The sequence below is a fragment of the Paralcaligenes ginsengisoli genome, from assembly GCF_054781135.1.
Window position 1 is genome coordinate 1 of the sequence record NZ_BAAGUZ010000009.1, and the last position, 224,692, is coordinate 224,692.

Here is a 224,692-nt window from a genome sequence, read left to right on the forward strand (position 1 = left end):
GGACCGGACGATGCGAGCCCCACCCCGCCTGGGCCGCCACCCCCGCGTCTTAAGAACGCTTCTGCGCAAAAACACCCTCACGGACTGTCTGAACCCGCCACCCCCGCGCCTTAAGAACGCTTAAGAACGTGTTTAAGAACGAGTACAACCGCCAACCACACCCACGGCCAGAATGCCGCAGCAATCAGAGCTTGGCGAACGCCTGTTCCGCCGCATCCAGCGTGGCGCGGATGATGTCGTCGTCGTGGGCTGCCGATACAAAGCCGGCCTCGAAAGCCGAGGGGGCAAAATACACACCCTTGATCAACATGGCGTGGAAGAACATCTTGAAACGCTCCACATTGCAGGCCGACACCTCATCAAAGCTTTTCGGGATCGTTTCGCTGAAATAAAGGCCGAACATGCCGCCGACATGATCCGTGCTGAGCGTGATGCCCGCCGCTTTGCCGCGTTCCGCCAAGCCCATCACCAGCTTCTTGGTTTGCGCTCCCAGACGCTCATAAAACCCCGGTTCTGAAAGCAGCCTGAGCGTAGTCAGACCTGCCGCGACAGCCACAGGATTCCCCGACAGCGTACCGGCCTGATAAACCCCGCCCAGAGGGGCGATATGTTCCATGATGTCGGCGCGGCCGCCAAAGGCCCCTACCGGCATCCCGCCCCCGATCACCTTGGCCAGCGTGGTCAGGTCCGGGGTAATGCCCATAAGACCCTGCACGCCTTGCGGTCCGACCCGAAAACCGGTCATGACCTCATCGAAAATCAGCAGGGCGCCGTATTGCGTACACAAGGCCCGCAGACCTTCGAGAAAACCCGGCAAAGGCTTGATCAGGTTCATATTGCCGGCAATGGGCTCGACAATAATGCAAGCGATGTCGGCGCCGTACTGCTTGAATGCCGCTTCAACCGAATCCAGCTTGTTATAGTCGAGCACCAGCGTGTGCTGGATGAATTCGGCCGGCACGCCGGCCGAGGTCGGATTGCCGAACGTAAGCATGCCCGAGCCTGCCTTGACCAGCAGACTGTCGGCGTGGCCATGGTAGCAGCCTTCGAACTTGATGATTTTCGAGCGCCCCGTGTAGCCTCGCGCCAGGCGTATGGCTGTCATGGTGGCTTCCGTGCCGGAGCTGACCAGACGCACCTTGTCGATCGACGGGATGCGGGCGATGATGGCTTCGGCGATCTGGATTTCGGCCTCGGTCGGCGCGCCGAACGACAAGCCGTCGACTGCGGCCTCCTGCACCGCGCGGATGACTTCAGGGTGCGCGTGCCCGAGAATGGCCGGCCCCCACGATCCAACATAATCGATGTAGCGGGTATTGTCGGCGTCCCACAGGTAGGCGCCTTGCGCCCGCTTGATGAAACGGGGCGAGCCTCCTACCGAGCGAAAAGCTCTGACCGGCGAATTGACTCCGCCAGGTATGCTTTGACAGGCGCGTTCGAACAGTTCGGTATTGCGGGACATGGCGATTGGACTCGATGCAAAATATAAAAAGAAAGGCACAAACGCTATAGCATAGCAAGCTTGTTGCCTGGTTATCTGAACAGCTCGTCGCAGCGAGCGGCCGTGGCGCGAATTCGAGAGCTTCCGAACAGGCCGCTGATCAAGGCGATGCTGTCGGCTCCCGCCTGAATGACCGGAGCGGCATTGTCGGCCGTCAAGCCGCCTATGGCTACCACCGCAACGCGAGCGCCGGCACGTGTTTTTCCTTCGGCCAGTGCGCGTCCTATCCTGATGTGTTCGAGCGTGGCCCGAACTGCCTCAGGCTTGATGCTCGAAGGGTAGAGCGCTCCAAAGGCAATGTAATCGACATCGGCGGCCAATGCCTGTTGCGCCAGCGCCGGGTCGTTGTAGCACGAGCAACCCACGATTTTTCCCGAGCCGAGCCCTAGTCTGGCTTCGGCCAGCTGGCCGTCTTCGCGTCCCAAATGGACGCCATCGGCATCAAGCTCCGCAGCCAGACGCCAATCGTCGTTGACAATAAATAATATGCCCCGTTTTTTGCACAATTTGGCCAGCGCGCGCGCCTGGCGTTGCCGCTCACGCAGCGTGCCTGTCTTGCGGCGCCACTGCAGAGCCGCCATGCCGCCGTCGGCGGCGGCCTCAATCGCGGCAAGAAGCCGTTGCGTATCGGCCCATTCAGGCGTAATGCCATACACGCCGCGAGGGAATCGGAGGAGCGTCGTCATGAGTAGGATCGATTGATCAGCCTATGGCCCATGCCGGGCTGGAACGAATTCGTCGTCAGGGGATTCGCCTGTTTGATGGCCGCTTCGACGGCCTGGGGAATCTCCTGCCCCAGGGCCAGTCGGCAGGTGATGGCGCAGGCCAGCGGCCCGTCGGCGTCGTGCAGGCGCGTCGTGGGTGCTTGCCAGGCCCAGTTGAATGTTTGGTTTTCCTGCCCCTGCAGCAGATAGGAACCTTGTCCGGGGCGGATGGGCGATGCGGTGCTCAATACCCACTTTGCGCCGTATTGCAGCAGGGCTTGCGTTGCGCTGTCGGATTCGACACCGGACAGAAGCCCGTCGGTTTGCCATTGCAGCAGCAGATTGTGATCGGCAATGACGATATCGGTTTGCGGCAGCAATAGTTCTAAAATGGCGCCAAGCGTCTCTTCGGAGTCCATGTCTTCAAGCGCCGCTTCATCGGGCAGGGCATTCAGGTGCAGGACCAGCGGTACATTGCTATAGTCGGCGGCGATCTGCGCCAGTGCGCTGACCGACTCGGGGGTATACAAGGCGCCGATCTTGATGGCTTGCACCGGCATGTCTTCGAGCAGGCAGCGAGCCTGGTCGTCGATGAGTTCGGGCGTGACGGGATGGATTTCTTCGACGCCCACGGTGTCCTGGACATGGATGGCCGTCAAGGTGCTCAAGGCGTGGCATCCCAGTGTGGCGCAAGTAACCGCATCAGCGGGCAGGCTACTCGATCCGCTGGGGTCAAAAGGGCCGAAAATAAGAACTAATGGGGGGCTTGTCGCTTGCACAGATGAAAAAATCGCAGAAGTTGGCAAAAATCTTTGGTTATTATCAAAGTAATTGCTGTTGGGTTTAGTAAGATTGACCCCATTCTAATAGAAGCGCCTGAGAACCGTTGGATTTTGGGCTTGAATTTTTCAGTGAGTAACAAAAGATGCGTACTTGGATGTGTTTGATTTGTGGCTGGATTTATGATGAAGCCACAGGCGTGCCCGAAGAGGGAATTGCGGCGGGAACGCGCTGGGAAGATGTCCCGCCCAACTGGGTTTGCCCCGAGTGCGGGGCGCGCAAGGAAGATTTCGAACTGATTGAGGTTTAATTAGTCCAACAAATCAGAAAAGGACAAGTCATGGAACCATCTGCCAAACAGTCCCATAGCGGCGCGAGCGTCGACTTGTCCCGCCAGTTCCTGGTAGCCATGCCCGGCATGGTTCAGGGCAATCTGGCCGATACAGTCATTTATGTCTGCGAACACACCGAGCATGGCGCGCTGGGACTGGTGATCAACCGTCCTACCGACCTTACCGTGGGGAGCCTGCTCGAGCGCATCGATCTCGATTTATCCCTGGAAATCGGCCCCATCAAGGACTCGCCCGTGTTCTTCGGCGGGCCGGTTCAAACCGACAGGGGGTTTGTATTGCATGCGCCTGTGGGCGAATATGGGTCCAGCATCCGGCTGGGCGAAATGGCCTTGACCACCTCGCGCGACGTCTTGCAGGATGTGGCCCAGGGACATGGGCCGGCGCATATTCTGGTGACATTGGGCTATGCCGGCTGGGGTGCCGGGCAGCTCGAGAGTGAAATGGCCCAGAACGCCTGGCTGAATGTTGTCGCCTCCGAGGCTGTACTGTTCGATACTCCCCCCGAAAATCGTTACGAGGCTGCCTTGCGTCTGCTGGGCGTCGATCCCCTGATGCTGGCGGGCGACGCGGGCCATGACTGAGGAAACCCTGCTTGCCTTTGATTACGGCACAAAAAAAATAGGGGTGGCCATCGGCAATACCCTGACGCGGCAAGCCCGGCCGCTGGAAATATTGACGCCCCTCACACGCCAGCAGCGTTTTGCCGCGATTGGCCGTTTATTGGATGAATGGCAGCCGCAGCGGGTCATTGTGGGTTTGCCGCTTACCCTCGACGGAAGCGAACAGTATGCTTCCTTGCGGTGCCGGCGCTTCGCGAACCAGCTACGCGGCCGGTTCAGCCTCGAGGTCGAGCTGATCGACGAACGTGGCTCGAGCCTTGAAGCGCAACACATTCTGGGCTCGAACGCTCCCGACGATGCGGTGGCCGCCGCCGTGATCCTGCAGCGCTATTTCGATGTGCTTGCCCCAGAAATCATAAAGAGAGACTGATTTGAGCGTTCTGCTGTTTTCCGTGCGGGCAATTTTCGTGTTTATCTGGATTGTGCTGGGCTTGTTATCGGTAATTTGCATTTTTCCTTTTGCGTCCTTGCCAGTGCGAAAAAGCATGAATCACCAATGGTCGCGCGTCCTGCTGGTGTTCTGCGGGGTCAGGGTCCAGGTGCAGGGCGAACCCGGATCGGGCGGCGCGGCGCTTTGGGTGGCGAATCATGTTTCATGGGTCGATATTTTCGTGCTCAATGGTGTGAGGCCCATGAGCTTCATTGCCAAAAGCGATATTCGACGATGGCCGATCATCGGCCGGCTGGTTGCCGGTGCGGGTACGGTATTCATCGAACGAGGCCAGCGCCAGGCGATCATGGCGGTCGGCGAACAGATGAAGGCACGGTTCGAGCAGGGTGAAGTCGTGGGCCTGTTTCCCGAGGGGACGACCTCGGCCGGTTTCGACGTGGCGCCGTTTCATTCAAGCCTGTTTGAGGCGGCGATTCGCGCCAATGTCGATATTCAGCCGGTGGCATTGCGATTTTTGCATCGCGGCAGGCGCAGCGACTATATTGCCTTTGTCGGCGAACAGAACCTGCTGCAAAACTTGTGGTGCCTGCTGGGTACGACCGGGGTGCGGGTCGAGGCCGAGTTTCTGCCTGTCTTGTCCAACGCAGTGTGCCGTGAGCTGGGGCGCAGCAAAACGGCGTCGCATACGCATCATGTCATCCGCGGCGCGGTGAAGGTCGGCGGGCATAAGCCGTCGTGACCCTGGTTTAATGCTCGGTGGGGTTCTGGTACTGCGAGCAGCCGACCTGCACGATTTTGTGATCGTGCAGCCGCAACGCGCTGAGTTTTCCGCCCCAAATGCAGCCGGTATCCAGACAAATGACATCCGGGCGAATCAGCAGGCCCAGGGTCGACCAGTGGCCAAATACAATGGTGTCGTCGCGAATGACCCGGTTGGGCACATCGAACCAGGGCATCAGGCCTGCACTCGAGCCGGGCGCTCCCTTGTGGGAGAACTCCATATGGCCCTTGCTGTTGCACATGCGCATGCGCGTCAGGGCATTGATAATGACGCGCAAACGCTTGCCCCCACTGTAACCGTCCTTCCAGCGCAGTGGTTCGTTGCCATACATCTTGTGCAGCATGTTTTTCCAGTCAGGGCCGCGCAACGCCGCTTCGACCTCGGCGGCCAGCGCCAGGGTCTTGTCGACGCTCCACTTGGGCAGTACACCCGCATGAACCAGCAAATGGCGGTGGGCGTAGTGGGCCAGCGGGCAATGCCGCAGCCAGTCGATGAGATCTTTGCTGTCCGGGGCGCCGAGTACATCGTTGAAGGTGTCCGACTTGCCTGGCTTTTTGACTCCGGCGGCAACGGCCAGCAAGTGCAGGTCATGATTGCCAAGAACGGTCACGGCGCGGTCGCCCAGACTGATGATGCGCCGCAGGGTGTTGAGCGAGTCGGGGCCGCGGTTGACCAGGTCGCCGGCAAACCAGAATTGGGCATCCGGGTCGCGGGCGAGATCCGGATGCGCCAGCAGCTCGACAAGCGGTGAGCAGCAGCCCTGAATATCGCCGATGATCCAGATATCCGACTTCGTATTCATGCTGCTCTTTTGCTCCATGGCCAGCGTGTCTGGCTGAAGCTGCGCACGCTATGCTGATTTTCCATAATGATGAGCACGCCCAGGGCCAGCCCGAGTGCGGCCAGATTCGGCACCAGAGCCGTTACCCAGGGAGCCCATTTGCTTAACATGCCCACATTGAGGGCGAGCTGATTGAGCATGAAAAATCCCACGCCCAGCAGAATACCGACAAAAACCTTGCTGCCGACGCCGCCGCGGCGTGTTTGCATGAAGCCGATCGGCGCGGCGATGGTAATCATGACAAGCAAAGTGAACGGATAGGCAATTTTGCGCCACAGAGCGACCACCTGGCGCTCGGTCTGCAGCTTATTGGCTTTCAGATAGCCGATGTAGTCGAGCAGATCGGCTATCGACATGCGTTCGGGGGTCAGGATACGGGCGATCAGGCGCTCAGGCGTCAGGGTGGTATTGAGTGACCGATCGGGCATGGTCTTGACATGCGCGATCGGAGCATCCGGTGTTTGGGCGTTGGCCAGCGCGGCGGGCGATCCGGCGTCGATCCGGGTTTCGGTGACATGATCGAGAACGAGTTTGCCGTCGCTGAAGCGGCCGCTGGTTGCTTGCGTCAGCGCGGTCAGTTCCTGGCCTTTGCGGAATTCGTAGAGAGTAATCCCTGTGACACCGCCGCCAGCCTGGAGTTGCTTGATGTTGATGATGCGCGTTCCGCCGTCGGGCGTGGGCTCCTTGAACCAGTAGCCGCTGTTCAGGCGACCGCCTTCGGTGCGGCCCAGCATGGTCAGATTGGCTTCGCTGGATTTGATTTCGGCCGCGGGAGTGATGACCTCGGACAATATGAACGCACCTATCACCATGGGCAAGGTAATAACCCAGAGCATATACAGCAGCCGCATCCCGCTAACGCCTGAAACCCGCAGGATGACCAGTTCGTTGCGCTGTGCCAGTCCCGCCAGGGCCAGGACCGCGCCGATCAGCAGGCCGATGGGCAGCAAATCGTACAGCCGGGTCGGGAAAGCCAGGGCTTGCAGATAAAACAGGCTGAGCAAAGTGAATTTCGGGCCAATGTTGTCGAGGTCGTCGATCAGGGCAAAAAAGGTGAACAGACCCACCAGTGCCAGCAGCACAACGGCGCTGGAGCGATAGATTTCGCGGGCTAGATAACGGCGGGCGGTACGCATTAGAGGGTTTTGGTGTCTGGAGTAAAGTGAACGGAACGAACGCATGACGCAATCAGGGCAGATCGGGCAGATCGACCAGGCGCATGCGTTTTTCAATTGTAAAGGCACGAGACCGCAGATAGGCGGTATCGCGATGACCGTCATAATACGCCGGGTTGGGCAGCATGGCAGCAAGCTTGGCGGACTGGTAGCGGTTGAGCTGCGCCGCATTCACATGAAAATAATGCCTGGCGGCTGCCTGAGCGCCGAAAACATTGCCGCCCCACTGAGCGATGTTCAGATACAGTTCAAGTATGCGCTCTTTGCTCATGACCAGTTCGATCATATAGGCAAGCGCAAGTTCCTGGGCTTTGCGCAGATACGAGCGCGAACTCGACAGGAACAGGTTTTTGGCAAGCTGCTGAGTGATGGTCGAGCCGCCGCGCATTTTGCTTTTGCCCTGTTCGGCCTGCCTCAGGTTGTATTGCCAGGCTTTGCGGATGGCGTCCCATTCGACTCCATCGTGGTCGGTGAAGTTGGCGTCCTCGGAAGCAATTACGGCGCGCTTGAGCGAGGTATTGATCTGGCTGTATGGGACCCATTGATGGTCGAGCGCGGCTTTCGGGTCCGTGGACCTCAGCTCGGTCAGGGTGGCCGTCATGAATGCGCTGGTGTCCGGATTGCGAAAATTGAACCAGACAATCATGACAAACAGGCCGAATTGATAAAGCAGCATGGCTCCCATGCCAACAAGCAGCACGGTGCCGAGCAGCTTTTTTCCGGTTCGCTTGCGGGCGGGCATGAGAGTCAGTCGTGTTGCAGCTGTTGCCGCAGTGCGTCCAGCACGGGTGCGGCATCGGGCTGCACGTGGTGCCAGATGGCGAAGCTGGCCGCGGCCTGGCCGACCAGCATGCCCAGCCCATCGGCCAGTTGCGCCGCACCCTGGCTGCGGGCCTGCCGCAGGAAGGCGGTAGGCTGGGCGGCGTACATCATGTCATATGCCAGGGCCTGGTCTGCATAGAGCGCGCCGGGCAGTTCGAGCGGATCCGTTCCCAGGCTGCTGGAGGTGGCGTTGATGACGATATCCCACTGGCCGGTGATGGTATCCAGCGCGCCGGCCGAGAGTTGCCCGGCAAATGCCGGCGCATGCGCGATGATTCGTGTTCGCAGTTCCTGCGCGCGTGGCGCGGTACGGTTGACGATGTGCAGTTGAGAGCATTGTTCGTTCAGCAGGGGGAGCGCCGCGCCTTTGGCCGCGCCTCCGGCGCCGATCAGCAATATTTTTTTGTCCCGCAGCGCGATGCCAAGCCTGTGGATATCGCTGACGAGTCCGATGCCGTCGGTATTGCAGCCGTGCAGGTGGCCCTGGGCCATCCACAGGGTATTGACCGCGCCAGCCAGTCTGGCCCGTTCACTGAGGTGGTCGGTGGCGAGGGTGCAGGCAATTTCCTTGAACGGCAAAGTGACGTTCAGCCCTTGCCCGCCCGTGGAAAAAAATTCATGGACAGTGCCGGGGAAATCGTCGAGCGGGGCTTTGATCCGGCTGTACTCCAGCGCAATGCCCGTTTGTCGGGCGAACTGTTCGTGTATGAACGGCGAGCGGCTGTGCTCGATGGGATTGCCGATGACGGCGTAGCGGGGTTTTGAAGTGGCTGGAGTCACGGCGTTTGTGTGTCGAGCTGGTTGTCGATGAAGTGCCAGGTGCGGGTAATGGCAAGCACATCGGTGTGCCTGGCCACGGCTGGCGGCAGTGGGGCAAAGGGGGCGGCAAGCTGTACGATGCGTTCCGCCGCCAAATTGAGTACGGCGTATTCGGAAGGCTGATTGATTTCGATGCGTGCCAATTGACCATCTTTCTTAATATATACCGTTAGCTGCAGTTTGCCGTGGATTTTTCCACGGGCCTGCGCCGGATAATGCTCGGTGCCGAGCAGTTCGATTTTCTTGCGCCACGCTTCCACGTATTCGGCATAGTCGGCCGCGGCGGCGGAGGGGCCCGCGAACTGTTGCCGAGGCTGGGCGTTATACCGGTCGATGCGTTCTTTGAGGGCACTGATCTGGGCATTCAGGACCAGGCTTTCCTGATAGCGTTCATCTATTCCGGGGTCGGTCGATTGCTGGAACAGATCGGGGTTCTTGCGTGCCGAGCGGGCTTTCTGCCTGGACTCCAGCTGGGTGTAGAGCTGCTGTTGCTCGGCCTCGAGCTCTTCCTGGCGTTTGTGCAGGGCGGCCAGGACGATCTGGTCGGCCGACTCATCGGCAGTGCGGGGCAGCGGCGATGCCGCGTAGCCGGCTTCGGCTTGGCCGCCGCCATTGATCTGGTTTTGCGCCAGCAGTTTTGCCTGGGCCGGCGCCGATTCGGTCCTGGCGTTCACGAGCGTGACTTCGAGAGTGCTGGACTGGGCGGCGGTTTGCGTGGGCGCCGAAAAATGGATGGCCAGCACGGCCGCGTGTATGCACACGGACAACAGTATTCCTAGGCGCAGATAGTCGTTGCGCGGTTGGGCCGGCTCGGACAAAAGCAGCAGGGAAGCTGGAATGCTGGCCACTTCTTGAAGTCCCAGTTGATGAGTTGAAATGATTTATGCCGTAACGGTGTCCAGGTAGCGGCAATCCAGTTCGAGGGCAAGTTCGTCAAACCCGAGAATTTCCAGATTGATGATCTGCCCTCGTTCCAATTCCGGCAAGGCTGGAATACGGGCGACAAACGGCGCACAACACAACCGTACCAGATCTTCGCGCAGGACGCTGGCCTGTACGGTGCGCAATCCTTGTTGCTGCAGCCAGCGCAGGCACCAGTAGCGCTCCATCGCATTCTGGAATTCGTTCCAGGTGGCGTACTGGGCGTCGAACGCGCCGATAATGGCGAATAAATCGGCCTCCTTGGGCTTGAAGGGAGCGACCAGGCGCGCCGAAACCCCATGCTCGGCAGCGGCCAGAATTTGCCACTGATTGACCAGATCGACATAGCGCCGCAAAGGAGAGGTGGACCACGCATACTGCGGAACCCCGATGGCTTCGTGGGGCAAGGCCTGGGTGGACATGCGTACGCGCCCCGCCTGCTGGGAGCGATAAATGCCCGGTACGCCATGCCCTGCCAGCAAGCCGCCCCAGATATTATTGGTCAGTATCATGTATTCGGCGACCAGCCTGTCCAGCGGGGCATTGCGCTTGCGCGGAACAAGCTGCACAGGGGTATCGGGATCGTGGGGGGACCCTTCCAGATAAAACGAATATTCGACGCGATTATTGTTTTCGGGCTTGCCGCGCACCAGGTCGCGCTGGGCGCTCAGGCGTTGGGCAAGTTGCCACAGGGGGCGCAGCCAATGCGCATGCGGCAGCGCGGCTTGAGGATCGTTCAGGGCTTCTTCGGTGATGAGCTCGTCAAGCAGATTGTGCCGCAGATTCTCACGGACCTGTATGCGTTCGAGTCGCGTCTCGGACGACAGGATCTCGCCCGTGTCGAGCCTGGCCGTTACGTACAGGGACAGGGCGGGCCTGGGCTCGCCGGCGTTGAGCGAGAAGGCCTGGATCAGCTCGTCGGGCAGCATGGGGATTTTCTGGCCCGGAAAATAAACGGTCGACATGCGCGCACGGGCCAGCTTGTCCAGTTCGCTGCCGCGGGTGATGGCCAGGCCCGGTGCGGCTATGTGGATTCCCACGCGCACCGTTGTTTCATCGATGTTTTCAATGGACAGGGCGTCGTCGATTTCAGTGGTGCTGGTATCGTCGACCGAATAGGCCTCCACGGCGCTCAATGGCAGGTCGGTGCCGATTTCAGGCAGGTCGATCGGCGCGAACCCGGTGCCTTTGGGAAAATGGGCCGATAAAAATCGATGCTGATGCAGGGCCAGGGGGTGGGGCCAGGCGCCAAGCTTGAGCAACAGCCGTTCCGGACTGATTTGAAGCTGCGCGAGCGCTGCTTCGAAGGCTTTCCATTGCAGGGTGTTTTTGTCGGGCCTGGTGAGCAGGGTATCGGCGATTTCGGCAATCGGGCCGGGCAGCGTTCCCGCCACCAGCTGGTCGGTCCACTCCTGCTGTTGTGCGGCCTGTTTCTGTTTTTTTTCGATGGCGGCCAGGGCGGCTGCCAGGATGTCAGGCGGGGCAGGCCGGTAGTGCCCCTTGCCGCGCCGATGAAAATAGGCCGGGGCGCTGTTCAAGGCAAAAATAAGGGCGGCTTTTTCGATGGAGCTGGGAGTATGTCCGAAGTAATCTTCGGCGAAATGAGAGGCTTCGAATTCTTCCTGGGGGGCGCATTCCCATAGAAAGTCGATCTCCAGGGTGGCGGCAAGCGCTTGTGCCTGTTCGAGCAGGGCGGCCGGGCTGGGCTGCTCGAATTGGAATAGTACGGTGGCGGCTTTTATTTTGCTGCGTTTGCCCGATTCGGACTCGACTTGCAGACTTGAGTCGCCTTGCGAAAAAATCTTTTCCGCCTTGAAATTTCCGCTGTCTTCATAAAGAACGTACATGGTGATCCATAGCTGCACGCTGATCCGCGTGCTTAAGGTGAAAGGTAATCAGGAGCGGTCAAGTGCGAAATCAAGGACTTGGGGCAGCCACCGCCCAAAATCGGAAATTCCGTGATCGCTGCCTTCAATGACATGGCCCTGGCAACCGGCGTACCAATCGGCCATTTCGTGCCAGTCCAGCACTTCGTCGCCGGTAGCCGCAAGCAGATAGTAGCGTTCCGGATGGGCCGGCTTGCCCACGGCCATTTCGGCCAGCTCGTCGACATACTCGGGCAAGAAGATAAAAGGATCGCCTGAATGGTAAAGCGTGTGCGTGCCGACCTGGGTAGCCAGGTCGCGTGAGGCATAGATCACCGGATTGAGCACGACTGCTCGGCATTTCCAGTATTCGGCCAGACAGGTGGCGTAATAGCCGCCCAGCGATGATCCGATCAGGGTCAGTTGGCGGCTTGCGTCCAGGGCCTGTTCTTTTTGCGCCAGTTCAATAAGGTGATGTGCCTGGGCCAGCGCGCGCGCGGGACTGGATGGCAGTTGCGGGCATATCCATTCGCCGGCCAGGCCGCGTTCTTGCATGGCCTGCGCCAACAGGTGGGCCTTGAGTGATTTGGGCGAGGAACGAAAACCGTGCAGATAGAGAATCATGAGGCACCTCGTGCATGGATCACAGGCGATCCAGAAGCTTTTGATGGATGCCGCCGAATCCGCCATTGCTCATGACCAGGATTGAGTCGCCGGGGCGGGCGGCGGCGCCGATGGCCGTGATCATTGCGTCGAGATCGTCGTACGCGGCGGCACGGTGGCCCAGGGGGGCCAAAACCTGTTTGGGATCCCATCCCAGGGCATGTTTGCCCTGAGTGGCGCCGAAACAGAATACCTGATCGGCCTGCTTCAGTGCGGCCGGGAGCCTGGCTGCCATGGTTCCGAGCTTCATGGTGTTGGAGCGTGGTTCGATGACGGCCAGAATGCGCTTGTCGCCAACCTGTTTGCGCAGGCCTTCCAGCGTGGTGGCGATGGCGGTGGGGTGATGGGCAAAGTCGTCGTAGACGGCAATCTGCCGGATCGTGCCGCGTAATTCCATGCGCCGTTTCACGCCGCCGAACGCCGAGAGCGCCTCCAGGCTGCTGCCAACGGGCACGCCGACATGTTCGGCGGCCGCCATGGCTGCCAGGGCGTTCATGCGGTTATGTTCGCCCGTCAGGTTCCATGTGATGGTGCCGACGGCCTTTTGGTCGCGCACCACATCGAAGTGGCTTGCCTCGCTGTTGGCGATGGCCTGCCATTGGCCATGTCCGCCAAAACGCACCACCGGCGTCCAGCAGCCGCGTGCCAGCACACGGTCGAGCGCCTCGGACAAATCGGGACGCACTATGCATCCTCGTGTCGGGATGGTTCGTACCAGATGGTGGAATTGAGTCTCTATAGCGTGCAGATCGGGAAAAATATCGGCATGATCATATTCAAGATTGTTCAGAATCGCGGTGCGTGGACGATAGTGAACGAACTTGGAGCGTTTGTCGAAAAATGCCGTGTCGTATTCATCGGCCTCGATGACGAACAGGGCTTGCGCGGGCTGGTAGCGGGCCGACACCTTGAGATCGCTGGCGATGCCGCCAATCAGGAAGTTGGGGGCCTGCCCGGCGTGTTCCAGTATCCAGGCAAGCATCGAGCTGGTCGTGGTTTTTCCATGGGTTCCGGCGACGGCCAGTACATGCTGGCCTCGCAGTACCTGTTCGCCCAGCCATTGCGGCCCGGAGGTGTAGGGCAGGCCCTGGTCGAGAATGGCTTCCATCAGCGGGTTGCCGCGTGTGACCACGTTGCCGATAATGAACAGATCGGGCCGCAGGCCGGTCTGGGCGGCGTCGAATCCCTCGATGAGCCGGATGCCCTGCTCTTCTAGCTGGGTGCTCATGGGGGGATAGACTCCCGCGTCGCAGCCGGTAACGGTATGGCCCGCGGCGCGCGCGATCAGTGCCAGGCCACCCATGAATGTGCCGCAAATACCCAGAATGTGTAGGTGCATAAGGATCCTCCAGCCGCTATTGTAAAGGGTGCGCCGTTCTTTCCGGCGGGCGTGGTGCTATGATTACCAGGCTAGGAATCACCCATTGAAAAGATAATGATGAAACGGCGCGTTTTTTTACGCCATGCGGCAATATTGGCCGGGGCGGCCGCGGCCAGCGGCCTGCAAGGTGCGGCGCTGGCCGACACGTTCGGCCCGGCCCCTTTGTTTGCGCAGACGCTCCCCGATCCCGACGGTACCGCCATTGCCCTGTCCAGGTGGCAAGGCAGGCCGGTGGTCGTCAACTTCTGGGCAAGCTGGTGCCCCCCTTGCGTCAAGGAAATGCCCGACTTCGAGGCTTTGCATAAAAAATACCCATCAGTGCAATTCCTGGGTATAGGCGTCGATACTGCCAGCAACATTCAGTCTTTTGTGCAAAAAGTGCGGGTATCCTACCCCTTGTTGGTGGCCGGCCACGAGGGTATACAATTGATGCGCGACTTGGGAAATCAGGCGGGCGGCTTGCCGTTTACCGTGGTTTTCGACGCCAAAGGCCGTGAGGTCAAGCGGGTTCTTGGGCAAATCAAGACCAAGGAGTTCGAGCAAGTCGTGCAAGGCCTTTCGGCCTAGCTCTTTGCGCGCAGGGCTTGCGGCGTTCGGATGCAAGCCTGCTTCGCCCCTGCAATACCGCGAAAACGACATCCGCGACGACACCGCCGCGACAATTCTTTTTGTAAATTATCTGTATTTAATGGACAAATAACGCTTTTTAGCGTAAAAAAGCGTTCTGTCAGTAATAGAAACCTTCGTTATGGCGCAACAAATCCTGGTTCTGCATGGTCCTAACCTTAACTTGCTCGGTACGCGCGAGCCCGAGGTTTATGGCCGACAGACTCTGGATGATATCAATGCAAATTTGCGGCAGTTGGCCAGCCAGGCCGGAGCGAGTTGCAGCGTATTTCAAAGCAATCACGAAGGCGAGCTGGTAGACCGTATTCAAAAGGCCCGCCAGGATCATATCGATTTCATCATTATTAATGCCGCGGCGTACACTCATACCAGTGTGGCACTGCGAGATGCCCTGGCCGCGGTCGCAATTCCGTTCGTGGAAGTGCATTTGTCGAATGTACACAAGCGGGAGTCGTTTCGCCATCACTCTTATTTGTCCGATACGGCGCAGGGAGTGATTGTCGGGCTGGGTTCTTTTGGGTACGAAGCAGCATTACGCTACGCCCTGTGTAATTAGCGCATGGGGCAATACAGCCTGTCTTTTTAATCATCAACGTTGACTCTGCATTACAGCCGCAGAGTAATGTCATGGGAAGTTTGTATGGACCTTAGAAAACTAAAAACCCTGATCGATCTGGTTGCAGAGTCAGGCATTGCCGAACTCGAGATCACCGAGGGCGAGGGCAAGGTAAGAATCGTCAAATTCTCCCAAACGGTGCAGCCCGTTCCTGTTGCCTACGAAGCGCCTGCCGCGCCGCCTGCGCCTGCCGCAGCGCCGGCTGCCCCGGCCGCCCCTCAAGGGCATGTGGTCAAGGCCCCGATGGTGGGAACCTTCTACCGCGCTCCCAATCCAGGCGCCTCGCCGTTTATCGAATTGGGCCAGACCGTCAAAGAGGGCGAGCCTTTGTGCATCATCGAGGCCATGAAGCTGCTGAACGAAATCGAGGCGGACAAGTCCGGCGTGATTAAAGAAATCCTGGTGGAAAATGGCGAGCCCGTTGAATACGGTCAACCCCTGTTTGTTATCGGCTGATCATCAATGTTTGAAAAAATTCTCATTGCCAATCGTGGTGAAATCGCCTTGCGCATCCAGCGCGCCTGCCGCGAACTCGGTATTAAAACGGTGGTGGTGCACTCCGATGTCGATCGCGATGCCAAGTATGTGCGTTTAGCCGATGAATCGGTTTGCATAGGGCCTGCCGCGGCTCGCGACAGTTACCTGAATATGCCGGCGCTGATTTCGGCAGCCGAAGTCACGGATGCCGAAGCAATCCATCCCGGCTACGGTTTCCTGTCCGAAAACGCCGATTTTGCCGATCGCGTCGAAAAAAGCGGCTTTGTGTTTATCGGCCCGCGCCCCGAATCGATTCGCCTTATGGGCGATAAAGTAAGCGCCAAGAAAGCCATGATCGAGGCCGGTGTACCGGTCGTGCCGGGGTCGCCGGGCGCTTTGCCGGACGATCCCCAGGAAATCATGCGCCTGGGCCGTGAAGTCGGGTACCCGGTGATCATCAAGGCTTCGGGCGGCGGCGGCGGCCGGGGCATGCGGGTGGTGTATACCGAGGCGGCTTTGCTGAACGCCGTCACCATGACGAAATCCGAGGCTGGCGCGGCGTTCAATAATCCCGAAGTCTATATGGAGAAGTTCCTCGAAAACCCGCGCCATGTGGAAATCCAGGTACTTGCCGACGGCGGGCGCAATGCCGTCTGGCTGGGCGAGCGCGATTGTTCCATGCAGCGCCGCCACCAGAAAGTCATCGAAGAGGCTCCCGCGCCGGGTATCGCGCGGCGCCTTATCGAACGCATCGGCGAGCGTTGCTCCGAGGCGTGCCGCAAAATTGGCTATCGCGGCGCCGGCACCTTCGAGTTCCTGTACGAGGACGGCGAGTTTTATTTCATTGAAATGAATACCCGGATCCAGGTCGAACATACGGTTACCGAAATGATTACCGGGATCGATCTGGTGCAGCAGCAGATCCTGATTGCCGCCGGCGAAAAGTTTACGTTGCGCCAGCGCGATATCCAGATCAAGGGCCACGCCATCGAATGCCGCATCAATGCCGAGGATCCCTTCAAATTTACGCCCAGCCCGGGGCGCATCACCAACTGGCATACGCCGGGCGGTCCTGGCGTGCGCATGGATTCCCATGTGTTCAGCGGCTATGTGGTGCCGCCGAACTACGACTCCATGATTGCCAAGCTTATTACCTACGGGGACACGCGCCAGCAGGCCATTGCACGCATGGAAATCGCTCTGTCTGAAATGGTGGTCGAAGGCATAGTGACCAACATCCCTCTGCACCGCGAGCTGATGCAGGATGCCCGTTTCGTCGAAGGCGGCACAAGCATCCACTACCTCGAGCACAAGCTTTCGCAGCGTCCCTGATCTGCGATACCGAGGCGGGCCAGACAGGGGCGTGCCCCTGTTTTTTAACGGAAAAGATCATGCGTGAACTCGTCCTAAGTTGCCTGGAAGCCCAGGCCGAGGCGCTGTCGGATGCCTTGCTCGACGCAGGTGTGCTGTCGGTCTCGGTAGAGGACGCCGATAGCGATACCGACGCGGAACAGCCCTTGTTCGGCGAGCCGGGTACCGAACCCGAGATACAGGCGTGGCAGCGCAATCGCGTGGTCGCCCTGTTGCCCGATGGCGCGGACCCTGGCCAGATTCTGGAGCAGGCGAGTGCCGAGGCTGGAGTTCAAGCAGCGGCCGGCTGGTCGGTGCGCGAAGTCCCGGATGCGGATTGGGTGCGGATCACTCAGGCGCAGTTCGGGCCAATCCAGATCGGAGAACGGATCTGGATCGTGCCCAGCTGGCATCGCGACGACCCTCGTGTACCCGTGCTGGCCGAAGGGGCGTCGGCCAGCGCAGGGCAGGGCTCGATTCATATTGAGCTGGATCCGGGTCTGGCTTTCGGGACCGGCAGCCATCCAACGACCCATCTGTGCCTGGAGTGGCTGGCCGAGCATCTGCAAGGCGGCGAAACGGTGCTCGACTATGGCTGCGGGTCCGGCATTTTGGCGATCGCCGCCAAAATGCTTGGGGCGGGCAACACGTGGGCCGTCGATATCGACGAGCAGGCTGTGCAATCAACTCGGTACAATGCAGAAGTAAATCAGGTTGTTCTGGATGCCTTGCTGCCAAACCAGCTTCCGGCGGGCCAATTGCAACTGGTCGTGGCCAATATTTTGTCCAACCCGCTGAAAGTGCTGGCGCCCATGTTGTCCAACCGGGTTGCTCCGGGCGGGCGGCTGATCTTGTCGGGTGTTCTGGAGCGTCAGGCTGACGAGGTGGCCATGGCTTATGCGCCCTGGCTTGCCATGAGTGTATGGCGCGCACGCGACGGTTGGGTTTGTTTGTGCGGACAGCGCAATTAACGATAGATTTGCCTTATGGACTTAAGCACACAATGTCCTCGATGCGGTTCGGTTTTTCCAGCCAGCCTGGAACAATTGCAGTTGCGCAAGGGCTACATCCGCTGTGTCAGTTGCGCCCACATTTTCGATGGGTACGAAGCCGTCGTGTCGGGCGATGGCTCGTCCGCGGGCGCCGCGCCCCCTTCCGCGCCTGAGCCCAGCGTTGTACGCCAACGTTCGGCGCAGGCGCAAGAGACGCGTCCGCTGCCTTCCGCGCCAACGGTATCGAATGCGCCAGATGCTCCGCCCGCTGCTCCCGCGTTTACGATTTCCTCGACGCGCACCGTGCCGTTGCGGCTGCGTGCCGAACCCGTCTTGAGTGTGCCGCGGCACACAGAGCAGCGTGAAGCAGAACCGAGCCCTGCCTCGTTTTATGTCGGCGGCGAGCCGGCCCCCGATGCGCCGGAAATTTATATCGAGCCGCGTCGGGCCGATGAAGACCAACTGCCTTTGCCCGCCTTTCTGGACGAACGGTACGAGCGCCGTCATGGTTTCGCGAGAGTGTTCTGGGGGGCGCTGTGCCTGATGGCTCTGGCGGTGTTGCTGGCCCAGGTGGTGTATGTGTATCGGGCGAACATTGCCAACCATTCACCGGCCCTGCGGCCGATTCTGACCAAGGCCTGCGCATCGCTTAAGTGCGATGTTCCGTATTCGCGCCGCATTCTGCTCATTTCGATCATGAATTCATCCTTGCGCGCGGGCCCCAAGGGTGCCGGTGCGGACAAGGACACCAGTCAAATGACCTTGCAGCTTACCTTGCGCAACAATTATGACAAGCCGCAGGAATGGCCGACCCTTACACTGGATCTGGTCGATTTTTCGGGCGTGGTCGTGGCCAGGAAGAACCTGCCTCCGAAAAGTTATCTGACGGCAAAACTCCTGGAAGGGCCATTTGCCGCTCATGGTGAAATCGTCGCCACGGTGCCGATTACGGTGGCGGGCGTGAAGGTTAATGGATTTCAGCTCGGTAAATTTTTTCCTTAAAGGATCAGGATGTCTGCAAAGGTTTTAGTATGCGGTTCGGTTGCCTTCGATACGATTGCCGTGTTCGAGGGGCATTTCAAAGAACATATTCTGGCCGACAGCATACAGTCGCTGAGCGTCTCGTTTTTTGTACCGACCATGCGCAAGGAATATGGCGGTTGCGCCGGAAACATCGCCTACAACCTGCAACTGCTGGGTGGGCACCCCATGCCGGTGGGTACCGTGGGCGGCGATGCGGCCGATTACCTGGCGTATATGAAACGCCTGGGCATAGATACGAGCTTGATTCGGGTCATCCCCGATATGTTTACTCCGCAGTGTTTTATCACGACGGATCTGGACAACAATCAGATCGCTTCCTTTCATCCGGGGGCCATGGTGCGTTCGGCGGAAAACGATTGGGGCAGCACCAAGGCCTCGTGGGGAATTGTGGCGCCCGATGCCAAAGAAGGCATGTTTGCCCACGCTCGACGTCTCAAGGCTAGCGGCATTCCCTTTATTTTCGATCTGGGCCAGGCCATGCCTTTGTTTTCAGGGGAAGATATCACGCAGATGCTCGAGATGGCACAGATCCTCACTGCCAATGATTACGAAGCCAGCATAGTGCAACAGCGAACCGGGCGTAGCATGCAGGAAATCGCCCGGTCCTTGCAGGCTGTTGTGGTGACGCGCGGTGGTGAAGGCGCCACGCTTTACTCCAACGGTGCCGAAACGGCCATTGAGCCGGTCAAGGTGGAAAATATCGTCGACCCCACCGGCTGCGGCGACGCGCACCGGGCTGGCCTGCTCTATGGGCTGACGCAGCAGTGGGGCCTGGCCGATGCGTGCCGCTTGGCGAATGTGATGGGCGCTTTTAAAATTGCTTCACGCGGGCCGCAAAACCATCACCCGAGCCGCGGTGAAATCAGCGCTGCCCTCAAACAGCATTACGCGCTCGATTTGCTCGATCAGGCCGGTCAGGCTTGAGCGTTTGCCTGGCGATCAGCGGAATTGCCGTGTGTCGTTCAGGTTTTAAATTTTGTTCTTGCCGCTTTTCAAATAACACCCGGATCGGGTGTGTGCCCTTGCCCAGAGCAGGGGCGGCGGTGGCTTACTAGGGAGCAGTTTCATGAATCCTGTCAGTTTATCGTTTGCCGGCTTGCGTAAAAACCGGACCCTTGCTGCGCTGGCTCTGGCGGGCTCCCTGGCGATGTTGGCCGGTTGTGCCAACGATACGGCGTCCAGCTCGGTCTATAGCTACGGCGAGGCGCAGCGCGAGCAGGTTGTGCGCACCGGGACGGTAGAGTCGGTGCGTCCGGTCATTATCCAGCAGGGGCAGAGCAGCGGTGCCGGCATGCTGGCCGGAGGCGCATTGGGCGGCGTGGTGGGCAGCACTATCGGCCGTGGCGGCGGCAATGTATTGGCAACGGTCGGTGGCGCCATCTTGGGCGGGTTGGCGGGCAATGCCGTGGAAAACCAGGCTGGAAGGACCCAGGGGCTGGAAATCACCGTGCGGCTGGATAACGGCGAAACCCGTGTCGTGGCCCAGGCGGCCGATGTTCCTCTTTCCGCCGGTCAGCGCGTGCGCATGATCAGCGGCAATGGCCCAACCCGTGTCGTGCCTATGTAGGCAGTGCGGGCATCGACTCTTGGTGTAAGCTGCATCAATGCGGGCAAGCATGCGCGCAATCGACATGCGTAGGCTAATTTGCCTGATTCTGTAAGAGAGCCCCTTGTGGGCTTTCTTGCGTTTTGTTGAGCACTTTGGCGCCGAGGTATCAAGCCGGGATGGTTCGGGATCCGATACTTGGTGCATTTTTGGTTCGAGTCGTTTACGGCGTTTGGGTGTTTACGAGGTTCGATGGATAGGTATTTAAAGACGCCGTCTATCGGGGCTTGGGGTCAGGCCCGGCACGGCGTGCTTGATCCGGATCTACCTCGTCCAGGCGGGCGTCGGGCCAACTCGCGGCGCGAGCGCCGCTCAAACAGGGCCCGCCGAAAGCCCCCGCCTTCCCTACGGTAGCATCCGGCGCACGCCTTACGCCGGTCCTGATCCCAAGCCCCGATAGACGGCTCGCGTTAGGGCTTGCCTGGAATCAACTTGCCGGCATCAATGTATACCTCGATGCATGATCTCAACGTTTCTCTCGGTGCATGTTTCCCTCGGTGCATGCCCCCAACGCTGCTCTCGATGCATTTCCTCAACGCAAGCCGCAGGGTGGGCGGTGCTGTGCAGTCCGGCGGTAGTCCAGCGCCGGGTGCTGACGAAGGGAAGGCGGGGGCCTTCGGCGGGCCTTGTTTGAACGGAGCCGCGCCAGCGGCGCAGTGAGTTGGCCCGACGCCCGCCTGGACGAGGCAGACCCGGGCAGTCGGGGTGCGTAGCACCACGACCGCTGGACGTGCCGGACTGCACAGCACCGCCCACCCTGCGGCGTCTTTATAGAATTACACCCGCCTACACAAACAACACAGCCCCAAGCCATTGCTCAAACCTAAACGGCTCAAACACATGACTGAAACGCGTTCAGTGCCGACTACTTAAATCCAAAATGCTTTAGACGCCAAACAGCGAGAAGGAAAGATGTTCCAGGAAGACCATGCCTATTTGCGCCAGGACGAGCAGGACCAGGGGGGAAAAATCGAGCCCCCCAAAATTGGGAAGCATGCGGCGTATGGGGTCGAGCAAGGGAGCTGTCAGCGTGTGCAACACGGGCATGATCGGCGCCAGGGGATTGACCCACGATAAAATGGCTTGCACCAGAGTCAGCCAGAGCACCAGGTTAAGCGCCCATTTCAGCAGCGTGAACAGGCTGGCGAGAACCGCCGGCAATAAGCTGCTGACGGGAGGAAACTGGCCTGTCAGTACTATCCAGGTGAGCAGCAAAAAGACAAAGGCGGTTAGCCAGCTTGCCAGCAGGCATGGCCAATCGAGCCGGTTGCCGGGCCTGACGATTTTGCGGATCGGCTGTATCAGCCAGTCGGTCAGGCGCAGCACCGCCTGCGAATACGGATTGAACGGGTGCAGCCGTATTGCGAACATCCAGGCCCGGATAATCAGCGCGATTCCGAACAGGGTAAAAACAATGTTGATAATAAAGTGCAGGGCGTCGCTGAGCATGGTGTGGCTACTTTGGGTTTTACGAACGCCCATTGTCGCATGACTCAAAACCTTGGAGCATAAAAAAACTGCCCGGCAAAGCCGGGCAGTTCAATTGGCTGGGCTGGATCTGCGCCGGTACTTCAAGGCGCAAGCCACAGCCATATTCTTCAAATTGGCACTTTCGAGCCTGTGCCTACAGGCTTACGGGCGACCGCCCGTAGGAAATGGCCAGGAAGCGACCGGGTTGATCACTTTTTTGGCAGCTGGTGCAGCAGTTGTTGCCTTGCTGACTTTAGCTGCTGCTTTCACGCTGGGCTTTTTGGCTGCAGGGGCAGCCTTTTTAGCGGCAGGCTTGGCAGCGGCCTTTTTGGCAGCTGGTTTTTTAGCGGCAGCTTTTTTGGCAGGAGCCTTTTTAGCGGCGGCTTTTTTTGCCGGGGCTTTTTTAGCGGCTGGCTTTTTAGCTGCCACTTTCTTGGCTGCTACTTTCTTGACCGCAGCTTTTTTGGCAGGTGCTTTTTTAGCGGCTACTTTTTTTGCCGGTGCTTTTTTAGCGACTGCTTTCTTGGCGACTGCTTTTTTAGCTGCTACTTTCTTGACTGCTACTTTTTTGGCAGGAGCTTTTTTCGCTGCTGCTTTTTTGACTGCTACTTTTTTTGCGGGTGCTGCTTTTTTCGCGACGGTTTTTTTGGCCGCCTTTTTGGCTGTTGCCATAATAAAACTCCTTGAGATTGAGTCGTTCAAAACATCCACCCATTTGATATGGCCCCCACGGAAAGGGTGCGACCCATCTCAAATGGCGCAAGCGTACAAAGTACTTTGTACTTCGTACGCCTAGAGTCTAACGTAAGCAGTCACTCAATACCAAGCATTATTCCCAGCTTAATGCTCCGCCGGTTTGATATTCGATCACTCTTGTCTCGAAAAAGTTGCGTTCTTTCTTGAGGTCGATCATCTCGGCCATCCATGGAAATGGATTTTCTTCTTGCGCAAAAAGCGGTTCCAGACCGATTTGTTGGCATCGGCGATTGGCAATAAATCGCAAATATGATTTGAACATCGAGGCATTCAAACCGAGCACTCCGCGCGGCATGGTGTCCTCAGCGTAAGCATATTCAAGGTCTACAGCCCGTCGGAACAAATCGCGCACTTCTTCGCGGAACTCGTTTGTCCACAAATGCGGGTTCTCGAGTTTGATCGTGTTGATCAGATCGATGCCGAAATTGCAGTGCATGGATTCGTCGCGCAAAATGTACATGTACTGCTCGGCGGCGCCTGTCATTTTGTTTTGACGGCCCAATGCCAAAATTTGCGTAAAACCAACATAAAAGAACAAACCTTCCATCAGGCACGCAAAAACGATGAGCGATTTAAGCAGGGTTTGATCGGTTTCGGGGGTGCCTGTTTTGAAGTTTGGATCGGCAATGGCGTTGATGAACGGGATCAGGAATTCATCTTTGGCGCGTATTGAAGCGACTTCGTTGTACGCGTTGAAAATTTCCGATTCGTCCAGATCCAGGCTTTCGACTATGTATTGATAGGCGTGGGTGTGGATGGCCTCTTCGAATGCCTGGCGCAACAGGAACTGGCGGCATTCAGGCGCGGTAATGTGCCTATATGTACCCAGCACGATGTTGTTGGCGGCCAGCGAATCGGCCGTGACGAAGAAGCCCAGATTGCGCTTGATGATGCGGCGTTCGTCTTCGGTCAGCCCGTTGGGGTTTTTCCACAGGGCAATGTCGCGCGACATGTTTATTTCTTGCGGCATCCAGTGATTGGCGCAGGTCGACAGGTATTTTTCCCAGGCCCATTTGTATTTGAACGGCACCAGTTGATTGACATCGGTCTGGCCATTGATGATGCGCTTGTCGGCAGCACGCACCCGGCCCGAGCTGTCGCCCGACGCGGATGCCGCCGCTGCCGGCGTGGGTATGGCGGTGTCGGAGCCTACCCTGGCGGGCGCGGCGTTGGCGGAGGGCTGAAGCGCCGCCTGGCCGGGTGCCGTGGATGGGGTGGAAGAGTTTTCCCAATTCAACATAATATGTTTCCTATTCGCTTATTGGCAGGCTTCGCATTCTTCGAATCCTGCATCGCCGGGACGCATGGTGCATGCGGCGCCCATTACTTCGGCTTCGGGCAGGGCCGCTGCGGCCGCCATGCTCGCGTGCGACGCTCCGGACGAGGACACCGCGTTGAGCTCGCCGCCGCGGCCGGTCGATTTTTCGGCGTTAGTGGCTCCGTTGGAGCGGAGGTAGTACGTGGTTTTGAGACCGCGAGTCCAGGCCAGCTTATAGGTGTCGTCGAGCTTCTTGCCGGACACGCCCGTCATGAAGATATTGAGCGACTGGGATTGGTCGATCCATTTTTGGCGGCGCGCCGCGCATTCGACCACCCAGGTGGGGTCGACTTCGAAAGCCGTGGCGTAGAGTTCGCGCAGCTCGTTGGGGATGCGGTCGATGCGCGCCAGGCTGCCGTCGAAATACTTCAGGTCGGCGACCATGACTTCGTCCCACAGATTGCGTTCCTTCAGGTCGCGCACCAGGTAATCGTTGACCACCGTGAATTCGCCCGACAGGTTGGATTTGACGTAGAGGTTGCGGTAGTTGGGTTCGATGCAGGGCGAAACGCCGATGATATTGGCGATGGTTGCTGTGGGTGCTATGGCAATGCAGTTCGAGTTGCGCATGCCGTACTGCTGGATATGGGTGCGCAGGGAGTCCCAGTCGAGCGTGCTGCTGTCGTCGATCTCGACATAGCCGCCACGTTCGTCGCGCAGCATGGCCAGCGTGTCTTGCGGCAGAATGCCGCGATCCCAGAGCGAGCCCTTGAAGCTGGAGTAGTGGCCGCGCTCGGCCGCCAGTTTGCTGGAAGCCCAGTAGGCGTAGTAGCAGACGGCTTCCATCGAGCGATCGGAAAACTCGACCGCGGCGTCGGAGGCGAACGGCACGCGCATGATGTGCAGGCAGTCCTGGAAGCCCATGACACCCATGCCGACCGGGCGATGGCGGGCGTTGGAGTTGCGCGCCTTGGGTACGGCGTAATAGTTGATGTCGATGACGTTATCGAGCATGCGCATGGCGATGCTGATGGTGCGCTGGAGCTTGTCGTGATCGAGCACGTATTGGCCGCCGGCATCCTGCTTGAGGTGGGCGGTCAGGTTGACCGAGCCCAGATTGCACACGGCAATTTCGGTTTCGCTGGTATTGAGCGTGATTTCGGTGCACAGGTTGGAACTGTGCACGACACCCACATGCTGCTGGGGCGAGCGGATATTGCAGGGATCCTTGAAAGTGATCCAGGGGTGGCCGGTTTCGAACAGCATGGACAGCATCTTGCGCCATAGCGATGTTGCCGGAACTTTCTTGAACAAGGCCAGTTCGCCGCGGGCGATCTTTTCTTCGTAACCGATGTATGCCTGTTCGAAGGCGCGGCCGTACTTGTCGTGCAGGTCGGGGGCGTCGGAAGGCGAAAGCAGAGTCCATTCGCCGTTTTCCATGACGCGCTTCATGAACAGGTCGGGGATCCAGTTGGCGGTATTCATGTCGGGCGTGCGGCGCCGCTCGTCGCCGGTGTTCTTGCGCAGCTCGAGGAATTCCTCGATATCGAGGTGCCAGGTTTCAAGGTAGGTGCAGACCGCTCCCTTGCGTTTCCCGCCCTGATTGACGGCAACGGCGGTGTCGTTGACGACCTTGAGGAAGGGCACGACGCCTTGGCTTTCGCCGTTGGTGCCCTTGATATGGCTGCGCAGCGCGCGCACGGGAGTCCAGTCGTTGCCAAGGCCGCCGGCATATTTGGCGAGCAGGGCGTTTTCCTTGATGGCGTCGTAGATGCCGACAAGGTCGTCGGAGACCGTGGTCAGGTAGCACGAAGACAGTTGCGAGTGCAGGGTGCCGGAGTTGAACAGGGTGGGAGTGGAGCTCATGAAATCGAAGGACGACAGGACTTCGTAGAACTCGATCGCCCGTGTTTCGCGGTCGATTTCATTGAGCGCCAGCCCCATGGCGACGCGCATGAAAAATACCTGGGGCAGCTCAATGCGGCGCCCGCGCACGTGCAGGAAGTAGCGGTCGTACAGGGTTTGCAGGCCCAAGTAATTGAATTGCTGGTCGCGCTCGGCCTTCAGGGCCTTGCCCAGTTGCGGCAGATCGTATTGGCTGAGCTTGCTGTCGAGCAGGCCGTTGTCGATGCCGGTTTTGATGAACTGGGGGAAATAGTCGACATAGCGGGTGCTCATTTCGGCTTGCGACGCTTCTTCGCCCAGCACTTCCTTGCGGATGGTGTGCATCAGCAGGCCAGCCGTGACCTGGCTGTAGGCCGGGTCTTTTTCGACCAGGGCGCGTGCCGACAGAATGGCCGATTTGAAGACTTCGTCGACCGGAATGCCGTCGTAGAGATTCTTGACCGTTTCCTTGAGGATGGCGTCGACATCGATAAGGTGTGACAGATTGCGGCCGGCTTCGGCGATGGTGGTGCGCAATTGCCCCAGATCGAGCGGCCGCTTGATGCCATTGTCGGTGACATTCAGGGTGCTTTGTTCGGCGGGAGCCTGGGCCTGGCCGGAGCGGGCGCGTTCTTGCGAACGCTTTTCCCGGTACAGCACATAGGCGCGTGCAACGTCGTGTTCGCCCGAGCGCATGAGCGCCAGTTCGACCTGGTCTTGAATTTCTTCAATATGGAAGGTGCCGCCGCTGGGACGATTGCGCACCAGCGCGCCGACGGCTTGCGCCGTCAGTGTTTCGACCAGTTCGCGTACGCGCGCCGATGCGGCGCCCTGCCCGCCGTTGACCGCCAGGAATGCCTTGGTCATGGCGATGGCGATTTTGCTGGGCTCGAATCCAACCACCGCGCCGTTGCGCCGGATGATGTTGAAATTGTGCCAGGGACTGGTGGTCGAGGCGCTTGGGGCCGACCCGGAAGGAGTGGATGAAGGGGCGACTTCGGGCCGTGACTCAGCGGTTTGTGTGGTCTGCATGAATGCTCCTGGATAAAAGGCGACATGCTGCGTGCAGCATGTGTTCAATTAGTCGTTTTTAGTAGTGGTGGCGGAGTAAAAAAGACCGCTTTACTGTGTTTTGGGGACAAGTAAGTCTTTTTATGGTAAACCACTATATGTAGTGGTTATCTTGCTTTTCTAACACTAATTGTAGTGATTGATTCAAGGTGAAGCAAGCGAAAAGATCACTTGATTTTTAATTTTATTATGCATTAAAAGGGCCTCGCCGCGGCGAGGCCCTTTGTGGGCGTGGCTTGGCTGTTTGGCTGTGCGGCTAGGCGTGCAATTGCAAAAAATTGTTAGCGCCGGCTTGGGAATCCCCCAGGGCGGCCAGCAACTGCTGGAGCCTGGTTTGGTATTGCCCGACACTGGCCAATTTGATGTGGCCGTAGCCGCGCACCATTTGCGGCAATCCGGCCAGTTCGAGCACGACGCCATAGTTGCGCTCGTCGAGGTTTTCAAGCGCGCCCAGGACCGCCTTGCGATAATCCCGGATTAGCTGCCGTTCCATTTTACGCTCCGCGCTATATCCAAAGACATCCAGCCATGAGCCGCGCAGGGTTTTGCAGCGGGCCAGCAGGGCAAGCGCTTTTTCGGTGCGGGGGCCCAGGCTTATTTTACGGGGAATGCCGGTCAGGGGGTCGCGTCGCGCCAGCAGGGGTGGGGCCATGTGAAACTGCAAGGTGAACTCGCCTTCGAATTTTTCGTGCAGCTCGCGCCGGAAGTCGCCGTTGGTAAACAGGCGTGCCACTTCGTATTCGTCTTTATAGGCCATGAGCTTGTGCAGCGACTGAGCCACCTTGATGGCCAGGGCCGGCTTGGCCTTGGGTCGCAAGGCCTGCTCGGCGGCGAGCACGGCATCGACGACATCGGTATAGCGCCTGGCGTAGGCCGCATTTTGGTAGGTCGTCAGGTCGGCCCGGCACCGTTCGACGATTTTATCGAGGGATTCGGGGAAATGCACGACAACGGCTTGCGCCCTGGGCGCCGCCAAGGGGGCCAGGGCCTGGGGGTTTTGCGCGACGATGCGTCCGGCGCGAAAAGCTTCCTGGTTGGCCTGCACGGCGACTCCGTTAAGTTCGAGAGCTTGCTCGATGGCGGCCAGGCTCAAGGGAATGCTGCCGTTTTGCCATGCGACTCCCAGCATCATCATGTTCGCCATGATGCTGTCGCCGAACAGGGTGGCGGCCAGGTCATGGGCATTGAGCAAGTGGGTATTGGCGTTTCCGGCGGCGTGACGGATTTTCCCTACGAGCTGCTCCGGGCTGAAATCGACATCCGGGTCACGGGTAAATTCGGCTGTGGGCGCCAGATAGGTATTCAGGGCGATCAGCGTCTGGCCGGGTTTGAGCGTGGCGAGCGCCTCTGGATTCGAGGCGGCAACGGCATCGCAAAGGATTGCGACATCGGCCTGTTGCGGGTCGATGCGCACCGCGCCGCTGGGTCGGGCATTGTTGGACAGGCGTATATGGCTGATGACGGTGCCGCCTTTTTGAGCCAGGCCGGTAATGTCGAGTATGGATGCGGCCCGGCCCTCCAGGTGCGCCGCCATGGAAAGAATCGCGCCTACCGTGACGATGCCGGTGCCGCCAATGCCTGCGACCAGGATATTGCAGGTTTCGGGATAGGTTTTGAAATCGGGGGCGGGCAGGGTCTGGCCCAGTTGCGCCAGCCGTTCGCGGTCCTGGGGCGCGGAGGCTCCCGCTCCTTTGCGGGGAGCGCCTCCCATGACCGACACGAAGCTGGGGCAGAATCCGTCCACACAGGAGTAGTCCTTGTTGCAGCTGGACTGATCGATGGCGCGCTTGCGCCCGAACGGCGTTTCAACCGGGGTCAGGGACAGGCAATTGGATTGGGTGCCGCAGTCGCCGCAGCCTTCACACACGGCGGTGTTGATGAACAGCCGCCGGGCGGGATCGGGGAAGGTGTTTTTCTTGCGGCGCCGGCGTTTTTCCGCGGCGCAGACCTGGTCATGAATCAGCACCGTGACGCCTTCGATTTCGCGCAATTCGCGTTGCAGTTTGTCCAGTTCGTGGCGGTGATGGACCGTGACACCCGCGACCAGCGCGACACCTTGATATTTTTCTGGCTCGTCTGTGGTGACGACGATGCGTTTGACGCCTTCTCCCACCATCTGCTGGCAGATTTGCGGAACGGAAATCGAGCCGTCGACGGGCTGGCCACCCGTCATGGCGACGGCGTCGTTGAACAGAATCTTGTAGGTAATATTGGCTTGCGCGGCGACAGCCTGGCGAATGGCCAGGTAGCCGGAATGAAAGTACGTGCCTTCACCCATGTTCTGAAAGATGTGCGGCATGCGGGTGTAGCGCGAGAGACCGATCCAGTCGGCGCCTTCTCCACCCATTTGCGTCAGGCCGCTGGTTTTTCTGTCCATCCATGTGGCCATGTAATGGCAGCCCACGCCGGCAAGCGCCTGGCTGCCTTCGGGGACTTTGGTCGAAGTATTGTGAGGGCAGCCGGAACAGAAATACGGGCGGCGAGTCAAGGGGCCGGATTCGATCGCGGCCTGGGGCGCCAGGGCGCAGCCTGAGTCTCCCAGGTCGATATGCGCGCTTTGCTTCAACCAGCGGCGCAGGGCGCCCGCGACCAGGGCGGGGCGCAACTGTCCGGTGGCGGGCACCAGCACCTCATTTTCCAGATCGCGTTTGCCGACGACCGTGGCGTGTACTGCCCGATTGAACAGCAGGTCTTTGATCTGGCTTTCGATGACAGGCGCTTTTTCTTCCAGCACCAGAATATGCTCCAGGCCTTTGGCGAAGGCCTGGAACCCCGGCTCATCCAGGGGCCAGCTCAGGCCGATCTTGTAGTGGCGCAGCGCAGGCAGGGGCTGTTCGGGGCGCATTGCCTGCAGGGTTTTCAGGGCATCGAGCGTATCGAGGCAGGCCTTGCCCGTTGTGACTATGCCCAGGGTGGCGTGAGGTGCCGGATCGATCAGGCGGTCCAGGGGGTGCTGGCGGGAAAAGGCCTTGACGGCAAGCAGGCGATCCGAGATGCGGTTTTCGATGGCGGGTGTCAGGAATTCCCTGGCGCTGTATTCCAGCGCACCGTTGTGGATGTCGTTCTGGTCGATTGTGAATTCGGGCACAGGCTGCAAATCGAAGGAGCGTCCGCTTTCAACGGTTTCGGTGACGGCCTTGAAGGCCACCCAGGCGCCCGAATAGCGCGACAGCGCCCAGCCCCACAAGCCGAAATATTCGTATTCTTCGACCGAGGCGGGGTGCACGATGGGTATGCTCCAGGCCAGCAAAGAGGTTTCGCTGGCATGCGGTATGGATGAGGATGCGGCGGTGTGGTCGTCGCCGACGATCAGCAGCACGCCGCCGTTGCGGGACGCCCCCGCCGCGTTGCCGTGATGCAGGGCGTCGCCGGCGCGGTCCACGCCCGGGCCTTTGCCGTACCACATGCCGAAGACGCCATCGACGGTGCGGTCGTCGCGTACGCCTGCCTGCTGTGTACCCATCATGATGGTGGCGCCCAGGTCTTCGTTGATGGCGGGCAGGAAGTCGATTTGATTGGCGGTCAGCAGTTTTTGCGCGCGCCACATGGCAAGGTCTACGCCTGCCAGCGGCGAGCCGCGATAGCCGGTGACGAAGCCGGCTGTGTTCAGGCCGCGCTTGCGGTCGGCGCGATGCTGCGCGAGGAGCATGCGCACCAGGGCCTGGGTGCCGGTCAGGAACACGCGGCCTTCGGTACGTGTCAGGTTGTCGCCGAGCTGGTATTGCGTATCGACGGCGGCTTGCCTGGTCGAATTGACGCTATCAACATTGGGCGGCGGTGTGCTGTCCGGCTGATGTTGCGTATCAAGTATAGGGGTAGACATAGAAAACTCCATCAATCAGGCCATGATAGGGTTTCAAGCAAGCGGTTTTATTGCTCTTTTATCTCGTAAAATCCCTAGTTATTGAAATAAACATTTCGCGTAACGGCCAAATATGGATAAAACTGATATAAAAATTCTGCAGCACTTGCAAAAAGACGGTCGTGCCTCCGCCCAGCAGCTTTCAGACCAGGTGGGTCTGTCGACGGCGCCGGTGTGGCGGCGGGTCAAGGCGCTCGAGGCCAGTGGCGCGATCGAGGGCTATTACGCCAAGGTTAATCGCAATAAGGTCGGATTGCACGGCTGCATGTTCACGCAAATCAGCCTGGACCGGCATTCGGCCGCGGTGGTGGAGAATTTCGAACGCTCGGTGCGCGATGCGCCGGAGATACTGGAGTGCTATGCGGTTACCGGCGATGCCGATTTTCTGCTGAAAATTCTGGTGCAAAGCCCGGAGGCCTACGACAGTTTCCTGCATCGTTTCCTGTTCAATCTGCCGGGTGTCCGTCAAACCCGCACTATTGTTGCTTTGCGCGAGATCAAGCAGGAGGTTCGCCTGCCTTTGTAGTGGCCGTCAAGATGACAAGGGACGGGTCTTGTGACCGCTCGTGGGTTCATCTGGGCTGTCTTATATGGCTGAGGTTGCTGGCGTTCTTGAGGCGCCGCGGCGGCGGCCCGGGCACATCGTCGTCGCCTCGCCGGGTCCTGGCTTTGCCAGGACTGCCCGCCTTCAAAGTCTAAGGCGGGGCGGTCGCGGAACTCGCGTCGTCCACAGCCCCCCGGGCTGTAGACACCCTTGACGCTCAAACAGCCGCGACCTTGCATCCCCGCCTTAGACTTTGAAGGCGGCCGGCTCGAAGCTCCTCCGCTATGCCCAGGCCGCCACCGCGGCTCGCAGCCATATTGGCGGCGAGTGGCCACAAGCGCCACACCTACCCAGTAGCGTCGTCATGTTTCGCGGGAGTGGGCTTGTGTCATCTGTTATAGCGGCGACATTTCTATTGCGCAGGAATTTGCGCGGTCTTGACCCATTCTTTCCAGCGTTGCACATCTTCCTTGACGAAGGCCTGGAAGCTGGCGACATCCATGCTTTCGGGCTGTAGTCCCAGTCTGGTGTATTGCGCGCGGGTGGCGGGGTCCTGGATGGCGTCTTTAATATAGCCATTCATTTTTTCGACGATGGCCTTGGGTGTTCCTTTGGGGGCCGATATGCCCAGCCAGCCTTCCACGATAAAACCGGGGTAGGCGCTGTTGGTGGCGGCGATGTTCGGCCATAAGGGATTGGGTTTGGCGCCTGTCACGGCGATAGGCTTGAGATTTTTGCCTTCGATCTGGCCCATGGCGGTCAGGTAGTCGACAAAGGCGAACTGAATCAGGCCGCCGCGCAGATCGGTCAGTATCTGTGTGACGTTTTTATAGGCGGCGCCTTCGATCTGGATTTTTGCGTAGTGTTTCAGGAGCTCGGGGGGAACGCGCGACGACGAGCTGTAGTAGCCGAAAAATACCTTGCCTGGCTTTTGCCGGGCGCTGGCAACAAGTTCGCTGAGGGAATTGATGGGGTTGGCCGGGGCAACTACCGCCACGGTACCGAACTTGCCCAGCATGCCGACGTCAACGAAATCCTGTGCGGCGTTGTAAGGCAGTTTTTTGTACAGGAACTGATTGGCCGATTGCGTCGAGTTGGTTGAAAGCAGGAAGGTGTAGCCGTCGGGGGCCGCCTGTTTTACGGCTGTGGTGCCGATAATGCCGCCTGCGCCGGGCTTGTCCTCCACGACCACGTTGGCGCCGGATTTCTGGGTCAGGAAATGCGCCAGGGTTCTGGCGCTGAGGTCGGCGGCGCCGCCGGAGGCGGACGGCACGATGAGGGTTATGGGCTTGGCCGGCCATGTATCGGCCTGGGCGGATGCGGCGAGACCGGCCCCGATCAGCAGCGCTGCACTGTATCGGGCAAAAGAATGTATGAACATGATTTCCTCCTCGGGTGGTACTGATTGAACTGGTTTGTGTTTTGCTAAGCGCTTGCGGGAATGTCCGGAAATGTGATGCGGTACCAGGCCAGCAGGGCCGCGGCGCTGTCGATCCAGCGATCTCCGTACATCATGCAGTGCGGCTGCTGTTTTAATAATTGGTGCTGGATTCCCAGAAAATCGGCAATGGCCTTGTCCTGCCCTTCGGGATGCCGGTCGGGCGTGTCCAGCTCGGCCTCGAAGCAGATGCCGGGGCATTGAATGCGGCGCGAATCGATATCCACGCGCAGCAGATAACGGTCATTGAGTATGGTTGGGCTTTCCGGCGTCAAGCGCTGGACAATCGCCGCGACATCCCGGTTTGCCTCGACGGCGAGAAAGCGTTTGCGGATTTCGGCGGCATTGGGCGCGGCTTTGAGCCGGTCTGTCGCCACTGCGGGCAGGGCCTGGGCATGCGGCAAATTGCCGGGAGGCGAGGGCGCCAGCAGGACCATGCCCGCCAGCGGCAGGCCTGCCGCGGCAAGCATGACGGGCAGCGCTCCCATGCTGTGTCCGACCAAAATAAGAGCTTGGTTCAGCGTGCGGCAGGCCTGGACAAGGTGTGTGCCCAGATCGTTGATGCCCAGGCTCACTGGTGTACTGGCCGAGTACAGAGTGCCGTGTCCGGGCAGATCAATGGCAAAGCAATTGATATGGTGTTGTGCAAAATAATCGAGATAGTGGCTATAGCACCAGGCGCCATGATAGGCACCGGCAACGAACAGAAAGGCGGGCTGCGCGGCGCTGCGGGCGCGGCAAGCTGTGAACAGGCGGCACTCGGCGGCGTCGATTCGAGGTTTATTGTCGATGGAGCTGAAATCGAACTGGTCTGTTGGCTGGTGCGGTGCGTTCATGGCGCTCATCTTAGGCGACATATTCAAATAAGAATAATTAAAATAATATATTGGTCGATAAGTTTTTTAAATTTGAATCCGGACCGCCATGTCGTTTTCCATCAGTCATTATCGCTACTTCATCTGGGTAGCCGAAACCGGCAGTTTTCGTGCCGCTGCCAGCCGGGCCTGCCGTTCCCAGCCTGCGGTGTCCCTGGCCATCAAGGATATGGAGGAGCGTTTGGGGCAGGCGTTGTTCGAGCGCGGCACTCCCGTTGTGCTCACACCGTTCGGCCGGTCGTGCCTGGAAATGGCCAAGCGCCTGGTGGAGCATGCGGACTCTGTCACCGGCACCTTGTCGAGGATGGCGAAAAGCAATAGCGGGTTTTTGAGCGTGGCCAGCGTCACCACCTTTGCCACGCACTGGATGCCGCATCTGATCGATGTATACCGGACTCGTTACCCCGGGGTCATGCTCAATGTGTACGACGACAACTCCGAAGGCGTCGAACAGATGATATTGCGCGGCCAGGTCGAACTGGGGGTATGCAGTGTTGTGAGCGGCGACAAGCGCTTGAGTTTTACCCCTTTGTTCGAAGACGAGTTCGGCCTGGTGTGTCATCGCACCCACCCCTTGGCGAAGCGATCTTCCCTTACATGGGGCGAGATCGCCGATTTGCCGCATATAGGAACCGTGGCGCATAAGCAGCTGCTGTCTCACAAGCCGGCGGCATTTTTGTTGAATCGGCCTTTTTACGTCTCGAACATGATCTCGATGCTGGCCATGTTGTCGCGCAATATGGGCGTTACGGTTCTGGCCCGGCTGGGCGTTCCGCCCGATCGGGACGATCTGGCTTTTGTGCCGCTGCTGCGGCCCTGCATCAAAAGATGCCTGGGAGTCATGCGGTTGGCGCACACGACGCTGTCGCCGGCGGCCGGCCTGATGGAGGAACTGTTGTTTCGCGAGGCTGGTTCGTCGGCGAACCCGCCGCCTTCCTCATGACGGGCCAGTGCATGCGTAGGCGCTACCAGTGCAGGTAGAACATGGCTTTGGCCAGGAACACGATGCCTATCATGTGCCAGAACACGCTATAGTGAATGCGCCGAAAGTGGCGGGATTTGAGGCGGCCTTTGCCGCCCAGTGTAATCGCGGTGATGAAGTGGCCCAGCACGCTCAGGGCAAGCACGATCTTGATGGTAAGCAGAGTGCCGAAACTGCTGGCGAAGGGATGCGCCAGGACTGCCCGGTGGTTCCAGGCCATGGCGATACCCGCTCCGTATAACACCAACAGTACGAAAGGCATGAATTTGCGCGCGCGCTGGCCGATGGCGATTTCGACCTGTCGCATGGCGTCGGCCGGCACATGCTTGCGTATGCCTTCCAGCATAAGCACTTCAAAAAACACGGTGCCGACGAAAATGAATGCGGCGAATAAATGCAGAGTGACCAGTATCGAATAACTCATGGTTTTCAGGCTCCTGGCCGGACAAGCATGTGTTGCGCCCGGTCTTTTCCAAATGCTACACCTTGCCATCGCGCAAACCGGCATAAACCTTGCCGTCAATAAGGATCAATCTGTGTACAGGCCTGCGTCCGCGGAGACCTTTCTGCTACGATATCAAGGTCATTGTGAACTGTCTCAAAGGTCGAATTGGTATGTTCAGTTGTCGTAAACCCGTTTTTGCAACAAGCCTGGCTCTGGCGGCAATATTGGCGGGATGCGCGTCGAAGGCGCCTTTGCCCGCGCCTCCCGTCAAGCCGGTCGGCGTGCAGTGCCAGGCGGTGTCCGCCGGCGATCCCCTGGTCGGCACCTGGTTGAGCATACGCAAGGAAAAGGGCATTGTCGGCGAGATGCGCACGCTGTTTGTCCTGAAGCCGGACGGCCAGATGGGCTACGTCGAGCAGCTCAAGCGAGGCAGGCAGCCGCCCCAGGAACTGAGCGAATCCGGCTGCTGGTCGCACGACAGGCAAACCCTGGTTTTGCGAACCACGAAGTCGAATGGCGAGCCGGTCGATTTAAACGATCCGATCTATACCAATCGCTATGCGATTACGTCGCAGGCGGGCACGACACTTGCGCTGCGAGGCTCCGACGGCGCAATCAGGGCCCGGCGCATGCCGGACGGCTATCGTTTGCCGTTTTAGTTCGGATTCACACCGCGTTCAGGCGAGCCAGGACGGTTTCGCGGCCCAGCAGTGTAAGAACGGCGTCAATGGCAGGGGTCTGTTTTTGACCCGTGACGGCCACGCGCAAGGGGATGCCCAGCTTGGGCATCTTGATGCCGTGATCGGCCAAAATTGCATGAATCAGCTCGGCCAGGGCCGGAGTCGTCCACGCTGGCAGAGTCCGGGCGCGCTGCGCGAAATCCCTGAGCACCACCCGCGTGGCTTCGTCCAGGTGTTGCGCGGCCAGTTCTGGGCTGGCCGGGGTATACGGGCCGCAGAACAGCATGGCTCCCTGGGCCAATTGATTGAGCGTTTCGGCGCGGTCTTTGAGCAATCCCATGACGGCGGCCAGGTCGGCGGCCAGGGGATTGCCGCCCAGTTGCTGAACGCGCGGAGCGATGCGCGCGGCCAGATCGTCGTTTGAGCTCTGCTTTATATAGTGGGCATTGACCCAATTGAGTTTCTTTGGGTCCCATTGGGCCGCCGACTTGCTGAGGTGCCGGGTATCGAACCAGTCGATCAGCTCCGCGCGGCTGAATAGCTCGTCGTCGCCATGGCTCCAGCCCAGACGCGCCAGATAGTTGATCATGGCTTCGGGCAAATAGCCTTCGTTGTCGTATTCCATGACATTGACGGCGCCGTGCCTTTTCGAGAGTTTTTCGCCATCGGGTCCGAGAATCATGGGCACATGGCCGTATTGCGGCACGGTCGCACCCAGTGCGCGTAAAATATTGATTTGACGCGGAGTGTTGTTGACGTGGTCGTCGCCGCGCAGCACGTGGGTGATTTTCATGTCCCAGTCGTCGACTACCACGCAGAAATTATAGGTGGGCGTGCCATCGGGCCGCGCGATGATCAGATCGTCGAGTTCGGTGTTGTCGAAGCTGATAGGGCCTTTGATCAGGTCGTTCCAGCCTGTGGCGCCATCGTGGGGGTTTCTGAACCGCAGCACCGGCTTGCGCCCCTCGGGAATCGGCGGCAGCGTTTTGCCCGGTTCCGGGCGCCAGGTGCCGTCGTAGCGGGGTTTCAGCCCCAGCGAGCGTGCTTTTTCGCGCATGGCTTCCACTTCCTGGGGGCTGCTGTAGCAGTGGTAGGCGGTGCCCGCGGAAAGCATCTGGCCCAGCACTTCGCGATAGCGATCGATGCGCTGCATTTGGTAAAACGGACCTTCGTCGGGCTGCATGCCCAGCCACGCCATGCTGTCGAGAATGGCCTGTACCGCTTCGGGTGTGGAGCGCTCGACATCGGTGTCTTCGATGCGTAGTACGAAGATGCCTTTATGGTGGCGTGCAAAAGCCCAGGAAAAGAGTGCGGTGCGTGCGCCCCCGAGGTGCAGATAGCCGGTCGGGGACGGCGCAAATCGGGTACGAACGGCAGAAGTGGTGGACGATGTCATGGTTTGTGTTTAGGCTTGGCGTGGCAAGAGTGATTCCTGGCCCGCTTGAGTTGTGGCAATTGGGGTATTTTAGAGTACAGATCAATCATAGTTAAAACCGGGTATAGCATGTTGCGACATCGTTTGGCTGTTTTGTTCGAGCCGCGCTCCTTGCTGGTTGTCAGCGACCGGCCATTGCCGATCGAACAGAATTTGCCTGAGTTTCTCAAAAGCAGCACGACTTTGGTGGCTGTCGAGGCGGGCGTGCCTATTGTCGTCGCCGCCCGCGGCGAGGCGAATGCGCCGGCGGCCCGGATCGACCTGGCACTGGTTTGCGTCGAGCCCTCGCGCTTGCCGGAAGCGCTGGAGGCCATACGGGCGGTTCATCCGCGAGGCTTGATCCTGTTGCCTCAGGAAACCCCGTCGGCCAATCCAATCGAAGACATGGCATATTGCCGCGCCTGGGCGCGCCTGTGCGGCTGCATGGTTCTCGGGCCCCGTTCGTTCGGTGTGCAGCGGCCCTATTTGGGCCTGAATTTAAGTCATCAAGCCAAAACGGCTTTGGTCGGGAAGGCTGCCCTGGTAGCGCAGTCGCGCTCGATCACTGCGGCTGTCCTGGATTGGGCCGAGGACGTGAGCCTGGGCTTTTCAACGGTGGTGTCCCTGGGCGATGAGTCCGTGGTCGACGTGGCCCAGGTGCTGGAATACCTGGCCATGGATCCGCGCACCGACAGCATCGCGCTTTACATGGAAGACATTCCGGCGGCGCGCGCGTTTACCAGCGCCTTGCGCGCGGCGGCGGCCATCAAGCCGGTGATTGTGCTCAAGGCAGGGCATGACTCGTCCGAACTCGGCCCGATGCATGATGCCGTGCTCGATGCTCTATTGCGCCGCGCCGGCGCGGTGCGCATCAGTTATTTTGTGCAATTGTTCTCGGCGCTGAAAGTCCTGGGCTATGCCCGCCGCCCGCGCGGGCGGCGCATTGCCTTGCTGTCCAATGGCAATGGCGCTCCGCAATTGGCTCTCGATGTCATGGGCCCAAGCACCGCTGTGTTTCGCGCCGATTTGTCCCTGGCGTCGCTCAAAGCCTTGAAGGGTGTGCTTGAAGAAGGGGCGGACATCCAGAACCCCGTGATTACACATGCGCCCTTGACCGCGGGAAAAATCAAGCAGGCCATAGACGTGCTCGCCAGCGACAGCGGGGTTGACGGCGTACTGGTGCTTTTGGCGCCCGATCCCCTGACCGACATGCCCGCCGTGGCGCGGCAACTGGCGGCGGCCGCTCCCGGCGCCCGCAAGCCTGTCATCACCTGCCTCATGGGCGATGCCAGCATGCGGCCTTTGCGCCACATGCTCGATGATGTAGGCACGCCCGCCTTTCGCACTCCCGAAACGGCAGCCCATGCTTTCGGCATTCTGGCGTCTTATCATTACAACCAGACCTTGTCGCAGCAAACGCTGCCTCCCGAGGCCCTGGGCAAACCGCCGCGGCTCGACGAGGCGCGCGCCATTCTGCGCAGCGTCCGCGACGAGCATCGTCTTGCCCTGACGGTAGCCGAGTGCCAGCGCCTGTTCGATTGTTTTCATATCCCGATTCAGTGCGCGCCGCAAGCGAAACCCGGGCCCGGCACGCCTGCCGACGACGCCATACCCATGGCGATACGCGTGCAGCGCGATGTCAGGCTGGGGCCCTACATCAAGTTCGGCTCCGGCGGCCACGATGCCCTGGTCTCGGGCCAGGATCGCGCCGTCGAACTGCCTCCGCTCAACGGTTATCTGGCGCGCCAGCTTATAGAACGCAGTGCCTTGTGGCGCCGTGTGTTGTCGCGTCAAATGAGTCCAGCCGCATTTGAGCATCTGCAGGAATCGCTCGAGCGGATTTCCGATCTGGTCAGCCTGCTCGGCGATATCGATACCCTGATTGTCGACTCCCTGTTTGCCGATGCCATGCAGCTTGCGGCGCAATCGGTGTGCATACGGCTGACCGCGTCGCCGGCACTGTTGTTGCCTGAAACTTCGGGCTATCGGCATATGGCGATCCATCCGTATCCGGTCCGCCTGGTGCAGGCCAGGCGGTTCAAGAGCGGCGAGCCCTGGATGATGCGGCCCATACGTCCGGAAGACGCCGAGCCCCTGCAGACATTCGTGCGCGATCTGTCCGACGAATCACGCTATATGCGTTTTGTATCGATGCTGCGCGAGCTGACGCCGCGCATGTTGTCGCGCTACACGCGCATCGATTACGATCGCGAGCTGGCCCTGGTGGCGACGGTCCAGCTTGCCAATCCGGAGCACCGCGGCCATCCGCGCGAACACATCATCGGCTTTGCGCATTATCTGCGCAATGCCGATGCGCGCGGCGCCGAGTATGCATTGGTGATCGGCGACGACTGGCAGCGCCGCGGCCTGGGAGCCACGTTGATGAGAGGCCTGATCGAAGCCGCTCAGGAACAGGGCCTGACTTATATCGATGGCCTGGTGCTGGCAAGCAACTACGCCATGCTCAGTCTCATGACGCATCTGGGATTTCGCAACGACAGCGACGCGGAAGATCCGACGATGCGCCGGGTATGGCTGGATCTTGGCGAAAGCCGCACGCAATAGCGGACGGGCCCTAGACCAGAACCTGGCGCAGGAAGGCGGCGATGTCGTTGATTTCTTCCAGGCACACCGCATGCGGCATCGTGTATGTTTTCCAGCTGGTTCGATAGCCTGCGTCGGTCAATTGGCGATGTGCTGCCTGGCCGCGCGCCAGGGCCACGACCGGATCGAGCACGCCATGGGCCAGAAAAATGGGGGTGTCCTGATTGGCGGCCTGCCGTTCGGCGTCGAATTGGCCGGCCAGCGGCAAATAGCCCGACAGGCCCACCATGCCGGCCAGTTTTTGATCCAGGCGCGGGCCGGTGTGCAGCGTCATGGCGCATCCCTGGGAGAACCCGGCCAACACGATCTTATCGCTGTCTATGCCGCGCTGATTTTCACGCGCTATCAGTGCTTCGATGGCGTGCTGGGAGGCGCGTATTCCTTGTTCGTCTTCGCGCATGACCGAACCCATTACATATATGTCGTACCAGGCGCGCATCGACATGCCGTTGTTGACGGTAACCGGCCGTATGGGGGCATGGGGGAAAACGAAGCGGATCGCGGGCCCGTTCTGCAGGTGAAGTTCGGGCACGACCGAGGCGAAATCGTGGCCGTCGGCGCCCAGGCCGTGCAGCCAGATGACTGCGTGAGTGGGGTTGGGCGCCGTTTCGATCTCGACGCATTCCAAAAGGGGAGAACTCATTCTGATTCCGTATGGGTATCCAGGGTTTTAAGGGCCTGGAACAGGGCGCGGTAGTGTTTGCGCTGAGGCTCCTGGCCGGTTTGCAGCCCGGCGTTTTGCTGGGCCTCTTTGCGACCGGCGCGTATCAAGGCCCGCAGCTGCTGGATGTCGGCTTGCGGATATTCGTCAAGCAGCTGGGTGAGGGCCTGGTCGTCGTTCAGCAGCAGGTCTCGAAGGGTTTCGATCCGATGCATGGCGTCGGTCTGTTCGCGCGAGCCGTTTTCCCAGACATCGATTTGCTGCCGTATGGCATCGGCCTGCGAATCGCGCATCAGCTTGCCGACGTAATGAATCTGGCGCCGCCGGCCTTCGCGGCTGGTGGTGCGCTGCGCCTGGCGGATGGCGTCGTAGAGTCTTTCGGCCAGCGGCAATTGCTTGAGTTTTTCGTTGGGAAGGTCAACCAGTTGCTTGCCCAGGTCGAGCAAAGCAAGCATTTCACGCTTTATTTGCGATTTGCTGGGGCGGTCGTACTCGGGGTCGGGAGATTCTGTAACGTCGTTTGGCATGGTAAAGCGTAAAAATGTTCTTTAATTGGCTATGATAACCGTCTAATTCCATTTCTAAATCAATATGCGCTTTGCCGGCCTGGCTTGCCGTACTATTTGCACTGTCTGTGCTTCGCGTCGGCGATTGATCCAGAAATGGAATAACTTAAAAGAGCAGCAATGAACGAACACTCTACTTTACATTTGCCTATTATTGAAAACCAGGCGCGTTTTCGCGAACTCGTTCACGAAACGCTTCAGTACGCCAAGTCGGTCGGCGCGTCCGATGCCGCCGCCGAGGTGTCCGAAAGCAGCGGCTTGTCGGTGTCGGTACGCAACAACGATATCGAAACGGTAGAACAAACCCGTGATCGTTCCCTGGATGTTACGGTTTTTGCGGGCCAGCGCCGCGGTTCGGCCTCCACCTCCGACTTTTCCACTACGGCGCTGCGCGAAACGGTCGAGGCCGCCTGGCATATTGCCCGCTATACGGCGGCCGATCCGGCGGCGGGCCTGCCCGAAGCCGATTTGCTGGCATTCGATTATCCCGATCTGAAGCTGCATTTTCCCTGGGATATTTCCACCGATGCCGCGGCCGAACTGGCTTTGCAGGCCGAGCGCGCCGCGCGTGCCACCAGCCGCTTGATTACCAATACCGATGGCGCCGCGGCAGGCGCCTTCGAGGGCCACTTTATATTGGGCAATAGCCGCGGCTTTATGGGGGGCTACCCCTATTCGCGCCATAATTTGTCGGTGGCTCCGATTGCGGGGCGCGGCGGCCATATGCAACGCGATTACTGGTACACCTCCGAGCGGGATCCTCAGCTCCTGGCCGATCCGCAAGCGATTGGGCGATATGCGGCCGAACGCACGCTGGCGCGGCTTTCAGCGCGCCGAATTAAAACCGGCCGCTTTCCTGTGTTGTTCGAGGCGCCTGTGGCGGTAGGCCTGCTGGGGGCTCTGGTTCAGGCGACCAGCGGCGGGGCTTTGTACCGCAAGGCCAGCTTTTTGCTCGACGCCCTGGGCAAACCGGTATTGTCCGATCATCTCGATGTGTCGGAGAACCCTCATTCCATCGGCGGCATGGGCAGTTCCCCCTTCGATGACGAAGGGGTGCGCACCCAGCCGCGTAACGTCGTGGCCGGCGGGGTGCTGCAAGGTTATTTCCTGTCCAGCTACACCGCCCGAAAGCTCAATATGCAAACCACCGGTAATGCCGGAGGCTCCCATAATCTTGTGCTCAGCTCGCGCCTGACGCATCCCGATGACGACTTTCGCGCCATGCTGAAAAAAATGGGGCGCGGCTTGCTGGTTACCGAACTGATCGGGCAAGGGGTCAATTATGTGACGGGTGATTATTCCCGAGGCGCATTTGGCTATTGGGTTGAAGGCGGCGAAATTCGCCATGCTGTCCAGGAGATAACCATCGCAGGCAATTTGGCCGACATGTTCCGGCAAATCGCCGCCATAGGGTCCGACACGATAGTCCGGGGCTCGAAAGCTACCGGCTCGATTCTGATAGAAAACATGGCGATTGCCGGTTTGTAAACCGCCGGGATGACGGCATCAATCATGAAAAATAAGGGAATTTACGGCCTTACGGTAAATGCTACACAGTGTAATATGCGCGGGTAGCCGTTTCACCGCACCTAATATTCGAGTGTTCGAAAGGAGAGTCTTCTAATGCAGCGTCGCTCATTTCTAAAAAAAGCAGGGTTGGGAGCCATGGCAGGTACTGCCGCTGTTGCCGCCCCGGTATTTGCGCAAAGCAATCCTAAACTGAGCTGGAAAATGACTTCCAGTTTCACCACGTCCCTGCCGGCATTGTTTGGCTCGGCACAACTGTTTTGCAAGATGATTGAAGAAGCCTCCGATGGCAACTTCTCGATCCGGGTTTATCCGGGCGGCGAGCTTGTTCCGGCCCTGGGCGTCATGGATGCGGTCGGCAACAAAACGGTCGAGTGCGGCCAGACGGCCTCGTATTACTACTACGGCAAAGATCCTGCCTTCTGCTTCGACACGGCAGTCCCTTTTGGCCTGAATGCGCGTCAGATGAACGCCTGGATGTTCCAGGGCGACGGCATGAAGCTCACTCGCGAAATGTTTGCCCCACGGCACATCATCAATTTCCCCATGGGCAACACCGGTACGCAGATGGGCGGCTGGTACCGCAAGGAAATCAACTCCACGGCCGACCTCAAGGGCCTGAAGATGCGTACGGCGGGTTTCGCCGGCGAAGTCCTCTCGCGCCTGGGTGTGGTGCCGCAGCAAATTGCCGGCGGCGATATCTACCCCTCGCTTGAAAAGGGCACGCTCGATGCGGTCGAGTTCGTCGGCCCCGTCGACGACGAAAAACTCGGCTTCAACAAGGTGGCCAAGTACTATTACTACCCGGGCTGGTGGGAAGGCTGCGCGCAGGTTTCCCTGTACGTCAACGACGAGGCCTACAACAGCCTGCCCAAGCATTATCAGGCGCTCATCGACATCGCCAGCCGCCACGCCGGCGTTCAAATGCTGGCCAATTACGATGCCAACAATCCTGCTGCCTTGCGTCGCCTGATTGCCAATGGCGCCGTGCTCAAAGCCTTCCCGCGCGAAGTCATGGACGCCTCCTTCAAGGCTGCCAATACAGTCTATGCGGAATTTTCAGCGAAAAGCCCTTTGTTCAAGAAGGTCTACGACAGCTACATGGGGTTCCGCGATAATGTCGTGCCCTGGTTCCGCGTAGCCGAAGGTTCGTTCGACAACTATATGGGCATTGCCCTGGCCAATATGAAAAAATAGCGGGAATCATCGGGGTTCGGCCGAGTGTTCGAATCCGCATCGCCGCCGGCTTCCGGGCCGGCACCGGTCCAATCGGCAAAAAGGTCGCAAAATTGCGGCTTTTTTGCTTTTTGCCTGGGTTCAAGCAGGCTGGTTTCAGTAAAAACCGTGGAATATTAAGCAACTATGCTATGATTACAGGCTTTTCTGTGTGTTTGGCACGGGCGAAATACAACGCTTAGGCAAACGGGCATACGGAAATTTAAGCAGGCGGCAATGGGCGGGCCTTCTTTTATAGAAGGCCTTGGTCAGGGCGCCCCGGATACGGGGTTGCTGGAACCTTCGGCCGCCGACACATTTATTCAATTTTTAGGAACCATCATGAAGACCTTTGTGGCCAAGCCGCATGAAGTCCAACGTGACTGGTACGTGATTGACGCCAAGGGCAAAGTCCTCGGTCGTGTGGCCAGCGAAGTCGCACGTCGTTTGCGCGGCAAGCATAAGCCAGAATTCACGCCTCACGTTGACACAGGCGATTACATCGTCATTATTAACGCTGCAGATATCGTTGTGACCGGTAACAAGTCGCAAGACAAGAAATACTACCGCCACTCGACATACCCAGGTGGTATCAGCGAGACCACCTTCGAGAAAATGCAACAGCGTTTTCCTGGTCGTGCAATCCAGAAAGCGGTCAAAGGCATGCTGCCCAAAGGCCCTCTTGGTTACGCTATGATCAAGAAGCTCAAGGTTTATGCTGGCGCCGAGCATCCGCATACTGCTCAGCAGCCCAAACCGCTGGAATTCTAAGGATAGGTCATGATCGGTAACTGGAATTATGGAACTGGCCGCCGCAAAACATCGGTGGCTCGAGTGTTCCTCAAAAAAGGATCGGGCAAGATCGTTGTCAACGGCAAGCCTGTCGATGAATATTTCGCGCGTGAAACCGGCCGCATGGTCGTGCGTCAGCCTCTCGAGCTGACGGGTCACCTCGAATCGTTCGATTTTCATATCAATGTGCACGGCGGCGGCGAAAGCGGCCAGGCTGGTGCGGTGCGCCACGGCATTACCCGCGCCCTCATTGATTACGACGCAACGCTGAAACCTTCGCTGTCGCAAGCCGGCCTGGTAACGCGCGATGCCCGTGAAGTCGAACGTAAAAAAGTCGGTTTCCACAAAGCTCGCCGCCGCAAACAGTTCAGCAAGCGCTAAGCTGTTTACAAGGCTGCTATCGGCCTTGCGCGGTCCAAAGACCTCAGCTTTGCTGGGGTCTTTTTGTTGTATGGGCTAACTTTGCCCAGGGTATTGCGCGCAAGCCGGGCCGCTTGTTGCATAATCTAATCTTGACGGTCAATTTCTGGAAAACATCATGACGGCGGCAGTATCTTCTCGGATCAAGGTGGGTATCGTAGGCGGCACGGGCTATACAGGGGTGGAGTTGCTGCGTCTGCTATCCCGGCATCCCCATGTCGAACTCAAGGCCATTACGTCGCGAAAAGAAGATGGCATGCTTGTGTCCGACATGTTCCCCAATCTGCGGGGGCAAGTCGGCTTGCGCTTCCAAACGCCCGATACGGCAGCCCTGAACGAATGCGACGTGGTGTTTTTTGCCACTCCGCATGGCGTAGCCATGAGCCAGGCCGAAAGCCTGCTTGAAAGCGGCGTGCGCATCATCGATCTGGCGGCCGACTTCCGCCTGCAAAACACGCAGGTGTTCCAGGATTGGTACAAAATGCCTCATGCCTGCCCAGCCGTTCTGGCTCAGTCCGTATATGGCCTGGTTGAACTGAATCGGGCCAAAATCGCCCAGGCCAAGGTCGTGGGCAATCCGGGCTGCTACCCTACCACTGTCATCCTGGGTCTTACCCCGCTCATCGAAGGGGGCAGGCGCCTGGTCGATACATCCCACATCATCGCCGATTGCAAATCCGGCACCTCAGGGGCCGGGCGCAAGGCGGCGGTCGGCATGCTCTATTCCGAGGCCGGCGACAATTTCAAGGCCTACGGGGTGGCGGGGCACCGCCATCATCCCGAAATTACCGAGCAGTTGAAAGCGGTGGCCGGTGGTCCGGTCGACGTAACGTTCGTGCCGCATCTGGTGCCCATGATACGTGGCATGTTTTCCACGCTCTATGCGCGCATATTGCCCGAGGCGCTCGACACCGATTTTCAGGCTTTGTTCGAAAAGCGCTATGCCAAGGAAACTTTTATCGATGTCATGCCCGCGGGAAGCCTGCCCGAAACACGCTCGGTGCGTGCCTCCAATCATCTGCGCATAGCCGTTCATCGGCCCGATGGCGGCGATCAACTGGTGGTGCTCGTGGTTCAGGATAATCTCGTCAAGGGTGCTTCCGGCCAGGCCGTGCAGAACATGAATCTCATGTTTGGCCTGCCTGAGGCAACCGGCCTGGAACAGGTGGCCATTTTCCCCTAACGTCTGCTTACATCTCTCTTGCGGAACTCATATCGGCTAAATGGGTCCATCCATACATGAGCGAAATCAATGCCGTTGGGTCTGGCGGCCCAGCCCCTGCTGTCATTCCAGCCAAGCCGGCTACACACAGATGGAAGATGGCGGCAGGCCTGTTGATGGGACTCGCCATAGGCTTTCTGGCCGCGCGTTATTGGTTCCAGGATAATGCCAGCCAACAGTATGGGCAGCTAAAAGCGCAGTTCGAGCAGGCCGTGACGCAAAGCCAGGCCGATCTGAATAGTGCGCAGGCCAAGCTGGATCTGCTTCAGGGGCAATTGGCCGTCGAGAAAAGCACTCGCGCGGGCCTCGAGGCCTCGCTGCAAAAAAATCAGGCGGAGCTCGGCCAGGCGCGCGATCAACTGGCTTTTTACGACCAATTATTGCCGGCGGGCCCCAAGGGGGCGATCAGCGTCCGGGCATTCGATGTGCAAATGCAGGGCAATACCCTGCAATACAGGGTGTTGCTGATGCGTAACGCGCCGGGCGATGTGCCTTTTAATGGCCTTATGCAATTTGTGGCTAACGGCATGCAACATGGCAAAGCGGTTAAAATACGGCTCGAACCCGTCCGGGCCGGTTCCGGACCCGCAGGCGATGGTCGCGACACCGGATCTGGCGAATTCGCTTTGAAGTTCGATCAGTTCCAGCGCAGCCGGGGTTTGCTAAGCTTGCCCGACGGCTTTATACCTAAAACCGTCACCCTCGATATTCTCGAAGGCAAGACTGTACGTGTTTCCCGCAGCGCCAATGTAACGCCCGCCGATTAAACTGGTAGACTTGTTGATATAGCTGTTTTAAGTGTGCAAGCCCTGCTTGCCTTGGAGTACCAAATGAATACCCTGACCGAATCCGTCGATCTGCAAGTGCCGCCGGCACCCATTCTCTTTACCGACGCGGCAGCGGGCAAAGTCAAAGACTTGCTTGCCGAAGAAGGTAACCCCGAGCTGAAGCTGCGCGTCTTCGTGCAGGGCGGAGGCTGTTCGGGCTTCCAGTATGGCTTCACCTTCGACGAAACCGTCAACGACGACGACACCACCATTGACAAGGAAGGCGTGCAGTTGCTGATCGACCCCATGAGCTTTCAATATCTGGTGGGTGCCGAAATCGACTACAAAGACGACCTCGAGGGATCCCAGTTCGTTATCCGCAATCCCAACGCCAATTCGACCTGCGGTTGCGGGTCTTCATTCTCGGCCTGATTGCCGCATCGTCCTTCTTTCGCCGCCCACTCATCAGGCGGGATAGCGGCACCCTAGCACGCTGGGGTGCCGTGCTCCGGTAACCGTCGGCAGGCCGGCCGCCTGGCCTTGATCGTGCGCCTGGGCCAGCCAGGCAAAAGCCAGGGCTTCGACCAGCTGAACGGGAATATTCAAGCCGCTGGTCGGATGCACCGGGCGGCCCAGCGCTTGCCCCAGTTCGCTCATCAGGGCAGAGTTCAGGGCGCCGCCGCCACATACCCAGACTTCACGTATTGCCGGCGCATGGCGTTCGATTGCCTCGGCCACCGTGCGTGCGGTCAGGCTTTGCAGCGTGGCCTGCACATCAGTGTCGGCAATGCCTTGCGCCAGGAAGGGCGCCAGCCGCTGCGCAAGCCAGGCATGGTTGAAAAGGTCCCGGCCGGTCGACTTTGGCGGCGGCAGGTCGAACCAGGGTTCCTGGCGCAGCAGGGCTTCCAGCAAGGCTGGATGGGATCGGCCGCTCGCGGCCCAGCGCCCGTCGACATCGTAGGCCTGTCCGGTTTTTTCCTTGCACCATAAATCCAGCAAGACATTGGCCGGCCCGGTGTCGAAGCCTCGCACCGGTTCGCCGGGATGCAGCAGGGTCACATTGCCAATGCCGCCAAGATTCAGTATGGCCCGGGGTATGCTGGCGCTGAAAACCGCTTGGTGAAAAGCCGGCACCAGGGGCGCTCCTTGGCCGCCCGCGGCGACATCGCGTGAACGGAAGTCGGCAACGACGTCGATGCCGCTCAGCTCCGCAAGCAGCGCCGGGGCGTTGATTTGCAAGGTATAGCCGGCGGCGGGGTCGTGCCTGACGGTTTGTCCGTGTGCGCCCACGGCCCGTATGCTCTGTGCGATGTTGCCGCTTTGTTCAAGAAGCTCTCGAATCGCCGCCGCGTAAAGCCGCGCCAGCGCGTTGCCGGCCAAGGCGGCTCGCTGCAGCTCGTTCGATCCTTTGGTGTTCAGAGCCAGAAACTCCTGGCGCAGGGGCTCCGGCATGGGCAGGGAAACATGAGCCCGGATGAGGGGATGATGCGGGTCGGCAAGGTCGGCCAGCACGCCGTCGACCCCGTCTGTGCTGGTGCCGGACATCAGTCCTATATACAAAGCGCCGGATGTCATGGACTGGTACGCGTGGAAGGCTTCATGATCAGGCGTTCAATGGCTTTAACGGCTGGCGACGTGCTGCTGGCTTTGCAATTCGGCAAGCAGGTGTATGTGTTCCCGGTAGCTTGCAACGCTGTGTTCAAAGGTCTTGAGCTCGGGGCCTTCAAGGGTGTGAGCAATGGGGAGATTTACCGACAGCGGATCGATTGGGCGATTGTCGACGCGGAATTCGTAGTGCAAATGTGGGCCGGTGGCCCAACCGGTCGCCCCCACATAGCCTATGAGCTGTCCCTGCTCGACGGTCTCGCCCTGTTTGAGGCCGGAAGCGAACCTGCTTTGATGAGCATACAGAGTCGAGTAGTGCTTGCCGTGCTTGATGATAATGACGTTGCCGTAGCCGTTTTTTTGCCCCATGAATTCCACAACTCCGTCGGAGGTGGAATGAATGGGAGTGCCTTTGGGCGCCGCGTAATCCACACCCTGGTGGCCTGTCCAGGTGCGGTGCAGGGGGTGCATGCGCATGCCGAAGGTAGAGCTGATCCGCGTGAATTTGAGCGCGGTGCGCAGGAAGGCACCCTTCAGGCTGCGGCCGCTGAAGTCGTAATAGGCGCCCGAGCTATCCTTGGGATCGAACCAGACGGCTTCATAGGGGTGATCCCGGTTGATGAATTCCAGCGCCAGGATACGGCCCGCACCGACTTCCATGCCATCGTGCGAGTACGATTCGTAGATGATGCGAAAGCGGTCGCCGCGTCGAATGTCCTGCATGAAATCGATTTTGCTGCCAAGGATGTCGGTCATTTGCAGCGTTATTGCGTCGGGAATATCGGCAGCATCGGTTGCTCCGAATAGCGAACTGCTGATGACGCCCTCGGCGACCCGGATCTGTGTATCGGCGGCTTCGCTGCGTTCGGCTGCAGCAAACTGGCCTTTGCCATCGGGCTTCACTTCCAGCCACTTCGAAACGAAATGGCCGTTTTCATTGGTTCCTGGGGTGTGGTTATATCGCAGCCACACCAGGCGGCCATCCTTGTCGAGAGCCGCCTGCAGTGTGCGTCCTGGCTGCAGCTTGTATATGGCGCGAGCGTTCTTGTCGTGTGCCAGAAATTGTTGCAGCCTGGGTTCTTGAATGCGCAGGCGCTGCAGCAGCGCGGACAAAGTATCGCCCGGACGGATCTGGGTTTCGCTGATGAACGGCGTGTCGAAATCGCCGATGGGCAGCGGAAACGGCTCCGGCAGGGCCAGGGTCTGCCGGGCGGCATGGATCAATGGCAGTTCGGTGGTGCCGTTGTTCGGGTCCACGACGGCCAGCGCGGCGGCGGTGGCGAACAGGCCAAGCGCTACGAACAGGAAGCTGTTTCTGATATAAGCGGAGGTGCGGTGACGGACAGGGCGCATGCCTGTCTGGGAGGGAGTGTTGATGGTCCCTTTTTTAAACATAAAGCCAAAACCTAGTTATTCGTTTGATGGATGATGCTGCGAACCCGGGTGCGATTGCCGCTGGGAAGGCGCTTGTCCGGGTGAGCCAGCAAGCACTCTGATAAGATCGAGTTTCTGGATGCGAAACACGGCCCCTGTCTGTGTGCAGGGATCCTGTTCGCACGTTATCCTAACGCATCAGGCTCGAATTTTCGAGTTATTTTTTGTGTTTTTCTTATTCTAAACGGTCTGTCATGTCGTCCACCGAAGCCCCTGTTACCCTTGAAGTCGAAGCCGATCTGCGCGTTGTAAAGCGTGGCTGCGACGAGCTGCTGGTTGAATCCGAATTCGTCAGGAAACTCGCCCGCAGCCGCTCCACGGGCGTCCCTCTGCGCATCAAGCTTGGCCTGGATCCCACCGCTCCGGATATCCATCTGGGCCATACGGTGGTGCTCAACAAGATGCGCCAGCTCCAGGATCTGGGCCACCAGGTCATTTTTCTGATCGGCGATTTCACCTCCATGATAGGCGACCCGAGCGGGCGCAATGCAACTCGCCCGCCGCTGACGGCGGAACAGATCCAGGAAAATGCGAAAACCTACTATGCCCAGGCCAGCCTGGTGCTGGATCCCTCCAAGACCGAAATCCGCTACAACTCGGAATGGTGCGATCCTTTGGGCGCGCGCGGCATGATTCAACTGGCATCGCGCTATACCGTGGCGCGCATGATGGAGCGCGAAGACTTCACCCGGCGTTTCAAGGGCGGCATCCCCATTTCGGTGCACGAATTCCTGTATCCCTTGATGCAGGGCTACGATTCCGTGGCCCTCAAGGCCGATCTCGAGCTGGGAGGCACCGATCAGAAATTCAATTTGCTGGTAGGGCGCGAACTGCAGAAAGAGTACAAGCAAGAGCCGCAGTGCATCCTTACCATGCCCTTGCTGGAAGGTACCGACGGTGTCGATAAAATGTCCAAGTCCAAGGGCAATTACATAGGCATTTCCGAAAAACCCGATTCGATGTTCGGCAAGCTCATGTCGATTTCCGATACCCTGATGTGGCGCTATTTCGAGTTGCTGTCCTTCCGCTCGCTGGATGAAATAGAATTGTTACAAAAACAGATCAAGGAAGGGCGCAATCCGCGCGATACTAAAGTGCTGCTCGCACAGGAGCTCGTGGCGCGATTCCATTCGCAGCAGGCGGCGCACGACGCTTTGGCTCATTTCGAGGCACGGTTTCGCGATGGCGCCATTCCCGACGACATGCCCGAGGTCCAGATCGGCGGCGCGCCATTGGGCATTCTCAAGGTCTTGCGCGAAGCGGGCCTGGTTGCCTCGGGCTCCGAGGCGCAGCGCAATGTCGAGCAGGGCGGGGTGCGGGTCGACGGCGATCGCATTGAAGACAAATCGCTGCAGCTCGCCGCCGGAACTTATGTGGTGCAAGTGGGCAAGCGCAAGTTTGCCCGCGTTACGTTAAATGGCTAGTTCGCCAACTCAGGAGGTTTTCATGAAGCTCACCAGTGTGTCGATTTCTGACCAGCAAATGATCCCCGAGCGCAATGCGTTCGGTAAAGCTGATGGGCCGGCGCATGTGGCCCTGGCCGACAACGCCAATCCTCACCTGGCGTGGTCCGGCGCACCGGCGGAAACCCGCTCGTACGCAGTAATCTGCCATGATCCCGATGTGCCGAGCAAGCCCGATGACGTCAACCAGGAAGGGCGTGAAGTGCCCGCCGATTTACCGCGCGTCGATTTTTATCACTGGGTATTGGTCGATATTGCGGCGACTGCCACCGAGATAGCCGAAGGGGCTTATTCAAACGGCATTACCCCCCGGGGCAAAGGCGGTCCGCTGGCCCCTAACGATACGCGCCAGGGGATCAACGACTACACGTCCTGGTTTGCGGGCGATCGCGACATGAGCGGCGACTACTTCGGCTACGACGGCCCTTGCCCTCCCTGGAACGATGCCTTGCCGCATCGGTACATCTTCACTGTGTATGCGCTGGACATCGAGCATGTGCCGCTTGAAGGCCGCTTTGGCGGCGCCGATGTCCTGAAAGCCATAAAAGGGCATATCCTGGATCAGGCCTCCTTGTCCGGCTGGTATACGCTCAATCCCCGCCTGGCGGGCAAAGCCTGAAGTCCGGCTGCGGTCTGGCCGGCTTGTATGAGTTTTACTCAAGCTGGCGTGAGGCAGCGCCGATTTTCAAGGCATTTATAGCTTGAAAGATGCTTTCCATCGCGGTTTCCACGGAGGCTTCGGTAAAAATAGAGGCATTCGCGTTAAAATCAGCTGCTTTGTTCCCCTCGCCATACCGAAAACCTAGGATGCCAAATGTTTGACCGTTCACGTACTCTCGATCAAGTCGATGCCGAAGTCTGGGCTGCGATTCAAAAAGAAAATGTCCGCCAGGAACAGCATATCGAATTGATCGCCTCCGAAAACTACACCAGTCCGGCGGTCATGCAGGCCCAGGGCACGCAACTGACCAACAAGTACGCCGAAGGGTATCCCGGCAAGCGTTATTACGGCGGGTGCGAGTACGTCGACATCGTTGAGCAGCTTGCCATCGATCGCCTCAAGCAGCTGTTCGGCGCCGAGGCGGCCAATGTGCAGCCGAATTCGGGTTCCCAGGCAAATCAGGGTGTGTACATGGCGGTGCTCAAGCCCGGCGATACGGTATTGGGCATGAGCCTGGCCGAGGGCGGGCACCTGACGCATGGCGCGTCGGTCAATGCCTCGGGCAAGCTATACAACTTCAAGCATTATGGTCTGGATGCCAACGAAGTGCTCGATTACGACCAGCTCGAGCAGCTCACCAAAGAACACAAGCCCAAGCTGATCGTGGGCGGCGCTTCGGCCTATTCGCTGCGCATCGATTTCGAGCGCATGGCACGCATTGCGCACGATAACGGCGCTTTGCTCATGATCGATATCGCCCACTACGCCGGCCTGGTTGCCGGTGGTGTATATCCCAATCCCGTCCCTCACGCCGATTTCGTTACGTCGACCACGCACAAGTCGCTGCGCGGACCGCGCGGCGGCGTCATCATGATGAAGTCCGAGTTCGAAAAAGTGGTGAACTCCGCGATTTTCCCCGGCATACAGGGCGGCCCGCTCATGCACGTGATTGCCGGCAAGGCCGTTGCGTTCAAAGAGGCCCTGTCTCCTGAATTCAAGGTCTATGCCGCCCAGGTCGCCAAGAACGCCGATGTGCTGGCCCGCACCCTGGTCGAACGCGGCTTGCGCATTGTTTCCGGGCGCACCGAAAGCCATGTCATGCTGGTCGACTTGCGTCCCAAGGGCATTACCGGCAAAGAAGCCGAAGCCGTCCTGGGACAGGCGCATATCACCGTCAACAAGAACGCCATTCCCAACGACCCCGAAAAACCATTCGTCACCAGCGGCATCCGCCTGGGTACGCCGGCCATGACCACGCGTGGCTTCAAAGAGGGCGAAGCCGAGCTCACGGCGCACCTGATTGCCGATGTGCTCGACAATCCCCGCGACCAGGCCGTGGTTGCCGATGTCCGCGCGCGTGTCAATGAACTGACGGCGCGATTGCCGGTATACCGTTAACACAGGGCAGACCCGGTTTGCCGGCCGGGCCTGAAGCGCTACGATGAAATGCCCGTTCTGCAGTAGCTTCGATACCCAGGTCATCGACTCCCGAGTCTCGGAAGAGGGCGATACCATACGCCGGCGCCGGCGCTGTACGGCGTGCGACCGGCGCTTCACTACCTATGAGCGGGTCGAGCTTGTCATGCCCGCCGTGGTCAAGCGCAATGGCACGCGTACCGAGTTCGAAACCGGCAAGTTGCGCGCCAGCCTGAACCTGGCTTTGCGTAAACGTCCGGTCAACACCGATGATGTCGACGCCGCTGTTGCCCGCATCGAAGAAAGCCTGCTGACCAGCGGAGTGCGCGAGGTCAGCTCGGGGCACGTGGGCGAGCTGGTAATGGCCGAGCTGAAGAAACTCGACCAAGTGGCGTATGTGCGCTTCGCGTCCGTGTATAAAAGCTTCGAGGACATCGGCGAGTTCGTCAAGGCTATCGATGAAATCCAGGTTCCGTCCAAATCGTAATCGGCCCGGGCCGTGTCGATGCGGGTCGCGAGCCATGCTTGCGCGGCCAGTCCTGCCGCTACAATCGATGCTGTGAATACTTCCACCATTTTCGACGACTCCTACTGGATGCGCCAGGCCATTGCGCAGGGCGCGCAGGTGCTGTACCTGACGGCGCCCAATCCGCGCGTCGGCTGCATTATTGTCCGCGACGGCCAAGTGCTTGGTTCGGGGGCGACTCAGGCCGTGGGCGGGCCGCACGCCGAAGTCATGGCCCTGCGCGATATGCGCCAGCGTGGGTACGACGCGGCCGACGCGACAGTCTACGTTACGCTCGAACCCTGCAGCCATTATGGCCGGACACCGCCTTGCGTCGACGCCCTGATCGAGGCCCGGCCGGCTCGCGTGGTGGTTGCCATGCTCGATCCGAATCCGCTGGTTGCCGGCCAGGGGCTGGCGCGCCTGCGGGCGGCCGGCATTGCCGTCACGACATCGGTATGCGTACACGAGGCCCTGGCAATCAATCCGGGTTTTATCGCCCGCATGACCCGCAAAACCCCCTGGGTATGGCTCAAGCTTGCCGCCTCGCTCGATGGCCGCAGCGCCTTGCATAATGGCGTATCGCAGTGGATTACCGGTACGCAGGCGCGCGCCGATGGCCACCATTGGCGGGCTCGCAGCTGCGTGGTGCTGACTGGCGTGGGCACGGTTCTGGCCGACGATCCGCAACTGAACGTGCGGCATGTGCAAACCGATCGCCAACCCATCAAGGCAATCGTCGATACACGCTTTGAAATCCCTGAAGATGCCCGCCTGCTTGACGGCGGCCGCACCTGGGTATTCACGTGCCGCAGCGACCCGGCCAAGGCAGAGCGCCTGGCCGGCCGCAATGTGCAGGTTATCGAACTGCCCGCTGTTCATGGCCCGAACGAACCGCTTTCGGGCGTGGGCCGTACCGATATGCCCCGTGGCGGCGGCCGTGTCGATCTGGCGGAAATGATGCGCTGGATGGGCGCCAACGAAATCAATGAAGTCCATGTCGAAGCGGGTTCCCGGCTGAACGGCGCTTTGCTGCAGGCCCAATGTGTCGATGAGTTGCTGGTGTACATGGCGCCCATGCTGTTGGGCGACGCGCTGCCCATGGCGCGCCTGCCCGCCCTGGAAAGCCTGGAGCAGGCCGCACGCTTCGAGTTCTTCGAGACGTGCATGCTCGCGCCCGACATCCGCCTGCGCGCCCGTCTGGGTGAACGCTGGCGGGCGCTGCTCGAAGCCGTCCAGCCTGCCGGCCTCTCCCAGGGACATCCCGAGTGAAATTGTAGAGGAATTTTTTGTGAAGTGAACGGGCGGCCCTTATAGTCGCCCGAGCATGAATTAATGATAGTTTCGCTGTGACGGCCGCAAGGGCCGCCATGCCGGCATCATCGTAAAAAATCAGCAGAAAGGTAAAATAATGTTCACAGGAATCGTCGCTGCCATCGGCAATATCGTACACGTCAGCCCTCTGGAAAACGGCGGGGAAGACGCAGGGGTTCGCTTGCAGATCCATGCCTCCGAATTCCCCCTGGACAAGACACGCCTGGGCGACTCCATCGCGATCCAGGGGGCCTGCATGACCGTCGTCGAACTGGGCGCCGCCACTTTCGAAGTCGATGTCTCGCGCGAAAGCCTGAACTGCACGACTGGTCTGGACGTGCCGGGCGAGGTCAATCTGGAGCATTCCCTGAAGCTGGGCGATTCCCTTGACGGCCATCTGGTTTCGGGACACGTGGATGGCCTGGGTGAAGTCAGCCGTTTCGAGCCCGTGGGCGAATCCTGGGATCTGCGCATCGATGTACCGGCCAAGCTGGCGAAGTACCTGGCCTACAAAGGTTCGATCACCGTCAACGGCGTAAGCCTGACGGTCAATCAGGTTGACGATAACGCGCAGGGCTGCGAGATTCGCATCAACCTGATTCCGCATACCGTGCAAGTCACCACGCTCAAGCACCTCAAGGCCGGCAGCCAGGTCAACCTGGAAATCGACATGATCGCCCGGTATGTGGAGCGGATGATGGGGGCAGCAGCCGCTTGAATCGTTGGCCTCAGGGGGCGGGTTGGCGCCTGGGGCCCCTTGCCATCAAGGCGTTGAAATGCCGTGCGCGAAACCTGGGCGCCCGATTCTGCTAGAATAGCGGACTTCGCGCATTTTTCTGGAAAATGCGCAGGTTAGGACAGGTGGCCGAGCGGTTGAAGGCGCACGCCTGGAAAGCGTGTATACGTGAATAGCGTATCGGGGGTTCGAATCCCCCTCTGTCCGCCAGGAATTAGTCTACAGCAGTTGATTGCAGTATAGAAACCCGCATGCTTTCTGGCATTGCGGGTTTTTTTGCATTGCACAACCGATAGATTGATATTGCTTTGGTATCGGAATTGAAAAAAATAATATTAGACAAGCACAGCTTAAAACATCGATAGTACCCATCCAACACGTTGGTAAAGACAAGGCCCTGCGAGGGCTGGCTTTTGATTCACGCCGGCGTTGAGAAGCGTTCATGCACTGACGGATATCCGGCGGCAATTTGCCTGAGGGCGGTAGAGCCGCCGAAGGCGCGAGCGCACAACTGATTAAAGAGAGCTAGTGTGAATACATCTTCTACGCCGTCAGCCATACGCATTACAGCACTCAAGACAGCACTGGTTTCGCTGCCGCTGGAGCGGCCTTTGAAAACGTCCATCCATGAAATTTCCGATGTGTGCTGCCTGTTGACCACGCTGGAGACCGATGTGGGCATCATTGGCCAAGGTTATGGTTTTTGTTTTGATCGTCATCGTTTGGCGGCGATTGCCCAGTTCACGCAAACTCTGGCTCCGCTGGTCGTAGGACGCGATCCGCACGATGTCGAGCGTCTATGGAACGATTTTTTCCGCGGCAGCAATTTCTATGGACAAAGCGGTATTTCCATACTGGCCTATAACCCCATAGATATCGCATGCTGGGACATTATCGGAAAGGCGGCGAATCGTCCTTTGTACAAGTTATTCGGCGCGTGCCGCGACCGCGTGCCGGTCTATGCCAGCGGCGGCCTGTGGCTTTCATCCAGCCAGGATGAGCTGGTGGCCGAAGCCCGCGCTTTTCTGGCGCAAGGCTTCACTGCCATGAAAATGCGCCTCGGATCGGCCGACTGGAAAGAAGACGTTGCCCGGGTCGAGGCGGTACGGTCGGAAATCGGCCATGGCGTCTCCCTGATGGCCGACGCCAATCAGGGCCTGAATGCGGCCAGCGCGCTCAGGCTGGGCAAGGCGCTGGAACAGTTCAATCTTGAATGGTTCGAAGAGCCTGTCCCTACATGGAACGATGAGGCGGGCGCCATGCTCGTTCGCAAGCTGGATACGCCGGTGGCTAGCGGCGAAACCGAATATACGCGCTATGGCATCCGGCGCATGGCGCAGAGTGCGGCGGCAACGGTGTTCATGCCCGACCTCCAACGCATGGGCGGATACACCGAGATGCTCAAGGCGGTTCGCTACCTGGGCACGCTCGATCTTGCCGTGTCTCCCCATATCTTCACAGAACATAGCCTGCATATTGTCGCTTCGGCGGGCAACGCAACGTGGTGCGAACACATGCCGTGGTTTGCCCCGTTGTTTACCGAGAAAATGTCCCTCGAGCCTGATGGCACTATTTGCCTGCCCGACCGGCCAGGGACAGGTTTTACATTCGATTGGGAAACCATAGAGCGTTACCGGATATCGGTTCGGGATTCGCAACACGGATAGTTCGGCACAGCACCTGAAGATGTTGTGGCTATTTGATAATAATCTCTCAAGGAGACAGACATGAAACAGCTTTTCCACGCAGTAAAACTTGCAGTGCAAGGCGCCACCGTCCTGGCCTGCGTGCTAGGTTCGGCAACCGCCAGTGCCAACAGCGACCCCATCAAGATTGGCTGGCTGTCGTCGTTGACGGGTCCCTTGTCTTCCGCGGCAATCGCCGAAAACGAAGGTGTGCAGTTTGCCGTTGAACAGATCAATAAGGCGGGGGGAATCAATGGCCGGCAATTGAAACTGATTACCCGCGATACCGTGGGCGACCCGACCAAGGCGGTCAATTTTGCCAACGAACTGGCTTACAGCGAAAAAGTGGCCTTTGTGATCGGGCCGGTCAATTCGGGTGAATCCCTGGCCACCATTCCTATTCTGACGCGGGCAAAAGTGCCGAATCTGGTTATTGGTACGGTAGATAGTCTGATAGATGCAAAGAAATACCCCCTGGCTTTTCGTGTCATCAACTCGAATCAGCAATGGATAACGTCGGCCAACCGCTACGCCATAGACGTCCTGAAGCACAAGAAAATCGCGATCATAGGCGATACCACCGGTTATGGCGCCTCTTCGGCCAAGGCTGCGGCCGCCTTGCTTGAAAAAGCCGGGATCAAACCGGTCTATTCGGTTCTGATCGACCCCAACAAGACCAGCGTGGCCGACGAAATCGCCAAGGCTCGCGCGGCCGGGGCCGATGTGCTGATGCCCTGGTCCGCGGCAACCGGCTTGCTGGCGCGTATCCTGAATGCCCGCGGCAATGCCCAATGGGATGTGCCGGTAGTGGGCCACCCCGCGTTGATGGGCTTGCCTATTCGCGATCTCCTCAACAAACCATCCTATTGGGACAATACCTACGCGGCCGGCTATACCAGCACCACGTACGATGCCGGTGGAAAATTGCCGGCGGCTACCCAAAAACTGATGGACCAGATGCGGCCGAAACTGGGCGACAAGATCAATTTCACCTTTTGGTGGGTTGCCCTGGGTTACGACACGGTAAAAATCATAGAGCATGCTGTGTTGAAGGCGGGCGGCACCGATCCCGAGGCCATCAAGAAAGTGCTGGAATCCACCAAGGACCTGAAGGGCGTTTATGCCGATTACACCTGGACTCCTGAAAACCATAACGGTTTCCCCGATTCCGCCATGGTGGTCGATCTTGCCAATACATTCAAAGATGGCAGTTTCAAGCGGGCTCCGCAGTAGCGCGCCTTGATTGGAAATGGTGTCGGCTCGCCCGAATCGGGCCGACACATCTTTAATAGTCACAGGAGTTCCCGGCATGCTGACAGTCCTGGTCACGGGCTTGGCGATAGGCTCGCTTTATGCGGCCGCCGCGTTGGCCTACAACGCGATGTACTCGACCTCGAAGGTCCTTAGCTTTACAACGGGCCATCTTTTCATGATCAGCGGGGTAATGGGCGCCTACCTGATCGGCGACTTGAAACTGCCCGTTTTCGTAGGGCTGGCAGGGGCCATTGCCTCCGCCATTATTTTGGGCCTGCTTACAGAATTCGTTGCAATCAGGCGTATTCTGGCCCGTTCCGAAGAACATCTCTGGCTGCTCAGTACGCTGGCTCTGGCAACCATCATTCAGCAAAGCGTAGTGCTGTTGTGGGGCACCGAGCCCAAGCCTTTTCCGCGCTTGATCGATCAGGATTTCACCTCGGGACTGTGGGATCAGAAATATTGGCTTCCTATCGCGTGCGTTGCCCTGGTGGTCGTTGCCCTGGACCGTTTTTATCGCCACACATTGTTTGGGAAAGTTTTTCTTGCGGTTGCCGAAGATCCTTTTGCCGCCAGGGCGCGGGGCGTGGCGACGGGCCGCATCAGGGCGTTTTCATACGGCATAGCCGGATTACTGGGCGGCCTGGTCGGCTTTGCGGGCGGGCAGCTTACATTCGCGGATTTCGCGGTGGGGTTGACCCTCACCTTGTACGGCTTTATCGCCCTCGCTGTCGGAGGCATGGGCAGCAACCTTGGCGCCGTGATCGGAGGCCTGGTGCTGGGGTTGTTATCCACCCTGGCCACTTATTTTTTTGGCGGCGAATACCAACGCACCATCGCGGTTGGCCTGTTAATGTTTTTCTTGCTGGTTAAACCCGAAGGCTTGTTCGGGAACCAAAAGATGCGTCAAGTATGAATATCCATCTCAAACCTGGCATGCCCATGCTGATTTGCGTTGCGGCACTGGCTACCTTGCCTTTATGGATAGGTAATCCGTATCAGCTTCATATTGCCACCCTGATCGGCGTCTACTGGATTCTGGTTGCGGGCCTGAACCTGGCGGTGGGCTACACCGGGGTGCTGTCCATCGGGCATATCGGCCTATTGGCCATTGGCGCGTATGCCTACTCTATCCTCACCGGCCGTTACGATCTGGATCCCTGGATCGCCACCCTGGCTGCGGCGGGCCTGGGTGGCGTCTGCGGATTTCTTTTAGGCCTGCCCTCATTAAGATTGCCGGGTTTCTATTTCGCCATGGCAACGCTGGCCTTTGCCCTGATGGTTACCGAATTTTCTCTGGCTCAGGCCGACCTGACCGGGGGCGGAGTAGGGCTCAGTGTGCCACCGTTCAACGCTCCGTTTGCCAGTCCCTCGGGCCTGTATTGGCTGGTGGCGGCATTCGCGGGGCTGGTTACATGGCTTTCGTGGAATCTGGTGCGCCGCATGTGGGGCCGGGCCATGATCGCATTGCGCGACAGCACGGTGGCGGCCAGTTCGGCGGGCGTACCAATCTTCAGGGTAAAACTGACGGTATTCACATTCAGCGGCGTAACAGCGGGGCTGTCGGGCGCTTTGTTCGCCACGCTTCAAAGCTACATCACACCTGAAACCTTTGTCTTCGAGCTAAGCCTGTTTTTCTTCATATGCATCGTAATCGGCGGCAGGGGTACCATCTGGGGGCCGTTCCTGGGAACCATTGTGCTGGCGATATTGCCGGAAATGATGGGTTCTCTGGCTCGTTGGGGGCAATTCTTTTATGGCGCCTTGCTGCTCATTGTTGTTTTGCTTGTTCCGGAAGGAATAGGTAGTGTCATTCGCCTGCTCCGTGAAAAATTCTCTCCTCGCAATCGCGAGAAACGGGTAGTTAGCCCCGATATCCCCCGACTGATCGCGGCGATTCGCACAGGGCGCAAACACACGGACGGCATGCAGCTTGAACAGGCCAGCAAACACTTTGGTGGGGTGGTGGCCGTCAATCAAGTGTCCCTGTCTTTGAAAGAGGGTGAAATCCACGGATTGATAGGCCCCAATGGCAGCGGCAAGACCACATTGCTGAATCTGCTTTCGGGCTATTACATCATTGACGGCGGTTCGATCGCGCTGGATGGATTGCCGCTAACGCGCGCATCGGTACAACACCGGGCGGCGGTGGGCATTGCGCGGACGTTTCAGAAGCCCCGGCTGCTCGGCACGCTCAGCGGCCTGGACAACGCAATGCTTGGAGGCTGGAAAGATACGCGCGCCGGCTTTTTGCAGAACGCACTGGCCTTGCCGGCGGCGCGCCGGGAGGACGACGGGCTGCGCGCCCGGGCCCGCGAAATTCTTGAAGCCATGGGCCTGGGCCACATCATGGATCAACCGGCCAGCTTGCTTGACCACGCCGAGCAACGGTTTCTCGAGATAGCACGGGCCCTGTGCATGCGGCCTCGTTTTATCTTGCTTGATGAACCCGCCGGCGGCCTGACGGAGCACGAAATCGAACAACTGGCCGCTATCGTGCTGGCGATGGGTCATGCGGGCCTGGGCGTATTGATTGTCGAGCATCACACCGATTTTGTATTCCGGATTTGCGATCGCGTCACTACCCTGAATCTGGGGAGCACCATAGCCAGCGGGTCGGCCGCCGAGGTTCGCGCCAACCCTGAAGTCATCCGTGTTTACCTGGGGGCCTGATCATGCATAAAGAAGAACGCGGGCATTCGGCATCTCCCATCTTGTTGGACGTTTCGTCGTTGCAGGTTGCATACGGCAAGGCGGAAGTCGTCCATGGTGTCGATTTTTGCATCCATGAAGGCGAGTTTGTCGTATTGCTGGGCCGCAACGGTGCGGGGAAAAGCTCTATGCTGCATGCCGTTTCGGGGCTGGTGGCAAAAAAAGGCGGACGCGTGCTGTTCGGCGGCCAGGACATTTCCAGTGCCGACGCCCGCGCTACCGCGCAGGCCGGATTGGTCATGGTCCTGGAAGGGCATCGGGTTTTCACCGGCCTGAGTATCGAAGACAATCTGCTGCTGGGCACCTATGCCCGGAATCGCCGCGGCGACCGCGCCAAGCTGGACATGGCCTACGATTTGTTTCCTGAACTGGCCGAGAGGCGCCATCTGATGGCGTCCCGGTTAAGCGGTGGACAGCAGCAGATCCTGGCCGTAGCCCAAGGCATTGTGGCGGAACCTCGCCTGCTCATTCTGGACGAGCCATCCAGCGGACTGGCCCCCATGGTCATTAATCGGATTCTCACGGTGGCCAAAGAGCTCTCGAAATCGGGCGTCGCGATACTGCTGGTAGAGCAGCTGGTCAAAGAGGCGCTTAAGTTCGCCGATTATTGCTATTTGGTCGAAACCGGAAAAATCGGCGGTCAAGGCACGGCCGACGAAATCAGACAAGGAGAGCTGATCAGCCGTATTTACCTGGGCGGCGGCGCAGTTCCTGCTACTGAAGCCGCAGGCTCGGCGATGGCGTCCCACGGCGACCAGGAAATCCCGCATTCCAACGATATTACGGAACATCCCGATTCATGAATATTCTTTCGATTGAAGCAATACCCGTATCCATTCCGTATCAGCATGACGGCGCGCCTACCGGCTTTGGAGGGACTGTCTGGTCCCGTCTTTCCTATCTGCTGGTGAAGGTCCAGACCGACGATGGCCTTACAGGGTGGGGCGAGGCGTTCGGCTACAACGTTATTCCATCGACCATAAAGGCTCTGGAAGAGGTGGTGCGCCCATTGGCTTTGGGGAAAGATGCAAGCGATATTTCCGCGTTGATGGCGGCCCTGAAAAAGCCCTTGCATATTTTTGGACGCAGCGGTCCGGTGCAATATGCATTAAGCGGCCTGGACATTGCCTTATGGGACCTGGCCGGAAAACGTGCCGGCGTTTCGGTGGCGCAGTTGCTGGGGCAGAGGGTACGCGATACTGTTCCCGCCTACAAAAGCTTTATGCGCCTGTCTGATCCGGCGGTTGTCTCGCGCGCGTGCGAGCGCGCGCTAAAGCAGGGGTTCGGCAGCCTGAAACTGCATGAGATTACGGTGGACGCGGTTGCGTCCGCCCGTGGCGCCATTGGCGACGACGTGAACCTGATGCTGGACGTCAATTGCGAGTGGAGCGCCGATCAGGCCATACGGATGGCTACGCAACTGGTTCCATACAAGCTCAAATGGCTGGAAGAACCCGTATGGCCGCCCGAAGACTTGCCGGGTCTGGCCCGTTTGCGCGAGGCCGTCGATATCCCGCTCGCTCTGGGCGAGAACCTCGCAAATGCGGTGTCGTTCGAGCCTTTGCTGGCAGCGGGAAGTGTGGATTATTTCCAGCCCAGTGTGACCAAAATGGGGGGCATCAGCGAATTTGGCGCGGTTGCCGAGCTGGCTCGGCAATATCACCGCCAGATGGCGCCTCACTCGCCTTATTTCGGTCCGGGCCTGCTGGCCACCTTGCAATTGGCTGGCGCATATGGCGGCATAGGGGGTATTGAAGTTTTTGGCGTCCAGCTGGAAGCCCCTTTGTTCGGCGATGTAGGCCTGCCCGGCGCGGACGGCACTATAGGCATTCCCAACGGCCCAGGCCTGGGGTGCGATCCCGACCCGCAAGTGGTCAAGCGCTATCGAATTTAACAGGTCGCTTGCGCTGCCTGGCCTGCCGCGGGGAAATGGTTCATTTCTTTTGGGCGCGCTTTTGCATGAATGCCCGCACTGCGGTCGCGTGGTCTTCGGATTTGTGCGCCATCGCCTGAAAGGCTGCCGATAGCTCCAGCAGGGTATCGAGCCGGCTATGCTGGCCTTCGCGCAGCAAGCGCTTGCTCATCCGGATTGCATCGCTTGGGTTGGCGACGATTCGCAGCGCCATTTTGCGGCATTCGGCCAGTAATTCTTCCGCCGGCACAGCTTTTGAAACCAGGCCCCATTGCACGGCTTGCGCGACATCTATCGGATCGCCGGTAAGTGTCATTTCGGCCGCGCGCGACATGCCTATGAGCCGGGGCAGGAACCAGGCGCCGCCATCCCCCGGGATAATGCCCAGCTTGACGAAACTTTCGGCGAATACGGCACGGTCGGACGCGATGCGTATGTCGCACATGCAGGCCAGATCGAATCCGGCTCCGATAGCCGGTCCGTTGATTGCGGCAATGGTGGGCACTTCCAGATTATGCAAGGCCAGGGGAAGGCGTTGTATGCCTTCCCGGTACTCATGGCGCAATGCCGGGCTGGGGAATTCGGGTTTGAGCTGTCTTTCCATTTCGGCAATATTTCCGCCGGAAGAAAAAACCTTGCCGGCGCCGGTGATGATTACAGCACGCACCGCGTGGTCGGTTTCTATACGCTGGATCGCCGCAAGAAATTCCTTGACCATATTGTTGCCTGTGAGCGCATTGCGAGTTTCATTGTGGTCCATCGTCAGTGTCACGATGCCGCGCTCGTCTTGTTCGAAATGCAGTATTGGGTCCATGCTGGATTCTTTATGATGTACGGCATAGCCGCGGTGGTTTGACGGGTTCTTGGTTGACGCGGGTTTGCCGTGGCGTCTGCAGGAGAATCTGGTCTGTTTGCCACGCCGCGTGCGGCGGCAAGAATAGACGCCAAGCTTAGAAGATCCGGAAAATTCGATCCAATATTAAATTTTTACAGATCAATAACCAAAGCATATCGATGGATTCATGGCGTTGATGCCGATCTTGCGGCCCACGGATGCAAGTGACGAAAGACGGCGCGGCGGGGAGCTGTCAACGAGCTTAAGCCTGTCCGATATGAATTCAATATCACTATCAAAAAAAATAATATTAGACACAAAGTCGCTGAAACATCGATAGTATCCGCTGGCTTATTACAACTGAATCGACTGGAACAAGCGCTGTGCACTATCTGCCGGTTTTGATGTTCCTTGCCGGACATACTCTTGAATCATGATAGATACGCTTGAGCTTATTGAAATTCCGGCTGAAGACGAAGCCTTGCGCACTGAAATACGCTCATTTCTGAGTGACGCCCTGGCTGGGTTGGCGCCGGATATTCGGGCGCGGTCCTGGATGGGATTCGATGCCGATTTCAGCCGCAAACTGGCACAGCGAGGCTGGCTTGGAATAACGCTTCCCCCGCAATACGGGGGCGCGGGCAAGAGCGCCTTCGCCCGTTTTGTACTTTCCGAAGAGCTGCTTGGCGTTGGCGCACCGGTTTCGGCCCATTGGATAGCCGATCGTCAAAGCGGGCCGTTAATCCTGAAATACGGTACCGAGGCGCAAAAATCTTTTTACCTGCCGCGAATCTGCAAGGCCGAGGCTTTCTTTTGCATAGGAATGAGCGAGCCCGATTCGGGCTCCGATCTTGCCAGCATCAGGACCAAAGCCGTACGCAACCAGGCAGGCTGGCTGCTGAGTGGAAGCAAGATCTGGACTACCAATGCACAGCACTCGGACTACATGATTGCATTGGTCCGTACCTCGGGCACGACTGCGGACCGGTACAAGGGTTTGTCGCAAATCATTGTCGACTTGAAGCTTCCCGGGGTAAGCGTACGTCCCATAAACGACATGGCCGGCGATGCGCATTTTTCGGAAGTTTTTTTCGAAGATGTGCAGTGCCCCGACGATGCATTGATCGGGGTAGAGGGCGACGGTTGGGCCCAGGTCAATGCCGAATTGGCTTTCGAACGCAGCGGGCCCGAACGCTTGTATTCGAGCATGGTCTTGCTTGAAACCTGGCTTGCGCATTGCCGGCTCAACGACGCAGGCAATGCCGTGGCGGCGGCAACGCTGGGTCAAATTGTGTCGTGGCTGGCTGTGTTGCGGGCAATGTCCCTATCGTTGACGGCCAAGCTGGCCAAAGGGGAAAGCCCGGCTATCGAGGCCACCCTGGTCAAGGATCTCGGAACTGAAATAGAACAGGCTATCCCGCGGCTTATTGGCGAGGTCCTGGGCTCGGCGCCTGATGCGCCTGTGTCCGCGTCGTTGCTGAAAACCCTGGCTTACCTGGAGCAATTGGCCCCCTCATTTTCGCTTCGCGGGGGAACTCGTGAAATCCTGCGTGGCATCATTGCGCGCGGTCTAGGGCTGCGATAAGGATTTTTCATGGACGATATTTTTGGCGATTCGATCGAGCGCTTGTTTGCTCAAATCGTTACGCCCGCCGCAATACGCGCCATCGAAGAAGGCGCCAGCATTGACGCTTTATGGCAAGCACTGGAGGACTCCGGATTTCTCGACGCGCTCGTGCCGGAGTCATCGGGCGGTGCCGGCCTGACGCTGGCCCAGGTGTTCCCCTTGTTTTTGTCCGCGGGCCGGCATGCCATACCGGTGCCTTTTGCACAAACCATGCTGGCGCGCGCTTGGCTGCACCATGTCCGGGCGCCGATACCAAAAGGGCCTATTACCATTGCCGCTTTCGGCATGCGTTCCGGCGAAAATTCCATAAGCGGCAGCGCCGTTTCATTTGGCCGTACGGCCCAATGGGTGCTGGCCGACCTTGGCAGTCAAATTGTGTTGCTGCCCACCCGGGGAGCGGACCTTGAGTCTGAGTTGATTGCGGACCCTGCCAGCCTGGATGTGGCCATGCGCTGGAAAGGGCCGCGCGCGGCAAACGGGATAAGCGGAGAGACTCATCCATGCGCCAAGCTGGCCGAAATTTCTGCGGTGTGCCACGCCTCATTGATTGCCGGTGCGGCGGATAAAGCCCTGGCCTTGACGCTGGATTACGCCGGCCAGCGCACCCAGTTCGGCAAACCCATAGGCAAGTTCCAGGCGGTCCAGAGTCAGATAAGCATTATGGCCGAGCGTACATGGGCCGCCCGCATGGCGGCGCAAATGGCCTGCAATAGCACCAACTGGTGGCCGCGCCCTTTGCTGGCCGCTGTCGGAAAGAGCCGGGCCAGTGAAGCCGCCGCTGTGATCGCCGACATTGCCCATGCGGTGCATGGCGCGTTGGGCATCACCCAGGAGTATGACCTGCAGTTATATACGCGGCGCTTGCGCCAATGGCGACTGGCTGCAGGTAATGAAACCTATTGGGCTGGCCGTATCGGCGAGGCGCTGTTGCGGAAAACCTCGAGCTCGGCGCTCGCATTCATTTGCAGCGAACTTTCAGCGGAACGCTTATGACGGAGCAGCAGGCAGCAACAGGGGCCGCCGTGGGGCAGGGTGCCGCGCCACTTGAAGGAATCCGGGTTCTTGATTTAAGCCGTGTGCTGGCGGGTCCCTGGTGTACGCAGACGCTGGCCGATCTGGGGGCCGAAGTCTGGAAGATAGAAGCTCCTGGGCAAGGCGACGACACACGCAGTTGGCTGCCGCCCGATCTGGACGGGGAGTCGACCTATTTCATGTGCGCCAACCGCAGTAAACAATCTGTGGCAATCAATTTGAAGCACAGCGAAGGCCAGGCCCTGGTGCGTCGGCTCGCGCAAGAGGCGGACATTCTGGTCGAGAATTATCGATTAGGCACGCTGGCCAAATTCGGGCTGGATTACGAAACCCTGGCGGAGCTCAATCCGCGATTGATCTACTGTTCGATCTCGGGCTATGGCCGTACGGGGCCGCGCGCCGCTGAGCCCGGGTACGATTTTGTGATTCAGGCCGAAAGCGGCCTGATGGCGATAACGGGCGAGGTGGGCGGCGAACCGATGAAGCTGGGTGTCGCCATTACCGACCTGGTTACGGGCATGAATGCAGTACAGGCCATTCTTGCCGCGCTGCTTGCGCGTGGACACAGCGGAAAGGGGCAGTTGATCGATCTGGCCTTATTGGACGGGGCGGTAAACGTGCTGGCCAATATCGGCATGGGTTATTTGGCTGCGCAGCATCGGCCCGGACGCTTTGGCAACGGACACCCCACAGTCGTGCCCTATCAAATCGTTTCAAGCTCGGATGGCCGCTTTGCCCTGGCCGTGGGCAACGATGCGCAATTTGCCGCATTGTGCGGCGTATTGCGCCGGCCCGAGCTGGCGCAGGATAACCGCTATTGCAGCAATCGCCAGCGTGTGTTGAACCGGGACACCTTATTGCGGGAACTGGAAGGCGTGTTGGTGACGCAGTCCAATTCCTATTGGCTGGAAAAAATCCGGGCCGCCGGTATTCCTGCGGGCTCTGTCAGGGATGTGCCGGAAGCGCTGGATGCGCCGGAAATAAAAGCCCGGGGGCTTATTGTCGATACACCCGACGCGCGCCACGGCAGTATACGGCTTATGCGTTCGCCCCTGAATTTGCGGGGTACGCCACCACGCGCACCTACGGCGCCGCCAAGGCTGGGGGAGCATACCGATGCGGTGCTAAAAAACATCCTGCGGGCTTCGTCCGAGCAGATTTCCTTATGGCGGGGCAGTGGTGTAATAGAATAGCCGGCAATACGAATAAGGCTTCGGCCTTGTCTTTTGCCGGCTACGTGCTACTGGGGAAAGACATGTTCGGCCACTTCACGGAAGTTGCGTACGGCGGCAATTTCTGCGCTGGGGTTCCAGGCCACTGAAATGCCGATCGATGCGCTATCGGGGAAATCGGATAAGGTTTTATACACAATCTGCGTACTGGCAAAGCGGCGGCTGATCGATGGCACCAGCGCTACGCCCAGCCCCACCTCTACCAGGCTTAGCACCGTTTGAACTTGCACGGCTTCCTGCACCACGCGGGGTGTAAAGCCGCGTAATTGGCAGGCGTGGATCGCCGCCATGCGCAGGCCCGCGGCGTCTGTTGCGGTGTACAGAATAAAGCCTTCTTCCGACAAGTCTTTCAGTTGCAGCGAAGCGCGCTGTACCAGCGGATGCATTTTTGGCATTGCCAGCACGAAATGCTCGGTATGCAAAGACAGCAGGCGCGTGCCCGCATGAGACGAAACGGGTACGCGCACGACGCCCACGTCCAGTGTTTCCTCTTCCAGTTCCTGCATGATGCGAATCGACGTTGCTTCGCGAAGAACCAGTTGCACTCCCGGATAGCGTTGGCGAAATTGAGTCAGCAGCTTGGGCAGTATGAAATGAGTTGTAGAGCCAACGAACCCCACGCGAAGAATCCCTCCGTCGCCGGTGGAGGCCGCCTGGGCCATCTGGCGAAATTGCTCGGCATGAAACAAGGCTCTGCGAGCGTCCACCAGCGCGGCTTCACCGCTTTCGGTCAGTTTTACGCCATCTTTTCCGCGCGTGAATAACGCGACGCCTACGTCCGACTCGAGCTTGCGGATGGAAACGGACAAGGGCGGCTGCGACATGTGCAGCTTTTCCGCCGCGCGGCGAAAGTTCAAGGTTTCGGCGAGAACCACGAATTGCTGAAGATGTCGGAAGTCCATATTTCCTTTCCGGTAAGCCAGTATGTTGAGTCGATACGCAAATCATATCGATTGAAAAAAAAATAATATTGGATACATGCACCGCAGGCTCATATTCTAAATATTCGGCCGGTGCATCATGAAACACGTCGATGACAAGCATATATGGATTTCGGACCGAATCCTAATCTTATCCACGAGACAACAATGCAAGACATAAAGCCTTTTCCAAAAAAACGTATCGCGGCCCGGGCACTGGTCGATCAACTACGCATCCATGGCGTGGACCATGTGTTCTGCGTGCCTGGCGAAAGTTATTTGGCGGTGCTTGACGCTTTGTATGATTCGGATATCAGTGTCACGGTGTGCCGCCAGGAAGGCGGGGCGACAATGATGGCCGAGGCCTATGGGAAACTGACTGGGCGCCCCGCGGCGTGTTTTGTGACCCGGGCGCCCGGGGCCACGAACGCGACTCCCGGTGTGCATATTGCTTACCACGATTCCACGCCTTTACTGCTTTTCGTTGGGCAGATAGCGCGTGGCATGCGCGAAAGGGATGCGCTGCAAGAACTGGATTACCGCGCCATGTTCAGGCCGCTGGCAAAATGGGCTACAGAAATCGACGACCCGGACCGCATCCCCGAGATTATCTCCCGTGCTGTTCGCTTATCCATATCCGGGCGCCCCGGGCCTGTCGTCATGGCCTTGCCCGAAGATATGCTGGTGCAGACCACCGGCGCCAGCGACGGCCAGCCGGTATTGCCCATAGAAGCCTATCCCGGCTCCAACCAGATCGATCAGCTGCGCATACTATTGATGCAGGCCGAACGCCCATTGATTGTGCTCGGAGGCTCACGCTGGACAGCGGAATCGGTCAGGCAACTGGCCGATATCGCCGGGCAGTGGCAAATTCCCGTCGCTGTGACGTTGCGGCGCCAGATGCTTTTCCCGACTGATCATCCAAGCTTTATAGGCGATCTTGGTTTTGGCCCTGATCCGAAACTGGTGCAACACGTGAAGCGCAGCGACCTGGTTTTGCTGATCGGCAGTCGTATGTCAGAGGTGCCCAGCCAGGGCTATACGCTTTTCGATATTCCCGTGCCCGAACAGACTTTGGTGCATGTTTATCCGGACCCGAGTGAGTTGGGGCGGGTTTATAGTCCCGATCTGGCCATTAACGCAAGCCCGCCTGCATTCATCGATGCCTTGTTGGGGCTGGATTTACCCAAGTCGGCGTCGCGAGCCGAATATCTGGAAAGCGGCCGGCGCCAGTATTTGTCCTGGAGCGACCCATCACAGATCCGGTCGCCGGGGCGGCTGCAAATGGCCCGTATCATGAGCTTCTTGGATAGCCGCCTGCCTGATGACGCCATAATATGCAATGGCGCTGGAAACTACGCCACCTGGGTGCATCGCTTTTACCGTTTTCGCAAATTCGGCACACAATTGGCGCCGACCTCGGGATCCATGGGGTATGGCGTCCCGGCTGCGGTGGCAGCCAAGCGTATTTTGCCGGAAAGGACGGTTATCGCCTTTGCCGGCGACGGGTGTTTCTTGATGAATGGTCAGGAATTCGCCACAGCGGTGCAATACGGCCTGGCGATTATCGTTATCCTTGTCGACAACGGTATGTTCGGCACGATTCGCATGCACCAGGAACGGGAATATCCGGGGCGCGTCAGTGCAACCCAGCTGCACAACCCCGATTTTTCCGCCTACGCCCAAGCTTTTGGCGGCCATGGCGAAAGAGTGGAAAGCACCGATGAATTTCCCGATGCATTCGAGCGGGCGCTGGCATCGAAAAAGCCCGCCATCATTCACTGCCTGATCGACCCCGAGGCGATCAACCCCTCTTATACGCTGGCCTCTGTACGCGAATCGGCGATAGCCGCCGGCCGTTAGGCCCATCGTCATTAAATGGAGCGCAGAAAAATGAACACGCATTATGGCAATTTTATCGATGGCCAATGGATTCGTTCCGACGATATCAATCGCAATATCAACCCGTCGGACACTAACGACGTAATAGGAGAGTACGCACGCGCTTCGGCTTCGCAAGCCGATCAGGCCGTCCAGGCCGCGCGCAATGCGTTTCCCCGCTGGTCGCATACGACTCCCGCAGTGCGCCACGATATCCTCGCTAGGGCGGGCACGGAAATTTTTGCGCGGCGCGAAGAGTTGGGGCGCCTTCTGTCGCGTGAAGAGGGCAAGACATTGCCTGAAGGCATAGGCGAAGTCACACGCGCGGCCCAGGTATTTACTTTCATGGCTGGAGAAGCGCTGCGCATTGGCGGAGAACGTTTGTCGGGCTTGCAGGAAGGCAGCGATGCAGAGGTAACGCGCGAACCCCTGGGCGTGGTGGGCATTATTTCGCCCTGGAATTTTCCTATCGCCATTCCCGCCTGGAAAATCGCCGCCGCGCTTGCCTACGGCAATTGCATTGTCTTCAAACCGGCGGAACTCGTCCCGGGCTGCGCATGGGCATTAGTTTCCATACTGGAAAGAGCCGGCCTGCCCCCCGGTGTACTCAATCTGGTCATGGGAAGTGGCCGTACCATTGGTGCCTTGCTCACTACACACAGGGATGTGGACGCCATCAGCTTTACCGGATCCGTACCTACCGGCCGCGGTATTGCCGCTGCATGCGTGGGTGGTGAAACGATGAAGCGCATGCAACTGGAAATGGGCGGGAAGAACCCCCTTGTCGTTCTGGACGATGCAAGTCTTGACGTAGCTGTGGAGTGCGCGATAAACGGTGGTTTTTATAGTACAGGCCAGCGCTGCACGTCTTCCTCGCGCCTTATTGTCACCGACGCCATATACGATCGATTTATCGCCGCAGTCATGCGGCGTCTGGATACCTTGCAGGTGGGGCATGCACTGGAATCGTCCACCGATATCGGCCCGGTAGTCGATGAGCGACAGCTGGAAACGGATCTGTCGTACATAGATGTTGGCCGCAACGAGGGCGCGACCTTGCGGTGGGGAGGCGATACGCTTTCCCGCAAGACTCCGGGCTATTTCCTGCAACCGGCACTATTTACCGACGTGCGGCCTGATATGCGGATCGCTCGTGAAGAAATCTTCGGCCCTGTGGTGGCGGTATTGCGGGTAAAGGGTTACGACGAGGCGCTTGCTGTTGCCAACGACACGGAGTTCGGCCTGTCCGCCGGTATTTGCACGACCAGTCTGAAGTACGCCACCGATTTCAAACGAAACGCCCAGGCCGGGATCGTCAAGGTAAACCAATCGACCAGTGGGCTGGATTACCATCTGCCATTCGGAGGGCGCAAAGGATCATCGTACGGCCCACGGGAACAAGGGCATTACGCCGCCGAGTTTTACACTATTGTCAAAACGGCATATAGCTCGGCCGGATGATGGCAGCGGCGGCACGCCGCACATGCCGACCAACTCTGCTAGATGAGCGCCTCGATCAGGAATGGGCCTTTCCTGGACAAGGCGCTGCGCAAAAGATCCACAAACGATTTGGCATCGACCGCTTGTGCCGCTTCGACGCCGGCGGCGTTTGCCATGAGCACCCAGTTGAAGGCGGGATGGTCCAGGTCCAGCATCCGGCGCGCATTATGCCCGGGCTCGCCCGCGCCGACCATTTTCAATTCATGATGCAGGATGGCATAACTGCGGTTGGCGAAAATAACCGTGACGACATCCAGTTGTTCGCGCGCCTGCGTCCAGAGCGCCTGAAGCGTATACATGCCGCTGCCATCGGCTTGCATGAGGATGACCTTGCGGTTCGGGCAGGCCACGGCCGCCCCGGTTGCCAGGGGAAGGCCGATGCCGATGGCGCCGCCGGTGATTTGCAGGAAATCGTGCGGCGCGGCGCCGAATGTGGATTTGAAAGAGTCCCTGCCGGAACTCACCGATTCGTCGCAAAGAATGGCGTTTTCAGGGCTCAAGGCGCCAATCGCCTGGATGATGGCGGCGGCCGTCAGCGGCCCGGTGGGTAATTCGCCGGCATCGGTTTTTGTTGCCACGGTCGCCGCTGATTGGCGCGCTCCGACCGCATCGGCCAGGGCTTCCAGCGCTTCGGTCAGGTCATCGGTGGGGCGGGTCAGTGCGATGGATTGACAGGTGGGCGGGGTCATCACGCCAGGCTTGCCGGGGTAAGCGAAGAACGCCACCGGTGTTTTGGCGCCGATGAGGATAAGCTGCTCGGTATCGGCAAAGGTCTTGACGGCCAGGTCGACATTGTACGGAACACGATCGATCATGACTCGTCCCGCGCCGCGTTCAACCCGGCCATTGGATTGCTGCGCCAGCAGGCGGGCACCGGTTCGCGCGGCAATCCGGCTGGCTGTTTCGAGCGCTTTGCTGCGCAGAGCCTTGCCCGACAACAGGATGACGGTCTTGCGGCCGTTTTGCAGGGCTTCGCTGGCCTGGCGCAAGGCGTCTGGATCGACATGAGTAGGGCTGGGCAGGGTGGCGCGCTGGATATCGGCCGGGGCCTGTTTCCAGGCGGCGTCGGCCGGCAGGATCAAGGTGGCGACGCCCCCTTGTCCGCCATGCGACGCCGCCACGGCCGCGGCCGCCGCGGCCGATACGTCGGCGGCGGATTGTATGCGACGCACCCATTGAGACATGGGGCGCGCCAGGCTTTCGATATCGGTGGTCAGCGGCGCGTCGTGCTGCAGGTGATACGTGGCGTGGTCGCCGACAATGTTGACGATGGGCGTGTGCGCGCGCCGCGCGTTATGCAGGTTGGCCAGGCCATTGGCCAGGCCGGGGCCCAGATGCAGAAGCGTGGCGGCCGGTTTGTCCGCCATGCGCGCGTAGCCGTCGGCAGCACCTGTTACGACCCCTTCGAATAAGCCCAGGACGCAACGCATCTGGGGTTTCTTGTCCAGTGCTGCCACAAAATGCATCTCGGATGTGCCCGGGTTGGCGAAACACACATCAACGTTGTTGGCCAGCAATGTGTCGCAAAGGCTATCTGCACCGTTCATTTTTAACCTTTCAATTTCCTGTGATGAAACCCTATTGTCAACCGCGATTATGGCATCTGAATGCCGGCTCAAATGTATCGACGGGCGTTTTCCGCCAATAGGCTTTAGAATAATTAGCTTATTCCCAAGCAGATCGCGTACGGACTTGGCTTGCGCCAAGCTCCCGCCCGCTACCCAAGTCGGCATTGGCGCAGCGTTTGCCCGCGTCTTTGCATGGCATCACCTATCAGGAGAGCAAGTTCCATGAACGCTACAGTCAGCCCCAAACCATCCTCCGACGCCCCTGGCTGGGTAAAGCACGCACGCCTCAAGGCGTGGGTGTCAGAGATCGCTGCGCTGACTAAGCCGGATCGCATCGAATGGTGCGATGGCTCGCAAGAGGAGTACGACCGTCTGTGCGAACTGATGGTCAAGAGCGGGACGCTGCATCGCCTGAATCCGGCCAAACGGCCCAACTCGTACCTGGCCTGGTCCGACCCCAGCGATGTGGCGCGTGTGGAAGACCGTACTTTCATTTGTTCCGAAAAAGAAGAAGACGCCGGCCCCACTAACAACTGGACGGCGCCGGCCGCCATGCGTGAAAAGCTGAACGGGCTGTTTGCGGGCTGCATGCGCGGGCGCACCCTGTACGTGATTCCATTTTCCATGGGGCCGCTGGGCTCGCCCATTGCGCATATCGGGGTAGAGCTGTCCGATTCGCCGTATGTCGTGGTCAATATGCGCCTCATGACGCGCATGGGCCGCAAGGTGTACGACGTGCTGGGCGCCGATGGCGAGTTCGTGCCATGCGTGCATTCGGTGGGCAAGCCGCTGGCCGCCGGCGAGGCCGATGTCGTCTGGCCCTGCAACGATACCAAGTACATTGTGCATTATCCCGAAAGCCGCCAGATCTGGTCGTTCGGTTCGGGTTATGGGGGCAATGCCTTATTGGGCAAGAAGTGCTTTGCCTTGCGCATTGCGTCCACCATGGGCCGCGATGAAGGCTGGATGGCCGAGCACATGCTTGTGCTGGGTGTTACCTCGCCGCAGGGCAAGAAAATGCACGTGGCCGCGGCATTCCCGTCGGCGTGCGGGAAAACCAATTTTGCGATGCTGATTCCGCCCGCATCCCTGCCTGGCTGGAAAGTCACCACGATTGGCGACGATATCGCCTGGATCAAGCCCGGGCCCGACGGCCGCCTGTATGCGATTAATCCCGAGGCGGGCTATTTCGGGGTTGCTCCCGGCACCAACGAGAAAACCAACTTCAACTGCATGGCTTCGCTGCGCGAGAACGTACTGTTCACCAATGTGGCGCTCACCGATGACGGCGACGTGTGGTGGGAAGGCATGGGCCCGGCTCCCAAGCACTGCATCGATTGGCAAGGCAAGGACTGGACTCCTGAGTCCGGCCGCAAGGCGGCGCACCCCAATGCCCGTTTTACCGTGGCTGCGGTGCAAAACCCGGCCATCGATCCCGAGTGGGACAATCCCGCCGGGGTGGCCATCGATGCGTTTATCGTCGGCGGCCGCCGTTCGGACACAGTGCCGCTGGTCACCGAGGCGCGCAACTGGCTGGAAGGCGTATACATGGCCGCCACGCTGGGTTCCGAGACCACTGCCGCCGCCGCGGGCGCACAGGGCGTAGTGCGTCGCGATCCTTTCGCCATGCTGCCTTTCTGCGGCTACAACATGAGTTCCTACTTTGCGCATTGGCTGAAGCTGGGCGAGAAATTGCAGGCTGCTGGCGCGACCTTGCCGCGCATCTTCTGCGTCAACTGGTTCCAGACCGATGCGCAAGGCAAGTTCGTGTGGCCGGGCTTCGGGGAAAACATGCGTATCCTGAAGTGGATGCTGGAGCGCATCGAAGGCTCGGCGCAGGGCGAGGAAAATCTGTTTGGCATTACTCCTCGCTACGAAGACATCACCTGGGAAGGGCTTGATTTCGGGGCCGACAAGTTCAAGCACATCACGGCCATCGATGCCGCCGCCTGGCGCAAGGAGCTCGGCCTGCATGCGGAGCTGTTCGGCAAGCTCAAGAATCGCTTGCCGGTCGAGCTGGCGAATTTCCAAAGCCGGCTGCGGGGCAGCCTGGGCATGTAGTGCTGCCGGGCGGCATTACCTGCATTTTTGAGGTGATGCCGCTGCGGCGTGAATAAGCCTTTTCAATTATTGAACATGGATGGCGGGTCGGTCGGCCTATTGACGCCTTGATTGCTCGGGCGGCCAAGGAGCGCGCCGCTGTTGTTCCTGTTGGGCCTTGCGTTATTTCCCCCCCTGTCGTCCCTGTTCCTGTTTCCGCTGTTCTGACGGCTGTCGTGTCCTTTGTCATTCCCTCTGTTGTACTGGTGGTTGTCGCGCCCTCTGTCATTTCCCCTGTAGTAATGATTGTCGTACCGATTGTCGTACCGGTTGTAATAGCCCCCGTCATATCCCCCGTAGTACATGCAATCTCCGCTATATACGCAGGGGCCGGAATTGCTGTTGTAGTAGCCGTCCGAGTATGGGCCCGCAACGCACCCGGAGAGTGCGAGGATCGAAAGCATCAGTATTGCTGCTGGCCGGACCATGTTATCTCCATGGAAAATTAGGCGGGTAATGTACATACACCCACCGACTCTTGATTGTCCTCTGGGGTCGCATCAATGTCCAGATTTGCGGCTTTTCTATTGGAATTAAGTATTTCAATCCATTATGAATTGAATAAATTGAAATAATAAATCATTTTATTTTAATAAATGGAAGGGCAAGCCATATGCTTTCCATATGTGCGTTTCTCTTCATCCTTCTCATAACATATCATTAAATATGAATATTTTCTGATTTGAATGCAATTTAATTTTGGATAAAGTCTTCAATCCATTGTTTTAAAAAACCTTGACACGCCTGTTTTTTAAAATATAATGAAACTAAGAATCAAAATATTAAGGAGACAAGATGAAATTCCCTCGCTTACTGGCCGCGGCCATTGCGGCGCTGGCGATCCCTGTCGTGACAGCCTCGGCTCATGCCGCCGATTTTCCGCAACATGAGGTCCGGCTGGTCGTACCGTTTCCTGCTGGTGGGCCGACCGACACGATTGCCCGCATCGTGGCGCATGGCCTCAATGTGAAATGGGGTCAACCGGTAGTGGTAGAGAACAAGCCGGGCGCCGGCACCATGATCGGTACGGCCCAGGTTGCCAAGGCGGCGCCTGACGGCTATACGCTGGGCATGGCCATCAGCGCCTACACCATCAACCCGGCGATCCACAGCAAAATGGCGTATGACACATTGAAGGATCTCACCGGAGTCACCGAGCTCGCACGTTCCAATATGGTGCTGGTGGCCCAGCCCGGCGAGCCGTTCAATACGCTGCCGGAGTTGATCAAGTACGCGCGCAGCCATCCCGGGAAGCTCACGTATGCCACCCCGGGCCTGGGCACCGCCACTCATCTGGCGGGTGAAATGTTCAAGAAGGCGGCGGGCGTCGATATCGTGCATGTTCCATACAACGGGAGCGGCCCGGCGCTTACCGATCTGCTTGGCGGCCGTGTCGATCTTATGTTCGATCTCGTGTACTCGGCGCATCCCTATATTGAAAGCGGCAAGCTGAAGGCGATTGCCCTGACCTCTGCAGAACGAGACGCCACGCTGCCCAGTGTTCCGGTAATGAGCGATACGCTGCCGGGCTTCAAGGTATACAGCGTGATGGGGCTGGTCACAACGGCCGGCGCGCCCGTGCCGGCGGTGGCGAAGATTCAGCGCGATGTGGCCGCCGTCCTGGCGCAGCCCGAGGTGAAAAAACGCTTTGCCTCGCTGGGAGTCATGCCCATCGGTTCCAGCCCCGCCGATTGGAATGCGCTTATCCGTTCGGAAATCCAGCGCTGGACCCAGGTGGCGCACGACAGCAACATTCACCTCGATTAAGCACGCGGCAGTGCGCGTACTGCCGCATCTTCCACCAGACCAAAGGGGCGATCATGTCACTGAAGTTAAATCCCTTGCATCCATTGTTTGCGGCCGAGGCCAGCGGCGTGGATATCACGAAACCCTTGTCGCCGCAGATGGTCGATGCGATCGACGATGCCATGAACCGGTATGCGGTGCTGGTGTTTCGCGGCCAGCCGCTCTCGCAGGATGAGCAAATGGCATTCACGCTGTCGTTCGGGCCGCTCGATCTGGGTTTCAAGAAGGCATCCAATCAGCATGCCCGTTTGAAATACAAGGAGCTTGCCGACATTTCGAATGTCGCCGAGGATGGAGAAATAGCGGAACGCAGTCACCGTCGTATCGTGAACAATATGGCCAATCAGTTGTGGCACAGCGACAGTTCGTTCCAGAACCCTCCGGCTCGCTATTCCATGCTGCACTCGGTTGTCAATCCGTCCAGCGGCGGCGAAACCGAATTCGCCGATCTGCGTGCCGCCTACGATGGGCTCGACACGGGTTTGCTCGCCGAGATCGAAGGGCTGGAGGCTGAGCATTTTGCCTTGCATTCACGTTTCATGCTGGGCGACACCGGCTATACGCAACAGCAGATCGATGCCATACCGCGTGTACGCTGGCCGCTGATCCGCACCCATCCCGGTTCTGGCCGCAAGCTTCTGTTCGTGGGGGTGCACGCCAGCCACATCGAAGGTTTGCCCGTTGCCGAGGGGCGGGTGCTGCTCTCCGATCTGCTCGAGCACGCGACCCAGCCGGCTTATGTCTACCGGCATCGCTGGCAGGTGGGCGACCTGGTGATCTGGGACAATCGCTGTACCGTGCATCGGGGGCGGCGCTACGATTTGTCGCAACGCCGCGAATTGCGCCGTTCCACCACGCTGGACGTTGACCGCGCCGATGCGCACGCGCTGGCATCCGAAGCCACGGTGGTATATTGATGCCTTCATAACGGCCTTGCGATTTTTCTGTCATGACCGCCAAGCCTGCCTCTGCCGTACTGCCATCAGATGCCCCCGACGAAGTCAGCGCCCTGGCCCGGGGGCTGACATTATTGCGGGTTGTCGCCGAACACAAAGAGCCCCTGGGCCATAGCGAGCTGTCGCGGCTTACCGGCATACCCAAAGCCACGGTATCGCGCCTGATCGCCACGCTGGTCGGCCATGGCCATTTGCGCCAGCTGCACAACAGCGACAGGTACGAACTGGCTCCTGGCGTGCTGGACCTGGGCAATGCTTATTTGCGCAATTTCGATCTGCGCACCAGCATCCGGCCTTTCCTGGCCGAACTGGCCGAGTTTGCCGGTGCGGCCGTGCATCTGGCGGTCCCCGATCGTTTCGACATGGTGCTGATCGACACCGTGCGGCCCGATTCAGGCATGGTCTTCTCGCGTCTCGATATCGGCGCTCGCTTGAACATCTGCACGTCCGCCATTGGCCGGGCATACCTGTGGTCGCTCCCGCCGGCCGAACGCGGCGCCCTGATCAACAGTGCGCGCATTGCCGCCGCCGATGAATGGGCGCGCATCGGCTCGGGGGTGGATGCGGCGCTGAAAGAGGCCGAAACCCTGGGTTTCTGCACCTCCATGGGCGAATGGCATCCTCTGGTGAATTCGATTGCGCTGGGTTTTACCGGCCCACGCGGCGCGCGCTATGCTTTTAATTGCGGCGGTCCGGCGTTTGTCCTCAGCCGCGAAATCATGATCGACCGCATCGGCCCGCGTATGCGGCAGTGCCTGCGGGCCATTGAGCGCGAAATCGGCGGTACCGGGCTCGCTTGACCCGGTGTATGGATTTTGATCAGGAGAAAATTTCATGGCAAATAAAATTTCGGCAATTGCGTCGGGAGAGTTCCAGATAGGCGGCGACCTGACGGTCAATCGCCTGGGCTTCGGCGCGATGCGAGTTACCGGCCAGGGTATCTGGGGCGAACCGGCCGATAAGGCAGAGTCTCTTCGCACCCTCAGGCGTCTTCCCGAGCTCGGCGTAAATTTCATCGACACGGCCGACAGCTACGGCCCCAACGTCAGCGAGGATCTGATCCGTGAAGCGCTGCATCCCTATCGTGGAATCAGCGTCGCCACCAAAGGCGGCCTGACCCGTCACGGGCCTGATGAATGGCATCCCCTGGGCCGGCCCGAATACCTTCGCCAATGTGTGCTGATGAGCCTGCGTCGCCTGGGGCTGGAACGGATCGATCTCTGGCAGTTGCACCGCATCGACGCCCAGGTTCCGCGCAAGGAACAGTTCGATTGCATAGGGCAAATGCAAAAAGAGGGCCTGATTCGCCATGTCGGGCTAAGCGAGGTGCAGATCGACGATATCGAGGCCGCGGCCGCCTACTTCAAAGTGGCTACCGTGCAGAACCGCTATAACCTGGTCGATCGCGCCAGCGAAACCGTGTTGAATCATTGTGAGCAGCACGGCATAGGTTTTATTCCCTGGTACCCGCTGGCGGCGGGTGACCTGGCCAAGCCCGGCTCGTTGCTGGACCGGGTTGCCAAGACGCATGGCGTGGGACCCAGCCAGATCGCCCTGGCCTGGGTTCTCAAGCGCAGTCCGGTCGTGCTGCCTATCCCGGGCACATCGAAAGTCCGGCATCTCGAAGAGAATGTGGCGGCGGCCAGCGTTCGCCTGTCGGATGAAGAGTTTGCAGCCCTTGACCGTGAAGGGCAGGCCGAATATCGGCGCGGAACGGCCTCCTGACCTTTTCGGCATCCCCTGGACAGGCGGAAATTTTGCCGTGTGGCCGCGAGTTGCCGTTTCGCGGTATGGCCAGTCACGAGGCCAGGGCGGGTTTCCCTATTTGGCGATAGGGGCCTGCGAGCTTTTCCTCTCGTCGTGAATGACGGTGGGTTTCAGGTCTTCAAGCCGCGCCGGCTGCGCGGCGTCGATGGCCACGTTCTTGCAGGCGTATTGTTTTAGATCATCGAACATGCTCCAGCGCACGATGTCGAGTTGTGCCGGCTTGTCGAAGGTATAGCGCTTGAGCGCCTTTCCTTGCGCCTGGCCGGCCGCATAGTACGAGACGCCCAGCACCGCGATGAAGTTGTTGGTGCAATCGATGCGATACGCGGATAGCGTGGACTGGTATGACAGGTTTTTATCGTACGAGGCAGTCTGCCGTTTACTGAAGTCGGCTCGTACCCGTATGTCCACAAGGGCAGGGTCGTTTTTTTCGGCCTTGAGAGAGCCAGGGTCGGCGAAATAGGCAATACCGTCGGTATTGGATACGGGAACCCAACTGGCGGCGTGCGACATAGCGGCGCAACACAGCAGTCCGATGGACGGAAGCAGTCTATTCACCCTTGATTCCCCGGGGCGTAGTCGGCCCACGACGTGGGCGTTTCGTACAGGCGCACTTTGGCCAGTGTCAATTGCTTGCCGAACCGGCGCGCGTAATGCGGGGCAAGTATCTCGTAGGCAAGCACGGCCAGGTTCTCGACGGTGGGAATTTTGGGCACGACTACCGTCTTGTGATCGGGCAGGCCGGACAGCAAAAGTTGCATGACGGCATCCCCTTCGTAGACGATGAAGGCGTGGTCCCACACATCGACCAAGTGCTGCAGGGCGATTTGCTTGACGTCGCTGAAATCCATCAACATGCCGTTATCGCTGGCGCCAGGTACGTCCACCGGCTCTCCTTCGAGAGTGATTTCCAGCGCGTAGCGATGTCCGTGCAGGTTGCGGCACTTGCTTTTATGGTCTGGAATGCGGTGCCCCGCATCGAACTCCAGACGCTTGGTAATGGTCAGCATGTTTGTCGATGATCGCCGGTGCTCAGCGAATTCCTAGAAATTTATGGGTTTGCACGCCAAGGCTCCACTGCGGGTGGGCCATGCAATAGTCCATGGCGAGCTTGGTATTGGCGCTTTGCGCGGGGCCATCCATGGGCTGCAGATAGAAATGATCGAAATTCAGGCGAGTGAATTTTTCGGGTTCGGCGCCGGGCTGCGGGAAAACCAGCTTCAGCTCGTTCCCTTCGAAAACCTTCAGTTCGCTGCCTGCTTTGGGGCTGACGCAGATCCAGTCGAGCCCCGCGGGGCATATTTGGGTGCCATTGGTTTCCACCGCTATGGTGAAGCCCCGGGCATGCAATTCCCCGATTAGCGCGTCATCGACCTGGAGCAGGGGTTCGCCGCCGGTAAGCACGACAAAGCGGTGTGCATCCCCTGGCGGCGACCAATGGCCGGCGACTGCCTCGGCCAACGCCCGCGCATTACGGAATTTCCCGCCGCCGTCGCCGTCGGTTCCGACGAAGTCGGTATCGCAGAACTGGCAGATGGCGCGTTCACGGTCTTTTTCCCGCCCGGTCCACAGATTGCAGCCGGCAAACCGGCAGAACACGGCCGGGCGTCCCGCGTTGGCGCCTTCCCCCTGCAGCGTATAGAAAATTTCCTTGACGCTATACGTCATTGCCGGCGCTCCCCGACGCGTAGGCCCCGAAACCTTTTGCCCGCAGTTCGCAGGCCGGGCACGTGCCGCAACCATAGCCCCAGGCGTGCCGATGATTGCGATCGCCCAGATAACAAGTGTGGGTATCGTCGCAGATCAGTTCTATGAACTCTTTGCCGCCCAGTTGTTCAGCCATCAGCCAGGTCTGCGCCTTGTCGAGCCACATGAGCGGCGTTTCGATGACGAGGGGGCGGTCCATGCCCAGGCTCAGGGACACCTGCAATGATTTCAGCGTATTGTCGCGGCAGTCGGGGTAGCCGGAGTAGTCCGTTTCGCACATGCCTCCGACCAGCACGGACAGTCCCCGGCGGTAGGCGATTGCCGCGGCAAACGTGAAGAAAAGTATGTTTCTGCCGGGTACGAAGGTATTGGGCAGCCCGCTTTGTTCGAAGACGATGCTGGTTTCACTGGTGAGCGAGGTGTCGCTGATATTGCCCAGTACGTCCAGATTCACCATATGGTCGTCGCCGAGGCGCGCCGCCCAGTCGGGATGATTGGCGCGCATCTTTGAAAGCACGTTTTGCCGGCATTCGAGTTCCACGGAATGCCGCTGGCCATAGTCGAAACCCACGGTTTCGACGTGGGCATAGCGTTTCAGCGCCCACGCCAGGCAGGTGGTGGAGTCCTGGCCTCCGGAAAACAGCACGAGCGCTTTATTATGCATAAGAGTATTTGTGCGCCCTGCCGCGCTGTTCTTAGGAACGCCATTCAGAGTTTTCTTCAGGCAATCTCTATTATATGGCGTGTCGATCGGGGGCTGCCAAGCGGATGCCGTCCCGCATCATTGCTTGGAGGCTTCCTTTTTCAGCCTTTTGGCTTCTTTCTTTTCCTTGGGGGTTTTGGCGGGTTCTTTTTTCTGGGCTTTTTTACTGTCGTGGCTCTTGCTCATGATGAGTTCTCCGTGGTGAAAATCGGTGTGTCGCCGGGCCGTGCCGAAGGGCGATGGGATGATCGGCGGCGTGGACGAGTGTTTATCTTAAGGTATCTTGGATATTTAAAGAAACGCCAGGTGCATCGGCGGCAGGCGATCGTTGTTTTCAGCATCTTGCCTCATGGTGGCGGAGGGGTGACGTGTTGTTCCAAAACCATTAAATATGGCCCGGATTGAGTGTATTTGGGCCCGATTATTCCCCGCGGTCATAAAGAATTCGGCAAAAAGGTGTATGGTTAAGGGATAGTTCAGGCGGCCGTGCCCAGTATGATGAACGGTTTGCCTGCTTTTGAGTGTCTGTTAAAGGTACTTTTTCTGATAGTGAGGTGTTTATGCTTGTCAAACCCCGTACTCCAACGCCGTTCCGCCCACTGCGATCGAGTGTCCAGCAATTGATCAATGAAGAGCGCGCCAAGCAGGCTTCCGCCAAGCGGATTATTGGCATGAGCAGCGTCGGCAATGAGCGGTACGGCAGAAAACGGGATAAATGACAGCTTGTTTCGTTTGGTGTAGCGCCAGTCAAGGATGGGAATAGCGCCAGAAGCGAGGTCTTCAGCGCCCAGTGCTTAGCTCGAAGCGAAAAACAGTTCCGGCGCCGGCCTGATCGATCAGGCGGATATTGCTGTGATGCAATTGCAGAATGCGGTGCACAATAAGCAGGCCCAGGCCCCCGCGATTCTGGTCGGCGCGGTGCAGCGGCGATGAGCGTTTGAACAGGCTGTTGCGCAATTCCGGCGGTATGCCGGGACCGTTGTCGCTGATCTGCACCTGTACTGCGCCGTGAGCGTAATGCAGGCCGACCCGGACTTCGCCATGCGGTGGGCTATGGCGAATCGCGTTGTCCAGTAAATTGGTCAGTACCCGTTCGATCATGCCCAGGTCGGCGCTGATGTCGGGCAGTGAATGCGGCATCTCGGCCACCAGACGCAGTTGGCGGGCCTCGGCGGCCAGTTCGAATTTCTGGAAGATATCCTGCACCAGATCGGCCAGGGAAAAACTCTCCTTGTCGGGCTGGACCAGACCGGACTCCAGGCGTGCCAGCTCAAACAGTTCCTGGGCCAGGCGGCCTACTTTGCGGCTTTGGTCCAGCGCCACTTCCAGATAGCGGCGCCGCTCGGCACTGCTGAGCGTATCGGCCTTGACCAGCAGCGTTTCCAGATAACCATGCAGCGAGGTCAGCGGGGTGCGCAGATCGTGCGAGATATTGGCGACCATTTCACGCCGTTGCTGATCCTGGCCGGCGAGTTCCTGCCACTGGTCGCCGATGCGGCGCGCCATCTGGCCGAATGCCTGCCTGAGAATCAGGATTTCATCGCGTTCGCCTACCTGCAGCGCAGGCGCGGGAAGCAGGGTTGCCGCAATGTCGGCGCTGTCGAATTTGCGTACGGTATCGGTAAGCGTACGCAGGGGGCGAGTAATGAGCCGAAACGCAATCAGCCCCGCGAGCAGGCCCAGCAGGGCAACCAGCGCGATCGACCACAAGACGGTGCGCAGGGTCGAACTGGCGGCGATATCGGCGGCCAGGGCGTCTCGCGTTTCCCCCAGCAATACTACATAGATATAGCCATCGCTGCGGGTGCCTAGGCGCAGCGGCGCGGCGCTGAACACCTTGCTGCCGTCGAGGCTGCGCGGATCGTCTCCGAAAATCGGCAAGGGCTCCCCGGCCAGCATGCGCCTGATCGGCCCGAGATTGACTTGCCCGCGCTTCAAATGCCCCTCGGGGGCATCGTGACCCACAATGCGTCCGGTATTGTCGAGCAAATAGACTTCCACGCTGGGGTTGACGGCCATCAACTGTGCGAACAGCCCCTGGACCGCCGCGGGCCTTAGGCCTGCCTGGTCGAGGAGCTGATTGTTGCCTGCGATTTGTCCGGCCAGCCCTTTGGACAGGCGCTGTATCATTTCCTGTTCGCGCTGCGTGCTGCTCGCGATCTGAAGCCAGGCCGTCGCACCGCAACTGGCCACCAGCAGGACGGCAAAGACAGCCGAAAGGCGTTGCGACAAAGTCATGTTTTTCATGATGGATTTCCGGCCTGCGGGACAGGCGCAGCCGCAAATTTGTAGCCGCGTCCCCACACAGTCAGTATTCTTTGCGGATCGGCCGGATCGGCTTCGATCTTGATCCGCAGCCGATGGATATGGGTATTGACGGTGTGTTCGTAGCCATCGTGCAGATAACCCCAGACCTGATTGAGCAGGTCCATGCGCGAAAATACCTTGTCGGGATGGCGGGCAAAGAAATACAGCAGGTCGAATTCCCGCGGCGTCAATTCTATGGCCTGCCCGTTGACAAAGGCGGTGCGCGCCAGGGGATCGATATTCAGCCCCCCCAGGTCGAGGCTGCCCGCGTCGAGGCGCAAATTACGCGCCATGGCGTCGGTGCGCCGCAGCAGCGCCTTGACCCTGGCGACCAGTTCCAGCATGGAGAAGGGCTTGGCAAGATAATCGTCGGCCCCCAGTTCCAGGCCCAGGATCCGGTGCACTTCGCTGGAGCGCGCACTGGTAATGATAATAGGCGTGTAGCGGGCCATGGCCCGTGCGCGCTTGCAGAGCTCGAGCCCGTCTATACCGGGCAGCATCAGGTCGAGTACCAGGGCGTCCCAGTTGCCGCCTTCAAGGAGCCGCATGCCGGTCGTGCCGTCGGCGGCATGTTCGACAGCATAGCCTTCGTCACCCAGATGCAGGCACAGCAGCTCGGCAATATTGCGATCGTCTTCAACAACCAGAATGCGTTTTCGTGGGTCCATGGATGGCTCGTCTGAGGGTGCGCTGGGCCGGATTTTCCGGCGCCGGCGGGGAGGGGCGCACCCGACATGTCTATTATCCGCAATTCCCGCCTGTCCAGTTATCACAATTTATTTAACTTTACGTGAGGATTTGGCGACCGGATCGACGGAATAATGCGGGCATGCATTCATTCCGTCCGAGGTGCTCCATGTTGGTCAATCCTGCCTTTGCGCATCGCTCTGTTCCAGTACACCCGGTATGGCTGCGGCTGACCCATTGGCTCAATGCGCTGGCGGTGATCATTATGGTGACCAGCGGCTGGCGCGTCTACAACGCCTCGCCGCTGTTCGATTTTTCTTTTCCCGATGCGATAACCCTGGGGGGCTGGCTTGGCGGGGCGCTGCAATGGCACTTCGCGGGCATGTGGCTGCTGGCGGTCAATGGCGGTGTTTATCTGCTGTGCAACCTGGCCGGCGGGCGCCTGCTGCGCAAATTTTTTCCTTTGACGGTGAGATCGGTCATTGCCGATGCGCGCGCCGCGCTGCGTGGGCATCTTTCGCACGCCGATCCCAGCCGTTACAACAGCATCCAGCGCCTTGCCTACCTGGTGGTGATAGTGGATCTGGCTTTACTTGTGCTGTCGGGCCTGGTGTTGTGGAAATCGGTGCAGTTCCCGATTTTGCGGGATCTGCTGGGCGGTTACGACATGGCCCGGCGTGTCCATTTCTTCGCCATGACATTGCTAGTGGCTTTTGTTGCGCTTCATGTGCTGATGGTGGCGCTGGTGCCTCGCACCCTGATCACGATGATCCGTGGCCGATAAGGAGAATAGTGTGTCCATTCGTCGTTTTATTCCCGGCCTGGATGGCGAGGCCATCGTCAAGGAAGCTCGCCGGCTATTGAATTCCCGCATTGAACAGCCTTCCCGCCGACGGTTCTTTCAGCGTACGCTGACTCTGGGGGGTGTCGCCTTGCTGAGTGGTTGCAACTTGAGCGATGAGCCGAGCGTCGAGACTGCGCTGGAACGGATTTCCCGCTTTAACGACACAGTGCAGGGCTGGCTGTTCGATTCGGCCCGATTGGCACCCACCTATCCCGAGTCCATGATTACCCGGCCGTTTCCTTTCAATGCCTACTATGGCGAGGACGAGGTGCGGCATATCGATGAAGCATCCTACCGGCTCGAAGTCACTGGCATGGTGGCCGACAAACGTAGCTGGCAACTGGGCGAACTGCGTGCGATGGCCCAGACTGAGCAGATTACCCGCCATATTTGCGTGGAAGGCTGGAGCGCCATTGGTCGTTGGGGCGGTGTGAGGTTTTCCGATTTCCTGCGCCGTGTGGGTGCGGACACGACGGCAAGGTATGTGGGCTTCAAATGTGCCGACGACTATTACACCAGTATCGATATGCCTACGGCCCTGCACCCGCAAACCGTGCTGGCCCTGAACTATGACGGCCAGACTTTGCCGGCCAAGTACGGTTTTCCCATGAAGCTGCGTATTCCGACCAAGCTCGGCTACAAGAATCCCAAGCATATCCAGGCCATTTTCGTGACCAATACGTATCCCGGCGGTTATTGGGAAGATCAGGGCTACAACTGGTTCGGAGGCAGTTGACGAAGCTGGTATGCGTTTTATCCGTGTGAAGTTGTTTGTTCTGCATGATTTATCAACGTGGCCAAGCCACATACTCTGTTAATAAGGATCTCATCATGAAAAAAATTTCTGCTTCCATACTGGCCGTGTGCCTGGCGTTTGGTACTGCCAGCGTATTTGCCGCGGACAGCATGCACAAGGATTCCATGCAAAAATCGGGCATGAGCCACGACAGCATGGGCAAATCTTCCATGGGCAAAGACTCCATGGGCAAGAGTTCAATGGCGAAAGACACCATGGGCAAGGACAAGATGGGCAAGTCTTCCATGGGTAAAGACACCATGGGCAAGGACCGCATGGGCAAGGATTCGATGGCCAAGGACGAAATGAAAAAGTAAGCAGTGTGCCGCGGCCTGCAGGATGTCGGCCGGGTGGGCCTTGCGCCCATCGAGGCCAAGGTGCTCCGATTTCAACAGGGTTTAAAATAAAGGCCCGGGCCGTCGGTCGACTAGCCTGGCCTTTGTGTTTCCTATTCTGTTCCTGGCATGGCTAATTTCCTGATTGCAGCGCTTTACAAATTCGTTCGGCTTGCCGATTACCAGGCTTTGCAGGGGCCCCTGCTGGCGTGCTGCGAAGCAAATCAGGTCAAGGGCACTTTGCTGCTGGCCGAGGAAGGCATCAACGGCACCATAGCCGGCCCGCACGATGGCGTGGCCGCGGTGCTGGCGCATTTGCGCAGCGATCCGCGCCTGCAGGCCCTGACGCACAAGGACTCCTGGTCCGACAAAATGCCGTTTTATCGCATGAAGGTCAAGCTGAAGCGTGAGATCGTGACGATGGGCGTACCCAACGTTCATGCCGGCACGATGGCGGGCACCTACGTCAAGCCCGACGAGTGGAATCAACTGATCGACGATCCCGATGTCGTGGTGGTCGACGTGCGCAACGATTATGAAGTGTCGATCGGCTCATTTGCCGGAGCGGTCAATCCGCATACGGCAAGCTTTTCCGAGTTTCCCGAATGGGTCAAGGCGCAGTCGGCCGACGGTGGCCTGCTAAGCAGCAAATCCAGGGTGGCCATGTTTTGCACGGGCGGCATCCGCTGCGAGAAATCGACGGCCTACCTGCGTTCCCAGGGCTTTGACGAGGTTTACCATCTGGAAGGAGGCATACTCAAGTACCTGGAAACCGTGCCTCCGGAGGAAAGCCGCTGGGACGGCGAATGTTTTGTATTCGACGAACGGGTCTCGGTGCTGCATGGTTTGGCCACCGGCCATTACGAGCTGTGCCGTGCCTGCCGCCTTCCCCTTGGCCCGGCAGACAAGGCGTCCGAGTTCTTCATTGAAGGGATCAGTTGCCCGCATTGCCACGATAGGCACAGCGACGAGCAGAAGCAGCGCTTTGCGGAGCGCCAGAAGCAGGTGGAACTGGCTAAAAGCCGCCATCAGCGCCATATAGGCGTACGCATGGAACAGCGGCAGGCCGCGGATGACGCTGCCAGGCAGAAAGAGGCCTTGGCAAGGGCCGGCACCGACGATAGTGCAAAGATGAGCTGAATGCCCGGTTTGCCTCTCCCCATCCTTTATTCTTTTCGCCGCTGTCCGTATGCCATGCGGGCACGGCTGGCCATTGCGGCCAGCGGGCAGGCATGCGAACTGCGCGAGGTTGCGCTGCGCGACAAGCCGCAGGCAATGCTGGATGTTTCACCCAAGGCAACGGTGCCTGTGCTGATTACCGGCAACAGCCAGGTCCTGGAGCAGAGCCTGGATATCATGTTGTGGGCTCTTGCGCAAAATGACCCGCATGAGTGGCTCGCGCCCACGCAGCCAGGCATGGATGCCATGCTGGAGCTGATCGCCGAATGCGACGGGCCGTTCAAGCATCACCTCGATCGCTACAAGTATCCGCAGCGCCATGCCGATTCGCAGGGCAGTGGCCATCATCGCGATGAGGCTGCTCTTTGGTTAAGTCGCCTTGATGCCAGGTTGCAACGCCAGCCGTTTTTATTTGGCGCGCACGCGGCGCTGGCCGACATGGCCATTGCGCCGTTTGTCCGCCAGTTTGCGCATGTGGATCGCGAATGGTTTCAGGCCATGCCCTGGCCCGGACTCCAGGCATGGCTGCAGGCTTGGCAGGAGTCGGAACTGATGGCGCTGATCATGGAAAAGCATGCCCCCTGGGCGCCCGGCGCCGCAGGAGTGCGTTTCCCCGCCTGAGTCATTCCATGCCGGGAGTAACGGTTGAGAAGCCGGCGTCTACGTGAGTGATTTCGCCGGTAATGCCGGCGGCCAGGTCCGACAGCATGAAGGCGGCGACATTGCCCACGTCTTCAATGGTGACGTTGCGGCGCAGAGGAGCATTGGCCTCGACGAATTTGAGGATCGAGGAAAAGTCCTTGATGCCGCTGGCGGCCAGGGTTTTGATGGGGCCGGCCGAGATGGCGTTGGCGCGTATGCCCAGAGGGCCCAGTGCGCTGGCCAGATAGCGTACGCTGGCTTCGAGCGAAGCCTTGGCCAGGCCCATGGTGTTGTAGTTGGGAACGACTTTTTCGGAGCCGAGGTAGGTCAGGGTCAGGACCGAGCTATTGCGTCCTTTGAGCAGCGGCAGCGCCGCTTTGGCCAGCGCCGGAAAGCTATAGGCGGAAATATCGTGCGCGATGCGGAATCCTTCCCGCGACAAGCCATCGAGGAAGTCGCCCGCGATGGCTTCGCGCGGCGCAAAGCCGATGGAATGGACCAGGCCGTCAAGGCCGTCCCAGTGGGCTTGCAGTCCGGCCATGGCCGATTCGATTTGCGCGTCGTCGGCAACGTCGCAAGGCAGAACGATCTTGCTGCCGAATTCGGCCGCGAAGTCGACGACACGATCTTTAAACCGTTCGCCCACATAAGTGAGGGCAAGCTCGGCCCCCTGCTGATGGCAGGCGCGGGCAATGCCGTATGCAATCGACCGGTTCGAAAGCACACCCGTAACCAGGATGCGCTTGCCGCTCAAGAAACCCATGTTGTTGATCCTTCGTTATGTCTGGAAAAGTTAGCCGCGAACGTTGGTTCCGGGCACACGCAATTGCTTGCCGAGGGCCAGGGAGCTGCTTTTCAGATTATTGAGCTTGCGCAGTTCGTCGACCGAGGTGTGGTAGCGTTTGGCCAGTGAAAACAGCGTTTCACCGTGTCGGACAGTGTGCGTGCGTACATTGACCTTGTGCCGGGTGACCACGATGTCATTGCGCTTGTTGCGAGTGACGTGGACTTCGGGTTCTTCGTCGCGCGGAACCTCGATCGACGCCAGTTGAATGCTTCCGCCTCCGGCATCGGTAGTGGGTACCAGCAGGGTTTGCGCCGTGGCTTTGGCCTTTTTACCGTTCAGGCCATTGACATTGCGCAGGGCTACCAGGCTGATGCCGTGATGTTTGGCAATCGACGCATACGATTCGCCTTTTTTGGCGGTGTAGGTTTGCCACGAACTGAGGCGGCCCTTATAGGCCTGGAGGTTGGCGTTGAAAATATCCACCCGGTTGACCGGCAGCAGCAAAGTGGGGTGGTGCTCGCCCAGGATGATGGGGCGGTTGAACGAGGCATTCAGTGCCTTGAAGTCTTCGACCGACATCTCTGCCAATTTGGCGGCTACGGCGATATCCATATCGCGCGATTTCTGGACGGTGGTGAAGTAAGGGGTATTGCTGATTTCGGGGAGCGTGATGCCGTATTTCTGGGGATTGGCGATGATGTTCTTGATGGCTTGCAGCTTGGGCACGTAATTGCGCGTTTCGTCGGGCATATTGATTGAGCTGTAGTCGACGAAATCGCCATTGCTGGCGTTTTTGCTCATGGCCCGCTGCACCGAACCTTCGCCCCAGTTGTACGATGCGAGGGCCAGATACCAGTCGCCCTGCAACTGATACAAATAGCTGAGGTAGTCGAGTGCGGCGTTGGTCGAGGCTATGGGGTCGCGGCGCTCGTCGCGCCACCAAGTTTGTTGCAGATTGTAGTGCAACCCCGTGCTGGGGATGAATTGCCAGAGCCCGGATGCCTTGGCGCGCGAATAGGCGGTCGGGTCGTAGGCGCTTTCCACGAACGGCAGCAGGGCCAGTTCGGTGGGCAGGCCGCGGCGATTGATTTCCTGCACGACATAGTAAAGATATTTGCCTGCCCGCTCGCTCATGCGCTGAATGGATTCGGGATGCGCCGCGTAGTAATCCGTCCATTGCTGGGTCAGGTCGTTATTCAGATTGGGGATGGCAAAGCCGCGCCGGATTCGATCCCACATGTCCCGGGGGGGGTGGGTCAGGTCGACAGTCCGCGATGTTTCCGCGGCGGAGTAGGTTCTTTTTTGCCCGGCGTATTGATTATGCGAGGAATTAGTGGCGCAACCGGCTAAAACTGCTGCAAGGAGCAGAATGAATAGTCGTAAGCATTTCATCGGCAATTCATTTGAAGTTGTTCTTCCATTCACGCAAGCCAGTAAAAACGGCTACAGCCGAATCCAGTCGCTTGCCGGCATAGGCTTCGGCAGCGCCAGACACACTTTCTTGCTGGGTACGAAAAAAAGGGTTGGTATCAAGTTCAACGGCAATGGTCGAAGGCAGCGTTGGCAGGTTCTGGCCCCGCAGCTCTTGCACTACCTTCCAGCGTTGCTGCAAAACAGTATTGTTGGGTTCTACATGAAGCGCCCAACGTAAATTGGCTAGAGTGTACTCGTGAGCGCAGCAAACAAGTGTATCCAGCGGTAATCCCCTGAGTTTACCTAAAGAATCAACCATTTGGGCAGGTGTGCCTTCAAATAATCGCCCACAACCGGCAGAAAACAGGGTGTCGCCGCAAAAAACCAGGGGTTTACCCTGATTAAATTGGCCGAAATAAGCGATATGGCCGGCGGTATGGCCGGGAATATCCAGGACCCGAAGGCGCAGATCGAGATTTTCCAGCACGACAATGTCGTCCTGCCTGAGTGCGTGGTCGCATACCGGCAAAGTTTCGCTTGCGGGGCCGTATACTGGTGCGCCGGTCAATTGCTGCAGCGCCAGCGCTCCTCCCACATGATCGCCATGATGGTGGGTGAGTAGAATGGCATCGAGAACAAGCTCGTATTGGCCGAGCAGTTTTTCAATGGGGGCCGATTCGCCGGGGTCGACGACGACCGCATGGCCATCCTTGCTGAGCATCCATATATAGTTGTCGGACAAAGCCGGCACGGGTATGAGTTGTGTTTGTCCCGCGGCTCGATTAAAAATTGTATTTACCATGGCAACAGGAGTAGAAGTGTCTTTGGATCCATCTCCTATTGTAGAGCTTGGCGAGTGGTTGCAAACCCCATCGGGCGTATATGTCAAAGACTGGGAACAAAAACAGGTCGATGGCATAGTGGCCAATGTGTTTGGCTATCATGCCATCCAGGTCGGCTTGCCGAAATGGGATTTGCTGCGCGCCAATCGTATTCCCTACAAAGGCTATACCTGTGCCTTGCCCGATCTCGGCCCGGCGGCAAGCCAATTGTCTGTGGCCGCCGATCCGGAAAACTTGCCTTTCGACACCCAGAGCGTCGATTTGCTGGTGCTGCCCCATGTGCTCGAGTGCTCCAGCAATCCCCATCAAGTGTTGCGCGAAGCCGAGCGCGTTTTGATGCCCGAGGGGCGTGTCGTGATTTCGGGTTTCAACCCCTGGAGCCTCTGGGGTGCGCGCGAGCGCGTGCCGGGCCTGGAACCGCTGATGCCGGTGGCCACGCATCTGCAGGTTTCGCTGCCCCGCTTGAAAGATTGGTTTAAGCTTCTGTCCTTCGAAGTCGACCGGGGTCGTTTCGGCTGTTACGCTCCGCCGTGCCTGAGCGAAAAATGGCTGGGGCGATGGGCATTCATGGAATCGGCGGGTGACCGCTGGTGGCCTGTATGCGGGGCCGTGTATGTGGTGTCGGCAATCAAGAGGGTGGTGGGCTTGCGGGTTATCGGCCCGGAATGGAAAGGCAAGAAGAAACGGGTGCGGCGTGAGGCGGTGGTGACTGGCAGGCACTCCGGAGCCTGACACCGGCCGCGGGTCCGCGTTCGTTGTGCCGTTATAGTCCCGTGCCGGTATTCCGGCACGGTTTATATTGTCGGGGGCATGTTCATGCCCCGATCCTGGGTTGTAAAGACGAAGTAATGAATAGTCGCCATGTAGATATCTGGACCGACGGGGCCTGCAAGGGAAATCCGGGGCTGGGGGGCTGGGGAGCCTTGCTGCGCCAGGGGCCGCACGAGAAAACACTGTACGGCGGCGAGCCCGGCACCACGAATAACCGCATGGAGCTCATGGCGGTCATCGAGGCCCTGAAGGCGCTGAAGCGCCACTGCGAGGTGGTCGTGCACACCGATTCCCAGTATGTGCAGAAGGGCATGACGGAGTGGATCGCCAACTGGAAGCGTCGCGGCTGGCGCACCGCCGACAAAAAGCCGGTGAAAAATGCCGACTTGTGGCAGGAGCTGGACGCCCTGGTGCAGCAGCATAGCCTGAGCTGGCAGTGGGTCAAGGGCCATGCCGGTGACCCTGGCAATGAACGCGCCGACGAGCTTGCCAATCTGGGCGCCGAGCAGGCGCGCCTGGCGCAGCGCTCAGGAAAATGAGCGCTTATTGCCCAATCTTGATTCCTGTTTTTTCGACAAATGACTTCCACTTGTTCGCGTCCGTACGCACAAGGTCGGCCAGTTCTTGCGGCGAACCCCCGCCCGGTTCCGCGCCTATCTTTGCCATTTTCTCGCGCATGTCGGGACGTTTGAATCCTTTGGACAATATAGCCGCGATCTTGTTGATGCGTTCCGGCGGGGTGCCCGCCGGCGCGAACAAGGCGCTCCAGCCGGTAACGTTGTAGTTCGGCAGGCCGGATTCCGCTATGGTCGGCAAATTGGGAGATTGTGGGAAACGCTTTGAACCCGTCAAGGCCAGTGCGCGAAGACGGTCCGATCCCATCCAGGGCAGGGCGTCCGAGTAATTGGCGAATGTCAGGTCGGTTTCCCCCGACACGGCCGCGGTTACAGCCGGCGCCCCTCCACGATAGCGCACGTCGACCATGTCGATGCCCGCCATATGTTTGAATATTTCGCCGCTGTACGAGGTGAGTCCGCCCGCTCCCGAGAAATTCAGCTTTCCCGGATGGGCCTTGGCATAGGCGATCAATTCCCGGACATTGGTCACGGGCAATGACGCCTTGACCATCAGGACCATGGGATTGGTGTTGACGAGCGTAATCGGGGCGAAATCCTTTACGCCGTCGTAGTCGACCTTATAAATGAATTGGTTCAGTGTCTGTGGGGCCGCCAGCCCGAGCAGCAGCGTATATCCGTCGGGTGCGCTGCGCGCAACATAGGCCGTGCCGAGGCTTCCGCTGGCCCCTGTTTTGTTTTCTATGACTATGGACTGGCCCAGGCCTTCCTGCAGGATGGGCGCGATTAAACGCGCAACCAAATCGGCAATTCCTCCCGGGGCATAGGGGACGATGATCCTGACGGGCTTGTCCGGCCATGTGTCGGCTATCGCGGCGGACAAGAAAATAATGTTGCTGGCCGCCACCAAGGCTATTGATCGTATAAGTGCACGCAACATTTATCGTCCTTGTTGTTGGGTTGCTGAGGGAATGTTTCCCGATGCTATCAATCCCTTGTTTATAATCCAATCAGATATCAACGATAACCAATATCGGTATTTGCAATGGCCTGGCGCATGTACTGAGAAAAATGCCGCTATTGTGCCGTTTGCCGGGGCTGACATGGGAGCTTTTCTACGCAAGCCTCGACCGCTATTAAATGATTTCTAAAGGGGCGCGATTTCTTGCGAATTCTGCCGGGACGGCTTTCCATTTCGATGATAGGCGCGTCGCTGCAGCATCGGAAACTCGGAAATCAGCGCGTCCCTGAGCCATTTGTTGGCGGCGTCATGATGTGAACTGCGATGCCAATATAAATTGACTTGAAAGGTCGGAGGCGTAAAAGGAAGCTGTATTTGCTTGATGGATGGATCCGCGGAAATAAAGTCGGCCAGGGCCTGCGGCACCACCGCAATGACATTGGTCGTCGCCACGATGATGGGTACGCTCATGAAGTGGGGGGTGCGCAGTACGACATCTCTTTGCAGACTATGCTTTTGCAGGAATCGTTCGAATACTTCCTGGCTGCGGCCTGTCGTTTCGACAACCACGTGTCTTAACGCCAGAAATTGCTTCATGGTCAATTTGCTGTTCGCCAGAGGATGCCCCGCCCGGATGATTCCGGCAAATGAATGCAGGCCGATCCGTCGCTGGAAAAAGTTGCTGGTCTTGATGTCCGGAAAAAAACCGGCGGCAACATCGACTTCGCCCCCCGCCATGGCTTCTTCGAGTTCGCGCGGCGGCATGTACATGGATTGCAGGGTCAGGCCCGGCGCCATCTCTTCGATGCGGCGTATTATCAGCGGCAAATAGATTCCTTCGCCGATGTCGGAAAGCGTGATCCTGAATTCCCGCGTCGATGTCTTTGGGTCGAATTTCGGCGGCACAATGATCTCGGTTTCCATCGAGCGAATAATCGCGCGCACGGGGTCGATCAATTTACGCGAACGGCTGGTGGGCTCCATGCCCCCGGACCCCTTTATGAAAAGGGGGTCTTGCAATTGCACCCGAAGGCGGGCCAGGGCAGTGCTCAGGCCCGGTTGGCTCATGTTGAGGTAGCGCGCCGCGCTGCCCACGCTGCCCGTATCGAATATTGCAACGAAAATGCGCAGCTGCTTTAGATCGAGGTTTATATCCATTGGCCCGTGTATATCTTGATTTGAGATATTTATTATATGGGTAATCGTGTAGAGAAATTCAGGATGGCTCCCTACAATCAGTCAACACAATCATCGTCCAGTTCTGGGGAATTATGGAAACAGCCATTTCATGCACGCAAGCCTCGCCCGGCGCCATCGCGCAGGAACGTCCGCCACTTGAAGATTTCGCATGGCCGGAAGAGGGGGTGACGCGGGTTCCGTTTCGCGTTTTTTCCGACCCTGCCATTTATGCGCTCGAGCAGGAAAAGATTTTCCGGGGGCCTGTCTGGCACTACTTGTGCCTGGAGGCGGAGGTCGCCCATAAAGGGGATATCCGCACTACCTGGCTGGGAGAGACTCCCATTATCGTCACCCGTGACGACAATGGGGAAATCCACGCAATGATCAACCGCTGCGCCCATAAAGGGGCCTTGGTCTGCCTGAAAGACCACGATAATCAAAGATCCTTGACCTGCGTGTATCACGCCTGGAATTATGGCCTGGATGGGAAGCTCAAAGGACTGGCCTTCCGTAAGGGGGTGCACGGCAAGGGCGGTATGCCGGAAGATTTCGATGTGCAAAAGCACCGCCTGGAGCCGTTGCGGGTGGAGGTGTTTTGCGGAATCGTATTTGGCACGTATTCCCCCGATACGGCGCCCCTGCAGGAGTTCCTGGGCGAACCCATCAGCCGCTTTATTAAACGCCACATGGATCAGCCCCTGAAGATATTGGGCGTGCACAGCCAGACCCTGCACAACAACTGGAAGCTCTATGCGGAGAATGTCAGGGATTCCTACCATGCGACATTGCTTCATACCTTCTATACGACCTTCAAGGTCAATCGCCTGGACATGGACGGTGGCATTGTTTTGTCGGAAAAAAAATGGCACCACATCAGTTATACGAAAAGAGCCACTCTGCAGGCCGACCAGGAATACCAGAAAGCCGGGGTCCATTCCGCCAAATATGAATCGAACCTGGAAGGCCCGGAATTGCTTGGCGCCTGGGATGCCTTCGAGGACAGGATCACCCATAGCATTCAAACGATCTTCCCGTCTCTCGTAATTCAACTTACGCTCAATTCCCTGGCGGTGCGGTTCTTCGTGCCGCGAGGGGTCGACAAAACGGAATTGTTCTGGGTGTTCCTGGGGTATGAAAACGATACGCCCGAGCAGGAAAAGATGCGGGTCATGCAGTCCAATCTGACCGGCGCGGCCGGACTTGTCGCCCTGGAGGACGGATGCATCAATTCCTTCGTGCAGCGGGCCACGGCCAGCAGTCCGGATCGCCAGGCATTCATAGAGATGGGGGGCCGGCAAACAGAGTCCAACGAATCCTCTCGCGCCACCGAGGCGGCCGTGCGTGGATTCTGGCACGGCTATCGCCAGATCATGGGGTTCGATAAATGAGAACAGGCCACAGCACCGTTATCAACGATGGCTCATTGCCGGCATCGCAGAAAATACCCGCCGCAACGATCCAGTCTTTCCTGCAGGACTACTGCCATACCCTGGACGATGGCGAGATCGACAATTGGGTGGGCTTTTTCAAAGAAGATGCGACATACCAGATTACAACGCGTGAAAACAGGGTAAAGGGGTATCCGATAGGCATTGTGCTCTGCGAAGGGCGCGGAATGATGAATGACCGGATCAAGGCCCTGAAAAACGCGAACATTTTCGAGAGCCACACCTACTGCCATATTCTTGGGTACCCATCCATACAATCCGGCGACAAGGGATTGCTTGCGGTGCGAACCAATTTCGTCGTGTATAGAACCATGTACACGGGCGAGGCGGAGCTCTTTGCCTCGGGGAAGTACCTGGACCTGATTGCGCTGGACAACGATGGCCCGCGTTTCGCCGAGCGTCTTGTGGTGCTTGATTCGCGCCGTATCGATACGCTGCTGGTCTACCCCTTGTAGAGAGCCGTGTCGCAGCCGGGCCCATGGGCCATGAATAAATTTCTTTTGCATGTCGATTTCAAGTGAGCCTATCCATGATTTACGAATTAAAGAAGTACATCGCCCATCCGGGCAAAGCAGCGGTGCTGCAGACCCGCTTCGCGGATAAAACGCTGCCTATTTTCCAGCGCCTGGGTATTGAGCTTCTTCATTGCTGGAACCCCGCCGAAGACAAGGACGCCCTGTATTATCTTGTCGGCTTTCCGGATAATGCGGCGCGGGAAAATGCATGGGCCGCGTTCGGCGCGGACGCCGAATGGCTTGCCATCAAGGCCGAGAGCGAGCGCGAGGGGCCTCTGCTGAAGGCCCAGTCCGCCGTCACGTTGATCCCCACGCGGTTTTCCCCCAATGAAGGCCGCTGACATCAGGCGGCATCGTGTGAAAAATGATGCCGCGGAGCTTTACGTCGTCGACGAGGGAGAAATGGACGCGCCCTGCGTGGTGCTGGGCCATTCCATTATGACCGACATGGGTATGTGGGCTCCGCAGCGCACCACCTTATTGGATCTTGGCTTGCGTGTCATCTGTTATGACAGCCTTGGCCACGGCCTCAGTCCGGCCCTTCCGCCTCCGTACACCATTGCCCAGTTGTCCGGCAGCGTTATTTCAATTCTGGATGCGCTCAATATAGAACGGGCTCACTATATTGGGCTCTCGCTGGGAGGTATCGTGGCTTGGGATTTGGCGGCGAATCATGGCAAACGGCTGGCCAGCATGGTTGTCGCCGATGCTCCCGCCCATGCATCGCCCGACTTTGCGGCGGTATGGGATGCGCGTATTCAAACAGCAAGGGAGGACGGCATGGGGGCGCTTGTGGCACCCACAATGTCACGCTGGTTTGGGCCGGAGTTTCTGGCCGAACCCATTGCGGATTCAGTGCGTGAAATGATCCGCAACACGTCGGTCGACGGATTTGTCGGCGCGGCGCGGGCCTTGCAGGCTTTTGACTATCGGTCTCATCTTGCGGAAATCAAAATGCCGACAACAATGATAGTCGGTGAGAACGATGGAGTATTGGCACCGGTGATGAAAGAGATCGCCGACGAAATCGCGGGCAGCGATTATGTGCTTGTTCCCTCGGCCAGGCATTTGCCCAATATGGAATTCCCTGAGCTTTTCAATAAAGCGCTAAGGCGCCATTTTCAAAACACGATTCAGCCAGGCCTATGACAGTAATGAAACAGCAATCGCCAGCCGCCGCGGCTGGCATCCGCCTTGAAACGCTGATGCATAACTACGTGCGGGGCAAAGACGGCAATCGTCCCCTATATATGGATCGGGTCTTTGCGCCCAGCTCGACAGTCAGCATCAGGCTCAACACCGACGCCATCGCTTTTCCGGCCGAGTTGCGGGGGCTGGAGATGATCAAGAAGGTACTGGTGCGGGAATTCAGCCAGAAATACGAGAATATTTTCACTTTTTATCTGGATCGGCCATCGGGATTGCTCCAGCGGTTTTCCTGCGGCTGGCTTGTCGCCATGACAGAGATAGCGACGGGCCAGATACGGATAGGTTGCGGGCGGTTTGATTGGGTCTTTCATGCGGACGCGCTTCATGCAAGCGAACTTCAGATCACCATCGACTTGATGCTTACCGTCGCCGCTGAAAAACACGACATTCTGTTTACGTGGCTGCTTGATCAAGCCTATCCCTGGGCCGATGTGAAACACATTCTGGATAGCTGGCCGCCGTTGCCGGAGCTGGCGGTCTTGCGCAAGGGTTTGCTCACCTGTGCCAAGGGTGGCTCGCAGGGCTAATAGAATGTGGCGCTGATGGCAGTGCGATAGAATAGGGGCTACATCTCGTTGGTGCCGCAGGCATTGCAAAATGCTTGCCCGCCTCGGAGGATGCGTCGCCAGTTCCGTCATAAACAAATAGTTGCCATAGCGAAGGGTCGTGGGTATGCAAAACGCCGATAACAGAATCATAGTTCTGGATACCGAAACCACTGGCCTGGAGCCTTCGCAGGGGCACCGCGTCATTGAAGTCGCCTGTGTGGAAATGGTCAACCGCAGCCTGACCGGCAATCACTTGCACCTGTACATCAATCCGGATCGCGACAGCGACCCCGAGGCCTTGCGCATTCACGGACTGACGACCGAATTCCTGTCGGGGCACCCGCGCTTCGAAGAGGTGGCCCGGCAAATCATGGATTATGTTGCGGGTGCCGAGGTCGTCATTCATAACGCCGCTTTCGACAAGAAATTCCTCAATGCCGAGCTGGCCCGCGCGGGGCATCCCGCTTTCGAAACCCTGTGCGACAAAATCACCGATTCGCTCTTGTATGCGCGCGAGCTTCACCCCGGCAAGCGCAATTCGCTGGATGCCCTGTGTGACCGCTACGGCATCTCCAATGCTCACCGAACCCTGCATGGCGCCTTGCTCGATTCCGAATTGTTGGCGGAAGTCTGGCTGGCCATGACGCGTGGCCAGGATGCCCTGCTGATGAATTTCGAAGAGGAAGATTCCCGCAATGAGGCGGGCGTGCGAATCGAAAAATTCGATACTTCCGGGTTGAAGGTCCTGGCCGCCTCCGCCGCTGAAATGACCGAACACAGTGCCTACCTGGATGCCCTGGACAAGGCCTCCGGCGGGTCCTGTGTGTGGCGCCGGGAATAGCGGCCAAGCAATTTTTGGAGCAAAGAGGCCAAGGCCGGCTTCAGTATCGTGTACAATAGCGGCCTTCCAGCGATCGTTCACAACGATCCTTGGGCGGTTAGCTCAGTGGTAGAGCACTGCCTTCACACGGCAGGGGTCACTGGTTCGAACCCAGTACCGCCCACCAGAATTTCCCTTTTAAAATCAATGAATTTGTGTGTCACTAAGCATAAAGTGGCCGCGTGGCCGGCTTATGCTTTTCACGTTTGGCCACCTTATGCTTTGTTGGGATTGGCGTGATAGCCTGGAAGGTTTTGCTCTTTGCCTCCGATCAAGGAACCCGAATCGCTTTGCGCATGAAGACCCGGGCAAAACCGTTTTCAGTGGCCCTGTGGGTTTCCTGGTAACCAAGCTTTTTATAGATTTCGATGTTCTCAACCATCAGTTCATGGGTGTAAAGCCGAATGGCATTGCATCCTGTGCGATGCGCATACTCCTCGCAGAACTTCATCAGCATTTTCCCTATGCCTTTACCTTTGCAGCGAGGCAATACGGCGACATTGAGAAGAAGCAATTCGGCATTTTCCTGGCTCATCACCAGCACCCCCACGATATCCGTATCGTCCGTGAGCACGAAAACGTTGGAGTCAGCCACAAGCTGACCATAGTCGTCAAGCATCGGGGCCGGTTTTTTGCCGATCCTGGAGATGTACGGTGTATACGCCTGGGCAATCAGCGCAGCGATGCATTCGGCATCGCTCCGGCGAGCCCGGCGAATGGTTTTCAGGGCCTGCAATGCATGTCTCCCGAATAAGCAATCATCGTATCAGGCATGCATGCGACGGGTCTGTAAAGTTGCCGGTGATCGCTTCGGGCTGCGCGCATTTTCGATGAAGCTAAGGGCGGTGGCCGATCGGTAATCAGTTGTTGGGCAAGCCGCCCAGCTTGCGGCTGATCCACAGTGCGGCCAAGGTGCAGGCCGCTCCCGAAAGAAGGTACAGGCCTACATACCCCACCCCCAGGTAGGCGACCAGCGCAAGGGCGACCAATGGGGCGAAGCCCGCCCCCAGCAGCGAGCTGAGGTCTGCGGAGAAGTGTGCGCCCGTATAGCGGAATTCGGGACGGAAGCTGGCTGTTACCGCGCCGGAAGATTGGGCATGAGAGAAGCCAAGCAGGGCGAATCCAATAATGATGAAAAGATAGCTTTCGATGTCGTTCCCGGACAGCAGGACTGCCGTCCATCCACTGTAGACGGCAATAAGAATGGCAAACAAGCCCAGCGTAAGGCGCCGCCCCAGGCGGTCGGCGATCCGGCCGGACAGCAACATGCAGGGGATGGCCACGAGAGCGCCGATGATCTGGACCACGAGGAAATGGGTTGGGGATTGCCGGGTGTACAACAGGGCCCACGAAAGCGTGAATAGGGTTACCAGGTTGAGAAGGGCGTAGCTGGCCAGCGGCGCAAACGCGCCCAACGCCACGTATCGTCCCTGCGAGCGAAGCAAGCCTCCCACCAATGCGGGCGCAAGGTCGCGTTGCTTGAACTCCATGGTGTATTCGGGGCTGACCACCAGGCGCAGGCGGGCGAACAAGGCCACCACGTTGACGGCGAAAGCCGTAAAGAACGGATATCGCCATCCCCAGGCATAGAACTCCTCGTGCGAGAGGCTCGACCACAGGTAGGCAAAAAGGCCGGCCGCAACAATGAAACCGATGGGTGCGCCCAGTTGGGGGATCGATGCATACCAGCCACGTCTGCCCCGGGGAGCCTTGATGGCCAGCAGGGACGCCAGCCCGTCCCAGCTACCGCCCATGGCAAAGCCCTGGCCCACGCGCAGGATGCACAGCGCCGCAATGGAGGCATAGCCGAGAGACTCGTAGCCCGGCAGGAACGCAACGCCAACCGTGGCCGAACCCAACAGGAACAAGGCGATGGTCAATGTCGTGGTGCGGCCGAAGCGTCGTTGTACAGGCAGGAAAAACAGCGAGCCCAGCGGCTGTGCGATAAAGCCCAAGGCGAATATCGCAAAGGAGTAGAACATGCCATCTGCCGGGCTGGCGAAGGGAAAAAAGACCCTCGGGAATACCAGGGCGCAGGCGATGCCGAACACGAATACATCGAAGGAGCTGGCCGTACGCCCGACCACCACGCCGACGGAGATGTCGCTGGGCGTGATTTGCCGCGCGTGAGAATGCATGGGCTGCGCAAAGCCGGATGCTTTGGCGGGCTGAGCGGGATTGGTAGACATGTCGCTTCCGATGAACAAACTGCCGAGTAAACTCGCCAAATCGAAATAGTAGTCGCGAGGTTGCTTCGAGGGGTATTATAAAATAATAAGGGATTTCTCTTTTCGTCGCAGGTTTTCTTCTCATGCTGGTGAAACATTTCTGTCGCTTGCTGCTGCTTCCCGTCGTACTGATGCTGGGGGGGTGCAAGCTAGTGCTGCTCAATCCCGACGGCTACGTGGCACGGCAGCAAAGCGACATCATGATCAGCACCACGATCATCATTGCGTTGATCGTCGTCCCCGTGCTCATTGCCATTGCCGTCATCGCCTGGCGCTACCGCGCCTCGAACACACAGGCGAAGTACGACGACAAGTGGGACCATTCCCACCAGCTCGAGCTGCTGGTGTGGGGGGTGCCCCTGCTGATCATCATCGCGGTGGGCGCGGTCAGCTGGACCGGAACCCATCAGCTCGATCCATATCGTCCGCTGGACAAAATAGCCGAACACAAACCCGTGCCCGCCAACACCAAGCCACTAGAGGTGGAAGTAGTGTCGCTGCGCTGGAAGTGGCTGTTTTTCTACCCCGGCTACGGTATTGCCACGGTAAACGAGCTGGTGGCGCCGGTCGACGTGCCGATCCACTTCAAGCTAACCTCCGACACCATGATGGATTCCTTCTTTATCCCTGCCCTGGTGGGTCAGGTCTATACCATGCCCGGCATGCAGACGGTGCTTCATGGCGTGATCAACAAGCCGGGTGAATACAAGGGTTTTTCCGCCAACTATAGCGGTGCCGGCTTTACCGACATGCGCTTCCTCTTCCACGGCATGAGCCAGAAGGACTTCAACAGCTGGGTAGAAAAGGTTGGCGCCAGCGGCCAGGCTCTGGATCGCACCGCCTACGACAAGCTCAGGCAGCCGAGCCGTGCCGAGCCGATACACTATTACGCCCATTTCAGCCCCGATTTATATGAACGCATCCTCAACCGTTGCGTCGATCCCGGTCAGATGTGCATGAGCCACATAATGACAGACGCCATGCACAGTCGCGGCATGGAATCGGCCCCCGCGCATGGCGCGGCGATGCACTGATCGGCCTTCTTGGATGCACACTATGCCTGACCGCTCCGAATTCCTGAATTTCCTTCTCGGGCGCCTGACGCTCGATTCCCTTCCTCTGGACAACACGATCGTCGTGGGCACCTTCATTGTGGTGGCTGCGATCGGCGCATGCCTTCTGGGCTTTATCACGTGGAAGCGCTATTGGGGCTATTTGTGGCACGAGTGGTTCACCAGCGTCGACCACAAGAAACTGGGCATCATGTACATCATCCTGGCCACGGTAATGCTGCTGCGCGGCTTTTCCGACGCCATCATGATGCGCTCGCAGCAAGCCATTGCCTTCGGCAGCGACCTGGGGTATTTGCCTCCGCATCACTACGACCAGATCTTCTCGGCCCACGGCTCGATCATGATCTTTTTCGTGGCCATGCCCTACATCGCGGGCCTGATGAACTACGTGATGCCGCTGCAGATCGGGTCGCGCGACGTTGCCTTCCCTTTTCTCAACAACCTGAGCTTCTGGCTGACCTGTTCCGGTGTCGTGCTGTTCATGGCATCGCTGTTCATCGGCGATTTCTCGACCGCCGGCTGGCTGGGTTATCCGCCCGTATCCGAGCTCCAGCAAAGCCCGGGGACAGGGGTGGACTACTACATCTGGGGCTTGCAGCTATCGGGCGTAGGAACGCTTCTGACCGGCATCAATTTCGTCGTCACCATCATCAAGATGCGGGCGCCGGGCATGAGCATGATGAAGATGCCTATGTTCAGCTGGACCACGCTGTGCACCAGCGGCCTGATCGTAGTGACATTCCCGATCCTCACCGCCACGCTGTTCCTGCTGTCGCTGGACCGCTACCTCGGCATGCATTTCTTCACCAATGGCTTTGGCGGCAATGTGATGCTGTACATCAACCTGATCTGGGTATGGGGCCACCCGGAGGTGTACATCCTGATCCTGCCTATTTTCGGCGTGTACTCGGAGATCGTGGCGACATTCTCGCGCAAGCCGCTATTCGGTTATTCCTCGATGGTCTATGCCACCGCGGCGATCATGATCCTGTCCTACCTCGTGTGGCTGCACCACTTCTTCACGATGGGCTCGGGCGCCGACGTCAACTCGTTCTTTTCATTGACGACCATGATCATCTCCATCCCCACCGGGGCGAAGATTTTCAACTGGCTGTTCACCATGTATCGCGGCCGCGTGCACTACACGGTGCCGATGTTATGGACGATGGGCTTCTTGTTCACCTTCACCATTGGCGGCATGACCGGGGTGATGCTGTCGGTGGCGCCGGCCGACTTCCTGCTGCACAACAGCCTGTTCCTGATCGCGCATTTCCATAACGTCATCATCGGCGGCGTGGTGTTCGGCGTGTTCGCAGCCATCAACTACTGGTTTCCCAAGGCCTTTGGCTTCCAGCTGGACGAGTTCTGGGGCAAGCTCTCGTTCTGGTTCTGGCAAGTTGGCTTCTGGGTGGCCTTCGGCCCGCTCTATGTGCTGGGCCTGATGGGGGTGACCCGCCGCCTGAGCCACTTCGACGACCCGAGCCTGCAGGTCTGGTTCATCGTTGCCGCCTTCGGCGCGTTCCTGATCCTGCTTGGCATTCTCGCGTTCGTCATGCAGATCTACATCAGTGTCCGCCGCCGCGACGCGTATGCCGTGGGCCACGATCCCTGGGAGGCCCGTACACTGGAATGGTCCACGTCTTCGCCGCCGCCCGCCTACAACTTCGCCTTTATTCCGCAGGTGCACGAGCGTGATGCCTGGTCCGACATGAAGGAGCAGGGAGTCCGCCGCCCGCTGGAGGGGTTCAACGACATTCACATGCCCAAAAACACCGGCACCGGCGTCATCCTTGGCGTGCTGGCGACCCTGTTCGGATTCGCCATGGTCTGGTATATCTGGTGGCTGGCGATTGTTTCGTTCCTGGGAATCATCGTCGTGTCCATCGGCCACACCTTCAATTACCACCGCGACTATCACATTGCCGCCGATGATGTAAACCAGTTTGAACATTCCGGCAACTGGACGCCCGATCCGGAAGGGGTTGCCGCATGAGTACCAATGCCATCGCCGCCGGTCGTCACGCGGCGCCAACATTCTATTGCCGCCAAGAGCCGCCGTTGCATAACGGAACCCTGCTCGGGTTCTGGATCTACCTGATGAGCGACTGCTTCATCTTCGCGTCCCTGTTCGTTGCCAATGCGGTACTGGGCAGCCACTATGCCGGCGGCCCGACGGGCAGCCAGGTATTCGATCTGACCGGACTGGCCTGGAACACCGCTTTGCTGCTCGTTTCCTCGGTGACGTTCGGTTTTGCGATGCTGCAGATGGGGCGGGGCAACAAAAGCGCCATGCTCGGCTGGCTGGCCGTCGCCGGCATATTGGCGGCCGCCTTCGTGGGCCTGGAAATCCACGAATTCATCGACATGATCGGCCAGGGCGCGGGGCCGGGCCGCAGCGCGTTCCTGTCTTCGTTCTTCGCCCTGGTCGGCACGCACGGGCTGCATGTGACCTTCGGCACGCTGTGGCTGATCGTGCTGATGGTGCAGTTGAATCGCTACGGCATCACGCAGGAAAATATCCGGCGCCTGCGCTGCCTGAGCATGTTCTGGCATTTCCTGGATCTGGTATGGGTTGGTGTTTTCAGCTATGTCTATCTGATAGGAGTATTGCGATGAATCACCCCTCTCCATCCGGTGCCGCGGCATCATCCGGCCACGACGAGGGCGTCATGCAAGCGCACGAGGGGTCCCTGCGCAGCTACCTGACTGGTTTCGCGCTGGCGGCCATCCTGACCATCATCCCGTTCTGGCTGGTCATGGGGCATGTCATCGAAAATCGTTTCGCCACCATCGTCATCGTGCTGGTCCTGGCCGTCGTGCAAATCTTCGTGCACATTATCTACTTCCTGCACCTGGATACGCGCTCGGAAGGCGGCTGGAACATGCTGGCTTTCATCTTCTCCGCCGTATTGGTCGTCATCGTGCTGGGAGCCTCCGTTTGGGTCCTGTACAACGAAAACATGAACATGATGCCTGGAATGATGCCGGGGACATCGCAACATCAGCACTCCATGCAGGAATCGTGACAGCCGCTTCCGGCAAGGCCGCGAGGGCTCGCCGAAGTAGCGGTTTCATTTTCTGGATGGTGCTGGCGACCTGCGCGTTTGCCGGATTCGTCCTGTTGGGAAACTGGCAATTGCACCGCCTGGGCTGGAAGCTAAGGCTGATTCGCGATGTGAGCACGCGCATCCACGCGCCGCCGGTAGCCGCTCCCGGGCCGGCGGCATGGCAGCGCATCGAAAGCGGCCACCTGCAATACCTGCATGTGCGGCTCACAGGCCATTTCCTCGCCGGCAAGCAGACGCTGGTGCATGGCACCAGTCCAAAGGGCTATGGCTACTGGGTGATGGTGCCGTTCGAGACCGATCGTGGCTTCATCGTGCTCATCAACAGGGGCTATATTCCGCCTGGCCTTGTCGAAACTCCCGGCTATGCAAAAGCGAATGCCCCCGACGGTGAAGTCGTCGTGACCGGGTTATTGCGTTTCACCGAGCCACACGGCGGCTTTATGCGTCGCAACCGTCCTGACTCTAATCAGTGGTATTCGCGTGACGTGGCCGCTATTTCGAAGGCGGGCAATCTGCCGACTGAACAGGTCGCACCGTATTTTGTCGATGCCGATGCAAACCCGGAGGGCTGGCCTGTCGGCGGTCTTACGAAAACCCACTTTCGCAATACTCATTTGGGATACGCCGTCACATGGTACCTGATGGCGCTGGCCTCGCTGCTGGGGGCCGGCATCATGATTCGCCACGAATGGCGGATACGGCATCCATTGCGCTGATTTTTGTACCTATGGCGATTTCGTAAATTGTCATCCGAGCCGGTTTTTGCTGGGTCATTACATGTGCGACGGATAATCGACGTTCTTAATGCTTTTTGAACGAAATCCAGGCTCCCCAAAACAGACTGGAAAAGAATCGTTGCGGCTTTTCGAATCCGGCATTAGCCAGCAGCTTTATTACCGCTTCTTCTGAATGGGGTGGGTCCGCTCCCTGCAGAATCTTGCCCAGCTTCGCTTTGACCTCGTCCGGGGTTGCGCCCTGCATGCGCCAGCGCTCGCCCCAGGCTGCTAGCAAAAGCGGTTGGCTGGCATAGGCATAATGATTGCCAGCCAAAATCAGCGGCGCGCCTGGTTTAAGACGAGAACCAATGGCTTGAAGGATGTCTTGCTTTGCTTTGTCACCGGGTAAATGGTGCAGCACACCGATCAATGTAGCGGCATCAAATATCGGTTCTTGCGGCAAATCGTCAACCTGACCCAGTTTCACACTAGTGCGTTCCGCCATCCCGGCTTCAGCGATGCGGGCCGTTGCAATATCGAGCATGGGCTGGGAAGGGTCAACAGCGGTAAAACGCCAGCCTGGCTCGAGGTGCCCGGCCTTGGTGATTTCCTGTGCCGGGCCACCTGCGCCTACTACAAGCACATGCGAGGTGCTTCCTGTACCCAGCGATGCGGCTAGCATGCACGCAGCCAGTTCGTGACAGGCGTCGTAGCCGGTGAGCGCAATGCGGCTCTGCTGCTCATATTCACCAGCGCGAGACGGGTCAAATTTAGTGGTGCTATCTGCTAACGATGTAGACATATATTGCATTCCTTTATCAATACAGCGCCGTACAAAAAACCTCTTCATGAGCCATAGGCTAGCGGTGTCTCTGTGCTATTACAATATGATTATTTATCCTGGTATAAAAATAGCCAGCATCAATCTGTGAAGCTGTATCGCCGCGTTGCTGCCCTGGTAGACCTCATGATTTTCGTTAGTGTTGTTAGTGAGAGGCTACCTTGCCCCGACGAAATGGCGCCTATTGCTTCGGTTGGCTGCATGATGCCGGTAAAGAGTGCCGCTGTAGCGTACGTTTCCGCGACTTTGGTTCGACTCCCACTCGCGGGTCGCGGGCCAGCACCAGAGTCGTAAGCTCTTGCGCGATATCTTCAAACGCCTGGTCGTCTTGCGATACATAGAGCCATTTTCCCAGGACGGCATGCGGGCGCAAGGCGGGCATTTCTTCGGTAAGTGCGGCGTGGTGTTCTTGCGAGGTACAAACCAGCAAGCCATTCCAGGGCTCGTCGCGATCAGCGACAACCAGGCACAGCATGCCGTCGATATAAGCAGCCTCGCAGCCGAACATCTTTGCCTGGATGTAGTTTGATTCGCGCTCGAATTTGTCGAAGATCCAGATGAGCGAGTTGCTGCGACGGGCGCCCTTGGCAACCTGGAAGATGGATTCTGTCTTGGGCATGGATTTAGCCTTGGGGGATTAAGTGTTTTTTTGTGGCCTGTGCCGTTAAATCTGTATGCGCTTTAGATGATTAGGTTTGTAATATAGCGTTTTACTTCCATTTCCCTGGGAAAAAATGCCTGTCGCTTTGTCTTCCACCGCGCGTGCGCCCTTGAGTCCCCTGGTCCTGCTCTGCCTGGCGGCGACATGGGTGGTCTGGGGTTCGACCTATCTGGCCATTAAATTGGCCTTGCCCGAGTTTCCCCCTTTTTACATGATGGGCAGCCGATTCATCGTGGCTGGCCTGTTGCTGTTTACCTGGATATTGATACGCCGCCAGCCCATGCCGACCCCGCGTCAATGGCTAAATGCTCTGGTTGTCGGCACGCTTATGCTGGCTGCGGGCATGGGCGGGGTGGCCCATGCCGAGCAGACCATCGGTTCGGGTTTGGTGGTGGCGTTCATTGCCGTGGTGCCTTTGATGATGGCCACCCTGAATTTGTTGTGGGGAGTGCGTCCAGGCCGGCTTGAATGGGCCGGTATCGCATTCGGCCTGATCGGGGTTGCGATGTTGACTCAGGGGGCCGACTTCAGGGCGTCGCCCGAAGGGCTTGCCGCTATCATTATTGCAACGCTGAGCTGGTCGCTGGGCAGCGTGCTGAGTCAACGCAGCCTACGGCTGGCTCCGGCCGCGTCGGGGTTTGCCAGCGAAATGCTTTGCGGCGGCGTCGTTTTACTGCTGCTGTCATGGTCGCAGGGCGAGGCTATCGCCTTGCCAACGATGTCGCTGGCTACCGCCGCCTGGGTTTACCTGGTGACATTCGGTTCGCTTATTGCGTTCAATGCTTATATGGTGCTGCTGTCAAGTACTTCCACGGCACTGGCGTCCAGCTATACGTTTGTCAACCCGGTTATCGCCATGCTGCTGGGCGTGTACGTGGCCCATGAATATATCAGCCGCTACGAGTGGCTGGCCGCCGCCATGGTACTGCTGGGTGTCGTTCTGATGTTGGCTCAGAAGCGCCGCTAGCTGTCGCAGCGCCGCCTTCGGGCGCATGCCATTGCCGGAGTTTGTCCCGTTCCCGGATACCTTCGGCCAAGCGTAAGATCACTTAACCATTAATAGCGAGAACAGTATGACGACACTAACCAATGAGGCTATCTACGTGGCATCGCGGCCGGCAGGCATCCCAACTGCTGAGAATTTCCGAAAGGATGTACAGCCTGTACCCACGGTAAAGCAAGGCCAGATGCTCGTGCGCAACGAGTGGTTGTCGGTTGAACCCGCCATGCGCGGATGGCTGGCCGATGCCAACAATTATTCCAGCGTTGCGGTTGGCGACGTGATGCGGTCTTTGTGCGTCGGTGTCGTAGTCGAATCGAATGTGGACGGATTTAGCGCCGGTGAGCGTCTGATGGGCTGGTTCGGATGGCAACACTATGCGGTGGTGAAGCCGGCCGCTGTCGTACAGAAAGTCACGGCCAGCGATATTCCGCCCTCCTTATATTTGGGCGTGCTGGGCTTGAACGGCATTACCGCCGCCACGGCACTGGACAAGATAGGCGGCCCCAAGCCTGGCGAGACCGTTGTCGTATCCACCGCAGCCGGGGGCGTGGGTTCCTGTGTAGGCCAACTTGCGAAGTCCCTGGGTTGCCGTACCGTTGGGCTGACCAGCACGCCCGAGAAGGTCAAGGCCTGCCATGAGCAGTTTGCCTACGACCACGTCATCAATTACAAGACTGAGGATATAGGCGCTGCCTTGCAAAACGCCTGCCCCGATGGCGTCGATGTGTACTTTGACAATACCGCCGGACAGATTTCAGATTCGGTCATGCGGCATCTGGCTATCGGGGCACGGGTCATCGTATGCGGCACTGCTTCAATCGCCAAGTGGGATCCACCCCCCATGGGGCCGCGCGTAGAACGTATTCTCTTGACGCGCCGCGCCCGTATGCAAGGCTTCATTCTTTTCGACCATATGGATACCTATGGCTCTTATGTCAGCCAGCTGGAGTCCCTGATCAGGGCGAAAAAGTTGACGTACCGCGAACACATCACCGATGGCCTGGACACCGCAATGGGCGCAATCGAAGAATTGTACCGGGGCGAGAATCTTGGCAAGCGGCTGATTCGCTTATAGATTTAGCCTTGATTTCACCGACTAAGGGTTATCGATAGGTGCATTTTGTCCGGTAGGCGGATTTAATTATCAAATTAACACGTTAACGAGTTACAATGATTCATCGCCTAAAGGAGACAAATACCATGAAAATATTCAAGCGCTGTGCGGCCTCTTGCGCACTGCTGGTCGGCGTGCTTGCCACGGGGGTAGCGGCGGCCGCTTACCCGGACAAGCCCGTTAATTTCGTGGTGGGTTTTGCGCCAGGCGGCACCAATGACATACTTGCGCGACTGCTGGCGTCCGAGCTGGAAAAACGCTTGGGTAAGCCTTTTATCGTGGAAAACAAGCCGGGGGCTAATTCCATGATTTCCGCAAATTATGTCAAGCATGCCAAGCCGGACGGCTACACCTTGCTGGTCATTTCCAGCGGAGGCCTGACTGTCAATCCGGCCGTATACGCCCCTAATCGCATTACCTATGATCCGGTAAAGGATTTTGAGCCTATCGCACTATTGGCGAGATTTCCTTTGGTCGTGACTACAGGGCCAAAGTTGAAAGACGTGAAGAACATAGCGGAATTGATCAAGCTGGCCAAGCAGCGCAAGGTACCCTTGACGCATGGCGTGGCAACTTCCAGTTTTCAGCTTGCGGCTGAAGTCCTGGCGACCGCCGCGGGCATCAGTTTCAATCAGATTCCCTATAAAGGCTCAGGCCCCGTGGTCGCTGATTTGATGGGCGGGCAAATAGATTTGGCGATTTTGGACAGTGCCGCTGTCATGTCGTCGGTGAGGGCAGGCCGTTTGCATGCCTTGGCCGTGACCAGCGCCAAGCGCTCCGAAGCGCTGCCTGATATTCCGACTGTGGCGGAATCAGGCCTTCCTGGTTTCGAAGTGTCGCTTTGGAGCGGCATGGTCGCTCCGGCAGGCACGCCTAAAGAGGTTGTGCAGACCCTGGACAAGGCTTTGGCCGAAATTCTTCAGCGTCCGGAAATAAAGAAAAGATATGCCCAACTTGGAATGGATGTCGGGGAGGCGAACAGCCAGTTGCTGGCCGATTCAATCAAAACAGATATAAAACGCTGGACTGCCGCGGCAAAAAAAGCGGGTATGCACTATGAATAATGCGCCCGGGCTTTAACGTTGCCGAGCAGACAGCCACGGCTATGAATAAACGATCAGGCAGCGGAGGCCTGTCGATTGAATTGCAGGTGCCTGATCAAAGCCTTTCGCGGCACCTGGCGATGCCCACTTTGCGCCAGTTACAGATATTTTCGTATGTGTATCGCCTGGGCAGCCTGACCCAGGCCGCCCAGGCGATGTGTCTGACGCAGTCCGCGGCGAGCGTGGCCTTGCAACAGATGGAAGAAACTCTGGGCGTTCGGCTGTTCGACCGTACGGGGCGCACGTTGCGCCCAACGACGCCGGCCCGCGAAGTTTTCGACATGACACAGCGCGTTCTGAGTGGCATGGAGTCCTTGGTCGACAATGCGCGAGGTTTGGCCGGCCGGCATCATGGCTCAGTTCGCTTCTCGGTGGCTACCTCCATTGCCGCCACAATTGCTCCCCTTGTCATCAGGCGCTTTCAAAACCGCTATCCCGGCATTCAGTTGATCATGCACGATGTGGGGCCCGATCAACTGATCCCGCCGGTATTGGACCAGCGCGTTGAATTCGGCATTGGCACTCCCGATGCGGACACCCGCGCAATCAAACTGACGCCTTTGCTGCGTGATCGCCTGGCCGCGATCGTTCTTGGCGGCACGCCGTTGGCATTGCGCACACGATTGACATGGCGCGATCTGGATCAAGTCCCGGTTATCACGGTGCGGCCTTCCAACGGCATCCGGTCGCTTATTGATAATGCCATGGTGAAAGCCGGAATCAACTTTGAGCCGGCCTGGGAAGTTTCCTACTTATCAACGGCTTTGGCGCTGACGGCTCAGGGCATAGGGGTGTCGGTGTTGCCAGGGTACCTGGTTGCCGCCTCGCAATATCCGGATTTGCTCACTCGAGTGCTGCATGAGCCGGAGGTGGAGCGGAATCTGTATTTGATTTCCAGGCAAGAACATACGCTATCGCCCGCAGCGATAGCGCTGGTTGAGATGTTTACCGAGGTGTTGCGCATGCCGGATTGACCGGCTTTGCTATGCAGCCGCGCCGCGAAGCACATCCATCAGATTTGATATGTCCGCAGGCAAAGCATCGCCGCGCCAGGCAATGTGTTGATCGGGCCGCAGCAGCAGCATTTTATGGTGATAGGCGGCGGGGATGGAATCATTTTTTTCCGCATCGAGCAGTGTCAGGGGCATGTGGTGAAGTTGCGCGGCCTGAACCAGTGGCGCCACCTCGCACAAAGGGTCGAATCGCAGCAGCGTATAGCCATTTCCCAGCTTGTCATACAGTGGTATGCCCTTGCCCAGTTCGAAGTAGGGCGCTCGGCATCCAGGGACTGTCGAGGCGGTAAAACCGCCCATGGAATAGGCTGGCGCAGTTTCATCGTCATAGGCAATCAATGGCGATCCGTCATAGAAGTAGCCGAAATTCAATCCGGCGCAACAGTATTGCTGGACATTCAATTCATAAGCCTGTTGCCCCAGTCGGGCTCGCAACTTGTCGCCTTCGATGCCTGGCTTTTCGATATCCGGCGACACGCCTTTTCGCTGTTGGGCCATGGCATGCGCATGATTCATGGCAAAGTACGATACTTGCTCGGTGATCGGCAGGCGTTCCGCCTCGTAGGCATCGAGGATGCCGGGGGATCCCCATCCTTGCAGCCGGGCGGCCAATAACCAGGCCAGGTTGGAGGCGTCTGCGATGCCGGCATTCATGCCGTATCCCGCATAGGGCACCCATAGATGAGCGGCGTCGCCGCAAATGAATACGCGGCGGTCCCGGAAATAGTCGGCCACCAGCCGGCGGCCATACCAGTCCTCTTTACTGATTATTTCGTAGTCGAAATCAGCATCGACCCCCAGGATCGCTCTAATGCTTTGGTCTCTGTCTACTGATTCGAAGTCCGGCTCAGCGTCGCGCAGGTAGTTGTGAATCAGCCATAGCTCGCGGCCGTCAATGGCATATACGTTTCCGCTTCGCCTTGGATTCAATGAAAATGTAGCCCAGGCTGGCGGATGCCGGAGTAGCTTCAACAGATGTGGTGCACGAATATAGCTCGACTGTACGCGCTGCACGATGGCATCGCCATTGAGCTTGGCGCCGATTTTTTTTCGGACGATTGATTTTCCTCCGTCGCAACCGATCAAATAATCGCAATCTATCTGCAGCGTCGAGCCGCCGTCTATATCGGTAGCCACTGCATGTACGCCATAGGCATCCTGCGTGAAGTCGCTTAGCGCTTTGCGATTCAGGATTCGGATTTCAGGTTGAGCCTCCGCATGCCTGAATAGAATGGGTTCCAGGTATATTTGATTGATTCGATGGGGAGGCTCGGCGGTTGGCCAGCCCGTGTCGGGCCCTTGTGTTGTCGTGTAGCGGTCGCGTCGGCAGGGGATTGGAATACGGGTGAGCTCTTGGCCTGTTGTGCTTGTGCGATAGGCAATATCGTGAGGATAGTTTTCAGGCAATCCTGCTTCACGCACTATCGCCGCCAGCCCCAAGCGGCGAAAGATTTCCATGGATCGAGCCGAGACATGATTGCATTTAACATTGGGGGGCTCGAGGCGCTCACGCGGTTCTATGACCAGGGCCGACACCCCTTGTGCCGCCAATTCCATCGCCAAGACCAGCCCAACGGGGCCTGCCCCCGCAATCAACACGCTTGTTTCAATGCTTTCAGTCATTTTTTCTCCCAACGAGTCCTATGGCCGCAACCATACTATGGGTGCTATTGCAGCACGGTACGATCGATAAATAAATCGGAATTAATTTATCGACCTATCGTTTTTTCTTAAGTATGGTGTTGGCCTGGAGGTTGTCGACTGAATTTCGGAAATACTTGAATGCGTCAATATTCGAGTCAAAAATTAGGTAAGGGTGGTCCCGTACCTATTTTGAACGGGCCGGCTTTTCGAGGCAGCCCAAAGCCTCCGACAGTTCGCGTCCGGCGGCCTGGAGCAGTGCTGCGATGTTGGCGATCTTTTCAGATTGCAGTCGCACGCTGGGGCCGAAAACGCCGAGTGATCCTGCGATTTGGTTCTCGCTGCTAAAAAAAGGGGTCGCGACGGCGACCGCGCCTTCGATGAGTTCATCTTGGCTGATGGCATAGCCGCGTTTGCGTGTGGCTTCCAGTTCCTGCGTGTAAGTTTTTAATGTAACGGGCAGGTCGGAAATGTATTCCCGCAGCAGTTCCTGGGATGGGGACAGATAGGCGAGGATGGCGCGGCCGCTCGCGCCGCGGACGATTTTTTCTTTGTAGCCTACGCCTCTTTTAAAACTTAGTGGATGCAGGCTTGGCAGTTCGGCAATACACATTCTGTATGCGCCTTGAGGAACGAACAGAGCCACAGTTTCGCCGGTCAGTTCCCAAATGTTTCGCATTATCGGTTGGGCAAGCGCGCTGATATCAAGACTGGAAGTCCATACATGGCTAAGATGGGCAACCGAAGGGCCAAGCCGAAATTTCTGAGGATCCCCGGCCGATGTCAGAAATCTGTTTTGCTCGAGCGTATAAAGCAAGCGGTACAGGGTCGGCCTGCTAAGGTCGACTCGCTTGAGAAGTTCGGCGACGCTTAGTTCGTAGTCAGCCGCGGTAAATGCCATAAGAATTTCGAGAGCTCGATCTACCGCTCGAACACCATCAGCCAATTTCTCGGGTTTTGCCATATTTCTCTTTATTGAGTGTGGCGATCGCGCCCGTAGGCCGATCGTGCGGGTACGCCCATCATTATTTGTTGCAGCGCTCTTCTCAAACATTATAGTCAGAGAGCGGCAAGCCTCTCGCCGCCGGCGCTCGCCTATCAATCGTCGTCTTGGCATGCGCTCCGGCAATTCTTGCCGGGACCGGTGTCCACCGGACTGAAAACAGTCAAACAAAACTCCCTGACACGCCAGAAAAAATTTGACTTTTATGGTGTTATCCGTACAATGATATTTGAGTCCATTGTATGGACTCAAATATTTAGCGTAATTTGTTCCGGAAGGCTTTATGAGCAAGGTCCCGATAACTCTTCTTTTTTCCGATGGCGCGTCGCGCCGCATAGAAGGTCAATGCGGAGAAAGCGTCGTACAGGCGGCGTCGAACGCCGGCCTCGGTTTGTTGACCGATTGCAGCAATGGACAATGCGGCACTTGTGCGGCCAATGTCGTATCGGGCTCCATTGAACTCGGGGAATACGACAGGGCGGTGTTGCCGGATAGCGATCGCCAGGACGGCGCGATTTTGTGTTGTATTTCGAGGATAGCCGAGCCCTGCGTTATTGAATTGCCGTATGAGCTTGCCGAGGCCACGGCCGAGGAACCGCCGCCGATCTCCGGCCGCATCGTGGAGTTGAGGCAAGTCGCTACCGAAACGATGCTGCTGGAGGTGGAAGTCGAGAACGAGGTGGATTTCCAGCCTGGGCAATATATGCGGATGCGGCCTGAAGGCGCGGAGGACTGGCGCTCCTATTCGATGGCATGCACCTCCGGGTCGCGTCGGCTGCAGTTTTATATCCGGATTGTGGAGGGCGGCAGCTTTTCGTCGTGGCTGACCCAGTCGGCGCATATCGGATCTGTGCTCGAGCTGTCCGAGCCGCACGGCAGCTTCTTCCTGCGCAAAGAAGCCAGGCCACGCCTCTTTATAGCAGGGGGAACCGGTCTGGCGCCGTTCCTTTCCATGTTGGAGTCGATTGCCCAGGACCCATCTGAAAAGGAAATTTCCACAACCCTGTTGGTTGGCGTGCGCAGCGGTACGCACTTGTTCGCGCTCGATCAGTTGGGGAAATTGCGCGACAAGTGGCCGGCGCTGCAGGTGAACTATGCCGCGGAATCCAATCCGGTTGACACCTGCCATACCGGATATGCCACGGATCTTATTACCGATCTTGGCTTGGATCCGTCTACCCGTGTCTATCTTTGCGGCCCTCCCGCAATGGTCGAGGCCGGCCGCAACGCCGTCGAAGCGGTTGGCCTGGCCCGCCGGGACATGCTTTGCGAACGCTTTACTTAAGATTCCGCGCATTCTTTGCCCATATCCATAACGTAGGTTCCTGTCATGAATACATCTGTTTATAGCCGTATGGTCGACCTCAAAAAAGGGATGATCAGCCGGGAAATCTTCTCCAGCAAAGAAATCTTTGAAGAGGAGCTGGAAAAGATTTTCACCCGTGCATGGCTGTTCGTGGGCCATGAAAGCCAAATTCCGAATCCCGGCGATTTCTTCACTTCCAGGATGGGAGCGGAGTCAGTCATCCTGGCGCGTGACAAAAGGAAGAAGGTCCATGTATTCCTCAATTCCTGTCGTCATCGCGGGATGAAGGTTTGCCAGTACGACCATGGCAATACCCAGTTGTTCACGTGCCCCTACCATAGCTGGAGCTACACCACCGAAGGCAAGCTCTTCGGCGTGCCTCAATACAAGGCCATTTACGAAGGGTGCCTGAATAAAGACGACTGGTCGCTGATCGAGGTGCCGAATATCGCCACCTACAAGGGAACCGTTTGGGCAAGCTGGGATAAGGACGCTCCGGATTTTCTGACGTATTTGGGCGAGGCTAAAACCCATCTCGATCTGGCACTCGATTGCCGTGATGGCAGGGAAGGCGGTTCCGAGGTGCTGGTGGGGGTGCACAAGTGGATTATTCCCTGCAACTGGAAGTTCGCGGCCGAGAACTTCCTGGGCGATACCTATCACAACGTCAGCCATCGGTCGGTGGATTTGATTGGTATCGGCCCGAGCGCCGAATTGGGTGTGAAAGGGCGCCGCGACAACGAGCTTGAATATGCCAAGCATCTCTGGGTCAATTTTCCCGCCGGCCATGGTGTGCATAGCGCCATTCTTCCCGAGGACATGCCGTTCGTGGACACGTTCCAGAACAATCCCGTAGTGGCGGAGTATTTCCGATATTGCCATGAAGAGCGCAGACGCCGGCTTGGGGCCGAGCGCAATCGGCTGGTTCCGTTTGTCGGCACCATCTATCCCAATGTCTCGTTTCATGGCAAGCAGCCGCGCAACTTGTGCATCTGGCATCCGCATGGGCCGGAAGCGACGGAAGCATGGCGTTTTTTCCTGGTCGATGCGGACGCGCCTCAAGAGGTAAAGGACTTCCTGCGCAGTTACTACATGCGGTATTCGGGTCCGGCGGGCATGACCGAGCAGGACGACATGGAGAACTGGAACTACGCCACGGCCGGCAGCCGCGGTGTCATTGCCAAGCGGTATCCCTATAACTACCAGCAGTCATTGGGCAAAGTCACGGCGGATGGGCCAGTCCCGGGCAATGTCAGCCTTCAGGTCAGCGAAGAGAATCCGCGCCAATACTACCGCCGTTGGCGTGACTACATGTCGGGCGCCGATTGGAACACCCTCTTGGGCAAGAACGACAAAGGCCCTGCGAGTTTTGCCGAATGAGCGCGCCCATTAACGGTCCTGTCTCCATCGTTACGGGGGGCACCTTCGGCCTGGGCCAAGCCATTACTTTGGCCTTGGCCCGGCGTGGGCACCGCGTGGTCGCTTTCGGGCTGGAGTCCCCTCAGGTTTCCAGTACGGCGCAGGGCTTCGACGGGCTTTACAAGGCCATCGCCTCGGCTTCGCTGGGCGGCCGGATAGAGCTGTTGGAGGCAAACGTTGCCGACGAGCAGGACGTGGCGCGTGTCATAGCCCATGCGCTCGACAAGTTCGGCCGCATCGATGGCTTGGTCAACAACGCCGCCATCGGGCCGCTCGGCACTGTGCTCACGACTGAGCCGGGCATGGTGGATCAAATATTGGCGGTGAATGTGAAGGGCGTCTATATGGCCAGTCGGGCAGTGATCCCCCACATGGCTCGGCAAGGAGGAGGGTCGATTGTGAATATTGGGTCAGGCGCCGGCCATGGCAAGCCGAACATGGCCATCTATGCGGCCAGCAAAGGGGCGGTATTGGCGCTTTCGTCGGCCATGGCATATGACCATTTTCATGAGCGCATACGCGTCAATGTGGCGATACCGGGTGGCGGCGGCATTATCTCCGGGATGAGTGTCGGCCGATTCGGCGGCGATGAATCCGTCTTTAAGAGCCGGCCCGCCGTCGGTACGTCGGCGGGGCGCCCGGCAACTGGCGATGACCTGGCCAATGCCGTGGCTTTCTTGCTTTCGAGTGAGGCCGAGGCGATCTCCGGAACGGTTATTGACGTCGGATGCTTTGCCCACCAAGGCGGTCCTGTCCCTGTCCGAATCTGATTAATCCAAGGATATTGCTATGACTGACACCGATCTGCAAGAAAAAGCCCAAGAGGTCCCGCCTATTACGCGGGACGCACGCTACTACGAATTGAAGCGAGAGATCGAAGAACATCTTTACGACGAGTGCGAGCTGCTGGATACCCGTCGCTTTTCAGAGTGGCTGGATACGCTGGCCGAAGATCTTGTCTACTTCATGCCGATGACTTTCAACGTGAAATCCGGTACGCACGATAGCAGCGAGCGTACAAGGGAAGAAAAAGACATGAGTTGGTTCAATGAAGGCAAATGGACCTTGACCAAGCGTGCCGAACAGATCATGACCGGCGTTCACTGGGCGGAAGAACCTCTGTCCAGATTGTGCCGCCTGGTGAGCAATGTTCAGCTCACGGCTATAGGCAAGAATGCCAATGGCGAGGACGAGGTCAGCGTCCGCAGTCGATTCCTTACCTATCAGAACCGGTGCGAGTACGAGCAGTATTTCTTTGCGGGTCAGCGCTATGACCGCCTGCGGCGCGTCGATGGAGCCTGGAAATTGACGCGCCGGGAGATCCATTTGCCGCAGAACGTGCTGCTGGCCAAGAATCTGACGATGTTTTTCTAGGAACCTCCATGTTGAACCTTATGCAATTGAAAGTAGGGCAAAAACTCCAGCTTCGCGATGGCAGGCTTGGGGAGATTATCGAGAACTTCGGCGATGGCATCTGGGTGCAGCTTCGGTTTGCCTCAGAAAATGGAGAGATGGATCCCGGGGACGACGGTGAGTTGATCCATTGCGAAGAAATCGCCGGCCTCGCCGAAAAGGAGTGACTCCGCATGGACGAGCGTTATCTAAGTGACTGTGCCGTGTGTCCATCTAACGGAGCCAGGTCGAGAGCAGTCGTTGGCACCTAGGCCACTCCATCAATCCATATTTAGGTTTGCCTAGGGGGTTTTACGTATATCAGTTCTTAATAAGGATGGCGGTCTTTCTTGGCCGTCCATGCCTCGTAGGCTTTCAGTCCAACGTCCCGTTCAAAGTTTGGAGTGACGGCGATGCGCCTTTCTTCCCATGGCTTGGCGAAGTCTTCGTACTGGAAGGCGTCGTCAAACCCTATCTTGCTGGTATCTTTCAAGCTGGCCGCAAAATAGACATGGTCGATGCGGGCCCAATAGATGGCGCTCATGCACATCGGGCAGGGTGCGCCGTTGATGTAGATCTCGCACCCTTTAAGCATGCGTGCACGCTCGGGCACGGGGTCGGGCGACCCGGCTTCGCGCGGGATCATTTCAAGAATGGTACCCGCGCCGTATTCGCTGCCAAGCAACGCTTTGGGGTTAAGCCTTGCCGACGCATCCATGATGGCCGTGATTTCGGCGTGAAATACAGGAATGCCGGTCAGCAGGACACGATTCTGGCCCCGTCCGATGATTTCCCCATCTTTCACAATGACCGCTCCAAATGGGCCGCCCCAACCCTTTTCGACAGATTCGATCGCCAGGCGCGTGGCCTCTTCCATAAACTTGCGCTTGCCTGGGTCTGTGATGACCTTGGCCGATGACTTGGATTGCGCCGCGCCGACCGGGTCGCTTGACACAACCGCCGCGGCGGCCAGCGTGCCGGCCAAAGTGCGCGTAAGGAATTTGCGCCGATCAACGTGCTGAGGGCAATTGCAGTCTGTTGGGAACATACGCTACCTTTATTGAAATTAGTTGTCGCAAAATACGACAAAGTATGTTAATGGAGACTCATTGACCAACAAACGGTGTTTACCCTTGTAAGGGATGGCCGCGTCCGATGATTTGTTCTTATGGCAATGGCCTTTCGGGGGCGGCCCCTGTTTTCACGGTTGGAATGGCGTGGTAAAAAAGACGAAGGGTGGCGAGGCCAAGGCCGCGCTACCTGGTCGCGCGGCCGCCTTGGCTATGCCTGCATCCGTTGGAGGGCGGCGGCTGCGGGTCGTAGGAGAACGCCCCACTTTTCTACTGGAGGGCTTGCACACCATGACTACCGGAACCGTTCATTTCCACCGCGTCTTGCGCGCGCCCCCCGAGCGCGTCTATCGCGCTTTCCTCGAACCCGATGCGGTAGCGAAATGGCTTCCGCCTTATGGGTTCACTTGCCAGGTCCACCACATGGATGTCCAAGTGGGTGGTACACACAAGATGTCTTTCCGCAACTTCAGCACAGGCAATAGCGACTCGTTCGGTGGCGAGTACCTCGAACTCGTGCCGTTCGAGAAGATCCGCTATTCGGACCGGTTCGACAATCCGAACCTGCCTGGCCAGATGACCGTCACCGTTTCGTTGCGGCAGGTGTCCTGCGGTACCGAGATCACCATCGAGCAGGAGGGCATACCCGAAGTCATTCCTGTCGAGATGTGCTATCTGGGCTGGCAGGAGTCGCTTGTTCAACTGGCAAGGTTGGTAGAACCCGAGATTCCTGACTGATCGCATCTGAGCGAGGTTTCCTTGCCGATCCGGTCAATAAGGCGAAATCCATGGTGCTGACTGAGGAAGGGTTGCGCGAATCGGAGCGTCTCTTCAAGCAATTTTTCGCGAATTCCGATAGCAAGAACAGATAGTTAAATAAATATCAGGCAGGCTGGCCTCGGAAACTTTGGTGATATCCCGTTGGTCAATGACGGGCCCCCTGAGATGCGTATCCGCTTCTCGCAGCGGCACTGCACCGGTGACGGTTCAGGCATGGTTCATGCGGCGGCGCATTTTCTGACCGTATCCCAGGTTCGCGTAGTCACCTCGGTTCCGAATGTTTTTTCGATCAGCCTCATGAACACCGGGCCTTTTTCGCCGGGCTCATAGGCGGTGAATATTTCGCGGTCGAGCATACACAGGATTTGAGCCCCATCGAGCTCAATCGGAAGCGCGAGCTTGCCAGTGTTGGGCTTGCGCAGGAAGCTAACGACGCGCTTTGCGTTTGGAGGAACTGTGAAAGCCGCATAGGGGTCGGATCCCAGCAAGCCGCGTAGTGACTCTACTGATCGCACGAACGTATGGAAAGTCCGGCCCATCGAATCCTGCATTGCGGATTCCGCTCTTCGTTCAAGCGACGTCCCCAGGCTGGAGCGCGCATCGAAAACCACGTTGCCACTGGATAGAACGGTTCTTACGTTGGTAAATCCGGCATCCTCAAAGCACTGTTGCAGCTCGGGCATCTTGGCATTCAAGGGGCTTACCCCACGAAGAAAAGCAACGTATCGAGGCATGGCGTGTTTGTTTAGATGGTGTGCGACACAGGGAGGTTCTGCTTGTGTTCCGGAACTTAGCATCTTTTTACTAGACGCGAAGCCGGCTTCAATTCCGACAGTTTAACTGTATGGAAATCGATGCCTGCCCCGTGTTCGACCATAAGCTTTTTCAGTCCAATTTTACGCCGGAGGTCTTGACTGCCTGCCCCCAACGAGTCAGTTCTTCCTTGATAAAGCGCTCGAAATCGGCACGGCTGTCGCCGATCATTGTCATGGAAAGCTTATTGAATTGTTGCTGTACCTCAGTTTTCTTGAGCGCCTTTATCGTTTCGGCATTCAGTTTGTCCAGGATAGGTGTTGGAGTCCCCCTGGGTGCAAATAGGCCTGACCACGCTGTGATATCGACGCCATGCACTCCCTGCTCGTCGAGTGTGGGCAGGTCCGGCGCAAAGGGCGAGCGATGGGCGGATAAGATGCCTAGGGGCCTGACTTGCCCGGTTTTTACAAAAGGCAGCACGGCCGGCAGCGTGTCGGTAATCATTGTGATGTTGCCGCCGATCAAATCCGTCATGCTCGCCGCCGAACCTTTGTAGGGAATGTGGGTAATCTGTATGCCGGCCACAGCCGCAAACAATGCCTGCAATAGATGGTTGCTGCTGCCTATCCCCGAGGATCCATATGTAACCATTTTCGGATGTTGCTTGGCATAGCTGATCAGTTCTGGGACGGTGTGGGCGGGAAATGACGGGTTCACCGCAATGATCATCGGCAGGGAGGCAATGTTCGTTATCGGGGCAAAGTCCTTCAATGTGTCGTATCTGGGGTGGGCGAAAAGCTGCGGGTTGATAAGCATGGCGCTCGAACCGCCGATCAGAAGTGTGTATCCGTCGGCGGGGGCCTTGGCGGCATATGCTGTACCGACCATGCTGCCGGCTCCGGGCCGATTCTCTACATAGAATGTTTGCCCCAATGCCGTGGTCAGGCGTTCCGCAAGCAGCCGGCCAATGATGTCCGCGCCGTTTCCGGGAGGAAATGGAACAATTATACGGACCGGTTTTGCCGGCCATGTTTGAGCATGTGCCATGGAGCAAAACAGTAGCGCTAGAGCCATCGCTACTGCCAGCATTGTCTTGGTTGCGGCTATCGTTTTCATGTCTCACCTCGCATCATTGAAAAAAACGGGGCATTACTATTCTGAGCCATTGGCTGGGTATGTGTCCCCTCAGGCCTTTTCCAGTCAGTTTTGCTTATGTATGCGCTCCAGGAAACCCCGTAGCGTTTTGGCGCATTCGGCGGCATGCGAGAAAGGCAAGCCGTGGCGCGCATGCGCGAAAATCTGGAGTGATGAATCAGGCAGCAATTTGTGCAGCTCGGTCATCACGTAGGCGGGAATGAACGGGCTCGAGTCGCCGTGCATAAGCAGGGCGGGGCACTGGATTGCACATAGTTCCGGCGTGAGGTCGGTACCCACCAGCACGGACAGCGCACCGAGGATGGAATCGCGAGGCCACGCTTGCTGGCTTTGCGCAAACCATGACCGTTCGTCGGCAGCGAGTGCTCCCTCGAAGAATCGATCGAGCATGAATTGGTTCGACCAGGCCTCGATGCCGTGCTGGTCGATCCGCTCCCTCCATTCGTCGGTGCGCTGAATGGTGGCGCCGATGTGCGCGCCATTGCTTACGGTGATCGATTTGATCCTGGCAGGCTCCGAGAGTGCGCATTTAAGGGCGATGGTACCGCCGATAGACTCGCCCACGAGATGGAAGCGCTCGGCCTCGACTGCGTCAGCTATCGCAAAAACGTCGCGTTCAAAACGTTCGAGCGACCAATGAAAATCCGCAGGAGGTATGTGGGAATTTCCATAGCCCCGCATGTCGAATACGACGATTTCATATTTGTCGGCGAGCCATGGCAGCCATTTTTTCCAGATTCCCGCGGCGGCGCCGATGCCATGATGGAAGATGATGGTTTCCCGCCTGGGATGCCAGGGTGCGGTGATGTTCACTACGTTGTAGTGCAGTTGGCCCGTGGTGGTGTTGGCATATGGCATTTTGGTTTTCCCGATAGAGGCAGAGGCTGTTGTATCCTTGAAATATCAAACGGTAATGTCTAGCAGTTCCGCTGCATTGGCATACATTACGCGGTCTATCACTGATTCCTTCACGCCCAGGGCAAGGAAACTGTCGATGGAGCCTTGCAGGGGCATTACCGGGTAAGCCGTTCCGAACAAGAACCGGTCGCTCATGAATCCATTGGCCGCTTCAATGTATTCTCGCGCTCCGGGCATCCCGTTGTACAGGTACATGTCCGGGGAAAGGTAGATGTTGGGCCGGCGATAGCAGACATGAATGATCTGTGCGGCCCACGGCCAGTTGCCATGCCCGGAGATGAGCCTTAATGTTGGGAAATCGCGTGCTACGCGGTCTATATGTTCAGGCGCGGTATAGGTGCAGTCCGGGCCGGCATTGCCGCCTGCCATGAGAAGGACCGGAAGTTTTCTTTCCTCGCAAAAAGCGTAGACGGGGTAGATGCGCGCGTCGTCTATATGCATGGGGTTGGGCAGTAGGCCCGGCTCGATGACTACACCTTTCATGCCTTTTTTCAGCATGGATTCGATCACGCCGATTGCCTGTTTCCAGACGGTCGGATCGATGGATGTAAAGCCTAGGAAGCGGTCTGGATAGCGGCCAACGACATCGGCTACGTCTTCGTTTTTTACTGTTCCCAGAACGGTGGACATGCGTCCCGGCACCACGGCCTTTTCAATCCGCGCTTCGTCCATTTCGCTCAGTAGCTTTTCCATGGACTTGGCGAGCGCCGACGGTGCCAGTTGCAGCCCAAGTTTCCGAGCCATGGCGGCGCTTCTGTCGATATCCGCATACATGACCATGTCTAGAAAGCCGCCGAAGGGGGGGCGCAAACGAAAATCGATGACTCGCATGGTTTTCTTCCTCAATAACCGGATTTGTGAGATAAAAATCGGCCCGTGATCGGATTGGAAACGGTAGGATAATCTTTTTATGTCAGCTAGCTGACATTTGGCGAACTATAGGCCCCGATTCGACAACTGTCAATACGTATGCAGAGGCGCCGCGCCCGGAGATGATGATTGGTAAACAGGTACCCCAGCAGGTATCATCCTGTCTTTGGAAGACCATGGCATTGCCGCTGCATCAAAATGCCTCAATGGCGGTGCCAGTACAGGAAAGGAAATGGACCAACCTCTAAATCAGACAGAAGACTGGATCACGGAGTTGGCCAATCGGCCCGGACACCTGATCCGTCGTTGCTACCAGATTCTGATGGCGCTCTACACGTCCGAGACCAAGGATATTGGCGTTACTCCGCTGCAGTATGCGGTGTTGCGCACCGTTAAGCATCAGCCCAGGCGATCCAAGCGGGGTTTAGGGGAAATTGCGGGATTGGACCGCACCACGATCGGTTGGATTATTTCAAGCCTTGAAAAAAAGGAGTTGCTTGCGCCCACCGTCGAATCGGCCCATCGGCGAGTCAAGCATTTTGAGCTCACCCGTACCGGCGAACGCACCCTGGATGTCCTGGATCCGCGGCTCAATGCAATGCAGGATCGTATTCTTGAGCCACTTCATCCATCTGAAAGAATGGCTTTTATCCGTTCGATGCAGAAAATTGTAGCGGCTTACAATGAATGCAGCCGCGCTCCGTTGCGGCATGAATCGGAAGAGTGAACGCCGCGTTTTCCTAAAGCAGGCAAACTTAGCGCGCCGTGCAGGCAGGCGGCGTAGCTGGCCGCGAATAGTTGCCCTGGATTGATACCGCGGCCTGGCCTGCCGAGCTCCTTCGGCAGTCGCAGACAGACTGTGAGATTGCCGTCATGGATGGCTTGCATTCCAGGTCGAGCGCTCGCGTATGTTCAGTCATATAGTCGATGAATGCGCGGATTCTGGCGGGAAGATGCTTGCGGCTGGGATAGCATAGGTAGTGGCCGCCGTCGTCTGGGGCGTACTGTGCCAGGCAGGATACCAATTGCCCGTTCCGAAGCAGATCGCAAACCTGATACGCGGGCAATTGCGCTATGCCCCGCCCATCGAGCACCGCCTGCAGAATCAGGTCAATGTCGTTGAATGTGTGTTGCGCAGGCGGCCGGCGCTTGTGGGCAAGGCCATCGACCTTGAACTCCCATTCCCGGACGCGGCCCGAGGTTTCCCGGAAGTTGATGCAACGATGCGCGGCCAGTTCGTCGATATGGCGCGGCAAGCCATAAGCCTGTGCATACGCGGGCGATGCGTATACCGTCGTTTGCATCGGTATCAGTTGTCGCGCCACGATCTCGCTGTCTTCCATGAGTCCGTCGCGAAATGATACGTCTATGCGGTCTACGGTGAAGTCGGCCGGATGGTCGTTCAGCAGCAGTTCCAATGTAATCTCGGGGTATTGAGCGTGAAAGCCGCGCAGCAGCGGCGCGACGATCTTGCGCCCGAAGCCGGGTGTCGAATGGATGCGCAGATGGCCTCGCGGCGGCCCCTTGCGCAGTTCGCGCATATCTTCCAGGGCCTGGACGATGCGCGCCACGCCGGGCTGGCAGTTCTCGTAGAATAGTTCGCCCTCGCGGGTCAGAGATGTGTTTCGCGTCGTGCGATGAAAAAGGCGCGCGTCGAGCTGCGCCTCGAGCTTTTGTACGTTACGGCTGACCGCCGAGCGGCCGATGCCCAGGCGATCGCTCGCTCGGGAAAAGCTGCCCTCGTTGGCGACGGCCAAAAAAGCAACAACACCGGCGTAACTGGTGGCAAAACTGCTTGCAAACGGATCAGCGGGGCTAGCGGCAGGTTGGCGTGGGTGCGGTATGAAAGTGCGAGTCGTGGTGTCCATACACGACTAGACGTATGAGCGCGGCCATTTGTGACATTGCCCGCCGCTCAGGCAAGGTTCGCCTTGTCCAGGCCGTAGGCCTTGTCGGCCGAACCCGGTTCGGTCTTGAATGCGATATTCACACGATTCCATCCGTTGATGGCCATCAACGCGAAGGTCAGATCCGATAGTTCCTTCTCGGAAAAATGAGCCCGCACCTGTTCGTAGATATCGTCGGGCACGCCGTGTTCAGGCAATTTCGTCAGCGCTTCCGTCCACGCGAGCGCAGCGCGTTCGCGTGGGTCAAACAGCGCGGATTCACGCCAGATCGCCAGATGGTGGAGACGCAGCTCCCGCTCGCCGTGGATGCGCGCCTCCTTGACGTGCATGTCCAGGCAAAGCCCGCAGCCATTGATCTGCGACGCGCGGGTCGAAACAAGATTGCCGATTGATGCATCGATTGTGCTGTCCTTCAGAAGATTACTGAATTCAAGGAACTTCTTGAACAACTCCGGCGATTGCTGAATGTAGTTGATGCGTTGCGTCATAATTTCTCCAAGCGACAATGAGAAAAAACACCCTGTGATTGTCAGGTGTCGATAGCGGCAACAGGCCGCGGGAACTCATATTAGTCTTGAGGGGCGCGCAGCGGTAGACATTCAGACGGGCTCACTGTGTTGCCCCTCGGGCACCAAACGGCGTCATGATGAGCATGCGCACTGGAGGTGCCTGGGCGCTTAACGGTTGTCGTATGCCGCGGCGATGCGCGCCAGCTTGTCGGGATTGCGTTGAGCGTAGATACGGGTGATGCGCTTGCCGTCCGATTCGAATATTTGCGCTGCTTCGAGCTTGCCCTGGACAAAGGGCAACAAGGCCCATTGGCCATTGAGCATGGCAAATTCAATATGAAGGTCACTCTTATAGCGCAGCGATACGGCAAAAAAGAGCTGCGCAATACGCCGGCCTCCCACCATAGGCTTTGGAAAACTGATCACCTGGCCGCCGCCATCGCCCATCAGTACGGCATCTTCGGCAAGCAATGCGTTGATTGCGGCCAGGTCGCCGCTCTTGAGCGCCTGCACGAAGGTTTGCAGCAGGCCAAGATGAATCTCGCGCGGCACGGCGGGCCGAGGGCGTTCGTCGCGTAACTGTACTTTTGCGCGGCTCACCAATTGACGGCACGCCGCTTGCGTCTTGCCGATGGCTTCGGCGATTTGCGGGTAGTCCGCGTCAAAGACTTCATGCAGAAGAAAGGCTGCGCGCGCCTCGGGGGTCAGCCGTTCGAGCAGCACCAGAAAAGCCAGGGACACATCGTCGGCGCGCTCTTTGATCTCTTCGGGCGTGGCCGGTGAGACGGTCATCTGAGGTTCGGGTAGCCATATGCCCGTATAGTGTTCGCGCTGAATCTTTGCCGCGCGCAGCCGGTCGATGGATAGCCTTGTCGTGACTGCAACAAGCCACGCTTCCGCGTTATTGATGTCTTGTCGGGCAGCTGCATGCCAGCGCAGCCAGGCATCTTGAACGATATCTTCGGCTTCGGCAAGCGATCCCAGCATCCGGTACGCAATTTGCTGCAATCGCGGGCGAAGCCGGTTAAAAACATTGGCGTTGTCGTCCATGAACAGATTTCCTCGTGTACTAAATCATGCAAGCACCGCATGAACAGCTAAGTGCTTGCCACCAGCAGTTCCTCCGCGTTGTTTGGCGGGTGCAGGCCATCTGTCCTGCCCAGGAAGTAGCGCTGGGTAAGATCGGCCGCCGAGACGTGCCGCGCTTCTCTAAAGCCTGCTGCGTGGGCCAGCGCCAGGATCTCCGGCGGGGTAAAAAAGCTGAGAAAAGGCGTTCCGCTTGCCCGCGCTCCTTTCTCCGCCATCTCCAGCCCTGGACGCACCTCGGGGTCCGCCATGTCAAGCGGGAGCAGGAATGTCATGGCGAGCGTCGAGCCGGGGGCAAAGGCCGCGACTTGGCGCAGCGTGGCCGTGTTCGCCTCCTTGGTGAGATACATGCTGACTCCGGTGGAGACCACGATTGCGGGCTTGCTGTCGTCGAAGCCGGCAGTCACGAGCCCGTCTCGCCAGGCCTCTCCGGCCTCGAAATCGACGGGCACGAAGTGCAGCCCGTCCGGGATGCCGAAGCCGAGCTCGATCAGGCGCCGACGCTTCCATGCCTGGGGGCCGGGCTGGTCAATCTCGAATATCCTGAGGCGGGATGCGACTTCAGATCGGCGCTGTGCGAAGCTGTCAAGGCCGGCGCCAAGGATGACATATTGGCCAAGCCCGCGGCCTGCCTGTTCCTCGACCAGGTCTTCAATGAAGCGGGCACGAGCCACGATCGAGGCGCGGAAGGGCCGCGTGAATTGCGGGTCCATGTCCCCGCGATGGCGCCAATCCGGGTCCGGGGCCAGCAGTTCAAGGCCGATTTTGTCATCCAGCACAGGCGGTGGGGAGTCGGCCTCGACATGCAGGGCGCGCCACAAGGCGACTCGCGCCGCCGTGCTGTCTGGCGCGGCATCTTGCTTGTTGTGCATGGTTTTCAATCCTGCTTGTTTATTTATCCAGCCGATACACCACTGTGCGCATATGGGTCAGACCGCGCGCGGCGAATTTGGGCTCTTTGTCCAGGACGTCGCGCTGGTCGATGGCCTGGATTCGCCATGTTCCGGCATACAGGCTCTGGACTTCGGCGTCGAGTACGGCAAAAGGCGGGCCATCCATCTGCTGCTGGGGGTAATCCAGTGTGATGAGCAACCCGCGGCATTGGGGGGGAAGCTGCCCGTAGACATGCTGGACATAGCGCTGGCGCATGGCGGGGGGCAAGGCGATCAGGGCGGCGCGGTCGTAAACGCCGTCGCACTCTGCCAGGGTGGCCGCGTCCAGTGAAAAGATATCGCCGCAAATGACTTCGATATTGCCGGCGATAAAGTGGCGCCCCAGGAGCGTATCGTGGCTGTCGGGGTGCAGCTTGTTTTCCGCGAAGAACTGCTCGACGGCCAGCGGCGAAAGCTCGATCGCCAGCACGCGATGGCCTTGTTCGGCCAACCAGAGGATGTCCAGCGATTTTCCCGAAAGCGGCACGAGTACGCGGCTGCCTGCGGGCAGCGCCAGGCTCGGCCAGTATTTTTGCAACAATGGCATGACCCGGCTCTGGTGAAAGCCCGTTTGCCCTTCGCGCCACCGTTGTAGCCAGAAATCAGTTTTCATGTGTTCTCCTTCTCCTATTGCGCGCATTGCCACCGTTGACTCGACGGTAGCCGTATGGTTTATATGGTACAGGCGTTTCGGGCCCGATTGCGCGCTCATACTAAAATAGCGGCTTTCCCATTGCAGGTGCGCACCGTGACCATCGAACAGCGTTTAGTCGAGATTGAAATCAAACTCACGCGGCAAGAGGATTTGGTGCAGGAATTGAACAGCCTGGTCTATCAACAGCAAAAAAGCCTGGACGAGCTGCGGGCGCTTTGCACGGTGCTGGTGCGACGCCTGGGCGAGGGCTCGGGCGGCGCCGATCCTTATGTGCATGAGAAGCCGCCGCATTATTGATGGTTTAAGGGGGCGGCCGATCCATACCTGGCGGGAGGCTTAGCCCTGTTCTTGCGCGGCGGCCATCGCCGTATCCATTTCGCGGGCCCGGATCATGGCGGGGCGCGCAAGCACACGATCGATATAGCGGCGAATGACCGGCAGTTCGGGTACGAGCTTGAACTTGGTGGTCCAGTCCAGGGCTCCGCCCCACAATACGTCGGCGGCGGTGTAGCGGTTGCCCAGCAGCCAGGGGCCGGATTCCAGTTGCTCGGTCAAGGTTTTCAGCACGGTGTCGTAGTCCCCGTAGGGCGACGTCGAAGGCGCTGCCGGCGGGTTTTTTTGCGCGCGGTCGACCAGCGCCGGTTCGAAGCAGGAGCCGTAGAACACCATCCAGCGCAGGTAGGGCCCGCGCAGAGGGTCGCCGATGGGCGGTGCGAGCTTCGCTTCCGGATAAAGGTCGGCCAGGTACATGAATACCGCGGGTTGTTCTGTGATCAACGCCCCGTCGTGGAGAATGGCCGGCACCTTGCCCATGGGATTGATGGCCAGGTATTCGGGATTGCGCTGCTCGCCTTTTTTCAGGTTGAGGGTGTGCAGATCGTAAGGTACGCCCAGCTCCTCGAACAGCGCCAGCGTGCCGCTGGAACGGGTGCGGGGGGAATGAAAGAATGTGACGCGGGGCGGGGAGCTCATCTTGATGGCACCTGTGGAGTCGCGAAGGAAAGATACGGCCGGCCGGACTTGCTGTTTGCTCGGTTTCAAGCCCTGTGATGCCTAGGGCCTGGGCTTGAAGTTATTCTACCCATAATTCGCTTATGCTAGAGGGGTTTTTCAGGAGTTAACAGATGCCAATATTGGCTTTCAAGCAGGTAGATGTGTTTGCGACGACGCCTCTCAAGGGCAATCCGCTTGCCGTGGTCATAGGCGCGGACGAATTAAGCGACGAAAAAATGGCGGCTTTCGCCAATTGGACAAACCTGAGTGAAACCACTTTTCTGCTCAAGCCCACATCGCCGGACGCCGACTACCGCGTCCGCATTTTCACGCCGGGTGGCGAGTTGCCCTTTGCCGGGCATCCCACGCTGGGAAGCTGCCATGTCTGGCTGGCGGCGGGTGGCCAGCCGCGAGGCGAGGAAGTGGTGCAGGAGTGCCAGGCCGGTCTCATTCGTTTGCGGCGCGATGACAGCCGCCTGGCTTTTGCGGCACCGCCGCTGCGCCGTACCGGAGCGGTCAAGCCGGATCTGCTTGCACAGATCGCCTCGGGCCTGGATATTGCGCGCGATGAAATCCGGGCATCCCAATGGGTCGATAATGGCCCGGGATGGGTAGCCGTGATGCTGGCATCGCGCGCCCAGGTACTGGCATTGCGGCCCGATTTCTCGATTCTCAGGAACGTCAAGCTGGGTGTGGTGGCGCCCTGGGATCGGCAATACGATGGCGAGGAGGCGCAGTTCGAGGTTCGCGCGTTTGTGCCCGGCCTGGGTGTGCCGGAAGACCCCGTTACAGGAAGCCTGAACGCCGGGCTTGCCCAATGGCTGATCGGCAGCGGGCATGCTCCCCGTTCTTACGTGGCGGCGCAGGGCACCGCGCTGGGCAGGATGGGCAGGGTGCATGTGCAGCAGGCCGGATCCGACATCTGGATAGGCGGTGCAACGACCGTCTGTATTGAAGGTACGGTCAACCTTTGATCGGCGTGACAGGCGGCTCGGTCCGGGCGGAAAGCCCAGCCCTTGCCGCCGGCCTTGAGCTATCAGGCCTTGGCGGTGCGATGCTTCATATTGGGCAATAAAAACGCCGTAACACCCAGCAGGGGCAAGAACGAGCATACGTGATAGACGTACTCGATGCTGGTGGCGTCGGCCAGGTTGCCCAATGCCGCGGCGCCTATGCCGGCCATTCCGAATGCCAGGCCGAAAAACAGGCCTGAAATCGTGCCTGTCTTGCCCGGCACCAGTTCCTGGGCGTAGACCAGAATGGCGGAGAAGGCCGACGCAATCACAAGGCCAATAACAAAAACCAGTACGAGTGTCCAGAACAGGCTGGCGTAGGGCAGCATCAATGCAAAGGGTGCGGCGCCCAAAATGGAGCCCCAGATCACGCGCTTGCGGCCTATGTGGTCGCCCACCGGGCCGCCCACGATCGTGCCCAGCGCCACGGCAAACAAAAAGACGAACAGGCAATACTGGGCGTACTGAATGGATACCCCGAAGCGGTGCATCAGATAGAAGGTGAAATAACTGTTCAGGCCCGCAAGGTAGAAGTACTTGGAAAAGACCAGTACCAGCAGCACCACCAGCGCGCGTATCACCTGCTTGCGTGTCAGGCCTGTGTCGGTTTTGCTCAGGCTTGCGCGTCCGCGGACACTGGTCAGGTGGAATTTATACCAGCGGCTGACTTGGTACAGGATGAGCATGGCCAGCAGCGCGGCCAGTGAGAACCAGGCCACGCTGCGCTGACCGAAAGGCACGATGATCAGCGCAGCCAGCAAGGGGCCCAGGGACGAGCCCAGGTTTCCGCCGACCTGGAAGATGGACTGTGCCAAGCCGTGCTGGCCCGCCGAGGCCATGCGCGCTACGCGGGAGGATTCGGGATGGAAGACGGATGAGCCCATGCCTATCAGTGCGGCGGCCGCAACCACGCTGGGGAAGTCCCAGGCCTGCGACAGCAGGAGCAGGCCCATGAACGTAAAGCCCATTGCCGTGGGCAATGAGAAAGGCTGGGGCCGCTTGTCGGTGAACAGGCCGATAATGGGTTGCAGCAGGGACGATGAAAATTGAAAGGCCAGGGTAATGACGCCGATCTGGGCAAAACTCAGGTTGAAGTTTCCCTTGAGGACCGGATAGATCGCCAGCAGCACCGACTGCATCATGTCGTTGAGCAGGTGCGAGACGCTGATCGCACTCAGTACGCCATACGCAACTCTGTCTGTCTTGGCTGTATTGATGGTTGGGGCCGCTGCTGGGTTCATGCTCTGGTGTTCCGCTTTTGAAAACAGTGGATATTGAATGCCGATTTATGGAATATAAGCATGCTGGCCATGACTGTCTTTATAATATAAGACAAACTTCATTGAATTTCGGCCATACGCAATGCCCAGACCCATCGACCTGGTAGAGGACGCAGACCGCGATGTCATCGCCATGGAGTCCTGGTACCCCGGCGGACAGATCGTCGACGCGCATTCGCATCGGCGCATACAGTTGCTTTATGGCGCCACCGGCACCATGCAGCTCGACACGAAATTCGGCACCTGGATCGTGCCGCCGGGTTTTGCCGTCTGGATTCCCGCGGGTGTGCCGCACCAATTGACCATGAACAATGTCGTCACGCACAGCCTGTATTTCAGGATCTCGGCCTTGGGCGATCCGCCCCGGAAATGCCAGGTTATAGAGGTGCCCGCGTTTTTAAGGGAATTGATCCGGGAATCCATCAATGTGCCGCTGCTTTACGAGCCGGATTCGCGCGACGAGCTGTTGATGAAAATGCTGTTGCTGGAGGCTTGCCTTCAACTTGTGGTGCCTTTGCATTTGCCCATGCCCAAGGATCCGCAGTTGGCCAGGCTATGCCAGGCGTTCTACAAGGCGCCGAGCCAGTCCGCCACGCCGCAGGAATGGGCGCGGCAACTGCATATCAGCGAACGCACGTTTTATCGCCGTTTTCTGCTCAATACAGGCATGACCTTCAGCAGCTGGCGGCAGCAGGCTTGTGTTTTTGCGGCGCTGTCGCGCCTGTCGCTGGGGCAGAGCATAACGACTATTGCTCTGGACATGGGCTATGAAAGCCCATCGTCGTTTTCCACCATGTTCAAGAAATCCATGGGGTTTCCGCCAAGCCAGTATGTGAAGAAAATCTGAAGCAGGGACGACCCTGGCGGCCGTCCGCCGTCAAGGCCTGATCTATTGGCCGGCCAGCCAGGTCCAGCGTGGAACCGGTGTGCCGTCTTGCAGGTTTTCGAACCGGTTGCGCGCGGCTTGCTGCGGGTGCCGGCTGGCCTCGGATAATGAAAGTACCGGCGTTACACAGGCATCCAGAGGTTCGAACACGGACTCCCAGTGGGATCGAGGCCTGGACGCAAACCGCTCCGTGAAGATTTTCTCAAGCGCTGGCCAATGCGCCCGCTGATCACGGTCGGGCAGGGTGTCCGGCGACAGCCCCAGGGCTTCGACAAAAATGCGGTAGAACCTGGCTTCAATGGCCCCCGCGGCCATCCAGCCGCCGTCCGCGCATCGATAGCAGCGGTACCATGGCACGCCGCCGTCGATGACATTGGCGGCAGGCCGATCCTGCCAGATGCCGACGCCCAATCGTCCGTAGATACCGCTGAGCAGATGGGTGGCCCCGTCCATCATGGCCGCGTCGATGACGCCGCCCAGGCCGGAGCGCTCGCGTTGCAGCAGGGCGGCATTGATGGCCAGCGCCAGATACAGGGCGCCGCCGGCCAGGTCGCCTACCAGGTTCAGCGGGACCATGGGCGGTCCTTCGGAAGAGCCCATGGCATGCAGGGCGCCGCTCATCGCGATGAAGTTGATGTCGTGTCCGGCCCGATCCGCCCAGGGGCCTTGCTGCCCCCAGCCTGTCATTCGTCCGTAGATCAGGCCCGGTCGCCTTGCCAGGCATGCGGCGGGACCCAGATTCAGCTTTTCCATTACGCCCGGCCTGAATCCTTCGATCAGCACGTCGGCGTCATCGATCAGGCGAACCGCTGCTTCGCAGCCTTCGGATGTTTTCAGGTCCAGCTCGACGATGTGGCGCCGCCAGCGTCCCATGTCGGCTTCGGGCGGTACCGGTATGCCGAGCTCGGGCATTCGGGGGTTGCGAATCTGCCGTACTTCGGCGCCAAGTTGCGCAAGAATGAGTCCGCAAAACGGAATGCCTCCCACCGTGGCAAACTCGACAACCCGATATCCATCCAGAGGTTTTTCAAGCATGCAAGGCCTGCAGGGATGTTTCGGCCTCGGCAATCAGTTGCCGCATTTGCCGTGCCACGGTGGTGGGTTCTGTGATGCCGAATACGCTTTGCCCGGCCGCTTCGTAGATGAGTGAGTCGTTGTCGAGCTCGTGCATGGCCGTGAATGCATCGCCTGTGAGTGCCTGCTGCATTGGCATGGGCAGCGGTTCGGGGGCGTCCTTGGCGTTCCAGGCGTCGATCCAATCGCTGCGTATCACCCGGCACGGCTTGCCGCTGTGGGCGCGCGTGATGACGGTGTCTTCGCTGTTTCCGGCAATAAGCCTGCGCAGCAGCGCGGGCGGCGTATGGTTTTCGCTTGCAGCCATCCATAGCGTTCCCAGCCAGGCGCCCTGCGCACCCATGGCCAGGGATGCCACGACCTGGCCGCCTGTGGCGATTCCGCCGGCCGCCAGCACGGGCCGGTCGCCGGCGATCTGTACTATTTGCGGTATCAACGAGAAAGTGCCCACCAGTCCGGTATGGCCGCCCGCGTCGTATCCCTGAGCCACCAGGGCGTCGACACCCAGGTCGAGAGCCTTGCGCGCGTGCCGCGCCGATCCGACCAGCGAAATAGTGAATTTACCGGCCGCCTTGGCGCGGGCGATCAGGTCGGCACGAATGCCTATGGCGGTGGCCACGGCGGTGGCCTTGCAATTCAGAACCTGTTCTATCTGGTGCTTGAAAAGTGTTTCGCTGCGTACTTGCTGGGTGAAGAATCCGGGCTTGCTGGCGGCCGGCAGCCCGAACCGGCCGGTGAGCGCCGATACGAATTCTTTATGAGCCGGCGGTATGGCATTGCGCAAGGTCTCGATGTCGCCTGTGGCCGGGACATTCTGCGGAAGCATCAGATCCACTCCATATGGCAAGCCCTGAAGCCGCTCCTCCAGCCGTGCGATGATTCCCGGTACTTCGTCGGGCACTTCGCGCGCCAGCCCGAGCACACCGAATCCGCCCGCCCGGGCAATTTCAAGGATGACTTCGGGCGAGTGGGAAAAACCGAAGATCGGGTAGCGGATGCCCAGGCGCCGGCATAGGGCGTTTGTCGGTAGGGCCATGGTCAGTGGACGGCCAGGCCGGCTTTGTTGAGGACGTCGGACCATTTTTTGTATTCGGCCGCCACGTATTGGTCGAAATGCTGCCCGTCCTGCGGGTCCATTTCCATCCCCAATCCCTGCAGACGCTTGACGACTTCCGGTGTCTTGAGAATGGCAACGATGTCCTTGGATAGCTGCTGTTGCACGGCATCGGGGATTTTCGCGGGAGCGACGAATCCGAACCAGGTGCCTACGTCGTAATCAGGCAGGTTGGCGGCGGTTGCTACGGTGGGCAGCTTCGGAAGAGTCGATGATTTGGCGCGCGTTGTCACCGCGAGCGCGCGCAGCTTGCCGTCGCGAATGTGCGGAACGGCCAGGGCCGTGGTTAGAGGCATCATCGAGAGCCGGCCTGTAAGCAGGTCGTTCAAGGCCTCCGGTTGCCCTTTGTAAGGTACCTGAACCAGCTTTACTCCCGCCATTTGGGCCAGCAATTCGCCCGACAGGTGGTTTGAAGTGCCTATGCCGGCCGTGCCGTACGTAATCTCGCCGGGTTTTGCCTTGGCTGCGGCAATCAGCTCGGGCAGCGTCTTGATGGGGCTGGCGGAGGGGACGACAATAATATTGGGCACGATGCCGGCTTCCGCAATGCCGCGGAAGTCGCGCGTGGGATTCCATCGGGCGGATTTGTTCAACAGCGGTTGAACGGCATGCCCTGGGCTGACGACCAGCAAGGTATAGCCGTCGGGCGCCGATCTGGCGACGTACTCGGTGCCGATCGCGCCTCCGGCACCCGCCTTGTTTTCGACAATCACGGCTTGGCCCAGCCGTTTGGACAGGGGCTCGGCGACGATGCGTGCCAGCGAGTCGACGATCCCTCCCGCACTGAAGGGCACAATCATGTGTATGGCGTGATCCGGATATTTTCCGGCGGCGCTCGCGCTGTGGGCGAAGGGCAGGGCAAAGGCAAGCGCCCCCATCATCAGTGATCGGGTAAATTTCATGGTGTAGTCTCCTGTTTTTTTCGGATTGCGATCTGTGCGCCGTCTGCTTGTGTGTAGGGAAAGAGCTTGGGTTCAGGCTAGGGTTTGATGCTGCATATTGAATTCGGGATGGTCAAAGTCGCGCGCCATCATCAAACGTGCGATATTCAATTGATGAATCTGGCTGGTGCCTTCATATAGACGGAACAGGCGCACGTCGCGATACATGCGCTCGGCGATGTTGTCGGCGATATATCCGCCGCCTCCGAATATCTGTACGGCCCGATCGGCCACGCGCCCGCACATTTCCGAGGCGAACAGCTTGCACATGGATGCCTCCATGGTTACGTCCTGCTCCTGGTCGCGCTGGCGGGCGGTTTGTAAAACAAGTGCGCGGGCGGCATGCACTTCGGTGCAGCTTTCGGCAATGAACTGCTGTACCAATTGGAAGTTGGCGATGGGTTGGCCGAACTGTTGTCGATCACGGGCCCGTTTTTTCATTTCGTCGATGAGTCGGATCGCGGGCCCCACGCAAAGGCCCGCCAGATTGATGCGTTGCTTGTTCAATGCCTTCATTGCGGTGCGGAACCCCTGGCCGGGAACTCCGCCGACAATGGCGGAGGCATGAACCCTGCAGTTTTCCAGGAATACCTCTCCCACCGGCGAACCATGCTGGCCCATTTTTCGATAGGCTGGCCCGGTGCGCAGCCCGGGAGTCCCGCGTTCGATCAGGAATGCCGAAATGCCTTTTGCTCCGGGAGCGTCGGGGTCGGTGCGGGCAAATACGGTAAACAGGTTTGCCAGTGGCGCATTGGTGATATAGCACTTTGTGCCATTCACTATGTAGTGGTCGCCGTCGAGTTTGGCGGTGGTAGCCAGGGCCGTGGCGTCCGAGCCGGCCCCGGGTTCTGTCAGGGCAAAGCATCCGGTGACCGAGCCATCGGCAAGGCTGGGCAAATAGCGTGTTTTTTGCTCGGGAGTGCCATCGACCACCAGCGATTCGGAAGCGATGCCTGTGTTGCCGCCAAAGCGGGCCCGAAATGCGGGCGCAGCCTGGGATACGACCATGTTTACCCGTGCCAGTTCTTCGGTGTTCAGGCCGCCGCCGCCGTAGGCTTTCGGGATGCTGTGGCCGAACAGGCCCAGCTCGCGCATGCGCTGCACGATGGCTTCCGGAATTTCGTCATGGCGGTCGACGGTTTCTTCGATCGGAATGCATTCGTCCACAATGAACCGATATAGCGCGGTCAGCAGTTCGTTGATGGGCGCGGGATTCATCATGTGTGTTCCTTTAATACAAGCCACAGGATTGTTGTTCGATGCGCAATGCGGCTTCCAGCAAGCGTGGCGCGACTTCGCGCTCCAGCATGCCGTCTTGCAGGCGATATACCGACATGGTGCAGTTGATGGCTATGCCTTCGTCGTCGTGATTGGCGCGGCGCAGGGGCACGGAAATCGCATGTATTTCCTTGCGCCAGTCGCCGTGACTGTGGCAGTAGCCTAGGGTGCGGAATGTTTTTTCGTCGGCATCCAGATACGCTTTTTCGCCTGCGAAGCGCTCCGGATCATCGACCTTCAGACGGTTCAGGATAGCGATGCGCTCGGGGGGCGGAGCCCCCAGAATCAGCGCGCGTCCGATCGAGGTGGAAAGCAGCGGTCGCGTGCTGCCGATATCGGGCTGATAGATATTGCCCTGATCGACGCGGCAAGTGTCCACATACACCACATTCAACCGGTCCCGCATGCCCAAATTGACGGTGCAGCCGGTTTCGCGCGCTATCTGTTCCATGAACGGCCGGGCGACCTGGCGGATACGCATGCTGGCCAGCAGGGGGTATCCCAGCGACAACACCCCGGAGCCGAGGCGGTATTTGTGGAATTTCTCGGTGTGGCTCAGATAGCCCAGCATGGTCAGCGTATACGTGAGGCGGGAGACGGTCGCCTTGGGCAGCTTGGTGCGGTCGGAGATTTCCCTGTTGCCCAGCATGGGCTCGTTGGGCGTGAAAGCCCGCAGCACATCCAGCCCCCGGGCGAGGTTGATGGCGAACTGGCGATCGGCGAGCAAGTCGCTTGCATCCACCAAGCCGGCAATAGGCGTTTGAGCCTGTTCGGCGTCGGCGGTGTGTGGCTTGCTGCGGTCGATATCGGCGGTGGATGTCTGCACGTGCCTGGGTGAATTGGTTTTTGATGAAGTCATGATATGGCTGGCCTTCGCGTCGAATCAATCTATTGCGGCACTTGTTTCGCTGTGCAAAATGGTGATTGAGCTTGATGTTTGTTCCGTGGCATAACCCTGTCAAGTCATGCCGTCGATGGCGTGGTTTTATACGGAGAAGCAATTGAATGACAAACCTGTTGGCAAAATGAGCGGTGCTTTGAGCGGTGTCCGTATCCTCGATATGGCCACGGTGCTGGCGGCGCCATTCGCTGCGACTTTGTGCGCCGACCTGGGCGCCGACGTGGTGAAGCTGGAATTGCCCGATGGCAGCGATCCCATGCGCAAGCTGGCGCCTGTAAAAAATGGAATACCGCTCTACTGGAAGGTATCCAATCGAGGCAAGCGCGGCATTACCCTCGATGTGCGTAAACCTCGCGGCAAAATGCTGTTGTTGAAGATGTTGAGCGGATTCGATGTGCTTGTCGAGAATTTTCGGTCGGGCACCCTGGAGCGCTGGGGGCTGGATTTCGCGACCCTGTTGGCGGCCAATCCACGGCTGATCGTCTTGCGGCTCACCGGATTTGGCCAGAGCGGACCTTATCGCAGCCGGCCGGGATTTGCCCGCATCTTCGAAGCGATGAGCGGCTTTACGAATCTGGCAGGGGAGGCGGGCGGTGCGCCCATGCACATGAATTTTCCGGTGGGCGATGTCGTAGCGGGACTGTTCGGCGCTTTCTCGATCGCCGCCGAAGTCGCGCGCTTGCGCGCCGACCCTGAATCGGCCGGGGCGGAAATTGATTTGTCGGCAACCGAGGCCTTGTTCAGGATGATGGATCCTCTGGCGGTGGAGTACGAACAGCAAGGGCTGGTGCGCTCCCGCAATGGGAACCTGGCCAGCTATACCGCGCCATCGAATATGTATCGCAGCGTCGATGGGGTGCATTTCTCACTGGTGGCGTCGTCCGACGTGATCTTCCAGCGATTGTGTGCGGCGATAGGCCAGTCCGGACTGGCCGAGGATGAGCGCTTTCGCACCAATATCGAGAGGGTGGCCCACTGCTCCGAACTGGATGATTTATTGTCGGGCTGGTTCGGCGCCCAGCCCTACGCGGTCATTGTGACGGCGCTGGATGCGGTTGGCGTGCCTTATAGCAAGACCTACAACATCGTCGATATTCTTCAAGATCCGCAGTTCATTGCGCGCGAAGCGGTTATTCGGCTGGACGATCCCGATCTGGGATCGATTCCGGCGCCGTGCGTGGTGCCGCGTGTGAAGGGCCGTCCTGCGCCGGCCCCGAGGTCCGGTCCCGGAGTGGGCGAACATAACGCCGAGGTCTATGGCGAGTTCGGTCTTGATTCGGCGGAGCTGGAGGACCTGCGCAGAGAAGGTGTGATCTGATGGCGATTTACCAGTCTGTGGCTAGCCTGTTTGCATCCAGGCAGGGATGACGATCTGACTCCCGGGCGCGGCGTACGACGTCTCGTCCGATGACGGTTTTATGCACTTCGCTTGAACCCTCGCCAATTTGATTCAGCTTGGCGTCGCGGAAAAAGCGCTCCAAGGGAAAATCCTGCAGGTAGCCGCGCCCACCTGTCAGTTGCAGCGCGTCGGTCACGACCCGCATGCCCAGGTCTGTTGCGTGCAATTTGGCCATGGATGCCTGGATGTGCGACTGTGGATCGCCCCGGTCGTAAGCGGCCGCGGCATTGGCGAGGAGCGCGCGCGAGGCTTCTATCTGTGTGACCATGTCGGCCAGCATCCACTGTACGCCTTGATGGCTGCCGAGCCGTTTGCCAAAAACCTCGCGATCATTGCAGTACGTCGCGGCAATTTCGACGGCGCCGATGGCGCGGCCTAGCGCCATCGAAGCGTGGCCTAGTCGAGCCCGGACCAAGGCATCCTGTGCCAGGGAAAAACCTTCGCCTTCGGCGCCCAGGCGCCAGCGTTCGGCAACACTTACCTGGTCCAGTTCGATTTCGCTGATGGGTACGCCGTACCAGCCCAGCTTGCCCGTTTCGGGACCGATGCGCACGCCGGGGGCGTTGCACGGAATCAGCAGGGCCACCAGGGGTTCCTCGTCCTTTTGCCCGGACGTTGCAGTGCGGCGGCAACGTGCCACCACGACCAGCCAGTCCGAGGTGCTGGCGCGTGTAATGAATTTTTTGCGTCCGCTGACCACATAGCCGCTGTCGGTGGCGACGGCCACGCTTTGCAGGCCGCGTACATCGGAGCCGGCGCCAGGTTCCGTCAGGGCGAAGGCCGCCTGAATCCGGCCGGTGCACAGCGAGGGGATGAGTTCCTGCTTGACCTCGCCGGAGGCGCCGGCGACGATGGCCCGCGCGGAGAGGTCCGCGCCGGTCACCATCGATGCCGCGGCACTGCAAACCCGGCCCAGTTCTTCGATCAGCCTGATCCTGAGTTGTTGCCGCGCATCGCTGCCGCCATATTGCCGGGGGAATGCGGTGGCCAGGATGCCCGCATCGGCCAGCAGTCGAAATGTGTTCCAGGCAAAGGTGTCGTTGCGGGCCGTTTCGGCCGCGCCGGGACCGATGGTGTCGACGCAGAGTTCACGCACACGATGCAGCCATTGCTGTTCGTCCTGCGACAGGGCATCGTTGTAGTGGTCCTGAAAGAGTCTGCTCATGAAGGTGGTCCTGGATGGAACGAAAGGCCTAATGATGCGCAGATTGCCGTGCCAGGTAAATCGATGTTTCGCACTGCGGCACGCCGTCTGGACAGGAGCCGGCTTTCATGGTCAGCTTGAGCCTCTTCCACTCCCGAGAAACATGCCATGCCGTCCCCTCTTGCTCCACGTTTTCGCGGCCTGCGTACATATCGCCGCGATCGCGGCGTCGAAAGCCGTGTCGAAGCCTTGGGGGTGAACGACCTGACCCCGGGCGAATTGATTGTGCGCGCGCGCTGGAGTGGGATCAACTACAAGGACAGTCTGGCCGTAACCGGCAAGGCGCGCATTTTGACCGGTTCGCCGCGCATTGCCGGCATCGAGCTGGTGGGAGAGGTGCTGGAAGGAGATGCGCCGGGAATAGGGCCGGGTTCGACCGTGCTGGTGCATGGATTCCAGACGGGTATTGAGTACGACGGCGGGTTTTCAGAAATCGTCCGGGTGCCCGCCGCGCATGCCATGTTGCTGCCGGTGGGCTTGAGCGCGCATGAAATTGCCATATTGGGCGTGCCTGCTTTTACGTGCGCGCTGGCGCTGGAGCGCTTTGAGCGCATGGGCGTGTCGCCCGAATCAGGCCTGGTGGCGGTCAGCGGAAGCACAGGCGCCGTGGGAATCATGGCCATTGGCATCCTCAAGCGTGCGGGTTATCGGGTGGCGGCGCTGACGCGCAACCTGGGCAACTCCCAGGCATTGCGGGCGCTTGGCGCCGACGAGGTTATTGAGGCGTCGTTTGACGACGCCCGGCGGCCTGTGGAGGAGCCTCGCTTTGCAGCCGCCATCGATAATGTGGGCGGTTCGACGCTGTCCTGGATGTTGCGTTCTTTGCAGAACGATGGTGTGCTGGCCTCGGTGGGAAATGCGGCGGACAACGCTTTTTCCGGCAATGTGCTGCCTTTCATATTGCGCAATGTGACCATGCTGGGCATACAGGCGAATGCTCCTCGCGATGTGCGAAAACGTTTGTGGGCCAGGCTGGCATCCGACTGGAAGCCCGATTTTTCCGTGTTGCGCGCTCATGTGCGCGAGGTGTCGCTGGATGGCCTTCTTGAGCATTGTGAGCGCCAGGTGCAGGGCGGCACATCGGGAAGGACATTGCTGGCGCTGGCCTGATTTTGACAGCGGACATTTGCCGATGTCGGGTAAGCAATGACGGCTTAGGGCGAATCAATATGTTCGCGGCGGAAACCCACGCCGAATACGCGCGCGGGAATCGAACGGATCAATCGGAATCGCAGTAGAAACCGCGCCGCGCCGGGCAGTGCCACCAGTTTGCCGTCGTCGTGGGCGGCCAGCACGCGGGCAATGATTCTGCGTTGCAGAAAAATCTGGATCGCCTGGATGATTTTGGTGGGCAGGAGGCGGCGCTGCTGTACGGCGGCCAGTGTCGCTTCATCGGGCAGGCCGGGTGCGAGAAGCACCGGCGCAAGGAGGTTTGCGGCAGCCACGGCATCTTGTATGGCCAGATTGATGCCGACCCCGCCTATCGGCGACATCGCGTGCGCCGCATCGCCGATCAGCAGCAGGCCCGGGCAATGCCACTGAGGCAGCCGATCGACACGGACTTCCAGCAGCTTGATATCGTCCCATGACGCAATGGAATTGACCCGATTGCCCAGGAAATCGACACGCCGCGCAATGCGTGCCTGGAATTCGGCCATGGGCCGTTCACGCAGCTGTGCGGCGCCACCCTTGGGGATGACGCAGGCAATTTGCCAGTAGTCAGTGCGATTGAGCAGGACCAGGAGGGTGCCGCGTCCCGGGACGCCATAGGTGCCGTCGGGGTCCGTGGCGTGTCGCGGCAGGCGAAACCAAAGCACGTCCATGGGAGATCCCAGATCGCGGGGCCGCAGCCCCGCCGCATTTCGCAGGCGTGAATGACGGCCGTCGCAGCCTATGACCAGATCGGCGCCGATATGCAGCGGACCTTCGGGAGTATGGGCGATAACTCCCGCCACACGGCCCGTGCCTTCCCGGCGTATGAGCTCGGTGGCCTCGCAGCGCATGCGCAGGGTGAAGTTGGGATATCGTTCGGCCTCGTCGGCAAGCAGTGTCAGCAGGTCCCATTGAGGCACCAGGGCCATATAAGGGAATGGCTTCAGACCACGGAAATCGCCTAGTGCGTGGATGCCGTCGGCAAATAAACCTTCGATTCCGGTGACACGGTGTTGCGGCAATGCATCGAAACGCTTTTTCAGACCGAGTTCGGAAAGGATATCAAGAGTGGACGGATGCACGGTATCGCCGCGAAAATCGCGCAGGAAGTCGCCGTGTTTTTCAAGGACTGTGACGGCAACCCCCGCACGCGCCAGCAGCAGCCCCAGCATCATGCCGGCCGGGCCGCCTCCGACTATGCAGCAGCGAGTATTACTACTGGTTTGCACTGGATCATCCATAAAAGCCAGTGTGCTATGCCGTATATGCCGGGTCAATATAAAAGGCATGGACGAGACCGATTTAACCCTTACACGTAACAGGGGTGTAAGGGTTTCTACGTAAATGATGCGGCACAATAGTTATTTGTTGTTTGCCTGGAATGTCTATGACCCGCATCGTCCTGTTTGAAAATATTCACCCTAGTGCCAGAGAGGTTTTTGCCGCTGCCGGCTTGAGCGATATCACGGCGCATGCCTCGGCCCTACCGCCCGACCATTTGCGTCAAGCCCTGGCGGGCGCACAAGTGGTAGGGATTCGTTCCCGCACGCATCTTGACGCAGCCCTGCTGTCGGATTTGCCCGATTTGCGTGCCGTGGGCTGTTTTTGCATAGGCACCAATCAGGTCGATCTCGAAACAGCTATGCTGCATGGCATGCCGGTTTTCAATGCGCCATTTTCGAATACACGTTCGGTAGCCGAACTGGTGTTGGCCGAGGCTATTTTGCTGTTGCGCCGCATTCCCGAAAAAAATGCCCGGGTACACCAGGGGCACTGGGATAAGTCGGCGGCCGGTGCGTTTGAGGCGCGCGGTAAAACCCTGGGGATCGTCGGTTACGGCAATATCGGGTCGCAGGTGGGTACCCTGGCTGAAACGGCCGGCATGCGCGTGGTGTTTCACGATATCGAAGCCAAACTGCCTTTGGGCAATGCGCGCGCCTGCACCACGCTGGAAGCCTTGCTGGCCCAGTCCGATGTCGTGACTTTGCATGTGCCGGGCGGGCGCGGCACCAAAGATATTATCGACGCGGCGGCTTTGGCGGCCATGAAGGCGGGAGCCATATTGATCAATGCGTCACGCGGCACGGTTGTGGACATTGACGCCTTGCATGCCGCCTTGGCCAGCGGGCACCTTTCTGGAGCCGCGCTGGATGTTTTTCCTGCCGAACCAAAAAGCGTCGACGAGCCCCTGGCCAGCCCGCTGATCGGGATGAATAATGTGATTCTGACGCCGCATATCGGCGGCAGCACTCAGGAGTCGCAGGAAAACATAGGCCGCGAGGTTGCCGAGAAGCTGGTGCGCTTTTTGCAGAGTGGGACATCGAAAGGCGCGGTCAATTTTCCCGAGATTCCCTACCAGGAAGCTGCCGGGTCGGCGCGCATTCTGCATGTTCACCGTAATCTACCCGGTGCGTTGGGCACTTTGAGCAATATGATGGCGGAGCATGGCCTGAATATTGTGAGCCAGCAATTACAGACGCGCGGCCAGATCGGCTATGTGATTTCCGACGTCGAGGGCACCGTCGACGATGTCGTGATTTCCGCTTTGCGCACGCATCCGATTACCGTGCGCTGCAATCTGGTGTAAATGACATTGCACCGGAATCAAGGGTTGATGGTTTAGAATCGTCGAGTGACTACTTCCAATATCCGCGCCCTTGATGCCGTGCGTCAACTCAACAGCGATGACTACAAGACGTTGGCTACCTTCAGATATGCTCTGCGGCGTTTCATTGTTTTCAGTGAAACTGCAGCGGTATCGGAAGGGCTGGCGCCGCAACAGCATCAGGCCTTGCTGGCCATCAAGGCGATGCCCGAAGCCCCCAGCGTGGGTGACATTGCCGAACGCCTGATGATACGTCACCACAGCGCGGTCGAACTGGTGGGCCGCTTGGTACGCATGGGGTTGGTCGAGCGGTTGCGCGATTTATCCGACCGGCGCCGTGTACGGGTGTCCCTGACCCCGCTGGCTGAACATAAGCTGGCCGATTTGTCGGCTGCCCATCTGGAAGAATTGCGTGCCATACGGCCGCTGTTGGCGGGACTGCTGAAGCATTTCGATAATTAAGGCATTTTTGGGTTGCGTTGTTTATGGCACTCGAGTGGTTACGACACTCGATTGTTTACGGGATTCGGTGGGTTGGTAGCTTTGGTATTTGAAGACGCCGTCTATCGGGGCTTGGGGTCAGGGCCGGCACGGCGTGCTGGATCCGGATCTACCTCGTCCAGGCGGGCGTCGGGCCAAACTCGCTACGCCGCTGGCGCGGCTGCGCTCAAACATGGCCCGCCGAAAGCCCCCGCCTTCCCTACGGTAGCATCCGGCGCACGCCTTACGCCGGTCCTGACCCCAAGCCCCGATAGACGGCTCACGTAATGGCATGACTGGAATGAGCTTGCCGGCCCAACGTATACCTCGCTGCACCGCCCACCCTGCGGCGTCTTTATCCTGAACGCGAAGAAGCACCGTCGCACGAACGCGACAGTTAAGGGTTTTCCAGAAGAAAATCGCTTTGAAGGTTTGAAATACTGATTTATATCGTGATACGATATAAATCAGTCGGCTTCCCGCACTACTAGACCCGTTTACCGATGCGGCGTATGCGAGTCCTTATTCCTTTCTTCATTGCTTATCCGCAGGGCCTTTTTTAATGTCTTCCCCTAAAGCTTTGCCTCAGGGTGCCGCCGCGACGCCGCCAGAACTGGGTGACTTCACTACCGATAAACGCGTTTTACTGTTGATGGGGATGGCGGTGCTGGTGGGCATATTCGGTATGGCCTCCGCATGGGTGCTCATCAAGCTGATTGCGCTGTGCACCGATATCGCCTATTACGGCCGCTTTTCTTTCGAACACCTGCCTATTTCAGGCACCCCTTTTGGCTGGTATGTCGTATTCGTGCCTGTAATAGGCTGCCTGATCATAGGTCTCATGGCCCGCTATGGCTCCGAAAAGATTCGCGGCCACGGTATTCCGGAAGCCATGGAGGCCATTCTCATAGGCAAGAGCCGCATCTCTCCCAAAGTGGCCGTGCTCAAGCCTTTGTCGTCGGCCATTTCCATTGGGTCGGGCGGGCCGTTTGGCGCCGAAGGCCCGATCATCATGACGGGCGGGGCGATCGGCTCTTTATTGGCTCAGCTTATACACATGACATCCAGCGAGCGGAAAACCTTGCTGGTGGCTGGTGCCGCGGCAGGGATGACCGCCATATTCGGCACGCCGATTGCGGCGATTCTTCTCGCGGTAGAGCTTTTGCTGTTCGAATGGAAGCCGCGCAGTTTCCTGCCCGTGGCCGTCGCCTCGATCGTGGCGGCTGCCATACGTCCGCTGGTCATGGGTACCGCCCCCATTTTCCCGTATGCCGGAGGGGTTACGGTTTCCGTGCACCATGTCCTGGCCTGGGCCTTGATGGGTATCATAGCGGGTTTGGGTTCAGGGCTGCTGACAGCCATTGTGTACGCCTGCGAAGACTTCTTTGAAAGGCTGCCCATACACTGGATGTGGTGGCCTGCCATGGGGGGGTTGATCATCGGTCTGGGCGGTTTGATCGAGCCGGCGGCTTTGGGGGTAGGCTACGACAACATTACCCACTTGCTGGCCAATGACCTGACGATGCGCACCGTGGCGCTGTTGTTGGTGGTCAAGGTCATTATCTGGTCGGTCGCCCTGGGTTCGGGCACGTCCGGCGGGGTCCTGGCCCCTTTGCTTATTTTCGGCGGTGCTATTGGCGCACTGCTAACGCCCTGGCTGCCGCATGCCGATCCGGGGTTCTGGGCCTTGCTCGGCATGGCCGCCATGATGGGCGGCACCATGCGTGCGCCCCTGACGTCTTCCTTGTTCGCCGTTGAGCTGACTGGCAATTTCGAAGTCTTGCTGCCTGTATTGACGGCCTGCCTGTTCGCCTACGGACTGACGGTTCTTCTGCTGAAACGGTCCATCCTGACTGAAAAAATTGCGCGCCACGGCCATCACATTACGCGTGAATATCATGTCGATGCGTTCGATCTGGTGCGCGCGGGCAGCGTCATGACCAAGACGGTGAAAACGTTGCCGGCCAGTACGACGGTGGCCGAAACAATCGCATTCTTTACCACGGTCGAGCATCGCCACACCAGCTATCCGGTCGTCGATGAAAATCAGCGCGTTCTTGGCCTGGTGTCGCGTGCCGACAGCCTGGCCTGGTCGCTCGACAAGGAGCTCGAAGATAGTACACTTCAGGAGGTGATGCAGGATCAGGATCTGATGCTGGGTTATCCCGATGAAATGACTGGCAGGGTTGCCGATCGTATGGCGTTGTCGGGTGTTGGGCGTATCCCTATTGTCGATCGTGCCAACGGACGGTTGATAGGCTTGATCGCACGCAAGGATTTGATGCAGGTGCGGGCTTTGCGCCTGAGCGAGGAAGACGATCGTACCGCCTATTTCCGCTGGCGCCGCCGCAGCAAGAAAAGAAGGGTTAAAAAAGCAATCGCATGAAGAAACTGATAGTAAGTCTGTGTGTAGTCCTTGGCTTTGCAACGGGCGCCGCGGCCCAGACGGTTCCGGTTCCCAATTTGGCGGCCAAGGCATGGCTGCTGCTCGACGCGCAAAGCGGCACGGTGATTGCCGAACAGAATGCCGACGAGCGCATTGAACCCGCTTCGCTGACCAAAATAATGACGGCGTACCTGGTGTTCAAGGCCATCAAAGAGCACAAGCTTGACAAGCAGCAGGTCGTGACCGTGTCGCGCAGCGTCCGGGACATCGCTCCGGGCAGTTCGAAAATGTTTCTGGAGCCCGGCAAGCAGGTCACCATCGACCAGTTGCTGTATGGCCTGTTGGTGCAGTCGGGCAACGATGCCGCCGTGGCCCTGGCCGAGGCAACTTCCGGCAGTGTCAATGCATTCGTCGCGCAAATGAACCAGACGGCCCAGGCCATGGGCTTGCATGGCACGCATTTTGCCAATCCGAACGGTTTGCCCAATCCAGGTACGTATTCCAGTGCCCGCGATTTGTCGGTGCTATCCAGGCATCTGATTCAGGATTTTCCAGTCCTCTACAAGGGCTACGATTCGACCCGGCAATTCACGTACGACAAAATTACCCAGCGCAACCGCAATCGCCTGTTGTGGCTGGATCCCACGGTGGATGGCCTGAAAACCGGTCATACCGAATCGGCGGGTTATTGCATGATCGCCTCGGCGCTGCGGCCCGAAGGCTCGGTGCAGCGCCGCCTTGTGTCCGTCGTTTTGGGCACTCCCTCCGACAAAGCCCGTACGCAGGAAAGCCTGACGTTGTTGAATTGGGGCTTTCAGAACTTCGAGACCGTCAAGCTGTATGGCAAGGGGCAGGTAGTGGCCACGCCGCGAGTATGGAAAGGGCGGCAGGATGACGTGAAGCTGGGGTTCGAGCACGATGTGTACCTGACCCTGCCGCGCTCGGCGCGCATTGCCGGCGTACCCAAGATCAGCACAAATGGGCCGCTGGTCGCGCCGATCGCCGCGCATAGCAAAGTGGCGACTCTGCATGTGACCATTGACGGCAAGCCGCTGGAATTGCCGCTCGTAGCGTTAAGTGGCGTTGCGCAGTCCGGCTTTTTCGGACGGGCCTGGGATTCCCTTGCCCTATGGGTAGAGCAGGCGCGCGGCCTGGTTTGAAACACGCTTTTTGCAGGGGCAGGCCTTATGCCTGCCTGTTCGGGCTGAGGCCCAGCCGGGCGACTACAAGGGCCGCCTCTACTTTGAAGATAATGGTGTCACGCCAGGTTAAAAGATAATGGCGTCGCGCAGGCTGGAGCCTGAGGCGAGATGGTCGAAGCCTTCGTTGACCTGGTCCAGTGTAAAGGTTCGCCCCAGCAATTTGTCGACAGGCAGCCGGCCTGCCTTGTACAGGTCTATGTAGCGGCCGATATCGATTGCCGGCACACCCGAGCCCAGATAGCTGCCGCGAATTTCACGCTCTTCGCCCACCATCTGCGACAGGGATAAGGGGAAGTGCAGCTTGGGGTTGGGAAGGCCGGACGTAATGGTAGTGCCGCCGCGCCGCGTCAGCTTATAGGCCATGTCGAATGCCGCGACGGCCCCGGCCATGTCAAAACCGTAATCAACCTGGCCGCCGGCCGCGTCGTAAAGGTCGGCGTCGGTCTTTATGTTCTTGGGATTGATCAGGTGGGTGGCGCCCAACTGTCCTGCCAGAGCCAGCTTCTCGTCGCTCAGGTCTACGGCAACGATACGTCGTGCGCCGGCCGCGGCGGCCGCCAGCAAAGCGCTTAGGCCCACGCCGCCCAGGCCGACGATTGCGGCTGTATCGCCAACCTTGATTTTGCCGCGATTAATCACGGCCCCGGCCCCAGTGAGCACGGCGCAACCAAATAGCGCCGCTTCGCGATGCGTGATATCGGCGTTCACCTTGACGCACGAACGCCTGGACACGACTGCATAATCGGCAAAGCACGATACCCCAATATGGTGGTTCAGGTATTCGCCGCCAATATGCAGGCGGCGTTCGCCGCTCAGCAAGGTTCCCTTGGAATTGGCCGCGGCGCCGGGCTCGCACAGGGCCGGACGGCCTTCCATGCAGGGATGGCAGCATCCGCAGCTCGGTACGAAAACCATAACGACATGGTCGCCGGCCTTGAGGTCCGACACGCCCGGCCCCACCTCGACCACCTCGGCAGACGATTCATGGCCCAGTACGATGGGAACCCCCCTCGGACGATCGCCGTTGATGACCGAGAGATCCGAATGACATAGGCCAGCCACCTGGATTTTTATCAATACTTCACCGAATGCGGGTGGATCCAGCTCCACCTGAGCTATCTGCAGCGGCCGGCTATCGGCGTAGGGGGCGGGTGTTCCGATTTCACGTAAAAGTGCGGCTCTGATTTTCATGATTTTTCATTGTCCGAAGGTATCTTGTTGTGCCTTGATTCTACAGCCGTGGCAATTTTGTTGTGTTCCTGATGGCCTGCGTCAACCCGGCCCGGGGCATGAGGTAATTTCGGGGCTTGAGCAAATAGGCAAGATCACACTCTTGCCTATTTCATGATTGAGAGGAACGGCCCTGTGCGATGGATCGAACCAGCGTCAAGGGGCGTTCGTCCGATCGCCGATGGACTGGCTCCTGGTCGGCATCGGGAAGGATATCGGCCAGCGAATAATGATCGAGATGCCGCAGGAACTGTTGCAGCGCGCCGTCGATGATGGCGGTCAGCCGGCAGCGGCCGCTGAGCGAGCATGTATTGCCCGAGCCGAAGCATTCGACCAGTTCCAGATCGTTTTCAGTATCGCGCAGCACGGCTCCCAGATTGATGTCTTTGGGCGCGAGCGCCAGCCGCATGCCGCCGTTCTTGCCGCGCACGGTTTCGATCCAGCCCTGTTGCCCCAGTCGGTGGGTGATCTTCATGAGATGCGGTTCGGAAATGCCGTAGGCATGGGCAATTTCCGAGATTGTGCAGAGGCGTTCCGGATGCTGGCCTACGTACATGAGCAAGCGCATCGCGTAGTCGGTGAGAGTGGTCAGGCGCATGGGCTGGCCCCGGCTCGGAGGCGCAAGGCGATTGCGCCTGTCATGAAGGACCGTTGCGGACGGGGCGAGGCGTCGATCATGGCGTTTTGGGCTTGAGCGAAATTTTGACCTGTTTTTCGTGGCTGCCGATAGAGGGGGGCGAATTCGGGCGCGGCCGGATCAGCATGGGCGTGAAACGCCACAGGTACAGGGCCAGGGCGGCTATCCAGCAAAGTGCGGCGGCCTGCAACAACCAGAGGCTTGCGGCGCTGGGCCACAAGGCGCTCAGACGCAGCAATACCGCAGCGATCATTAGTGCATAGCTGGCACGCATGCTGGAATCGAGCGCCAGCGGGCGCCCCAGGTGACCCAGCGCCGTGCGGGTCACCATACCTATGATCAATATGGCAAAGCCGCCCATGGCGATGATATGCACATGGGTGGCGGGCCGTGCCAGAGGGCCGGATTCAATGCCGCCGATGTAAGCCGCGGCCGCGATCAAACCAAGCCCCAGGGCGGCATAGCCTACATAAAGTATCCATAGCAGGGGGTTGCCGCGTACGGCCAGTGGCTTCCAGGCTGCTATCTGGTACAGGCTGATGGCGCCCGCCGCAGCCAGCGCCCCGGCCATGGAGGACATGAAACCGGTTATGCCGAAAAGAATGGCCAGCAGGCCGATGACCAATTGAGCCTGTCCACTGCGTGTGAGCATGGGCAGCTTGAGCCCGGTAACGGCGCGCATGGCAAAAAATGGAATGATGCGGCGCGCAATCAAAAGGGCGATCACCGCCATGCAGACCAGGCCCAGGTTAAAACGCTGCATAAGCAAGGCATAGTCGCCACGGAGCGCGGCCTGCAGATACAAGGCGTTGGCTACGCCCAAACCCAACACCAGCCACGGAATGCCGTAATTGCGTTTGCTTTTGGCTTTGTGCATGACGCGCAGCAGTGCAAGGGCGCTGATCAGGAAAAAGGCGGATTCGCACAGGCAGGCAATGCGAAAGCCAACAGTGCCTCCAAGCAGGTAACCCAGGCGCGCCGCTATCCACAAAATGCAGATCAGGCCCAGCGCTTTGCCTTTGAGGGGGTTGAAGCCGGTCCAGGTGGCGCTGGCCGTCAGCAGGAAGGCCACGGCTATGGTGGCAATGAAACCCCACAGCATTTCGTGGGCATGCCAGGCTACGCCTGAAAGCGGTTGTCCGATCAGAAACGGCGCGAAAATCCAGATGGCAATCGAGACCAGCGCCCAGCCGCAGCCCGCCATGTACAAGGGGCGGAACCCCATGGCAAGGAAGGCGCTGAGCTGCGGGCTGCCGTGCGTTTGTGGCGTCTGTTCGTCGATTTGCACGAAATTAGACATTGACGATCTCCGAAGGGGCGTGATCGGGCTCGTTGTTGAGTTGGTATCCGTACCATAGGCTGCGGGCAATGCGCTGGGCGAACTCTTCGGCTTGTTCGGCAAAGGGACGGTTGGGCAATTCCGCGGTAGTTTGGTGAAACAACGCCAGCCATTGCTGGAACAGGCTGGCATCGAGCCCCGGCAAAGCAATGTGGGTAGGCATGGGTGTGCCGCGGTAGGTGGCAGTACCACGCAGCAGCGAAGACCAGAAACTTACCATTTTGGCCAGGTGCGTGTCCCAATCCTTGACGTGGGCATTGAATATGGGCCCCAGCCTGGCATCGGAGCGTACCCGGCCATAGAAACCATGAACCAGCGCAATGATTTCTTCTTCGGTGCAGAGGTCGCGGTTCGCCATGGGGGTAGGTCTCCAGTAAGAGGCGTTGAATTCGGTAGTCGATCGCAGGCGCACATCGAAAAATCGCGCCTGAAATTCATAAGGTATATATTTTATGTATCTTATTAAAAAACCGCGATGGCGTCAATCGCGGGCAGGGCGGCTTGCGATGAGCCGGCTTTGGCGAAAAATGATGTTGAAATAGCCATAATCGGTGACAATGCAAGGGGTTGCGAAGCGATGCCTGTCGTCGAGGTTCAACGGGCGTGCTATAAATGGCCTGCATGGCTGGCCGGTATTGTGCGCTGCAGGTGTGCCTGCCGTCCTTCGCGTGTCTTAATTCCATTGCCTGAGAGCCCCTTGCGCCTTGTACCGATGCCCCGCCAACGAGTATCGGCAGGGCGCTACCAGAAATATGCCCCAGCCATCCTCTATCAGTTGTGTAGTTCCGTGTCTGAATGAAGAAGCGAACCTGAACGTTCTCTTGCCGGCCCTGATCGCGGTATTGAAAACGTTGGCGCCGGCCTATGAAATCATAGTCGTCGACGACGGAAGCACAGACCACACTCCGATCACTTTGGCCCGTTGGGTGCAGGAACACCCACAGGTGGTTTACCTTCAGCTTTCCAGAAATTTCGGCAAGGAAGCCGCGCTTAGCGCCGGACTCGACATGGCCCGCGGGCAAGTGGTTGTGTGCATGGATGCCGACTTGCAGCATCCACCGGCGCTGATTCCCACCATGCTCGAGCGCTGGCAGGAGGGTATTGAAATGGTGTATGCGGTGCGGGCCACGCGCAGCGACGAATCGGTGTTCAAGCGCTGGGGCACCAAATTGTTCTATCAAATGATGCGCACGTCAGGAGGCCTGAAGGTGCCGGAAAATGCCGGCGATTTCCGTCTCATGGATCGCGCCGTGGTCGATGCGCTGCTGATGCTGCCCGAGCGCAATCGTTTCATGAAAGGCCTTTTCGCCTGGGTGGGATTTCGTTCCGAGCCCCTGTATTATTCGCCGCCCGAGCGCCTGCATGGCACCACCCGTTTCAAGCCCTTCAAGCTGTTTCGCTTTGCCATCGACGGCATCACTGCATTTACCACGTGGCCCTTGCGCATGCTGAGTCTGTCGGGTGCGACTTTGTCGCTGATCTCGTTTGCCTACGGGCTGTATGTGGTGATCAACCATCTGCTGTATGGCGATCCGGTTCAGGGCTGGACGACCCTGATTGCCGTGGTGCTGTTTTTTGCCGGCGTCAATCTGATCTCTCTGGGTGTCCTGGGTGAATATGTGGCCCGCATTTTCGGTGAAGTTAAAAATCGCCCCGTCTATCTATTGCGCAAACAAATCGGCACCGGTTTGCATGATTCCCGGCCCGCAACGGCAGGGGCTGAGACGCCGCGCGTAACGGTTCGCGCTTCCGAGTCTTCCGGCCCGGTTTGACTGCCTCCCGTTTTGCTCCGGGCCAGTCAATTCGCGGTACACGGCTGTAATGCTTTGATGTAGGAAATCTTTTTGATGAAACGCCTTTCCAGCCTGGTTTCCAGAGCTCTTGATGTGCAGTCGACCTGGCTGGTTGCCTTGGCAACGGTGATCTGGCTGTCGGCCACGGCATGGACTCGTCCCCTGATTCTGCCCGACGAGGGTCGGTATGTGGGTGTGGCATGGGGCATGCTCAAGCTCGGCGACTGGGCGGTGCCGCGTCTGGACGGTTTGCCTTTTTTCCACAAGCCTCCCCTGTTCTACTGGATTACCGCGTTATCCATGGAACTCTTCGGAGTGAATGAGTGGGCGGCGCGTCTTACTTCGGTGCTGGCGGCCACCCTGATAGTGAGCCTGGCATTCTGGTTTCTGAAAAAACACGTTGGCCAGCGCCTCGCCATCGTGGCCGCCCTGATTCTTGCCTCGCAGCCATTTCTATTTGGCGCTGCGCAGTATGCCAATCTGGACATGACCGTGGCGGCCATGATCAGTGCCACCGTTATCGCGGCGGCCGAAGCCGTATTCAGGGCCGAGCGCGGCGAGCCTTACCGCCGGATGCTGGCGTTGGCGTATGGGATTGCAGGCCTGGGGTTTCTGGCCAAAGGGTTGATAGGCATCGTTCTGCCGGGCGGGATCATCTTCTTCTGGCTACTGGGACGGCGCCGCTACGATTCCTTGCGCCGATTGTTCCATTTGCCTGCCATAGGTGTGTTCCTGCTGGTTTCCCTGCCCTGGATGATCCTCATGCAGGTGCGTTATCCAGGATTTTTCGACTATTACATTATTTATCAGCACTTCGAGCGTTTCCTGGAAACCGGCTTCAATAATCCGCATCCCTTCTGGTTTTATGTGCCGGTGCTGGTGGTGTTGAGTTTGCCCTGGTCGCTGCAGTTGTGGCGCGTGGCCAACAAGGCCTACTGGAAAAATCCGGCCCACGGAGCCCTGCGCGGCCTGATGGTGTCGTGGCTGCTGGTCGTGCTGATTTTCTTTTCCCTGCCGGCGTCCAAGCTGGTGGGGTATATCCTGCCTTTGCTGATTCCATTCGCTTTTTTCCTGGCTGAACCGTTTGCGGCACGCTTGCGGGGCGGATCGGGCGGTGATTCGGACAAGGCGCAGCGTACCTTTTCGGTCTTCCTGGCCGTGTCTCTGGGAATTTGCCTGGTGGCGGTCGTTGCGCTGGTGGTGTCGCCGTTGCCCAGCTCCAAGCCGCTGGTCGCGAAGATGCGGACGTCATTTCATCCCTCGGACAAGATCATCATGCTGGGGCGTTATCGTTACGACGTGGATTTCTACCTGCGCAGCGGCAAATCGGCGCAAGTCGTGTCCAACTGGGATGATCCGTCCATCAAAACCGAAGATACCTGGCGCAAGGAACTCTACGACGCCGGCGAATTCGAGCCCCAGGCGGCAGCGCAATTGTTGATCCAGCCGCAGGCCTTGACGAGCCAATTATGCACGGCCCGGACCGATGCGATATGGCTGATGGGCGACAAGGAAAGCGTCGATGATTTCCCGTTTGTGCGAGAGATGGCTGTGTATGCAGAATACGGCAAGTTGCGTGTCTGGCGAGTGGAACCGGGTCCGGCGCTCAAGTTTTGTGCCGAAACGCCCAAAAGCGGCCCAAAATAAAGGTCATTGCTGCAATTGCGATTAAAATCAGCGCAAGCAAAATGTCGTAGCGTACAGTCGTGGCGCGCAGCAGATAGGCATAGGCGATTTCGTTAACACTGAAACCCAGGGCCGACACCATGAAAAAGCGCCGCGCGGCTTTGGCGAGCGGAGCTCTCTGGTGCTTGAAGGTGAATTGGTAATGGCCTGCGAACGAAACGCAAAACGCCACCAGCCAGCCGATCACGTTGGCTATCAGCGGTGCGTACCCAAGAAACCGTACCGTCAGTACGGCAATTAGCCAGTGGGTGGCTGCGGCGGCGCAGCCGACGGCAACAAACCAACTCAGTTGCCGGATAATTTTTCGCATGACTTGTTTTCCAGAGGCACTACGTGGTGGTTGAGGGTAAAAGCAAAAAAATGGTGATCTGCGCCGACGATTTTGGCATGAATTCCGGTATTGATGCGGCGGTACTGAGTTTGGCCGGGCTGGGGCGCCTGAATGCCACCAGTTGTCTGGTCGAAGGGCCGGCGTTCAGCGCCGATGCGGCGGCGCTCAAGGCGAGCGGCCTGCAGATGGGCCTGCACTTGAATTTTACCGAAGCCATGGGGCAGCCAGGTTTGTACCTTCCGGTATCGAAACTGATTATCCGAGCTTATCTGCGTCGCCTGGACGCAGACCGGGTACGAGACCAGATTGTGCGCCAGTTGGATCGCTTCGAGAAGGTTCTGGGCCAGGCTCCCGATTTTATCGACGGCCACCAGCACGTGCACCAATTGCCGCAAATTCGCGAAGCCTTGCTGTCCGAGCTGGAACGGCGTTATGCCGGGTGTCGGCCCTGGCTGCGTTTCACCAGGGTGCGCTTTCAGCCAGGCTTGTCGTGGTCTTTGCTGGCGAAGGCCAAGATCATCGAATTCCTGGGCGCGCATGGGTTTGCGCGGCGGGCGCGTCGCTATGGTTTTCCTCTGAATGATGGATTCCTGGGTGTGTACAATTTTCAGGGTGGAGAGGTTGTCTACCAGACTTTGCTGTCGGGATGGCTTAAACACGCTGGCGATGGCGATGTGCTGATGTGTCATCCGGCGGCCGAAGCGATGGCCGGCGACGGACTGGGTGCGCAGCGCGTGGCCGAGTATCGGGTATTGGCGGGCGATCAGGCGGCGCGCTGGATGGCGGATCGCGGCTTGATTCTGGCCTAAGGCATTTTTGGTTCGAGGGTTTACAGCGCTGGGCGTGTTTCTGTGGCTTTGTTTTTAGCCGCTTTTAGGCTTGGGTAGGCTGTACTGCTTGAGCGATGACTTTGGGCTGTGCGTTGCGGTGTTGGTGGCGGTTATTTCTATAAAGACGCCACAGGGTGGGCGGTGCTGTACAGTCCGGCACGTCCAGCGGTCGTGGTGCTACGCACCCCGACTGCCCGGGTCTGCCTCGTCCAGGCGGGCGTCGGGCGAACTCGCCCGGCCTCGCGAGGCCGGGCTCAGACAGCGCCCGCCGAAGGCCCCCGCCTTCCCTTCGTCAGCACCCGGCGCTGGACTACCGCCGGACTACACAGCACCGCCCACCCTGCGGCTTGCGTTGACGCAATGCAGCGAGGTATCCCATGGGCCGGCAAGTTCATTCCAGGCATGCCATTACGTGAGCCGTCTATCGGGGCTTGGGGTCAGGACCGGCGTAAGGCGTGCGCCGGATGCTACCGTAGGGAAGGCGGGGGCTTTCGGCGGGCGCTGTCTGAGCCCAGCCTCGTGAGGCTGGGCGAGTTCGCCCGACGCCCGCCTGGACGAGGTAGATCCGGATCAAGCACGCCGTGCCGGGCCTGACCCCAAGCCCCGATAGACGGCGTCTTTAAATACCAAAGCTACCAAAGCATCGAATCCCGTAAACAACCCGAACCAAAAATTGCGCTGCTAGTGTTGTACAGGGAAGCCAGCCGCCTCCATGTACCGCCTTTTGCTATTTGGAGCCAGTTTCCGGAAGCGTTGTATCGCCCGGACCGAGCGGCCTTTGCATGAACACCACGTCTATCCACTGATTGAATTTGAACCCTGTGGAAGGCTGAGTGCCCGCGTGCTTGAACCCCAGGCTGCGGTGCAGGCCTATGGACTGCAGATTGTTGTTGCCGGCGATCACGGCAATCATTTGCCGCCAGGGCCCCTGTTCGCAACGTGCCAGCAGCGCGGTAAGCAAAGCCTTGCCCACGCCCTTGCCGCCCTGGCCATCGGCCAGGTAGATGGAGTCTTCAAGGGTATAGCGATAGGCGATGCGGGGGCGATAGGCCGATGCATAGCTGTAACCGATGATTTTCTTGTCGAGTACAGCGACCAGATAGGGCAGGCCCTGGGCCAGTACGTGCTCGCGGCGCGACTGCATTTCCTGCACTGTAGGTGGAACTTCTTCGAAGGTGGCGGAACTATGCAACACATGGTGCGCATAAATAGCCTGCACATAGGCCATGTCGTCGGCGCTTGCGTCGCGGATTGTCAGGCCCGGAATAGGCTCGGAGTCGTGCTGGGCGGTGTTTCGTTTGGCGGTTTGCAGGATGGTAGGGGCGGTCATGCTATTTTCGATCAGTCGGGATATGCGCTAGTATAAAGATCTATCAAGGAGAAAAAAATGTCGGTACCAGTTAATTCGCTTACGGACTCGTTTGCGGTGGCTCCCCAGCTATCCCCCGAGGATATGCCGGCAGTGGCGGCAGCGGGTTTTAAGAGTGTCATTATCAATCGGCCCGATTTCGAAGGCGGCCCCGATCAGCCCAAGGCGGCCGATGTCATGAAAGCGGCCCAGGCGGCAGGCTTGCAGGTGGAGTATCAGCCCGTGGTCAGTGGGGCCATGACGGCCGACGATGTTGCGCGTTTTGCCGAGTTGCTCGATGTGCTGCCCGCGCCTGTGTTGGCGTATTGCCGCACCGGCACCCGTTGTACGCACTTGTATCATGCCGCAAATCGGGCCTGATGCACCGCTTGCAAATTCCGGCCGCCGCTAGATCTAGCATAAACCCTGTGCCGGCATGCTTTATTTTTGTGCGGCTTATGGTTTAAGCTAGGGTTAATCCGTCAACCAGGAGCAAACACCATGTTCAAGAAAATACTGATTCCCACCGATGGTTCGGCGCTGTCAGCACAAGCTGCGAACAAAGGCGTGTGCTTTGCCCGTCAGATCGGGGCCGAGGTTGTGGCGCTATATGTTACGCAGCCTTTTGCCGCGACGGTGGGTTTTGATGGCATGGCGGCAGCCTATGCCATTACCGATGAAGACTACGAAAAAACCGCGGCCGATCAGGCCAAGAAGTACTTGAAGTCGGTTCTCGACCGGGCCGACACCGCCGGAGTCAAGGCTTCCGGTAAAGCGGTATCCAATTTCAATGTCGCCGACGGCCTGGTCCAGGCCGCTGAAGAAGAGAAATGCGACCTTATTTTCATAGGCAGCCATGGCCGCAGCGGCTTGTCGCGGCTGCTGTTGGGCAGTGTGACGGTCAAAGTGCTGGGCCTGGCGAAAACCGCCGTGCTGGTCTATCGCGTCAAAGAGAACGATTAATCGGCGAAGGCAGGGCGGCCCTTGTGGCCGCCCGCGCTGAACACAAAGCCCACCGGAATCCGGTGGGCTTTGTGTTTCCTGCCGGTTGCTGTCCTAGCGTGCCGGCATTATTCAGGCGCATTTCGCTCTATTTAAACAGCGCTGCGGCCTTGAGCAGGGTTTCCCAGACGCCGATTACCAGCGGTATGCCGACGTACAGCCAGAAAATGACCAGCAGAACGGGAGAAGTGGTGTTGTTTTGATTCATGTCGTGTCTCCGGTGTCATTTAGTGGCAAGAGCGGGTTGCATATTCAGTTGCTCGCCGGTCATGTGGTGATGCGGGGCGACCGGGCGCACGAAGAAATTGCAAATGAAACCGATGATCAGCAGGATAGCCATGAGGTGCATGGTATCTGTGTAGGCCTGGGACGGAGGGACGCCGTGATTGACCTGGTATTGGCGAATATAGTTCACCAGAACGGGGCCGAAGATACCCCCCGCGGCCCATGCTGTCAGCAAGCGGCCGTGAATGCCTCCTACATAGCGGGTGCCGAACAAGTCAGCCAGGTAGGCCGGGACCGTCGAGAAGCCGCCGCCGTACATCGAAATGATGATCACGTAAAACAGCACGAACAGGGCAACGTTGCCCGCCGCTCCCATGCCCGGGACCAGGAAGTACAGTACGGCTCCCAATGCCAGGAAAATATAGTAGGTATTTTTGCGGCCCACGTAGTCGGATGCCGACGACCAGAAAAAACGCCCCAGCATGTTGAACAGGGAAAGCAGGCCCACGAAGCCTGCCGCGGCAGCGGGGGTGACTTGCCCCTTGAAGCTTTCCTGGATCATGACCGAGGCCTGGCCGATGACGCCGATCCCCGCCGTGACGTTCAGGCAAAGAGCCCACCAGACCAGCCAGAACTGCGGTGTCTTGAGCGCCTGATCGATGTGGACATGATTCTGGCTGATCATCGCATTCTGTTTGGCCGGAGGCGTCCAGCCGGCCGGTTTCCAGCCAGGGGCCGGGATGCGGATGGCCAGTGCGCCGATGTTCATGGAGATGAAGTACAAAATGCCCAGGACGATAAAGGTTTGGGCGACTCCCACCGATGTGGCGCTGTGGAAGTGGCTCATGAGTCCGACCGAAAGCGGGGACGCGATGAACGCACCGCCGCCGAAGCCCATGATGGCCATGCCGGTGGCCATGCCGCGCTTGTCGGGAAACCATTTGATCAGAGTCGATACCGGCGATACATAGCCGACGCCCAGACCTATGCCGCCCAGGACTCCATAGCCCAGATAGACCATCCATATCTGATGCAGGTAGATGCCCAGGGACGCGACCATGAAGCCGCCGCCAAAGCAGCAGGCCGCGGCGAACATGGCCTTGCGGGGGCCTACATCCTCGAGCCATTTACCGGCAAATGCGGCGGAAAGCCCGAGAAAGGTAATGGCAAGGCTGAAGATCCAGCCCAGGGTGGCCAGGCTCCAGTCATCGGGCGCCGATTTGGTAATGCCGATAAGGCGCGTCATGGGGTTGTTGAAGACCGAAAATGCATAGGCCTGTCCGATGCACAAATGGACGGCCAGGGCGGCGGGGGGAATCATCCAGCGGTTGAAACCAGGCCCTGCGGTAATACGTTCCTTGCTAAAAAAGCCATGATCTGATGGGCTGTCGCTCATGTTGTCTCCTTGTTGGTGGCTTTGTTCTGGTAAGTAAAGCGTAAATCGGTTGGGTAAAAATCGTTGGTTGTATGCATGTTGCGGTTGGTGGGGAGTCTGAGTTTTGCGGTACAGGCGTGTGCCGCATCGAGCCAGACTGAAAACTCGGAAAGCGGCTGTTGAAGCATTATGTTTGGCTCGATGTCTTGGGGGTCAGGCGCTGCCGGTTCTGGACGACCGCCTCAAGTACCATGGCGCTCAGTCCGACATCGCTCGATTGCCCATCTGGATGGGCATCCAGGAAGTCCAGCAAGTCAATGCGCATGCGGGGCTCCCAGAATTTCTGAATATGATTGGCGATGCCTTCGAGGCCCTCTGTGTGATCGGGCATGGCTTCGAAGAAATTGCCGATGCTGTTGGCCATGCGGATCAGATGATTGATGTTCAAAAGAGATCTCCCTCGTGACTAAGGTATTCGGGATGGCTATAGATGGTGAATTGCTGTTCGCGGGCGAAGCCGGCCAGCATGATATTGAGTTCGCTGGCGATACGTATGGCGTAGGAGGTGGGGGCGGACACGGCTATCAGGGCCGACATGCCCGCGGCCGCGGCTTTCTGCACCATTTCGAAGCTGGCCCGGCTGGAGATGACGGCCATGCCGTCGGTGGTGGCGATGCCGTGGCGCAGCAAGTGCCCGATCAGCTTGTCGAGCGCATTGTGCCGTCCCACATCTTCGCGGATGTGCCCGACGACCCCATCGAGGCCGGCCCAGCCGGCGGCATGGGTTGCGCCGGTAGCCAGGTGCAGCGGCTGCAGTGTGCGCAGGTGTCTGGCGGCGCTGGAGATGGCCGTGCGGGTGATCGGAGCTCGGCGTGGCGCGACAGGCGGCAGCTCGCGCCGTACTTCGTCCAGGCTTTCGATGCCGCACAAGCCGCAGCCGGTGCTGCCGGCCAGGCTGCGCCGCCGCAATTTGAGCTGGTTCAGGCACGAGCTGGCAATGGTCATTTGAATGACAAGGCCGTTGCTGCGCTCGACGATTTCGATGTCGCGCATGTCTTGCGCTCCGCGTATGATGCCCTCGGTGAACGAAAAACCGTAGGCCAGGTCTTCGAGATTGCAGGGTGTCGCCAGCAAGGCGGCATGGCTGATCCCGTTGTATTCGAGGGCGACGGCCGTTTCGTCGGCGATCTGGTCCATTTCGCTGCGCATTCCGGTTGGCGCATGGGTGCGCAAGACCAGGTGCGAACGCTGCCCTTCCTGTGGGGGGAGGGCAGGTTCGTGCAGGAGGATATCGACCGGTTTCATTCGGGCTGACCTATATCGGAGCGGTTTCGCCCTGGGCGCGTTCGCGTTCGCTCAGCAACTTCTGCTGTATGTCGTTAAAGCGCGTCCATTTGGCCTGCCATTCGGACGGCTCGGTGACACGCCTGGCCTGTACCGCGGTGACTTTGTACTCGGGACAGCCGGTGGCCCAGTCCGAGCTGTCGGTCGTCACGACATTGGCCCCCGATTCAGGGAAGTGGAATGTGGTGTAGACCACACCGGGCTGCACGCGTTCGGTGACATTGGCGCGCAGGACCGTTTCGCCGGAGCGGCTCTGGACGGCAACCCAGTCGCCTTCCTTTATGCCCCGGTCTTCGGCATCTTGCGGATGTATCTCGAGCAGGTCTTCGCTGTGCCAGGCCACGTTCGGAGTGCGGCGTGTCTGGGCGCCCACGTTGTATTGCGACAAAATACGGCCGGTGGTAAGCAGCAAGGGGAATTTTCGCGTGCTGCGTTCCTCGCTGGGCACGTATTTTGTGATGATGAATTTGCCTTTGCCGCGTACGAACTCGCCGACGTGCATGATCGGCGTGCCCTCGGGGGCCTGTTCATTGCAGGGCCACTGCACGCTGCCGCCCAGTTCGTCGATCTTCTTGAATGAGACGCCGGCGAACGTTGGTGTGAGGCGTGCGATTTCGTCCATGATTTCGCTGGCATGGGTGTAGTTCATGGGGTAGCCCAGGGCGTTGGACAACAGGCAGGTGATTTCCCAGTCTGCGTAGCCGGCCTTGGGCTCCACGATTTTGCGTACGCGCGACATGCGGCGCTCGGCATTGGTGAATGTGCCGTCTTTTTCCATGAATGACGAGCCTGGCAGGAAAACGTGGGCGTATTTGGCCGTTTCGTTCAGGAACATGTCCTGGATGATGATGCATTCCATCGAGGCCAGCGCCTTGGCCACATGCTGCGTGTCCGGATCGGACTGGACGATGTCTTCGCCCTGGCAGTACAGGCCTTTGAAGGTGCCGTCTATGGCCGCGTCGAACATATTGGGGATGCGCAGGCCCGGTTCGGCCTGCAGGATCACGTTCCAGTCGTGTTCGAAATCGCCGCGCACCGCGTCGTCGGAAATATGCCGATAGCCCGGCAGCTCGTGCGGGAAGGATCCCATGTCGCAGGAACCCTGCACGTTGTTCTGGCCGCGCAGCGGATTGACGCCCACGCCTTCACGCCCCATGTTGCCGGTGGCCATGGCCAGATTGGCAATGGCCATCACGGTAGTCGAACCCTGGCTGTGCTCGGTGACGCCCAGGCCGTAGTAGATGGAACCATTGCCATGGGTGGCGTAAAGGCGCGCCGCGCCGCGCAGATCGGCGGCGGGAACGCCGGTGACCGCTTCCATGGCTTCGGGCGAATTTTCGGGCAGGGACACGAAATCGCGCCATTCCTGGAAGGCCTTGGTTTCGCAGCGGGCCGCCACAAAGGCTTCATCGATCAGGCCTTCAGTGGCAATGACATGCGCCATCGACGAGAGCAGGGCCGTGTTGGTGCCGGGGCGGACCTGCAGGTGATAGTCGGCCTTGACGTGCGGCGCGCTGACGAACTCGATGGCGCGGGGGTCGATGACGATGAGCTTGGCGCCTTGGCGCAAGCGGCGTTTGAGGCGCGATGCAAATACCGGATGGGCGGCGCTGGGGTTGGCGCCCATGATAATGGCCACGTCGGTGTGCATGACGGAATCGAAGGTTTGGGTGCCTGCCGATTCGCCTATGGTTGATTTCAGGCCATAGCCGGTGGGCGAATGGCACACGCGCGCGCAGGTATCGACGTTATTGGTGCCGAAGCCGGCGCGCACCAGCTTTTGCACCAGCCAGGTTTCTTCGTTGGTGCAGCGCGACGATGTAATGCCGCCGATCGAGTCGCGGCCGTATTTGGCCTGTATGCGTTTCAATTCCGATGCCGCGTAGGCAATGGCTTCTTCCCAGCTTACCTCGCGCCATGGGTCGGCAATATTGCCGCGTATCATGGGGGTGGTGATGCGATCCTTGTGGGTGGTGTAGCCCCAGGCAAAGCGCCCCTTGACGCAGGAGTGCCCGCGATTGGCCTTGCCATCTTTCCAGGGAACCATGCGCACCACTTCCTGGCCTTTCATTTCGGCCTTGAAGGCGCAGCCCACACCGCAATACGCGCAAGTGGTAATGACGGAGTGCTCGGCCTGGCCCATCATGATGACGGATTTTTCGGTCAGCGAAGAGGTGGGGCAGGCCTGCACGCAGGCGCCGCAAGAAACGCAGTCGCTATCCAGGAAGGAGTTTTTCTGTCCGGCAACGATGCGCGATTCGAAGCCGCGGCCGTCCACCGTCAGGGCAAAAGTGCCTTGCGTTTCGTCGCAGGCGCGTACGCAGCGATTGCACACTATGCACTTGGAAGGATCGTAGGCAAAGTAAGGGTTCGATTCGTCGATTTGGTCGTCACGATGGTTGGCGCCTTCGTAGCCGTAGCGCACATTGCGCAGACCCACCACGCCGGCCATGTCCTGCAGCTCGCAGTCGCCGTTGGCGGGACAGGTCAGGCAATCGAGCGGATGGTCGGAGATGTAAAGCTCCATGACGCCGCGGCGCAGGTCGTGCAGCTTTGGAGTTTCGGTATACACGACCATGCCCGGCTCGACCGGTGTGGTGCACGAAGCCGGGTAGCCGCGGCGGCCCTTGATTTCCACCAGGCAGAGGCGGCAGGAACCGAAAGCTTCGAGGCTGTCGGTGGCGCACAGCTTGGGAATATTGATGCCGGTTTCCGCGGCGGCTCGCATGATGGAGGTTCCCGCAGGCACTTCGACATCCTGCCCATCGATGCTCAGACGTACGGTTTCGGTGCTGGTCCTGGCGGGTGTGCCGAAATCGCGGTCGCGCTTGACAACAGTTTCTAACATGGTGTGCTCCGGAATCAGGCGACTTTCTGAGTCGATGTGGGTGTGGCGGAAAGGCCGAAGTCTTCCGGGAAATGGTCGAGCGCCGATAGAACCGGGTAAGGGGTCATGCCGCCCAGCGCGCACAAAGACCCGCCCAGCATGGTGTCGCATAAATCGCGCAGCAGATGGACTTGCTGTTCACGCTGGTCGTTGCGGATGATTTTGTCGATGACCTCGGTGCCGCGCACGGCGCCGATGCGACAGGGCGTACATTTGCCGCAGGATTCGATGGCACAGAAATCCATGGCGTAGCGGGCCATTTTCGCCATGTCGACGCTATCGTCGAAAGCGACCAGGCCGCCATGCCCAAGCATTGCGGAAATGCCTATATAGGCTTCGTAATCCAGCGGCACATCCCATTGCGATTCAGGCAGGTAAGCACCCAGCGGGCCGCCCACCTGTACCGCGCGCAACGAACGACCCGAAGCGCTGCCACCGCCGAAATCGTAGAGCAGCTCGCGCAGGCTGACGCCGAAGGCTTTTTCGACCAGGCCGCCTTGCCTGACATTGCCCGCCAACTGGAAAGGCAGGGTGCCGCGCGAGCGGCCCATGCCATAGTCGCGGTAAAACGCGGCGCCGCGTGCCAGGATGATGGGCACCGACGCCAGAGAAATGACATTATTGATGGCGGTAGGCTTGCCGAACAGGCCGCTGACGGCCGGCAAGGGCGGCTTGGCGCGCACGACGGCACGCTTGCCTTCCAGGCTTTCGAGCAGCGATGTCTCTTCGCCGCAAATATAGGCGCCGGCGGCCTTGCGGACTTCGAGATCGAAAGCGCGGCCGCTGCCCTGGATGTTGCTGCCCAGCCAGTTTGCCTGGCGCGCCAGGGCAATCGCCGCATTGAGCGCCACAATGGCATGGGGATATTCGGACCGGACATAGATGTAGCCGTAGGTGGCCTGAACGGCCAGGCCCGCAATGGCCATGCCTTCGATCAGGGCGTAGGGATCGCCTTCCATCAGCATGCGGTCGGAGAACGTTCCGGAATCGCCTTCGTCCGCATTGCAGACTATGTATTTTTGCTCGGCCGCCGTGGCCAGCACGGTTTTCCATTTGATCCCCGTTGGAAAGGCCGCGCCTCCACGGCCGCGCAGGCCCGAGTTGACGACTTCGTCGACAATGGCGGCCGGTTCAATGGCCAGTGCGCGTTTCAGCCCGGCAAACCCGCCATGGGCCTGATAGTCGTCCAGGCTGAGCGGGTCGGTAATGCCGACGCGGGCAAATGTGAGCCGTTCCTGGTTTTTAAGGTAGGGAATTTCTTCGGTCAGCCCATGAGCGAGCGCATGGTGCTTGCCTTCGAGCCAGCGGGCGTCGAACAGGCCGGCGACATCGCTTGCCTCGACCGGGCCGTAGGCATGTCGCCCTTGCGGTGTTTCGATTTCGACCAGGGTTTCAAGCCACAGCAGGCCGCGCGAACCGTTGCGCACGATTTGAACGGAGATTTGGCGGCGCGCAGCCTCCTGTGCAATGGCCTGGGCCACGGCGTCGGCGCCGACAGCCAGCGCGGCGGTATCCCTGGGGACGAAAATCCTGATGGGTTGGGCCATGTCTTATACCCCCTTGTCGCGCAGCAACTGGTCGAGCTTGGCCGGTGTCATGCGGGCGTAAGGCTGGCCGTCGACCATGACTGAGGGCGATTGCGCGCACAGGCCTAGACAGTAAACCGGTTCGAGAGTGACCTGGCCATCGCTGCTTGTGGCGTGAAAGTCACAACCCAGGTGCTGCCGGGCATGCTCGGCGAGGTGTTCGCCGCCCATGGCCTGGCAGGCCTCGGCGCGGCATATTTCAAGCACTACCTTGCCGGCAGGCTTGTCGCGCAGGTGCGCATAAAAACTGATCACGCCGTGAATCTCGGCGCGCGAGAGCTGCAGGGCCTCGGCGAGCACGGGAACGGCCTTGGCCGGGATGTAGCCCAGCGCGTCCTGGATGGCGTGCAGGATCGGCAGGAGATTGCCCGGCTGCCCCTGGTAATGTTGCAGGGCCTGCTGGGCGACCTGCTGCACGGTTTGATCGGACGGTACCGTTTCGGAACGGCTGGGAGGGGTATGCATGACGCTATCCTCGTTATGGGTTTGTCTCGGGCAAGGCTTGTATTGCTTCTTATTATGCATATAATTGCATATTTAATCGAATCGCTTCCAGGCTAATCTACTAGGCATATTCAGTTTTTTCAATAGGCAAGTAATGACATATAAATTCAAAGCACGCCTGAATTCCGAGTGGGTGCTTGAGAAACCCACAGGTGCAATAGTGGCTTTGGGCGAGGTATTGCGACTGCTGGCCGCCATCGACGCAGTTGGGCATATCGCCGGCGCATGCAAGGCCTGCGGGGTGTCGTATCGCCATGCCTGGGGAGTCTTGCGCAACGCCGAAAAAGAATTCGGTGCCGAGCTGCTCGATACCAATCGCCGGCAGGGCACCAAGCTGACCCCGTTCGGCCAGCGTTTGTTGTGGGCCAACCGGCGTGTCGACGCGCGTTTGATGCCCACGCTCGAAAGCATGGCCTCGGAATTGCAGGAGGAACTGGAACGCCTGTATCCCGAAAGCCAGCCGCATCTACGTTTGCACGCGAGCCACGGCTTTGCGGTCGAGGGCTTGATGCAATTGGCCAATGACCTGCATATGTCGCCGCTCGAGTTGCGTTACCGCACCGCCATCGAAGCCCTGGCATCGCTCGACCGGCGCGAGTGCGACCTGGCGGGTTTCCAACTGCCGATAGGCGCGTTCGAACTGCCCATTCTGCAACGCTACAGCGAGTGGCTGAACCCCGAAAGGCATTGCCTGATCCACCTGGCCGTACGCAATACCGGCATGTTCGTGCAGGCTGACAATCCAAAAAAAATCCGCACCATTGCCGACCTGGTGAATCCCGATGTGCGCTTCGTGAATCGCCAGATCGGCTCGAGTACCCGCCACCTGGTCGGGCTGATGCTCAAGCAGTTGGGCATCGAAACCTCGCGCATCCAGGGCTACGACAGCAATGAATTCACGCACATGGCGATTGCCGCGCATATTGCCAGCGGCATGGCCGATGTCGGCATTGGCGTGGAAACGGCGGCCTGGCGCTGCGGCCTGGCATTCATTCCATTGGCCAAGGAACGCTATTTTTTTGCGGTGCACCGCGACAGCCTGGGCACGCCCCAGATGGACCGGCTGCTGGCGTTGATGCTGGGTCAGGAGTACCAGAGCTTTGTGTCCGAGCTGGTCGGCTACGATGCCACTTACATGGGCCAGGTTCAAACCTTGCAGGAAGCATTCGGCCCGTCGTTCGTCGCTCTTCAGAGCAGTTAGCGTAAGTGGTTTATGATTGAATCATGAGCAAAGTCATTTTTCTTACCGGCCATCATGAAGCCGCTTTCCCGGCCTCGGCGGAAACTGCCGCGCCGCGGGCGGGAGAGCCTTTGCTCGACACGCGGCACAGGCCTCTGCACGATTTGCGCATCTCCGTGACCGACCGTTGCAATTTTCGTTGTACATACTGCATGCCGCGCGAGGTATTCGACGGCAGCTACAAATTCATGCCGCATGCGGCGCTGCTCAGTTTCGAGGAAATCACGCGCATCGCCCGCGTCGGTATTGGCCTGGGAGTGCGAAAAATCCGCCTGACCGGCGGCGAGCCCCTGTTGCGGAAAAATCTCGAAACGCTTATCGAAATGCTGGCGCAGTTGCGTACGCCGCAAGGCCTGCCCGTCGATATCACTCTTACCACCAATGGCACTTTGCTGGCCAAAAAAGCCCAGTCGCTCAAAGACGCCGGCCTCACCCGCGTTACGGTCAGTCTCGATGCGCTCGACGATGTCATGTTCGAACGCATGAGCGACAGCCAGGTCAGCGTCAAGACCATCTTGCGCGGCATCGACGAGGCGGCGCGCGTGGGGCTGGCGCCGGTCAAGGTCAATATGGTGGTGCGCAAGGGGCTGAACGACGATCAGCTGATTCCCATGGCACGTCACTTCCGCCATTCCGGGCATATCCTGCGTTTCATCGAATTCATGGATGTGGGCACGACCAATGGCTGGAACATGAAAGAGGTGCTCACGGGTGCTGAAATATTGAAAAAAATCGGTTCGGAATTCCCTCTCGAGCCGGTACATGCGGGATATCGCGGCGAGGTCGCGGGGCGCTGGCGGTATCTCGATCAAGCCGGCGAAATCGGCGTCATCACCAGCGTATCACAACCCTTTTGCAGCGACTGCACGCGGGCTCGCCTGTCGCCCGAAGGCAAGTTGTTCTTGTGCCTGTTCGCGGCCAATGGCCATGATTTGCGGGCCATTGTGCGCAGCGATGCCGACGACGAACAACTGGCGGCATGCATGGCCGGCATATGGGCGAGGCGCGACGATCGCTATTCCGAACTGCGCGGCCGGGCAACCACACCACAGAAGAAAATTGAAATGAGTTATATCGGCGGATGATTGAGCGGCAATCGTTAAGCGGCCTGATTCTTGCCGGAGGACGGGCCAGCCGCATGCAACTGGCCGACCAGGCCGCCGTCGACAAGGGCTTGCTGGAGCTGCGCGGCGAACCGCTGGTTGCGCATATGCGGCGCTATCTTGAGCCCCGAGTGGCACAGGTATGGGTCAATGCCAATCGTCATCTCGATACTTATGCGCGCTACGGAACAACAATAAGCGACGATCCGGCATTGGGCGCGGGGCTGGGGCCTTTGGCGGGAGTGGCCAGCGTCCTGGCGAAAGTGGAAACACCCTGGCTCATGGTGGTGCCGGTCGATGTGCCGCTATTGCCCGACGACCTGGTGGACAGATTGGCGCAGGCCCTGGCCGGGACTGGGAAAATCATGGCCTATGCCAGCGCAGGCGGGCCTCACCCTTTATGCATGCTGTTGCATCGGAGCGCGAACCGAAACTTGCTTGAGTTTCTGCGCGAAGGCGGGCGCAAAGTGCAGCAGTGGCAGCAACTGAATCAGGCTGTCGAGGTAGCATTTACAGGGGACTCAAATGCTTTCTTCAATATCAATACGCGGGAGGATTTATGTCTAGCCGAACAGATCGCGCCCGCAGGGCCAATATAGGCGGAGCCGGCTTGCGGGCCTGCCGGCGAATTGCCGTCAGCGTGCTGTGCAGTGCGCTGGGCTCGGGCCTGCTTGTGCCTCGATCCTGGGCTGCCGGCTCGACGCTTGCCGATTCGCAGTCAAGCAGTTTGGCGGCTTCCTGCGTAACCTGTCATGGCGCAGCCAGGCCGGTGAAAAATTCCGGCATTCCGAGTCTGGCGGGCAGGCCCGCCAATGAAATAGAACTGAAAATGCGCGCCTATGCGGCGGGCAACACGCCGGGGGATCTGATGCAGCAGATTGCCAAAGGCTACGACGCGGCAACCATAGGGCGGATCGCCCGCTGGTACGCCCAGCTAAAACCGGAGGTGCAATGAAACGGCGTGCTTTCCTGCGCGGTCTGGGCCTGTGCGGTGCTTTGTCCATGCCCGGCCTGAGCCTGGCCGCCGACGGCGGCAACGGCCATGTGCTGGTGATCGGCGGCGGCTACGGCGGCGCAACGGCCGCCCGTTATATACGCCTGTGGAGCAAAGGGACCATCCGCGTTACCCTGGTCGAACCCAATACCAGTTTTGTGTCGTGCCCGATTTCGAATCTGGTGCTCGAGGGGGCTTTGACCATAGACGATGTCACCGTTTCCTACGATGAACTGCGGCGCCGCCATGGCGTGCAGGTGGTTCGGGACTATGTCGATCGCATCGATGCCGAAGCGGGTCGGGCAGTGCTGAAAAGCGGCGCAAGTATTTCCTATGACCGTGTCGTGGTATCGCCGGGCATTGATTTCATGTGGGACAAAATCCCCGGCATGGCCAGTGCCGGAGCACATGAAAAAATCCTGCATGCCTGGAAGGCCGGCCCGCAAACCGTAGCCTTGCGCCGTCAGCTCGAAGCGATGCCCGATGGCGGACGTTTCATTATTTCCATTCCCGAAGCGCCTTATCGTTGCCCGCCAGCGCCTTACGAACGGGCTTGCCTCGTGGCCTCGTACTTTAAAAAGCACAAGCCGCGCGCCAAAGTACACATATTCGATGCCAATGCCGACGTGACTTCCAAAGGCGCCTTGTTCAAGGCCGCGTGGAAGAAGTTTTACCCGGACATGATCGAATACACGCCGGAGTTCAAGGCAGTCGATGTCGATGTGGCCGCCAACAAGATCATCTTTGAATTGGGCGAAGAAGAAAGCGCCGATGTGCTGAACCTGGTGCCTCCCATGCGTGCCGGCGCGGTGGCGGTCCAGTCCGGCCTGGCCACGGCCAACGACCGCTGGTGCGAAGTCGATTTCCTGAGTTTCGAATCAAAGGTGGCGCCCAGGGTACATGTGCTGGGAGATTCAATCCAGATTGCGCCGATCATGCCCAAGTCCGGGCACATGGCCAATCAGCACGGCAAGACTTGCGCCGCGGCGATCGTGGCCATGCTGAGCCAGCAGCCGGTTGATCCCGAGCCCATTTATTCGAATACCTGCTACAGCTTCGTCACAGAATCGCAAGCCATGCATGTGGCGTCTGTGCATCGCTATGATGCAGGCCAGAAAACCATGTTGACGGTACCTGGCGCGGGCGGGCTGTCGGTGGCGCCGAGCGAACGGGAAGGGCGCGACGCCATGAGCTGGGCGCATGCCATCTGGTCGGACATGCTGTCGTGAAGTGTCCGCGCAGCCCCCGCATGCTTGCGCCAGCCTGTGATCACACAAAAACCGCTGGCCTGTAAACATCTAAGAAATATAAGAAATAAGAAAAACGTCGCCTAACAATCGTCCAAAAAACTCCGACGCAAGCGGGGGTGGCGGCCCAGGCGGGGTGGGCGAGCTTGCGGCCGCGGGCAGTCCTGGCGCAGCCAGGACCGGACGATGCGAGCTCCACCCCGCCTGGGCCGCCACCCCCGCGCCTCAAGAACGAGGATAGTCGTCATACGACCGCCTCATGGGCAGCCATCAGGGCTGTTCTTACGCATCAACACACAACCCGCGAAAGGCCATCCACGCATGCAGTCGCGTTTTCCCGTTTTCGGGGATTTTACCTATTTAGATTATCTAGTTATTAATATATTATTAAAAGAGATATAGAGTTGGAGAAGGATTTTGAGTACAAGCAACAAGCCGCCTGTACCGATAGGACGGCTGCAAAAAGCGCCCGAGGGATTCCTATCGGCCGCTTTGATTCACGACATAGCCATCCACGGACTTGACCAAACACGCCGTGGATTCCTGAAAAAGAGCTTCCTGGCCGCCGGAGCTGCCCTCGCGGCGGGCTCTTCGATGATGGCCGCCGCCAAACAAGCCGATGGATCCGGGGCAATAAGCGCTGCCTCGGCCCCAGGAGCCCAGGGCGACCCCATGATCCTGCAGCCCCGTCCATGGAGCACCATACTGGGCAACCCCGTGGCATTCCATCCGTATGGCACACCTTCCAAATACGAAGCCAACCTGCTGCGCCGCCAGTCGCCCGGCCTTACCCCGACAACGCAAGCCTCGGTGGCATTTGCGCCATTGCAGGGCTTTTTCGGAATTATCACGCCCAATGGCCTGCACTTCGAACGCCATCATCAGGGCTGGGTCGATGTCGATCCCGAGCAGCATCGTTTCATGATCAATGGCATGGTCAAGGAAGCCAAGGTCTACACCATGGACGACCTCATGCGCTTGCCCGCAGTATCGAAAATCCATTTTATCGAATGCGGCGCCAATACCGGCATGGAATGGGGCAATGCCGCGGTGCCCACCGTCCAATATACGCATGGCATGCTGTCGTGCTGCGAATTCACCGGCGTGCCGCTCAAGGTCTTGCTCGACGATTGCGGCGCCGATCTGAAAAATGCCAAATTCATCCTGGCCGAAGGCAACGACGGCTCCAGCATGACGCGCACGATTTCTCTCGAAGCGGCCCTGGACGACGCCATCGTGGCCTGGGGCATGAACGGCGAAATGCTGCGCCCCGAAAATGGCTACCCTCTGCGCCTGGTGGTGCCGGGCGTGCAAGGTGTGTCCTGGGTCAAATGGCTGCGGCGTATCAAGGTGGGCGACAAGCCCTGGAACGCCAAAGACGAAACCTCGCATTATGTCGACCTTATGCCCGACGGCACAATGCGCCAGTACACCTCCATCCAGGAATGCAAATCCGTTATTACGTCGCCTTCGGGCGGCCAGGTGCTGCTGGGCAAGGGCTTCTACAACGTCAGCGGCCTGGCCTGGTCGGGACGAGGCAAGATCAAACAGGTCGACGTGTCCTTCGACGGCGGCAGGAACTGGAAAACGGCTCGCCTTGAAACACCCATCCTCGACAAATGCCTGACCCGCTTCAATATCGATTGGGTCTGGGACGGTTCCCCGGTCATTCTGCAAAGCCGCGCCACCGACAGCACCGGCTTCGTGCAGCCGCGCTACGGTCAGTTGCGGGAGGTGCGCGGCACCCGCTCCACCTACCACAATAATGCGATCCAGTCGTGGAAAGTGGCCGCTACCGGGGAGGTCTTCAATGTACACGTGGACTAAGCGCACGGCCGTCGTCGGCATATTGGCCCTGGGCTTGTCCGGGCTGGCGCAGGCTCAGGACAACTTCGGCCTGGGCCGCCCGGCTACCGCCAGCGAAATCCAGGCCTGGAACATCGATGTGCGGCCGGATTTCAAGGGCCTGCCCCCGGGCAGCGGCACGGTGGAACGCGGCAATACCATCTGGGATTCCACCTGCGCCTCCTGTCATGGTTCATTCGCCGAAAGCAACGAGGTCTTTACCGCCATCGTGGGGGGAACCACGGAAGAAGATATCAAGACCGGTCATGTGGCATCCCTGACCAGCCGCACTCAGCCTGTGCGCACCACCTTCATGAAGGTCGACACCATTTCAACTCTGTGGGACTACATACATCGCGCCATGCCCTGGAATGCGCCCAAGTCCCTCAAGCCCGACGATGTATACGCGGTGCTGGCCTATCTGCTGAACCTGGCCGAAATCGTTCCCGACGATTTCACCCTGTCCGACAAAAACATGGCCGAGGTTCAGGCAAAAATGCCCAATCGCAACGGCATGGTCTTCTGGAAGGGGCTCTGGGACGTCGACGGCAAGCCGGATACCCATAATACGGCTTGCATGGCCAATTGCGTCGCGCAACCGCTTGTATCGTCAACCTTGCCGCCATACGCACGCAATTCGAATGGCGATCTGGCTGCGCAAATGCGCATTGTCGGGCCGGTGCGCGGCGCCGACACACTCAAGCCGGCGCTTGTCGTTGCGGCGGGCGAAAATGCCGCCGAAGTCAAAAACTATGCGCGCAGCACCCTGGCTCCGGGCGCCGCACAGGGTTCCGCGGGAAAACCCGCGGGGTCGGCGCAAAGTGGCGACGATGCCATTAAACTGTTAAAAGACCACGCGTGCATGGCTTGCCATGCCGTCGATAAAAAATTGCTCGGCCCTTCTTTTTTAGATATAGCCAAAAAATATAAGGGAGCGAGTTATGCTATGCAGAAATTAGCAGGGAAAATCCGCGATGGAGGGAGCGGAGTTTGGGGAGCAGTGCCTATGCCGCCTCACCCGAATCTTGATGATGCCGATATAAATTCGATGCTTCAATGGATTCTGGCGCAGACTCCGGCCGGGCATTAACAGTATTAAAGATGATTCGCTTAAATAAAAGAGGAGTAAGTATGAATCACCAGCGTAGAGACGTGCTGCGGTTGGGCACGGTATTGGGTATGGCGGTGGCTGCGGGGGTTTTGCGCCCCGAGCAGGCTCTGGCCGCACAAGAACAATGGAACAAAGAGGCTTTCGGCGGCCATTCGGTCGGCGATGTGGTGAAGGCCTTGGGGGGATCCGAGCCTGTCAACAGCGACAAAATCAAGCTGGTTGCGCCCGATATCGCCGAGAATGGCGCCGTGGTGCCGGTTGGTGTGGTCAGCGATCTGCCCAATACCACTCAAATTTCCGTCCTGGTGCCGAATAATCCGAATGCCTTGTCGGCGCTTTTCGATATTCCGGAAAACACCGTTGCCGATATTGCGACCCGCATCAAAATGGGTAAAACCTCCGATATCTATGCTTTGGTCAAAGCCGACGGCAAATATTATGCCGTTCACAAGGAAGTCAAAGTGACGCTCGGCGGCTGCGGCGGTTAACGCGCATACAGAACTGAATCAAGATATCAAGGAACAGAACCATGGCAACCAGACCAATGCGTATACGCGCCGTTGAAAAAGACGGTGTGACCGAAGTGAAAGTACTCATGAGCCACATCATGGAAACCGGCCAGCGCAAGGGCAGCGACGGCAAGATCGTGCCCGCCCATTTCATCGACGTGGTCGAGGCGAAATGCAACGACAAGACTGTGCTCAACGCCCAGTGGGGCCCAGCCGTCTCGCGCGACCCGTTTCTGTCGTTCAAGTTCAAGGGCGGAAACAAGGGCGACAAAATCACAATTGCCTGGAAAGACAACGAGGGTGAAAGCCGTACCGATACGACGGAAATTCGCTAATCAGCCCGAGGGGTATCGAAGGGTTTCGCAGAAGTCCATAAAGCGGAATCCGTCTTAGGAGAAGGCATTATGAAAAAACAAATATTGACTGCTCTTGCCGTGCTGCTGGGAGGCGCCTTGTTGCCGCTGAGCCAGGTGCAAGCGGCTGAAAGCACTGCCGACGGCATTGCCCAGTATCGCGAGATGCTGGGCGAGGGCGGCAACCCGGCCGATCTGATCGTCATGACCGGGCAAGAACTGTGGGCCGAAAAACGCGGCCCTAAAAAGGCATCGCTCGAACACTGCGACCTGGGCATGGGCCCTGGTGTCCTGAAGGGCGCCTACGCCCATATGCCGCGCTACTTCAAAGATGCCGACAAAGTCATGGACCTGGAGTCGCGCCTGCTGTATTGCATGGTCAATCTCCAGGGCCTGAACGCCGACGATGTCGTCAAGCACGCCATTTCCAAAGCGGGCGAGTATTCGTCCGACATGGAGTCGCTGGTGGGTTATGTGGTGGCGCAGTCCAAAGGCGTGAAAATCGCCGTTCCGCAAAACAACAAGCACGAACGCGAAGCTTATGCCCGTGGCAAGGAAATCTTCTTTTTCCGTGGCGGCCCCTACGATTTTGCCTGTGCTTCCTGCCACAGCGTTACAGGTCAGCGCATCCGTCTGCAAGATCTGCCCAATCTGACCGCATCCGGCCCGGCTCGCGAGGCATACTCCAGCTGGCCAGCCTATCGGGTCTCGCAAGGCGCGTTGCGCACCATGCAGTGGCGTTTGAACGATTGCTTCCGCCAGCAACGCATGCCTGTCCTGAAATACGGCTCGCAGGCCTCCATTGATCTGACGGTTTTCCTTGGCGTCAATGCCAACGGTGGCGCCATGGCAGCGCCTGGTCTGAAACGGTAACAGGAGCCAATATGAAAAAATCAAAATTCGCACCCTTTGCCGCGATGATCGCGCTGTCGGCCGCGTCGATTTCCGCCATGGCCGCGGAACATGCGGTCAAGGTGGATCACAAGGCCCTGGTGGCCGAGCTCAAGTCTTCGTTCTCCGAGAAGGGAACCGCCAAGCTGGATCGCCTCGATCAATCGCCCATGCAACAGGTTTGCTCGCAAGCCGGCTTGTCAGGCAAACCGCTTACCAAAGAGCAGGCCGCCGCGATTACCAAAGAAGCCCTGGCCAGTATCAAGGCGCCGGCCGACGGGCAATATCTGGGCGACTGGAAAGCCGGGGAAAAAATCGCCCAGAGCGGCAAAGGCCTGCAATACACCGACAAGCCGGGTTCGAGCAGCGGCGGCAATTGCTATGCCTGTCACCAGATGACCAAGGCGGAAATCTCATATGGCAATATCGGCCCCTCGCTGCTGCACTACGGCACGCAACGCGGAAATTCCAAACAAGTCGTCGAATACACGTGGAACAAGGTCTACAACTCGCACGCGTATAGCGCCTGCTCGGTGATGCCTCGTTTCGGAGCGGCAGGCATTCTCACCGAGGCGCAGTTGAAAGATGTCATGGCCTTGCTGTTCGATCCCAAGTCGCCGGTGAATGACGATACGGCCAAGCCGTGATTCCTTGGCTCCCGCGGCGTGTGCCGCGGGAGCCAAGGCAGCTTATCAGAGGATGTGCGAAATATGTGGCAAAAAAGATTTGCTGCAACCCTGTTGGGAATAGCGGGAATGCTTTCCGCCGGGCTTGCACGGGCCGAGCCGGTCGTGGGCGATGCCATCGATCTGCCGGCCGTAACCTTGCTCGATGGCCGGCATTTGGCGGAAGGCTATTTTCGTGGCAAGCCGGTCATCGTGGAATACTGGGCTTCATGGTGTCCATTTTGTGGGCGGCAAAATCCCTATCTGCAAAAGCTGACGCTCGAAGCCCAAAAAAAGGGCCTCGAAATCCTTACTGTAAGCATCGACCGCAAAGAATCGGCTGCCAAGGATTACCTCCAGAAGCATCGCTACACTTTTGCGACAGCCATGGAAACCCCAGAGCTGCTCAAGGTATTCGGCAAGCGCAAAGTCATCCCGCAGATCTTTGTTATCAAGGCCGACGGCAAGCTGGCCGAGATCATCCCCGGGGAAATGTTCGAAGAGGATGTCCTCGATCTTATCAAGTATGCCCCCAAGGCTCCTGGTTGATGCTCGGCCTTGCGCGGTTCCGGTGCCGCGCCTGACCAGGGCATCCTGGTTTATTGGCGGACGTTCACACGCAATGCGGCATTCCAGGGAGGTGCGGCCAAGCGCCGGGCTTCGCGTCTCCAGGCAGGTACCCTCCAATTTATTTTTGAATGGTTTTTCATGATCAGTCGTCGCGAATTTCTACAAGTTTTGGCCATTGCCGCCGCCGGCGGCATGAGTCTGTCGCATTCAGCGCGGGCTGCCGAGCAGGCCGCCAAAGATTTTTACGATCTACCGAAATTCGGCAATGTGAATCTGCTGCATTTCACCGATTGTCACGCGCAGCTCTTGCCGATTTATTTTCGCGAGCCCAGCGTCAATTTTGGAATTGCCGAGGCGAAGAATCAAGCGCCTCATCTGGTGGGCGATTATTTCCTGAAAAAATACGGCCTGACGTCGGGATCCGCGCAGGCCTATGCGTTTTCCTGTGTGGATTTTGAAAATGCCGCCAGGCACTATGGCAAGGTAGGCGGCTTTGCGCACTTGGCTACGCTGGTCAAGCAAATGAAGGCCAGTCGCCCGGGTGCCTTGCTGCTGGATGGCGGCGATACCTGGCAAGGCTCGGCAACGGCCTTGTGGACCAAGGCCCAGGATATGGTGGATGCCAGCCTGGCGCTGGGCGTCGATATCATGACGGCGCATTGGGAGTTCACCCTGGGCGCCGAGCGGGTGAAGGAAGTGATCGAACGCGACTTCAAGGGCAAGATCGATTTCATCGCTCAAAACATTGAAACGGCCGATTTCGGCGATCCGGTGTTTCCGCCGTACTCCATGCGTGAAATGAACGGCATCAAGTTTGCCGTGATTGGCCAGGCGTTTCCCTATACCCCCATAGCCAATCCCCGCTATATGGTTTCCGAATGGACCTTTGGCATACAGGAAGCCAATTTGCAGAAGGTCATCGACGAGGTGCGCGGCAAAGGAGCGCAAGCCGTCGTGCTGTTGTCGCACAATGGCATGGATGTGGATCTGAAACTGGCCTCGCGCGTGCATGGCCTGGATGCGATTCTGGGTGGCCATACCCACGACGGCGTGCCCGAGCCCGTGCTGGTGTCCAATTCAGGCGGCAAGACGCTGGTCACCAATGCCGGCAGCAACGGCAAGTTCCTGGCCGTGCTGGACTTCGACGTCAAAAACGGCAAGGTCGCCGATTTCCGCTACAAGCTGATGCCGGTGTTCGCCAATTACCTGGCGCCCGATGCGGCCATGGCGGCGCTTATTGAAAAATCGCGTGCGCCGTTTGCCGCGAAACTGGCCGAGCCTCTGGCGCAGACCGACGATACCCTGTATCGGCGCGGTAATTTCAACGGCACATTCGATCAGTTGATCCTGGACGCCCTGATGGCCGAGAAAGGGGCCGAGATCGGCTTTTCACCCGGCTTCCGCTGGGGTACCAGCCTGTTGCCGGGCGCCACCATTACCATGGAGCACTTGATGGATCAGACGGCCATTACGTATCCGTACACGACCTTGAACGAGATGCCGGGCAGCCAGATCAAGACCGTGCTGGAAGACGTGGCCGACAATCTGTTCAATCCCGATCCCTATTATCAGCAAGGCGGCGACATGGTGCGGGTGGGCGGCATGCATTACAGCATCGAGCCGGGCAAGCCCGCCGGTCACCGCATCAGCGACATGAGCCTGAACGGCAAGCCTATTGAAGCCGACAAGATGTATAAAGTGGCCGGTTGGGCACCTGTGGCCGAAGGCGTGAAGGGCGAGCCTGTCTGGGAGGTCGTGGCCCGTTATCTGCGCGACAGGAAAACCATCAAGTCCCTGACATTGAACGAGCCGATCGTCAAGGGCATGGCAGGCAATCAGGGCAAGGTGTGACGGCCCGTCGAAATCGACAGTACATTTTTTCAGCTATGTTTAACGTATATTTTCCATGCATTTCAATCCGGAGAAAAAATCATGATCAAGAAAATCCTCGCCCTCATCATTAGCCTGGGCGTGCTGGGTTTTGCCAGCGCCGCTTTTGCGGCGGACCCTGTGCCGCGTGTCGTCTACCACATCAATGATTCCGAGCATCAGGCCCTGGGCGGTTTGCGCAATATCCGCAATCAATTGGACACGGCTCCCAATACCAAGATTGTCGTCGTTGCGCACGCCTTGGGGGTGGATTTCCTGATGAGCAATTACAAGGACGCCGCCAAGGTCGATCCGCTGATCTCGGCGCTGGCTGCGCGTGGAGTCGATTTCGAGGTTTGTGAAATCACGCTCAAGAACCGCAAGCTCAAGAAAGACGATTTCATCATGGAAGCCAACTTCACTCCCTCGGGCGTCGTGCGCATTACCCAGTTGCAGAACCAGGGCTATGCGTATCTGAAGCCCTGAGCGTTGTCAGGCCAGCCAGTATCGGTAATCGTAGTAGGGCACGATCGCGTCATTGCCCACTGCGGTGTTGACGCGGATGCGCGCAAAACCGCTGGCCCAGGGTAGGGAGCTGATAATGCCCGAGCCTTGTTTGTCGTAAGGAACAAGCCCGGGTATATCGTGCGGCGCCGGTTCGGCGCGCACACGCAGGAACTCTTCGCGGGTTTCCTTGAATTCCTTTGTGGTTTTCAGGCGGCCCAGGTGAACAGGCGGCATGATTTCGGCACGGCCCTGCATAGTGCGTATCAGGGGCGTAACCAGCAAGGCGAAAACACTGAAGGCCGAGACGGGATTGCCGGGCAGGCACACTATGGGTTTGTTGCGTGCATGCGCCAGGGCCACCGGTTTGCCGGGTTTCATGCAGACGCGCCAAAGATCGAGCGTTCCGCCGGCCTGCTCGATGGCCGGCTTGACCAGATCTTTTTCACCGACCGAAACCCCGCCTACGGTCAGCACCAGGTCGCAGTCCTTGAGCAGTGTATTCAGGGCTTTCTGCAGGGAGGCGCTGGTGTCGAGCGCGTGCAGCACATGGACGACCTGGGCGCCCAGCTTATCGGCCAACACGGCCAGCATGGGGCCGTTCGAATTGTAGATATGTTCGTTCTTGCGGGGCTGGCCGGGGAACACCAGTTCGTCTCCGGTCGTCAGGATGCCCACCTTCAGGCGCGGATAAACCGGCAATTCGATTATTCCCTGGGACGCCAGCAGCGCGATTTCCGCTGCGCCCAGCAGGGTGCCGGCCGACAGTATGGCCTGGCCCGCGCGCACGTCTTCGCCCTGCTTGCGGACATGCGAACCCTTTCTGGGCTCCTGTCGGATATCGACGGTATTGTCGAGTTCGTGGCAATCTTCCTGCATGACGACGGTGTCGGCTCCCGCCGGCATCAGGCTGCCGGTGAACAGGCGTATGGCCTGGCCTTGCTGCAAGGGCTGCGGCTGCTCGCCGGCAAAACAGCGTTGCTGGATGGGAAGCTGGCGCCCGGCATGGTAGTCGGCGTAGCGTATGGCATAGCCGTCCATGGCACTATTGTCGGCCGGAGGTAAATCGAGTGCGGCAATGATGGGGCGGGAAAGCACACGCCCCGCGGCCTGGTACAGCGGGCAGTTTTCCGTGTCTGTGGGGCGTTTGCCGGCTTCGGCCAGGCGGGTTTGGGCTACGTCGAAATCAAGCATGGTATGGGTGGGTGGCGAGAGGGATTAACGGGCCTGGTAGTGGGTGCCGAAATTACAAGGGCGGTGGGTACTGTCGAGCTGCTGGCGAATGATGCCTTCCCAGGCGGTCTTGCATGCATTGGTCGACCCGGGCACGCAAAAAATAAGCGTATTGTTGGCTGAACCCGCGAAAGCATCGGATTGCAGGGAAGACGTGCCGATTTCCAGATACGACAAATGCCGGAACAGTTCGCCGAACCCCGCGATGCTCATGTCGAGTAAAGGCGCAATGGCGGCCGCGGTGGATTTCTGGTGCGTGAAGCCGGTGCCGCCGTTGGTGATGATGATTTGGATGCTTTCATCGGCGATCCAGTCGCTGACGATCTGCCGGATCTGGTACAGGTTGCCCTGGCTGAGCGCCCGCCTGGCGCAGTGGTGGCCGTCAGCCTGCAGGCTGGAGGCCAGGTAATCGCCCGAGGTGTCGTCGTCGGCGGTACGCGAGTCGGAAATGGTCAGGACGGCGCAGTTCAAAATGACCCGGGGCTTGTCGGCGGACGCTTTGCTCACAATACGGTTTCCTTAAGTAGAGGTGGGGGTGCTGTCTTCCCATTGCACGGTTTTGTCGGCGTCTGCCTGGCGCTGCTGCACCCAGAAGCTTTCGCCGCTGGCCAGTGTTTCGCGTTTCCAGAACGGCGCACGGGTTTTGAGGGCATCGATAATATACTCGCAGGCCCTGAAAGCGTCGGTGCGATGAGCACTGGCGACCGCGACAAAAACAATCTGTTCTTTATAGTGCAGCTTGCCGAAGCGATGTACCACCAGGCTTTCGTGCGCGTGCCAGCGTGCCTGGGCCGAAGCGCAGATGGCCTCGATTTCGCGTTCGCACATGCCGGGATAATGCTCCAGAAACAAGGTATGGGTGGCAGCGTTGTCGGCATAGTCGCGCACGTATCCGGTAAACGTGACGAGTGCGCCGGTTTTGCCGGCGGTGCGCTGGCGCAAACCCGCAGTCAGTTCGGCAGTATCGAAATCGGCTTCTTGCACAATGACCATGGCGTCAGCCTCCGGTGACCGGTTCGAATACGGCTACTTCATCGCCCGGCTGTATCAGGCTTTGATGGCCGACGTGATACTGATTGACCGCCAGCTTCAGGCGTTCGGTTGGCGCCAGTTGAGGATAGCGGCCTTCGAGCTCGCGCAGCCAGTCGGTGCCGCTGAGGGCGTGGCTGAGCGGCCAGGATTCCTGACGGATTCTGGTCAGGTCTGCAACCCGGGCGAAGTACAGAACCTTAATTGCTGTGCCATTCACCGCTTTTACCTCCCGATTTGTAGCTTAGCCTGATTGTTTCCAGGACAATGCCCTTGTCGGCCGCTTTGCACATATCGTAAATCGTCAGGGCGGCAATGCTGCAGGCGGTCATGGCTTCCATCTCGACGCCGGTTTTGTAATCGGTGCGGCAAGTGGCCTTGATCGCGATGGCATGATCGGCGTCGTTCAAAAAGAATTCGATCCCCGCAAAGCTGAGTGGCAGGCTGTGGCACAAGGGTATAAGCTCGGCGCAGCGCTTGGCCGCCAGAACGCCCGCGACCCGGGCTGTATTGAGCACTTCGCCCTTGCCGTTTTCGTGTGCCGTCAGGAGTCGATAGGCGGCGGCGCTCATGCGCACACGCCCTTCGGCGACAGCTGTACGCTGGGTGGGCGTTTTGCTGCTGACATCCACCATGCGGATTTGTCCGGATTCATCGATGTGGCTAAGCGCCAGCTCGGCCGATTGCGTTTCGCTCATGGGTATGGGCCCAAAGAGGCGCCAGGCGCCATGGTTCATAGAGTTTTCAGGGTGCGTCCGTTCTGTGCAAAGCGGCGCGCAGACCCATCATAACCCTATGATATACGCAATATTCAAGCGATTCGAGCCGGTCCGGCCCGGCGATGTTTTTTTCAGGTATCCAGCGCGTTCTTGACGATTTGGTAATCGATGCTTTTGTCGCGATGAAAGCCGGTGAGCAGGCGCTCGCCCTTGGCGCTGGTCAGGTTGCCGCGGTCTGTGACGAGCTTCTTGCCTTCGATCATGCCTTGCTCGAACATGGCATCGAATTGTTCGATCCGGGCGCCATGTTCCGACGCGTAGCGCGTCAGGTGGGCGCGCGCGGTGTTGCGATGCTTGTCGAGATCTTCGTCGCAGACGCCCATCGCATCGGCTGCGCCATTGGTGGCGCCGGACATGAGCACCCATTGATCGATGGAGATATCGGGATCCAGACTCGAAGCGGCATAGGCGCTGCCCAATAGGGCCATGGATAAAATGGCTGCGGAAAGCTTAGGTAGTATCAAAATAAACTCCCTATGAAAATGTTGCTTCAGGATCGAAGCAATATAGTGAGAGTCATTTTGATCGATAAAGTTTACTGAATCGTGAAGGAAAGGTATGAAAATGTATCGGCTTGTGCGAGGCTTCGATGAAAATTGCCGGGTGCGGCCATAAACCGCCGGCATCGTCGTATGATTACGAAATCCGGCATGATCGAGTGTCCGACGAAACGTGGGAAGCCCCACAGGAGAATATTATGTCTATTAAAGTAGGCGAGCGCGTACCCGACGCGACATTGAGCGAATTTTTTGAAACAGAAACCGAGGCATGCAGCGTCGGCCCCAATAATTTCCAGGTTGCCGATCTGGTCAAGGGTAAAACCATTGCCCTGTTTGCCGTGCCGGGCGCATTCACGCCCACCTGCTCGAATAAGCACTTGCCGGGCTATCTCGAATTGAGCGACCAGATCAAAGCCAAGGGTGTCGACGAGATCTGGTGCGTGTCGGTCAACGATCCCTTCGTGATGGGCGCCTGGGGCAGGGATCAGCGGGTGGCCGGCCGGGTTCGCATGCTGGGTGACGGCAGCGCCAACTGGACCCGCAAGCTGGGACTGGAAATGGATCTGTCTGCCCGCGGCTTGGGTGTGCGTTCGCAGCGCTACTCGGCAATCCTGAAAGACGGTGTGGTCAAGCAGCTCAATCTCGAGGGCAGCGGCGAATTCAAGGTAAGCGACGCGGCCACCTTGCTGGGTCAGCTTTAATCCGTTTTTCCTTTATGTTCAAGTCGGTTGCCTCGTTTTTTTCCCTGTACCTCGCCATCCTTTTGCTGCAACTGGGCGCTGGCTTATTCAATACGTATATAGGTTTGAGGCTGACGGCGACGTCGGTGTCCGAGGTTTGGGTGGGCGCCCAGATCGCCGCCTACTATCTGGGGCTGGTTTTCGGCGCGCGCATAGGCCACAAGCTTATTATCCAGGTCGGGCACATACGCGCCTATGCCGCTACGGCAGCGATCGTTACGGTAATGGTGCTGGCCCAGTCGTTGATCGACAATCTGTGGATATGGCTGGGGTTTCGTTTTATTGCCGGGATCGCCATGGTTACACAGTTCATGGTGATCGAAAGCTGGCTTAACGAGCAAACCGAGAATCATCTGCGCGGCCGTGTATTCGCCTTTTACATGGTGTTCTCCGGTCTGGGCACAGTGTCGGGCCAATTGGCCCTGACCCTGTTCCCGCATCTGAATTACGAGCCCCTGGTTTTTGTGGCCATATGTTCGGCCCTGTGCCTGGTACCCATAGCGCTGACGGGCAGGCTGCATCCGGCCATGCAGAAGCCGGCTCCGATCCTGATCAAGTATTATCTTTCCCGTGTGCCGATGTCGCTGCTGGTGTTTTTCATTGCGGGCAATATCAACGGCGCATTCTACGGCCTGGCGCCGGTGTATGCGGCCAAAGAGGGTTTCTCGAGCGCGCAGGTTGCCGTGTTCCTGGCCGCCGCAGTGGCTTCGGGCCTGGTGTCCCAGTGGCCCATGGGTTGGCTGGCCGATCGCCTCAACCGGGCCGGCCTGATACGCATCAATGCCTGTCTGCTGCTCGCGTTGACACTTCCCTTATGGGGCTGGTGGCAGTTTCCGTTGTGGGCCCTGTTGCTGTTTTCCTGCGCTTTTGGTGTGCTGCAATTCACCTTGTATCCCCTGGGGGCCGCATTTGCCAATGACAATGTCGATCCGGAGCGCCGGGTTGGCCTGAGTGCCATTTTGTTGATGGTTTATGGCGTGGGCGCCTGTCTGGGACCCTTGTTCGTCGGCGCACTGATGCGGCAATTCATGCCCAGCATGTTTTACGTTTTCGTGTCGTGTTGCGCGCTGATCCTGATTGTTTTCGTCAGGCCGAAAAAAGTGACCGGCGCCCATCTCAGCGACGATGCCCCCACCAATTTTGTCCCTATGGCCGATAGCCTGCAAAGCTCGCCCGTGGCGGCGGTGCTCGATCCGCGGGTCGACGTCAACAGCGATATCTCCCGGGACCCCTTGTTGTCCCAGTATGAGGAGGCTGCGGCAGCAGGCAAGGAACGGGCTTAGCGCTTATCGCGGGACAAGGATCAGGATGGCAATTATCGCCAGGGCGACACCCGTGGCGTTCAGCCACGAAAGCTTTTCTTTGAAAAAGCCCGCGCCGACCAGCGTGCCCAGTGAGATCACACCGATATTCATGGCTGAGAATACCAGGGTGGGGTTGTTTGGGAAGACCTGGTGCGAGCGAATATAAAAATAGATATTGCCGAAATTGAGCAGGCCCAGGATCAGGCCGGCCACGATGTTGCGCAGGCTCCACGAGCCGCGCCGGACAAGCAGGTATAGAAGCATCAGCACGCCGGCCAGTACAAAGGTGACGAACAGGCTGCTGGAGAACACGGCACCGCTTTTGGCCAGTTGCTTGAACAGGATATCGATGGTGCCGTAGCCCACCCAGACGCACAGGAGCAGGCCTATCGATTTGCCGACTTCACCCGAGCTGTCCCTGCTCCGGGGGCGGATCAGCAGGCAGACCAGCGCGATCAGGGCCAGCGCTATGCCCAGCAGCTTGGCGGTGGAATGCGCTTCGCCAAAAAGCAGGAACGCGGCAATCAGCGGAAGGAACAGCGACAAACGCTGCGCGGCGTCGCTCAACACGATGCCGGCATGCCGGACTGCGCCCGCCATGGCCAGGAAAATACTGGGCAGCAGCACGCCAAGCGCAATCAGGACCCACCAGGGAGTCGTGGGCTTCATAAGTGAAGCGGGATTGGGCTGCAGGATAAACAGACACAGGCAGGCCGCCACCAGGTAATTGACGGCGATGGCCTGGCCGATTTCAATTTTTTGCTGGCGCGCCACTTTCAGCAGCACCGATACAGCAACGCTGCACCCTACACTGACAATCAAGGTATACATATATTTGAGGCGGGGCAGGTTAAGCGTTGGCGGATTGGGTGCGGGCGGTGTGGTGCGTGGCGGCCTGGCCGACGGCATGCAGGCCCATCCGTTCGAATAGGGCCCGGTCTTCCATCAACTGCGGGTTGCCGGTGGTCAGCAGTTTTTCCCCGTAGAAGATCGAATTGGCCCCTGCCAGGAAACATAGGGCCTGGGTGGTGTCGCTCATGGCTTCGCGGCCCGCCGACAGGCGTACAACGGTTTTGGGCATGGTGATGCGGGCGACGGCAATAGTACGGATGAATTCAAATGGGTCGAGTGCTGGTGTGTCGTATAAGGGCGTACCTTCCACCTTGACCAGATTGTTGATGGGAACCGATTCGGGGTAGGGTGCGAGATTGGCCAACTGCGCAATCAGGCCGGCGCGCGCCGGCCGCGATTCGCCCAGCCCCACGATGCCGCCGCAGCATACATTCAGGCCCGCCGAACGGACCCGCTCGAGCGTATCGAGCCGGTCCTGATAGGTGCGCGTGGAAATGATCTCGCCATAAAACTCCGGCGATGTGTCCAGATTGTGGTTGTAGTAATCCAGACCCGCCGTTCTCAACTGCTCGGCCTGGCCGTCTTTCAGCATGCCCAGCGTCACGCAGGTTTCCAGCCCCAGGCTTTTCACGGCGCTTACCATTTCAGCCACCGCATCGATGTGGTGGGCCTTGGGCGAACGCCATGCCGCACCCATGCAAAAGCGCTGCGCGCCGCCGGCCTTGGCCTGGGCGGCGGCTTCAATCACCTGCTCCAGGGGCATGAGGGCATCTTTCTCCACGGCCGTGTCGTAACGCGCCGATTGGGGGCAATAGGCGCAATCTTCCGGGCAACCCCCGGTCTTGATCGACAGCAGGCTTGAGAGCTGGACGGCGTTCAGTTCATGGTGCGCGCGATGCACGGTTTGTGCCTGATGCAGCAAGTCGAGCAGGGGCAATTCGTAGAGATCCAGAATATCCTTGACGGTCCAGTGCTGCGTCGATGAAGCGGCAACGGAGGGGGCGATAGAAGAAAGCGGTGCGGTCATGGGCATGGCTGGAAGCCTTATATGTGATTGTCAGGCATGGTAAGGGGCGGCAATGCGCATGTGCAAGGGAGCGAAGGCGTGAGGGATATCGGCAGTAGAGCGGTATTGATGGTTAATTGGCCGAATTTATGGCCTAAGAAGTGGAACAATGTACCAAGTAAGGCTATTTCCCTCTGGCTTTAAAATCGTATCGAGTTGAAACGGTGCAGCGCTTTGTTGCCGCAGGGCCTTGCAAGTGACGCGGGCCTTGCATGCCGGCCTGGTGTCGGGATTTCACGCGCAGAAGATCGTGCCGCAAACAGCTATCATCTTTGTTTTGAAATGGAGAAAGCGGCCCATGATGCAGTTCGAGCGCAACCTGACCATAGAGTGGGGTGATTGTGACGAGGCGGGGATTGTGTTTTACCCGAATTATTTTTACTGGTTCGATTGCACTTATCAGGGCATGCTGCGCAGCAAGGGTTTGAGCCAGCGCGAAATTCGCGCCCGTTATGGGGCGGTGACGCCGCTGGTTGATGTGGGGGCGAGTTTTCGTTCGCCGATACGCTACGACGACGTCATCACCATAGAGGCCGATTTGCAGGAATGGGCCGAGCGCCGCCTGCGCATAGGCTATACCGTCAAGTGCGGCGATCGCCTGGTGGCCACCGGCCATGAGCTGCGCGCCTGGGCGGTGGTCACTGCCGCAGGCGGGCTCAAAGGGGCGCCGATTCCCGACGATTTCAAAGTGCTGTTTGGCTGATTTCGGCTTGTGCGCGTTTTCGTTCTTAAGACGCGGGGGTGGCGGCTCAGGCAGGGTGGTGCTCGCCTCGTCCGGTCCTGGCTTTGCCAGGACTGCCCGCGCCCCAAACCCGGGTCGGGGCGGACTCAACGCTCGCTCACCCTGCCTGGGCCGCCACTTCCGCTTGCGTTGAGGTTTTTTGGGGGATTTCAGGGCTGACTTTTTGCGTGCTCATTGCCCAGGCCGCCTTGTGGCATAGCGGCTGGCGGCAATGACGATAACGATGAGTACGGCGAAGAGGTAGGTTACCGGGGCAACCTTCTCGCTGAACAGCCAGGCCGAGGCGAGCACCGTCAGGAACGGCTGGATCAGTTGCACCTGGCCGACGCGAGCGATGCCTCCGATGGCCAGCCCTTTGTACCAGGCGAAGAATCCCAGAAACATCGAGCCGAATGCCAGGTAGGCGAAGGCACCCAGCACGGCCGGCGATGGCCAGTGCGAGATGTGTGCAGCCAGATAAAAAGTAGGCAGGCTGATGAACGGCAGGCTTCCGATCAGGCACCAGCATATGGTCCGCCAACCGCCCAGTGTGCGCGAGACGCGTCCGCCTTCGGCGTATCCCATGCCGCCGAATATGACTGCGGCAATCAGCCAGAGATCGCCGGCTTGCAGGCTGCCATGTCCGGCGTAGAGCGCGAACCCGGTGACCAACGCCGCGCCAACACACGCCCACAGCCAGAACGACCGCGCCAATCGCTCATGGCTGCGCCAGGCTCCGAACAGGGCGGTGGTAAGAGGCAGCAAGCCATTGAACACGGCTCCGTGCGAGGCCGGTACCGAAAGCATGGCAATGGTGGAAAAAATGGGCCAGGCTGCGACCACGCCTACGGCGGCCAGGGCTATGCCGCGCCATTCGGCGCGAGTGGGGCGGCGGCTGCGGCTTAGCCAAAGAATCAGTCCGGCGGGAATGGCCGCTATCCACGCTCTGCCTAGTCCAATCAGCAAGGGGTTTATTTCGGCGACGGCCAGGTGCGACATGGGCAGGGTCAGCGAAAAAATCAGTACTCCGATTATTCCGTAACCATAGCCTCCCGAATAATGAGGCAGGGAAGTGGCTGGTGCGTTTGCAAGGCTTGTCATGGTGGCGGGTGCGATGTGTGTGTGTCGAGGCCTGGAATTTCCAGTGGCGGCGCATACACTTTATATATGTTTCCTGATACAGTACCTATACAGTTAACCATATCACTTTATAACTGGCCTGGTTGTTTAACCATTACAGCGGCCATGGGATCGCAGATTTGAACCGCCCGTGGCAGGTGCGAGATAGCTCTGTACTCTGTATATATCTTTACTGGGCTTTGGCGGTTGCATGCGTCGTTATAACGAGCACTTCAGCCATGACTCGGCCGACAGTTCTGATTCGATGTGGAAATTCGGCATCGAAATAAACCGAGTCGCCGCAATCCAACCGATACTCGCGTTCGCCTACATTTACTTCCACCGCGCCTTTCAGTACGAGCATGAATTCTTCGCCGGGATGGGGAAACACCGATGTTAGATCGGGAAACACCCGGGGCGGATAAATAATGAAAGGCTCCATTGCCTTTATCTTGCGGCGGCCCGCCATGGATTGATAGCGGTAGCTGCTTCCTTCGCCTCGACGTAGAAGAGGCTCGCGTTCCGCCACCCTCACTACGCTGACGATTTCGTCCTGAGCAGCTTCGCCTGTTCCCAGAAGTTGTCCCACGCTAATTTGATAGGCATCGGCCAGACGCAGCACCGTTGAAATGGATGGCTCACTGATTCCTCGTTCGAGTTTGGATAGGTAGCTTTTGGTCAACCCTGTATTCCGGGCCAGTTGCTCCAGGGAGAATGATTGTTGTCGTCGCAAAGTTTTTAGGCGATGGGGTAGGTCGGTCATGGGCATGCAAGGTGTAGGACTCTTGAAACATGCCCCATTCTAATCCCTGATTTGGGCCGAACAAGATTCAACTGAGGGTATCGGGGTGATTGCGCAGGGCTTGGCGAGCGTGATAGAAAAAACCTGCTTGAGAACGCTTGGGCGTTAGTATCCAGTCGTGAGCTTCCTTCCCAAGCGCTTCAGGTATAGGCTGGATTTTACCGGCCGCCATGGCGAGCAACTGCATTTTGGCCGCGCGTTCAAATTGCAGCGATAGCTCGCACGCCTCCTCGATAGTCGTCGCGGCGACAAGCATTCCATGGTGCGATAACAGGATTGCCCGCTTGTCGCCAAGCGCCGCACTGATGATTTCTCCTTCTTCGTTACCAACAGGCACGCCGGGCCAGGTTTTCAGAAACGCCACATCGTCATATAGAGTGCAGTTATCCATATGAGAAACTTCAAGCGGAACTTCAAGCATGGATAGCGACGCCGCGTGCAGAGGATGGGTATGAACAATGCATTGAACGTCCGGTCGATTCTTGTACACCCAGGAATGGAAGCGATTGGCCGGGTTCGCCATGCCGTTGCCTTCCAGCACATTCAAGTCCTGGTCGACGAGTAAAACATTGGATGCTGTTATTTCGTCGAACCCCAGGCCGAGTCGTTGTGTGTAATAAGTGCCTGCTTGTTCGGCGCGTGCGGTGATTTGCCCCGCGAGGCCGGAGTCGTGGCCGCCGTCAAAGAGAATTCTGCATGTAAGCGCGAGACGCTCTCGGGCTGTCCAGGAATGTGTTTCGAGTTGACTCTGCATTTCCTTTTTTGCGCGTGTAATCAACTGGTCCTTTGACAGGGTCATGGTTTCAAACATTAGTAATCTCCGATAGAAATGACTGCACAGTGAATGCGGGCAAAACGCTGCATGGGCCTAATTGATTTTAATGTTGGCGCGTTTGACAATGTCTACCCATTTCGCCTTTTCTTGTGTCATAAACTTTTTGTACTCATCGGGCGCGCCGGTATAAGCTTGTGTGCCTTGCTTGGCCATGGTGTCGCGAAGTACGGGGTCGGCCAGAGTCTTTTGCAGTGCTTCATTCAGTTTCTTTACGATGTCGGGAGGTGTTCCTGTCGGGGTGTACAGGGCATTCCACGAACTGATTTGCAAAGCCGGGTCACCCACTTCGGCACTGGTGGGAACGCCTTGCGCCGATGGTAATCTGCTGGGGGATGCGATCGCCAAGGCTCGTAGTTTGCCTGCGGTGACATGCGGCATGATGACGGTAATTGCATCCAGTACGATATCGACTTGCCCTCCGACAGCCGCATTGACCGCTTCGCTGCCGCTTTTGAACGGGATGTGCAAAATATCGATGCCGGTAGTCAACTTGAGGAGTTCCAGTCCCAGGTGCGGAGAACTGCCTATTCCAGCCGATCCATAATTTAGTGTTTTTGGATGAGCTTTCGCATAGGCAATGAACTCGGCGAATGTTTTAGGTCCGAGGTCGGCCCGCACCGCTAATACATAGGGTGAGCCGGAGATCATCCCGACGGGCTGAAGCTGTTTATCCGGGTTGTAGTTGATTTTGGACATAATGAGCGGATTGACTATTTGTGTCCCTACTGTGCCCATGAAAAGCGTATAGCCGTCAGGTATCGAATTCGACGCAAGCTGCGCGCCGATGACCCCGCCCGCGCCTGGGCGGTTGTCGATGATTATGGTTTGCTGAAGGGTGTCGCCCATTTTTTTCCCAAGGTGACGCGCAATGATGTCCGTGATGCCGCCTGCACCAAAAGGCACGATGAGGCGTATGGGGTGATCTGGGTAGGCGGCATGTGTTGGGGCTCCGGCAAATGCTGAAATGGCGATTGCGGCAGTGAGCAGGGTCTTGATTGAAAACACGGTGTCTCTTCCTGTGCTGTTATAAAAGTCAAAGTATGTAAAAGACACATTGTGTCCTTTAGGAAACTTAATGTCAACAAGGCTTCAGGCTGTGATGAAAACATAAATATGTGTTTTGTCCGGCGCATCAATAGATGTTGCTGGCGCATTTTTGGTTCGAGTGTTTAGGACACTGGACGCGTTTCAGTCGATTTTTTGAGCGCTGTTTTTAGGTTTGAGCTGCTGGTACGCGCTTGAATGATGAGGTTGGACGGTGCGTTGCTGTGTTTGCTGTGTGGGCGGCGGTTGATTCTATAAAGACGCCGCAGGGTGGGCGGTGCTGTGCAGTCCGGCACGTCCAGCGGTCGGCTAGCTGCGCTAGCCGACTGCCCGGGTCTGCCTCGTCCAGGCGGGCGTCGGGCGAACTCGCCCGGCCTCGCGAGGCCGGGCTCAGACAGCGCCCGCCGAAGGCCCCCGCCTTCCCTTCGTCAGCACCCGGCGCTGGACTACCGCCGGCCTGCACAGCACCGCCCACCCTGCGGCTTGCGTTGAGGCAATGCATAGAGGGAAGCGTTAGGGTCATGCACCGAGAGAAACGTTGAAGTCATGCATCGAGGTATACGCTGAGTCGGCAAGTTCATTCCAGGCATGCCATTACGCGAGCCGTCTATCGGGGATAGGGTCAGGACCGGCGTAAGGCGTGCGCCGGATGCTACCGTAGGGAAGGCGGGGGCCTTCGGCGGGCCCTGTTTGAACGGAGCCGCGCCAGCGGCGCAGTGAGTTGGCCCGACGCCCGCCTGGACGAGGTAGATCCGGATCAAGCACGCCGTGCCGGTCCTGACCCTATCCCCGATAGACGGCGTCTTTAAATACCAAAACCGTAAATACCAAAGCCACCAAAACATCGAATGCCGTAAACACTCGAATCCTGTAAACAACCCGAGCCAAAAACCCGCTAGTGAAAAAAGGTATAGCTAAAATAAGCTCCCACCCAACGAGGCGCCGCAATGACGGGGTTTGGCCTGGTTTATGCAGGGCGGCGACTAGCGATGGCCGGGGTAGGCTTTGTTTAAGGGTGGTTTCTGATACAGTGCTTATATAGTTTCATGCCGCTTCCGAGTTGGCTGATTGCATGGCCATCATGTTGAACAGTTCAACGGGGCTGAGTCTGTTTTGCAGCATCAAGCGGCGCCTTTTGTGGCGGATTTCTTGCAATGTCCTCCTTTTCTGCTTTTTCTACGGCCGTACCGTCTGATCTGCCTGCGCAAGGGGACGATCCAGCCATGGGTTCGATAGCCACCGCCTGGCGCCCGGTAAAAGGGGCCAGCCAGACGCTGGTCGAGCAGATCGCCCAGCATATGGCGCAGCGCATGGACGAGCAAGTCTTGCGTACGGGACTGCGCCTGCCGTCCATCCGGGCGCTGGCCCAATCGCTGGGTGTCAGTCGTTTCACTGTCGTCGAGGCTTACGATCGTCTCATGGCGCTGGGTCTGATCGAGTCGCGCCGCGGTTCGGGGTTTTATGTCGCGGCGAGAAAATCGCACGCCCCGCTTTTATCCAAAGAACAGGCGGCCGCATCCCTGCCGGGCCGCATGGATGTGGATTGGCTGCTGCGTACCTTGTTTCAGCAACCCGAGAACCCGGGTGTTCCGGCCGAATGGCTGGATGCCGATCTGGTGTTGTCGGCGGTCCTGCAAGTGCGGCGCACGGTAGGCCAGGGCTTGCTGGCCTATGGCAAGCCGCAAGGCTACGAACCGTTGCGGCGGCAGATCTCGGCCGATCTGAACCGGGCGGGAATCGGTGCCCATCCCGAGCACCATTTGCTGACCACCTGCGGCGTCACGCACGCGCTGGACCTGATTATTCGCCATATGGTGCGGCCGGGCGACGTAGTGCTGGTCGAAGATCCCGCCTGGTACCTGGTGTTTGCAAGGCTGGCCGCGGCGGGCGTGACGGTGCTGGGCGTGCCGCGCGCGCCCGACGGCCCGGATCTGGCCCGGCTGGAACATCTCGCCGCCAGCCACCAACCCAAGCTGCTGATCGTGAATACGGCGGTACACAATCCTACCGGCTATACCCTGTCCATGGGCAAGGCCTACGAGATCTTGCGTCTGGCCGAAAAATACGATTTCGCCATCATCGAGGATGACACTTATAGCGAATTGAGCGCCTCGCCGCCTGTGCGCCTGGCCGCTCTGGATCAATTGAACCGGGTGCTGCTCGTGGCCGGCTATTCGAAATTGCTGGCCGCCAGCCTGCGGGTAGGATACATCGCCGCGGCGCCGCAACGGATACACGCGCTGGGCAACCTGAAAATGCTGGCTGGCATGACTTCGCCGGAATTCACCGAACGCATTGTGTATCGGGTTCTGGCCGATGGCCATTACCGGCGCCATATCGAACGGGTCCGGGCGCGGGCCGACGCGGCCCGGACCCTGTGCCTGAAAAGCCTGCGCCGCCTGGGCCTGCAGCCTGAGCACCCGCCGGAGGCGGGACTCTTCGTCTGGGTCGATTGCGGCCAGGACACAGAACCGCTGGTGCGCCGCCTGGCGCAAAATGGCCCTTTGCTCGTACCCGGCTCGCTGTTTTCGCCCGCCCAGGCGCTCTCGACATTCCTGCGCATACCCGTTTCGCTAGGCGAAAGCAGGGCATTCTGGAAGTTGTTCGAGGAATGCCTGGGGGTGGCAAGGGAGGTATGATGATTCGATCAAATCGAGCCGTTTGCAAGAAAGGATGAACCGGGAAATGGATACGTTTGAAATCGTTGAATATGCAATAACCTCGCGGAAAAGCGTCAGGGGGTTTTTACCGAAAGCAATCGATATGAGCCTGGTCGAAAGGATCCTCGCCGCGGCGGCCTATGCGCCCAGCGGCAGCAATATCCAGCCATGGAAGGTGCATGTGGTGACCGGGTCAAAGCGCGATGAGCTTTCAAGCGCACTGGTTGAAGCGCATGATCGAAAAATACCCGAAAACCGGGAGTATCAGTACTACCCGGTGGCATGGCGCAGCCCTTATATAGAAAGGCGGCGCGAAACGGGCTGGGGCCTGTATGGCACGCTCGGCATCCAGAAGGGAGACAAGGACGCCATGGCGCGGCAGCACGGAAAGAACTTCCTGTTTTTTGGCGCTCCCGTCGTGCTTATTTTCACTATCGACAACGACCTGGAAAAAGGCAGTTGGCTCGACTATGGCATGTTTCTCCAGAACATCATGGTGCTGGCCCGCGGCGCCGGCCTGCATACTTGCCCGCAGGCCGCCATCGCGAACTACCCGGGTATCGTCAAGGAAGCGCTGGGCATAAGCGACAGTCAGACGCTGGTTTGCGGCATATCGATGGGCTATGAAGACAGCGGCTGCGTGGCAAATCAGTTCCGGACCCGCCGCATGGATCTGGATGAGTTCGTGACTTTTTGCGCGTAGGATGGCTGCGGTGGAAGGCTAAAACCGCAGCAATTTCACCTTGGAAGCGGCCGGCACGGTCGCCGAAAATTCATAGCGATTGGGTATGTCGTATACGTGCGGCTTGAAGCCGCGCGCCTCTTGCGTCATATGGCTTCTTGCCCATCATGGTATGTCACGCTATTAAAGAAAATAATACCAGGCAGTAATTTGGCTCATGCAGTTTGTGAGTCAGGATGGGGCAATCTATAGTAAAAACTCCTTGTTCAAGCCCATTGTCCGCTTTTTTTTCAGGAAAAAAATTTGTGAAAATGCAGCCTCCCAATGCGACGAGGCGGGCAGTAAGTATGCTCGCCGCGCTACTTGTAATGTTTGGCTCGCCCATGGTGCGGGCCCAGACTCCAGGCTGGCCCGCCGATCCGATAAAACTGATCGTTTCGTATCCGCCAGGCAGCGGCACAGATACGACCGCCCGGGTTCTGGCCGAGCGTATGTCTCTTAGCCTGGGGCAACAGGTCATCGTGGAAAACCGGCCAGGCGCAAGCGGCAGGATAGGCACGCTTTCGGTAGTGCGGGCAAAACCCGACGGCTATACCCTTTTATTCGGCACAGGCGCCGAACTGACCGCGGCGCCTATTACCGTTAAATCGCTGGCTTACGATCCTCTCAAAGATCTGCAGCCTGTCATGTTGATCAGCAAAAGCCTGGGAATGGTGGTGGCATCGCCTAAATTTGCGCCCAACACATTGAGCGAATTGGTCGCCGATGCCAAGGCCCATCCCGGAAAGTTGAATTATGGCTCGGGTGGGCACAATTCGATTCCGCATCTCCTGGGCCAACAATTCAATTTCGCTGCGGGAATCGAGACGACTCATGTTCCCTATAAAGGGGGCGGCCCTATGCTCATCGATCTGACCAGCGGGTTGTTGCAATATGCCTTCAGTTCTCCGGGAGCCTCGCTGGTCTATGTCCAGACTGGAAAGCTCAAGGCGCTGGCCATCGCGGCGCCGCACCGTTTGCCGGCACTGCCTGATGTTGCGACGATGGATGAGCAGGGATTTCCTGGTTTCGATAACGGCACTTGGTTCGGGCTGCTTGCACCTGCCCATACGCCTGCGGCGATCATTACCCGTTTGCATGCTGTGTTGCAATCCGCTTTGGCCGCGCCGGAAGTCCGCAAGACGCTCAAGGAACTATACATCCAGCCAATCGCCAGCACGCCGGAAGAATTCGGCCGTTTCCTGCACTCCGAAACCGATCGGTATCGGCGGCTTGCAGCCCAATTGGGCATCAAGCCCGAGTAGGGCGGCGTACTGCGACGCCGTGTCGCTCGCCATCCGATATCCATTTCAAGGAATATTCGTCATGCAAGGATTTTCAGCCATTCCACAGGCCGGTAGCGAAGCAAAGCGCTTTACGCAGGAAACATTTGTTTTCGATTGCCTATCGCTATTCTACGTCCTGGACGAACCCTGGGCCGAACGTTGCTTGCAGGCGGGAGTGAATGCGGCGAATGTCACGTTCGGCACCGACCAGAGCTGGGACGATGCGTTGCGCAGCTTCGATGTCGGCCTGGAAAAGATCGCCAAGAGCCCCTATCTTGCGCTGGCGACAAACCGCGCACAGATCGACTCGGCGCGTAAGCAAGGCCGGCTGGCGGTCATTGTCGGCACGCAAGGGTCGGCCATGGTCGATCTGGATTTTCACCGGCTGCGTACCATGCATCGTCTGGGCATGCGCTATTTCGGCCTGGCCTATACGGGTGCAACCTTATTTGCCGACGGCTGCGGCGAACGGCGCGATGCGGGGCTTACCTTTGCCGGTGAAGAATTGATTGATGCCGCCAATGAGCTCGATCTCATTCTTGATCTGTCGCATGCGGGGCATCGCGCCCGGGCCGAAGGTGCAGCCAGAGCGAAATACCCCGTCTGCACACACTCCAATGCCTATAGCGTCAATGCCAACGACCGCAATACCCACGATGAAACAGCTCAGCTAATCCGCGAAAAAGAAGGAATTATGGGCCTGTGCGGCCTGCCTCGCAGCGTCAGGGCCGCCGACCCGACGCTCAACGACATGCTCGATCATGCAGAACACTGGATACGCATAATGGATATCGGTCACGTCGGCATTGGGCTCGACTTCACGGAAGCCTACCAGGAAAGCGGCAGCCTATTGCCCGCATCCCTGCGGTGGCGCACATTGCGTCCGGACATCTTCGGCACTCCGGATGAGTTTCTCTCTCAACGCTACTCGAAAGGGCTCTCCACCATACTCGAATTGGCCAATCTGACCCAGGGTATGTTCGATCGCGGCTATACGCCCGAGCAGACCGCGGCGGTGCTTGGCGGCAACTGGCTGCGTCATTTCACTTCGGTTTATGGCTAGCGCCGCCAGCGGCTGTTTGAGCTCCAATGAAACAGCCTGCTGTTTGTCGCCTGTCAACGGAGATACCTATGTTCTTGCGATACTCCGCCCCTCGTGGCGGTCCGGGCCTTGTTTTTGGAGGCTGCTTCGCGTTATGTCGCCGCCTGTTGTTTGCCGGCATCGTGGCGATAGCAATGGCGCCTGGTATTGGCTTGGCGGCGAAGTGGCCCATGAAACCCATCAAGCTCGTTATTCCCTACCCTCCGGGTGGAGGTACCGATTTGGTTGCGCGTCTTCTGGCGGCGGAATTGTCTCAGCGCCTGGGTGAGACCGTAGTGGTCGAAAACCGGGCCGGGGCCGGAGGCCGGATTGGCGCGCAGTTTGTTGCGCAATCGGCCCCTGACGGGTATACGCTGCTTTTCGGCACTGGCGCGGAATTGACGATAGCCCCCTCCACGGTCGCATCGATGCCTTATGATCCGGCCAAGGATTTCGAGCCAATCAGTCAAATCGGCAAAGGGCCGTACATACTCGTTGCCTCCACCATGTTTGCGCCGAATACCTTGGCCGAATTGATTGCGTATGCCAAGGCTCATCCCGGCCAAGTCAATTATTCATCGGGGGGCGTTTTTTCCGCCCCTCATTTGCTGGGCATGCAATTCAATCTGGAAGCCGGAATGGATACAGTACACGTCGCCTATAAGGGTAGCGGCCCGTCGCTGGTGGGCTTGATGGGCGGGCAGGTGCAGTATACGTTCAATACTCCGGCCGTGACGCTGGACCTGATAAAGAATGGGAAGGTCAAGGCAATCGCGGTCGCCACCACGCAGCGCCTGCCCAAGCTGCCGCAGGTTCCGACCATGTCCGAGGCTGGATTGCCTGGATTTGTAGGCGGCTCGTGGTATGGCCTTTTGGCGGCTCGCGGTACGCCAAAAGCCATCATCGACCGGCTCAATGCCGAAACCGTACGGTTCGTGAATTTGCCCACGACGCGTCAAACGTTTCTGGATTTATACATAGAACCCGTTGGCGATACTGAAGGCGAGTTTGGCGGTTATATCCGATCCGAAATCGAACGGTATCGCAAGCTTGTAAAAGTATTGGGTTTGAAGCCGGAGTAGCGCCGCATACCGGTATTCAGTATGCGTGCGTGTCATCGGCGCAGGCGGCAAGATTTCCGATCCTTCAGTCGTCCACTTGGGAGAAAAGAGTGCGAGTATCTTTGGATGTTCCACAGGCCAATAGCGAAGCGAAGCGCTTTACGCAGGAAACATTTGTTTTCGATTGCCTATCGCTATTCTACGTCCTGGACGAACCCTGGGCCGAACGTTGCTTGCAGGCGGGAGTGAATGCGGCGAACGTCACGTTCGGCACCGACCAGAGCTGGGACGATGTGCATCGCAACTTCGATATTGGCCTGGAAAAGATCGCCAAGAGCCCCTATCTTGCGCTGGCGACAAACCGCGCACAGATCGACTCGGCGCGCAAGCAAGGCCGGCTGGCGGTCATTGTCGGCACGCAAGGGTCGGCCATGGTCGATCTGGATTTTCACCGGCTGCGTACCATGCATCGTCTGGGTATGCGCTATTTCGGCCTGGCCTATACGGGCGCAACCTTATTTGCCGACGGCTGCGGCGAACGGCGCGATGCGGGGCTCACCTTTGCCGGTGAGGAATTGATTGATGCCGCCAATGAGCTCGATCTCATTCTTGATCTGTCGCATGCGGGGCATCGCGCCCGGGCCGAAGGCGCGGCCAGGGCGAAATACCCCGTCTGCACTCATTCCAATGCCTATAGCGTCAATGCCAACGACCGCAACACCAAGGATGAAACGGCGCGGGTGATCGGGCAAAAGGGCGGTGTCATGGGCGTGTGCGGCCTGCCGCGCAGCGTCAGGGCCGCCGATCCGACGCTCAACGAAATGCTGGACCATGGCGACCACTGGATCCGTACCGTCGGCGTCGAGAACGTCGGTCTGGGCCTGGATTTCACCGAAGGCTACAAGGCCACGAAGCTGTTGCGTCCCCACACTGTGCGTTGGCGCACCCTGCGTCCGGATATCTTTGGCAGCGTCGACGACTTCCTGACTCAGGATTATCCGCGCGGCTTGGGCACGATTCTTGAACTGGCCAATTTCACCCAGGGTATGTTCGATCGCGGCTATACGCCCGAGCAGACCGCGGCGGTGCTTGGCGGCAACTGGCTGCGTCATTTTACTTCTGTCAATGGGTAGTCAACGGAGATGTCTATGTCCCTGCAACGCTGGTTAACAGTACTTGGAACCCTATGCATGCTGGCTGCTCCCGCAACAGGCACGGCGCAGGCAACAAAGTGGCCATCCAAACCCATCAGGCTCATCGTCGGTTATGCTCCTGGCGGCGGCACGGATGTTGCGGCGCGAATATTCGCAACGCAGCTGTCCCAGCAATTGGGTAAGGCCGTGGTTGTCGAGAACCGGCCTGGAGCGACCGGCAGAATCGGCACGAATCTGGTCGCCCGGTCGATGCCCGACGGATATACCTTGTTGTTCGGGACCTCCGCCGAGTTGACGATTGCGCCCGTGACGTCCGCCGCAATGACCTATGATCCTCTCAAGGATCTGACGCCGATTTCGCAAGTAGGCTGGCTGCCGAATATGCTGGTGGCGTCGACGTCTTTTCCCCCGAATACGCTGGCCGAGCTGATCACCTACGCGAAGGCGCATCCGGGCAAGGTCAACTACGGATCGGGTGGCCAGTATTCGCAGCCCCATTTGATCGGCCTGCGGTTCAATCTGGCCGCGGGCATCAACACGGTGCATGTGCCTTATAAAGGTAGCGGGCCGATGATTTCGGATTTGATCGCCGGTCAGGTCCAGTATTCTTTCAGTTCGCCCCAGCCCATGGTCGATCTGATAAAGTCCGGCAAGCTGAAAGCCATATCGGTGCTCTCGCCAGACCGTTTGGCGACCATGCCGACGGTGCCGACCATGGCGCAGGCAGGCTTGCCGGGCTTCATCGATAGCAATTGGGTGGGTTTGCTGGCACCGCAAGGCACACCGCAGGAGGTCGTCGCGCGTTTGCATGCGGCAACGGTTGCGGCGCTGAAATCGCCGCAGTTGAAGCAAGCCTTCGGTAATCTGTACATTTTGCCCATTGGAGGAAGTCCGGACGAGCTGCTCCGATTCATGAAAGCCGAGATAGGCAAATACCGTGAGCTCGCCGCCGCCATCGGCCTGAAGCCCGAGTAAGACGATCGCGATCAGCCTCCGATGTCGTCTCCAGCCTTCATGACTCCTTTTAGCCATGGCATAAGGGCGAAGAGCGGTGGCAGGCATTCGGCCCGAAGGATCTCGTGCGTTCGTTTTGTAAGCGCGCGCCCCATGGTCTCAAACTCGCCCCGGCGCACCAAAAGCGAGAGATCGCGGCTGATTCCTTCCTCGGGAAGGGGCTGTACGGAAATCCCTTCAAACTGCGGCCTGCCCTGGAGCAAATGCAAGGGGGTGGTAATTGCCCAGCCAACGCCCGCCGCGACCAGGCTGCACAGGACTTCGGCCGTTTCAACTTCGAGGCGGCGTTGATTGATCAGGCCCAATTTCTCCAGGTAACGGTCGGTCAAGAGCCCTGCGGTGGAGCGCGCGCTGTATCGAACCAGAGGCAGATTGCGCGCGATTTGTTTCAGATTTGAATGCTGCGTATATGCCGAATGCTCTTTCGGAAGAACCAGAACAAAAGGCTCGCGAAGAAGTAAAAGGCTGAGCTCTTCGGTTTTGCAACTGAGCAGTTCGGCGGATATGATGATATCCAGCTCGCGCGCGCGGAATCCGCGTAGATGCTCAGGTGAAAACCCTTGATAAACAAAAACATCGCGTGCGTACTCGCTAACGGTTCGGATGAGCGAAGGTCCGACTGTTGCCGCAAAGGAATCAAGCATGCCCATGCGTAGTCCCGGCACCGTGCCGCCGGCCTGGAGCGCGGATGTGAGATGATCTGTGTCGGCCAGTATCCGGTGCGCATGCTGGCGCAGTATCGTGCCCGAAGAGGTGAGTTGCAGTGGGCGGAACTCTCGATCAATCAATATCACGCCCAGGCCTTCTTCCATTTGGCGGATTGCCTGCGAGACAGCGGATTGCGTCATGCCCAGCTTCCTGGCCGCTGTTGTCATACTGCCCATTTCACTGACCGCCAGGAATACCCTCATGGAGCTGAGCTCGATTGTGAAGCGATTGCGCATGCCGGAAATCCTTTTCGGTTTGGCGACTTTGCATAATACGCGATACGGTATTGTGGGTGTAGACTCCGCAGCGGCCTGAAAAGGCTGTTTATTGGGGGGCGATGCCGGCTTGTTGGATTTGTTTACCCCATACGGCATGATCTTTTTTCAGGAATTTTCCGAAATCCGATGCATTGAGTGTGGAAAGTTCAAATCCGATCGAATCGAGTGCGGCGGAAAATTCGGGAGCCGCTGCAATTTCCAGGACAGCCCGGCTGACGGTTTCGATGTGTTGCGCGGAGGTGCCGCCAGGGGCAAGCAAGCCAATCCAGGAATGCATTTCGGGGAGGAAATTCAAGCCCAATTCCTTCATGGTGGGCACATCGGGGAGGTAGTGCGATCGTTTGTCGGTCAAGATGGCCAATGCGCGCAATTGATGGTTCCTAATGGCATTCAGGCTGGTCGCGAATTCGGCGCACATGAAATTGACTTGCCCGCCGAGGAGGTCGGTAATCGCCTGCGGAGTGCCTTTGTAGGGAACTGAGATCAGGTCGAGCCTGGCATTCCTTTTCAAAAGCTCTCCGCACACGGTTTGCATACCGTAGGCTGTTCCGTAGGAGAACGATTTCGTGGCCGTGCGCGCGGCATCCAGGAATTCGGCCATGGTTTTCCATGGCGCTTCCTGGCGTACCACGATGGCTAGTGGAAACCCGCCAATGCGTGCGATGGGTTTGAAGTCTGTAGTTGGGTCATAGGGGATTTTTTTGAAGAACCAGGGATTCTGTGACATCGTCGTGCCCGAGGCGGCCAGCAGCGTATAGCCATCCGGCTTCGATCTTGCGCCGCGATCGGTTCCGATAATGCCGCTCGCGCCAGGGCGATTCTCGACGATGAACGGGACGCCGAATTTTGCCTGCAAACCTTTGGCGAGCAGGCGGACAATGCTATCGGTCGCGGTACCCACGGCGAATGGCACGATGATGGAAACCGGTTTTTCGGGATAGGCCGCCGCGGTGGCGGTTCCAGGCCCCGAGAAGAGGGATAAGGCAAACAGGAAAGCCCATATCGCCCGATTGCTAGGCAATCGTGGCAGCAAGCTCATCACAACGGGTAAAGTACGCATTTGGATGTTCCTTTATAAATTGGATGAAACGTTCAAGCATGCGAAGCCGGCCCGGGTGAGCAATGAGCTGAACATGCAGCGCCAAGCGAAAATACGATCCTTCCCTCTCGTAGAGGCCGCGAAAATCTTCTTTCCACATTTCCTCAACAGTCAGGGGTGGCCAGATTTGCCGGCCTGGCATCGCGCCGTACAAGAAGAAAGGGGCGTCGGCCAAGTGCCACTCGACCGGTAGTTCAACCAGGGGGAGCGGCACGCCATTGCGAACATGGCGGTAGGGCCTGGTGCTGTCGTGAAAATTGCTTGAAACCGAAACTCCCTCGTCGATCAGATAATCGATGGTGCGAGAGGTGATTTCCCACGAAGGGGCTTGCCACGTCACGGGACGGCGGCCGGTTATTTTCTCCAGGGTCTCGATGCCGGAGGCCAGCTCTTTCCTTTCCTGGCTGGCATCGAGAAGCGGCGGCGACAGATGGTTGTAGCCATGGCTCGCGACCTCATGGCCGCGCCGGAAAATTTCCGTGACGGCCTCGGGGTGCCGGTGTGCGATCAGCCCGGGAATGAAGAACGTTGACCGCACGCTGTGACGGTCGAGCACATCCAGGAGGAATTTCAGGCCTTCCCGGATTTCGTACGTGCCATGCGAAAGAAGCACCGGTTTGCCGGCGTTTTCGGGAGACTTTCCAAGCCAGCTTGACTCGGCGTCCAGATCAATACCAAATACAACCGGGAAATTTGTCATGAGCGTCTATCTCGTTGCGAATCTTGGTGGGGTCGGTGATTGACCATCATTAAATGGCGTAGCCAGCTGCAGCCAAATATCGTGGCGGTTTCTTCTTGCGTATGACGGCGGCCCAACAAGGCTTGGGTCAGATTGGCCAATTCAGCTGATTTGAAAATGGAATTTTTGTGTGTTGTGGCGCAGTTTCGTCGAAATTCATGATTTCTTGCCGCCTTATTACGGAAGATTGCCTATAAGTATTAGCAATTCTTATTAAGCGCTACGCCTCTACCCGGGTATTAATAAATCTTATTCGCCCCTCGCCTTTCCTTGATGGTGCTTGCCCAAGCCCCTGGCTATCAGGCTTACTGACATCTGTTTTAGCAATAAACCTTTTCCTTCCTGCCAATACTCATGAAGTATTCATTTCTCTCTCTCGCACGTAATGCTTTCAGCCACCATCGGGGCTGGATGCCTGCGTGGGATTCACCCGTACCGAAGAGGCACTACGATGTCATCATCGTTGGGGGAGGAGGGCATGGCCTTGCGACAGCCTATTATCTTGCCAAGCTTCATGGTGTGAAAAATATCGCGGTAGTGGAAAAAGGCTGGATCGGGGGTGGCAATACGGGCCGCAACACGACACTGATTCGTTCCAACTACCTGCTCGATACCAACGCGCGATTCTATGACTGGTCGCTCAAGCTGTGGGAGACGATGAGCCAGGAGCTCAATTACAACGTGATGTTCAGCCAGCGCGGCGTTCTCAATCTCGCGCATACCGATGCGCAGCAAGACGCTTATATTCGCCGCGGCAACGCAATGCGCATTAACGGAATCGATGCGGAATGGCTCGATCACAAGCAAGTCGAAGAAATGGTCCCGCTGCTCGACAGTAGCGAGCGGCCTCGTTACCCCGTTATCGGCGGCCTATTGCAAAAACGCGGCGGCGTTGCTCGTCATGATGCGGTAGCGTGGGGTTACGCGCGTGCGGCCAATGCGCTCGGTGTCGATATCCTGCAAAACTGTGAATGTATTGCGATCAAGCAGGAAAGCGGCAAGGTCAGGGGAATAGAGACGAATCAAGGTTTCATCGGAGCCGGCCAAGTAGGTATCGCCGTAGCCGGTCATACCAGTCAGTTGGCCAGGATGGCCGGCTTCACCCTGCCGATTGAAAGCCATTTGCTGCAAGCGTTCGTAAGCGAGCCGGTCAAACCGATCATCAATACGGTCGTGACCTACGGTGCGGGTCATTTCTACATGAGCCAATCCGACAAAGGCGAGTTGGTCATGGGCGGCGATCTGGATTTTTATAACAGTTATGCCCAAAAGGGGAACATGCCGGTTCTCGAGCATGCGACAGCTTGCGCAATGCAAATGTTTCCATTCATCAGTCGTCTACGAATGATGCGGCATTGGGGGGGCATCATGGATATGACGATGGACGGCAGTCCGATCATCAGCAAAACACCATTGCAGAATTTTTACATCGATGGCGGCTGGTGTTACGGCGGCTTCAAGGCAACCCCGGCTTCCGGATGGGTGTTCGCCCACACGATTGCTCACGACGAGCCGCACGAACTCAATCGAGGCTTCAACATGGACCGATTCGAGCACGGCCGCACTATCGACGAAAAGGGCAGCGGCCCAATCCCCAACGCACAGTAAGGCCTTTGCAATGCTTCTCATTAACTGCCCATTTTGCGGGCCGCGTAACCACACCGAATTCGACTGTGGCTCAGATGCTTCCGTATTGCGCCCGGCCGACGACGCGCCCGAGTCCGAGTGGTTTTCCTATGTTTATCTGCGCAGCAATCCCAAGGGCGCGCATACGGAATATTGGCAACATGCCTTGGGCTGCCGCAGTTGGATAAAGGTCAAGCGCGATACGCTTACCCATGATATTGCTGGCGTCTCACTGGCAAATGCTCTTGCTCAACGGGAGCAGCAATGAAACAAGCCTTTCGCCTGAAGCAGGGCGGCCTGGTCGATCGCTCGAAGACCATTTCGTTTTTGTTCGATGGCGTGCGCTACGAAGGCCATCCGGGAGATACGTTGGCAGCCGCATTAATGGCCAATGGGGTAAAACTCGTAGGCCGCAGTTTCAAGTATCATCGTCCGCGCGGTATTGTCGCCGCCGGGGTTGAAGAGCCCAATGCGCTGGTGCGCTTGCGCAGCGGTGCGCGCGCCGAACCCAATACTCGCGCCACGACCATTGAACTGTACGAAGGGCTCGTGGCGGAAAGCCAAAATCGTTGGCCTTCCTTGAAGTTGGACCTGATGGCCATCAACAACTTGCTGTCGCCCTTGTTTCCGGCCGGGTTTTATTACAAAACATTTATGTGGCCCGCACGGCTATGGCCAAGCTATGAGCGCGTGATTCGCAATGCGGCGGGAATGGGTGTGGCGACAAGGCAAGACGATCCGGACCATTACGAGAAACGCTTTGCCTGCTGCGACGTCCTTGTCGTGGGCGCCGGCGCAGCCGGCCTGGCGGCAGCTGGCGTAGCGATGCGAGCGGGGGCGAAGGTTTTTCTCGTCGATGAAAATGCAAGCCTGGGCGGCTCGCTGTTAAGCCAGGGTACGCATATCGACAATATTCCTGCGCCGCAGTGGGCGCGCGACACGGCTGCCAGCTTATCCGCCAGCAGCCGTGTCACTGTTTTGCCCCGCACCACGGCATTCGGGTATTACGACCACAATATGGTGTCGCTCATCGAGCGCGTGGCCGATCATGTTGCGGTACCCGAGCCGCAGCAGCCACGCCAGCGGCTATGGCAGATCCGCGCCAAACGCGTCGTGCTTGCCACAGGCGCGATTGAACGCCCCCTGGTTTTTGGAAACAACGATTTGCCGGGCGTAATGCTGGCATCCGCCATTCGCACCTATGCCAACCATTATGGCGTGGCGGCAGGCCGGCGCATTGTGCTGTTCGTCAACAATAACAGTGCCTATCCGGCCGCATTCGACCTTGCCAGGCTCGGCATCGACGTTGTAGCCATTGTCGATGTGCGGCGCACGATCCCGGCGGCGATTGCGGAACAAGTCCGATCCTTGGGCATCGCCTTGCACCAGGAATCCATCGTGTTGCGGGCCCTGGGCCGCGGCTGCGTCAAAGGCGCCGAAATCGCTTTGCGGGACGGCAGCCGCAGAACACGCATCGCATGCGATGTCATCGGCACGGCCGGCGGTTGGGCTCCTTCCTTGCACCTGCACTCGCAATCGGGCGGCAAGGCCGTCTACGATGAGCGCATTGCCACCTTCATTCCCGGACCGTGCAAGCAGGCGGCCATTTCCGCTGGCGCCGCACGCGGCGTATTTCAATTGCGCGAAGTGTTGAGGGACGGTGCCGCGGCGGCGACGTCGGCGTGCGCGGATCTGGGACTGAAACAGCAAGCGCCAGACATGATCGTGGGGGGCGACGAGCCTGACCTGGATATCGAGGCTTTTTGGCTTGCGCCGCAACCCATGGGAGTCAAGGCGAAGCAATTCGTCGATCTCCAGGACGACGTAACCGTGAACGACGTTGCGCTGGCCGCTCGTGAAAATTTCCGCTCGGTGGAGCATCTGAAACGTTACACGACGCTGGGCATGGGTACCGATCAGGGGAAGACCAGCAACATCAATGGGCTTGCTCTGATGGCGCTTGCACGGCAAGAGCCGATTCCGGTCGTTGGGACCACCACTTTCCGGCCTCCCTACACGCCGGTGACGCTCGGTGCGTTTGTGGGCCGCCAGATAGGTAAAGGTTTTTCCGCCACACGGATCTCTCCCATGCACCAGTGGCACCTGGACAACGGCGCAGTCATGGCATCGGCGGGACAATGGCTGAGGCCCAAGACCTATGTCGGCCCGGGTGAAACCTATGCGCAAGCATGGCGGCGTGAAACGCTTGCCGTACGCCGCGGAGTGGGAATAGCCGATGTTTCCACACTGGGGAAAATCGACGTCCAGGGGCCGGATGCGGCAATATTCCTTGACCTGGTGTACAGCAACCGGTTCTCTACCCTGAAGCCTGGCCGCGCGCGTTATGGATTGATGCTGCGCGACGATGGCATCGTACTGGATGATGGCACCACATCGCGGTTCGCGGAAGATCGGTTTTTCATGACCACCACCACGGCCCATGCGGGCAAAGTATTGGCCGGCCTGGAGTTCCTGCTTGCCACGGCTTATCAAAAATTACGCGTGCGAGTGACGTCGCTCACGGATCAGTATGCACAAATCGCACTGGCCGGCCCCAAGAGTCGAGCTGTCCTGGAGGCATTGCTTCCCGGTGTCGATGTGTCGGATGCGGCGTTGCCGCACATGGGCGTGCTGGAAACGAGCCTGGCCCATATACCACTGAATGTATTTCGTCTGAGCTACTCGGGCGAAATGGCATATGAACTGAACATTCCGGCGGGATATGGAATGGCGCTTTGGATGCGGCTGTGCGAAGCGGGAAAGCCGTTTGGAATTACGCCCTACGGCACGGAAGCGATGGGGGTCATGCGGATCGAGAAAGGCCACGTGGCGGGGCCGGAGATCGATGGAAGAACGACGGCCGACGACCTGGGTCTGGGTAAATTGGCAAGCAAGGCCGAGCCCTTTATCGGTAAGCCGCTGATGCATCGCGAAGGCCTGATATCGCCGGAACGGCCGAAGCTGGTTGGTGTAATGTCAACGTCGCCAGGCGCAAAAATCGTTGCCGGATCGGCTATCGTCCAGGAGCCTGTGGCCGCATCGGTGTCGCTAGGCTGGGTCTCGTCGTCTACGTATAGCCCAACGCTGGATACGCATATCGGGATTGCGTTCATCAAGAATGGCCGCGCGCTTATAGGCCAGAAGTTGACCGCATGGTCGCCCCTGCACAACTACTCATGTGAAGTGGTGGTGGGTGAGCCGGTGTTCTACGATCCTTCCGGGGAAAAACTTCATGGTTGATCATCCTCTTCAATACCGAAGCGCGCTGGCGGATTCGCCAGTCGTCGGAGAGCTTCCCGTGCGTAAGCATCGCATGGGGCTGTCAGAGCTCCCGGTCGATTGCGTGCTGGTTGCCGCCTATGCCGGGTCGCCCGACATCGCGCCGAGCATCGCGCGCATTGCCGGCGTCGCGGCGCCTGGCGCGCCCGGACTGGCTTCAATAGCCGGGCCTGTTTCAATGCTGCCGATTGCGCCCAATACCTGGCAAATCGCGACAACGCCCAATACCGGCACCGCGATTGCTCTTGCACTGAAAAGCGAACTGGGCAGCCTGGCTGCGGTAACTGATCTTTCCTTTGGCCGAATCGTTGCGATCGCGCTTCGCGGCGACGATTCCCATCTCGTGCTCGAGAAAGGGATAGGCATCGACTTCTCTGACGCGGCTTTTGCGGCAGGACGTGTCGTTGCGACAGGGCTGCATGCGGTGCACGTGCTGATCGTCAAAACCACGCCGGGCAGCTTCCACATATTGGTGCCGCGCAGCTTTGCGCTCAGCATCCTGGAATGGCTTGTCGATGCCATCGAAGAATTCAAGGTCTGATTTTTGGCAGGAGTTTATGGAAGTCGTGTGTAAAAAATTTGTTTTGCTCTTATCGTGCCTGGATCGCCCCGGCATCGTTCATGCTGTCGCTGGATTCCTGGCTGATCGCGGTTGCAATATTCTCGACAGTGCCCAGTTCGGCGATGTAAGCAACAACCGGTTTTTCATTCGGGTATGTTTTTCCAGTACGCATAGCCGTGAACGACTTGCCGGCGAGTTCACGGAACTGGCGGATGCCTTTGCGATGCAGTGGAGCCTGAACGATACGACCATCAGGCCGGGTGTTGTGATCATGGTGTCGAAGTTCGGACATTGCCTGAACGATTTATTGTTTCGGCATGGTTCCGGATTGCTGCACGTTGATATCCGCGCCATTGTCTCGAACCATCCCGATTTTTATTCGCTCGCTACCTCGTACAACATACCTTTCCATTGTTTTCCTCTGGATCCGGGCAAGAAGGCCGAGCAAGAGGATAGGGTGCTCGATGTCATCGAGTCGACGAAGTCGGACTTTGTGGTGCTTGCGCGCTATATGCAGATTCTCTCTGACAATTTCTGCAGCAAGCTTGTAGGGCGTGCGATCAACATTCACCATTCGTTCCTGCCTGGGTTCAAGGGAGCCAGGCCCTACCATCAGGCATACGAGCGCGGGGTAAAAGTGATCGGCGCGACCGCGCACTACGTAACGGCCGAACTCGATGAAGGGCCGATAATCGGACAGGAGGTAATCCGCGTCGACCATGCCTTCGACCCCGAAACACTCGCCAACATCGGACGGGACGCCGAATGCATTGCCCTGGCGCATGCTGTCAAGTGGCATGCCGAGCATAGAATCATTCTGAACGGCCGCAAGACCGTTGTGTTCCGCTAGCCCGGAAATTCCAGGCTGGCTGGTCCATTGTCTGGTGCGTTTTTGGTTCGGGTTGTTTACGGGATTCGATGGGTTGGTATTGGTATTTAAAGACATCGTCTATCGGGGCTTGGGTCAGGGCCGGCACGGCGTGCTTCATCCGGATCTATTCAGGCTTTTGCGCCTTTGCCTGAGACGGAGCGCCGCCCGGTTTTCTTTGGGATGCACTGAGGTTCGCCAAGGAGCTCGACCAGCCGCGACTCGCATGGGGAGAGGTCATACCCCCGTCGTTGCGAGATCATGAACGTGAGCGAACCGATGTGCCAGGCGCGGCGTTCAAGTTCGACGAGCTGTCCGCTCGCCAGATCCTCGCCAACAAGGTGCCGCGGCAAGTGTCCCCAGCCGAGACCGGCCTTGAGAAGATCACGCTTGGCACCGAGATCATTGACCAGCCACTGGCGCTTGCCGGCGACTCCCTGTTGGGTCTTTTCCGCTCCCGGCTGGTTGTCCGTCACTACGATCTGAATATGTCCACCAAACTCGTCCATCGGGATGGGTTTCGGTGTCGAAGCGAGTGGATGGGATGGCGCACATACCGTCACCATCTCCGCCTCACACAGCCAGCGGCGTTCCATGGCATCCGGGTTCACCTCCGTCACGTTCTCGATCGTGACGGCTAGGGCACACACCTTTTGGAGCACCAGGTTCTCGCCGCCCTGCATGCTCGTGATTCGCAGGTCGATCGCTGCAGTGTGGAACTCTTCTTGCAGCGTCCGCAAACAGTCGATCAGGTGGGCGCGCGGGAAGTAGGTATCGATCGCAATCGAAACCTGTGGCGCCCCGGTTCTGGCGATCGAGCCGGCGCGGTTCTTCATTTCTTCCGTGCGTGAGATTACCGCCCGCGCGTCCGGCAAGAGGCTGCGCCCCGCCGCGGTGAGCTGCGCCTTTCGTGTATTTCGCTCGAACAACTCGACATCAAACGCGCTTTCCAGCGCCTTGATCGCGTGGCTGATGGCTGACTGTGCGCGTCTGAGCTTCCGCGCCGCACCCGAAAAGCTTCCCTGGTCGCATACCGCAACGAACGCGCGCAGTTGGTTGATGGTGACATTGTCGAGCATATATATCTAAAAAGTAGATTGAATTAAGCGATTTTTCGTCAATTGTATTGATGTGTCAATAGGCCCATACTCGCTTTGACACTGAGTAAGCAGTTCCCTGCTTCCGTACAACTCCAAGGAAGGATGCACGACTTGACCAGGCTGAATGGAAAGACCGCTGTGATCGCCGGTGGCGCTACCGGCATCGGCCGCTGCCTTTCTCGCGTCGCAGGACAGCAGCTTCATGACCGCCAGCGAGGTCGCCGTCGATGGCGGCCTGGCACAAATCTGACGCGCTACGCCCGGCCGGCCACTCCAATTCGATATTTGGAGCCCGTAGGGCGTGGTAAACCCAAGGAGAATATATGAGCTATGCAATTATTGGCTTCGGCAAGATCGGCCAGGCTCTCGCCCGCGCCTTTGCCCGCAAGAACATCGAAATCGCCGTCGCCAACCGGCGACCGCCCGAAGCGTTGATGCCGGAGGCACAGGCGATCGGGTCCACGGTCATCCCCAAGACGCTGCAGGAAGCAATCAAGGCCGAGTTGATTTTTCTGGCGGTCCCCTTCGGGGAACATCGCGAGGTCGCCCAAAATCTGGCGAGCTGGCAGGGCAGGACAATTGTCGACGCGATGAATGGTTTTGGCGTCTCCTCTGCCGTGGTCGCCAAAGCCTTCCCCGGTGCCCGGTTCGTGAAGGGCTTCAATCATCTCCTCGCCGGCACCCTGGCTACCGACCCGCACGTCAATGGCGGTCGGCGGGTCGTGTTCCTGTCGGGCGACGACGAAGGTGCTGCAGCGTCGGTGGCGGCGGTTGCCGAACAACTCGGTTTCGCGCCCGTCAATCTCGGGAAGCTCGAAGAGGGTGGCGCGCTTGTGCAGGCGCGCGAGGACAAGAGCTGGGGGCCTTTGATCTTCCAGGACTTATTCAAGAAGGAGCCGTGAGCGATGTACGGCCGCCGCGGCAAGTTCGTGATCACCCACTCGCGCCGAGCGGCATCCGTGTGAATGTCCTATCGCCCGGCATCATCTCGACGCCGGGTTCCTACGAGTTTAGCAAAACGATTCCGGGATTTTCCCCTGATGATTGGCTCCGGAATATTCCGTTGGGTCGGATCGGCGCCACCGAAGACATCGCTGAGGTCGTCGCACTGCTCGTGGCGATTGTTCACCCGCCTCATGCGCAGCTCGTCGAAAGCCACGTCACTCTCTGGTAACGACAACCTTACCGATCATGTCGCCGGCCTCCACCAAACGATGGGCGTCGCGTAGCGTCAATGCATTGAAACCGGTTATACGTTTCGTTAATGTATGTTTGATGTCGCCCGCATCCACTAGTTGAGCTAATCGGTTTAGCAGTGCGTGCTGCCGCTCGATGGTGCGGGTCTTAAAGATTGGACGCGTGTACATCAACTCCCAATGAATGGAAATGGATTTTGCTTTGAATGGTCCGATGTCGAGATTCTCCGCATCATCTATTAACGCAAATTGCCCCTCTGGTCGCATTGCTTCAGCGATCTGTGCGATGTATCTTGCGCTGTAGTTGAGCCCTACAACGTGCGAGACTTCTTTAATACCTAACTCGGCAAGCTGAGGTACCCAAGGCTGATGATGATCGATCACATAGTGAGCACCGTGCTGCAACACCCAGTCACGCGTTTCCGGTCTTGATGCCGTACCGATAACAGTCAACCCTGTTAGACGTCGTGCGAGTTGCGTCAGGATTGAGCCGACACCGCCAGCGGCACCCGTTACGAGCAATACATTGTGCTCGGTTGGGTCTGCTGCATGTGCCTGAAGTCGATCAAACAGCAATTCCCAAGCAGTAATCGCTGTCAGCGGTAACGATGCAGCTTCGGCGAAGTCGAGCGAGACAGGCATTAGTCCAACAATGCGTTCGTCGACAGTCTGCAGTTCGGAGTTGCTGCCCGGCCGGTTAATGTCGCCCGCATACCAGACGCGATCGCCGGGGGCAAATCGAGTCGATTTAGCGCCGACCTTTCGAACGATGCCGGCAGCGTCCCATCCAATAATTCGTGGTCGATCCGGCGGGATTGTGCCTCCCATGCGAATTTTCGTATCGACGGGATTGACGGAAACCGCCTTGACCTCGACTAGCAGATCGAAGTCGCCTAACTCTGGCACCTCAATATCGACATCGACAAGTGAATCAGGGTGGTCCACAGGGTGATTCTTATAAAAACCGATTGCTTTCATGATTTGGCCTTGTTGTAAGCGTTTGTCCGATCAAGCTACTTCGAACCCTAATGAGCGAAGTGCTTTCTCGGCTGCCTGCCGATCCTGTAGTGCGTTACCGCCAGAGATGCCGATGCCGCCGATGACCTTGCCACCTTCTACAATCGCGCAACCGCCTCCTACGGAAACGACGCGCGGTCGATGAGCCAGCTGAGATACTTTGCTGTCTTGCAGAATGTCATTCCACACATGAGTCCCTAAACCGAATGACGAAACCGTCCAAGCTTTATCGATAGCGACATCAATGCTCAAAAATGGGGCGCCGTCGGCGCGTTCAAAGGAGACCAGATGTCCGGCTGCGTCGGTAACCGCAATCGAAACAATTATTCCCAGTTCTGCTGAGGCCGAACGGGCAGCCGTTACAAGCGCGTTGGCGGTTTCTGATCGTACAGTTGGTGTGGAAAAGCTCTTGCTTGAAGTAGTTGTAGTCATGATGTTCCTGTCTTTAAAAGAATGTTCCGAACTCAGGTCGACAGGTTAGCAAATGAAATTTAAAATGATAATAGCGTTGTATTACTATTACTTTCAAATGAAAATTGAAAATCTAAGTGATCTGCTAGTTATCCTTCACACCGCACGCACAGGCTCATTAACTGGCGCGGCAGCAGCGCTAGGAATGACGCCGTCGGCGGCAAGTGCTGCGCTTAAGCGGGTCGAGAGCCAACTCAGTACCCGATTGTTCGAACGTTCTACTCGCGCTATGCGTATTACGGACGAAGGGCGAATATTGCTGGACTATGCCCAGCGTGCGTTCGACTTGCTTAGCGAAGCCGAAACTCAGGTAGGTATCGATCAAGCCGAGCTTGTAGGAGTTGTAAGGCTCGCAGCCCCGTCGGACTTAACGCGTAGTGTACTGATGCCATGGCTAAATGAATTTTTAAATTTGCACCCGGCGGTGGAATTGCAGCTGCACGTGGGCGATAGGCCGATGGATGTGGTGCGCGACGAAGTCGATCTGGCATTGCGCTACGGCGAGCTGCCGGACTCTCAATTGGTTGGCCGCCTGTTGGTGGCCCCTCAGGCCGTGTTATGCGCGTCCCCTGAGTATTTACAACGTCATGGCACACCGTTATCGCCGCATGATTTAAAGCACCATAACTGCCTAACCTATATGCGCGGCGGTCAACCTCATCGCTTGTGGCGTTTTGAGCGAGGCGGGGTTGTCACTGACGTGCGGGTGAGCGGTGACCGTAGTGCTGATGACGCCTCTCTTGCTCGTGCCTGGGCAGTAGCTGGGTACGGAATACTTTTCAAGACAAGGTTAGAGTTAGAAGACGAGTTGTCCGATGGGGAACTCATTCCACTTTTAACAGAATGGAATACTGAGATCTATCCACTGCATGCCTTACTGCCTAGCGCTCGGTTTGTGCCGGCGCGAGTACGCGCACTCGTTGAATTTTTGGTGAACAAGTTTAGATCACGATGAAACCAATGATGACCCATCGCGAAACTGCGTGGGGCAATTGCTTGCTTATCCCAATGCCAGAAGTCTTTGCCTTCTTCCTGGTAGTGCTTGATAGACAACAATGCTGGATCGGGTCATGCATCCCAGGATATTGGCGACCGATGCAATTCCGCATCCGGTGATTTCTTCTTGCACGACTGGCTTGGATACCGACATGCTGGTAGTTGGCAACCAAAGGTACTAGGCTCCGGCGAATTGGAGTTTGCCGACACCTTGCAAATTAACGTGCTGGCGAGCGAGCCACAAGTCGTAAGCGTCCTGCATAGTCAGCCAGCTTTCCGGGCTGCGCCCAAGTGACTTGGAAAGGCGAAGCGCCATTTCGGGCGTCACACGAGAAGTGCCGTTGAGTACTCGGCTGAGGGTAGAGGCGGCTACGCCAAGTGCTTGAGCAAGTTCGCGCCCGCTGATATTGTTGGGCTCAAGGTAGATGCCAGAGATAAATTCACCGGGGTGGGGTGGATTGTGCATGTTCATCAGTGATAGTCCTCATAGTCCAGCACATAGGCGTTTCCGTCTTCAAACTCAAAGGTGATACGCCAGTTTCCGTTGACGGTGATTGACCAGCGGTCTTTCATTGAGCCTTTGAGGGGATGGAGCCTAAATCCTGGGATGTCCATGTCTTCGATAACCTGAGCGGTATCAAGGGCGGACAGTTGTAGACGAAGGCGTTTGGCATGGCTTACTTGAACGCCGGATGCGTTGCCAGTCTCGAACAGCCGACGAAGGCCTTTGTGCCGAAAGCTCTTGATCATAGGATAATTGTAGTGTGTTGCGCATCACGAATCAATAGGGCAAGCCCAGGGCCACCATGGAACGCTAGGTCTGACGGGGCTTTGCGGCCGACTAAAGAAGTCGGAAAAGGCGGACTTCGGAACAAAAACAAACTTTGGAATAAAAGTCGAGGCAAAAAAAACTTACTCAATGTAAGTGCTTTTTTTTACTGAATTCTTTGGCGGAGCGGACGGGACTCGAACCCGCGACCCCCGGCGTGACAGTCCCATTATCGAAGTCAATGTTTATGCAGGCTTACAGCCGCATCCTATTCCAAAAACGTGTTGGTTTGATGTCGCTTCATGCGGTTTGGCGTAGTTTCATTCCAAAGTTTTTTGAAGTGAAATTCATGCTCAGCCTTGCCCCTGGGATGGGCCTGCAAGTGGTCATGTTATATCCTTCAATAATGATTTCTGGCGAAAGAGAGATGCAGGATGGTGGCTGCTTTCGACCCAAAGCGGAAGTTCGTCTGTTGCAGGCCAATGACCTTTTTGAAGCGGCAAATGCTGTATGGATCTCTTGAGGCGACAGGATGCCACCCAATGGACGGTTACGTCGTAGGCATCACACCTGTTTTCCTAAGATTCGGCATTGAGTGCGACAGCTCCTTAGTCGGACTCGTTGAGATTGGCCATCGCATCAGAGATTCGTTTGTGCACGCTGTTCGAATAAGATCGTCGTGAATGCTACTTATTGACTAGAGCTTTGAGGCGCTTAATGTTTTCCGAATAGTTAACGGTATAGGCGCCAAACGCATGCGTCATCGACGTGCCTTTATCCATCCAGCTTTTTAAATCCCATCCCAGATCAAGTAGGTCGGAGACGGCGAAAACGAACTCCAGCGTATCGGTGATGAACGCGAACTCCGTGAAGTGCTCTTGATAGTCGAATGCCCCCTTGCTGCCATGCACATAGTGATTACGGCATAGAACGGCATGATGACATGGTAAAAGCAGTTCCGGAAATTTGTTGCCAACCAACGCAATGACTTTGTCGGCACGGTGATAGACTTTGTCGCGAAGACTGGCCGTACCAATACGCCCTAAGGTCGAGAGGACAGACTGCTTAGCGGAACTGTCCGGTAGCGTCGTGAATATCTTGCGGCTTTGAGTCACTGCCTCCCTCAGCGACGGATCAATCTCCTTCGTTTTAGGCGCGTGGCTCTCAGGTAGCAAATCAAACATGTTGGCAGCACCGACGATACGGTTGATGCTGTAGCTGCCGAAGAATGCGGTGGCAAACCGCTCCCTCGGATCGCCCATGATCTCCGCGCTGTTTATCCAACCTGTCGCGACCCTAGCAAACTCCTCGGAGCGCCGGTCCGGGGCCAGAAGACTGTCATTTAGGCTCACCTTTGAGTCACTCTTAACACGTTCATTGCATAAGCCCCAATACAGCCGTGCGGTCTGAGGCATGTCGTGTTCGGTTTCCTGTGAGCGGTAGATCAACTCCAGTTCAATCCAACGATAGCGCTGGCGGTGCCCGAGACTCAATTCGAACAATCCATGTAAGATTCGAAGAGCATGGACTGCCGCGTTCAGCGTCTTGGGCTCCGTAAATTCGATATTGGCGGTGACTTCGTTGTCAATGCCGATTCCTGCGGCGCTTCCCATGCTGTGGGAAGTGCGGTTCGTCAGTGAGATTTTCCCAATCTTGGATTGGCACGCCATGATTTCCCATAAACCGCTGAAATACAGGAGATGCGGATGCTCGCCGATCTGGGGTTGGAAAGGTTGTTTCTGCCAGCCATACTCCTCCGCTATCTTCTCTGAGCGCTTATGGTCCACCTCCAGAATCCGGCGCATTTCGTTTGCGTCCGGCATTAGGGACTGGAAGGTCTCGTGTCCGGTTAAAAGGTTGGTGACGTTCTCGAAATGGTAGCGAACCGCCTGAATAACAGGTTCTTCAGAGCGAATGAACTCTTCACCGACAACGATATAGTTCGGAAAAAACCTGCTCTCGAACTGTGTGTTTTCATCAAAGCGGTGCTGTGTTTTGCCATGGAGCACACACTCCAGAAGTGACGCTTTTTTGCCGTCACTTAGCATCCCGTGAATATCTGTATATTCGGCTTCAGGGCATGTCCAAAAACTCTTTCCCACGAGTTTAAGGATGCTGTCCGCGCCCGCAAATTTCAGCAGCCCGGCGAATTGGCTATCGCTTGAAAGGAAAACACCGTTGTACTGTTCGTGTGTCTGCATGGGAAAATATTAAAATTCACTGTTTGAAGCAAGAGCACAGCGCCCGGCACCCCGTTACTGCAAACTTACAACAAATTTGCGGCGATGGTCGCGTTGGCCTGCTGGCGGCGATATTCGCGACACGGCCTTATGCACAGTGCCTAGCCACTCTCCAAAATTTCATAAGTGAACGTCACATGCGCTGGAACATACTCTTTGGCATTGATCTCGCGTTGCACCTCATCAATCGTGATGACACACAGGACTCCATGGGAGTTTAGTAGGACTGCGCTCTGCCCCACAACTGGTTCGACAACGCGTCCAGGTGTTATAAAAGACGCTACATTGGATCGATCAAAATTCGGACTAACAATCAAACCGAGCGCTTTGAGACCGCTATCTACGTAGACATAGACACTGTCGTGAGAACGTCCACTGAATTTTATTTTGAATTCGAACTCCCCGTGACCAACCGTATAGTGATCATGGTTTTTATATTCAAAGGTTTTGCTCCCATTAAGAGTAGGACTTGCGTAAAGAGCAGGGTCGCGAAGAGCATCCACACGTTCTAGGTGCGCAGCACGCTTCCGAACCAACGATAACGGGACAGCATTAGTCTTGTCAGCCGGCAGACCCTCAACCCATCGCCAGATTTCGTCGATTTGAAGCGACCCGGGAAAATTGTTCTTTTCAGGGCTAGAATTAAAGTCAAAACCCTTTGGGTTATGATCATTAAGCCAGTTAGGTAGCATACGCTCAGGATTTCGAACGAAGGCAACGGACAACCATGTGGCTGGCTTGTCACTAAAGGCACTGCTTATCCATTTTGTCTCAATGCCAACCCCAGAATCTGGTTTGTTATTGGCTCTATCGACATAATTCTCGTCGACAATCAAAAGAACATGAGCAGCCTCGGTAACCTCTCGCATGAAACCGTGCAGACTTGATCCATAGTCAACTGTCTCATCGATTTTTACAACGTAGCCGATTAAATGAAGTTGGCTAGCGAGCAAGCGAACCCATTCTCGATGGGCTGTTGATGTCCACGCGTAAGAGATAAACAGATCGGCACTCATGCATTCATTCCCAGTTTACGTAGCGAGCCTGCTGCTCCCCTCGAGAGTATTTAAAAGATACCGAACGTCCTAGTTACTGTCGTTCATTCTGTCTTGTTCCGCTATTGGCCGACAGCGGATCTGTCTCGTCTCCATGAGTCCAATGCAAGCATGCGTCGGCGCCTTCAGGCAGACTCAAACACACGTATTTCAATGTGCAGCCCAGCTGCGGCGGCCATGTTCACCAGCGCATCAAGACCAAAAACGTTGATTTTTCCACGCATCAGATCAGAGACACGGGGCTGGGTCACGCCCAAAAGCTTGGCGGCTTCGGCCTGGCTCATCTTGACACGAGTTATGTGCTGCTTCAGCGCAGTCATGAGGGCTGAACGAAGCTTCATGTTTTCCGCTTCTTCCTGGGTGTCCTCGATGGCATCCCAGACGTTAGAAAATCGTTGGCTGCTCATTTGTTTAGCTCCTGCAACAGGTCCCGATAACGTTTCGAGGCCAAATCTATATCCGCCTTACTGGTTTTTTCCGTCTTCTTCTGAAAGCAGTGGATCACATAGACAGCATCGGCGAACTTGGCAATGTAGATGACCCTGAAGGTGCCGGCACTATCGCGAACGCGGATTTCCCTGACACCTTGGCCTACTGTGTTCATAGGCTTCCAGTCATCCGGGTCCGAGCCGTTCTGAACTTGATCGATCTGGTGGCCAGCTTCGCGCCTGGCAGAAAGAGGGAAGGCGCGAAGATCATCAAGTGAGCTTCCCAGAAACTCGATAGGCTTAAGGGCGGGCATGGGTAATTTATACAATATTTTGTATATGACTGCAAGCGTCATATTCACGAACCATCATGGATATCGCTGGCGATCGCTAGTGCCGCTCACAGCCTTCCCCGACTATCTCGCAGGTGTTGCTTCGCGTAATCTGCGGCGGCTTGTGAGGCAGGTGCCGGGTCTGTCCGACAAACGGCTACGCCGGAGAACGCGGATCGGCTTTTTGCCAAACTGCAGCAAGGCAGCGCAGCTGAATTTCCATTTCTGTTTGAGATTTTAGCCTTTACCTCGCAGAGCTAGGCCTGGCGCGGCTTAACCACCGGTAAAGAGGCTGAAAAAGGGGAGTTTTGGAATGAAACCTAGCGGTTTGGAAGAAAAATCAAGGCGAAAAAAAAGCACCTACATGATGTAGATGCTTGATTTCACTGAATTCTTTGGCGGAGCGGACGGGACTCGAACCCGCGACCCCCGGCGTGACAGGCCGGTATTCTAACCAACTGAACTACCGCTCCGCAGCGGTGTATACATAAACCAAAGCAGATTTTTTGAGAAAAATCTGGCGTCCCCTAGGGGATTCGAACCCCTGTACTCACCGTGAAAGGGTGATGTCCTAGGCCTCTAGACGAAGGGGACAGGACGAAACAGCGTTGCATTCTAACATATTGAATGCAGGTTCTTCGGATAGACTGGTGGAGGTAAGCGGGATCGAACCGCTGACCTCTTGCATGCCATGCAAGCGCTCTCCCAGCTGAGCTATACCCCCAAAATTTGGTGCGTCTAGCGAAGAGGTGAGATTATGCATGAAATTTTGGCGGCGTGCAAGTTGCCCCAAGCCTACCATGATTTGACCGCGCGCCAAGGCGGTAACGGCGGTGGCGGGAGGCATAGGGCTATTCAAATAGCGTATGCGACGCTCGTGCCGCTTGTGTGTAAATTGCAGGTAGCGAGAGCTTGCGTTGGGCCAGGCGCTCGGGGCGCAACGCTATCAGAAAGTCCTGGCTGGCGCTTAAGCCAGGCAGCGCGCTGCCTGGCTTAAGCGCCAGCAAAGTAATAATGCGCTTGCCGATCTGCGCTCCTATGCCTTCGGCAGAAGGAACGACCGCGAGTGCGCCGCCGCCCTCCACAAAAGGTACGCGTACGCCGATGACCAGCGGTTTGGATTCATGTTCGGTCCAGGTCGAGAGTAGTTTGTTGTCGACGGGATGAGCATCCGTGGCCGAGAGCGGCAAGCCGTTGAAGCTTAGCGCGATGAGTACGTCGGCATCTTGATTTGCGGCGTGTACCGCGGCTTTCCACGCGTCGAAATTGGGCACTAGTTGCACGTCGACCAGGCGGTTGGGCGCCCAGATGAAGTCTTTCACTTGCTCGCGCTCGGCCCTGCCCGTTTCGTCGTCCATGCCCAATACACGAATGCGCACCGACTGCCGGCGCAGGTAGCGCAACACATCGTTAATCTCCGCCAGCGGCAATACTTCTCTGATGCCGGTGGCGTTTGCGGCGTCAGGGTATCCGAAGTGGGAGGGGTGTTCACTCGTTGCGTATATGATACGCATGCCGGCGTGGTTCACATAGTTGCGGCCTACGTATTTCTGGGCCTCTTCGCCTATTGGTACCAGGATATTGGGCCGGTAGGTGTTGATGACGTGCTCGGCTTGTTTTGCGGCATCGCTCCAGTCTATTTTGTCGGTCTGGTCGGTAAACGCCATATATTGCCAGCGAATCGAAATGGGCGTCCGGTTTTGGGCCAGTTCGCGGTTTATACCCTCGTTGACCGCTTGTTCCCATTGACCCGTTTCGGTGTAGCTGTGCAATATCAATATGCGTGGCTTGTCGTGGTTGAATAGGCTCATTGCGGCAAAGAGCAAAATAACAAGCAGCCCGGCAAATAGCAGTGTCAGTCGTGATTTCATCGGAGAGATATCAAGAATGTTTCAGTGGGATATCGATGGCGCTTCAATTCAGTCCCAGCCAGTTCCAATAAGGAATTGAAGCGTACGCCAGCAGCACACGCAGAGGGTTTAGCCACCATATATGGCGCATGAATATCGATTCGCTGCAGCGCGCTTGCAGGCCGTTGTTTTTTGCCTGGGTATACGTGGACATCTGGTGCGGGAAAAACCAGATATCACTGAATAGCGACACCAGGAACATGACTATCCAGGGGTGGATGCCTTGCTCGATGCCCATTGGCAAGAGCATGGCCAATGCCAATAGCATGCCCGCGGTCAGTGGCAGAACAAGCCGTATGACGACGGTTATCGCCAACGCCAACAGAATGAACCAGCCCAGGTGGCCATGAATCCAGTCAAGCTTGTTGCCTATGGCGTTGATCAGCAAAGGACTCAGGCCCAGATAGTTGATGGCGCGGGTCAAGCCATCAAGACTCAAAATGAAAAAGAGCATGGGCCAATCGATATTTTGCAGGAAGGCCCTGCGGTCGAACAGGCCCAGCGCCAACAGGCTGACCAGAATAAAACCCGCCAGCCATGCCGTAAGCGACAGATATAGTTGCGGGAACGCAGCGCCCAGCAGAAACGCCACGAAGGCGCACAAGGCCAGCCATTCGCGGCTGTCCAGCGGACCCAGCAGTCGCAATTGCACTACAAGGCGTTCGCGAGGCAAGGGTCGGGCTTCCTCATTTGAGGAATATAAAAAACGCATGGCGAGCAGGTGACAGGCCAGCAGGCCAATGGCCACGATGGCCGCGGCGACCAGCCAGTGGGAACCCTGAAACTGCAGTTGCACCTGGGTGGGCAGCATGGTGAAGGCGGCCAGATGAGCCGATTTGCTGGTG

Annotated in this window: 225 protein-coding genes, 5 tRNA genes and 3 pseudogenes (1 of these 233 cut by a window edge); 127 read left to right on the forward strand and 106 right to left on the reverse strand. The window is 58.3% G+C overall.

All coding sequences use genetic code 11. The features are described from left to right. Positions 1–184: 184 nt before the first annotated feature. The 3 genes from hemL to thiD form a co-directional block, all read right to left on the reverse strand. Positions 185–1,462: a glutamate-1-semialdehyde 2,1-aminomutase gene (gene hemL, locus ACYVIS_RS06015; protein ID WP_232741169.1), complete on the reverse strand. Its 1,278-nt coding sequence runs from the start codon at positions 1,460–1,462 to the stop codon at positions 185–187. A gap of 71 nt (positions 1,463–1,533) precedes the next feature. Beyond that, positions 1,534–2,187, reverse strand: a complete 654-nt coding sequence (gene thiE / locus ACYVIS_RS06020) for a thiamine phosphate synthase (RefSeq protein ID WP_460873498.1) — start codon at positions 2,185–2,187, stop codon at positions 1,534–1,536. After that, positions 2,184–2,984 (reverse strand): bifunctional hydroxymethylpyrimidine kinase/phosphomethylpyrimidine kinase, encoded by an 801-nt coding sequence (gene thiD / locus ACYVIS_RS06025; RefSeq protein ID WP_232741167.1) that lies wholly within the window; start codon positions 2,982–2,984, stop codon positions 2,184–2,186. Before thiD ends, thiE begins: the two co-directional genes overlap by 4 nt. 146 nt (positions 2,985–3,130) lie before the next feature. On the opposite strand from thiD, the gene ACYVIS_RS06030 reads away from it, so the two are divergent. Genes ACYVIS_RS06030 through ACYVIS_RS06045 form a run of 4 tightly spaced genes read left to right on the forward strand, consistent with a single transcriptional unit; the run spans position 3,131 to position 5,088 of the window. Continuing rightward, complete coding sequence (locus tag ACYVIS_RS06030; RefSeq protein ID WP_232741166.1) at positions 3,131–3,295, forward strand: rubredoxin; 165 nt, start codon at positions 3,131–3,133, stop codon at positions 3,293–3,295. Between the two features lie 30 nt (positions 3,296–3,325). Continuing rightward, complete coding sequence (locus ACYVIS_RS06035; RefSeq protein WP_232741165.1) at positions 3,326–3,919, forward strand: YqgE/AlgH family protein; 594 nt, start codon at positions 3,326–3,328, stop codon at positions 3,917–3,919. Then, entirely contained in the window at positions 3,912–4,328 is a 417-nt protein-coding gene (gene ruvX, locus ACYVIS_RS06040; RefSeq protein ID WP_232741164.1) for a Holliday junction resolvase RuvX, read from the forward strand. Before ACYVIS_RS06035 ends, ruvX begins: the two co-directional genes overlap by 8 nt. Before the next feature lies 1 nt (position 4,329). Then, positions 4,330–5,088, forward strand: coding sequence for a lysophospholipid acyltransferase family protein (locus ACYVIS_RS06045; RefSeq protein WP_370635861.1), 759 nt, complete (start codon positions 4,330–4,332; stop codon positions 5,086–5,088). A 7-nt stretch (positions 5,089–5,095) separates the two neighbouring features. Here ACYVIS_RS06045 and ACYVIS_RS06050 read toward each other — a convergent pair whose 3' ends face one another. The 8 genes from ACYVIS_RS06050 to mpl are packed head-to-tail and all read right to left on the reverse strand — an operon-like array spanning position 5,096 to position 13,575. Further along, the gene (locus tag ACYVIS_RS06050) at positions 5,096–5,932 is read right to left on the reverse strand and encodes a symmetrical bis(5'-nucleosyl)-tetraphosphatase (protein ID WP_232741162.1); all 837 of its coding nucleotides are present in this window, start codon (positions 5,930–5,932) and stop codon (positions 5,096–5,098) included. Further along, positions 5,929–7,107 carry an LPS export ABC transporter permease LptG gene (lptG, locus tag ACYVIS_RS06055; RefSeq protein ID WP_460873499.1) on the reverse strand — a complete coding sequence of 393 codons (1,179 nt, stop codon included), beginning with the start codon at positions 7,105–7,107 and terminating at the stop codon, positions 5,929–5,931. The genes ACYVIS_RS06050 and lptG overlap by 4 nt, the downstream gene beginning before the upstream one ends. Before the next feature lie 52 nt (positions 7,108–7,159). Continuing rightward, positions 7,160–7,888, reverse strand: coding sequence for a monofunctional biosynthetic peptidoglycan transglycosylase (mtgA, locus tag ACYVIS_RS06060; RefSeq protein ID WP_232741160.1), 729 nt, complete (start codon positions 7,886–7,888; stop codon positions 7,160–7,162). 5 nt (positions 7,889–7,893) lie between these two features. Beyond that, positions 7,894–8,748, reverse strand: coding sequence for a shikimate dehydrogenase (gene aroE, locus ACYVIS_RS06065; RefSeq protein WP_460873500.1), 855 nt, complete (start codon positions 8,746–8,748; stop codon positions 7,894–7,896). Then, entirely contained in the window at positions 8,745–9,626 is an 882-nt protein-coding gene (locus ACYVIS_RS06070; protein ID WP_370636009.1) for an energy transducer TonB, read from the reverse strand. Before ACYVIS_RS06070 ends, aroE begins: the two co-directional genes overlap by 4 nt. A gap of 42 nt (positions 9,627–9,668) precedes the next feature. Then, positions 9,669–11,555 (reverse strand): ribonuclease catalytic domain-containing protein, encoded by a 1,887-nt coding sequence (locus ACYVIS_RS06075; RefSeq protein WP_232741157.1) that lies wholly within the window; start codon positions 11,553–11,555, stop codon positions 9,669–9,671. A 48-nt stretch (positions 11,556–11,603) separates the two neighbouring features. Next, complete coding sequence (locus ACYVIS_RS06080; RefSeq protein WP_232741156.1) at positions 11,604–12,197, reverse strand: YqiA/YcfP family alpha/beta fold hydrolase; 594 nt, start codon at positions 12,195–12,197, stop codon at positions 11,604–11,606. Positions 12,198–12,216: 19 nt separating this feature from the next. Further along, entirely contained in the window at positions 12,217–13,575 is a 1,359-nt protein-coding gene (gene mpl, locus ACYVIS_RS06085; RefSeq protein ID WP_232741155.1) for a UDP-N-acetylmuramate:L-alanyl-gamma-D-glutamyl-meso-diaminopimelate ligase, read from the reverse strand. Positions 13,576–13,671: 96 nt separating this feature from the next. Here mpl and ACYVIS_RS06090 point away from each other — a divergent pair, with 96 nt between their 5' ends. The 8 genes from ACYVIS_RS06090 (at position 13,672) to ACYVIS_RS06125 (ending at position 20,290) form a co-directional block, all read left to right on the forward strand. Beyond that, the gene (locus tag ACYVIS_RS06090) at positions 13,672–14,184 is read left to right on the forward strand and encodes a TlpA family protein disulfide reductase (RefSeq protein ID WP_460873501.1); all 513 of its coding nucleotides are present in this window, start codon (positions 13,672–13,674) and stop codon (positions 14,182–14,184) included. Between the two features lie 181 nt (positions 14,185–14,365). After that, the gene (gene aroQ, locus ACYVIS_RS06095; RefSeq protein WP_232741154.1) at positions 14,366–14,800 is read left to right on the forward strand and encodes a type II 3-dehydroquinate dehydratase; all 435 of its coding nucleotides are present in this window, start codon (positions 14,366–14,368) and stop codon (positions 14,798–14,800) included. 84 nt (positions 14,801–14,884) lie between these two features. Then, positions 14,885–15,316: an acetyl-CoA carboxylase biotin carboxyl carrier protein gene (accB, locus tag ACYVIS_RS06100; RefSeq protein WP_232741153.1), complete on the forward strand. Its 432-nt coding sequence runs from the start codon at positions 14,885–14,887 to the stop codon at positions 15,314–15,316. Positions 15,317–15,322: 6 nt separating this feature from the next. Then, on the forward strand, positions 15,323–16,669 hold the full coding sequence (gene accC, locus ACYVIS_RS06105) for an acetyl-CoA carboxylase biotin carboxylase subunit (RefSeq protein ID WP_232741152.1): 1,347 nt from the start codon (positions 15,323–15,325) through the stop codon (positions 16,667–16,669). A gap of 59 nt (positions 16,670–16,728) precedes the next feature. After that, a complete protein-coding gene (gene prmA, locus ACYVIS_RS06110) occupies positions 16,729–17,658 on the forward strand; it encodes a 50S ribosomal protein L11 methyltransferase (RefSeq protein ID WP_232741151.1) in 930 nt (309 codons plus the stop codon). Between the two features lie 15 nt (positions 17,659–17,673). After that, complete coding sequence (locus ACYVIS_RS06115; protein ID WP_460873502.1) at positions 17,674–18,681, forward strand: zinc-ribbon and DUF3426 domain-containing protein; 1,008 nt, start codon at positions 17,674–17,676, stop codon at positions 18,679–18,681. A gap of 9 nt (positions 18,682–18,690) precedes the next feature. After that, positions 18,691–19,647, forward strand: a complete 957-nt coding sequence (locus ACYVIS_RS06120; RefSeq protein ID WP_460873503.1) for a carbohydrate kinase family protein — start codon at positions 18,691–18,693, stop codon at positions 19,645–19,647. 142 nt (positions 19,648–19,789) lie between these two features. Continuing rightward, positions 19,790–20,290 (forward strand): outer membrane lipoprotein, encoded by a 501-nt coding sequence (locus tag ACYVIS_RS06125; protein WP_232741148.1) that lies wholly within the window; start codon positions 19,790–19,792, stop codon positions 20,288–20,290. 924 nt (positions 20,291–21,214) lie between these two features. Here ACYVIS_RS06125 and ACYVIS_RS06130 read toward each other — a convergent pair. From ACYVIS_RS06130 to ACYVIS_RS06150, 5 genes are all read right to left on the reverse strand, one after another. Further along, complete coding sequence (locus tag ACYVIS_RS06130; protein ID WP_232741147.1) at positions 21,215–21,778, reverse strand: YggT family protein; 564 nt, start codon at positions 21,776–21,778, stop codon at positions 21,215–21,217. A 183-nt stretch (positions 21,779–21,961) separates the two neighbouring features. Further along, positions 21,962–22,471, reverse strand: coding sequence for a histone H1-like DNA-binding protein (locus tag ACYVIS_RS06135; protein WP_232741146.1), 510 nt, complete (start codon positions 22,469–22,471; stop codon positions 21,962–21,964). Positions 22,472–22,628: 157 nt separating this feature from the next. Continuing rightward, positions 22,629–23,795: a ribonucleotide-diphosphate reductase subunit beta gene (locus ACYVIS_RS06140; RefSeq protein ID WP_232741145.1), complete on the reverse strand. Its 1,167-nt coding sequence runs from the start codon at positions 23,793–23,795 to the stop codon at positions 22,629–22,631. Positions 23,796–23,813: 18 nt separating this feature from the next. After that, positions 23,814–26,729 carry a ribonucleoside-diphosphate reductase subunit alpha gene (locus ACYVIS_RS06145; protein WP_232741144.1) on the reverse strand — a complete coding sequence of 972 codons (2,916 nt, stop codon included), beginning with the start codon at positions 26,727–26,729 and terminating at the stop codon, positions 23,814–23,816. Between the two features lie 295 nt (positions 26,730–27,024). Next, on the reverse strand, positions 27,025–30,591 hold the full coding sequence (locus ACYVIS_RS06150) for an indolepyruvate ferredoxin oxidoreductase family protein (protein ID WP_460873506.1): 3,567 nt from the start codon (positions 30,589–30,591) through the stop codon (positions 27,025–27,027). 112 nt (positions 30,592–30,703) lie between these two features. Between ACYVIS_RS06150 and ACYVIS_RS06155 the strand changes: the two genes are divergently transcribed. Next, positions 30,704–31,156: an Lrp/AsnC family transcriptional regulator gene (locus tag ACYVIS_RS06155; RefSeq protein ID WP_232741142.1), complete on the forward strand. Its 453-nt coding sequence runs from the start codon at positions 30,704–30,706 to the stop codon at positions 31,154–31,156. Between the two features lie 430 nt (positions 31,157–31,586). Here ACYVIS_RS06155 and ACYVIS_RS06160 read toward each other — a convergent pair whose 3' ends face one another. Together ACYVIS_RS06160 and ACYVIS_RS06165 are read right to left on the reverse strand one after the other, a co-directional pair. After that, entirely contained in the window at positions 31,587–32,555 is a 969-nt protein-coding gene (locus ACYVIS_RS06160) for a Bug family tripartite tricarboxylate transporter substrate binding protein (protein ID WP_460873507.1), read from the reverse strand. 44 nt (positions 32,556–32,599) lie between these two features. Next, positions 32,600–33,448: an alpha/beta hydrolase gene (locus ACYVIS_RS06165; protein ID WP_232741140.1), complete on the reverse strand. Its 849-nt coding sequence runs from the start codon at positions 33,446–33,448 to the stop codon at positions 32,600–32,602. Between the two features lie 88 nt (positions 33,449–33,536). Between ACYVIS_RS06165 and ACYVIS_RS06170 the strand changes: the two genes are divergently transcribed. Beyond that, entirely contained in the window at positions 33,537–34,430 is an 894-nt protein-coding gene (locus tag ACYVIS_RS06170; RefSeq protein ID WP_232741139.1) for a LysR family transcriptional regulator, read from the forward strand. 22 nt (positions 34,431–34,452) lie between these two features. Here the strand turns inward: ACYVIS_RS06170 and ACYVIS_RS06175 are convergent, their stop codons facing one another. Beyond that, positions 34,453–34,893, reverse strand: coding sequence for a CopD family copper resistance protein (locus tag ACYVIS_RS06175; protein WP_232741138.1), 441 nt, complete (start codon positions 34,891–34,893; stop codon positions 34,453–34,455). Positions 34,894–35,084: 191 nt separating this feature from the next. Between ACYVIS_RS06175 and ACYVIS_RS06180 the strand changes: the two genes are divergently transcribed. Beyond that, positions 35,085–35,573, forward strand: a complete 489-nt coding sequence (locus ACYVIS_RS06180; RefSeq protein WP_232741137.1) for a hypothetical protein — start codon at positions 35,085–35,087, stop codon at positions 35,571–35,573. A gap of 7 nt (positions 35,574–35,580) precedes the next feature. Here ACYVIS_RS06180 and gltX read toward each other — a convergent pair whose 3' ends face one another. After that, positions 35,581–36,990 (reverse strand): glutamate--tRNA ligase, encoded by a 1,410-nt coding sequence (gene gltX / locus ACYVIS_RS06185; protein ID WP_232741136.1) that lies wholly within the window; start codon positions 36,988–36,990, stop codon positions 35,581–35,583. A 108-nt stretch (positions 36,991–37,098) separates the two neighbouring features. Here gltX and ACYVIS_RS06190 point away from each other — a divergent pair, with 108 nt between their 5' ends. Beyond that, a complete protein-coding gene (locus tag ACYVIS_RS06190) occupies positions 37,099–39,573 on the forward strand; it encodes a bifunctional acetate--CoA ligase family protein/GNAT family N-acetyltransferase (protein ID WP_460873508.1) in 2,475 nt (824 codons plus the stop codon). 10 nt (positions 39,574–39,583) lie between these two features. Here ACYVIS_RS06190 and ACYVIS_RS06195 read toward each other — a convergent pair whose 3' ends face one another. Continuing rightward, on the reverse strand, positions 39,584–40,255 hold the full coding sequence (locus ACYVIS_RS06195) for an alpha/beta hydrolase (protein WP_232741134.1): 672 nt from the start codon (positions 40,253–40,255) through the stop codon (positions 39,584–39,586). Further along, positions 40,252–40,800, reverse strand: a complete 549-nt coding sequence (yjgA, locus tag ACYVIS_RS06200) for a ribosome biogenesis factor YjgA (RefSeq protein ID WP_232741133.1) — start codon at positions 40,798–40,800, stop codon at positions 40,252–40,254. The genes ACYVIS_RS06195 and yjgA overlap by 4 nt, the downstream gene beginning before the upstream one ends. Before the next feature lie 159 nt (positions 40,801–40,959). On the opposite strand from yjgA, the gene pmbA reads away from it, so the two are divergent. The 7 genes from pmbA (at position 40,960) to erpA (ending at position 47,214) form a co-directional block, all read left to right on the forward strand. Continuing rightward, on the forward strand, positions 40,960–42,327 hold the full coding sequence (pmbA, locus tag ACYVIS_RS06205) for a metalloprotease PmbA (RefSeq protein ID WP_232741132.1): 1,368 nt from the start codon (positions 40,960–40,962) through the stop codon (positions 42,325–42,327). A 135-nt stretch (positions 42,328–42,462) separates the two neighbouring features. Continuing rightward, positions 42,463–43,563 carry a TRAP transporter substrate-binding protein gene (locus ACYVIS_RS06210; protein ID WP_232741131.1) on the forward strand — a complete coding sequence of 367 codons (1,101 nt, stop codon included), beginning with the start codon at positions 42,463–42,465 and terminating at the stop codon, positions 43,561–43,563. 360 nt (positions 43,564–43,923) lie between these two features. Next, entirely contained in the window at positions 43,924–44,352 is a 429-nt protein-coding gene (gene rplM / locus ACYVIS_RS06215; RefSeq protein WP_232744664.1) for a 50S ribosomal protein L13, read from the forward strand. 9 nt (positions 44,353–44,361) lie between these two features. After that, the gene (rpsI, locus tag ACYVIS_RS06220) at positions 44,362–44,754 is read left to right on the forward strand and encodes a 30S ribosomal protein S9 (RefSeq protein WP_232741130.1); all 393 of its coding nucleotides are present in this window, start codon (positions 44,362–44,364) and stop codon (positions 44,752–44,754) included. A gap of 157 nt (positions 44,755–44,911) precedes the next feature. Next, positions 44,912–45,976, forward strand: a complete 1,065-nt coding sequence (argC, locus tag ACYVIS_RS06225; RefSeq protein WP_232741129.1) for an N-acetyl-gamma-glutamyl-phosphate reductase — start codon at positions 44,912–44,914, stop codon at positions 45,974–45,976. Between the two features lie 56 nt (positions 45,977–46,032). Continuing rightward, positions 46,033–46,782: a DUF6776 family protein gene (locus ACYVIS_RS06230; RefSeq protein WP_460873509.1), complete on the forward strand. Its 750-nt coding sequence runs from the start codon at positions 46,033–46,035 to the stop codon at positions 46,780–46,782. A gap of 63 nt (positions 46,783–46,845) precedes the next feature. Then, entirely contained in the window at positions 46,846–47,214 is a 369-nt protein-coding gene (gene erpA, locus ACYVIS_RS06235; RefSeq protein ID WP_232741127.1) for an iron-sulfur cluster insertion protein ErpA, read from the forward strand. A gap of 33 nt (positions 47,215–47,247) precedes the next feature. Here the strand turns inward: erpA and ACYVIS_RS06240 are convergent, their stop codons facing one another. Together ACYVIS_RS06240 and ACYVIS_RS06245 are read right to left on the reverse strand one after the other, a co-directional pair. After that, positions 47,248–48,357, reverse strand: coding sequence for an anhydro-N-acetylmuramic acid kinase (locus ACYVIS_RS06240; protein ID WP_460873510.1), 1,110 nt, complete (start codon positions 48,355–48,357; stop codon positions 47,248–47,250). A 45-nt stretch (positions 48,358–48,402) separates the two neighbouring features. Next, entirely contained in the window at positions 48,403–49,782 is a 1,380-nt protein-coding gene (locus ACYVIS_RS06245; RefSeq protein WP_460873511.1) for a peptidoglycan DD-metalloendopeptidase family protein, read from the reverse strand. A gap of 233 nt (positions 49,783–50,015) precedes the next feature. Here ACYVIS_RS06245 and tyrS point away from each other — a divergent pair, with 233 nt between their 5' ends. Continuing rightward, positions 50,016–51,245 carry a tyrosine--tRNA ligase gene (tyrS, locus tag ACYVIS_RS06250; RefSeq protein WP_232741125.1) on the forward strand — a complete coding sequence of 410 codons (1,230 nt, stop codon included), beginning with the start codon at positions 50,016–50,018 and terminating at the stop codon, positions 51,243–51,245. Positions 51,246–51,267: 22 nt separating this feature from the next. Next, a complete protein-coding gene (locus ACYVIS_RS06255; protein WP_232741124.1) occupies positions 51,268–51,903 on the forward strand; it encodes a YbhB/YbcL family Raf kinase inhibitor-like protein in 636 nt (211 codons plus the stop codon). A gap of 34 nt (positions 51,904–51,937) precedes the next feature. On the opposite strand, the gene ACYVIS_RS06260 is transcribed toward ACYVIS_RS06255, so the two are convergent. After that, complete coding sequence (locus tag ACYVIS_RS06260; RefSeq protein WP_232741123.1) at positions 51,938–52,114, reverse strand: hypothetical protein; 177 nt, start codon at positions 52,112–52,114, stop codon at positions 51,938–51,940. Between ACYVIS_RS06260 and glyA the strand changes: the two genes are divergently transcribed. From glyA to ACYVIS_RS06315, 11 genes are all read left to right on the forward strand, one after another. Next, entirely contained in the window at positions 52,099–53,343 is a 1,245-nt protein-coding gene (gene glyA / locus ACYVIS_RS06265) for a serine hydroxymethyltransferase (RefSeq protein ID WP_232741122.1), read from the forward strand. The genes ACYVIS_RS06260 and glyA overlap by 16 nt on opposite strands. Positions 53,344–53,386: 43 nt before the next feature. Continuing rightward, the gene (nrdR, locus tag ACYVIS_RS06270; protein ID WP_232741121.1) at positions 53,387–53,848 is read left to right on the forward strand and encodes a transcriptional regulator NrdR; all 462 of its coding nucleotides are present in this window, start codon (positions 53,387–53,389) and stop codon (positions 53,846–53,848) included. 72 nt (positions 53,849–53,920) lie between these two features. Next, the gene (gene ribD / locus ACYVIS_RS06275) at positions 53,921–55,138 is read left to right on the forward strand and encodes a bifunctional diaminohydroxyphosphoribosylaminopyrimidine deaminase/5-amino-6-(5-phosphoribosylamino)uracil reductase RibD (RefSeq protein WP_460873512.1); all 1,218 of its coding nucleotides are present in this window, start codon (positions 53,921–53,923) and stop codon (positions 55,136–55,138) included. 139 nt (positions 55,139–55,277) lie between these two features. Continuing rightward, on the forward strand, positions 55,278–55,898 hold the full coding sequence (locus ACYVIS_RS06280) for a riboflavin synthase (RefSeq protein ID WP_460873513.1): 621 nt from the start codon (positions 55,278–55,280) through the stop codon (positions 55,896–55,898). A 137-nt stretch (positions 55,899–56,035) separates the two neighbouring features. Next, positions 56,036–56,126: transfer RNA gene (locus ACYVIS_RS06285), tRNA-Ser, on the forward strand. A gap of 320 nt (positions 56,127–56,446) precedes the next feature. Next, the gene (locus ACYVIS_RS06290; RefSeq protein WP_232741110.1) at positions 56,447–57,583 is read left to right on the forward strand and encodes a mandelate racemase/muconate lactonizing enzyme family protein; all 1,137 of its coding nucleotides are present in this window, start codon (positions 56,447–56,449) and stop codon (positions 57,581–57,583) included. A 60-nt stretch (positions 57,584–57,643) separates the two neighbouring features. Next, complete coding sequence (locus ACYVIS_RS06295; RefSeq protein ID WP_232741109.1) at positions 57,644–58,834, forward strand: ABC transporter substrate-binding protein; 1,191 nt, start codon at positions 57,644–57,646, stop codon at positions 58,832–58,834. Between the two features lie 76 nt (positions 58,835–58,910). Then, positions 58,911–59,771: a branched-chain amino acid ABC transporter permease gene (locus tag ACYVIS_RS06300; RefSeq protein ID WP_232741108.1), complete on the forward strand. Its 861-nt coding sequence runs from the start codon at positions 58,911–58,913 to the stop codon at positions 59,769–59,771. Continuing rightward, positions 59,768–61,528, forward strand: coding sequence for a branched-chain amino acid ABC transporter ATP-binding protein/permease (locus tag ACYVIS_RS06305; RefSeq protein ID WP_460873514.1), 1,761 nt, complete (start codon positions 59,768–59,770; stop codon positions 61,526–61,528). The genes ACYVIS_RS06300 and ACYVIS_RS06305 overlap by 4 nt, the downstream gene beginning before the upstream one ends. 2 nt (positions 61,529–61,530) lie before the next feature. Further along, positions 61,531–62,370, forward strand: coding sequence for an ABC transporter ATP-binding protein (locus ACYVIS_RS06310; protein ID WP_232741106.1), 840 nt, complete (start codon positions 61,531–61,533; stop codon positions 62,368–62,370). Then, positions 62,367–63,461, forward strand: a complete 1,095-nt coding sequence (locus tag ACYVIS_RS06315) for a mandelate racemase/muconate lactonizing enzyme family protein (protein WP_232741105.1) — start codon at positions 62,367–62,369, stop codon at positions 63,459–63,461. The genes ACYVIS_RS06310 and ACYVIS_RS06315 overlap by 4 nt, the downstream gene beginning before the upstream one ends. Positions 63,462–63,501: 40 nt before the next feature. Here ACYVIS_RS06315 and ACYVIS_RS06320 read toward each other — a convergent pair whose 3' ends face one another. Continuing rightward, on the reverse strand, positions 63,502–64,293 hold the full coding sequence (locus ACYVIS_RS06320) for a crotonase/enoyl-CoA hydratase family protein (RefSeq protein ID WP_232741104.1): 792 nt from the start codon (positions 64,291–64,293) through the stop codon (positions 63,502–63,504). Between the two features lie 454 nt (positions 64,294–64,747). Here ACYVIS_RS06320 and ACYVIS_RS06325 point away from each other — a divergent pair, with 454 nt between their 5' ends. Genes ACYVIS_RS06325 through ACYVIS_RS06335 form a run of 3 tightly spaced genes read left to right on the forward strand, consistent with a single transcriptional unit; the run spans position 64,748 to position 68,166 of the window. Then, positions 64,748–65,899 carry an acyl-CoA dehydrogenase family protein gene (locus tag ACYVIS_RS06325; protein ID WP_460873515.1) on the forward strand — a complete coding sequence of 384 codons (1,152 nt, stop codon included), beginning with the start codon at positions 64,748–64,750 and terminating at the stop codon, positions 65,897–65,899. 9 nt (positions 65,900–65,908) lie between these two features. Then, complete coding sequence (locus ACYVIS_RS06330) at positions 65,909–66,934, forward strand: acyl-CoA dehydrogenase (protein WP_232741102.1); 1,026 nt, start codon at positions 65,909–65,911, stop codon at positions 66,932–66,934. After that, positions 66,931–68,166: a CaiB/BaiF CoA transferase family protein gene (locus ACYVIS_RS06335; RefSeq protein WP_460873516.1), complete on the forward strand. Its 1,236-nt coding sequence runs from the start codon at positions 66,931–66,933 to the stop codon at positions 68,164–68,166. Before ACYVIS_RS06330 ends, ACYVIS_RS06335 begins: the two co-directional genes overlap by 4 nt. A gap of 47 nt (positions 68,167–68,213) precedes the next feature. On the opposite strand, the gene ACYVIS_RS06340 is transcribed toward ACYVIS_RS06335, so the two are convergent. Next, positions 68,214–69,107 carry a LysR family transcriptional regulator gene (locus ACYVIS_RS06340; RefSeq protein WP_232741100.1) on the reverse strand — a complete coding sequence of 298 codons (894 nt, stop codon included), beginning with the start codon at positions 69,105–69,107 and terminating at the stop codon, positions 68,214–68,216. Between the two features lie 186 nt (positions 69,108–69,293). On the opposite strand from ACYVIS_RS06340, the gene ACYVIS_RS06345 reads away from it, so the two are divergent. Both ACYVIS_RS06345 and ACYVIS_RS06350 read left to right on the forward strand, forming a co-directional pair. Then, the gene (locus tag ACYVIS_RS06345) at positions 69,294–70,988 is read left to right on the forward strand and encodes a thiamine pyrophosphate-binding protein (RefSeq protein WP_232741099.1); all 1,695 of its coding nucleotides are present in this window, start codon (positions 69,294–69,296) and stop codon (positions 70,986–70,988) included. Between the two features lie 30 nt (positions 70,989–71,018). Beyond that, complete coding sequence (locus ACYVIS_RS06350) at positions 71,019–72,467, forward strand: aldehyde dehydrogenase family protein (RefSeq protein ID WP_460873517.1); 1,449 nt, start codon at positions 71,019–71,021, stop codon at positions 72,465–72,467. Positions 72,468–72,505: 38 nt separating this feature from the next. Here ACYVIS_RS06350 and ACYVIS_RS06355 read toward each other — a convergent pair whose 3' ends face one another. After that, positions 72,506–74,053 (reverse strand): acetolactate synthase large subunit, encoded by a 1,548-nt coding sequence (locus tag ACYVIS_RS06355; RefSeq protein ID WP_460873518.1) that lies wholly within the window; start codon positions 74,051–74,053, stop codon positions 72,506–72,508. Between the two features lie 243 nt (positions 74,054–74,296). Here ACYVIS_RS06355 and ACYVIS_RS06360 point away from each other — a divergent pair, with 243 nt between their 5' ends. The 5 genes from ACYVIS_RS06360 (at position 74,297) to ACYVIS_RS06380 (ending at position 80,661) form a co-directional block, all read left to right on the forward strand. Further along, a complete protein-coding gene (locus tag ACYVIS_RS06360) occupies positions 74,297–76,135 on the forward strand; it encodes a phosphoenolpyruvate carboxykinase (GTP) (RefSeq protein ID WP_460873519.1) in 1,839 nt (612 codons plus the stop codon). 834 nt (positions 76,136–76,969) lie between these two features. Continuing rightward, the gene (locus tag ACYVIS_RS06365) at positions 76,970–77,941 is read left to right on the forward strand and encodes a tripartite tricarboxylate transporter substrate binding protein (protein ID WP_232741095.1); all 972 of its coding nucleotides are present in this window, start codon (positions 76,970–76,972) and stop codon (positions 77,939–77,941) included. A 53-nt stretch (positions 77,942–77,994) separates the two neighbouring features. Further along, a complete protein-coding gene (locus ACYVIS_RS06370; protein WP_460873520.1) occupies positions 77,995–78,897 on the forward strand; it encodes a TauD/TfdA dioxygenase family protein in 903 nt (300 codons plus the stop codon). A 32-nt stretch (positions 78,898–78,929) separates the two neighbouring features. Next, entirely contained in the window at positions 78,930–79,736 is an 807-nt protein-coding gene (locus ACYVIS_RS06375; RefSeq protein WP_232741093.1) for an IclR family transcriptional regulator, read from the forward strand. 34 nt (positions 79,737–79,770) lie between these two features. Then, positions 79,771–80,661, forward strand: coding sequence for an aldo/keto reductase (locus ACYVIS_RS06380; protein WP_460873521.1), 891 nt, complete (start codon positions 79,771–79,773; stop codon positions 80,659–80,661). 96 nt (positions 80,662–80,757) lie between these two features. Here ACYVIS_RS06380 and ACYVIS_RS06385 read toward each other — a convergent pair whose 3' ends face one another. The 6 genes from ACYVIS_RS06385 to ACYVIS_RS06410 all read right to left on the reverse strand — a co-directional run bounded on the left by ACYVIS_RS06385 (position 80,758) and on the right by ACYVIS_RS06410 (position 86,088). Continuing rightward, the gene (locus tag ACYVIS_RS06385) at positions 80,758–81,261 is read right to left on the reverse strand and encodes a surface-adhesin E family protein (RefSeq protein WP_460873522.1); all 504 of its coding nucleotides are present in this window, start codon (positions 81,259–81,261) and stop codon (positions 80,758–80,760) included. Then, a complete protein-coding gene (queD, locus tag ACYVIS_RS06390) occupies positions 81,258–81,713 on the reverse strand; it encodes a 6-carboxytetrahydropterin synthase QueD (RefSeq protein ID WP_232741090.1) in 456 nt (151 codons plus the stop codon). The genes ACYVIS_RS06385 and queD overlap by 4 nt, the downstream gene beginning before the upstream one ends. Positions 81,714–81,735: 22 nt before the next feature. Next, positions 81,736–82,371: a 7-carboxy-7-deazaguanine synthase gene (queE, locus tag ACYVIS_RS06395; RefSeq protein ID WP_232741089.1), complete on the reverse strand. Its 636-nt coding sequence runs from the start codon at positions 82,369–82,371 to the stop codon at positions 81,736–81,738. Then, positions 82,361–83,074: a 7-cyano-7-deazaguanine synthase QueC gene (queC, locus tag ACYVIS_RS06400; protein WP_460873523.1), complete on the reverse strand. Its 714-nt coding sequence runs from the start codon at positions 83,072–83,074 to the stop codon at positions 82,361–82,363. The genes queE and queC overlap by 11 nt, the downstream gene beginning before the upstream one ends. Before the next feature lie 819 nt (positions 83,075–83,893). After that, positions 83,894–85,360, reverse strand: coding sequence for a sensor histidine kinase (locus tag ACYVIS_RS06405; protein ID WP_460873524.1), 1,467 nt, complete (start codon positions 85,358–85,360; stop codon positions 83,894–83,896). Next, a complete protein-coding gene (locus ACYVIS_RS06410; RefSeq protein WP_232741085.1) occupies positions 85,357–86,088 on the reverse strand; it encodes a response regulator transcription factor in 732 nt (243 codons plus the stop codon). The genes ACYVIS_RS06405 and ACYVIS_RS06410 overlap by 4 nt, the downstream gene beginning before the upstream one ends. Positions 86,089–86,276: 188 nt before the next feature. On the opposite strand from ACYVIS_RS06410, the gene ACYVIS_RS06415 reads away from it, so the two are divergent. From ACYVIS_RS06415 to ACYVIS_RS06435, 5 genes are all read left to right on the forward strand, one after another. Further along, positions 86,277–86,891: a cytochrome b/b6 domain-containing protein gene (locus ACYVIS_RS06415; protein WP_232741084.1), complete on the forward strand. Its 615-nt coding sequence runs from the start codon at positions 86,277–86,279 to the stop codon at positions 86,889–86,891. 10 nt (positions 86,892–86,901) lie between these two features. After that, entirely contained in the window at positions 86,902–87,687 is a 786-nt protein-coding gene (locus ACYVIS_RS06420; RefSeq protein WP_460873525.1) for a molybdopterin-dependent oxidoreductase, read from the forward strand. Between the two features lie 95 nt (positions 87,688–87,782). Then, complete coding sequence (locus tag ACYVIS_RS06425; protein WP_460873526.1) at positions 87,783–88,064, forward strand: pentapeptide MXKDX repeat protein; 282 nt, start codon at positions 87,783–87,785, stop codon at positions 88,062–88,064. Between the two features lie 147 nt (positions 88,065–88,211). After that, positions 88,212–89,222: an oxygen-dependent tRNA uridine(34) hydroxylase TrhO gene (trhO, locus tag ACYVIS_RS06430; RefSeq protein ID WP_460873527.1), complete on the forward strand. Its 1,011-nt coding sequence runs from the start codon at positions 88,212–88,214 to the stop codon at positions 89,220–89,222. Further along, positions 89,223–89,882, forward strand: a complete 660-nt coding sequence (locus tag ACYVIS_RS06435) for a glutathione S-transferase (RefSeq protein WP_460873528.1) — start codon at positions 89,223–89,225, stop codon at positions 89,880–89,882. It begins immediately after the preceding gene. A gap of 1 nt (position 89,883) precedes the next feature. Here the strand turns inward: ACYVIS_RS06435 and fabI are convergent, their stop codons facing one another. Genes fabI through gloB form a run of 3 tightly spaced genes read right to left on the reverse strand, consistent with a single transcriptional unit; the run spans position 89,884 to position 92,905 of the window. Then, positions 89,884–90,666, reverse strand: a complete 783-nt coding sequence (gene fabI / locus ACYVIS_RS06440) for an enoyl-ACP reductase FabI (protein ID WP_232741079.1) — start codon at positions 90,664–90,666, stop codon at positions 89,884–89,886. A gap of 30 nt (positions 90,667–90,696) precedes the next feature. Then, positions 90,697–92,082: a transglycosylase SLT domain-containing protein gene (locus ACYVIS_RS06445; RefSeq protein WP_460873529.1), complete on the reverse strand. Its 1,386-nt coding sequence runs from the start codon at positions 92,080–92,082 to the stop codon at positions 90,697–90,699. A gap of 7 nt (positions 92,083–92,089) precedes the next feature. Next, complete coding sequence (gloB, locus tag ACYVIS_RS06450; RefSeq protein ID WP_460873530.1) at positions 92,090–92,905, reverse strand: hydroxyacylglutathione hydrolase; 816 nt, start codon at positions 92,903–92,905, stop codon at positions 92,090–92,092. A gap of 16 nt (positions 92,906–92,921) precedes the next feature. Between gloB and ACYVIS_RS06455 the strand changes: the two genes are divergently transcribed. Both ACYVIS_RS06455 and rnhA read left to right on the forward strand, forming a co-directional pair. Then, positions 92,922–93,677: a class I SAM-dependent methyltransferase gene (locus ACYVIS_RS06455; protein WP_232741076.1), complete on the forward strand. Its 756-nt coding sequence runs from the start codon at positions 92,922–92,924 to the stop codon at positions 93,675–93,677. Between the two features lie 116 nt (positions 93,678–93,793). Further along, the gene (gene rnhA, locus ACYVIS_RS06460) at positions 93,794–94,255 is read left to right on the forward strand and encodes a ribonuclease HI (RefSeq protein ID WP_232741075.1); all 462 of its coding nucleotides are present in this window, start codon (positions 93,794–93,796) and stop codon (positions 94,253–94,255) included. A gap of 4 nt (positions 94,256–94,259) precedes the next feature. Here the strand turns inward: rnhA and ACYVIS_RS06465 are convergent, their stop codons facing one another. Both ACYVIS_RS06465 and ACYVIS_RS06470 read right to left on the reverse strand, forming a co-directional pair. Then, positions 94,260–95,231, reverse strand: coding sequence for a Bug family tripartite tricarboxylate transporter substrate binding protein (locus ACYVIS_RS06465; RefSeq protein ID WP_460873531.1), 972 nt, complete (start codon positions 95,229–95,231; stop codon positions 94,260–94,262). 207 nt (positions 95,232–95,438) lie between these two features. Then, positions 95,439–96,410, reverse strand: coding sequence for a LysR family transcriptional regulator (locus ACYVIS_RS06470; RefSeq protein WP_232741073.1), 972 nt, complete (start codon positions 96,408–96,410; stop codon positions 95,439–95,441). Positions 96,411–96,523: 113 nt separating this feature from the next. Between ACYVIS_RS06470 and ACYVIS_RS06475 the strand changes: the two genes are divergently transcribed. From ACYVIS_RS06475 to ACYVIS_RS06505, 7 genes are all read left to right on the forward strand, one after another. Next, a complete protein-coding gene (locus ACYVIS_RS06475) occupies positions 96,524–97,819 on the forward strand; it encodes an aromatic ring-hydroxylating oxygenase subunit alpha (protein WP_460873532.1) in 1,296 nt (431 codons plus the stop codon). Beyond that, a complete protein-coding gene (locus tag ACYVIS_RS06480) occupies positions 97,816–98,334 on the forward strand; it encodes an aromatic-ring-hydroxylating dioxygenase subunit beta (RefSeq protein ID WP_232741071.1) in 519 nt (172 codons plus the stop codon). Before ACYVIS_RS06475 ends, ACYVIS_RS06480 begins: the two co-directional genes overlap by 4 nt. 74 nt (positions 98,335–98,408) lie before the next feature. Then, entirely contained in the window at positions 98,409–98,735 is a 327-nt protein-coding gene (locus ACYVIS_RS06485; RefSeq protein ID WP_232741070.1) for an NIPSNAP family protein, read from the forward strand. A gap of 16 nt (positions 98,736–98,751) precedes the next feature. Beyond that, complete coding sequence (locus tag ACYVIS_RS06490) at positions 98,752–99,543, forward strand: alpha/beta fold hydrolase (RefSeq protein WP_232741069.1); 792 nt, start codon at positions 98,752–98,754, stop codon at positions 99,541–99,543. A 5-nt stretch (positions 99,544–99,548) separates the two neighbouring features. Further along, on the forward strand, positions 99,549–100,130 hold the full coding sequence (locus ACYVIS_RS06495; protein ID WP_460873533.1) for a hypothetical protein: 582 nt from the start codon (positions 99,549–99,551) through the stop codon (positions 100,128–100,130). 145 nt (positions 100,131–100,275) lie between these two features. Beyond that, the gene (gene dnaQ, locus ACYVIS_RS06500) at positions 100,276–100,992 is read left to right on the forward strand and encodes a DNA polymerase III subunit epsilon (protein WP_460873534.1); all 717 of its coding nucleotides are present in this window, start codon (positions 100,276–100,278) and stop codon (positions 100,990–100,992) included. Positions 100,993–101,083: 91 nt separating this feature from the next. Beyond that, a tRNA-Val gene (locus ACYVIS_RS06505) sits at positions 101,084–101,158 on the forward strand. A gap of 144 nt (positions 101,159–101,302) precedes the next feature. Here ACYVIS_RS06505 and ACYVIS_RS06510 read toward each other — a convergent pair. Together ACYVIS_RS06510 and ACYVIS_RS06515 are read right to left on the reverse strand one after the other, a co-directional pair. After that, positions 101,303–101,767 (reverse strand): GNAT family N-acetyltransferase, encoded by a 465-nt coding sequence (locus ACYVIS_RS06510; RefSeq protein ID WP_460873535.1) that lies wholly within the window; start codon positions 101,765–101,767, stop codon positions 101,303–101,305. A 124-nt stretch (positions 101,768–101,891) separates the two neighbouring features. Further along, complete coding sequence (locus tag ACYVIS_RS06515) at positions 101,892–103,220, reverse strand: MFS transporter (protein ID WP_232741066.1); 1,329 nt, start codon at positions 103,218–103,220, stop codon at positions 101,892–101,894. Positions 103,221–103,342: 122 nt separating this feature from the next. Between ACYVIS_RS06515 and cyoA the strand changes: the two genes are divergently transcribed. Genes cyoA through ACYVIS_RS06540 form a run of 5 tightly spaced genes read left to right on the forward strand, consistent with a single transcriptional unit; the run spans position 103,343 to position 108,116 of the window. Beyond that, complete coding sequence (gene cyoA / locus ACYVIS_RS06520; RefSeq protein WP_460873536.1) at positions 103,343–104,293, forward strand: ubiquinol oxidase subunit II; 951 nt, start codon at positions 103,343–103,345, stop codon at positions 104,291–104,293. Between the two features lie 22 nt (positions 104,294–104,315). After that, positions 104,316–106,325, forward strand: coding sequence for a cytochrome o ubiquinol oxidase subunit I (cyoB, locus tag ACYVIS_RS06525; protein WP_460873537.1), 2,010 nt, complete (start codon positions 104,316–104,318; stop codon positions 106,323–106,325). Beyond that, positions 106,322–106,948, forward strand: a complete 627-nt coding sequence (gene cyoC, locus ACYVIS_RS06530) for a cytochrome o ubiquinol oxidase subunit III (protein ID WP_232741063.1) — start codon at positions 106,322–106,324, stop codon at positions 106,946–106,948. Before cyoB ends, cyoC begins: the two co-directional genes overlap by 4 nt. Beyond that, on the forward strand, positions 106,945–107,358 hold the full coding sequence (gene cyoD / locus ACYVIS_RS06535; RefSeq protein WP_460873538.1) for a cytochrome o ubiquinol oxidase subunit IV: 414 nt from the start codon (positions 106,945–106,947) through the stop codon (positions 107,356–107,358). The genes cyoC and cyoD overlap by 4 nt, the downstream gene beginning before the upstream one ends. Continuing rightward, the gene (locus ACYVIS_RS06540) at positions 107,355–108,116 is read left to right on the forward strand and encodes an SURF1 family protein (protein ID WP_460873539.1); all 762 of its coding nucleotides are present in this window, start codon (positions 107,355–107,357) and stop codon (positions 108,114–108,116) included. The genes cyoD and ACYVIS_RS06540 overlap by 4 nt, the downstream gene beginning before the upstream one ends. An 85-nt stretch (positions 108,117–108,201) precedes the next feature. On the opposite strand, the gene ACYVIS_RS06545 is transcribed toward ACYVIS_RS06540, so the two are convergent. Then, positions 108,202–108,918: an SAM-dependent methyltransferase gene (locus ACYVIS_RS06545; protein ID WP_460873540.1), complete on the reverse strand. Its 717-nt coding sequence runs from the start codon at positions 108,916–108,918 to the stop codon at positions 108,202–108,204. Between the two features lie 220 nt (positions 108,919–109,138). After that, positions 109,139–109,576, reverse strand: a complete 438-nt coding sequence (locus tag ACYVIS_RS06550) for a hypothetical protein (RefSeq protein WP_460873541.1) — start codon at positions 109,574–109,576, stop codon at positions 109,139–109,141. A 115-nt stretch (positions 109,577–109,691) separates the two neighbouring features. Between ACYVIS_RS06550 and yedA the strand changes: the two genes are divergently transcribed. From yedA to ACYVIS_RS06570, 4 genes are all read left to right on the forward strand, one after another. Further along, entirely contained in the window at positions 109,692–110,585 is an 894-nt protein-coding gene (gene yedA / locus ACYVIS_RS06555) for a drug/metabolite exporter YedA (RefSeq protein WP_232741058.1), read from the forward strand. A 106-nt stretch (positions 110,586–110,691) separates the two neighbouring features. After that, entirely contained in the window at positions 110,692–111,696 is a 1,005-nt protein-coding gene (locus ACYVIS_RS06560; RefSeq protein ID WP_460873542.1) for an NADP-dependent oxidoreductase, read from the forward strand. 125 nt (positions 111,697–111,821) lie between these two features. Further along, the gene (locus ACYVIS_RS06565) at positions 111,822–112,799 is read left to right on the forward strand and encodes a Bug family tripartite tricarboxylate transporter substrate binding protein (RefSeq protein ID WP_460873543.1); all 978 of its coding nucleotides are present in this window, start codon (positions 111,822–111,824) and stop codon (positions 112,797–112,799) included. Between the two features lie 41 nt (positions 112,800–112,840). Further along, on the forward strand, positions 112,841–113,812 hold the full coding sequence (locus tag ACYVIS_RS06570; protein WP_460873544.1) for a LysR family transcriptional regulator: 972 nt from the start codon (positions 112,841–112,843) through the stop codon (positions 113,810–113,812). A gap of 9 nt (positions 113,813–113,821) precedes the next feature. Here ACYVIS_RS06570 and ACYVIS_RS06575 read toward each other — a convergent pair whose 3' ends face one another. Further along, positions 113,822–115,474 carry an FAD-dependent oxidoreductase gene (locus ACYVIS_RS06575; protein ID WP_460873545.1) on the reverse strand — a complete coding sequence of 551 codons (1,653 nt, stop codon included), beginning with the start codon at positions 115,472–115,474 and terminating at the stop codon, positions 113,822–113,824. A 205-nt stretch (positions 115,475–115,679) separates the two neighbouring features. Further along, positions 115,680–116,456 carry an IclR family transcriptional regulator gene (locus ACYVIS_RS06580; RefSeq protein ID WP_460873546.1) on the reverse strand — a complete coding sequence of 259 codons (777 nt, stop codon included), beginning with the start codon at positions 116,454–116,456 and terminating at the stop codon, positions 115,680–115,682. Between the two features lie 322 nt (positions 116,457–116,778). Here ACYVIS_RS06580 and ACYVIS_RS06585 point away from each other — a divergent pair, with 322 nt between their 5' ends. From ACYVIS_RS06585 to ACYVIS_RS06605, 5 genes are read left to right on the forward strand one after another with little or no spacing between them, the layout of a single operon-like run. Then, entirely contained in the window at positions 116,779–117,780 is a 1,002-nt protein-coding gene (locus tag ACYVIS_RS06585; RefSeq protein WP_232741052.1) for a 2Fe-2S iron-sulfur cluster-binding protein, read from the forward strand. A gap of 45 nt (positions 117,781–117,825) precedes the next feature. Next, complete coding sequence (locus ACYVIS_RS06590; RefSeq protein WP_232741051.1) at positions 117,826–119,181, forward strand: aromatic ring-hydroxylating oxygenase subunit alpha; 1,356 nt, start codon at positions 117,826–117,828, stop codon at positions 119,179–119,181. Further along, positions 119,178–119,990 (forward strand): SDR family NAD(P)-dependent oxidoreductase, encoded by an 813-nt coding sequence (locus tag ACYVIS_RS06595; RefSeq protein ID WP_232741050.1) that lies wholly within the window; start codon positions 119,178–119,180, stop codon positions 119,988–119,990. Before ACYVIS_RS06590 ends, ACYVIS_RS06595 begins: the two co-directional genes overlap by 4 nt. A gap of 19 nt (positions 119,991–120,009) precedes the next feature. After that, positions 120,010–120,594, forward strand: a complete 585-nt coding sequence (locus tag ACYVIS_RS06600) for a 3-phenylpropionate/cinnamic acid dioxygenase subunit beta (protein ID WP_232741049.1) — start codon at positions 120,010–120,012, stop codon at positions 120,592–120,594. A gap of 8 nt (positions 120,595–120,602) precedes the next feature. After that, entirely contained in the window at positions 120,603–120,800 is a 198-nt protein-coding gene (locus ACYVIS_RS06605; protein WP_232741048.1) for a hypothetical protein, read from the forward strand. Between the two features lie 140 nt (positions 120,801–120,940). On the opposite strand, the gene ACYVIS_RS06610 is transcribed toward ACYVIS_RS06605, so the two are convergent. Further along, positions 120,941–121,660: a nucleoside deaminase gene (locus ACYVIS_RS06610; RefSeq protein WP_232741047.1), complete on the reverse strand. Its 720-nt coding sequence runs from the start codon at positions 121,658–121,660 to the stop codon at positions 120,941–120,943. A gap of 313 nt (positions 121,661–121,973) precedes the next feature. Between ACYVIS_RS06610 and ACYVIS_RS06615 the strand changes: the two genes are divergently transcribed. Then, positions 121,974–122,420, forward strand: a complete 447-nt coding sequence (locus ACYVIS_RS06615) for an SRPBCC family protein (protein WP_232741046.1) — start codon at positions 121,974–121,976, stop codon at positions 122,418–122,420. Positions 122,421–122,428: 8 nt separating this feature from the next. After that, positions 122,429–122,554, forward strand: a pseudogene (locus ACYVIS_RS06620) (DUF6429 family protein); the annotation flags it as partial. 126 nt (positions 122,555–122,680) lie between these two features. Here ACYVIS_RS06620 and ACYVIS_RS06625 read toward each other — a convergent pair. The 4 genes from ACYVIS_RS06625 to ACYVIS_RS06640 all read right to left on the reverse strand — a co-directional run bounded on the left by ACYVIS_RS06625 (position 122,681) and on the right by ACYVIS_RS06640 (position 126,119). Next, complete coding sequence (locus tag ACYVIS_RS06625) at positions 122,681–123,196, reverse strand: DUF1697 domain-containing protein (RefSeq protein ID WP_460873547.1); 516 nt, start codon at positions 123,194–123,196, stop codon at positions 122,681–122,683. Between the two features lie 151 nt (positions 123,197–123,347). Continuing rightward, positions 123,348–124,331, reverse strand: a complete 984-nt coding sequence (locus ACYVIS_RS06630; RefSeq protein ID WP_460873548.1) for a Bug family tripartite tricarboxylate transporter substrate binding protein — start codon at positions 124,329–124,331, stop codon at positions 123,348–123,350. A gap of 84 nt (positions 124,332–124,415) precedes the next feature. After that, the gene (locus ACYVIS_RS06635) at positions 124,416–125,228 is read right to left on the reverse strand and encodes an alpha/beta fold hydrolase (protein ID WP_460873549.1); all 813 of its coding nucleotides are present in this window, start codon (positions 125,226–125,228) and stop codon (positions 124,416–124,418) included. 45 nt (positions 125,229–125,273) lie between these two features. Further along, on the reverse strand, positions 125,274–126,119 hold the full coding sequence (locus ACYVIS_RS06640; RefSeq protein WP_460873550.1) for an amidohydrolase family protein: 846 nt from the start codon (positions 126,117–126,119) through the stop codon (positions 125,274–125,276). A 205-nt stretch (positions 126,120–126,324) separates the two neighbouring features. Between ACYVIS_RS06640 and ACYVIS_RS06645 the strand changes: the two genes are divergently transcribed. Next, entirely contained in the window at positions 126,325–126,885 is a 561-nt protein-coding gene (locus tag ACYVIS_RS06645) for a MarR family winged helix-turn-helix transcriptional regulator (protein ID WP_460873551.1), read from the forward strand. A 28-nt stretch (positions 126,886–126,913) separates the two neighbouring features. On the opposite strand, the gene ACYVIS_RS06650 is transcribed toward ACYVIS_RS06645, so the two are convergent. The 5 genes from ACYVIS_RS06650 to ACYVIS_RS06670 all read right to left on the reverse strand — a co-directional run bounded on the left by ACYVIS_RS06650 (position 126,914) and on the right by ACYVIS_RS06670 (position 131,205). Further along, a complete protein-coding gene (locus ACYVIS_RS06650; protein ID WP_460873552.1) occupies positions 126,914–128,026 on the reverse strand; it encodes a LysR family transcriptional regulator in 1,113 nt (370 codons plus the stop codon). A gap of 47 nt (positions 128,027–128,073) precedes the next feature. Next, on the reverse strand, positions 128,074–128,553 hold the full coding sequence (locus tag ACYVIS_RS06655; protein WP_232741042.1) for a carboxymuconolactone decarboxylase family protein: 480 nt from the start codon (positions 128,551–128,553) through the stop codon (positions 128,074–128,076). Between the two features lie 189 nt (positions 128,554–128,742). Then, a complete protein-coding gene (locus ACYVIS_RS06660; protein WP_460873553.1) occupies positions 128,743–129,624 on the reverse strand; it encodes an RNA polymerase sigma-70 factor in 882 nt (293 codons plus the stop codon). Positions 129,625–129,671: 47 nt separating this feature from the next. After that, a complete protein-coding gene (locus tag ACYVIS_RS06665; protein WP_460873554.1) occupies positions 129,672–130,532 on the reverse strand; it encodes a class I SAM-dependent methyltransferase in 861 nt (286 codons plus the stop codon). Between the two features lie 19 nt (positions 130,533–130,551). Beyond that, the gene (locus ACYVIS_RS06670; RefSeq protein ID WP_460873555.1) at positions 130,552–131,205 is read right to left on the reverse strand and encodes a thiopurine S-methyltransferase; all 654 of its coding nucleotides are present in this window, start codon (positions 131,203–131,205) and stop codon (positions 130,552–130,554) included. Positions 131,206–131,259: 54 nt separating this feature from the next. On the opposite strand from ACYVIS_RS06670, the gene ACYVIS_RS06675 reads away from it, so the two are divergent. After that, positions 131,260–131,544: a SlyX family protein gene (locus ACYVIS_RS06675; protein WP_460873556.1), complete on the forward strand. Its 285-nt coding sequence runs from the start codon at positions 131,260–131,262 to the stop codon at positions 131,542–131,544. A gap of 39 nt (positions 131,545–131,583) precedes the next feature. Here ACYVIS_RS06675 and ACYVIS_RS06680 read toward each other — a convergent pair whose 3' ends face one another. Continuing rightward, the gene (locus tag ACYVIS_RS06680; RefSeq protein WP_460873557.1) at positions 131,584–132,219 is read right to left on the reverse strand and encodes a glutathione S-transferase family protein; all 636 of its coding nucleotides are present in this window, start codon (positions 132,217–132,219) and stop codon (positions 131,584–131,586) included. Between the two features lie 152 nt (positions 132,220–132,371). On the opposite strand from ACYVIS_RS06680, the gene ACYVIS_RS06685 reads away from it, so the two are divergent. Next, positions 132,372–133,214 (forward strand): PhzF family phenazine biosynthesis protein, encoded by an 843-nt coding sequence (locus ACYVIS_RS06685; RefSeq protein WP_460873558.1) that lies wholly within the window; start codon positions 132,372–132,374, stop codon positions 133,212–133,214. A 62-nt stretch (positions 133,215–133,276) separates the two neighbouring features. Here the strand turns inward: ACYVIS_RS06685 and ACYVIS_RS06690 are convergent, their stop codons facing one another. After that, positions 133,277–134,494: an MFS transporter gene (locus tag ACYVIS_RS06690; RefSeq protein WP_460873559.1), complete on the reverse strand. Its 1,218-nt coding sequence runs from the start codon at positions 134,492–134,494 to the stop codon at positions 133,277–133,279. 121 nt (positions 134,495–134,615) lie between these two features. On the opposite strand from ACYVIS_RS06690, the gene ACYVIS_RS06695 reads away from it, so the two are divergent. Further along, positions 134,616–135,380, forward strand: a complete 765-nt coding sequence (locus ACYVIS_RS06695; protein WP_460873560.1) for an AraC family transcriptional regulator — start codon at positions 134,616–134,618, stop codon at positions 135,378–135,380. A gap of 42 nt (positions 135,381–135,422) precedes the next feature. Here ACYVIS_RS06695 and ACYVIS_RS06700 read toward each other — a convergent pair whose 3' ends face one another. The 5 genes from ACYVIS_RS06700 to ACYVIS_RS06720 form a co-directional block, all read right to left on the reverse strand. Continuing rightward, a complete protein-coding gene (locus ACYVIS_RS06700; RefSeq protein ID WP_460873561.1) occupies positions 135,423–136,454 on the reverse strand; it encodes a CaiB/BaiF CoA transferase family protein in 1,032 nt (343 codons plus the stop codon). Next, a complete protein-coding gene (locus ACYVIS_RS06705; RefSeq protein ID WP_232741031.1) occupies positions 136,447–137,529 on the reverse strand; it encodes an NAD(P)H-dependent flavin oxidoreductase in 1,083 nt (360 codons plus the stop codon). Before ACYVIS_RS06705 ends, ACYVIS_RS06700 begins: the two co-directional genes overlap by 8 nt. 2 nt (positions 137,530–137,531) lie before the next feature. Next, entirely contained in the window at positions 137,532–138,509 is a 978-nt protein-coding gene (locus tag ACYVIS_RS06710) for a Bug family tripartite tricarboxylate transporter substrate binding protein (protein ID WP_460873562.1), read from the reverse strand. A 72-nt stretch (positions 138,510–138,581) separates the two neighbouring features. Beyond that, positions 138,582–139,769: an acyl-CoA dehydrogenase family protein gene (locus tag ACYVIS_RS06715; protein ID WP_460873563.1), complete on the reverse strand. Its 1,188-nt coding sequence runs from the start codon at positions 139,767–139,769 to the stop codon at positions 138,582–138,584. Positions 139,770–139,779: 10 nt separating this feature from the next. After that, entirely contained in the window at positions 139,780–140,685 is a 906-nt protein-coding gene (locus ACYVIS_RS06720) for an IclR family transcriptional regulator (protein WP_460873564.1), read from the reverse strand. Positions 140,686–140,800: 115 nt separating this feature from the next. Here ACYVIS_RS06720 and ACYVIS_RS06725 point away from each other — a divergent pair, with 115 nt between their 5' ends. Further along, the gene (locus tag ACYVIS_RS06725) at positions 140,801–142,045 is read left to right on the forward strand and encodes a CaiB/BaiF CoA transferase family protein (protein ID WP_460873565.1); all 1,245 of its coding nucleotides are present in this window, start codon (positions 140,801–140,803) and stop codon (positions 142,043–142,045) included. Between the two features lie 7 nt (positions 142,046–142,052). On the opposite strand, the gene ACYVIS_RS06730 is transcribed toward ACYVIS_RS06725, so the two are convergent. Continuing rightward, a complete protein-coding gene (locus ACYVIS_RS06730) occupies positions 142,053–143,291 on the reverse strand; it encodes an acyl-CoA dehydrogenase family protein (RefSeq protein WP_460873566.1) in 1,239 nt (412 codons plus the stop codon). A gap of 147 nt (positions 143,292–143,438) precedes the next feature. Here ACYVIS_RS06730 and ACYVIS_RS06735 point away from each other — a divergent pair, with 147 nt between their 5' ends. Beyond that, entirely contained in the window at positions 143,439–144,440 is a 1,002-nt protein-coding gene (locus ACYVIS_RS06735) for a YhdH/YhfP family quinone oxidoreductase (protein ID WP_232741026.1), read from the forward strand. A 44-nt stretch (positions 144,441–144,484) separates the two neighbouring features. Here the strand turns inward: ACYVIS_RS06735 and ACYVIS_RS06740 are convergent, their stop codons facing one another. Next, the gene (locus ACYVIS_RS06740; RefSeq protein WP_460873568.1) at positions 144,485–145,711 is read right to left on the reverse strand and encodes an FAD-dependent oxidoreductase; all 1,227 of its coding nucleotides are present in this window, start codon (positions 145,709–145,711) and stop codon (positions 144,485–144,487) included. A gap of 158 nt (positions 145,712–145,869) precedes the next feature. Here ACYVIS_RS06740 and serA point away from each other — a divergent pair, with 158 nt between their 5' ends. The 4 genes from serA to ACYVIS_RS06760 all read left to right on the forward strand — a co-directional run bounded on the left by serA (position 145,870) and on the right by ACYVIS_RS06760 (position 151,113). Next, positions 145,870–147,069, forward strand: a complete 1,200-nt coding sequence (gene serA / locus ACYVIS_RS06745; protein ID WP_232741024.1) for a phosphoglycerate dehydrogenase — start codon at positions 145,870–145,872, stop codon at positions 147,067–147,069. A gap of 45 nt (positions 147,070–147,114) precedes the next feature. Further along, the gene (locus ACYVIS_RS06750; RefSeq protein ID WP_232741023.1) at positions 147,115–147,549 is read left to right on the forward strand and encodes a MarR family transcriptional regulator; all 435 of its coding nucleotides are present in this window, start codon (positions 147,115–147,117) and stop codon (positions 147,547–147,549) included. A gap of 580 nt (positions 147,550–148,129) precedes the next feature. Beyond that, on the forward strand, positions 148,130–149,953 hold the full coding sequence (locus ACYVIS_RS06755) for a chloride channel protein (protein WP_460873569.1): 1,824 nt from the start codon (positions 148,130–148,132) through the stop codon (positions 149,951–149,953). Beyond that, positions 149,950–151,113, forward strand: coding sequence for a D-alanyl-D-alanine carboxypeptidase family protein (locus tag ACYVIS_RS06760; RefSeq protein ID WP_460873570.1), 1,164 nt, complete (start codon positions 149,950–149,952; stop codon positions 151,111–151,113). Before ACYVIS_RS06755 ends, ACYVIS_RS06760 begins: the two co-directional genes overlap by 4 nt. Positions 151,114–151,221: 108 nt before the next feature. Here ACYVIS_RS06760 and ACYVIS_RS06765 read toward each other — a convergent pair whose 3' ends face one another. The 4 genes from ACYVIS_RS06765 to ACYVIS_RS06780 form a co-directional block, all read right to left on the reverse strand. Further along, positions 151,222–152,346: a zinc-dependent alcohol dehydrogenase family protein gene (locus ACYVIS_RS06765; protein ID WP_232741020.1), complete on the reverse strand. Its 1,125-nt coding sequence runs from the start codon at positions 152,344–152,346 to the stop codon at positions 151,222–151,224. A gap of 151 nt (positions 152,347–152,497) precedes the next feature. After that, a complete protein-coding gene (locus ACYVIS_RS06770; protein WP_232741019.1) occupies positions 152,498–152,983 on the reverse strand; it encodes an RrF2 family transcriptional regulator in 486 nt (161 codons plus the stop codon). Between the two features lie 76 nt (positions 152,984–153,059). Next, positions 153,060–154,322 carry an NnrS family protein gene (locus ACYVIS_RS06775; RefSeq protein WP_232741018.1) on the reverse strand — a complete coding sequence of 421 codons (1,263 nt, stop codon included), beginning with the start codon at positions 154,320–154,322 and terminating at the stop codon, positions 153,060–153,062. Then, complete coding sequence (locus ACYVIS_RS06780) at positions 154,315–154,719, reverse strand: group III truncated hemoglobin (RefSeq protein WP_232741017.1); 405 nt, start codon at positions 154,717–154,719, stop codon at positions 154,315–154,317. The genes ACYVIS_RS06775 and ACYVIS_RS06780 overlap by 8 nt, the downstream gene beginning before the upstream one ends. Positions 154,720–155,113: 394 nt before the next feature. Here ACYVIS_RS06780 and ACYVIS_RS06785 point away from each other — a divergent pair, with 394 nt between their 5' ends. Next, the gene (locus ACYVIS_RS06785) at positions 155,114–156,133 is read left to right on the forward strand and encodes a glycosyltransferase family 2 protein (RefSeq protein ID WP_232741016.1); all 1,020 of its coding nucleotides are present in this window, start codon (positions 155,114–155,116) and stop codon (positions 156,131–156,133) included. Positions 156,134–156,208: 75 nt separating this feature from the next. Further along, complete coding sequence (locus tag ACYVIS_RS06790; protein ID WP_460873571.1) at positions 156,209–157,801, forward strand: ArnT family glycosyltransferase; 1,593 nt, start codon at positions 156,209–156,211, stop codon at positions 157,799–157,801. On the opposite strand, the gene ACYVIS_RS06795 is transcribed toward ACYVIS_RS06790, so the two are convergent. Continuing rightward, on the reverse strand, positions 157,761–158,150 hold the full coding sequence (locus ACYVIS_RS06795) for a GtrA family protein (protein ID WP_232741014.1): 390 nt from the start codon (positions 158,148–158,150) through the stop codon (positions 157,761–157,763). The genes ACYVIS_RS06790 and ACYVIS_RS06795 overlap by 41 nt on opposite strands. Positions 158,151–158,227: 77 nt before the next feature. Between ACYVIS_RS06795 and ACYVIS_RS06800 the strand changes: the two genes are divergently transcribed. Beyond that, entirely contained in the window at positions 158,228–158,980 is a 753-nt protein-coding gene (locus ACYVIS_RS06800; RefSeq protein ID WP_460873572.1) for a ChbG/HpnK family deacetylase, read from the forward strand. A 748-nt stretch (positions 158,981–159,728) separates the two neighbouring features. Here the strand turns inward: ACYVIS_RS06800 and ACYVIS_RS06805 are convergent. Next, a complete protein-coding gene (locus ACYVIS_RS06805) occupies positions 159,729–160,331 on the reverse strand; it encodes a GNAT family N-acetyltransferase (protein ID WP_255696554.1) in 603 nt (200 codons plus the stop codon). A gap of 57 nt (positions 160,332–160,388) precedes the next feature. Here ACYVIS_RS06805 and ACYVIS_RS06810 point away from each other — a divergent pair, with 57 nt between their 5' ends. Together ACYVIS_RS06810 and ACYVIS_RS06815 are read left to right on the forward strand one after the other, a co-directional pair. Further along, on the forward strand, positions 160,389–160,730 hold the full coding sequence (locus ACYVIS_RS06810; RefSeq protein ID WP_232741012.1) for a protein tyrosine phosphatase family protein: 342 nt from the start codon (positions 160,389–160,391) through the stop codon (positions 160,728–160,730). 120 nt (positions 160,731–160,850) lie between these two features. Then, a complete protein-coding gene (locus tag ACYVIS_RS06815) occupies positions 160,851–161,312 on the forward strand; it encodes a universal stress protein (RefSeq protein WP_232741011.1) in 462 nt (153 codons plus the stop codon). A gap of 127 nt (positions 161,313–161,439) precedes the next feature. Here ACYVIS_RS06815 and ACYVIS_RS06820 read toward each other — a convergent pair whose 3' ends face one another. From ACYVIS_RS06820 to ACYVIS_RS06850, 7 genes are all read right to left on the reverse strand, one after another. Beyond that, positions 161,440–161,559 (reverse strand): MFS transporter small subunit, encoded by a 120-nt coding sequence (locus ACYVIS_RS06820; RefSeq protein WP_232741010.1) that lies wholly within the window; start codon positions 161,557–161,559, stop codon positions 161,440–161,442. Between the two features lie 15 nt (positions 161,560–161,574). Continuing rightward, complete coding sequence (locus ACYVIS_RS06825) at positions 161,575–162,972, reverse strand: L-lactate MFS transporter (protein WP_232741009.1); 1,398 nt, start codon at positions 162,970–162,972, stop codon at positions 161,575–161,577. A gap of 166 nt (positions 162,973–163,138) precedes the next feature. Then, positions 163,139–163,399 carry a formate dehydrogenase subunit delta gene (locus ACYVIS_RS06830; RefSeq protein ID WP_232741008.1) on the reverse strand — a complete coding sequence of 87 codons (261 nt, stop codon included), beginning with the start codon at positions 163,397–163,399 and terminating at the stop codon, positions 163,139–163,141. After that, entirely contained in the window at positions 163,396–164,256 is an 861-nt protein-coding gene (gene fdhD, locus ACYVIS_RS06835) for a formate dehydrogenase accessory sulfurtransferase FdhD (RefSeq protein WP_232741007.1), read from the reverse strand. The genes ACYVIS_RS06830 and fdhD overlap by 4 nt, the downstream gene beginning before the upstream one ends. 10 nt (positions 164,257–164,266) lie before the next feature. Further along, positions 164,267–167,143 (reverse strand): formate dehydrogenase subunit alpha, encoded by a 2,877-nt coding sequence (gene fdhF, locus ACYVIS_RS06840; RefSeq protein WP_460873573.1) that lies wholly within the window; start codon positions 167,141–167,143, stop codon positions 164,267–164,269. 14 nt (positions 167,144–167,157) lie between these two features. Further along, positions 167,158–168,729 carry a formate dehydrogenase beta subunit gene (locus ACYVIS_RS06845; protein ID WP_460873574.1) on the reverse strand — a complete coding sequence of 524 codons (1,572 nt, stop codon included), beginning with the start codon at positions 168,727–168,729 and terminating at the stop codon, positions 167,158–167,160. Positions 168,730–168,732: 3 nt separating this feature from the next. Next, a complete protein-coding gene (locus tag ACYVIS_RS06850) occupies positions 168,733–169,233 on the reverse strand; it encodes a formate dehydrogenase subunit gamma (RefSeq protein WP_460873575.1) in 501 nt (166 codons plus the stop codon). Between the two features lie 133 nt (positions 169,234–169,366). Here ACYVIS_RS06850 and ACYVIS_RS06855 point away from each other — a divergent pair, with 133 nt between their 5' ends. The 14 genes from ACYVIS_RS06855 (at position 169,367) to ACYVIS_RS06920 (ending at position 182,155) form a co-directional block, all read left to right on the forward strand. Beyond that, positions 169,367–170,473, forward strand: coding sequence for a substrate-binding domain-containing protein (locus tag ACYVIS_RS06855; RefSeq protein WP_232741003.1), 1,107 nt, complete (start codon positions 169,367–169,369; stop codon positions 170,471–170,473). Positions 170,474–170,496: 23 nt separating this feature from the next. Next, on the forward strand, positions 170,497–171,597 hold the full coding sequence (gene moaA, locus ACYVIS_RS06860) for a GTP 3',8-cyclase MoaA (RefSeq protein WP_460873576.1): 1,101 nt from the start codon (positions 170,497–170,499) through the stop codon (positions 171,595–171,597). Continuing rightward, positions 171,594–172,214: a molybdenum cofactor guanylyltransferase MobA gene (mobA, locus tag ACYVIS_RS06865; protein ID WP_460873577.1), complete on the forward strand. Its 621-nt coding sequence runs from the start codon at positions 171,594–171,596 to the stop codon at positions 172,212–172,214. Before moaA ends, mobA begins: the two co-directional genes overlap by 4 nt. Beyond that, complete coding sequence (locus ACYVIS_RS06870; protein ID WP_460873578.1) at positions 172,175–172,570, forward strand: c-type cytochrome; 396 nt, start codon at positions 172,175–172,177, stop codon at positions 172,568–172,570. The genes mobA and ACYVIS_RS06870 overlap by 40 nt, the downstream gene beginning before the upstream one ends. Next, entirely contained in the window at positions 172,567–173,838 is a 1,272-nt protein-coding gene (locus ACYVIS_RS06875; protein WP_460873579.1) for an FCSD flavin-binding domain-containing protein, read from the forward strand. The genes ACYVIS_RS06870 and ACYVIS_RS06875 overlap by 4 nt, the downstream gene beginning before the upstream one ends. A gap of 435 nt (positions 173,839–174,273) precedes the next feature. Next, entirely contained in the window at positions 174,274–175,683 is a 1,410-nt protein-coding gene (soxC, locus tag ACYVIS_RS06880) for a sulfite dehydrogenase (protein ID WP_460873581.1), read from the forward strand. Then, a complete protein-coding gene (locus ACYVIS_RS06885; RefSeq protein WP_460873582.1) occupies positions 175,667–176,791 on the forward strand; it encodes a c-type cytochrome in 1,125 nt (374 codons plus the stop codon). The genes soxC and ACYVIS_RS06885 overlap by 17 nt, the downstream gene beginning before the upstream one ends. A 41-nt stretch (positions 176,792–176,832) precedes the next feature. Next, on the forward strand, positions 176,833–177,300 hold the full coding sequence (gene soxY, locus ACYVIS_RS06890; protein WP_460873583.1) for a thiosulfate oxidation carrier protein SoxY: 468 nt from the start codon (positions 176,833–176,835) through the stop codon (positions 177,298–177,300). A gap of 41 nt (positions 177,301–177,341) precedes the next feature. Then, a complete protein-coding gene (soxZ, locus tag ACYVIS_RS06895) occupies positions 177,342–177,656 on the forward strand; it encodes a thiosulfate oxidation carrier complex protein SoxZ (RefSeq protein WP_460873584.1) in 315 nt (104 codons plus the stop codon). Between the two features lie 69 nt (positions 177,657–177,725). Beyond that, positions 177,726–178,547 (forward strand): sulfur oxidation c-type cytochrome SoxA, encoded by an 822-nt coding sequence (gene soxA, locus ACYVIS_RS06900; protein ID WP_460873585.1) that lies wholly within the window; start codon positions 177,726–177,728, stop codon positions 178,545–178,547. 11 nt (positions 178,548–178,558) lie between these two features. After that, positions 178,559–179,212, forward strand: coding sequence for a sulfur oxidation c-type cytochrome SoxX (gene soxX / locus ACYVIS_RS06905; protein WP_460873586.1), 654 nt, complete (start codon positions 178,559–178,561; stop codon positions 179,210–179,212). A 63-nt stretch (positions 179,213–179,275) separates the two neighbouring features. Continuing rightward, a complete protein-coding gene (locus tag ACYVIS_RS06910) occupies positions 179,276–179,779 on the forward strand; it encodes a TlpA family protein disulfide reductase (RefSeq protein WP_460873587.1) in 504 nt (167 codons plus the stop codon). A gap of 162 nt (positions 179,780–179,941) precedes the next feature. Next, on the forward strand, positions 179,942–181,651 hold the full coding sequence (gene soxB, locus ACYVIS_RS06915; RefSeq protein ID WP_460873616.1) for a thiosulfohydrolase SoxB: 1,710 nt from the start codon (positions 179,942–179,944) through the stop codon (positions 181,649–181,651). 81 nt (positions 181,652–181,732) lie between these two features. Next, positions 181,733–182,155, forward strand: coding sequence for a DsrE family protein (locus tag ACYVIS_RS06920; protein WP_460873588.1), 423 nt, complete (start codon positions 181,733–181,735; stop codon positions 182,153–182,155). A gap of 6 nt (positions 182,156–182,161) precedes the next feature. Here ACYVIS_RS06920 and ACYVIS_RS06925 read toward each other — a convergent pair whose 3' ends face one another. The 6 genes from ACYVIS_RS06925 to ACYVIS_RS06950 all read right to left on the reverse strand — a co-directional run bounded on the left by ACYVIS_RS06925 (position 182,162) and on the right by ACYVIS_RS06950 (position 185,678). Then, complete coding sequence (locus tag ACYVIS_RS06925) at positions 182,162–183,367, reverse strand: molybdopterin molybdotransferase MoeA (protein WP_460873589.1); 1,206 nt, start codon at positions 183,365–183,367, stop codon at positions 182,162–182,164. A gap of 24 nt (positions 183,368–183,391) precedes the next feature. After that, the gene (gene moaB / locus ACYVIS_RS06930) at positions 183,392–183,913 is read right to left on the reverse strand and encodes a molybdenum cofactor biosynthesis protein B (RefSeq protein WP_460873591.1); all 522 of its coding nucleotides are present in this window, start codon (positions 183,911–183,913) and stop codon (positions 183,392–183,394) included. Between the two features lie 12 nt (positions 183,914–183,925). Beyond that, on the reverse strand, positions 183,926–184,399 hold the full coding sequence (locus ACYVIS_RS06935) for a molybdenum cofactor biosynthesis protein MoaE (protein WP_460873592.1): 474 nt from the start codon (positions 184,397–184,399) through the stop codon (positions 183,926–183,928). A gap of 4 nt (positions 184,400–184,403) precedes the next feature. After that, on the reverse strand, positions 184,404–184,655 hold the full coding sequence (locus ACYVIS_RS06940; protein WP_460873593.1) for a MoaD/ThiS family protein: 252 nt from the start codon (positions 184,653–184,655) through the stop codon (positions 184,404–184,406). After that, a complete protein-coding gene (gene moaC, locus ACYVIS_RS06945; protein ID WP_460873594.1) occupies positions 184,636–185,133 on the reverse strand; it encodes a cyclic pyranopterin monophosphate synthase MoaC in 498 nt (165 codons plus the stop codon). Before moaC ends, ACYVIS_RS06940 begins: the two co-directional genes overlap by 20 nt. A gap of 152 nt (positions 185,134–185,285) precedes the next feature. Further along, positions 185,286–185,678, reverse strand: a complete 393-nt coding sequence (locus tag ACYVIS_RS06950; RefSeq protein ID WP_460873595.1) for a hypothetical protein — start codon at positions 185,676–185,678, stop codon at positions 185,286–185,288. A 233-nt stretch (positions 185,679–185,911) separates the two neighbouring features. On the opposite strand from ACYVIS_RS06950, the gene ACYVIS_RS06955 reads away from it, so the two are divergent. After that, positions 185,912–186,415: a peroxiredoxin gene (locus ACYVIS_RS06955; protein ID WP_232744657.1), complete on the forward strand. Its 504-nt coding sequence runs from the start codon at positions 185,912–185,914 to the stop codon at positions 186,413–186,415. 14 nt (positions 186,416–186,429) lie between these two features. Continuing rightward, the gene (locus ACYVIS_RS06960; protein WP_232740985.1) at positions 186,430–187,737 is read left to right on the forward strand and encodes an MFS transporter; all 1,308 of its coding nucleotides are present in this window, start codon (positions 186,430–186,432) and stop codon (positions 187,735–187,737) included. 3 nt (positions 187,738–187,740) lie between these two features. Here the strand turns inward: ACYVIS_RS06960 and ACYVIS_RS06965 are convergent, their stop codons facing one another. Beyond that, entirely contained in the window at positions 187,741–188,589 is an 849-nt protein-coding gene (locus tag ACYVIS_RS06965) for a DMT family transporter (protein ID WP_232740984.1), read from the reverse strand. A 19-nt stretch (positions 188,590–188,608) separates the two neighbouring features. After that, complete coding sequence (gene bioB / locus ACYVIS_RS06970; RefSeq protein WP_232740983.1) at positions 188,609–189,637, reverse strand: biotin synthase BioB; 1,029 nt, start codon at positions 189,635–189,637, stop codon at positions 188,609–188,611. Between the two features lie 337 nt (positions 189,638–189,974). Here bioB and ACYVIS_RS06975 point away from each other — a divergent pair, with 337 nt between their 5' ends. Next, complete coding sequence (locus ACYVIS_RS06975) at positions 189,975–190,379, forward strand: acyl-CoA thioesterase (protein ID WP_232740982.1); 405 nt, start codon at positions 189,975–189,977, stop codon at positions 190,377–190,379. Positions 190,380–190,589: 210 nt separating this feature from the next. Here ACYVIS_RS06975 and ACYVIS_RS06980 read toward each other — a convergent pair whose 3' ends face one another. The 4 genes from ACYVIS_RS06980 to ACYVIS_RS06995 all read right to left on the reverse strand — a co-directional run bounded on the left by ACYVIS_RS06980 (position 190,590) and on the right by ACYVIS_RS06995 (position 194,158). After that, complete coding sequence (locus tag ACYVIS_RS06980; RefSeq protein ID WP_460873596.1) at positions 190,590–191,498, reverse strand: DMT family transporter; 909 nt, start codon at positions 191,496–191,498, stop codon at positions 190,590–190,592. Between the two features lie 208 nt (positions 191,499–191,706). Then, positions 191,707–192,279: a helix-turn-helix domain-containing protein gene (locus ACYVIS_RS06985; protein ID WP_232740980.1), complete on the reverse strand. Its 573-nt coding sequence runs from the start codon at positions 192,277–192,279 to the stop codon at positions 191,707–191,709. Between the two features lie 67 nt (positions 192,280–192,346). Further along, the gene (locus tag ACYVIS_RS06990) at positions 192,347–193,129 is read right to left on the reverse strand and encodes an aldolase (RefSeq protein WP_232740979.1); all 783 of its coding nucleotides are present in this window, start codon (positions 193,127–193,129) and stop codon (positions 192,347–192,349) included. Between the two features lie 57 nt (positions 193,130–193,186). Further along, a complete protein-coding gene (locus ACYVIS_RS06995; protein ID WP_370635853.1) occupies positions 193,187–194,158 on the reverse strand; it encodes a Bug family tripartite tricarboxylate transporter substrate binding protein in 972 nt (323 codons plus the stop codon). Between the two features lie 1,262 nt (positions 194,159–195,420). On the opposite strand from ACYVIS_RS06995, the gene ACYVIS_RS07000 reads away from it, so the two are divergent. The 7 genes from ACYVIS_RS07000 (at position 195,421) to ACYVIS_RS07030 (ending at position 203,135) form a co-directional block, all read left to right on the forward strand. Continuing rightward, complete coding sequence (locus ACYVIS_RS07000) at positions 195,421–196,836, forward strand: aminotransferase-like domain-containing protein (RefSeq protein ID WP_232744655.1); 1,416 nt, start codon at positions 195,421–195,423, stop codon at positions 196,834–196,836. A 46-nt stretch (positions 196,837–196,882) separates the two neighbouring features. Continuing rightward, complete coding sequence (locus tag ACYVIS_RS07005; RefSeq protein WP_460873597.1) at positions 196,883–197,560, forward strand: nitroreductase; 678 nt, start codon at positions 196,883–196,885, stop codon at positions 197,558–197,560. A gap of 326 nt (positions 197,561–197,886) precedes the next feature. After that, entirely contained in the window at positions 197,887–198,843 is a 957-nt protein-coding gene (locus ACYVIS_RS07010; protein ID WP_460873598.1) for a Bug family tripartite tricarboxylate transporter substrate binding protein, read from the forward strand. Between the two features lie 61 nt (positions 198,844–198,904). Continuing rightward, positions 198,905–199,927 (forward strand): membrane dipeptidase, encoded by a 1,023-nt coding sequence (locus tag ACYVIS_RS07015; protein WP_460873599.1) that lies wholly within the window; start codon positions 198,905–198,907, stop codon positions 199,925–199,927. 209 nt (positions 199,928–200,136) lie between these two features. Next, positions 200,137–201,027, forward strand: coding sequence for a Bug family tripartite tricarboxylate transporter substrate binding protein (locus ACYVIS_RS07020; protein WP_460873600.1), 891 nt, complete (start codon positions 200,137–200,139; stop codon positions 201,025–201,027). Positions 201,028–201,116: 89 nt separating this feature from the next. Next, complete coding sequence (locus ACYVIS_RS07025) at positions 201,117–202,139, forward strand: membrane dipeptidase (RefSeq protein ID WP_460873601.1); 1,023 nt, start codon at positions 201,117–201,119, stop codon at positions 202,137–202,139. Between the two features lie 15 nt (positions 202,140–202,154). Then, the gene (locus tag ACYVIS_RS07030; RefSeq protein WP_460873602.1) at positions 202,155–203,135 is read left to right on the forward strand and encodes a Bug family tripartite tricarboxylate transporter substrate binding protein; all 981 of its coding nucleotides are present in this window, start codon (positions 202,155–202,157) and stop codon (positions 203,133–203,135) included. Positions 203,136–203,146: 11 nt separating this feature from the next. On the opposite strand, the gene ACYVIS_RS07035 is transcribed toward ACYVIS_RS07030, so the two are convergent. Continuing rightward, positions 203,147–204,085 carry a LysR family transcriptional regulator gene (locus tag ACYVIS_RS07035; protein ID WP_460873617.1) on the reverse strand — a complete coding sequence of 313 codons (939 nt, stop codon included), beginning with the start codon at positions 204,083–204,085 and terminating at the stop codon, positions 203,147–203,149. On the opposite strand from ACYVIS_RS07035, the gene ACYVIS_RS07040 reads away from it, so the two are divergent. Further along, positions 204,021–204,197, forward strand: coding sequence for a hypothetical protein (locus ACYVIS_RS07040; protein ID WP_232744780.1), 177 nt, complete (start codon positions 204,021–204,023; stop codon positions 204,195–204,197). The two genes, ACYVIS_RS07035 and ACYVIS_RS07040, sit on opposite strands and share 65 nt — an antisense overlap. Before the next feature lie 9 nt (positions 204,198–204,206). On the opposite strand, the gene ACYVIS_RS07045 is transcribed toward ACYVIS_RS07040, so the two are convergent. Both ACYVIS_RS07045 and ACYVIS_RS07050 read right to left on the reverse strand, forming a co-directional pair. Further along, positions 204,207–205,220, reverse strand: a complete 1,014-nt coding sequence (locus ACYVIS_RS07045; protein WP_460873603.1) for a Bug family tripartite tricarboxylate transporter substrate binding protein — start codon at positions 205,218–205,220, stop codon at positions 204,207–204,209. Continuing rightward, positions 205,174–205,959, reverse strand: coding sequence for a polysaccharide deacetylase family protein (locus tag ACYVIS_RS07050; RefSeq protein WP_232740971.1), 786 nt, complete (start codon positions 205,957–205,959; stop codon positions 205,174–205,176). The genes ACYVIS_RS07045 and ACYVIS_RS07050 overlap by 47 nt, the downstream gene beginning before the upstream one ends. Positions 205,960–206,352: 393 nt before the next feature. Here ACYVIS_RS07050 and ACYVIS_RS07055 point away from each other — a divergent pair, with 393 nt between their 5' ends. From ACYVIS_RS07055 to purU, 5 genes are read left to right on the forward strand one after another with little or no spacing between them, the layout of a single operon-like run. Beyond that, positions 206,353–207,606: a sarcosine oxidase subunit beta family protein gene (locus ACYVIS_RS07055; RefSeq protein ID WP_460873604.1), complete on the forward strand. Its 1,254-nt coding sequence runs from the start codon at positions 206,353–206,355 to the stop codon at positions 207,604–207,606. A 10-nt stretch (positions 207,607–207,616) separates the two neighbouring features. Further along, positions 207,617–207,892: a sarcosine oxidase subunit delta gene (locus ACYVIS_RS07060; protein WP_460873605.1), complete on the forward strand. Its 276-nt coding sequence runs from the start codon at positions 207,617–207,619 to the stop codon at positions 207,890–207,892. Continuing rightward, on the forward strand, positions 207,889–210,864 hold the full coding sequence (locus ACYVIS_RS07065; protein ID WP_460873606.1) for a sarcosine oxidase subunit alpha family protein: 2,976 nt from the start codon (positions 207,889–207,891) through the stop codon (positions 210,862–210,864). The genes ACYVIS_RS07060 and ACYVIS_RS07065 overlap by 4 nt, the downstream gene beginning before the upstream one ends. Beyond that, entirely contained in the window at positions 210,857–211,444 is a 588-nt protein-coding gene (locus ACYVIS_RS07070) for a sarcosine oxidase subunit gamma (RefSeq protein ID WP_460873607.1), read from the forward strand. The genes ACYVIS_RS07065 and ACYVIS_RS07070 overlap by 8 nt, the downstream gene beginning before the upstream one ends. 25 nt (positions 211,445–211,469) lie before the next feature. After that, positions 211,470–212,315, forward strand: coding sequence for a formyltetrahydrofolate deformylase (gene purU, locus ACYVIS_RS07075; RefSeq protein ID WP_370635851.1), 846 nt, complete (start codon positions 211,470–211,472; stop codon positions 212,313–212,315). A gap of 149 nt (positions 212,316–212,464) precedes the next feature. Here purU and ACYVIS_RS07080 read toward each other — a convergent pair whose 3' ends face one another. Then, complete coding sequence (locus tag ACYVIS_RS07080) at positions 212,465–213,412, reverse strand: LysR family transcriptional regulator (protein ID WP_460873608.1); 948 nt, start codon at positions 213,410–213,412, stop codon at positions 212,465–212,467. 184 nt (positions 213,413–213,596) lie between these two features. On the opposite strand from ACYVIS_RS07080, the pseudogene ACYVIS_RS07085 reads away from it, so the two are divergent. The 3 genes and pseudogenes from ACYVIS_RS07085 to ACYVIS_RS07095 form a co-directional block, all read left to right on the forward strand. Beyond that, positions 213,597–213,683, forward strand: a pseudogene (locus tag ACYVIS_RS07085) (oxidoreductase); the annotation flags it as partial. A 73-nt stretch (positions 213,684–213,756) separates the two neighbouring features. Continuing rightward, the gene (locus ACYVIS_RS07090; protein WP_460873609.1) at positions 213,757–214,335 is read left to right on the forward strand and encodes an NADPH-dependent F420 reductase; all 579 of its coding nucleotides are present in this window, start codon (positions 213,757–213,759) and stop codon (positions 214,333–214,335) included. Next, positions 214,332–214,607, forward strand: coding sequence for an SDR family oxidoreductase (locus ACYVIS_RS07095; protein WP_460873610.1), 276 nt, complete (start codon positions 214,332–214,334; stop codon positions 214,605–214,607). Before ACYVIS_RS07090 ends, ACYVIS_RS07095 begins: the two co-directional genes overlap by 4 nt. Here ACYVIS_RS07095 and ACYVIS_RS07100 read toward each other — a convergent pair. Both ACYVIS_RS07100 and ACYVIS_RS07105 read right to left on the reverse strand, forming a co-directional pair. Further along, the gene (locus tag ACYVIS_RS07100; protein WP_232740963.1) at positions 214,594–215,607 is read right to left on the reverse strand and encodes a zinc-binding alcohol dehydrogenase family protein; all 1,014 of its coding nucleotides are present in this window, start codon (positions 215,605–215,607) and stop codon (positions 214,594–214,596) included. The two genes, ACYVIS_RS07095 and ACYVIS_RS07100, sit on opposite strands and share 14 nt — an antisense overlap. Positions 215,608–215,637: 30 nt before the next feature. Continuing rightward, on the reverse strand, positions 215,638–216,078 hold the full coding sequence (locus tag ACYVIS_RS07105; protein WP_232740962.1) for a GlcG/HbpS family heme-binding protein: 441 nt from the start codon (positions 216,076–216,078) through the stop codon (positions 215,638–215,640). A gap of 52 nt (positions 216,079–216,130) precedes the next feature. On the opposite strand from ACYVIS_RS07105, the gene ACYVIS_RS07110 reads away from it, so the two are divergent. Further along, a complete protein-coding gene (locus ACYVIS_RS07110) occupies positions 216,131–217,072 on the forward strand; it encodes a LysR family transcriptional regulator (RefSeq protein ID WP_370635849.1) in 942 nt (313 codons plus the stop codon). 219 nt (positions 217,073–217,291) lie between these two features. On the opposite strand, the gene ACYVIS_RS07115 is transcribed toward ACYVIS_RS07110, so the two are convergent. Further along, positions 217,292–217,585, reverse strand: coding sequence for a HigA family addiction module antitoxin (locus tag ACYVIS_RS07115; protein WP_232740961.1), 294 nt, complete (start codon positions 217,583–217,585; stop codon positions 217,292–217,294). Next, a complete protein-coding gene (locus ACYVIS_RS07120; RefSeq protein WP_232740960.1) occupies positions 217,585–217,863 on the reverse strand; it encodes a type II toxin-antitoxin system RelE/ParE family toxin in 279 nt (92 codons plus the stop codon). Before ACYVIS_RS07120 ends, ACYVIS_RS07115 begins: the two co-directional genes overlap by 1 nt. A 260-nt stretch (positions 217,864–218,123) precedes the next feature. On the opposite strand from ACYVIS_RS07120, the gene ACYVIS_RS07125 reads away from it, so the two are divergent. After that, the gene (locus ACYVIS_RS07125) at positions 218,124–218,405 is read left to right on the forward strand and encodes a hypothetical protein (RefSeq protein WP_460873611.1); all 282 of its coding nucleotides are present in this window, start codon (positions 218,124–218,126) and stop codon (positions 218,403–218,405) included. Between the two features lie 163 nt (positions 218,406–218,568). Here the strand turns inward: ACYVIS_RS07125 and ACYVIS_RS07130 are convergent, their stop codons facing one another. Then, positions 218,569–220,083, reverse strand: coding sequence for an ApeA N-terminal domain 1-containing protein (locus ACYVIS_RS07130; RefSeq protein ID WP_460873612.1), 1,515 nt, complete (start codon positions 220,081–220,083; stop codon positions 218,569–218,571). Positions 220,084–220,120: 37 nt separating this feature from the next. Between ACYVIS_RS07130 and ACYVIS_RS07135 the strand changes: the two are divergent. Beyond that, positions 220,121–220,227: pseudogene (locus ACYVIS_RS07135) on the forward strand (IS5/IS1182 family transposase); the annotation flags it as partial. Here the strand turns inward: ACYVIS_RS07135 and ACYVIS_RS07140 are convergent. The 8 genes from ACYVIS_RS07140 to ACYVIS_RS07175 form a co-directional block, all read right to left on the reverse strand. Then, on the reverse strand, positions 220,224–221,138 hold the full coding sequence (locus tag ACYVIS_RS07140) for a toll/interleukin-1 receptor domain-containing protein (RefSeq protein ID WP_460873613.1): 915 nt from the start codon (positions 221,136–221,138) through the stop codon (positions 220,224–220,226). The pseudogene ACYVIS_RS07135 and the gene ACYVIS_RS07140 sit on opposite strands and share 4 nt — an antisense overlap. 164 nt (positions 221,139–221,302) lie before the next feature. Continuing rightward, complete coding sequence (locus ACYVIS_RS07145; RefSeq protein WP_460873614.1) at positions 221,303–221,584, reverse strand: helix-turn-helix domain-containing protein; 282 nt, start codon at positions 221,582–221,584, stop codon at positions 221,303–221,305. Next, complete coding sequence (locus ACYVIS_RS07150) at positions 221,581–221,961, reverse strand: type II toxin-antitoxin system RelE/ParE family toxin (protein ID WP_370636007.1); 381 nt, start codon at positions 221,959–221,961, stop codon at positions 221,581–221,583. Before ACYVIS_RS07150 ends, ACYVIS_RS07145 begins: the two co-directional genes overlap by 4 nt. A 372-nt stretch (positions 221,962–222,333) precedes the next feature. Further along, positions 222,334–222,410, reverse strand: a tRNA-Asp gene (locus ACYVIS_RS07155). 45 nt (positions 222,411–222,455) lie between these two features. Then, positions 222,456–222,531: transfer RNA gene (locus ACYVIS_RS07160), tRNA-Glu, on the reverse strand. A gap of 54 nt (positions 222,532–222,585) precedes the next feature. Then, a tRNA-Ala gene (locus ACYVIS_RS07165) sits at positions 222,586–222,661 on the reverse strand. Between the two features lie 127 nt (positions 222,662–222,788). Next, entirely contained in the window at positions 222,789–223,808 is a 1,020-nt protein-coding gene (locus tag ACYVIS_RS07170; RefSeq protein WP_460873615.1) for a hypothetical protein, read from the reverse strand. A gap of 43 nt (positions 223,809–223,851) precedes the next feature. Next, positions 223,852–224,692, reverse strand: the final stretch of a protein-coding gene (locus ACYVIS_RS07175; protein WP_232740956.1) for an SLC13 family permease. Its footprint extends 992 nt past the window's final position; only the last 841 of its 1,833 coding nucleotides appear in the window; the start codon falls outside the window, past its right edge; it ends in the stop codon at positions 223,852–223,854.

Coding starts and splice junctions, on each gene's coding strand:
- ACYVIS_RS06630 (WP_460873548.1), bottom strand. CDS start 124,331: ATGAAAACGATAGCCGCAACCAAGACAATGCTGGCAGTAGCGATGGCT.
- ACYVIS_RS06145 (WP_232741144.1), bottom strand. CDS start 26,729: ATGCAGACCACACAAACCGCTGAGTCACGGCCCGAAGTCGCCCCTTCA.
- ACYVIS_RS06985 (WP_232740980.1), bottom strand. CDS start 192,279: ATGACCGACCTACCCCATCGCCTAAAAACTTTGCGACGACAACAATCA.
- ACYVIS_RS06300 (WP_232741108.1), top strand. CDS start 58,911: ATGCTGACAGTCCTGGTCACGGGCTTGGCGATAGGCTCGCTTTATGCG.
- ACYVIS_RS06990 (WP_232740979.1), bottom strand. CDS start 193,129: ATGTTTGAAACCATGACCCTGTCAAAGGACCAGTTGATTACACGCGCA.
- nrdR (WP_232741121.1), top strand. CDS start 53,387: ATGAAATGCCCGTTCTGCAGTAGCTTCGATACCCAGGTCATCGACTCC.
- ACYVIS_RS07170 (WP_460873615.1), bottom strand. CDS start 223,808: ATGAAATCACGACTGACACTGCTATTTGCCGGGCTGCTTGTTATTTTG.
- mobA (WP_460873577.1), top strand. CDS start 171,594: ATGATTGAGCGGCAATCGTTAAGCGGCCTGATTCTTGCCGGAGGACGG.
- ACYVIS_RS06595 (WP_232741050.1), top strand. CDS start 119,178: ATGAGCGCGCCCATTAACGGTCCTGTCTCCATCGTTACGGGGGGCACC.
- ACYVIS_RS06545 (WP_460873540.1), bottom strand. CDS start 108,918: ATGTCTACATCGTTAGCAGATAGCACCACTAAATTTGACCCGTCTCGC.
- ACYVIS_RS06360 (WP_460873519.1), top strand. CDS start 74,297: ATGAACGCTACAGTCAGCCCCAAACCATCCTCCGACGCCCCTGGCTGG.
- ACYVIS_RS06550 (WP_460873541.1), bottom strand. CDS start 109,576: ATGCCCAAGACAGAATCCATCTTCCAGGTTGCCAAGGGCGCCCGTCGC.
- fabI (WP_232741079.1), bottom strand. CDS start 90,666: ATGGGTTTCTTGAGCGGCAAGCGCATCCTGGTTACGGGTGTGCTTTCG.
- ACYVIS_RS06615 (WP_232741046.1), top strand. CDS start 121,974: ATGACTACCGGAACCGTTCATTTCCACCGCGTCTTGCGCGCGCCCCCC.
- ACYVIS_RS07125 (WP_460873611.1), top strand. CDS start 218,124: ATGTTTATGCAGGCTTACAGCCGCATCCTATTCCAAAAACGTGTTGGT.
- ACYVIS_RS06975 (WP_232740982.1), top strand. CDS start 189,975: ATGATGCAGTTCGAGCGCAACCTGACCATAGAGTGGGGTGATTGTGAC.
- ACYVIS_RS07060 (WP_460873605.1), top strand. CDS start 207,617: ATGCTTCTCATTAACTGCCCATTTTGCGGGCCGCGTAACCACACCGAA.
- queD (WP_232741090.1), bottom strand. CDS start 81,713: ATGCTGACCATTACCAAGCGTCTGGAGTTCGATGCGGGGCACCGCATT.
- ACYVIS_RS06660 (WP_460873553.1), bottom strand. CDS start 129,624: ATGGACGACAACGCCAATGTTTTTAACCGGCTTCGCCCGCGATTGCAG.
- ACYVIS_RS07130 (WP_460873612.1), bottom strand. CDS start 220,083: ATGCAGACACACGAACAGTACAACGGTGTTTTCCTTTCAAGCGATAGC.
- ACYVIS_RS06140 (WP_232741145.1), bottom strand. CDS start 23,795: ATGTTGAATTGGGAAAACTCTTCCACCCCATCCACGGCACCCGGCCAG.
- dnaQ (WP_460873534.1), top strand. CDS start 100,276: ATGCAAAACGCCGATAACAGAATCATAGTTCTGGATACCGAAACCACT.
- gltX (WP_232741136.1), bottom strand. CDS start 36,990: ATGACATCGTCCACCACTTCTGCCGTTCGTACCCGATTTGCGCCGTCC.
- ACYVIS_RS06590 (WP_232741051.1), top strand. CDS start 117,826: ATGAATACATCTGTTTATAGCCGTATGGTCGACCTCAAAAAAGGGATG.
- soxY (WP_460873583.1), top strand. CDS start 176,833: ATGAATCACCAGCGTAGAGACGTGCTGCGGTTGGGCACGGTATTGGGT.
- ACYVIS_RS06790 (WP_460873571.1), top strand. CDS start 156,209: ATGAAACGCCTTTCCAGCCTGGTTTCCAGAGCTCTTGATGTGCAGTCG.
- ACYVIS_RS06405 (WP_460873524.1), bottom strand. CDS start 85,360: ATGAAAAACATGACTTTGTCGCAACGCCTTTCGGCTGTCTTTGCCGTC.
- ACYVIS_RS06350 (WP_460873517.1), top strand. CDS start 71,019: ATGAACACGCATTATGGCAATTTTATCGATGGCCAATGGATTCGTTCC.
- ACYVIS_RS06495 (WP_460873533.1), top strand. CDS start 99,549: ATGAAACAGCAATCGCCAGCCGCCGCGGCTGGCATCCGCCTTGAAACG.
- ACYVIS_RS06980 (WP_460873596.1), bottom strand. CDS start 191,498: ATGACAAGCCTTGCAAACGCACCAGCCACTTCCCTGCCTCATTATTCG.
- ruvX (WP_232741164.1), top strand. CDS start 3,912: ATGACTGAGGAAACCCTGCTTGCCTTTGATTACGGCACAAAAAAAATA.
- ACYVIS_RS06080 (WP_232741156.1), bottom strand. CDS start 12,197: ATGATTCTCTATCTGCACGGTTTTCGTTCCTCGCCCAAATCACTCAAG.
- cyoB (WP_460873537.1), top strand. CDS start 104,316: ATGCCTGACCGCTCCGAATTCCTGAATTTCCTTCTCGGGCGCCTGACG.
- ACYVIS_RS07080 (WP_460873608.1), bottom strand. CDS start 213,412: ATGCTCGACAATGTCACCATCAACCAACTGCGCGCGTTCGTTGCGGTA.
- ACYVIS_RS06380 (WP_460873521.1), top strand. CDS start 79,771: ATGGCAAATAAAATTTCGGCAATTGCGTCGGGAGAGTTCCAGATAGGC.
- ACYVIS_RS06625 (WP_460873547.1), bottom strand. CDS start 123,196: ATGCCTCGATACGTTGCTTTTCTTCGTGGGGTAAGCCCCTTGAATGCC.
- ACYVIS_RS06280 (WP_460873513.1), top strand. CDS start 55,278: ATGTTCACAGGAATCGTCGCTGCCATCGGCAATATCGTACACGTCAGC.
- ACYVIS_RS06130 (WP_232741147.1), bottom strand. CDS start 21,778: ATGCTCAGCGACGCCCTGCACTTTATTATCAACATTGTTTTTACCCTG.
- ACYVIS_RS06925 (WP_460873589.1), bottom strand. CDS start 183,367: ATGCTTGATTTCGACGTAGCCCAAACCCGCCTGGCCGAAGCCGGCAAA.
- ACYVIS_RS07100 (WP_232740963.1), bottom strand. CDS start 215,607: ATGAAAGCAATCGGTTTTTATAAGAATCACCCTGTGGACCACCCTGAT.
- ACYVIS_RS06855 (WP_232741003.1), top strand. CDS start 169,367: ATGACATATAAATTCAAAGCACGCCTGAATTCCGAGTGGGTGCTTGAG.
- ACYVIS_RS06755 (WP_460873569.1), top strand. CDS start 148,130: ATGTCTTCCCCTAAAGCTTTGCCTCAGGGTGCCGCCGCGACGCCGCCA.
- ACYVIS_RS07055 (WP_460873604.1), top strand. CDS start 206,353: ATGAAGTATTCATTTCTCTCTCTCGCACGTAATGCTTTCAGCCACCAT.
- ACYVIS_RS07040 (WP_232744780.1), top strand. CDS start 204,021: ATGCCCAGCTTCCTGGCCGCTGTTGTCATACTGCCCATTTCACTGACC.
- ACYVIS_RS06560 (WP_460873542.1), top strand. CDS start 110,692: ATGACGACACTAACCAATGAGGCTATCTACGTGGCATCGCGGCCGGCA.
- ACYVIS_RS06695 (WP_460873560.1), top strand. CDS start 134,616: ATGCCCAGACCCATCGACCTGGTAGAGGACGCAGACCGCGATGTCATC.
- ACYVIS_RS06780 (WP_232741017.1), bottom strand. CDS start 154,719: ATGGCGAACCGCGACCTCTGCACCGAAGAAGAAATCATTGCGCTGGTT.
- ACYVIS_RS06230 (WP_460873509.1), top strand. CDS start 46,033: ATGAGCGAAATCAATGCCGTTGGGTCTGGCGGCCCAGCCCCTGCTGTC.
- ACYVIS_RS06305 (WP_460873514.1), top strand. CDS start 59,768: ATGAATATCCATCTCAAACCTGGCATGCCCATGCTGATTTGCGTTGCG.
- ACYVIS_RS06445 (WP_460873529.1), bottom strand. CDS start 92,082: ATGAAATGCTTACGACTATTCATTCTGCTCCTTGCAGCAGTTTTAGCC.
- accC (WP_232741152.1), top strand. CDS start 15,323: ATGTTTGAAAAAATTCTCATTGCCAATCGTGGTGAAATCGCCTTGCGC.
- ACYVIS_RS07140 (WP_460873613.1), bottom strand. CDS start 221,138: ATGAGTGCCGATCTGTTTATCTCTTACGCGTGGACATCAACAGCCCAT.
- ACYVIS_RS06210 (WP_232741131.1), top strand. CDS start 42,463: ATGCAGCGTCGCTCATTTCTAAAAAAAGCAGGGTTGGGAGCCATGGCA.
- ACYVIS_RS06785 (WP_232741016.1), top strand. CDS start 155,114: ATGCCCCAGCCATCCTCTATCAGTTGTGTAGTTCCGTGTCTGAATGAA.
- pmbA (WP_232741132.1), top strand. CDS start 40,960: ATGAACGAACACTCTACTTTACATTTGCCTATTATTGAAAACCAGGCG.
- ACYVIS_RS06165 (WP_232741140.1), bottom strand. CDS start 33,448: ATGAACGCACCGCACCAGCCAACAGACCAGTTCGATTTCAGCTCCATC.
- ACYVIS_RS06365 (WP_232741095.1), top strand. CDS start 76,970: ATGAAATTCCCTCGCTTACTGGCCGCGGCCATTGCGGCGCTGGCGATC.
- queC (WP_460873523.1), bottom strand. CDS start 83,074: ATGCATAATAAAGCGCTCGTGCTGTTTTCCGGAGGCCAGGACTCCACC.
- soxA (WP_460873585.1), top strand. CDS start 177,726: ATGAAAAAACAAATATTGACTGCTCTTGCCGTGCTGCTGGGAGGCGCC.
- ACYVIS_RS06155 (WP_232741142.1), top strand. CDS start 30,704: ATGGATAAAACTGATATAAAAATTCTGCAGCACTTGCAAAAAGACGGT.
- ACYVIS_RS07120 (WP_232740960.1), bottom strand. CDS start 217,863: ATGATCAAGAGCTTTCGGCACAAAGGCCTTCGTCGGCTGTTCGAGACT.
- ACYVIS_RS06690 (WP_460873559.1), bottom strand. CDS start 134,494: ATGAACCCAGCAGCGGCCCCAACCATCAATACAGCCAAGACAGACAGA.
- ACYVIS_RS06345 (WP_232741099.1), top strand. CDS start 69,294: ATGCAAGACATAAAGCCTTTTCCAAAAAAACGTATCGCGGCCCGGGCA.
- ACYVIS_RS06120 (WP_460873503.1), top strand. CDS start 18,691: ATGTCTGCAAAGGTTTTAGTATGCGGTTCGGTTGCCTTCGATACGATT.
- rpsI (WP_232741130.1), top strand. CDS start 44,362: ATGATCGGTAACTGGAATTATGGAACTGGCCGCCGCAAAACATCGGTG.
- prmA (WP_232741151.1), top strand. CDS start 16,729: ATGCGTGAACTCGTCCTAAGTTGCCTGGAAGCCCAGGCCGAGGCGCTG.
- ACYVIS_RS06610 (WP_232741047.1), bottom strand. CDS start 121,660: ATGTTCCCAACAGACTGCAATTGCCCTCAGCACGTTGATCGGCGCAAA.
- ACYVIS_RS06820 (WP_232741010.1), bottom strand. CDS start 161,559: ATGAATCAAAACAACACCACTTCTCCCGTTCTGCTGGTCATTTTCTGG.
- aroQ (WP_232741154.1), top strand. CDS start 14,366: ATGGCGCAACAAATCCTGGTTCTGCATGGTCCTAACCTTAACTTGCTC.
- ACYVIS_RS06485 (WP_232741070.1), top strand. CDS start 98,409: ATGATTTACGAATTAAAGAAGTACATCGCCCATCCGGGCAAAGCAGCG.
- glyA (WP_232741122.1), top strand. CDS start 52,099: ATGTTTGACCGTTCACGTACTCTCGATCAAGTCGATGCCGAAGTCTGG.
- ACYVIS_RS06310 (WP_232741106.1), top strand. CDS start 61,531: ATGCATAAAGAAGAACGCGGGCATTCGGCATCTCCCATCTTGTTGGAC.
- ACYVIS_RS06710 (WP_460873562.1), bottom strand. CDS start 138,509: ATGAAATTTACCCGATCACTGATGATGGGGGCGCTTGCCTTTGCCCTG.
- yedA (WP_232741058.1), top strand. CDS start 109,692: ATGCCTGTCGCTTTGTCTTCCACCGCGCGTGCGCCCTTGAGTCCCCTG.
- ACYVIS_RS06330 (WP_232741102.1), top strand. CDS start 65,909: ATGGACGATATTTTTGGCGATTCGATCGAGCGCTTGTTTGCTCAAATC.
- ACYVIS_RS06370 (WP_460873520.1), top strand. CDS start 77,995: ATGTCACTGAAGTTAAATCCCTTGCATCCATTGTTTGCGGCCGAGGCC.
- soxX (WP_460873586.1), top strand. CDS start 178,559: ATGAAAAAATCAAAATTCGCACCCTTTGCCGCGATGATCGCGCTGTCG.
- ACYVIS_RS06255 (WP_232741124.1), top strand. CDS start 51,268: ATGAAGCTCACCAGTGTGTCGATTTCTGACCAGCAAATGATCCCCGAG.
- ACYVIS_RS06805 (WP_255696554.1), bottom strand. CDS start 160,331: ATGACCGCCCCTACCATCCTGCAAACCGCCAAACGAAACACCGCCCAG.
- ACYVIS_RS06640 (WP_460873550.1), bottom strand. CDS start 126,119: ATGCGAGTCATCGATTTTCGTTTGCGCCCCCCCTTCGGCGGCTTTCTA.
- ACYVIS_RS06245 (WP_460873511.1), bottom strand. CDS start 49,782: ATGTTTAAAAAAGGGACCATCAACACTCCCTCCCAGACAGGCATGCGC.
- ACYVIS_RS06030 (WP_232741166.1), top strand. CDS start 3,131: ATGCGTACTTGGATGTGTTTGATTTGTGGCTGGATTTATGATGAAGCC.
- serA (WP_232741024.1), top strand. CDS start 145,870: ATGACCCGCATCGTCCTGTTTGAAAATATTCACCCTAGTGCCAGAGAG.
- ACYVIS_RS06355 (WP_460873518.1), bottom strand. CDS start 74,053: ATGAACGGTGCAGATAGCCTTTGCGACACATTGCTGGCCAACAACGTT.
- fdhF (WP_460873573.1), bottom strand. CDS start 167,143: ATGTTAGAAACTGTTGTCAAGCGCGACCGCGATTTCGGCACACCCGCC.
- tyrS (WP_232741125.1), top strand. CDS start 50,016: ATGTCGTCCACCGAAGCCCCTGTTACCCTTGAAGTCGAAGCCGATCTG.
- ACYVIS_RS06150 (WP_460873506.1), bottom strand. CDS start 30,591: ATGTCTACCCCTATACTTGATACGCAACATCAGCCGGACAGCACACCG.
- ACYVIS_RS06735 (WP_232741026.1), top strand. CDS start 143,439: ATGCCGTCCCCTCTTGCTCCACGTTTTCGCGGCCTGCGTACATATCGC.
- ACYVIS_RS06465 (WP_460873531.1), bottom strand. CDS start 95,231: ATGTTGCGTGCACTTATACGATCAATAGCCTTGGTGGCGGCCAGCAAC.
- ACYVIS_RS06730 (WP_460873566.1), bottom strand. CDS start 143,291: ATGAGCAGACTCTTTCAGGACCACTACAACGATGCCCTGTCGCAGGAC.
- ACYVIS_RS06675 (WP_460873556.1), top strand. CDS start 131,260: ATGGTTTATATGGTACAGGCGTTTCGGGCCCGATTGCGCGCTCATACT.
- ACYVIS_RS07030 (WP_460873602.1), top strand. CDS start 202,155: ATGTCCCTGCAACGCTGGTTAACAGTACTTGGAACCCTATGCATGCTG.
- ACYVIS_RS07005 (WP_460873597.1), top strand. CDS start 196,883: ATGGATACGTTTGAAATCGTTGAATATGCAATAACCTCGCGGAAAAGC.
- ACYVIS_RS06765 (WP_232741020.1), bottom strand. CDS start 152,346: ATGAAAATCAGAGCCGCACTTTTACGTGAAATCGGAACACCCGCCCCC.
- ACYVIS_RS06825 (WP_232741009.1), bottom strand. CDS start 162,972: ATGAGCGACAGCCCATCAGATCATGGCTTTTTTAGCAAGGAACGTATT.
- ACYVIS_RS06670 (WP_460873555.1), bottom strand. CDS start 131,205: ATGAAAACTGATTTCTGGCTACAACGGTGGCGCGAAGGGCAAACGGGC.
- ACYVIS_RS06910 (WP_460873587.1), top strand. CDS start 179,276: ATGTGGCAAAAAAGATTTGCTGCAACCCTGTTGGGAATAGCGGGAATG.
- ACYVIS_RS06680 (WP_460873557.1), bottom strand. CDS start 132,219: ATGAGCTCCCCGCCCCGCGTCACATTCTTTCATTCCCCCCGCACCCGT.
- rnhA (WP_232741075.1), top strand. CDS start 93,794: ATGAATAGTCGCCATGTAGATATCTGGACCGACGGGGCCTGCAAGGGA.
- ACYVIS_RS06075 (WP_232741157.1), bottom strand. CDS start 11,555: ATGTACGTTCTTTATGAAGACAGCGGAAATTTCAAGGCGGAAAAGATT.
- ACYVIS_RS06320 (WP_232741104.1), bottom strand. CDS start 64,293: ATGGACCCAATACTGCATTTCGAACAAGACGAGCGCGGCATCGTGACA.
- ACYVIS_RS06090 (WP_460873501.1), top strand. CDS start 13,672: ATGATGAAACGGCGCGTTTTTTTACGCCATGCGGCAATATTGGCCGGG.
- trhO (WP_460873527.1), top strand. CDS start 88,212: ATGGCTAATTTCCTGATTGCAGCGCTTTACAAATTCGTTCGGCTTGCC.
- ACYVIS_RS06585 (WP_232741052.1), top strand. CDS start 116,779: ATGAGCAAGGTCCCGATAACTCTTCTTTTTTCCGATGGCGCGTCGCGC.
- moaA (WP_460873576.1), top strand. CDS start 170,497: ATGAGCAAAGTCATTTTTCTTACCGGCCATCATGAAGCCGCTTTCCCG.
- moaC (WP_460873594.1), bottom strand. CDS start 185,133: ATGAGCGAAACGCAATCGGCCGAGCTGGCGCTTAGCCACATCGATGAA.
- ACYVIS_RS06135 (WP_232741146.1), bottom strand. CDS start 22,471: ATGGCAACAGCCAAAAAGGCGGCCAAAAAAACCGTCGCGAAAAAAGCA.
- ACYVIS_RS06885 (WP_460873582.1), top strand. CDS start 175,667: ATGTACACGTGGACTAAGCGCACGGCCGTCGTCGGCATATTGGCCCTG.
- ACYVIS_RS06795 (WP_232741014.1), bottom strand. CDS start 158,150: ATGCGAAAAATTATCCGGCAACTGAGTTGGTTTGTTGCCGTCGGCTGC.
- thiE (WP_460873498.1), bottom strand. CDS start 2,187: ATGACGACGCTCCTCCGATTCCCTCGCGGCGTGTATGGCATTACGCCT.
- ACYVIS_RS06605 (WP_232741048.1), top strand. CDS start 120,603: ATGTTGAACCTTATGCAATTGAAAGTAGGGCAAAAACTCCAGCTTCGC.
- ACYVIS_RS06920 (WP_460873588.1), top strand. CDS start 181,733: ATGATCAAGAAAATCCTCGCCCTCATCATTAGCCTGGGCGTGCTGGGT.
- ACYVIS_RS06960 (WP_232740985.1), top strand. CDS start 186,430: ATGTTCAAGTCGGTTGCCTCGTTTTTTTCCCTGTACCTCGCCATCCTT.
- gloB (WP_460873530.1), bottom strand. CDS start 92,905: ATGGTAAATACAATTTTTAATCGAGCCGCGGGACAAACACAACTCATA.
- ACYVIS_RS06115 (WP_460873502.1), top strand. CDS start 17,674: ATGGACTTAAGCACACAATGTCCTCGATGCGGTTCGGTTTTTCCAGCC.
- ACYVIS_RS06955 (WP_232744657.1), top strand. CDS start 185,912: ATGTCTATTAAAGTAGGCGAGCGCGTACCCGACGCGACATTGAGCGAA.
- ACYVIS_RS07110 (WP_370635849.1), top strand. CDS start 216,131: ATGAAATTTAAAATGATAATAGCGTTGTATTACTATTACTTTCAAATG.
- yjgA (WP_232741133.1), bottom strand. CDS start 40,800: ATGCCAAACGACGTTACAGAATCTCCCGACCCCGAGTACGACCGCCCC.
- ACYVIS_RS07065 (WP_460873606.1), top strand. CDS start 207,889: ATGAAACAAGCCTTTCGCCTGAAGCAGGGCGGCCTGGTCGATCGCTCG.
- ACYVIS_RS07045 (WP_460873603.1), bottom strand. CDS start 205,220: ATGCGTACTTTACCCGTTGTGATGAGCTTGCTGCCACGATTGCCTAGC.
- ACYVIS_RS07020 (WP_460873600.1), top strand. CDS start 200,137: ATGAAACCCATCAAGCTCGTTATTCCCTACCCTCCGGGTGGAGGTACC.
- ACYVIS_RS06570 (WP_460873544.1), top strand. CDS start 112,841: ATGAATAAACGATCAGGCAGCGGAGGCCTGTCGATTGAATTGCAGGTG.
- ACYVIS_RS07010 (WP_460873598.1), top strand. CDS start 197,887: ATGCTCGCCGCGCTACTTGTAATGTTTGGCTCGCCCATGGTGCGGGCC.
- ACYVIS_RS06410 (WP_232741085.1), bottom strand. CDS start 86,088: ATGGACCCACGAAAACGCATTCTGGTTGTTGAAGACGATCGCAATATT.
- ACYVIS_RS07145 (WP_460873614.1), bottom strand. CDS start 221,584: ATGAGCAGCCAACGATTTTCTAACGTCTGGGATGCCATCGAGGACACC.
- lptG (WP_460873499.1), bottom strand. CDS start 7,107: ATGCGTACCGCCCGCCGTTATCTAGCCCGCGAAATCTATCGCTCCAGC.
- ACYVIS_RS06035 (WP_232741165.1), top strand. CDS start 3,326: ATGGAACCATCTGCCAAACAGTCCCATAGCGGCGCGAGCGTCGACTTG.
- ACYVIS_RS07070 (WP_460873607.1), top strand. CDS start 210,857: ATGGTTGATCATCCTCTTCAATACCGAAGCGCGCTGGCGGATTCGCCA.
- ACYVIS_RS07035 (WP_460873617.1), bottom strand. CDS start 204,085: ATGAGGGTATTCCTGGCGGTCAGTGAAATGGGCAGTATGACAACAGCG.
- ACYVIS_RS06515 (WP_232741066.1), bottom strand. CDS start 103,220: ATGTCTACCAATCCCGCTCAGCCCGCCAAAGCATCCGGCTTTGCGCAG.
- ACYVIS_RS06575 (WP_460873545.1), bottom strand. CDS start 115,474: ATGACTGAAAGCATTGAAACAAGCGTGTTGATTGCGGGGGCAGGCCCC.
- ACYVIS_RS06935 (WP_460873592.1), bottom strand. CDS start 184,399: ATGGTCATTGTGCAAGAAGCCGATTTCGATACTGCCGAACTGACTGCG.
- ACYVIS_RS06815 (WP_232741011.1), top strand. CDS start 160,851: ATGTTCAAGAAAATACTGATTCCCACCGATGGTTCGGCGCTGTCAGCA.
- ACYVIS_RS07105 (WP_232740962.1), bottom strand. CDS start 216,078: ATGACTACAACTACTTCAAGCAAGAGCTTTTCCACACCAACTGTACGA.
- ACYVIS_RS07000 (WP_232744655.1), top strand. CDS start 195,421: ATGGGTTCGATAGCCACCGCCTGGCGCCCGGTAAAAGGGGCCAGCCAG.
- ACYVIS_RS06870 (WP_460873578.1), top strand. CDS start 172,175: ATGTCTAGCCGAACAGATCGCGCCCGCAGGGCCAATATAGGCGGAGCC.
- ACYVIS_RS06720 (WP_460873564.1), bottom strand. CDS start 140,685: ATGACTTCATCAAAAACCAATTCACCCAGGCACGTGCAGACATCCACC.
- ACYVIS_RS06685 (WP_460873558.1), top strand. CDS start 132,372: ATGCCAATATTGGCTTTCAAGCAGGTAGATGTGTTTGCGACGACGCCT.
- ACYVIS_RS06340 (WP_232741100.1), bottom strand. CDS start 69,107: ATGGACTTCCGACATCTTCAGCAATTCGTGGTTCTCGCCGAAACCTTG.
- ACYVIS_RS06375 (WP_232741093.1), top strand. CDS start 78,930: ATGACCGCCAAGCCTGCCTCTGCCGTACTGCCATCAGATGCCCCCGAC.
- ACYVIS_RS06770 (WP_232741019.1), bottom strand. CDS start 152,983: ATGCGCCTGACCACTCTCACCGACTACGCGATGCGCTTGCTCATGTAC.
- ACYVIS_RS06240 (WP_460873510.1), bottom strand. CDS start 48,357: ATGACATCCGGCGCTTTGTATATAGGACTGATGTCCGGCACCAGCACA.
- ACYVIS_RS06470 (WP_232741073.1), bottom strand. CDS start 96,410: ATGGATATAAACCTCGATCTAAAGCAGCTGCGCATTTTCGTTGCAATA.
- argC (WP_232741129.1), top strand. CDS start 44,912: ATGACGGCGGCAGTATCTTCTCGGATCAAGGTGGGTATCGTAGGCGGC.
- ACYVIS_RS06775 (WP_232741018.1), bottom strand. CDS start 154,322: ATGTCTAATTTCGTGCAAATCGACGAACAGACGCCACAAACGCACGGC.
- ACYVIS_RS06705 (WP_232741031.1), bottom strand. CDS start 137,529: ATGGCCCTACCGACAAACGCCCTATGCCGGCGCCTGGGCATCCGCTAC.
- ACYVIS_RS06315 (WP_232741105.1), top strand. CDS start 62,367: ATGAATATTCTTTCGATTGAAGCAATACCCGTATCCATTCCGTATCAG.
- ACYVIS_RS06600 (WP_232741049.1), top strand. CDS start 120,010: ATGACTGACACCGATCTGCAAGAAAAAGCCCAAGAGGTCCCGCCTATT.
- ACYVIS_RS06190 (WP_460873508.1), top strand. CDS start 37,099: ATGTTGCGACATCGTTTGGCTGTTTTGTTCGAGCCGCGCTCCTTGCTG.
- ACYVIS_RS06725 (WP_460873565.1), top strand. CDS start 140,801: ATGGCGTGGTTTTATACGGAGAAGCAATTGAATGACAAACCTGTTGGC.
- ACYVIS_RS07115 (WP_232740961.1), bottom strand. CDS start 217,585: ATGAACATGCACAATCCACCCCACCCCGGTGAATTTATCTCTGGCATC.
- ACYVIS_RS06580 (WP_460873546.1), bottom strand. CDS start 116,456: ATGGCAAAACCCGAGAAATTGGCTGATGGTGTTCGAGCGGTAGATCGA.
- mpl (WP_232741155.1), bottom strand. CDS start 13,575: ATGCACCTACACATTCTGGGTATTTGCGGCACATTCATGGGTGGCCTG.
- rplM (WP_232744664.1), top strand. CDS start 43,924: ATGAAGACCTTTGTGGCCAAGCCGCATGAAGTCCAACGTGACTGGTAC.
- mtgA (WP_232741160.1), bottom strand. CDS start 7,888: ATGCCCGCCCGCAAGCGAACCGGAAAAAAGCTGCTCGGCACCGTGCTG.
- ACYVIS_RS06845 (WP_460873574.1), bottom strand. CDS start 168,729: ATGGCCCAACCCATCAGGATTTTCGTCCCCAGGGATACCGCCGCGCTG.
- ACYVIS_RS07150 (WP_370636007.1), bottom strand. CDS start 221,961: ATGACGCTTGCAGTCATATACAAAATATTGTATAAATTACCCATGCCC.
- ACYVIS_RS06715 (WP_460873563.1), bottom strand. CDS start 139,769: ATGATGAATCCCGCGCCCATCAACGAACTGCTGACCGCGCTATATCGG.
- ACYVIS_RS06050 (WP_232741162.1), bottom strand. CDS start 5,932: ATGAATACGAAGTCGGATATCTGGATCATCGGCGATATTCAGGGCTGC.
- ACYVIS_RS06415 (WP_232741084.1), top strand. CDS start 86,277: ATGTTGGTCAATCCTGCCTTTGCGCATCGCTCTGTTCCAGTACACCCG.
- ACYVIS_RS06655 (WP_232741042.1), bottom strand. CDS start 128,553: ATGACGCAACGCATCAACTACATTCAGCAATCGCCGGAGTTGTTCAAG.
- bioB (WP_232740983.1), bottom strand. CDS start 189,637: ATGACCGCACCGCTTTCTTCTATCGCCCCCTCCGTTGCCGCTTCATCG.
- ACYVIS_RS06565 (WP_460873543.1), top strand. CDS start 111,822: ATGAAAATATTCAAGCGCTGTGCGGCCTCTTGCGCACTGCTGGTCGGC.
- ACYVIS_RS06635 (WP_460873549.1), bottom strand. CDS start 125,228: ATGCCATATGCCAACACCACCACGGGCCAACTGCACTACAACGTAGTG.
- ACYVIS_RS06800 (WP_460873572.1), top strand. CDS start 158,228: ATGAATTCCGGTATTGATGCGGCGGTACTGAGTTTGGCCGGGCTGGGG.
- hemL (WP_232741169.1), bottom strand. CDS start 1,462: ATGTCCCGCAATACCGAACTGTTCGAACGCGCCTGTCAAAGCATACCT.
- ACYVIS_RS07015 (WP_460873599.1), top strand. CDS start 198,905: ATGCAAGGATTTTCAGCCATTCCACAGGCCGGTAGCGAAGCAAAGCGC.
- ACYVIS_RS06965 (WP_232740984.1), bottom strand. CDS start 188,589: ATGTATACCTTGATTGTCAGTGTAGGGTGCAGCGTTGCTGTATCGGTG.
- ACYVIS_RS06175 (WP_232741138.1), bottom strand. CDS start 34,893: ATGAGTTATTCGATACTGGTCACTCTGCATTTATTCGCCGCATTCATT.
- ACYVIS_RS06650 (WP_460873552.1), bottom strand. CDS start 128,026: ATGGACACCACGACTCGCACTTTCATACCGCACCCACGCCAACCTGCC.
- cyoD (WP_460873538.1), top strand. CDS start 106,945: ATGAATCACCCCTCTCCATCCGGTGCCGCGGCATCATCCGGCCACGAC.
- ACYVIS_RS06810 (WP_232741012.1), top strand. CDS start 160,389: ATGTCGGTACCAGTTAATTCGCTTACGGACTCGTTTGCGGTGGCTCCC.
- fdhD (WP_232741007.1), bottom strand. CDS start 164,256: ATGAAACCGGTCGATATCCTCCTGCACGAACCTGCCCTCCCCCCACAG.
- accB (WP_232741153.1), top strand. CDS start 14,885: ATGGACCTTAGAAAACTAAAAACCCTGATCGATCTGGTTGCAGAGTCA.
- ACYVIS_RS06850 (WP_460873575.1), bottom strand. CDS start 169,233: ATGCATACCCCTCCCAGCCGTTCCGAAACGGTACCGTCCGATCAAACC.
- ACYVIS_RS06335 (WP_460873516.1), top strand. CDS start 66,931: ATGACGGAGCAGCAGGCAGCAACAGGGGCCGCCGTGGGGCAGGGTGCC.
- ACYVIS_RS06295 (WP_232741109.1), top strand. CDS start 57,644: ATGAAACAGCTTTTCCACGCAGTAAAACTTGCAGTGCAAGGCGCCACC.
- ACYVIS_RS07090 (WP_460873609.1), top strand. CDS start 213,757: ATGAGCTATGCAATTATTGGCTTCGGCAAGATCGGCCAGGCTCTCGCC.
- cyoC (WP_232741063.1), top strand. CDS start 106,322: ATGAGTACCAATGCCATCGCCGCCGGTCGTCACGCGGCGCCAACATTC.
- ACYVIS_RS06700 (WP_460873561.1), bottom strand. CDS start 136,454: ATGCTTGAAAAACCTCTGGATGGATATCGGGTTGTCGAGTTTGCCACG.
- ACYVIS_RS06475 (WP_460873532.1), top strand. CDS start 96,524: ATGGAAACAGCCATTTCATGCACGCAAGCCTCGCCCGGCGCCATCGCG.
- ACYVIS_RS06125 (WP_232741148.1), top strand. CDS start 19,790: ATGAATCCTGTCAGTTTATCGTTTGCCGGCTTGCGTAAAAACCGGACC.
- queE (WP_232741089.1), bottom strand. CDS start 82,371: ATGACGTATAGCGTCAAGGAAATTTTCTATACGCTGCAGGGGGAAGGC.
- ACYVIS_RS06195 (WP_232741134.1), bottom strand. CDS start 40,255: ATGAGTTCTCCCCTTTTGGAATGCGTCGAGATCGAAACGGCGCCCAAC.
- ACYVIS_RS06160 (WP_460873507.1), bottom strand. CDS start 32,555: ATGTTCATACATTCTTTTGCCCGATACAGTGCAGCGCTGCTGATCGGG.
- ACYVIS_RS06875 (WP_460873579.1), top strand. CDS start 172,567: ATGAAACGGCGTGCTTTCCTGCGCGGTCTGGGCCTGTGCGGTGCTTTG.
- ACYVIS_RS06435 (WP_460873528.1), top strand. CDS start 89,223: ATGCCCGGTTTGCCTCTCCCCATCCTTTATTCTTTTCGCCGCTGTCCG.
- ACYVIS_RS06480 (WP_232741071.1), top strand. CDS start 97,816: ATGAGAACAGGCCACAGCACCGTTATCAACGATGGCTCATTGCCGGCA.
- ACYVIS_RS06325 (WP_460873515.1), top strand. CDS start 64,748: ATGATAGATACGCTTGAGCTTATTGAAATTCCGGCTGAAGACGAAGCC.
- ACYVIS_RS06425 (WP_460873526.1), top strand. CDS start 87,783: ATGAAAAAAATTTCTGCTTCCATACTGGCCGTGTGCCTGGCGTTTGGT.
- ACYVIS_RS06180 (WP_232741137.1), top strand. CDS start 35,085: ATGTTCAGTTGTCGTAAACCCGTTTTTGCAACAAGCCTGGCTCTGGCG.
- soxZ (WP_460873584.1), top strand. CDS start 177,342: ATGGCAACCAGACCAATGCGTATACGCGCCGTTGAAAAAGACGGTGTG.
- ACYVIS_RS06170 (WP_232741139.1), top strand. CDS start 33,537: ATGTCGTTTTCCATCAGTCATTATCGCTACTTCATCTGGGTAGCCGAA.
- cyoA (WP_460873536.1), top strand. CDS start 103,343: ATGCTGGTGAAACATTTCTGTCGCTTGCTGCTGCTTCCCGTCGTACTG.
- ACYVIS_RS06665 (WP_460873554.1), bottom strand. CDS start 130,532: ATGCACAACAAGCAAGATGCCGCGCCAGACAGCACGGCGGCGCGAGTC.
- ACYVIS_RS07050 (WP_232740971.1), bottom strand. CDS start 205,959: ATGACAAATTTCCCGGTTGTATTTGGTATTGATCTGGACGCCGAGTCA.
- erpA (WP_232741127.1), top strand. CDS start 46,846: ATGAATACCCTGACCGAATCCGTCGATCTGCAAGTGCCGCCGGCACCC.
- ACYVIS_RS06760 (WP_460873570.1), top strand. CDS start 149,950: ATGAAGAAACTGATAGTAAGTCTGTGTGTAGTCCTTGGCTTTGCAACG.